Genomic DNA, 217317 nt, shown 5'->3' with positions numbered 1-217317 from the left:
AAAACTGGACTAGACATAATGATTAGATTCCTGGTTCTCGCCCCACGCGATCAAGCGGACTTGCTATGACCCAGTGGCACCGTTCCAGCCTGACACGTAGGGCCTGCGCAGCTCAAGGCGGACTACCCTCTGCGCGATCTGTTGCTGCAAGGGAGTGGGCAGACATCGCGCGGCAAATGACGCTGCGTCCCCGATGTCGCGGCCCTCGGCGTCAACAGCCGCCAGCGCCTGCCTCACCGTGATCGCCATCTGCCGGACCAACACGAGTTGCCGGTAGGCTCGGCGGTCGTTGGGCGAGCCGGGAGTTCGCGAGTCGTCCGCGAGTAGAAGCGACATCGCTGTACCCCACACAACGTCGCCAACAAAGTGCCTCGTTGCCTGAAGGACGCTGAGGGCCCACTCCCTCTCGGCCACGCCTTCTGGACCAAAAACCTCGTGCTGACAACCGACGTTTCGCTCGTCGTTATCCCCCGGATCGATCAGAAGCGGCAGAGATTCTTTTGAACGCGCTTTGGCTGTGTAAGCCGAGCAAACGTGGGCCGCGATCCCCTGAACCCAGGCGCCAAATCGCACGCCGGGTATCTGCCTGTAATGGCCATCATGCACTCCTCTCCAGACTGCAATGCGGATGTCTTGAAGGGCATCATCAAGCTCGCAGGCACGTCCCGCCCGGGACAACCGCGATGCGACATACCGTGAGACTTCGTTGATTGATGATGTCATCTGCTCCATCGAAACGTTGCCCACTTGAAAATCAGATTCAGTCCGGCTGGCTTCGCCTGCTTCGACTGGGGTGTTGGCTGAAGAGGCCAAATATGTTGCGCTCATGACGGCTCCCAGGACAGGGAAATTCAGAGAAATTATGGATGCGTGAGCTCGTCCCTGTCAGAGATCGGGGCCGATCCGCTTGGATGCAAAGATTACTTTAACTATTCTCAGCACTCACTAAAGTAGTGTCAAGAGCGCAACGCTGGAGATTCGGGACATATCAGACAAGAATGAAGTCATGCCCAGGATCACTCAGCCCGAAGACGAAGCCTGGTCACCCGACGTGGAGGCGGCCATCGCAACCTTCGGCAACAGGTCCCGAAATGAGATCCTGCGCTTCCTAACCGCGAACGGCCCCGCGACGCGGGGTGACATTGTTGACGCCGTAAGCGCCACCGAGCCCAGCGTCGCCAAACACTTGCTCGCTCTCGAAGAAACTGGCGTAGTAAAGGCCGACGTCGAGCCAGGGCGACGACATGGCCGCTCGCCGCGTTACTCAGTAGATGGCGCGCGCGTCAAGGCTCTATTGGCAGCCCATCTGGACTATCTTCTGAACCGCTAGCTGCGGACGACTCGCCGGTCGGGTGCCTAGCGATATCTTCGTTGAGGTATTCGGTGATGGCTCGCAGAGTCTCCGGGGAAACGTCCCCAAGTGTTCGCGCCGCAAAGGTCTTAACCCTGGCGGCGCGCAGGGACTTCACAAATTCCAACTGCGCATCTATGCGTTCAGGAACTTCCGCCCCGTCGCTACCCAGGAGGTAACTCGGGTCGACATCGAATAGTTCGGATAAGGCAGTAAGCAATTCGGGGTCGGAAACCATTCGCCCTGTGCCGTCCTTCATGTAGAACCACCTCGCGCGGGATAGGCTCACCCCACGTTTGGCCAGGGCTTCGCTGACTTCACGGTAAGTGAACGGCGTTCCGCGCTCGGCGACGACGACGTCCAGAAGGAGGTTCAGTTTTCGGGCGAGCTCCGCCTGCGGCGTACGATTTCCGCCGTTGGCATTTCGTGCAACCTCGTTTGCGTCCACTTGTCGCCGTTCTGATGACCCGATTGCCTGCCCCCAACAGCTATCCATGTGAGATCAGCGTCGTTGGTACCAGTATTGCTTTCGGCGCGTGACCCAACAAGGTTTGTGGGTCAGTCACGATTTAGCGTCTAGCCAACTTCTCTGCCGAGGCGTAGATTGTGGTCATTGCAGACGGGTCTACACCCCTTCCATTCTTTCCTTGATTCACTCGGACGTGGCAGCGATGACGAACCTCCTCATGAATAAAACGCGGAGTCGGCTCCTGCACTTCCTCAGCAAGAGTGGACCGTCGACCAGCAAGCAGATTTCCACGGGCTCCGGACTGAGCCTGAGCACAGTCCAGCGGCAGCTGGCGCTCCTTAGACAAGGCGGTTTCGTGGACCTATTGCGAGTCGGCGGTCCTCGAAGCAGTTCTTATGCGTACGCCAACAACACTGCGCGGATCATTATCGAACAGAGCAAAGAGACGTTGAATGCCGTCTGTTTGGGAACCACTTGCGAGCAGCCAGAGACGCGGGATCCGACTGGTTTCAGGCGCTGCCGATAAAAGCCCTAACCTGGTTCTTCGCCGCTAACTGTGTACCTACCAACGGCGACAGCAATGGGCTACAGAATTGCATCAACCAATTAGGTTGTCACCATTGGTGTCACCGGCCCGAAGAAAGCCGACTCGGCAGACTCACGTACCACTCGAGGGCAGGCCAACCGCTCGAAGTCCGCAGGGTCGAACATTGCTGGAGGCTCTGGATAGACACCCTCCCAACTGCAAGCCATCGCCCCGAGAACTTGTCCATTCGTGACCGCCCGAGCAACTCCTTCCGGGCAGGCATACGCCGGAACGCCAGATGCAGGGAAGAGTTCATCTACTAGTCCTGCCGTCGTCCAATCACCGGCGCCAGCGGAGTCAACTTTGGTAGTGATGGGCTGAGGGGGCATATGCTGCCAGGTCTTTGCTTCAGAAAAACGGACCTGTGCACCGTTCGCACCGAGTGTCTCAACCAATATGGCCCTAGTACCCACCAAGCGGTCCTTGAACGCCGGCGCACGTTCAGAACTGAACTTTACGAGGTGTGCTGCTTCAATGGCCCGATCGAATAAATGAGGGCGCCCGAGTCCCGATGGCTCAAATACTACGAAAGTGCCCTGGTGAGCCCACTCGTCCGCAAGGGCAAGAGTGAAGAGGCTGACTCTATCGAACAAAAACACATCGGGCGCCGCGACTTCATCAACCAGCGAACTTGCGACGTCCTTTGGAGTAGGCCGATGTTTGGCAAACGAAGTTGCACAAATCGGGCAGCGGAATCGCCAAACATGATCTCCCCGATGTTCTTCCTGGAGAACGACTGGAGTCGTCCAGGCACTCTCTAGCCGAAGGTGTTGCACCCCCACACCATCGGTCTCAAGTGCGGACTTGAGGAATTGACCTGCAGGATCGCTTCCTATAGTCCCAACGAGTTGAGTGTTCCAGCCCATAGTTTGGAGGACACGAGCAACGTTGGTGGCCGTCCCTCCGGGCGACGCACTAAGTGCATCCCCAAGTTTGATGTCAACTGTTGTAAAGCCGCTACTGACGAACGTGCGAGTGCGCGGAATTTGGTCTGCAGACTTGGACCGGCGTTGGCTCCCAGCTGGGGAGTGATCATCTTTCATCAGTTCAATGATCGCTGTTCTTGAGCAATAGATACAGTCCGCCCCGGCGTGAAACCAATTTGTTCAGGGTTTCCATCAGCGCTTGAGGGCCGCTTGAACCGAAGTCTGCGACGTTCCAGCACCGGGTAGGGTCGGCCGAGCAAGCATCCACCGATACAGTCATCGTGTCGGCACCAAGAAGTGCAAAGTCGTTCCCGCCCGGCTGGCCTTGGTCACCGATGGCCAACGTCTGGCCGTGCCGAGCAACAAAATCAGCGAAGACCTTTTCTTTCCCAAACTTCTCGTCGATGATATCAACGCTGTGTCCGCTCGACGCCACGTGCAAGCACTCACCATCGCTGATCTCAACGACGGAGACGACGAGTTCGCGGAGAGTAGCCGCCGTCATCTCAGGCCTATCGCTCGTCACTGTGACTTGCGAGGGCCTAATCCGAAGGTTGATGAGTTTGCGTTCCGCGAATGGTCGTAGCCGCTCCTGAAGTCGCTCCGACCAAAACGGAGCCGGATTCCTGGTCTCTTGCAGTTCGTCGCTGAGTTCAAGTCGCCACGCACCGTTATGAAGGCCCAGAGAAATCAGATGCCAGAACTCCCGAGGCACCCACTTACGAAGGTCCTCGTGCAAACTCCCGCCCCTCCCAGAAGCGAAAGCCAATGGCAGTCCAGCAGCGAGGAGCCGCGTCAATGCCTCTTGAACGGGTGCTTCAGGTAGGTCGAACCTGCCAGCAGTGGACACACACGTTCCGTCGTAGTCAAGGACAATCGCTTGGACTGGCCGACGGCGTAGACCCTGGGACCAATCAGCGTATGCCGATGAATAAAGCTCGACGGCCGCCTCGGTCGCAAATCCAAAACCTGCAGCTTGCACTTTTCGCAGAATGGGGCCTGCTTGTTTGGCAGGATACAAGCGTTTGAAAGGAAGGTGGTACAGGTTACGTCCGAAGGATGGGACACGAGGCTTACTTGGCTCGATACTCTGCATCGATGCCACGGCAATAGGTAGAGCCATTGCCGCGGCAAGAAGATCCAGCGCTGCAGCAGCACCGCTGAGCGGAGTCTCAATTTTGTGGATCTCCACCAGCTCGGGCAGCGTGCCAAGTGTCTTGGCAGCGAGGCCGGCCGACGCGGGACTCACAAGCGCCACGACGGTGGTCGAATCGGACCTGCGTTCCAATCCCACGTGCCTACCATGGGCGAGGTTCCTGTAGTCCGCCACCTGCACGGTCATCAATCCAAGCTCATGCATGCGCGTTTCAATGTCTCCTGCTGCGGCCCGCCCCTCTTGGGCATGGAGCACCAGCAAGCGATCGCCACGCGTTGCTGGCACAGGCGAGTCGATGCTAGGCAGCCGCTGCGGAAGGGACTCTCCGTACATCCGAGTGACGACAGTAGCCATGATCAAGACGCTACGTGTAGCGAGAAAGCCATCATTGCCTTGCCCGGGCACCGTCACGACAGTCACTCCGGGTTCGGTCATGGGCGACTCGAGATCCAATTGCTCTCTCTGGGTAACTACGACAATGGGAATCCCTAGAGCTAGCGCGTGAGTAATGGCCAGACCTGTATCAGGGTGCTTCGCACGAGCCGAGAAGATTATCAGCGCGGCGTTCGCCGTCCTCCCTGCAAGTTCTACAAATCGCAGCGGCGTAACAGCGAGTGCAAATTTTCCAGTGACCCGATGGTGGAGATCTGCAGCGTGCTCCGCCACTGGCATCGTGCCACCACTTCCAACAGCAAATAGCGGACGGCCGCGAACGCGTTCAAAGGCCCAGTTGAGCTTCTTGGCCTCCGGATGCGTCAGCGCTGCTTCATAGGCGTCGTGGAGGCCCTCGACCTCATCAGCGTACTTGGCCATGGATGACGTCCTTTCTCATGCTTAATAGATTCACGCGTAAGGCCGGCCTGTGAGCCAGGCAGTGTATATCCAAGGCTTACGGTCCTCAGGTTCGGATCCGCTTAGGCGATACGCCATCGGGCGCACATGGCCAATGACGAGACTCGCTTCGTGGGCGGCGAGAAGCACACCAAGGCTTAAGATCTTGCTCGTGTGCTCGCTGACGACAATTGTTGCTCCACCCAGAGGGGCTAGCGCCGTCCTGTAACGATCCGCAAGCCATACTAATTGGCGATATAAATCGAAAGGGTTTGTCTCCGATGCGTACAAAACGTTCCGGGGTTCGAATTGAAGTTCATCGATGAGCAATACTCGATGCTCGAGAATGAGTTCATCGCCCCTCCTAGGATTCCGCGACGGGAATGGGACTACTGGACAAACTTCATGTGGATCCAAAAGAGTTGTAAGCGCTCGTAACTCCTCTCCCGCACCGGCGCCCAATACCGGAACCCAAATACAGGTCGTGGAAACGTCGGGGAGACGTTCGAAGCCAGCTAGCGTTCCAGGGGCGTCAAGTCCACTAGCCATGATCCTTGAGTCGGTGGAGACGTCTTCAGACACGGTTACCAAGAGGTTGCCTTCGAACCTTTTGTTGTCTCTAACGTCGGGCAGAGACTGCTGGAGGAACAGCTGGAGAACGGTGAACGAAATCGAAGATGGCAGGCCGCTCATGTCGACGATCACTGTGTCGAAATCCAACACCTGATGCTGTGCTTGAAGCCGACGACTAAGAACGGTCCCGGTCGTGTTTGGGTCGAGTACTTGCGGAGAGTCAACGACCGTGAGCCGATCACCGAACAGCTTGCTCAGCTCCGCTTCGTTGTCGTGGGCAGCCCCTTCAGCGGCGTCGTGTTCGCCGCCCACACTTGGTTTCAGAGCTAGGACCGTTAGCTGCTCCCATTCGATTGAAGCAACACGACGCGGTGTGTCCAGGGTCCTTGGGTCGAATCCGGCGCCGCAGATGAGAAGAATCTTCTCGCCGTCCTGGCACGCCTCGGTCCAAAGTCGTTCACTGTTTTCAGTATCATCAGCGAACACATAGTCGTACCAACGTAGTTTTGCAAAGCCGGCCACGTTCACCTGGGCCATCCTTCTAGACTGTTGAGTGGAGTAGTCGGGTCCGGCGCAGGCCGGTCCGCGCTTACCCTGCGAGCCAAATCAAGTTTCTGTGACAGTTTCGCTATCGGTTGCTCGCGAAATCCACCTCTCTGGAGGGGGAGATCGAAATGCGGACACAAAAGGCGGTTTAGGTAGAAAACCGACCACTTCTGGCCCTTGGCGCTAGTCGCTTCTGGCGACATCTCCAAGAGGTTGTTGGCAACCGCCGAAGCTAATGCGCGCGACAGGCGTTCGTACCTGGCGTATGTAACACTGTCGCTCTTGATTTCGAAAAGGAAACTCCGCTCATGTAAAGCAATGGCCGTACCCGTCACACCTGGGGCGTACGGAGCTGTGGCGCGAAAGGTTTCCGTCCGGCTGTTATCGGCGATTGTATGCAGCAAGGCGAGGACGTCAGGACCATGTGCGACGCGTCGCACGACGGCTTCCCACAACAACTTGCTAGAGCGTCTCACGCGTTGGTCCTGCTCGGCTGTGCTCAGGTAGGCGCCAGTGCGTCGACGCTGTGTGACCGCGGACATCATGAGCTCGAACATGTCCCCTCCCAAGCTCAGATACTGTTCGACATTTCGACTTGAAAGGTCCGCAAGCACATCGCAACCTACGTAGTAAGGCAATGTGTGCTCATTCGCCAAGAACAACCGTGCAGCGGACTTAGTGCCTGACGAAGCCATGCGCGTCGCCTGTTCAGACTCAAGTTCGTAGTCAAAGAGAGCCGGGGGTGAACGCTTTATGTCACGTTCGATTAGGATCTGAAGCTCACGCCAGTCGTAGGCAGCTTCGAGCCGGTCTAGGCCCACCTGCCTATCCTCAGCGGCCGCCATCCAACTGCGATACTGCGGATTGGCGTCCACTAGAGCTCGGACGTCGGCGATGACGCTGTTGAAAACCTCAAGCTTACGTATCGGCTCGATTTCCTCGGCTGATCGCAGGAGCGAAGTAAATTGTTCGTGGACGCCCAAAGAAGCTAGATGTAATTGGGCGCGGCTATTCGCAATTCCACCCAGAATTCGCTCTAGCCGCGGGGAGTGTCCGCCTTTCGAACCAGCACTGAGTTCGTCTTCGAGTGCGACTAATTGGTAGTCCCGACCATTGGTGGAACCCGTAAGAAGCTCGTGGTCAGGCACAGCTTCCTTGCGTTCCGCAATCCAACGCCCCAGATTGTTAGTTCGATCCAGCAGCTGCCCATATAACGCCTCGCGCTGTTCCTCTTCGAGGTCGTGAACATCGTCAAAGAGGACGACCGGTCTATAGGCGACCGTATGACCATCTACTTCGATGTCGCAGTTGCCAAGGAACGGAAGCGAGTACAGCCTGGAGTGCCCGACTTCGGACTCCCACTCGACTGGTAATAGTGAATCCAATAAAGTTAGGACACTTCGCTCTTTGGTCCGCACAACTCTCAATAAGGCGTCCGCGTAATATCCATCGCTGTCTATCGAATGGAGCGAATCATCAAAAGTCGAAGCGCCAATCTGGCTCAGTGCTTCCTTGGCCGATTCGCCGCCAGATCCTGAACGGGGCACGAATCGAATACGCTTTGCATCATCGGGAAACCTCAGATCATTGGCCAAAGCAACAGCCTCAATAGCGCGGGCTATTATTCGAGCGTCCAGGAGTTTGAAGAATACTTTATGATTCCCAGCGCCTTTGGGGCCGAGGTCGATGAGCGACCTATAGTCCTTTCCCACATTGACCATTACGCCCAGCACACGCAAAGATCCTTTATGAATCACTTCTAGTTCCTCAAGTGCCACGCGTAACGCCTTAATGGCATCCTCGGGGTTATCGATACCAACTATTGCCGTAAGTGATTCGGGCGTCAGAAGGCGAAGGATCGAGGTTTTGCCAGCGCCCGGCGCGCTTCTGAGGACGACCAATCTGTTCCAAGCGCTCTCGGCCGGGGGCAGTACCTCCAACATGCCGACGCTGAACGTCCTGATAAAGCCCATGTGATCACGCTGTTGCTCCGTGTAGCGTAAACGAAAGGGGTTACCTACGACCACTATGGCCTGCCCGGGTGGTGGCGTTCATGGCGAGGAAACACGCCAATCCATTGACGGGCAGAATCGCTATTCCCGCTACTTTCGATGGATTCGTCCTTCCAAAGTATCGGCGGGGAGTTGTTCGGGGCATTGTGATGGATCACCAGAGGCAGGGCGCTTCCCCCAAATCCGTGGGACAAGTCGCCGCCAAGCCCAGAGTGCTCGTTGTCCCACGATTCGCGAAAGTAGTCTGAGCATAGCTTCCAAAATTCTTTATCAGCGTCTTCCGTCAGTGGGAAGTCATCGTCGAATGTGTGCGCTGCAATCAACGACACCTCCGGTTCGGTAAAGCCTGCCTCGTTCATCCGTGCGGTCAATTGGGACTTAGCTTGCTTAGTAAGCAGATAGAGCAAAACGATTACTCGCGCATCGTCTGCTACTACGCCACGCGACTTGAGATCAGCCACGTGGCTGATTATCTTGGGCAATTTGCCCTTCCATCCATCGACCCCAGGTCTGAGCATCGTCATTCCGCTACCAGAAAAATCATCAACAACTATCACGGAGCTGAATTTCGCTTCGCCAAGCCAACCCATGGACGTGAGCGCAGCAGCGAGCTTCGAACTCATATCATCGGCCTTTTCTTTATCGACGGTTGAGACCAAATGGAACTGTTCGGTAGAGAGAAGACTGGCGCGACGCAGCTTATCCAATCGGGCCCCATCGCTCATGCCCAGAACTAGCGTTTGGCGTTGAAGTGCCAAGAATTCTGGTGAGCTAGCGATCTTCCTAACAGCCCATGAAGGCTCGCCTAACATATTCGCGGCGATCCGGAGCAGCCTCGGTCGCAGCATGTCTTTATATACGGTCGAGACCAGATGATCGAGTTCTGTGGCTGAAATGTAGGCAAGGCGATGCAACACAAAGTCAAGGGCGGTCTCACGGTCACTTGGGTTGAATTCACTGAGCCACACGGCCAGCGATTCGATGAACCGAACTCCCGGTGTGTATCCGCCATAGTCGTCATACTTGATGTCCGCCAAAGTGCGGAGCCGCTGCGTCACGTCGCTCAATCGCGTGAGATCCTTGATCCCCGTAACCTCTGCCAGCAACTGTTCAGCAAGAAGCGCCTTCATTCAACTCCCCCACGATGGACTTATGGCGACAAACCGATTCGCGTCGTTACACCGTACCTCAGCACGACTTCGAGACTTCATATCACCCGTTCGCAAGCAGGCGTGCGCGGGTCGGAGACACGCAGATCCGTCGACGAGACATCGGGCACCTATGGAGGTGCCTGCTCCTAATTCGCAGATATGACCCTGAATACGGTTTTCTGCGCTGCTCGGCGAATCCGCTGCCGATCATGTCAAAGCAGGTCCATCATCGATGAACTTCCAAGCGAACTACGCCACCTAGGAGTTCCAATGGACCTGGAGTTTTACGAGCCGGCGGAAGCGGCAGCCCTCATGCATTGCACTGAGGCGTGGTTGCGGGAAGGGGCCGCGAACGGTCGCTTCCCGCATGTTTGTTGGGGGAAGGGAAAGATCGTCTTCACGTCGGAGCACATCGGGGAGATCGCCCGCCTCCGGGAGGTCCCGGTTCATGCCGGGTCGTCCCCTCAGGAACGACTGATCGGAACCAGAGCGCGGCGGCGTCTCGCGCCGGTCGGATACCAGCAACCCAGATCACAACAGGGATGACGCAAGTGTCAGCGCACGAACCCCGTGATCGCGCGCTCCGTGGCGTCCGCAGCATCCTGAAGGGCCTGCGGCATCAAGTGCCCATACACCTGCTCCGTCGTTCTCGTTGATGCGTGCCCCAGCCGCCTTGAGACGGTGAAGAGCGATACACCATCCTGAATCAGCCAGGAAGCATGTGTGTGGCGCAGGTCGTGAATCCTGGGCGACTTCTTCAGCCCGAGGGCCTGCGCCGCTTCCACCGCAGGCACCCAGTAGTGGTGCCAATACAGCTTGTGAACAATACGCTCGCCTTTGGGCGTGGTGAACAGCAGTTCTGAGCCAGGCCGACTGGCAACCAAGGGAATCAGGATTTCGACCAGACGCGGATTAAGCGAGACCGTCCTCTTGCCGGCACCCGTCTTTGTCGCGCCGATGTAGTACTCGGAGTCAACACCACGCTTCCATGCCTTGTTGATCCGCATAGTGGCCGGCTTGGACATCAGGTCTACGTCGGCAACAGTCACCGCTGTTGCTTCACCAAAGCGCGTGCCCGTCATGACCAAGAATTCAGTGAATGCCTTGTATCGCTCCCCCATGCCCTCCAGAATCAGGCCGAATTCGCCGTGCGTCAGGAATCTGGCCTCATCCTCTGCTTTTTCGCCTGATGGGAGTTGGACCCCTCGGCACGGATTGTCCTTCCGGTAGCCGAGCCGGATGGCCGTCTCCATGGCCGCGAAGATCAGGCCATGGTTGTTCTTGATGGTTTTGGGAGACCTGCCTTTGGACTGCATCGATTTGATCCAGTAAGTCAGGTGCCGGTAGTCAAGCTTGTCCACTGGGATATGCCCAATGACGTCGGCGATGTGCAGCTTCAACATGGTCTGATACGTGTGCACTGTGCCGACGGAGGGCCGAACAAGAAGGTCGAGGTGCTCTTGAATCACGGCCGCCACGGTGGGCGCTTTGGATTGGTTCGCAAGCATCGCGTGCTGGGCAATCTCAAATGATTGGTTGTTGGCGTCGAGGAGGCGCTTAAGCGTGAGGGCCTCAGCCGAAGTGGCGAGGGTGATCCCCTCTTGCTTTCGCGTCTCGGGGTTCCGCCAGCGGACCGTATAGGACGTGGATCCGTCCGATTTTTTTCGTTCCCAAATGCTGGCCATACCCAAAATTCTAGGCTTCGTGTGCACAGAAATCGAGTTTTTGTGCACACTCAGAGGCCTAAAACCCCTCTGACCTGCGGAAACACTGTGCCCGAGGTGGGACTCGAACCCACACACCTTTCGATACCGCATTTTGAGTGCGGCGCGTCTGCCAATTCCGCCACTCGGGCGCGGAATACGCTGTGCAAACCGGTACGCCCACAGCTGATTGTGAGCAACGCGATCGCTTCACGTACGCGGAATTACTCTACATGCAGATAGGCTGAATTCCAGAATCGCGCCGCTGACGCCGCAATAGACCATGCAGATCAAACTACGGCCGCGGGCGCACCTAAGATGGTGATGTTCCCGCCGTACCTTTCCAAGGAGATCCCGTGACTGAACAAACGGAGTCAAAACCCACGTCCCAGCCGGCGCGCCGCGTCATTGTGGCCGAGGATGAAACCCTCATCCGACTCGACATCATCGAGATCCTGCGCGGCGAAGGCTATGACGTGGTGGGCGAAGCAGACAACGGCGAGAAGGCCGTGCAGCTCGCCGAGGAACTCAAGCCGGACCTCGTCCTGATGGACGTCAAGATGCCGATTATGGATGGCATCACCGCAGCCGAGAAGATCGTCAAGGCCCGCATCGCCCCCGTGGTCCTTTTGACGGCTTTCAGCCAGAAGGAACTTGTGGAGCGCGCCCGCGATGCCGGCGCCATGGCCTACGTGGTCAAGCCCTTCACCCCGGCCGACCTCATCCCGGCCCTGGAAATTGCGCTCTCCCGCCACGAGGAAATCAAGGCCCTCGAAAGCGAAGTATCGGACCTGCAGGAGCAGTTCGCCACCCGCAAGCTCGTCGAGCGCGCCAAGAGCCTGCTGACCACCAAGATGGGCCTGACGGAGCCGGAGGCTTTCCGCTGGATCCAGAAGACCTCCATGGACCGCCGCCTCAGCATGCGCGAGGTTGCCGAAACCATTATCAACCAGGTCAACTAAAAGATTCTGGATTGAGCCTGTCGGGATTTCGACAAGCTCAATCACCGGACAAGCACAATCACCGGAGCAAAGAAAAGGACCCCTGCCAAACTGGCAGGGGTCCTTCCTTTTAGGTTGCTATGCCGTTGGCCAGGGGCCGAGCTTCTCCCTGGGGGCACCTTCGCCGGCGTCGCCCAGGCTGCCGGCGTCTGCAAAGTCGCCCACCCTGTGCGCCTTCAGCGAGTTGGTGGAACCAGCCTTTCCGGGAGGGGACCCGGCGGCAATGATCACCAGGTCACCGTCTTCGACGAGTTTCATTTCGAGCAGGCTGCGGTCAACCTGCGCGGTCATCTCGTCAGTATGGCCCACCATGGGAACCAGCACCGGCTGGATGCCCCAGGTCAGCGCCAGCTGGTTCCACACGTGCTCCAACGGAGTGAACGCGAATACCGGCCTGATGGGGCGCAGACGCGACAGGCGGCGCGCGGAGTCGCCGGACTGGGTGAATGTACAGATGTACTTTGCATCCAGCTGGTCGGCGATTTCGACGGCGGCGCGGGTGATGGCGCCGCCACGGGTCTTGGGCTTGGTGCCCAGCGGCGGAACGCGTTCCAGGCCGTGGACCTCGGTGGATTCGATGATCCTGGCCATGACCTTGACGGTTTCGATCGGGTACTTGCCCACGCTGGTCTCGCCGGAGAGCATAACGGCGTCTGCACCGTCGAGCACGGCGTTGGCGCAGTCGGAGGCCTCTGCACGGGTGGGGCGCGGGTTGTCGATCATGGATTCGAGGACCTGCGTGGCCACGATGACCGGCTTCGCCCAGCGGCGTGCCAGTTCGATGGCGCGCTTCTGCACGATCGGCACTTCCTCGAGCGGAAGTTCCACCCCGAGGTCGCCACGGGCCACCATGATGGCGTCAAAGGCGTCAATGATCTCGTGGAGCTGGTCCACTGCCTGCGGCTTTTCGATCTTGGCGATGACCGGCACACGGCGGCCTTCTTCGTCCATGATCTCGTGCACACGGGTGATGTCCGAGGCGTCGCGAACGAACGACAGTGCAACCATGTCAACACCGCGGCGCATGGCCCAGCGGAGATCGTCCTCATCTTTTTCACTCAGCGCCGGCACGTTGACCGCAACGCCGGGAAGGTTGATGCCCTTGTTGTTGGACACCATCCCGCCGACGGTTACCTCTGTAACGACTTTGACGTCGTCGACCTCGATCGCCCGCAGGGCCACCTTGCCGTCGTCGATCAGCAGGGCATCCCCCACGTTGACGTCCTCGGTGAGGCTCTTCAGCGTGGTGGAGCAGATCTCCTTGGTGCCCGGAACGTCTTCGGTGGTGATGGTGAAGATGTCACCCTCGGCGAGGGCGTGCGGGCCGTCCACGAAGCGCCCAAGACGGATCTTGGGGCCCTGCAGGTCAGCCATAATGGCCACAGGCTTGCTCAGCTGGGCTGCTGCCTTGCGGACATTCTCGTAGGTGTTGTCATGCACGGTGTAGTCACCGTGACTCATGTTCATCCGGGCAACATCCACACCGGCTTCCAACACCGCGAGGGTGTTCTCAAAGCTGGCAATTGCCGGGCCAAAAGTGGCCACAATCTTAGCGCGTCTCATATACCTACCCTAGTAGCGTCCTGCATTGGTTAAGTTGTTGTGGAGGTTAATCCGCGGCGAACTGACGGCTGTCAGAGAACCGCGATGGCCCGGTCCGTCGGAGCCACCGGCGCCGGCAGGATGGTGCTGCCCATGAGGAACTTGTCCACGGCGGCCGCACAGGCCCGGCCCTCAGCGATGGCCCATACGATAAGCGACTGCCCGCGTCCGGCGTCGCCGGCCACGAAGATGCCCTCCGTGTTGGTCATGTAGTACCCGTCGCGGGTCACGTTGCCGCGCCCGTCGAATTCGGCGCTGACCTGCTCGGTGATGCCAGCAGGCTCGGCTCCGGTGAAGCCCAGCGACAGGAAGACCAGGTCCGCCGGGATGATCCGTTCGGTGCCGGCCTTCGGGAGCCGCTTACCGTCAACGAATTCCGTTTCGGCAACCTTGACGCCGGTAAGCTTGCCGTTCTCGCCGACAAACTCCACGGTGGAGGCGAGGTACGTGCGTTCGCCGCCTTCCTCGTGGGCGCTGGCCATTTCGAACAGGGTGGGGAACGTGGGCCAGGGCTGGTGCCCGGCGCGTTCGGCCGGCGGCTGTTTGCCGATGGCCAGGGTGGTCACGGATGCGGCTCCATGGCGGTGCGCAGTACCGAGGCAGTCAGCACCGGTATCGCCGCCGCCCAGGATCACCACGTGCTTGCCCTTGGCGTGGATCTGGTTCTCCACCGTCTCCCCCGCGACAACGCGGTTGGCCGGCACCAGGTAATCCATGGCAAAGTGCACGCCTTCGAAGTCACGGCCCGGGATGGGCAGGTCCCGCGGGACGGTGGCGCCGGTGGCAACCACGACGGCGTCGTAGCGGCGTCGCAGCTGCTCCCACGTCACGTCGGTACCCACAGCGACGCCGGTGCGGAAGCGGGTGCCTTCCGCCTTCATCTGCTCAACGCGGCGGTCCACCTGCTCCTTTTCCATCTTGAAGTCGGGGATGCCGTAGCGGAGGAGGCCGCCGATCTTGTCGTCACGCTCGTACACCGCAACGGTGTGCCCCACCCGGGTCAGCTGCTGCGCCACGGCCAGGCCGGCAGGCCCGGAGCCGACGACGGCAACGGTCTTTCCGGTCAGTCGCGTCGGAGGCAGCGGGTTAACCCAGCCGTTTTCGAACGCTTCGTCGATGATGGACACTTCAACCTGCTTGATGGTGACCGCAGGCTGGTTGATCCCCAGCACACAGGACGCCTCACACGGCGCCGGGCAAAGCCGGCCGGTCCACTCGGGGAAGTTGTTGGTGGCGTGCAGCCGCTCAATCGCTTCCTCGCCCTTGTCCCGCCAGGTGAGATCGTTCCACTCGGGGATGAGGTTGCCCAGCGGGCAGCCCTGGTGGCAGAACGGCACGCCGCAGTCCATGCAGCGGCCGGCCTGGGCCTTCAGGACACCCTTTTCCTGGGCCTCATAGACTTCCTTCCAGTCCATGATGCGGACCGGAACGGGGCGGCGCGGCTGGGTTTCACGCTGGCGTACTTTAAGAAATCCGCGTGGATCAGCCACCGGTCACCTCCAGGATTCGAGCCCATACTTCTTCGCCATCAGGGTCAAGGCCCTCTTCAATGGCGTCCAGACGGGTTTGCAGGACTGCCGCGTAATCGCGCGGCAGCACTTTGGTAATGCGGGCAGCAGTATCGTCGAAGTTCTCCAGCAACCGCGCCGCGTGGAGCGATTCCGTTTCCTCGACATGCTTCACCAGCAGGCCGTGGACAATGTCCCTGTCTTCGGCGTCGAGTTCAACGAGCTGGAGTTCGCCGGACTGCAGGGCGTCCTTGTTGACCTGGGTGGTCTGCAGGTCCAGCACGTAGGCGGTACCGCCGGACATTCCGGCGCCGAAGTTGCGTCCGGTGCGGCCGATGATCAGCGTCTGCCCGCCGGTCATGTACTCGCAGCCGTGGTCGCCGATGCCTTCGACAACTGCGGTGGCTCCGGAGTTGCGGACCATGAAGCGTTCGCCCACCTGGCCGCGCAGGAACATCTCGCCGCTGGTGGCACCGTAGCCGATCACGTTGCCGGCAATGACGTTGCTTTCGGCCTTGAACACGTTGGTGCGGTCCGGCCGGACGATGATCCGCCCGCCGGAAAGGCCCTTGCCCACGTAGTCGTTCGAGTCACCGAAGAGGCGCAGCGTGATGCCGGCGGGCAGGAAGGCGCCCAGCGACTGTCCCGCGGTACCGGTCAGGGTGATGTCGATGGTGTCCGGCGCCAGCACGTCCGTGCTGAACGTCTTGGTCACCGTGTGGCCAAGCATGGTGCCCACGGAGCGGTCCGTGTTAATCACGTCCACCGCGATCTTCACGGGGCTGCGGTCAGTCAGCGCTTCCGTGGCCATGGTGATCAGCCGCTGGTCAAAGTGCTTGTCCAGTTCGTGGTTCTGCGAGGTCATGTTGCGCAGCGGAGCGTCGTCGTCGAACTCGAGTCCGTGCAGGATCGGGTCCAGGTCCAGGCCGTCGGCCTTCCAGTGGTTGATCGCTTCGCGGGCATCCAGCACCTCGGCGTGGCCGATCGCCTCCTCGATGCTCCGGAAGCCGAGTTCCGCGAGGATCTCGCGGACTTCCTCGGCCAGGAATTCGAAGAAGTTGACCACAAATTCGGGCTTGCCGGTGAAGCGGGCCCGCAGTTCGGGGTTCTGCGTTGCGACGCCCACCGGGCAGGTATCCAGGTGGCAGACGCGCATCATGATGCAGCCTTCCACCACCAGAGGGGCGGTGGCGAAACCGAATTCCTCGCCGCCGAGCAGCGCGGCGATAACGACGTCGCGGCCGGTCTTGAGCTGGCCGTCCACCTGGACCACTACACGGTCGCGCAGGCCGTTGAGCATCAGCGTCTGCTGCGTCTCCGCGAGCCCCAGCTCCCACGGCACACCCGCATGCTTGAGCGAGTTCAGCGGGGACGCGCCGGTCCCTCCGTCGTGGCCGGAGACCAGTACGACGTCGGCCTTCGCTTTGGTGACACCCGACGCCACAGTGCCGATCCCCACTTCGGAGACGAGCTTGACGTGCACACGGGCCGAGGGGTTGGCGCGCTTCGCATCATAGATGAGCTGCGCGAGGTCCTCGATCGAGTAGATGTCGTGGTGCGGGGGCGGTGAAATCAGGCCGACGCCGGGCGTCGAGTGGCGCGTCCGGGCAACCCATGGGTACACCTTCTGCGCCATCAGCTGGCCGCCCTCGCCGGGCTTGGCACCCTGGGCCATCTTGATCTGGATGTCGTCAGCGTTGGTCAGGTACAGGCTGGTGACGCCGAACCGGCCCGACGCGATTTGCTTGACGGCAGAACGGCGCTTCGGGTCCAGCAGGCGGTCCACGTCCTCGCCGCCTTCACCGGTGTTGGACTTCCCGCCCAACTGGTTCATGGCGATCGCGAGGGTCTCGTGGGCTTCCTTGGAGATGGACCCGTAGCTCATGGCGCCGGTGGAGAAACGCTTCACAACGCTGGAGACGGGCTCCACTTCCTCCAACGGAACAGCGGGACGGTCGTTCTTGAACTTGAGCAGCCCGCGCAGGGTCATCAGGTTCTCGGACTGGTCATCCACGCCCTTGGTGTACGCCTTGAAAATGTCGTAGCGGCGCTCACGCGTGGCGTGCTGGAGGCGGAAGACGGTCTCCGGGTTGAACAGGTGCGGCTCGCCGTCGCGGCGCCACTGGTACTCGCCGCCGCCCAGGAGCGGGCGGTGCGGCAATTCGATGCCGCCTTCCGGGTAGGCCATCTGGTGCCGCGCCGAAACTTCGGCGGCGATAACGTCCAGGCCCACGCCGCCCAGCTGGGAGTGCGTGCCGGCGAAGAACTCGTCCACCAGTTCCTGTCCGAGGCCCAGGGCCTCGAACGTCTGCGCACCGGTGTAGGACGCAACAGTGGAGATGCCCATCTTGGACATGATCTTCAGGACGCCCTTGCCGAGGCCCTTGATCAGGTTGTAGACGCCGTCCTGCGGGGTAACCCCAACAACGTCACCGGCGGTGATCAGCTGCTCCACGGATTCCATGGCCAGGTACGGGTTCACGGCGGAGGCGCCGTAGCCGATCAGGACAGCCACGTGGTGCGTCTCGCGGACGTCGCCGGCCTCGACCACCAGGGCGGTCTTGGTGCGGTTGGCGCTGCGCAGCAGGTGATGGTGCACGGCGCTGACCAGGAGCAGCGAAGGAATCGGCGCCCACTGCGCGTTCGAGTCACGGTCGGACAGCACAACGTACTGCACGCCGCGGTTGATCGCGCCGGACACCTGCTCGCAGATCTCGGTGAGCCGGGCACGCAGGGCGTTCTCGCCACCTTCGGGGCGGTAGAGGCCACGGACCTTCATGGCCACGCGGTCGCCGTCGGGCGTTTCGATGTTGGCGATCTTGGCGAGCTGGTCGTTGTTGATCACGGGAAACGGCAGCATGACCTGCGGCTGGCGGACCTGCTTGGTGTCCAAGAGGTTGCCGTTCGGGCCGATGGCGCACGTCAGCGACGTGACCAGCTCTTCACGGATGGCGTCCAGCGGCGGGTTGGTGACCTGCGCGAAGGACTGCACAAAGTAGTCAAAGAGCAGCCGGGGACGCTTGGAGAGCACTGCAATCGGGGTGTCGGAGCCCATGGCACCCAGCGGCTCGGCGCCGGTGCGGGCCATCGGGCCGAGCAGGATCTTGAGCTCTTCGGTGGTGTACCCGAAGGTCCGCTGGCGGATGTTGACGGACGCGGCGGTGTGAACCACGTGTTCGCGCTCGGGGAGGTCCTTGAGGTCGATCAGGTTGTCCTTGACCCACTCGGCCCAAGGGTTCGCGGCAGCGACCTCGGCTTTGACCTCTTCGTCGTCGATGATGCGGCCGGCGTCGGTGTCCACGAGGAACATTTTGCCCGGGGAAACCCGGCCCTTCTTGACCACCTTGGAGGGTTCGACGTCGATCACGCCCACCTCGGACGCGAAGATGATCAGCCCGTCTTCGGTGATCCAGTAGCGTCCGGGGCGCAGGCCGTTGCGGTCCAGGGTGGCGCCGACGAGGTTGCCGTCGGTGAAGGAGACGGCCGCGGGGCCGTCCCACGGTTCCATGAGCAGGGAGTGGTATTCGTAGAACGCCCGCCGTGCCGGATCCATGGTGGCGTGGTTTTCCCAGGCCTCGGGGATCATCATCATGATCGAGTGCGTGATGGGGCGGCCGGAGAGCCACAGCAGCTCGGCGACTTCGTCGAAGGACGCGGAGTCTGACGCGCCGGGGGTGCAGATGGGGTACAGCTCTTCCGGGGAGTCACCCAGCAGTGGGTTGGCGAGCTGGGACTGACGGGCGCGCATCCAGTTCCGGTTGCCCTTGACGGTGTTGATTTCACCGTTGTGGGCGATGGTGCGGAACGGCTGGGCCAGCGGCCAGGACGGGAACGTGTTGGTGGAGAAGCGCGAGTGGACGATCGCCAGCTTGGTCTTGAAACGCTTGTCCGAGAGATCGGGGTAGAACGGCTCCAGCTGGGCCGTGGTGAGCATGCCCTTGTAGACGATGGTGCGCGAGGACAGTGACGGGAAGTACACGCCGAACTTGTTCTGGGCACGCTTGCGGATCCGCCAGGCGCGTGAGTCGAGCTCGTTGCGGTCCAGTTCCTCGCCGGTTGCCGAGGCAAGGAAGGGCTGTGAGAAGTAGGGCATGCAGGCGCGGGCCATGGCGCCCACGAGGTCTGCGACGATGGGCACTTCTCGCCAGCCGAGCACGGTCAGGCCTTCATCGGCGGCAAGACCTTCAATGCCGGCCTTGGCGGCGTCGGCTTCGCGCTGCTCGGCAGGCAGGAAGGCGGTACCCGCAACAAACTGGCCCGGTGCGGGGAGTTCGAATTCTGTGACGGCGCGGAAGAACTCGTCCGGGATCTGCATCAGCAGGCCGGCGCCGTCACCGGTTCCCTCGTCGGCACCCACAGCACCGCGGTGCTCCAGGTTGCGGAGCGCGGTCAGCGCGGCGTCGACAATGTCGTAGCCGGGCTCGCCGCGGAGCGTGGCGATGATCGCCAGGCCACAGGCGTCTTTTTCGTTCTCTGGGTTGTACAGACCCCGGGCCTCGGGCAGCGCGGCAAAGCGCTTGAACGGGGAGACGGGGCCCTGCGATCCTATTTTTTCGGACCAACGTGGGCTATGAAGATGGGTCATTGAAGACGTCCTTCCTCGAGATCGTGCGTATGGAAGGGACACCGTTGGCCCGCCTTGTAAGCGCCGATGTGATGGGCACAACAAAGTGTTATTTACTGGAAATTGTAGGCCAGACCGGCCTGCTGAACGAAGAGTTACGCAGGCCCGTGACCCGGACTTGACCGGCCAGCTGCTGTCTGCTGGCCGGATGGGCCCTGTTGCCACGACGCTGTGGTATGTGGGCGCTCCGAGTGTTGACTCTGCTACCCTGCCGTGCTGGCGTCCTACTTGTTCGTGCCAGCCTCCGGCGCGGATTCCGTTGCCTTGTGGCGGGAACTTCCGGTTACCGGCGACTCCGTTACGGGCTTGTCGCCGTCCCGGAATGCCGGTTCCTCTTCCGTTGGGGTGGAAGGGATCCGGGCACCATTTTGGTTATGTGGGAGATTATCACGCGATTCACTATCCGAGACAGAAGAGTCCGCATCGCGGACCGGTGCCTCTTCTTCCCCCGCAGCGTCCACGTCCTCGACTGCTGCCGGCTCGCGGCCCGCCAGGAAGGGAGTGTCCGGTTCCGGGCGGCCCTTCAATCCCAGGAGGACGAACACGATGAGTGCTGCCACAAAGACAAAGATGCTGGTCCAGACGTTGAGCCTGGTGGTTATCCCGAACAGGTTGATCTGTTCGGCGTCGTCGATCCGCATCGCTTCGATCCAGACCCGGCCCAGGGTGTAGTACATGGCGTAGAGCCAGAAGAGCCGGGCACGGCGGAAGTGGAATCGGCGGTCGAGTGCAAGCAGGATGAGCACACCGGCGATGTTCCAGAGTGACTCATAAAGAAACGTGGGGTGGAAAAGGGTATCCACCGGCACTCCGGCCGGGAAGTTGGGATTATCCGCATCAATCTGCAGGCCCCAAGGCAGGGTGGTGGGCCCGCCGAAGAGTTCCTGGTTGAAGTAGTTTCCCCAGCGGCCAACGGCCTGGGCCAGCAGCAGTCCGGGCGCCGCGGCGTCCAGGAAGGCGGTGAGTTTCACGCCGGACCGGCGGCAGCCGATCCAGGCGCCCAGGACGCCCAGAACCACGGCACCCCAGATGCCCAGTCCGCCACGCTGGATCTGCGGGATGAGCCACAGGTCCCCGGTCCCGTCGAAGCCGGGCCCGAAGTAGGCGTCCGGGGACGAAACCACGTGGTAGAGCCGGCCGCCGATGATGCCGAAGGGAATCGCCCAGATGACGATGTCCCAGACGCTGCCTTCGGGCGCGCCGCGGCGGGCCCACCTGACGGACGTGAGCCACAGGCCCACGATGATCCCGGCGAGGATGCACAGGGCATAGGCGTGGATCCGCAGAGTCCCCCACGGCAGCGGGATGTCGAAGCCGGACCAGTCCGGGCTGGGGATGCTGGCCGGCACCAGGGCGGCGGCCTGAAGGAGGATCTGCATGGTGGTTAGGCTTCTTCCCTGACGAGTCCGGCGCTCAGGTCCCGGGTGAGGTCGGCGACGGCGGGGACTCCCCCGTCACGGATGGCGGCAACAAGCGCGGTGCCAACGATGACACCGTCTGCGTATGCTGCGATCTCGCGGACGTGGCTGGCGTTGGAGACACCGAGTCCCACGCAGACGCGTTCGGCGCCGGCGGCGTGCGTGTCGGCCACGAGCTTCTCCGCGCTGCTGCTGACGGCCTGGCGGGTCCCCGTCACGCCCATGATGGAGACGGCATACACAAAGCCGCGGCTTGCCTTGACCGTCATGGCCAGGCGCTCCGGGGTGGAGGACGGCGCCACGAGGAACACGCGGTCCAGTCCGTACTTGTCCGAGGCGGCGAACCATTCCGATGCTTCGTCCGGGATGAGGTCAGGCGTGATGAGCCCTGCTCCCCCGGCCTCGGCCAGCCGGCGCGAGAACTCGTCCACACCCATCCGGACCACGGGATTCCAATAGGTCATCACCAGCACGGCGACGTCGGTGGCTGCCGTGATGCCGGCGACAACGTCAAAGACGCTCTCGACCCGGAATCCGTTGGCGATCGCCTCGGTGGTGGCGGCCTGGATTACCGGGCCGTCCATAACAGGATCCGAGTACGGAATGCCGATTTCGATCAGGTCGGCACCGTTCTTCGCCATGGCAATGCCGGCGTCGATAGTGGCCTGGACGTCCGGGTACCCGGCAGGCAGGTAGCACACGAGCGCTGAGCGCCCGGCGTCCCGCGCACGGTCGATGGCGGCGGCGGACTTGCTGGCCGTCTGTTCAGTCATCAGTTCTGGTCCTCGTTGTTGTCCGCAGCATTGGTGGCAGTAGCAGCTGTGGCGGGAACGGCTTCAGTTTCCGCCCTGTCGGCAGGGCCCTTGGGCTTGCGGGTGGACAGGTTGGTGCCCTTGACCTTGCCCTCCTCGTCGAGCATGTCAAACCATTCCGCGGCGGTCTCAACGTCCTTGTCGCCGCGGCCGGAAAGGTTCACAATGACCACCGTTTCGGACGGGTCGGCACTGCCTTCGGTGAGGCGCTTCCCAACCTTGATGGCACCCGCGAGGGCGTGTGAGGATTCGATGGCGGGGATGATCCCCTCCGTCCGGCAGAGCAGCTTGAACGCGTCCATTGCTTCGCTGTCGGTGATGGGCTCATAGCTGACGCGTCCGATGTCGGCCAGGTAGGCGTGCTCCGGGCCAACGCCCGGGTAGTCCAGGCCTGCGGAAATCGAGTGCGACTCGATGGTCTGCCCGTCGTCGTCCTGCATGAGGTAGGAACGTGCGCCGTGCAGGACGCCCGGCTTGCCAAGGGTGATGGTGGCTGCGTGCCGGCCGGTTTCCACGCCGTCGCCGCCGGCTTCAAAGCCGTAGATCTTCACGGACGGATCATCCAGGAATCCGTGGAAGATGCCGATCGCGTTCGAACCGCCGCCGATGCAGGCGCAGACGGCGTCGGGCAGTTTGCCGGTCTGCTCCAGGATCTGGGCGCGGGCTTCCTCGCCGATGACCTCGTGGAAGAAGCGGACCATGGCCGGGAACGGATGCGCCCCGGCAGCGGTGCCCAATAGGTAGTGCGTGTTGTCGACGTTGCTGACCCAGTCCCGGAGGGCGTCGTTGATGGCGTCCTTGAGGGTCTGGGAACCATTCACCACGGGCACCACGGTGGCGCCGAGCAGCTGCATCCGGGCGACATTCAGTGCCTGCCGGCGGCAGTCTTCGGCGCCCATGTAGACAACGCATTCCAGGCCGAGGAGCGCGGCGGCGGTGGCGCTGGCAACGCCGTGCTGCCCGGCGCCGGTCTCGGCGATCACGCGGGTTTTGCCCATGCGCTTGGCCAGCAGGGCCTGGCCCAGGACGTTGTTGATCTTGTGGGATCCGGTGTGGTTGAGGTCCTCGCGCTTGAGGAAAATCCGGGCGCCGCCGGCGTGCTCGGAGAACCGCTTGGCTTCGGTCAGCAGCGAGGGACGGCCGGAGTAGTTCTTGTTCAGATCGGAGAGCTGGGCCAGGAATTCGGGATCTGCCTTGGCCTTTTCAAAGGTGTCTTCGAGCTCGTCCAGGGCGGCGATCAGCGATTCAGGCATCCAACGCCCGCCGTAGCCGCCGAAGTATGGCCCCGGGGCGTGCTTGAGGGAGCCGCCCTGCAGGAAAGCGTCCGCAGCGTTGTTGTCAGCGTTTTCTGAGGGTGCGTCAACCATCAGTCTCACCGTCCTGTTCAAGTTGGTCGTTCGGAAGTGTTGTGCCGCCGGCGCCAGGCCCGGCGGGTGCCCGGACTAGGCCCGGGCGGCGATGGCGGCAGCGCCGGCCGCCGTGAATTCGGCGATCCGCTCACGCGGCGTTGCGTCGCTGACCAGTGCCTCGCCCACCAGGATGGCGTTGGCGCCGTTGGCGGCGTAATGCGTCACGTCGTCCACGCCGCGCACACCGGATTCGGCGATGACCAGTGCTTGGGCCGGAATCAGTCCGGCGAGGGAGGCGAAAACTGAACGGTCGACGTCGAGCGTCTTCAGGTTGCGCACGTTGACGCCGATGATGCGCGCCTCAGCCGCCACTGCACGTTCGATCTCCTCTTCGGTGTGCGTCTCCACAAGCACGTTCATGCCGAGTTCGCGGCTGAGGGCGCTGAACTCCCGGAGCTGGCTGTCGGAGAGCGACGCCACGATGAGCAGGATCAGGTCCGCGCCGTGGGCGCGGGCCTCCCAGATCTGGTACTCATCGAGGGTGAAATCCTTGCGGAGCAGCGGAACGTCCACGCGGGCACGGACGGCGTCCAGGTCCGCGAGGGAGCCGTTGAAGCGCCGCTGTTCGGTGAGGACGCTGATCACGGCTGCGCCGCCGTCGGCATACTGCTCTGCCAGCGCTGCCGGATCCACGATGCTGGCGAGGTCGCCCTTGGACGGGCTGCGCCGCTTGATTTCCGCGATGACCTTGAACTGGTCCCGCTGCACCGCGGTGCCGCCGAGGGCCGACCAGGCGTCCCGGGCGGGTGCCGCCGCCGCGGCCAGGTCCTTCAGTTCCGCCAGCGAAACGAGGCGCTTCCTGGCCTCCATATCCTCCCAGACACCGGCATTGATGTCGTCGAGAACAGTCGCCATCAGTGGCCGGAGCTCTTCAGCTTGCTGCCTTCGACGCCGTAGCCCGCCTTGCGCATGATGTAGCCAAGGACCAGGCCGAGGACCATCACGGCTGCGCCGGCGATGAAGATGGGGGTGTTGGCGATGACAAAGGCGATGGACGCGATGAGGGCGCCGACCAGCATAACGATCACGCAGGTCCAGGCCGCCGGGCTGTTGCCGTGGCCAAGTTCCTGGCTGTGGTCAACGACGCCGGGGGCAACGGTCCGGGTGCCTGATTTCGATACGGAAGCGGGTGCTTTGCTCATGTGAATCTCCTCGGGATGAATACTGCTTACATTCTGCCATTTTTTGGCCGTGACCTGCCCATCGGCAGACCGGGCTCAGGTTTTAGCGGGCTGCTCGGGTTTGGCTGCGAGCGGGGGTTCAGGTGGGATCGTCGCCGCGCGAGAGCCGGTCCCAGCTGTCGATCTCGTCCACGGGACCGGTGGCGGCCGCCGTACTGCCGGCGGGCCCCCCGTATGTGGCTGCGTCATATTTGGTCCGCGACTTCCAGTGCCGGCCAGCGGGGATGATCAGCAACGCCGCCAGCGCCAGCAGGGCACCGGCGACGACGGCGAGGACCGGGAATGCGGTAGCAGCCGCTTCCGCGTTCCCGCCGGTGACCCCGGTGGCAGCGGCGATGGAGCCCTGCGCGGCGCCCAGCGGGTCAGCCAGCACCGTGGCGGCCGCGGCAATGATGCCCACGGAGGCCAACAAGATGATGGCGGTGATGACCCACCGCGCGAACTTTCCGGCGATGGACGCTGCCAGTCCGCCCGCCAGGGCCACCAAGGCCAGGGCTGTCACCGTGGTGGCGGCCTTGCTGCCCTGGACCGGAAGGGTGTTCTGGTCCCCTGCCGCCTGGCCCACCTGATTGGCGTCCAGGGTGACGGTGATCCAGGTCTGGGTGGTGGTCCCGAAGACGGCCAGCGCAAGGACGGCGATCAGCAGTACCAGTGTGGACTTCCTGGCCCAGGCCGCCGTCATTCGGCGGCCTGGCTTTCCCCGGCGGTGCCGGCGTCGCTGATGTGAGAGGTGCCGGGGAGCGATTCCGCCGCGATGTTGTGCAGCGATCCGGCGGTGTGTACGGCCCGGAGCGGAGCGGCCGCCTTGTTCACGGTCTCCAAGGCTTCTGTGGGGTTCACCGAGTCCGCCACGATGCCTCCCCCGGCCTGGACGTAGGCGCGGCCTTCGCGGAGAAGGGCCGAGCGGATGGCAATGGCCATGTCCATGTCGCCGGCAAAGTCGAGGTAACCCACCACGCCGCCGTAGATGCCGCGGCGGTGGGGTTCAAGCTCGTCCAGCAGGCGCAGAGCCCGGGGCTTCGGGGCACCGGACAGAGTGCCCGCGGGGAAGGTCGCCTTCAGGACGTCGTAGGCGTTGGCGTCCGGGGACAGCTTGCCCACCACGGTGGAGACCAGATGCATGATGTGGCTGAACCGCTCCACCTCCATGAACTGCGTGACGTCCACGGTTCCCGCCACGCAGACCTTGGACAGGTCGTTGCGGGAGAGGTCCACGAGCATCAGGTGTTCGGCACGTTCCTTCTGGTCGGCCAGCAGCTCCTCGGCGAGGGCTTTGTCTCCCTCCACCGTCTTGCCGCGGGGCCGCGAACCGGCAATGGGGTGGGTGATGACTTCTTCGCCGGTCACCGTCACCAGGGCCTCGGGCGAGGACCCAACGATCGAGTACTCCCGGCCGTCGGCGTCCTCGAGGCTGAAGATGTACATGTACGGACTGGGGTTGGTGTTGCGCAGGACGCGGTACACGTCCAGGGGTGAGGCGCCGCACTCCATTTCGAAGCGGCGTGAAATCACCACCTGAAACACTTCACCGTCCACGATGGCTTCCTTGCCGCGGTCAAGGGCGGCCAGGTAGGAGGGTTCGTCCCACCGTTCCTCGACGCTGGAGGCGAAATCCAGGGCGGCGGGTTCCAGCACGGAAACCGGCTGGGCCACTGGTGTGCTGATCGTGGTCAGGAGGGCCTTGACCCGGGCCACGGCATCTTCCCAGGCCTCGTCCACGCGGTCGTTGCTGCCATCGAAGTTGATGGCGTTGGCGATCAGCAGCACCGTGCCGTCATGGTTGTCGTGCACGGCCATGTCCGTCACCAGGTTCAGCGCCATCTCGGGCAGGTGGAGATCATCCTCCGGCGGGCTGGTCAGCCGTTCCCAGTGGCGGACCGTCTCCCAGCCCAGGAAGCCGACTAGGCCGGAGGTGAACGGCGGCAGTCCGTCAAACCTGCTGGTCCGCAGTGCTTCGATGGTGTCGCGGATGGCATCCACGGGATTGCCGTCCAGGGGCACGCCGGCAGGGGGCTGGCCCAGCCAGTGCGCCTGGCCGTCCTTGGTGGTCAGGGTTGCCCGGGACTTCGCGCCAATAAAGGAGTACCGCGACCACGTGCCGCCCACCGCCGCGGACTCCATCAGGAACGTGCCGGGCTGGCCCTGGGCCAGCTTCCGGTAGAGGCCGATAGGGGTCTCCGCGTCCGCCAGCACTTTGAGCGTGACGGGGATGACCCGGCTGCTGCCGGCGAGTTCGCGGAACTCCTCGAGGCCCGGGCTGATGATTCCAAGGTCCTGCATGGCTATGCTTCGCCGCCTGTTCTTGTGTGTCGCCTCGTGAATGTCGCCGGGTGTGGAACGGCGCCAGTCTTATGCTGCCAAAAGTGTGTGTCTGCGGGCAGGTCTTCCGCCCAAGGGCCGTGGGTCAGAGTGCCTCGCCGGTCTGGACATCCAGGTCCCTGCCGTCGAAGCAGGTCCGGGTGCCGGTGTGGCACGCCGCGCCGACCTGGTCCACGCGGATCAGGAGCGCATCGCCGTCGCAGTCCAGGGCAACCGACTTGACCCACTGGACGTGGCCGGAGGTGTCCCCCTTGCGCCAGTATTCCTGGCGGGAACGGGAGTAGAAGGTGACCCGGCCGCTGGTCATGGTGCGGTGCAGGGCTTCATCGTCCATCCAGCCCAGCATCAGCACTTCGTGGGTGTCGAACTGCTGGACCACCGCTGCAACCAGCCCGGCGCCGTCGCGCTTCAGCGCGGCCGCAACAGTGTGCGGAAGCGGGCTTGTGGTAGGGGCCGGGACTATTACGGGTGCGGAGGCGGGCTGTTCAGACATCAGACCAAGTCTAGTGCCTCATCAGCGGCCCCTAATATGCACCAACGGGCATACAAACAGTGTGTGAACAAGGGCACCTATCGGCTGGCGGTTCTGCTGCCCAACTTCCCTGCTCTCGTGCTAGTTTCACAAGTGATGCATTTCGTCGAACCGTCCCGAGAAGTCCTGGCCGAAACCCTGCTGGCGGCCGGCCCTGATGCCCCCACCCTCTGTAGAGGCTGGCGCACCAGGGACCTTGCCGCGCACCTTTACCTTCGCGAACGCAAGGCTGCCGTAGGGCTTGGCCTCATCATCAAGCGCCTGTCCAAGGCTTCGGACAAGGCCACCGCCAAGCTCGCGGCGAAGCTGAAAACCGCTGACGACTACACCGGCCTCGTGAACACCTTCCGTGGTGGCCCGCCGGCTTTGTCCCCCATGAACATCAAGGCATTGGACGAGAGCTCCAACCTGATCGAATATTTCGTCCACACCGAGGACATCCGCCGGGCTGTGGACCGCTGGGCGCCGCGCGCCCTCGACGAGGCCTACTCGGACGCCCTCTGGGACGAACTGATCAAGCGGGCAGCCATCCTTTACCGTGGCGTCGACCTTGGCATTGTGCTGGTGCGCCCGTCCGGGCCGCGGCACGTCGCCAAGCGGGCACCGGTTTCGGTGGCGATCGTTGGTGAGCCGGGTGAACTGCTGATGCACGCCCACGGCCGGACCCGCCACGCCCTGGTCACCTTCGAAGGCCAGCCGGACGCCGTCGCCCTGCTCCAGTCGGCTGAAGTCGGCCTCTAGGTTTCGACAAGCTAAACCACCGGAATCGGTGATCGAGCCTGGGCCCACGCCCGCCGGGTTCCCTGTTCGAGCTTGCGAGAATAGGGGGCGGGTGGGGAGCGAGATCCCACTTAGCGGACTTCGAAGCCTGCGTCGCGGATAGCCTGCTTGACCTGGGACATCATGTTGTCCGGGCCCCAGTGGAAGATCGACGCTGCCAACACGGCGTCCGCTCCGGCGGCGACGGCCGGCGGGAAGTGGGCCGGTTCGCCGGCCCCGCCTGAGGCGATGATCGGCACTTTCACGGCTGCCCGGACGAGCCGGATCAGTTCCAGGTCGAAGCCGTCCTTGGTGCCGTCGGCGTCGATGGAGTTGAGCAGGATTTCCCCGATACCGCGGTCGGCAGCTTCCCTGGCCCACTCGATGGCGTCGATCCCTGTACCAGTGCGGCCGCCGTGGGTGGTCACTTCAAAGCCCGACGGCGTGAGCTGGGACCCGGGGCGGGTCCGGCGGGCGTCCACGGACAGGACCAGCACCTGCGAACCGAAATGCCGGCTGATTTCGTTGATGACGTCCGGCCGGGCAACGGCGGCCGTGTTGATGGAAGCCTTGTCCGCGCCGAAACGCAGGAGCTTGTCCACCTCGGCAACACCGCGGACACCGCCGCCCACGGTCAGCGGGATGAAGACCTCCTCGGCCGTGCGGCGGACCACGTCGAAGGTGGTTTCGCGGTTGCCTGAGGACGCCGTGACATCGAGGAACGTCAGCTCGTCGGCGCCCGCATTGTCGTACCGGTGCGCCAGCTCCACCGGGTCACCCGCGTCGCGGAGCCCCTCGAAGTTGATGCCCTTCACAACGCGCCCGGCGTCGACGTCGAGGCAGGGGATGACTCGTACAGCTACAGCCATGGGGACTCCTGGAATTCTCGGGTGGGTTCTGCGGCGCGGCGTGAAGCGGGCGGGATGCTCAGATACGGCAGGCGTGGATGCTGCTGACCAGGATGGCGCGGGCGCCGAGGTCGTAGAGCTCATCCATGATCCGGTTGGTTTCCTTCTTCGGAACCATGGACCGGACGGCCACCCAGTCGGAGTCGCGCAGCGGTGAGACGGTGGGTGATTCCAGGCCGGGAGTCAGTGCGGCGGCCTGTTCCACGAGTTCCTTGCGGATGTCGTAGTCCATGAGCACGTACTGGCGTGCCACGAGGACGCCCTGCAGGCGGCGGATCAGGACTTCAATCTCCTTGGCGGTGCCGTTCGCGGCTCCGCCTTCGCCCGTGCGGCGGATCAGGACCGCTTCCGATTTGAGGATCGGCTCGCCGAAGATTTCCATCCCGGCGGCCTTGAGGGTGTTGCCCGTTTCCACGACGTCGGCGATGGCATCAGCTACGCCGAGGCGTACTGAAGACTCCACGGCGCCGTCGAGCCGGACCACCTTGGCGTTGATGCCCCGCTCGGCGAGGTAGCCGCGGAGCAGTCCGTCGTAGCTGGTGGCGAGGCGTTTTCCTTCAAGCTCTTCTGCTGTGGCGAAGTCGCCCACCGGTCCGGCGAAGCGGAACGTGGACGCAGCGAAGCCCAGGGGCAGCAGTTCCTCGGCTTCCACCTCGGCGTCCAGCAGCAGGTCGCGGCCGGTGATGCCGACGTCGAGGGTTCCGCGTCCGACGTAGACAGCGATGTCGCGCGGGCGGAGGAAGAAGAACTCGATGTCGTTGTCCGGGTCCATCATGACCAGCTCGCGGGTGTCGCGGCGCTGGCGGTAGCCCGCTTCGGACAGCATGGCGGAGGCGGCTTCGGACAGGGAGCCCTTGTTGGGGACGGCTACTCGCAGCATGGGGGGTCTTTCTTGGTTAGGAGGTCTGTGGATCAGGCAAACGGGCCACGCAGGGCACGGGCCGGCAGTTGGTGACCGCCGCGTGCCGCAGTGGCTACAGATGCTTGTAGACGTCTTCCAGGGTCAGGCCTTTAGCGAGCATCAGAACCTGCAGGTGGTAGAGCAGCTGGGAGATTTCCTCGGCCGTGGCCTCATCGGATTCGTACTCAGCGGCCATCCACACTTCGGCTGCTTCCTCCACGACTTTCTTGCCAATGCCGTGGACTCCGGACTCCAATTCAGCGACGGTGCGGGAGCCTGCCGGGCGGGTGGCTGCCTTCTCACTCAGTTCAGCGAACAGCGTCTCGAAATTCTTCACGCCCTACAGCCTACTTGCTGCCGGCCCGGGGGCGCCTTTCGGGCCGCTGCATGACGGGCGCGATGTGAGCGAACACACACCGCCCCCCGGCAGCCCGCCCGCTGCTATGTGTACTGCTTGAGGAGGACAGCGGTGGCCAAGGCTGCCGTCACGGCTTCGTGGCCCTTGTCCTCGCTGGAGCCCGGCAGGCCCGCGCGGTCCAGTCCCTGCTGCTCCGTATCGCAGGTCAGCACGCCGAAGCCCACCGGCACGCCGGTGGAGACACTGACATCGGTCAGTCCCGACGTCGCGGCCTGGCAGACGTATTCAAAGTGCGGCGTGCCGCCACGGATCACGACGCCGAGTGCCACCACTGCGTCAAAGTGCCGTGCCAGCCGCGCGGCGGCGACGGGAAGCTCGAAGGCGCCCGGAACGCGCAGTACGGTGGGTTCGCTGATGCCCGCGTCCTTGGCGGCGCGCAGGGCACCGTCCAGGAGTCCGTCCATGATCTGGGTGTGCCAGCTGGCTGCCACGATGGCCAGCCGCAGCTGCGACGTTTCCGCCGGGTTGAGGGTGGTGAGGTCAATATCTGGTGCGCCGTGTCCGCTCATGCGTGAATCTGATCCGTTCAGTTTTGGTCGTGGTCGAAATCGTCGGCAGCGCCGCTTGGCACCGTGACAACGTGGGTGTCCAGCATCAGCCGGTGCTCCATGCGGTCCTTTTTGGTCTGCAGGTAGCGGATGTTCTGGTCACGGGACGGAACCTCGGTGGGCACCATTTCCACCACCTTCACACCGGCTTTGGCGAGCCTGTTCTTTTTGTCCGGGTTGTTGCTCAGGAGCCGGATCTCGTGGAGGCCCATCTCGGCCAGGATCTGGGCGGCCGCCTTGTAGCAGCGGGCGTCCACCGGCAGTCCCAGCTGCTCGTTGGCCTCCACGGTGTCAAAGCCCGCTTCCTGGAGGGCATAGGCCTTGATCTTGTTGGCCAGCCCGATCCCCCGGCCTTCCTGCCCGCGCAGGTACAGCAACGTGCCGCCGAACTCGTTGATCAGCTCCAGGGCATACGCCAGCTGTTCGCCGCAGTCACAACGGTAGGAGCTGAAGACGTCGCCGGTCAGGCACTCCGAATGTAGCCTGACCAGCGGGGCAACGCCCTCCCTGGGCGGGTTGGGCGAGCTCACGGCCAGGTGCTCGGCGCCCGTGACCAGGTCTGTCCACGCCTGGGTAATGAAATCGCCAAATGCCGTGGGCAGCTGCACAATGGGACCGCCGCTCACGGGGTGGTGGGCCCGGCCATTGCCGGCCGCCCCCCGGTGGTGGCCGTTCTGGTGGCTGTTGTCCGATACTCCGGAAGCCGTCATCATTACTCCTCTACTCCGCCCGGGCGTCCGGCCCGGTGTCACTGTCGGCGGGAGCCCCGGCCCCTGCTTCAAGGTAAGCCACCAGATCCTCAATCGAGATCAGGGGGCATCCATGTTCAGCGGCGAAACTCCGCAGCCCGTCGAGCCGCATCATTTCGCCGTCGTCGTGCACAACCTCGGCGATCACGCCCACTGGCTCCAGTCCGGCGAGCCGGCAGAGGTCCACGGCCGCTTCGGTGTGGCCGGGGCGTTCACGCACTCCTCCGTTAACTGCCCGGAGCGGGAAAATATGCCCGGGCCTGGTCACGGCCGCCGGTCCGGCGCCGGGGTCTGCGAGGACGCGGGCCGTGAGGGCCCGGTCCGTGGCGGAGATTCCGGTGCTGACACCCACCGCCGCGTCGCAGGAAACGGTGTACGCGGTGCCCTTCGCGTCCTCGTTCACTGCCACCATCGGCGGCAGTGCCAGGGCCTCGGCGCGCTCCCCGCTCAAGGGGACGCAGATGACGCCGGAGCTGTAGCGGATGGTCCATCCCATGAGGGCAGGGGTGGCATGCTGTGCGGCGAAGATGATGTCGCCTTCGTTTTCGCGGTCCTCGTTGTCCACCACCAGCACGGGCCGGCCGGCGGCCATGGCGCGGATGGCATCTTCCACGGGGTCAAGTCCGAAGGTTGCACTAGGCACCGGGCCGGCGGACGCGGCCGGCTCCAGCCGGACGGCGGCGTTCATCGCTTGCCCCCGGTGGTTGCGCCGGTGCTGAATGCCAGCAGGCGTTCGGTGTATTTGGCCAGCACGTCCACTTCAAGGTTGACCCTGCTGCCGGTCACCTTGGCCCCCAGGCCGGTCTCGGCCAAGGTGGTGGGGATCAGCCCCACTTCGAACCAGGGCTCCGGCTCCGCGGCGGGGCTGACCGCAGTGACGGTGAGCGAGACGCCGTCGATCGCTATGGAGCCCTTCTCCGCGATGTAGCGGGCGAGGTTGGCCGGCACACCGAACCGGAGGCGTTCCCAGTTGCCGAGCGCCTCGCGCTCCAGCAGCTGCCCGACGCCGTCGACGTGGCCCTGGACGACGTGGCCGTCCAGCCGGCCGCCGGCAGGGACACAGCGCTCAAGGTTCACCGAGTCACCGGCGGCAAGTTCGCCGATGGTGCTGCGGACGAGGGTTTCGCCCATCACATCAACGCTGAACTCTTTGCCCTCGATGGCGGTGGCCGTCAGGCAGACCCCGTTGACGGCGATGGACCCGCCCAGTCCGAGCCCTTCGGTAGTGCCGGGCGCCCGCAGGCGGAGCGTTGCGCTGGCATCGCCGTCCCGCTCCACGGACAGGACCTGTCCCTGTTCGGCAATAATTCCGGTAAACATCAGTAGCCTCCCATGGCTGGTTCCGCGGCAGCGCGGGATAGGTGTGGTTCAAGAGCTTCGGTTGGTACCGGACGGAGGTGCAGCCTCAGGTCCCGGCCCAGGGTCAGGACGGCGCCGCCGTCGGAGGGGTCCCAGTCCCAGTGCCGGGCATCCGCGAGCGTGGTGATTCCCAGTCCGTTGAGGGCGGGAGTTCCGGAGCCCAGCAGGGTGGGGGCAAGGTAGACAATGAGTTCGTCCACAAGGCCGGCGGCCAGGAATGAGCTGAGGATGCGTGAGCCGCCTTCCACCATGACGTGGCGGATTCCTTCCGCGTAGAGGAGCGAGAGCGCCTCCCGCGGATCCCGCGTGGGCAGGTGGAGCACGTTCCCGTCGTCACCGCGGACGGCGGCGTCGGCCGGGATGTCCCGCAGGCCCATCACGGCCCGCAGCGGTTGCTTGCCCGCTGTGGCTCCGGACGCATCGCGGGCTGTCAGCCGGGGATTGTCCACGAGCACGGTCTGCGTGCCGACGAGGATGGCGTCGATCCGCCGCCTCAGTCCGTGGTTGTCAGCGAGCGACTCCGGGGAGGAGATCCACTGGCTCGTTCCATCCTCAGCGGCGATCCGGCTGTCCAGGGTCTGCGCGATGTGCAGCGTCACGAACGGGCGCTGTGCGGCCACTCCCAGGAACCACTGACGGTTCAACTCGAACGATTGGCTGGCCGCGAGCCCGCTGCGGACGTGGACGCCCGCGTTCCGGAGGGTGGCTGCGCCGCCCGCCGCAGGGTCGTGCGGATCGTCGACGGCGTAGACCACGTCCGTGATTCCGGCACGAATGATCGCCTGGGTGCAGGGCCCCGTACGGCCGCTGTGGTCACAGGGTTCCAGCGTGATCACCATCGTGCAGCCGCTCAGGTCCAGCCCGGCGGCCTCAGCCTGGGCGATGGCGTCCGCTTCCGCGTGGGGTGTGCCGGCGCCGCGGTGATACCCGGTCACCAGCTGGCGGCCGGCAGCATCGATGACGACGGCGCCCACCAGCGGATTCGCTCCGCGCGGGCCCTGAAGGGCTGCTTCCAGCGCTGCGTCCATGGCGGCGGTTTCGGCGGCGCTGAACGCCGTGACGGTTTCGATCCGGGTCATGGGGCAGCCACCGGTTCGGCGGCTTCGGTTCCCGGACCATGGGAAATCCTGGCTTCAAAGAGCCATCGCAAGGGGTTCATGTGTGTTGTCGTTCCTTCCCTCTAGAACCGCGATGGCTCCGGGGGTATACGACAGCAGAAGACCGCAGCGCCAAAGGGCGCCGCAGATACAGCTGTACGTGCTTCTCTCATCCAGACTTTAACTGTCGGTACCGGAATTTCACCAGTTCAACCGTCCGCCGGTTCCTTCCCTGAAGGGGAAAGCGCCGGCTCGCGGGTCGCGGACTATCACCGCCGGTTCGGACTTACACCGACCCCGGAGCACGTATTGTGTGTTGCTATTGTGCCATAACCACAAGGTGGCCCAGACTATTCCGCGGACGCAGCACGTAACTTTATGCTGCCGGCTTCGCGGAGCCGTCCAATGGCTGCAGCCGGGTCCTCCGCGCCGTAAACAGCCGAACCCGCCACAAAGACGTTCGCGCCTGCTTCGGCCGCCCGCAAAATGGTTTCCTCGGTAATGCCGCCGTCCACCTGGAGAGCGACATTGATTCCGGAGCCGTCAATGGCTGCCCGTGCCCTGCGGATCTTGGGCAGGGTGAAGTCCAGGAACGCCTGGCCACCGAACCCCGGCTCCACAGTCATGATCAGGAGCATGTCCAGTTCCTCGAGCATGTCCAGGTAGGGCTCCACGGCAGTGGCCGGGCGCAGCGCCATGCCGGCCTTGGAGCCCCGGGCCCTCAGTTCGCGGGCCAGTTTGACCGGTGCAATGGAGGCCTCAGCGTGGAAGGTCACGGATGCCAGCCCGGCGTCTGCGAACCCCGGCGCCCAGCGGTCGGCGTCGGAGATCATCAGATGGGCGTCCAGCGGTACCGGGCTGACCGCCTGGATCCGTTGGACCACGGGCAAGCCCAAGGTGAGGTTGGGGACAAAGTGGTTGTCCATAACATCCACGTGCACGGCGTCAGCGTTGCTGATGCGCTGCAGTTCGGCTTCGAGGTTGACGAAGTCGGCGGACAGGATGCTGGGGTTGATGCAGCACTGCGGCATGGGGGAACCTTTCACGGGTCAGGCTTTCTTCCGGATGAGGGCCAGGAACATGGCATCGGTGCTGTGGATGTGCGGCCAGAGTTGCGCCGTGGAATCGTGGCCTGCGCCCAGGTTCCCGGTCAGGCTCACGCTGTCCAGCACGGCACCGGCGTCCAGCAGCTCCAGGTCATCCCGCTTCCGGAGGGCATCGCTGACCACTGCCGTGGTTTCGGCCGGGTGGGGTGAACAGGTGACATAGGCAACCACTCCGCCGGGGCGGACGGCCTCCAGCGCCGATTTCAACAGGGCGCGCTGCAGCGGTCCCAGGTCCGCGAGGTCCTTGGGGGTGCGGCGCCAGCGGGACTCCGGCCTGCGGCGCAGGGCACCCAGCCCGCTGCAGGGGACGTCCACCAAGACACGGTCAAAGGACTCCGGCTGCTCAGTGCCCACGTCGCGGCCATCGCCGGTCCGGACGCGCCAGACGTCCCGGGGCACGGCGGACAGGGCCTGGCTGACGAGTTTGGCACGGTGCGGCGCAGGTTCATTGGCGAGCAGCGTGGCGCCCTGGGCGTTGGCCAGCGCGCCCAGCAGGGCCGCCTTGCCACCGGGGCCGGCGCACAGGTCCAGCCAGGTTTCGTTCCTGCGTTCTGCTCCAGTGCCGTCGGTGGGATCGAGGTCCACTGCCGCCATGGCGCGGGCCACCAGCTGGGAGCCGACATCCTGGACGCGCGTACTGCCTTCCCGTATGGAGGCGAGGCGGCCCAGGTCTCCGCCGCTGGAGAGCGCCGAGCCTTCAACGAGTTCACCGGGGGTCGCCCCGCCCTCCAGGGCTTCATCCAGGCTGCCCAGGCCGGGCAAGGCCACCAGGTTGACCACCGGAGCTTCGTTATCGGCTTCCAGCAGGTCGTTGATTTCGGTGGCTGACCGCCCGTGGGCCACCAAGGACTGGCGCATGGCCCGGACAATCCATTCGGGATGGGCGTACCGGAGGGACGCGATGGTGGTTTCGTCGCTTTCACCGGCGACGAGGACCTCAAGCCATTCCTCCAGCGTGTGCGCCGTGACCTTCCGCAGCACCGCATTGATCAGGGCGGAGGGGCCGGCACCGATGACGGCGCGGGCCAGGCCAACGGTCTGGTCCAGGGCGGCGTGGGCCGGGACACGCATGGCCAGCAGCTGATGGGTGCCGATCCGCAGGGCGTCGAGAATGGCAGGGTCAAGCTGGTCCAGCGGCCGGTCAACGCAGCGGGCCAGGATGGCATCGTACGTGCCCTGGCCACGCAGGGCCCCGTAGCTGAGCTCGGTGGCGAAGCCGGCGTCGCGCTTGTCCAGGCCGTGATGGCGGATGCGGGACGGGAGCACCAGGTTGGCGTAGGCGTCCTCGGCGGCTACCGCGCGCAGGACTTCAAAAGCCACCAGCCGCGCGGGGTCCGCCCGGCGGGTCCGCTGCGCAGGAGCGTTTTCGGTGAAGCTCCGCTGGGAGGGGCGGTTGCGTTCGCGGCCCTGGGCGTTGCGCTGGCTGGAATCCCTCGGCCCGCCCTTGCCCCGTCCGCTGTTGCCGCGTCCGCCGCCCGGGGCGCCGCTTCCGCTGCCGCCCGTGCCGCCTGCATTACCGCCGGATTCGCTCATTCGAAGACCACGCTTTCCAGTGTTGCCATGCCACGCGCCCAATCGGCGGCGGCCATCATCTTTTTGCCCGAAGGCTGGATCCTCGTCAGCTCCACGGCGTGGGATCCGGTGCCCACCAGGACGCTCTTCCCGTCGAGGAATACTGCGCCGGGTTGCAGGTCAGTGTCACTTGGCCGGAGCCGGACAGGTTCGAGTTTGACGCGCTGTCCGTCCAGAGTGGTCCAGGCGCCGGGCTCGGGAGTCACGCCGCGGGCGCGCCTGCCGATCGCCAGGGCGGGCTGCTTCCAGTCGAGCCGGCCGTCATCGATGGTCAGCTTGGGGGCCAGTGAAACGTCGCCGACCTGCGGCTGTGCAGCTGCCCTCCCGGCTTCCACGGCGGACAGCGTCTGGGCAAGGAGCACGGCCCCGCTGCGGGACAGCCGCTCCAGCAGCGCTCCGGCGGTGTCCTCCGGGCCAACGCCCTCGGTCAGCGTTCCGAAGACCGGGCCGGTGTCCAGCCCTTCTTCCAACAGGAAAGTGACTGCCCCGGTGACGTCGTCGCCGGCCATCACGGACCGCTGCACGGGGGCAGCGCCACGCCATGCGGGCAGCAGGGAAAAGTGCAGGTTGATCCAACCATGCGGGGGAACATCAAGGGCGGGGCGCGGAATCAGGCCGCCGTAGGCCACGATGGCGGCCACGTCCGGCTTGGCCGCGGCGATTTTCGCCGTCACGGCCTCGTCCACGCGGGTGGCGTGGATGATGTTGATTCCCAGCTCGGCGGCGCGGGCTGCAACGGGCGACGGCGTCAGCACCCGTTTGCGCCCTATCGGCGCGTCGGGACGGGTCAGGACGGCAACGATCTCAAAGCCGGCCCCAACGAGGGCATCAAGGGACGGGACGGCCACGGCGGGGGTGCCGGCAAAAAGTACCCTCATGTGGTGGCGCCGCCGCCGAAGCTGGCCTGGCCAGGGCTGGCGCTCCCAGAGTTCGCGCCTCCAACGCTCGAGCCCCCGAAACTGGACCCGACCGTCTTGGCTCGCTTCGTCGTCGTGCGTTCCGTGATGGCGTCATAGTTGGCATTGCGGATGGAACGCAGGGCCGTTTTCCGGTCCTCGCCTTCCAGCCTGTCGGTGTAGAGGATGCCGTCCAGGTGGTCCGTCTCGTGCTGGAAGCAACGGGCCAGCAGGCCTTCCCCCTCCACCGCGACAGGATTCCCATTCAGGTCAACACCGGTGGCGCGTGTGGCGCGGAAGCGGCGGACCGGGAACGCCAGGCCCGGAATGGACAGGCAACCCTCAACCTGGTCCGCCTGGAAGTCCTCGCTGTTTTCCAGGACCGGATTGATGATGTGGCCCTCCACGCCGTCAATCCGGTAGGTGAAGACCCGCTGGCTGACGCCAATCTGGGGGGCCGCGAGGCCGGCGCCATCCACGTCCTCCATGGTTTCCGTCATGTCCGCAACCAGCTTGGCGAGCTCAGGACCGAATTCCGTCACGGGATCAGCCACTGTGCGGAGCACAGGATCACCGATGATGCGGATATTCAGAATGGCCATGTGCTGTCTTTCCTCACGGTGGGCGTTATGGCGAACCTATCCAGTTTAGGTGCAGGGGCACCGGTCCCGGGACTGGGCAGCCGGACTCCAGGCATGCGAAGTTCCGGCACGCGTGCTCCGCTAGGCGCTGCGGGCCTGCACGGAGACGGGCGGAGCCACCGGAAGAAGCGCAGACCCGGCGGCGAGCGTATCGGCGGACAGTTCCCAGACCCGGCGCAGGGCGCAGAACTTCCACCAGTGGTGCTTGAGGACGTCGGGGTTGGCGCGGACCGGACGGACTTCCGTCTCGCCAATGGCCACAGCCAGCAGCAGCGGGGCCTCGCCGTACTTCCAGGGCTCCCATTCCCCTGCCACGGCATCCACCAGGCTTTCTTCGGCCTTCATGCCGGCCACCAGTTGCATGACCACCTTGTCATCCAGCGGCTTGACGGTGCCATCCCGTGTGGTGCCCTTGGTCTTGTAATCAATGACGCAGATCCGGCCGTTGATTTTGGCCACGAGGTCCAGCGTCCCGGCGTAGCCCACTGACTTGTTCCAGACGGTAATTTCCGGTGCGATGGGCTCTACGCGGTAGAGGTCCCACCACTCATCGAACCGCAGGGCAAAGCCTTCCTCTCCGTTGGCCGCCAATGCCTCGCGGGTTTCCTTCATGGCGTGGGGCCGGCCCAGGGCGCGGAGTGCAACCTGCTCGCAGTAATTATGGACGCGGTCGCCGCGTCTGGCGGCCTCGTCGCGATACAGTTCTGCTGCTTTTGAGGCCCGGTTGACGGCCTGACGGATTTTCGCCGGGCTGCCCAGGCAATCGGCAAGCAACGGATCCTTCGCCAGGCTGCTGGCGCCCATGTAACCGAACCAGCCGTCCAGGCCGTGCGGCTGCTGGCCAATGACGGTGGTGATTGACGGAACGGAGAACTGTTCGGAGGTGGACCGCGCATACATGCGGCCGTATTCCGTGGCGTGGGCAAGGAGTGGATCAGTCATACAAAGACTCTTTCACAAGGGGCTGACAGAATGGCGGGCACAAAAAAGGTCCGTTTCCGCTCGGCTGAGCGGAAACGGACCAGATTCCTCGGTGGGCGATACTGGGTTCGAACCAGTGACCTCTTCGGTGTGAACGAAGCGCGCTACCACTGCGCCAATCGCCCCGATGCCTTTGAATGCTAGCCGACCGGGCGGGGTTTATGGAAATCGAGACGGGACGCCGCTCGAATTACACGCCTGTAATTAGAAAAATCCCCTAGATTGCAGGGATCCAGGGGCATTGCCGCCGTTGAAGCACGTTCGATTTGGAGATTCCCTGAACCTCCTATAGAGTTCTTACTCGTTGGAACGCGAGGAAATGCCCGAAACGGCACGGATTCAGCGGCCCAAATGCGGACGTAGCTCAGCTGGTAGAGCACCACCTTGCCAAGGTGGATGTCGCGAGTTCGAATCTCGTCGTCCGCTCGCAGGACACTGTCACGGCTAAGGTTTTTCGGAATCGGAGCTTACACGGTGGGTTGGCCGAGAGGCGAGGCAGCGGCCTGCAAAGCCGTTCACACGGGTTCGAATCCCGTACCCACCTCGGTGAAAACCATGGATTCCGGTTCACGCCGGACGAAATGGGCGATTGGCGCAGCGGTAGCGCGCTTCCCTGACACGGAAGAGGTCACTGGTTCGATCCCAGTATCGCCCACCAAGCAAGGAAACTTGCTTCATGCAGTACTTCTGGCCACCGGCCAGGGTGTACTTCATACGCGGACGTAGCTCAGCTGGTAGAGCACCACCTTGCCAAGGTGGATGTCGCGAGTTCGAATCTCGTCGTCCGCTCTCTACCCCAGTAATAAATCCGAAATGGCCGGCCTTCCGGTTCCGGGCGATTGGCGCAGCGGTAGCGCGCTTCCCTGACACGGAAGAGGTCACTGGTTCGATCCCAGTATCGCCCACACACACAGCAGCTCCCCGTGAGCTGCTTTTTTATTGCCCGGATACGCCGCACGGACTTTACAACATTTGTCACAGCACCTTGGCACGCCCGGCAGACAGGGCTAGGATCGGTTGCGGAGGAGCGAACTGGCTCCGCGATTGAAGGGAGGTGCTCGTGGGACTGATTGACGATCTTAAGGGCAAGGCTCAGGGTCTCATCCGCGGCAACGAGCAGGCCATCAAGGACGGCATCACGAAAGCCGGCGATTTCGTCGACTCAAAGACTGGCGGTAAGTACACCGGTCACGTGGACAAAGTCCAGGAGGGCGCTTCCAAGCTCGTTGACAAGAACGACGGAACACCCGGCGTAGCGCCTGCCACCGAGCAGACTCCGCCAGTCAACCCGGTTCCGCCGGTTGATAAGGCTCCGTAACAAGGATTTGGCCAGGGCACTGCCCTAGCACGTCAAGGGGGCGCGGGTCCCGCCGGGAGGTGGCACCCGCGCCTTTGGCGTTTAACTGATGGTCCGGCTTCCCCGGCCGATGCCTAGGACGGCTCGTGGTTCTGGCCCTCGCGGGCGAGTGCAGTCAGGCGGGACACCGCACGGAAGTACTTCTTGGTGTACCCGCCGTGCATCATCTCGTCCGTGAAGAGCTTGTCGAAGGGGACGCCGCTGGCCAGGATGGGCACATCCTTGTCGTACAGGCGGTCCGCCAACACAACGAAGCGAAGCGCCACGGCCTGTTCGGTGATGGTCTCCACGTTGCGCCACACAACGCCGTCGATGCCGTCGATGAGCTGCCGGTAGCGGCTCGGGTGGACACCGGCCAGGTGGCCGATCAGTGAACTGAATTCGTCCTCTGCCACGGTCTTGCCGTCGAACTCGGCCTTCATCTGTGCGGCGAGCTGGCTGTTCTTCAGCGGTGCCGGGGCGGCGGGCAGCCCACGGTGGCGGAAGTCCTCGCCGTCGATCCTGATGACGTCGAACTGGTCCGCCAGGACCTGGATTTCACGGGCAAAGTCGACGGCGGCAAAGCGGCCGTCGCCCAGCGAACCCGGCAGCGTGTTGGACGTGGCAGCCAGCTTGACGCCGGCGTCGGCCAGTTCACGCATCAAACGGGACATCAGCACGGTGTCACCCGGATCATCCAGCTCAAATTCGTCGATGCACACCAGCTTGTAGTGGCTCAGTGCCTCAACAGTTTTGCGGAAGGAAAGGGCGCCCACGAGGTTGGTGTATTCCACAAACGTGCCGAAGGCCTTGGGGCCCGGGGCGGCATGCCACAGCGAGGCCAGCAGGTGGGTTTTGCCGACGCCGAATCCTCCGTCGAGGTAGATCCCCGCCCTGGTAGCGACCTTCTTGGTGAAGAACTTCTTGAACAGGCCATCGCCGTCGCCTGCTCCAACTCCCCCGGCGAACCCTTCCAGCCCCTTGACCGCCGCCGCCTGGGACGGCTGGTTCGGGTCCGGCCGGTAGCTGGCAAAGGAGACCTGGCCGAACCGTGCGGACGGATAGAAACCCTTGAGGAGCTCATCCACCGAAACCGCCGGAGTGCGGGCGGCAAGCTGTTCGATCTGTACCAAGGTGGTCCGTTCTGCTGGTGGGTTGTCCCCAGAAAGAATACCGGCAATGGCACTGGCCTCCCCCGCGATGGCGCCGGCAAGGGCCCCGGCGTGACGAAGGCCATATTTCCCACTGTTAACAAAGAGGCGGACAGGGCGGCCGGCCGTGGCTAGTGTGGGAGGCAGGTTTTCCTTCTACAGCATCCGCCGTGTGTCTCAGTGAAAGGCCATCACCATGTCCTACGCAGTTGAACAGAACGAGAAGTTCGCCGCCTACGCCAGCCCGGAGCGCCTGGTGTCCACCGAATGGCTCGCAGCCGCCCTCCAAAGCGGCGCCTTGGCGGACGGAAACCTTGTCGTGGTCGAATCCGACGAGGACGTCCTCCTCTACGAGACCGGCCATATCCCCGGATCAGTCAAGATCGACTGGCACACGGACCTCAACGATGACGTGACCCGCGATTACGTGGGCGGCGAGGCGTTTGCCGCCCTGGCCGCCGCCAAGGGCATCTCGCGCGACACCACCGTGGTCATCTATGGCGACAAGTCCAACTGGTGGGCCGCCTATGCGCTCTGGGTCTTTACGCTGTTCGGCCACGAGGATGTCCGGCTGCTCGACGGCGGCCGGGACAAGTGGATCGCCGAAGGCCGCGACCTGACCACGGAGCGGACCTCCCCGACGCCCGGCGACTACCCGGTGGTGGAGCGCAACGACGCCCCCATCCGCGCGTTCAAGGAAGATGTGCTGGCACACTTCGGCAAGCCGCTCATTGACGTCCGCTCCCCCGAGGAATACACCGGCCAGCGGACCCACATGCCGGCCTACCCGGAGGAAGGAGCGCTCCGCGGCGGCCACATTCCCACGGCAGCATCCATCCCCTGGGCGCGCGCCGCTGCGCCGGACGGAACGTACCGCAGCCGGGAAGAGCTCGAGGCCCTCTACCTGGGCGAGGCCGGGCTGACCGCCGGCGATGACGTGGTGGCCTACTGCCGCATCGGCGAGCGTTCCAGCCACACCTGGTTCGCGCTCAAGTACCTGCTGGGCTTTGACACTGTCCGGAACTACGACGGCTCCTGGACCGAGTGGGGCAACGCCGTCCGTGTTCCCATCGCCAAGGGCACGGAACGCGGCACGGTCCCGGCGTAAACTGGAACAGATGACTACACATGACCTGCCCGCCGCATTGGCGGAAATCGTCGATGACTTCCAGGCCCTGACCGAACCCGATCGGCTTCAGCTGCTGCTTGAGTTCTCGCGCGAACTGCCGGAGTTGCCTGACCGGCTGAAGGACCACCCCGAGCTCCTGGAGCAGGTGGTGGAATGCCAGTCGCCGCTGTTCCTGACGATTGAAACGGAAAAGAACGACGCCGGCCCGGCCGACGCCGTTCGGCTCTACTTCAAGGCGCCACCGGAAGCCCCCACCACGCGGGGTTTCGCTGGCGTGCTCCACGAGGGGCTCGACGGACTCAGCGCCGCTGAAATCCTGGCGGTGCCGGACGATATGCCGGAGCTGCTGGGCCTGACGCGGGCCATCACGCCACTGCGGATGCGTGGCATGACCGCCATGCTGGGACGGATCAAACGCAAGGTCGCCGCTACGTCCCGGCTTGCGTCCTGATCAGCTGACCTCCTAACAGGAAACTGAACGCTTTGGGACGCAAGAGTTCTTCAAACGGAACGCCGGCCACAGCCGCCCTGGCTGCTGCCGGCGTTCCGTTTGTGCTGCATCCGTATGCCCACGATCCTTCCGCGGCCAGCTACGGCACAGAAGCCGCCGAAGCCCTGGGCATCGCTCCGGAGTCGGTCTTCAAAACCCTCATGGTGGAAGTGGAAGGGCGGCTGGCCGTGGCGGTTGTGCCGGTCAGCGGAAGCCTTGACCTGAAGGCATTCGCGGCCGCCCTGGGCGCCAGGAAGGCTTCGATGGCAGACCCTGCGGCTGCTGAACGCCGCACCGGCTACGTCCTGGGCGGGATCTCGCCGTTGGGCCAGCGCCAGTCATCGCCCACGGTGGTGGACAGCAGCGCCCTCAATCTGGGGACGATGCTGGTTTCCGGTGGCAAACGCGGCCTGGACGTTGAGCTTGCACCGGCTGACCTCATCCGGCTGACGTCCGCGGTGACAGCCGCCATCGGCACGCGCACACTTTAGCGGTGCTGCCCTGGGTTGAGCCGCGGAGCCAACTGCGGCCGGAGCCACGCCTTGATCAGGTTCTCCCAGCGTTCGGGATCGACATTCCATTCCTTGGTGTGCCTGGCGTGGTTGAACGTTTCGAACGTGACCATGTCCGGATTCCGCTCCGCCAGAAGGGCGGAGGGTTCATAGGGAACGTACTCGTCATCAACGCTGTGGATGATCAGGGTGGGCGTCCGGACTTCCACGGCGCGCGCCACCCAGTCCATGGCTTTGAGGTCCACGGGTGCTGCCAGGCCGGTGAGCCTGCGGCCCACGGGGTGGCCCAGCATCAGTTGCCCGTAGCGGCCAACGAGGGACGGTATGCGGTTGATCTGCGCATGGTGGGCCAGCACATTGACCCAGTTGATGACGGGCGCGTCCAGGACCATGGCCCGGATCAGGTGACGGTTCGGCGAGAGATCGGCCGTCTGCAGGCAGATGGCGCCGCCCATGGACCAGCCGAAGAGAACAATTTCCTCGGCGCCGTTGGCCAGGGCGAACTCGATGGCGGCCTCTATGTCGTGCCATTCCGTGGATCCCAGGCCGTACCGGCCGTCCTCGGCCGATGGCGCCAACCCGTCGTTCCGGTACGAGACAAGCAGGCTGGTGAGCCCCAGTTCGAGGGCTGGGCTGACCGCCCGGAGAGCCTCCTGGCGGGTTGCCCCGCGGCCGTGAACCATGATTGCCCAGGTCCGGGACGTCCCGCCGGCCCGGACCAGCCACGCCGGTGCCGTGCCGCCGTCGACGTCGATCTGCACGTCCTCCGCCGCAAAGCCGGCGGTGGCGGGATCCGGGTAGAGCGCACCGCTCCACCATCCGCGGCGGGCCGTATCAAGATCGCCGGCATAGACGGCTTCCACTTCGCGCAGGACCGTGCCGTCCGCCGGCGAATAGGACACAATCCGCCCGATCCGGGCGTGCCCCTTCCCGCCGTCGAAAAACAACCCATAGACACCCTCCACCGTGGTCTCTGGAGTGGCTGTCAGGATGACCTGGCGGCCGCCCCCTTCCCGGAGCACGGCGAGGACTTCCTGGTCCGCCGTCCGCTGCCGGACGGGAGTGATCACACGCCGGGCAAAATAGAGCGCCAGCGCGGAGGAGCCGGTGGCCAGCAGGCCGGCAAGGGCCCCGCCGCCAATGACGCCGCCGAGCGCCCATTTGGCGCGCAGCGACATACGGCCGTCGGCCTGGGTCGGAACTGCCGCCGTCAACGTGGAGGTGCGCGTGGAAGGTGCCATGGAACCATTCTTACTGCCGCAGACGGGTTGACCATATTCCGTCCGGCACGTGGCATCGGAATTCTGCCGGCCCCGGGGACGCCGCGCTCATGACACCGCGTGCACCGTGCGGCCCAAATGGATGCAGGCGCCGGTGCGCACGACTAGGCTGATGCCATGAGCGATCCAATCGTCATCCTGACCGAAGAACCCCTGGGCGCGGACGACCGCGTCAACATAGAACGCCTGGTGGACGGGCAGGACACTCCCCTTGTCCTGCTGGTTCCAGGGAACACTGAACGGCATCTGCTGGTGGATTTCCTTGAGAATCTCTCCCTGCTGGACGTTGCTAAGGCGTTCCGCGAACTGACCGCCCACGCCCCGGACCCCACCGTTGAACGGGCCGAGGCTGCAGAGACACTGTCCGTCTCGCTTGCCGCCTTGGAGGGGCTGGGCGCAGGGGTAACGGGCGAGGTAGTGGACGGCGGGGCCGTTAAAGGCCTCGTTGCCAAGGTCAAGGAACTCGGCGCAGCCCAGGCAGTGGTGATCACCCGTCCCCACGCAGTTGCGGATACGTTCCACACGGACTGGGCCAACAAAGCCCAGGACCAGTTGGGGCTCCCCGTGCTCCACCTGTATGCCGGTTCGGGATTTATCGGCGACTCCTGAGCGTTGAGCTGACTATGAGCATCTTTGGTAAGAGCATCTTCGAGAACAAGGCCACGGATTCCGTCCCCGTTCCGGCTGCCGACGCCGTCGCTGCGGAACCCGCCTACCGGAAATCCGACGCCGAGTGGCGGCAGGAACTCACGCCGGAGGAGTACCACGTGTTGCGGCAGGCGGGTACGGAGCGCCCCTTCACCGGCGAGTACGTGGACACCCATACGGAGGGTGTCTACCAATGCCGTGCCTGTGGCACCGAGCTCTTCCGGAGCAACGAAAAATTCGACTCGCATTGTGGCTGGCCATCCTTCTGGGCACCGCTCGCCGAGGGCACCGTCCGTTACATCCACGACCGGACGCTCGGCATGAAGCGGGTGGAGGTACGGTGCGCGCACTGTGATTCACACCTGGGCCACGTATTTGAGGGTGAGGGCTACGGCACGCCCACGGACCAGCGCTTCTGCATCAATTCGGTGTCCCTGAAACTGGTGCCGCGCGGCGCTGCGGGGGAAGAATCCACGAAGTCCTGAGTCCGCCAGCCGTGGCTCCGCCTACATCTGGCGGAGCCGCGAGGCGCCTCGAGCCCGAGAGTATCTTATGCTCAGGCTCGATTTGAATTAGAGACTCTGGTTGCTTGCTACGCTCGCCGTAGATGCCCCAAGCAATGAGAAAGGCAGTCACACCATGACCGTCACCGTGACCGTGGCCCCTACGAGGATCACCGCCGAAAATCCCGCCTGGCTCCGCCTCAGGAGCGCCGCCGAATCCCTGCAGGCACTGCAGGTCCAGGACGGCTCCGTGCCTGATGCCGGCCATCACGCCGAGGCAGCCCTGCAGGTTGCCGCCATCACGGAGTCGCTTGCCGAACTGGCACCGCTGTTCCCGCACGACGCGGCCTACCTTGACGCCGTCGTCGCTGATTTCCAGGCGTGGGCCACGGCTGGATTCGCCGTCCCGGACTTCCTCGCATCGCTGCTGGCGTTCCAGCCCCAGCTGCAGCGCCAGGACGGCCTGCAGCATGTTGTCATCTTCCCCATGTACACCCAGAACGGAAGCAGCAGCCGGCTCGTGGAGGCCGTACTGATCGAGGTCATCTGGCCCGATTTTGTGGCCGGCCTTGAGGCCGGGGACTATTCCAACAAGCTCTTTGTGCCCATCCGGTTCCTGGACTTCACCCGCGGCTACAACACCAACTCGGCGGTGCTGTTCCCCGAAACCGTGGCCGTCCGGGCGACACCCACGTTCACCTGGGGCGCTATTTTTGCGGACCGGGAAGCTGCCCGGTTCCGCCGGGTCCTGCGCGCGGCGGCAGACATCACCTCCCTGGACCTGCCCGCGGGCGCCGCGGAACTCCTGGCCGACCAGGAACTGACCGAGGCCACGTTTGTGATGTGGGACCTGATCCATGACCGGACCCACATGCGCGGGGACCTGCCCTTTGACCCGTTCATGATCAAGCAGCGGATGCCCTACTTCCTGTATTCGCTGGAAGAACTGCGCTGCGACCTCACAGCCTTCCGTGAATCCGTCCGGATCGAACAGGACGAAGACGCCGGGCCGGAAGCACGCCGGCACGCGAAACTGGTGCAGTACGCCATCATCTTCGACCGGATCTTCCGCTTCGCGATCACCGGCAACCGGGTGCGCAACTACGACGGGCTCGGCGGACAGTTGCTCTTCGCCTGGCTGCATCAGCACCACGTCCTGCACTGGACCGACAGCCGGCTCAGCATCGACTGGGACCAGGTGGCGGACGCGGTGATCGGCCTCGGCGCCTCGATCGACGAGCTCTACTGGCGTTCCATTGACCGGCCGAAGATGGCCCATTGGCTTGCCGCGTACCAGCTGATCTCCGCCACGGTTACGCCCAACCCCGCATCAGTCTGGGCCAAGGGCCCCGACGCGCTTCCCGTCGCCGGTCCGCCCCGCGGCCTCACCGACCAGGTGCTGGACGACGAATTTCCGCTGTCCATGTTCTACGAAGCCTTGGAGAAGAAAATGCGTCCAGTCATCGAATCCACCGCCGGCATCACCGCAGCGTCCGCGCTGTGAGCGAAACCGACGCACCGCCGGTGGCTCCTGTTCCGGACCATGCCCCCGGGCTGAACGTCCTGGTCACCGGCGGCAGCGGACCGTCCGGGATCGCGGTGGCCGGGGCCTTGCACCAGGCGGGGTTCCGGGTCTTCACGGTTGGCGCGGACAGGACGCGCATCGACGCTGCGGCGAGGCGGGCGGGCGAGGGCGTCACTCCCCTGGTGTGCGATCTTGCGGATCTCGCCGACGTCCAGGCCCTCCGGAAGACCCTTCTGGCCGAAACCGCCGGGCGCGTGGACGGAGTCATCCACCTCGTCGGCGGCTGGCGCGGCGCCAAGGGCATCACGGACCAAAGTGACGCCGACTGGGACTTCCTGGAGCGCGGCGCCGTCACGACGCTCAGGAATGTGTCCCGGGTCTTTTACACCGACCTGGCCGCCGCCGGAACCGGAAGGTTTGCCGTGGTGTCCTCCACCGCGGTGGACAAGCCCACGGCGGCGACGGCCAGCTACGTGGCGGCGAAGGCCGCCGCCGAGACCTGGACCCTGGCGATGGCGGAGGGCCTGGCCCGCGGGGCTGCGGATGAGGGCACCGCCTTGCGCGGCGCCGCCGTCGTCCTGGTGGTGAAAGCTCTGGTGGACGCGGAACTCCGGAAGGCGCACCCGGAACGGACCTTCCCCGGCGCCACCGACGTTGAGGACCTGGCCGCCGCCGTCGTCGGGCTGTTCAGCCGCCCGGCAGCCGAACTGAACGGCCAGCGCCTGCTCCTGACCCCCTGACCGCAAATTCCGCTGACAGGCTGGCCCCGGACCGGCCGGACCCAACCTCCCTAGACTGAGAACGTGAGCAAAGCAATGACAACAACGGCAGATGCCGCCCCTCGGGTTGAAAATCCCGCCGCCCGGCTGCATGACGCGTCCGTCCGCGGTTTCGCGTCGGACAACTACTCGGGTGTTCACCCGGAGGTCCTGGCCGCCCTCGCGGCTGCCAACGAGGGCCACCAGGTGTCCTACGGCGAGGACGACTACACAACACGGCTGCAGGAGCTGATGGAGGAGCACTTCGGCACCGGCATCGAATGCTTCCCGGTGTTCAACGGCACCGGGGCCAACGTGCTTTCCCTGCAGTCGCTGCTCCCGCGCTGGGGGGCTGTGGTGTGCGCTTCGACGGCGCACATCAATATGGACGAAAACGGCGCTCCGGAACGGATTGGCGGGATCAAACTCCTGCATGTCCCCACCCAGGACGGCAAGCTGACGCCGGAGCTGATTGACCGCGAGGCGTGGGGCTGGGGCGATGAACACCGGGCACAGCCGCTGGCAGTGTCCATCACCCAGACCACCGAGCTTGGCACCTGCTACACCCCGGATGAGGTCCGGGCCATCGCCGATCATGCCCACGCCAAGGGCATGAAACTCCACATGGACGGCGCGCGGCTGGCCAACGCCGCCGCGCACCTAAACGTGCCGTTGCGGGCCTTCACCCGCGACGCCGGCGTGGACATCCTCTCCTTCGGCGGCACCAAAAACGGGCTGCTGTACGGCGAAGTGGTTGTGGCCCTGAACCCCGAAGCGGCCCACGGCCTGAAGTTCCTGCGCAAGATGAACATGCAGCTTGCCTCGAAAATGCGCTTCCTGTCGGCCCAGTTCATCGCCCTGTTGGAAGGCGACCTGTGGCTCCGTTCGGCGTCGCACGCCAACGCCATGGCCGCACGCCTCCGCGCCGCGGTGGACTCGATCGAGGGTGTGGAGCCCACGCAGAAGACGGAGTCCAACGGTGTGTTTGCCGTCCTGCCGGCTGGCATAGCTGACCGCCTGCGGGAGTCCTTCCGGTTCTACGACTGGGATGAAGCCGCCCGCGAGGTCCGCTGGATGTGCTCCTTCGACACCAGTGAGGATGATGTCGACGCCTTTGTGGCCGCGATCCGAAGGGAACTTGCGGCCCATCACGCGGGCAAGGAGGCCGGATAGCATGGGCCGGCCGACGGCGAGCCTGCACTGCCTCCCCCCTGCTGTTGCGTAATCTGCGAAGGTGAACGCACTAGCCCAGGTTCCCCCGGAATTTCTCCACGCCTTGGGAACCCTCAGGAAGGCCCAATGCCGCAGTGAACTGCGCCTGGCGGAAATTCCCGCCCCGGCGCGCCTGGCACCGTTCGCCGTGGCGCTCGGGGCCGAGGTCATGGCGCCCGGACCGGGCAGCGGCACCACACCGGTCCACGGGCCCGCCGCCATGGCCCTGGCCGCGGCGTCCGGCACCGAGGACGACGACGACACCGAGTTGGCCACGGGCCGCTTCATCCTGCTGCACGACCCGGAAGGCTCAGCAGTCTGGGACGGCGAATTCCGGATTGTCACCTACATTCGGGCCCAGCTTGAGCCCGAAATGGGCAATGACGAAATGCTGGGCACCGTCGCTTGGACCTGGCTCGTGGAGGCCCTGGAGAATCACAAGGCCCCCTACCGGGCGGCCGGCGGGACCGCCACCCGCGTCCTATCGGAGAGTTTTGGAACACTTTCCGACCGGCCCGGGTCGATCGATATCGAGCTGCGCGCTTCCTGGACTCCGGCGTCGTCGGACGTCACCGCCCATCTGGAAGCATGGTCAGACATGGTCTGTACGTTCGCCGGACTCCCCCCTCTGCCCGACGGCGTCACGGCCCTTCCGCGCCGGCGCCGGAACTAGGACTGCCCCGTGTCGGTAAACTGAAGGCATCATGACCCCTCACATTCCGGAAAACACCACGGCCGGCGCTCCGGCTGCTGATACCACTCCCCACATCACGGTGGAAGGCTTCGACAGCCAGGTCCCCGTAGTCATTGACCTCGACGCACCGCGCGACGGCGTGCCGCTGGTTATCGAAACGCAGTCCGGGCTGGAGCGGTGCGCGGCAGCCATCGCCGCCGGCACAGGGCCCGCAGGGGTTGATGCAGAACGGGCCTCAGGATTCCGGTACGGCCAGCGCGCGTTCCTGGTGCAGATCCGGCGCGAAGGCTCAGGTACCTGGCTGATCGATCCTGAACCGTTCGAGAACCTGTCCATCATCAACGATGCGCTCCAGGGGGTGGAATGGATCCTGCATGCAGCCAGCCAGGACCTGCCCTGCCTGCTGGAGCTGGGCATGTGGCCGGACAGGCTCTTCGATACGGAGCTCGCCGCACGGCTGGCCGGCCTGCCACGCGTTGGCCTGGCCGCCGTCATCGAACAGCTGCTCGGGTTTGGCCTGGCGAAGGAACATTCGGCCGCCGATTGGTCCACGCGGCCGCTGCCCGAGCCGTGGCTGCGCTACGCCGCCCTGGACGTGGAAGTCCTGACCGAGCTGCGCGAAGAACTCATCGAACTGCTGCAGGCCGACGGCAAGCTGGAATACGCCGAGCAGGAATTTGCCGCAATCCTTGCCGCCGGCGTCGCGCCTCCCCGGGTTGACCCCTGGCGCAAGACGTCGGGCCTGCACCAGATCCGCGACCGGCGCCAGCTGGCCGCGGTCCGCGAAATGTGGCTGGAGCGCGATTCCCTGGCGCAGAAGCGCGATGTGGCACCGGGACGGCTGATCCCAGATTCCGCCCTGGTGTCCGCCGCCAAGGCCATGCCGTCCACCGTTCCCCAGCTGCTCGGCACCAAGGGCTTCCATGGCCGTGCGGCTCAGCGTGAGGCACCCCGGTGGCTCCGGTGCATCGCCGCTGCCCGCGATCTTGAGGACCTTCCGCCGCTGCACCTGCCCACCAACGCACCGCCCCCGCCGCGGGTGTGGTCCGATCGGGACCCCGAGGCCGCCGCACGCCTGTCCACCGCCCGTCCGCTCCTGCAGGAGAAAGCGGAGGAACTGAACCTTCCCGTGGAGAATCTGCTGACGCCGGACTACCTGCGCCGCGTGGCGTGGCGTCCGCCGTCGGGCATAACCGAAGAAACAGTAGCCGCCGAGCTGCGCGCCCTCGGTGCCCGCGAATGGCAGATCGGCGTGGTGGCACCACTTCTCACGGACGCGTTCCTCAACCCGCAACCTCTGCCGGCCAAGGAAACCAAGGCAACCGCAGCCACCGAGTAAACGCCCCTCACCGAGCCTTGCACACTATGTTACTGACGAGTAACATAGTGTGCACTGCCGTCCTGCCGAGTGCTGCCCTTTGGCCTCCGGACGGCGCCAACGTCTCGATGAGGAGTAAACGTGAGCCACCACGGAAGCAGCGGATCCCCGCGAACTGTCCGCGACGTCGTTTTTGTTGACGGCGTCCGCACACCCTTCGGCCGGGCCGGCGAGAAAGGCATCTACGCCGGAACCCGCGCCGATGACCTGATGGTGAAGTGCATCCGCGAACTTCTCCGCCGCAACCCCACCCTGCCCGCGGCCCGGATCGATGAAGTCGCTGTTGCCGCCACCACCCAGACCGGCGACCAGGGCCTGACCCTCGGCCGCACGGCCGCCCTCCTGGCAGGGCTCCCCCGCACTGTCCCCGGATTCGCCATCGACCGTATGTGCGCCGGCGCCATGACCGCGGTGACCACAACGGCGAGCGGCATCGGCTTCGGCGCCTACGACGTCGTCATCGCCGGCGGTGTGGAGCACATGGGCAACCACCCGATGGGCTCCGGCGCCGATCCGAACCCGCGCTTTATGTCCGAGCGGCTGGTTGACCCTGCCGCCCTGAACATGGGCAACACGGCCGAAAACCTGCACGACCGTTTTCCCGCCATCACCAAGGAACGCACAGACGCCTACGCGGTCGCCTCGCAGGACAAGCTCGCAGCCGCATACGCCCAGGGCCAGATCCAGCCTGACCTCGTTCCGGTCGCTACCCTGAAGCCGGGACAGGGCTGGACGGTGAACAGCGTTGATGAACCGCCCCGGCCGGGCACCACGCTCGAGGACCTGGCGGCCCTGCGGACTCCCTTCCGCGCCCACGGCCGCGTGACGGCAGGCAACGCCGCCGGCCTGAACGACGGCGCCACGGCCGCCGTCCTGGCGTCCTCGGAAGCTGCCGCGGAACTGGGCCTGCCGGTCAAGATGCGGCTGGTCAGCTACGCCTACGCCGGCGTCGAACCGGAGGTCATGGGCATCGGCCCCGTGCCCGCCACCGAAAAAGCACTGAAGAACGCCGGCCTCAGCATTGAGGACATCGGACTCTTCGAGATCAATGAAGCCTTTGCCGTGCAGGTCCTGAGTTTCCTGGACCACTTCGGAATTTCCGACGACGACCCCCGCGTGAACCGGTACGGCGGCGCCATCGCAGTGGGCCACCCCCTCGCCTCCTCCGGGGTCAGGCTGATGAACCAGCTCGCGCGGCAGTTCGAAGAAGATCCCTCGGTCCGGTACGGGATCACCACCATGTGCATAGGCTTGGGCATGGGCGCCACCGTCATCTGGGAAAACCCGCGTCACTCGAAATACACAGATTACAGCGGCGCCGTCGCAGCAGTCGTCCAGGAAGCAAACTCAGTAGCCACCACCGAAGGAGCCGCAGCATGAGCGCCGCCGATTTCACCAAGCTTGCCGAGCTCTTCCCCGACGAAACCGTGACCCACTCGTACGTCCAGGACATCAAGCTGCCTGCCGCCCCCAGCCAGCAGAGCCCCGGAGTGTTCGTGCTGATCACCCTGGACAACGGCCTGGACCACTCCAAACCCACCACGCTGGGACCCAATACCCTGGTGGAGCTGGGCACCGTCCTGGAGGGCCTGAAGGAGCGTGCGGCACGCGGCGAGATCGTGGGTGTGGGCGTGACGGGCAAACCGTACTTCCTCGTGGCCGGCGCCGACCTGTCCGCGGTGAAGTCGCTGGAGAATCGCGATCATGGCCTGTGGATGGCCCAGCTCGGGCATGACGTTTATGCCACGCTGGCTAACCTCGGCGTTCCCAGCTTCGCGTTCATCAACGGCGTTGCCCTGGGCGGCGGCCTGGAGATCGCCCTGCAGTCCACCTACCGCACGGTGTCCACCGGCGCCGGCGCGCTGGCGCTTCCCGAGGCCTTCATCGGCCTGGTCCCCGGCTGGGGCGGCGTCTACATCCTGCCGCGCCTGATCGGACCCGAGAACGCGGTCAAGGTGATGATCGAGAACCCGCTCAGCAACAACCGGACGCTCAACGGGCCGCAGGCCTTCCAGCTCGGTATCGCCGACGCCCTGTTCGAACCGGCAGACTTCCTGGAACAGTCCCTCGCCTGGGCGGCCACCGTCATCACCGGCGAGGTGGTCCCGGCACGGGCCAACGCCGTGGATCCCGCTGATCCCGCCGTTGCCGGGCGCTGGTCCGCAGCAGTCGCCGCCGGCCGGACGTTCGTGGAGGCCAAGACCTCCAATGCCTCGCCTGCGCCGGCCAAGGTCCTGGACATCCTCGACGCCAACCGGACCATGTCCCAGGCCGAATCGGCCGCCTTCGAGTGCGAAACCCTCGCCGGTCTGATGCAGACAGACGAGTTCCGCGCTACGGTCTACGCGTTCCTGGATTTGGTCCAGAAGCGTTCCAAGCGGCCTGCGGGCGCACCGGACCGTAAGCTCGCCCGTCCGGTCACCAAGATCGGCGTCGTGGGGGCGGGCCTCATGGCCAGCCAGCTGGCCCTTTTGTTCGCCCGCCAGCTCAAGGTCCCCGTGGTGATGACGGACATCGACCAGGCCCGTGTGGACAAGGGCGTGGGCTACGTCCACGCCGAGGTGGACAGGCTCCTCGGCAAGAAACGGATCAGCCAGGACGCAGCCAACCGCACCAGGGCACTGGTCACGGGATCGGTCTCCAAGGAGGCCTTCGTGGACGCGGACTTTGTCATTGAGGCTGTCTTCGAAGAGCTGAACGTCAAGAAGCAGGTCTTCGCCGAGGTGGAGGCAATCGTCTCGCCGGAATGCATCCTCGCCACCAACACGTCCTCGCTGTCCGTCACGGCCATGGCCGAAGACCTCGCGCACCCGGAACGGCTGGTTGGCTTCCACTTCTTCAACCCGGTGGCCGTGATGCCGCTGCTCGAAATCGTGCGGGCACCCAAGACCGACGACGCCGTGCTGGCCACCGCTTTTGAGCTGGCCAAGGGCCTGAAGAAGACCGCGGTGCTGGTCAAGGATGCGCCGGCCTTTGTGGTCAACAGGATCCTGCTGCGGCTGATGGGCGAAGTGACGGCCGCGTTCGACGAAGGCACCCCTGCCGAGGTCGCCGACACGTCGCTGCGTCCCATGGGCCTGCCGATGACGCCGTTCACGCTGGGTGCCATGGTGGGCCTGCCGGTTGCCCAGCATGTCCAGGAGTCCCTCCACGCCGCTTTCGGAGACCGCTTCGCTGTGTCCACGAACCTGCAGAAACTGATCGAGAACGGCGTGAAATCGCTCTGGGCCCCGGCGGCCGACGGCTCCCAGGAGATCCCGGAGTCCACCCTGTCGCTGATGTCCTTCGGCACGTCACCGTCCACCGGGGACGACGTGCTGCGCCGTGTGCAGGACGCCCTCGCCGAGGAGATCGGGCTGATGCTGGATGAGGGCGTAGTGGCCGGTCCTGAAGACATCGACCTCTGCATGATCCTCGGCGCTGGCTGGCCGATGTTCCTGGGCGGCATCACGCCGTACCTGGACCGTGTTGGCGCCTCCGAACGGGTCAACGGCAGGCGCTTCCTGGCGCCGGGCGTCGCGTCGGGCCTGACGGGTCAGTCCTCCGAATCGGTCAGCCCGGATGCAGCCACCCCGGAATCAGTCCGCGGGTAGCAGGCGGCCGGCCTCGATCCGCACCAGCCGGTGCGCGATGGACCGGGCGTAGTCCAGGTCGTGGGTGACCAGCACGACGGCGGTGCCCTCCGCCGTCGTGCTGCGCACCACCCGGTCCAGCGCGGCCAGCCCATGGCCGTCCAGGGAAACGGTCGGTTCGTCCAGGGCAAGGACTGGGGGACGCCGGGCAAGCACTGTGGCCAGTGCCAGAAGCCGCTGCTGGGACGCGGGCAGTTCGGCCGGGTGCCGCCCGGCAAGGTGCTCCAGGCCAACGGCGGCGAGGGCCTGCCGCACCGCCTGGTCAGCCGCCAGCTGCCCACGCTCGAGTCCGAAGCGGACTTCCCGTTCCACGGTCCGCTCAAACAGCTGGTCCCTGGGCTGCTGGAAAAGCAGCCCCACGTCACCGGACACCCGTCCCGCGGGCTGTCCGCCGATGTTCCGACCCTTCACCAGCACGCTGCCTGCTGTTGGTTGGAGCAAACCGTTGAGGTGCCTCAGCAGCGTCGACTTTCCGGCGCCGTTGGGACCTGTCACCGCCAGGATCTCGCCCGCGCTGACGGTCAGGCTGAGTCCGTGCAGGACCGGGTCAGCCGGCGGGCCCGGTTGTGCCCTGAACCAGCCTCTGCGCTGTGTCCCCCGGTACGTGAACGAGACGTCACGCAGCTCCAAAGCCGGCGGACCGTCGACGACGGGTGGAAAGCCGGCTTCTGCCAGCGGCCGGGGACCTGTATCTGGACGGGGGCGGACCACTCCCGCCAGTTCCAGCGCCCCGGCAGCCACGACTTCTGCCGGCGTGCCAGCCGCGGCCACGGTACCGCCGGCAAGGACCAGCCAGGTACCGGCGTTGTGCAGGAAGGCATCGGCCCGCTGGCTCAGGATCACGACGGCGGTGCCGTCCTGGACGAGTTTCCGCACCAGGGCAGCAAGGTCTTCGGCTCCGTCCGTGTCGAGGGAGGCGAAGGGTTCGTCCAGGATGAGAACCGCGGGGCGGGCAATGACCGCGCAACCGATGGCCAGGCGGCGCAGCTGGCCACCGGAAAGCGTGGCAGGATCCCGGTTCAGCAGCCGGGTCAGGCCGGTCAGTGCTGCCGCGTGCCGGACGGCGCCGGCCATCGTCGCACGGTCAATCCCCGCGTTTTCCAGCCCGAACGCCAGCTCCTCGGCCACCGTGGCACGGACCGTGGACAGGGCGGCGGAGGGATCCTGCGGCACAAAGCCCACCTGGCGGCCCCAGCTCCCGGGATCGATCCGCGGATCGGCGGCTGTTCCGGTGAACCGGAGCCGCGTGCCAGCAAGCTCGAGAAAACCCGTGAGTGTCCCGCCGTCGCCGGGCAGCAACCAGCCGGCGAGCAGGCGTCCCAGCGTCGACTTGCCGCTGCCGGATCCGCCGAGCACGGCTGTCAGCGATCCCGCGGCGAAGGCCACGTCGAGGCCAGCCATAACCGGTTCCTGCTCGCCGGAGAAGACAAATTCTTCGATACCCGCTGCCAGGGCCGGAGGTGAGCCTTGCGCCACTTAAGAAGCACCCGCCGTCGGCTGCCAGAGGCGGGCGGCGATGGCCGCCACCGCCGCCAACACCAGCACGAGGCGAACCCACCGCTGGATCGGAGAATCCTGGACCGCCCGGTAACTGGTGTGTTGCCCGGCGCTGCCGAACCCGCGGGCCTGTAAGGCTGCCGCGCGGGTGCCGGCTTCCTCCACGAGGGACAGCACCAGGGGCACCGCCTGCCACCGGAACGCGCCTGCGCGCCCGACAATTCCAGGCCTGATCACCAGGCCACGCGCTTCCTGGGCCTGCCGGATGCGCCCCAGCCGTGAACTGATGGCCGGCAGCAGTGTCAGGGTGGAGGCGAGCACAAACGCGAACCGCGCGTGGACGCCGCGGGCGGACAGGGCAGCCACCAGGTCCGGGACACTTATGGTGAAGGAACATAGCAGCAGCACCAGCACCGCCGCGGAAAGCTGCGCAGCCCGCTCGAGGGCAAAATGAAGCCCTTCCACGGTGACCCGCGCAGGGCCCCACCGCACCAGGACCGTGGTGCCCTCCGGAAAAAAGAGTCCGTGCATGGCCAGCAGTGGCAGGACCAGCGGAGCCAGGATGACCGCCACCGCCGGCAGCATCCGGCGGGCCACTCCCCCGGCTACCGACAAGCCCGCGGCCGCGGCGATCACGGTGAGGGACAGCGGCCAGCTGGCAGCCGCCGTCGTGATGACTGCAGTGCTGCCGGCAGCCGCCAGCGACGTCATGGGGTGCAGACGCATCAGGGGTGGGTCAGGCGTCCTGGCCGGCGGATTTTCCGGTGGATTCGCCGGTGGGCTGGCTGATGGCTGTTCCGGCAAGCACGCGGTGCCGCCGGACAAACGGGAACTGCAGGCGGGTGCGGCGCGGCAGGGCGTACACCAAGACGGCCACCAAGGTGAAGACGATGGCCTTGTCCATGGGGTCCGAGATCAGGGCCTGCTTGGTGATGGCCGCCAGGAGGGTGTCACCCATGGAGCGGAATGCGCTGACGATGGCGCCGGTGGCCAGGCCGGAGGTGCCGCCGAAGACGAACGCGGCAACGGGAGCGGAGACCACACCGCCGATGATGCCGGCCAGGAACCCTGCCACCGGTGCCAGGTAGAAGCGCCGGAACAGGCCGTGGCGTGCGGCGACGCCGGCCAGGAAGCCGATCAGGGCGGCACCGGCGGCGAACGGCAGGACGGTGGGGTTGAAGAAGGACCAGACAATGCTGCTGAGGGCGCCCGTGGCTGCTCCGGCGGCGGGTCCGGCCAGGACGGCGATCAGGACGGTGCCGATGGCGTCGAGGTAGAAGGGCACCAAGGTGCTGCCCACGAACTGGCCCAGGACAATATTCAGGACCAGTGCCACCGGAATCAGCACCAGCGTGGACACGGGCAGTGTGGGCAGTACGCCGATTATCAGCAGCACGGCCCCCACGAGGAAGCCGGACAGGGCGATCAGGGCCGACGCGCTGCCGGGGCCGCCGGTGATGTCCGCGGGCTGGTTCAACACCAGGTAGATGTACGTGCCGGCGATGGCCAACGCTCCGAGGGTTTCCAGCAAGCGGCGGTTCCGGGCAGTGGCCGGTGACGGCAAGGTGAGGGAGGGCGATGACATGGCGTTCCTTCTGGGATGCAGGCTGTGGCGCCCGGATGGCCCGGGCGGTGAGGAACGCCGCCTATGTCACCTCGGCGGCAGCCGGGGGCGTCTGCGCCGGCCCGGATCCGGCATCAGTCTACCGGTTCCGGGACCCGCCAAGCCGGGCGTTGCATGTCGGTGTGACCAGAGAGGTTCCCCGCGAACTGCTGACCTGTGTTTGAGTTAGAGACATGGCCTCCCTGCATACGGACGAAGTTAACCTCAAGGAGAAGACAGTCCGCCGACTCATCAATCACCAGTTCCCTGCCTGGGAGCACCTGGCCCTCTCGCCTGCCGGGGAAGGCACAGACAATCGCATGTTGCGCCTGGGCGATGATCTGGTGGTGAGGTTGCCGCGGACGTCGGGCACCGCGGCCGATGTGGCCAAGGAACAGACATGGCTGCCGCGCCTTGCACCGCACCTTCCGCTCAGCATTCCCGAGCCTGTGGCAATCGGCAGGCCGGATGAAAGCTACCCGTTCCCCTGGTCGGTGTACCGGTGGGTCGACGGTACAGAGCTGAACCCGGAAAGTGAGCAGGATCTGTCCCGGCTCGGCCGGGACCTGGCTGGCTTTGTCCGCGCCCTCCACAGCATCGACCTCATGGGCGCACCGCGGGAAGAGCCACTGTTGTCGTACCGTGGCGGCAGTCTGCGGGATCTCTCCACCGGGACGTCAGCGAACCTCGACGCCTGCCGCGGCATACAGGGACTCCAGTTGGATCTCGACGGCCTGCAGTCCATCTGGCAAGCGGCGTTGGAACTCGATCAGCCACGGTTGGCGCACACCTGGATGCACACCGACCTCAAGCCCTCCAACCTCCTGGTCCGAAACAGCGTGCTGGTGGGGGTGGTCGATTTCGGCGGTCTCTCGGTCGGTGATCCGACCTGCGAGCACGCCGCGGTCTGGGATCTCCCGGCCGAAGCCAGGCATGCGTACGCCGAGGAACTGGGCCTCGACAAAAGCACGCGGCTGCGCGCTCGTGCCTGGGCGTTGGCCATCACACTGTCGGGGGTTCCCTACTACTGGTCCACCTGGCCGGACTTCGCACAGGAGTGCGTTCGCAGGCTTCAACTGATTCTGCGGGACACGGACGATGTGTAACGCGGGGACCTCACAACGTGTCCCGGAAGCGGACCGGTTGACGGAACCTGGAACCCGCCAAACTAAGCTGCAATTAGCCGCCACTCCTGGCTAACAGTCACACTTGCCGTCCTGACCTTTCCGAAAGGCACAAATACCCCCTTACGACCTGGCCATCATCGGATCCGGATCCGGCAATTCGCTGATCACGCCGTTCTGGGATGACAAGAAGGTTGCCATGATCGACGCCGGCGTGTTCGGCGGCACGTGCCTGAACGTCGGCTGCATCCCCACGAAGGTGTTTGTGTACCCGGATACCTTGGCGGCCGCGCCCAGGGAGGCCGCCCGCCTGGGTGTGGACCTGAGCCTGGACAAGGTGCGGTGGAATGAGCTGCGGGACAGGATCTTTGGCCGGATTGATTCGATTTCCGAGTCCGGCCGCCGCTACCGCGCGGAGGAATTGAAGAATGTGGACCTATACCAGGAACACGTCCGGTTCACCGGTCCGCGGACGCTCACCACTGATTCCGGGGTGGAGCTCACCACGGACCGCGTGGTGGTGGCCGCGGGTTCCCGGGCTGTGCTCCCCGACGTGCCGGGGATCGGCCTGCCGCACGTGCACACCTCGGACACCGTGATGCGCCTCGACGGTCCGCCCGAGCGGGTGGTGGTGGGCGGCGGGTACATCGAGGACAACGGCGACGGCAGCGTCACCGTTGTGTTCGCCGACGACGACGGCAAACCTCTGCGGGTCGCGGCGGACATCGTCCTGATGGCCACCGGGCGGGTGCCGAACACCGACCGGCTGGGCGTGGACGCCGCCGGCTTTGACCTGGATGAGGACCATACCCTGTCCGTGGACGCGAACCTCCGGGTCCTCGCCGGCGGCAAACCCGTTGACGGTGTCTATACCCTGGGTGACATCGCCAATAGCTACCAGCTCAAGCGCGTCGCCAACCGGGAGGCCCGGGTGGTGGCGCATAACCTGGAACACCCGGACCGGCTCCGGACCAGCGACTACACCGCAGTGCCGTTTGCGGTATTCAGCAATCCGCAGGTGGCCTCCGTGGGCCTGACCGAGGATGAAGCCCGGTCCCAGGCAACAGCCGGGACACACGTTGTGACCGCCGTCCAGGACTACGGCTCCACTGCCTACGGCTGGGCCATGGAGGACGAGGAAGGGGTGGTCAAGCTTGTGGCCGAGCGGTCCACCAGCTCGCGCGGGGACCGTACTGGATCCATCCGGCCCTCATGGAAGTGGTGGAGAACGCCCTGCTCGCGCTGGACGTGGACGTGCCTGAAAACGCGCCGCTGTAGGGCGAACGTTCAGCGCAGCCGCGCCGCGAGGCCGCCGACGGACCGTATCAATTCCCCGAAGGCCTGCTCAGGGTTGTTGTTCGAGACGATCCGGGCATTTGGCGGGTGATTCCACAGGTTCCGGTAATCGGCCACGGTGGTCCCCATCAGCAGGGGCGATTCAACCTCGACGTCCACGGTGGCCAAGCGGGTTGCGTAATCGAGCGTCCCGGCGGCCACACCGGCAGCGAAGTAGTCGTGGACGTGCGCCAGGTAGCCCTGGCCGTAGAGACGGTGAAACTCAAAGTAGAAGCGAAGGGCATCGGACAGGTGCCGCACCAGCGGACTGTCGGCCGTGCTCCTGAGCCCTTCAGGCTGCTTCGGCAGGACCAGCTCCCGCTCACTGCAGCCGGCCGCCTCCGCGAGCCGCAACACATGCTCCGGCCGCAGCTCGATCCGCTCAGTGGTGTCCAGTGAACAGACAATGGGCAGCCGGTCCACCGGCAGGCCGCGGGAGGCCGCATAAACTTCCTTGGCCGCCTGCGGATCAACGTGAGTATTCCATTCGGCGGTGGGAGTGGTGTTCCCCTGGTGGTAGAAGCTGCCGCCCATGATAACTACCTTGCCCAGCAGTTCTGGCAGCCGAGGTTCGCGGCGGATGGCCAGCGCGAAGTTCGTCAGCGGCGCCGTGATCAGGGCCGTGAGCTCCCCCGGATGTGCCCGGGCCGCCTCCACCCACAGGTCGGCGGCGTGCCGCGCCGAGACCGTCCCGGACGGCGGCGGCAGGACGGCGTGGCCAATGCCCTGGGGACCATGGGTTTCGGGCGTGGTCACCAGCGGAATGCTCAGCGGAGCGGATGCCCCCACGGCGACCTCCACCCCGGTGCGTCCGCACAGTTCCAGCATGGCGAGGGTGTTCCGCGCCACCTGGTGTGCGTCCACGTTCCCGGGCGATGCCGTCACGGCCACGAACTCCACCTCCGGCAAGGAGGCCAGGTAAGCCAGCGCCAGGGCATCGTCGATCCCGGTATCAACGTCCAGTAGTAGCTTGGTCATCTGCGGAGTTTCCTAAAAGAGCGCAACTTTGGGGACCTTCGGGAAGATCGCATCCAGTTCCGCGAGCTCTGCCTGCGACGGCACCCAGGCCGCAGCGGCCGCATTTTCGCGGACCTGCTCCGGCCTGGTGGCGCCGGCGATCACGCTGCTGACGGCAGGCTGGGCCGCGAGCCAGGAGAAGGCCACCTGGATCTCGGTCAGGCCGCGGACTGCCGCGAAGGAACTGAAACGCTGGAGCTGGTCCCAGTCGGCGTCGTGCACCATGTTGGTCCGCGTATGGCTCAGCCGCGACCCCGCCGGAGCCGAGCCCGGCGAATACTTGCCCGTCAGTAGGCCGTTGGCCAGCGGGAAGTAAGGCAGGACACCCAGGCCGTAGGCTTCTGCCGCCGGGGTGACCTCGAGTTCTGCCCGCCGGTCCAGGAGGTTGTAGTGGTTCTGCGTCGAAATGAAACGTGTGCCGCCGGCGGCCCGGGCCACAAATTCCGCCTCGGCAATCTGCCAGCCGGCGCGGTTGGAGTGTCCGATGTAGCGGACCTTGCCGCTGGAGACAACGTCATCGAGGGCACTCAGTGTCTCCTCGATGGGGGTCAGGGGGTCAGGCGTGTGGAACTGGTAAAGGTCGATCCAGTCCGTGCCCAGCCGCCGCAGCGAGGCCTCCACCGCACGGACTATGTAGCGCCGTGACCCCCGGGCCCCAAAGTCGTTGCCATTGGCACCCCGGACGTCCATGCCGAACTTGGTGGCCACCACCGCATCATCCCGCTTGCCGGCCAGGGCCTTGCCCAGCATCGTCTCGCTAAGTCCGGGCTCCCGCCCGTAGTTGTCAGCAACATCGAAAAGCGTCACGCCGGCGTCGAGGGCGGCATGAACGACGGCGTCAGTCCCCGCCTGCGATTCGGTCACCGTATTGGCACGGCCCAGGTTGTTGCAACCGAGCCCCACCACGGAGACGGTTAGCCCGGAGTTTCCCAGGCGTCGGTAGTCAGGCATGGATTTCCCCTCTAGAGGCTGAACGAGTTGGCAGGCTTCGGGGAGTGCTTGAGTTTGAAGTTGTCCGGTTCGCTGAAGGGCGCGGCGCCGATGCTGAGTTTGGTGAAGTCGAGGTCTTCGCCACGGCTGCAGACCTTGATTGCGCTGACAGCCTTGTTCACGTCGGGGCAGAGGCAGAAGATGTTCAGTTTATAGTCGCTGAACTCCGAGCGTTCCACGGTTCCCAGGCCGCGCCAGGCCAGGTGGCTGATGAGGGCGTCCTTCGCCTTTTCCTCAAGGTAGCGGTCACGGTCCGTGCCCTCCTTGGTTTTGAGGGCGAACTGCGCCACCACCCAGAACTGGTCCTCGTCGGGGATTTCGGCGAAGCCGTCCTCGGCGCACTGGACGGCAAAGGCATCCATCAGGCCCTCCACCGCGGCGGCGTCCGCCACATCGGTCTCTTCGGTTTTGCTCTGGTGGCCAACCACGCCGTAGTTCATCACGAACTGGCTGTAGTCCTCGTCGAACCAGCCTTCACGGAAGTGCAGTACTCCCTCGTCGTCCCGTTTGTAGACCCTGATGATCCCGCTCATGACCGTCCCTTCGTGAACCATCCGGCGTCTGTTCCGTCGAATGGTGCGTGCTGTGCCTTGACGGCCTGATATAGCTCGTCCGCGGCCGCCTGGATGTCATCCACCAGCAGGTCCGGGTAATTCATGGCGACGCGGTGCTCGGCGAACTCGTCCTGGTCATCGATGAAGACGCCCCGGCCGGCCATGCGGATCACGTCCAGGTCCATGTCGATCACATGGAACTCGGTGACGGCGGGCCGGATGTCCGTCCACTCGTGGGCGACGGCGAGGTCAACGTAGACCCTGACGCCGCTGGGGTGGGCGTCGTCGTAGAACGTGGCCACCCAGTCTCCGGACCGCGGCACCAGCAGCACGGCGTCGGATGCTGTGTAAAAGGCGGCGCCCGGGCGCGAACAGAATTCGTTGGTTCCCTGGAAGATCCACCAGCCGTGCCGGTCCTCGCCGAGGTACCGCCCCGGGACCACCCAGTGGGCTTGCCCGTTCCATTTCCGGTTCCGGGCCACCACCAGCTGGCCTGGCTGCAGTCCCGCAGGAACGCGGGTGGTGCTCGTGTGCCTCGCCGGGCTTGAATCCCCGACGGCGGACGGATACTTCAGTGCGTCTTCTTCCCTCACAGGATCGGCAGGCTGCCGGTGGTGGGGTGCTCCTGGCCTGGCAGGGGGCGCGCGAAGGGGACCTTTGTGCCCAGAACCTGGGCGACGACGTCGTGCGTGATCTGCTGGGCCGTCAGCCCGACGCGCTCCAGCACCTGGCTGCGTGTGCCGTGGTCCAGGAACTCCGCGGGGAGCCCCACCTCGTTCAGGGCGGTGTCCACGCCGGCCGCGCGCATTTCCTGCCGGATCCGCGATCCGACGCCGCCTGCCCTGACACCGTCCTCGATGCAGATGACCAGCCGGTGGTGGGAGGCCAGCGCGATGATGGAACGCCGCACCGGCAGCACCCAGCGCGGGTCCACCACGGTGGTGCTGATGCCTTGGGCGCCCAGGCGGTTGGACACGTCCAGGGCCAGTTCGGACATCGCTCCGACACTGACGATCAGGACGTCGTTTTCGGTGGAGCCGGCCGGCCGGCGGGCCAGCACGTCAACACCGTCGCCCAGGCGTTCGATGGCCTCCACTTCGGCGCCCACGGTGCCCTTGGAGAAGCGCACCACGGTGGGGGCGTCGCTGATGGCCACGGCCTCGCGCAGCTCTTCCCGCAGCCGGGAGGCGTCGCGCGGCGCGGCGAGGTGGAGTCCGGGCACGATCTGGACCATTGCCATGTCCCACATGCCGTGATGGCTGGCCCCGTCAGGGCCGGTGACACCGGCCCGGTCCAGGACGATGGTGACGCCGGCTTTGTGCAAGGCCACGTCCATGAGGAGCTGGTCAAAGGCACGGTTCAGGAAGGTGGCATACACGGCCACCACGGGGTGGAGCCCGCCGAAAGCCATGCCGGCGGCGGACGTCAGCGCATGCTGCTCGGCGATGCCGACATCGATCACGCGGTCCGGGTGCTTGGCCGCAAACTTATGCAGGCCCACGGGAATGAGCATGGCCCCGGTGATGCCCACAATGTCGGGGCGTTCGTCGGCGATCTTCACGATTTCGTCAGCAAAAACAGACGTCCAGGACTGTGCCCCGGAAACTCCCGTCGGCTCACCGGTCTCCGGATCGATAATGCCGACGGCGTGGAACTGGTCCGCTTCATGGGCCCGGGCCGGGGCGTAGCCGTGGCCTTTTTCGGTCATGGCGTGGACAATCACGGGACCGGCGTAGTTCCTGGCTGTGGACAGGGCGTGCTCCATGGCCTGCAGGTTGTGGCCGTCAACCGGGCCGATGTACTTCATGCCGAGGTCTTCGAACATGCCCTGCGGCGCCCACCAGTCCTTGATGCCCTTTTTCATGGCATGCAGGCTCTTGTAGGTGAGCTGGCCTACGGGGCCGCCGTTCTGGAGCTTCTTCTTCCACCAGTCCAGCGTGCCCTCATAGGCAGGGGCGGCGCGAAACGAGTCGATGGTGGGGCGCAGTGAGGCGAGGTAGTCCGCGAAGCCGCCCACCGTGGGGGCGTAGGAGCGGCCGTTGTCGTTGACCACGATCACCACGCGGCGGCGCTTGTCCGCCGCAATGTTGTTGATGGCTTCCCAGGCCATGCCGCCGGTGAGCGCCCCGTCTCCGACGACGGCGACGGTGTAACGCTCCGACTCGCCGGTGAGCTGCCTGGCACGGGAGATGCCGTCCGCCCAGGAGAGGGAGGAGGAAGCATGCGAGCTTTCCACAATGTCATGCTCGGACTCGGCGCGGGAAGGGTAGCCGGACATTCCGCCCTGCTGGCGCAGGGTACTGAAGTCCTGGCGGCCGGTGAGGAGCTTGTGCACATACGACTGGTGGCCCGTGTCGAACACGATGCTGTCCCGGGGCGAATCGAAGATGCGGTGCACGGCCAGGGTCAGTTCCACAACGCCGAGGTTGGGTCCGAGGTGTCCACCTGTCTGGGAGACGTTGGTGATCAGGAAACTCCTGACCTCAGCGGCCAGCTCTTCGAGCTGCTCGTGAGACAGCTGGTTCAGGTCCTGCGGATTCCGGATGGTGTCCAAGATTCCCAATGACCCCTCCTTCGGGTGGTAGACGTGCCTGTTAACTCTAACGCCTTGCGGAAAATGCAAAGCCGAAGCCCCGGCTGGTCGGTGACCGGCCGGGGCTTCGAAAGAGTACTGCGTGGGTTCAGATTCCGGCTAGTTGGCCGAGATCTGGCGCAGGACGTACTGCAGGATGCCGCCGTTGCGGTAGTAGTCGGCTTCGCCCGGAGTATCGATGCGGAGTACTGCATCGAAGGACTTGGCGGAGCCGTCTTCTGCGGTGGCGGTGACCTTGAGGGTCTTGGGCGTGGTCCCTTCGTTCAGGGCAATAACGCCCTCAACCGAGAAGGTTTCCGTGCCGGTCAGGCCCAGGGTGGCCGCGGACTCGCCAGCCGGGTACTGCAGGGGCAGGACGCCCATGCCGATCAGGTTGGAACGGTGGATACGCTCGTAGCTCTCTGCGACGACGGCCTTGACGCCCAGGAGGGCGGTGCCCTTCGCTGCCCAGTCACGCGAGGATCCGGAACCGTATTCCTTGCCCGCCAGGACCACCAGCGGGGTGCCGGCTGCCTGGTAGTTCTGCGCGGCGTCGTAGACATATGCCTGCGGGCCGTCAGCCTGGGTGAAGTCGCGGGTGAAACCACCTTCGACGCCGTCCAGCAGTTGGTTCTTGATGCGGATGTTCGCGAAGGTGCCGCGGATCATGACTTCGTGGTTGCCACGGCGTGAGCCGTAGGAGTTGAAGTCCTTGCGCTGCACACCGTTGGCCAGCAGGTACTGGCCGGCGGGGGTGTCCGACTTGAAGGAACCGGCCGGGGAGATGTGGTCGGTGGTGACCGAATCGCCCAGCTTCAGCAGCACGCGTGCGCCGGAGATGTCCTGGACGGGTTCCGGCTGCGCCTTCATTCCGTCGAAGTACGGGGGCTTCCGGACGTAGGTGGAGTTCGGATCCCAGGCGAAGGTGTCACCGGCCGGCGTGTCGAGCGCCTTCCAGCGTGCATCGCCGTCGAAGACGCCCTCGTAGCCGCGGGCGAACATGTCCTTGTCGATCGAGGAGTCGATGACCTGCTGGACCTCAACCGGGTTGGGCCAGATGTCCTTCAGGAAGACGTCGTTACCGGCTTCGTCCTTGCCCAGGGAATCGGTGTCGAAGTCGAAGTCCATGGAACCGGCCAGGGCGTAGGCAATGACCAGCGGCGGGGAGGCCAGGTAGTTCATCTTCACGTCCGGGTTGATCCGGCCCTCGAAGTTGCGGTTACCGGAGAGCACCGCGGTGACGGAAAGGTCGTTGGCCTGGATGGCCTCGGAGATTTCGGCGTCCAGCGGTCCGGAGTTGCCGATGCAGGTGGCACAGCCGTAACCCACGATGTAGAAGCCGAGCTTCTCCAGGTACGGCGTCAGGCCCGACTTGTTGTAGTAGTCGGTGACAACCTTGGAGCCGGGAGCCACGGAGGTCTTGACCCACGGCTTCGAGGTCAGGCCCTTGTCGACGGCGTTGCGGGCCAGCAGGGCTGCGGCCAGCATCACCGAGGGGTTGGACGTGTTTGTGCAGGACGTGATGGAGGCGATGGATACCGCTCCGTGGTCCAGTTCGAACTCGCGGCCGTCTTCAGTCTTGATGTGCACCGGGTTGGTCGGACGCCCGTGGGCGCCGTTCGCTGCGGACACAACACGGCTGGTCTCGGTGGTGTGCGAGTCGGCGTGCGTGAACGACGGTGCATCCGATGCGGGGAAGGACTCGTCCAGGGACTCGTCCACGCTGCCGTCTTCGATGGCGACGTAGTTGTGGATGTCCTTGCGGAACTGTTCCTTGGCATCCGTCAGCTCAATGCGGTCCTGGGGACGCTTGGGGCCGGAGATGGAGGGAACAACCGTGGACAGGTCCAGCTCGAGGTACTCGGAGAACTTGATCTCGCGGGAAGCATCGTGCCAGAGGCCCTGTTCCTTGGCGTAGGACTCCACGAGCGCCACATTTTCGTCCGAGCGGCCGGTGAGGCGCAGGTAGTCCAATGTGACGTCGTCGATGGGGAACATTGCGGCAGTGGAGCCGAATTCCGGGCTCATGTTGCCGATGGTGGCGCGGTTGGCCAGCGGCACTGCCGCAACACCTTCGCCGTAGAATTCCACGAACTTGCCCACAACACCGTGCTTGCGCAGCTGCTCGGTGATGGTCAGCACAACGTCCGTAGCGGTGGCGCCGGCCGGAATGGACCCGGTCAGCTTGAAGCCCACAACACGAGGGATGAGCATCGAGACAGGCTGTCCCAGCATGGCCGCTTCGGCTTCGATGCCGCCAACGCCCCAGCCCAGGACACCCAGGCCATTGACCATGGTGGTGTGCGAGTCGGTGCCGACGCAGGTGTCCGGGTAGGCCCGGAGGACGCCGTCAATTTCACGGGTCATGACCGTGCGGGCCAGGTATTCGATGTTGACCTGGTGCACAATGCCGGTTCCCGGGGGAACAACCTTGAAGTCGTCGAATGCGGTCTGGCCCCACCGCAGGAACTGGTAACGCTCGCCGTTGCGCTGGTATTCGATCTCCATGTTGCGCTCCAGTGCGCCGGAGTTGCCGAAAGCGTCGATCTGCACGGAGTGGTCAATGACCATTTCCGCCGGAGCCAGCGGGTTGACCCGCTTGGGGTCACCGCCGAGTTCCTTGACCGCTTCACGCATTGTCGCCAGGTCCACCACGCAGGGGACGCCGGTGAAGTCCTGCATGATCACCCGGGCAGGCGTGAACTGGATTTCTGTATCGGGCTGGGCATTGGGATCCCAGCCAGCCAAGGCACGCACGTGATCGGCCGTGATGTTCGCGCCGTCCTCGGTCCTCAACAGGTTTTCAAGCAATACCTTGAGGCTGAACGGAAGGTTTTCTGCACCTTCAACGGAGTTCAACCGGAAAATTTCGTATTCGGTTCCGGCTACATTAAGTTTGCCTTTTGAACCGAAGCTGTCCACTGTGCTCATCGCAGGACTCCTCTCGCAACAGTTTCATCTTTGTCGCGCGGTAGACCGCTTGCTAGTTAGGCAGGCCTAATTAGTGCTGGCCACACAAATTGCAGGAGGTCAGCCGTGAATACGGGGCGCGACGTGGGATTACTACCGCCATCCTAGTAGCATCACTGACCCGGCGTCAGTAACGCCACCGTCTCCAGGTGGTGGGTGTGCGGATAGAGATCGAAGGCCCGCAGGCCCGCCAGGGACCAGCCTGCCTGCTGGAAGTACCCCACGTCCCGGGCAAACGATGCCGGATCACAGGACACGTAGGCGATGGCGCGGGGGCCGGCGGCGATCAGCTGGCTGACCACGGGCTTCCCGGCGCCCGCCCGGGGCGGATCCAGCACGATGGCGTCGAAATTCCGCGGCTTTTGGCGGAGGACACGTTCCACCCGGCCGTGCTCGATCTCCACCTGCGGCGCACCGTGAAGGTTCTTGCGGGCGTCCCGGCTGGTTCCCGGTGCTCCTTCCACCGAGAGAACCGACCCGGTCTCCCCCACCGCGTCAGCCAATGGAGCCGTGAACAGCCCGGCGCCGGCGTAGAGGTCTGCCACCACGGAACCCGGCGCCAGGAATCCGCCATTGTGGAGGAATTCTGTGACGGCCCCCACAAGCGTCCCGGGCGCGTCGCGGTGGATCTGCCAGAAACCCGCGCCCGTAACCCTGTAGTCGTGGCCGGCTGCCGACTCCTGGACCCAGGTCCGGCCACGCAGCTGCGCGACTTCCCCTGTGAGGGGGTCGAACGTGGCCACGGAAACGTCGTCCGGAAGCTGGGCCGCGATGGCACTGAGCCGCTTGGGCTTGGTGCCGGGTGCAGGAGCCAGCAGCACCAGTGGGCGTGAACCGTTCGACGGCGCTGCCACCTCCACGCGTTCGATGCCGGTCAGGTCGAGGTCCCACAAGCGCAGCCGGTTGATGCGCTCCGTTGCGAGCGGCATCTCCCGGACGGCAATGATGTGGTCGGAACGGTGCGCGTGCATGCCAAGTTTGCCGCCCGGAGTCACCGAGAAGCTGGCGCGCGTCCGCCACCCCAGGCCAGTGCCGGCGTCGTACGTTGACTCAGTCTCCAGGCTGGAATCCCGCCCGCCCGCGTCCACAGCCTCCACAGCCTCCACGAGGTTTCCGAGGTCCAGCCCGTCGGGCAGGCGTTCGACGGCGGCGAGGCGCTGAAGCTGTTCGGCCAGTACCGCCGACTTGAGCGCGCGCTGGCGGGTAAGGGAGATGTGGCCGAATTCGGCTCCGCCCACCGGCGGATGTCCGTGGGCCCAGGCGCGGAGGGAGTCAGCCGGACGCCAGAAGTGCTCCGCCCGGTCAGGGGAGGCTTCCAGCACCTCCACAACGTCGGCGCGCCAGAACTTGGCAGACTCCCCCGCGTCGGTGAGGCGGACGCGTACCTTTTCGCCGGGGATGCCGTGCCGGACAAAGATAACCCTGCCCTCGTGCCGGGCCACACAGTGGCCGCCGTGGGCCACCGGGCCGACGTCGAGCACCAGTTCGGTGGGGGCTGCCGTGGCAGCTGCGGGGTGGCTCTGGGTCTGGGGGTTCATCGGATATCCTGCATGTTTTTGGCTTCTTCGGACGATTTCAACTGCCACGGGACACTGGCCACCATCACGCCAGGTTCAAAGTGCAGCCGGGTTTTGATACGCAATGCTGTCTGGTTATGGACCAGCTGTTCCCACCATTTGCCGACCACGTATTCAGGGATGTAGACCACGATCAGGTCGCGGGGGGAATCACGGCGCATGTTCTTGACGTATTCCATGATGGGCGTGATGGTTTCCCGGTACGGGCTGGCGAGGACGGTCAGCGGCACGGGGATCTCCAGCTTTTCCCAGTCGGCAACCGTATGCGCGGTTTCCTCTGCATTAATGTCCACCGTGATGGCGTCCAGCCGCGACGGCCGCGAGGCCCGGGCGTAGGCCAGGGCACGCAACACCGGCTTGCGCACGTGGGACACCAACAGTACCGCGTGGACCCGGGACGGCAAGGCACGCGGCGAGGAGTCCTCGTCCACGGCCAGTTCCTTGGCCACGTTGTCATAGTGTGCCCGGATGCTCCACATGATCAGGAACAGGATGAACATGGCCAGCAGCGCGATCCACGCGCCTTGCTGGAACTTGGTGATCAGCACGATCACCAGCACCAGGGACGTCATGCCGAACCCGATGCTGTTGATGGTGCGGGACTTCACCATCCGGCGTCGGGTGGCTTTGTCCTTGGCGAGCTTGAGGTGCCTCCCCCAATGCCGGATCATGCCCAGCTGGCTGAGGGTAAAGGAAATAAAGACGCCCACGATGTAGAGCTGGATCAGTTTGGTGACGTCGCCGTTGAACGCGAGGATCAGCACCAACGCTCCGGCGGCCAGGGCAAGGACACCGTTGCTGAACGCCAGGCGGTCTCCCCTGGTCCGCAGCTGGCGAGGCAGGTAGCCGTCCTGGGCGAGGATGGAGCCAAGTACCGGGAACCCGTTGAACGCGGTGTTCGAGGCGAACACCAGGATTACTCCGGTGGCGGCGACCACGATGAAGAACAGGATTGATCCCGGGCCGAAGATGGTCTGGGCGATCTGGCTGATGGCCGGACTCTGAATGTAATCCTCCGGCAGCGGCAGGCCGTTCATCAGGAATTCCGTCGCCGGATCCAGCACAATATGCACCTTCGTGGCGTTGGCGAGAAAGATGATGCCGGCCAGCATGGACGAGGCGATGACGCCGAGCAGCAACAGCGTGGTGGCCGCGTTCTTGCTCTTCGGTTTCTGGAAGTTCGGCACACCGTTGCTGATGGCCTCAATGCCGGTCAGCGCGGCGGCGCCGGAGGAGAACGCCCGGAGCAGGAGGAAGGCGCCGGCCAGGCCCACCAGCCCTTCGTCGAAACCGGGAGCCGGCACAATCTCGAAGGCCGCCGACGGTGCTTCGCCCAGCTGGCCTGTGGCGGCCTGGAAGACGCCCACCGCTGTCATGCCGAGGATCGCTGCCATAAAAATGTACGTGGGGACAGCGAAAACGCTGCCGGCTTCCTTGATGCCGCGGAGGTTGACGAGGGCAAGGATTACGACGCCGATGGTGGCGAACAGGGTCTGTTGCCCGTGCAGGGACGGCACCGCCGTGGTGAGGTAGGTGGCCGCCGAGGACATCGAGACGGCCACCGTCAGGACGTAGTCCACCAGGAGCGCCGAGGCCACAGTCAGCCCGGAAAACTTGCCCAGGTTTTCGTTGGCGATCTCGTAGTCTCCGCCGCCGGAGGGGTAGGCGTGCACGTTCTGCCGGTAGGACGCCACCACCGTCAGGAGGACCACCATCACGGCCAGGCCCACCCACGGCGAAAAGGCCACGGCACTCACGCCGGCCAGGGCCAGCGTAAGCAGGATTTCATCGGGCGCGTAAGCCACAGATGACAGTGCGTCGGAAGCGAAAACCGGGAGTGCTACCCGTTTGGGGAGCAACGTATGGGCGAGCCTGTCATTCCTGAAGGGCCTGCCCACCAGCACCCGTTTCACGGCATTCAATATAGTCAGCACTCCACAAAGCTAGTCTGATTCCCTGCCCATGTCATGACGGCGTCCGGGCGGATGCAGCACGCGCGCTGCCGGTAGAGTTCTAGCAGCAGCAACAGGCTACGGAAGTTGAGGAGATACGGTGGCGCATTTCGTGATCATGGGATGTGGCCGGGTAGGGGCCACTCTGGCGCATACGCTGGAGGACGCCGGTCATTCCGTCGCCATCATCGACCAGGACGACCGCGCATTCCGCCGGCTTCGGCAGGGCTTCACGGGCCGGAAAGTCACCGGTGTGGGCTTCGACCGGGACACCCTCCAGCAGGCCGGCGTGGCAGAGGCGTACGCCTTCGCGGCCGTTTCCAGCGGTGACAACTCCAACATCCTGGCCACCCGCGTGGCGCGCGAGACCTTCCACGTCCCCCACGTTGTGGCCAGGATCTACGATCCCGGCAGGGCAGAAATCTATCAACGGCTCGGCATCCCCACCGTGGCCGCCGTCCGGTGGAGCGCAGACCAGGTCTTGCGCCGCATCCTGCCCGAACAGCATCTCGCCGGTGATTTCCGCGAGCCTTCCGGCCGGCTGGTCCTCGCCGAGGTGGACCTCTACGCCGGCTGGATCGGCCACCGGATCAGCGAGGTCGAAAAAGCTGCCGACATCCGGGTGGCATACCTCACCAGGTTCGGCGAGGGCATGCTTCCGGAAACCGGGACTTCGTACCAGGACGGCGACACAGTCCACGCCATGCTGCCGGTGGACCGCAGTTCCCAGGTCGCCCAGATTCTGGCCAAAGCACCCGCCAAGGAGTTGTAGTGAAAGTTGTTATCGTCGGCGCCGGCAGCGTCGGGTCATCGATCGCCAGGGAACTGCTGGCCCACAAGCACGAAATCCTGCTGATCGACCTCAAACCTGAGGTCATCGGACGCAGCGGGCTGCGCGGCGCGCACTGGCTCGTGGGCGACGCCTGCGAGCTCAGCACGCTGCAGGGAGCGAAAGTGGAGGACGCCGACGTCGTTGTTTCAGCCACGGGCGACGACAAGGTGAACCTGGTGGTCTCGCTCCTGGCCAAGACCGAATTCGGCGTGGGCCGCACCGTGGGTCGGGTCAACAACCCCAAAAACGACTGGATGTTCAACGACTCCTGGGGCGTGGACGTTGCCGTCAACACCCCCCAGCTGATGACCGCGCTTGTGGAGGAAGCGGTGGAGATCGGCGACCTGGTCCGGCTCCTGACACTGCAGACCGGCGTCGCTTCGCTGGTGGAGTTCACGGTGCCGCACGATTCGCACGTCATTGGCCTGACGGTGGGCGACATCCATTGGCCCGAGGACGCCACGCTGGTGGCAATCCTCCGGGACCACGCACCCATCACTCCCAGCCGGGATGACGTCATTGATGGCGGGGACGAGTTGTTTTTCGTCACCACCATCGCGGCCGAGGATCAGTTGCGTGCGCTGCTGTCGCCCGAATCAGCGGAGGAGCCGGAGGAGGCCTCCCATGAGCCCGAAGGCGTGCAGCCTGCCGAAACTCAGGCGCTGGAGGACGACGGCCTCGGCGGCTGATCCGACGTCGGGGCGTCGGCGTCCGCCGGTACCGGCCGGGTGACAAGCCACGCGATCCAGACGCCGAGGATATAGAGCGGCGCCCCCATGATCAGGCGGGTCGTGGCCAGGGCGGCGAGTCCGTCCTCGCCCATCAGGTACAGGGGGACCTGAACGATCAGCCGAAGTACCAGGACAGCCACGATGATCCACGTGCCCAGGCGGTAAGCCTTAAGCCGCGCGGGATCCTTGCGCCAGTCCAGCCCTTCGTTGCGGATGATCCCGAACAGCAGGCCGGCCACCGGCCACTTGATCGCGATGGAGATCACCATGGCGAGGATGTAGGCGGTGTTCGTGAAGAAGCCCGGCAGGTAGAAGTCCTCGGCCTTGCCCGTAGTGTTGGCGAGCCAGGCCGAGATTCCCACCCCCACCACGCCGGCGAGGGCCTGGGTCAGCGGGCGCCGCTGGACGAGGCGGACCACCGTAAACACCGCGGCGGAGGCCAGCGCGGCCACCAACGACGGCGTCAGGTCCCGCGTGATGGTAAAGGCGATCAGGAAGACCAGGCCGGGCACAATGCTCTCGGCGATGCCCTGGATTCCTCCGGCGCTCTTGAGGACATCGATCCGGCCGTCATGGGTGCGGTGCAGGCCGGCTTTGGCTGCATAGCCCTCAGCAAGTCCCTTCACCGCGGACGGCTCGGGCTGTTTGGACGGCTCGGGCTGCTTGGACGGCTCGGGCTGCTGGGGCGAGGTCATTCGTTCTCCTGGCGGGAAACTATTTCATAGCGTGGATTGAACATGGTGGGCAGGCCTTGGCTTTGGGACAGCATGCCCTCAAGGCGGACTACGGTCCCGGCCTCGATGCCCGGCACCCTGCGCCGCCCCAGCCAGACCACACGCAGGCGGCCACCCGTTCCCTGTGCCGGTTTGGCGCCCGTCTCGCGAATGTCGGGGTCCGAGACAATGGCGGTGAATGCCGCGTTCCGGTCCGCGGGCATGTAGGTGACCGATTCGATGTGCCCCTGGCACACTACCCTCCCCCGTTCCGGCAGCCGGCTGACCGGCATCCCCGCGTCCGGGGAGGATTCCCGGGGACCTTGGCGGGAATCAGCCAATCTGGGTGGTTTCCGGACCACGTTCGGGGCCCTTGAACTCGGGGGCATTGAATTCGGGGGCACCAGGCGGCGGGGTGACGCTGGCATCCTTGGGCAGCCGCAGCTGAAGCAGGTCCCGGGGCGGCATGGGGCTGTCGCCCCGGATGACCACAATCTTGCGGAAAAGGGACTCAAGCGGTGCCGCAGCCTCGCGCTCCATCGCTGCCGCGCCGCCCAGGACGCCGCGCAGGAACCAACGCGGCCCGTCGATGCCTATGAAGCGCGCCACCCGGTAGCCCTGGCTGCCGTCCTGTGCACCGGCGGGCAGTTTGGCGATCAGTTCGGTTCCGAAGCCACCCTGGACTTCTTCAACCTGCCCGCCCTGGCTTCCCACGGACTGACCGATCTGTTCGCGGATCTCGTCCCACAGTCCCTCGGTCTTGGGAGCAGCAAACGCCTGCAACTGAAGGCTGGAGCCGTTCAGGTCCATGGTCACAGCGACCACGCGCTGGGTGGCTTCCTCAACTTCGAGCCGGAGCTGGAGCCCCTCGCTCGGGGAAATCAGCAGCGCACCGAGGTCAACATATCCCTCGCGGCTGGAGACCTCGGAAACATCAAAGGGGCCCGAAACCCGACGCCCGGCGTCCGCCGAGGCCGTGTCAGCGGAATCCGTTGATTCCACTGAGGCCTGGGATTCGTCCGGGTCGGCCGGATGTTCCTTCTTTGATTTCCTGCCGAGCCCAAAAACCATGGGGATTGTCTCCTTAGTTGTGAAAGTGACTCGCCGGGCCCGGTGGGTACCGTCGGAAGTCTTGCTGCCGCGGGCAACCAACGCTGGTTGCCGCCGTCGGGTGTGTCAGGCGTTTGGCGAGGTGAAGCCGCCGGTGGATCCGAATCCGCCGGCTCCCCGCACCGATTCGCTCAATTCGTTGACGGGGACAAACTGCGCATATTCCACCCGCTGGATCACCATCTGTGCAATTCTATCGCCGCGCCGCAGCTCTATGGCGTTCCTGGAATCGGTGTTGAGGAGGGTCACGGAAATTTCCCCGCGATAACCGGCATCCACAGTGCCGGGCGCATTGACGATAGTCAGCCCATGCTTCGTGGCCAGGCCGGAGCGAGGGTGGATCAGGGCTACAAACCCGTCCGGCAGCGCGATGGAAACACCGGTAGCCACCAGCTTCCGCTCCCCCGGTGCCAGGACCACATCTTCCCGGGTCCGCAGGTCAGCTCCCGCGTCGCCGGGGTGGGCATAGGAAGGTGCCTCCAGCCCGGCGTCGAGCATTTTCAGCTGCACCTGCAGCGTCGGGGCCCCGTAGGCTGCGGCTGCATCCGGTGCAGGGCCGGCCAGCTCATCGTCAGGAACGGTTTCAACAGTGGCAAGTTCGTCAGTCACAGTCACTCACTCTAACGCCCAGCCGCAGTTCCGTCCTAGATTCAACGGGACGTCGCAGGCCAAGACCGGATGAACCCAAGATGAAATAGCCAGCCAAAGGTGGAAAGCTGGTGGCATGCCCGAATCCAGCTCCACCGCGCCCGTCCCTGACGCCCCCTCTGCCGGCACCCCGGCAGTTTTCCGGGAGAGGCTGTGGCCGAACGTCTGGATCTGGATCATCGCGGCAGGGATCTCCGGTGCCGGGATCCTCGTTTTCGCCCCGATCAGCATGGTTGCGGGCTATACGGCGGCCGGCGTCCTGTTCACGATCATTGCTGTCCTGCTCGTGCTGTCCACTCCGACGATCCTTGTCACCAGTGACGCCTTGACGGTAGGACGCGCCACCATTGAGCGCCGCTTCGTCGGCGACGCGGCAGCGTTCCACGGCAAGGACGCCACGGCCCAGCGCGGGACCCGGCTCAACTGCCTCGCCTACCTGTGCATCCGTGGCTGGATCGACCCGGTGGTGCGGATCGAAATCACGGACCCGTCCGACCGGACCCCCTATTGGCTGACGTCGTCCAGGCGGCCCGAGGAACTCACTGCCGCGCTTTCGCGGAAATAGGCACCCCGGATCAGCCCTCGCACTCCTTGCAATAGAAGTGGCCGTCCTTTTCCCGCGCAATCTGTGAACGGTGCCGGACCAGGAAGCACGAGGAACACGTAAACTCGTCCGCTTGTGGAGGCACCACCAGAACCAGCAGCTCCTCGCCGGACAGGTCCGCCCCGGGAAGCTCGTAGCCTGCGGCGAGGTCGCTTTCGTCCACATCAACCGCGGCCGTCGGGTTATCTGATCGCCGGGTTTGTGCCCGGCGTGGGCTCATCCTTCCGCATGCACGCGGCAAAATCCAGACTTCCGCGCCGGTGCGGTCCGCTGGCACTGCGCAAACCCCCGCTGCTGACCGCACTGGCGTCCGAAAGTGCCGGAATATCGCGGCGCGCCCTTGCTCCTAACCCAAAAGGGGGCCGGTGAGTGGCAGAGTTTCGATTGATAGTAATGCCAGGGTGGAGGATTTGTATGCAGGATCTACGGCTTGTAGGCGTACACGACGACGGGGAGCATCTCCTGTTGAGCGGTGCCGGCGGCGAGATGTTCCAGCTGCCGATCGATGAAGCACTGCGGACGGCCAGCCGGTCTTCGGCGAAGACGGCTTCCGCGGCTGCGCCCATTGCCATGTCCCCGCGGGACATACAGTCTCGGATCCGCAGCGGTGCCACCGCAGCGGAGGTGGCTGAGCTTTCCGGGCTTCCCCTCGCAAAGGTCGAGCGGTATGAGGGCCCGGTCCTTGCCGAGCGGGAGTATGTAGCGCAACAGGCACGGAAGGTGGAAGTGGCTTCGCCCTCCCCCGGCCATGACACCTACCGCTCCATTTTCGGCGACCACCCGGCTTCCCTCCACGACATGGTCAACCACCGGCTCTCAGCCCACGGGATTGAACCTTCCACCGTGGAGTGGGATTCGTGGCGGCGCCAGGACGGCAATTGGACCGTGGTGGCCCGTTTTGAAGCCAAAAAGGACGGCACCTCCGGCATCGGGGAAGAGCCGCCTGCGCAGTGGACGTTCAGTCCGGCCCGCAAGTCGCTGCAGAACGCCAACCGCTGGGCCCAGCAGCTCAGTGAGCTGGAACCGCTGGACGGTCCCGTTCCGGCCCGCCGTCTCACTGCCGTCACGGACCGCCCGTTTGACTTTGAAACCGACGCGGAAGCAGCGGCCGCCCGAAATTCGACCGGCCCGCAGGCCGTCCCGCAGGCCAGGGAATCTGACGGTCTCCTGGATATGCTCCGTTCACGCCGCGGCCAGCGTCTGGGTGTCGACGAAGACGCGGACGACGCCCTGGCGCTGTTGCTGACCCACGGCGTGCCCGCTGCCCATCCACGTCCCTCGGAGGTGGTCCCGGAACCGGATTCCAGGGAGCAGAAGTACCGGGAGCCCGAAATGCGCGAGGCAGCACCTGCCGAGTCCACCGCGCCGGACGACGCCCCGCCCGCCGATCCCCTCACCCGCAAGCGTGATGCGCGGCCGTCAATGCTGTCCAGGCTGAGCCTCATCCCGCCGCACCGGGACTCCGAGGACGATGACGTCCTGAAACTGCACGACGGCGTCAGCACCGACACGAGGGAAGTCACCATTGTGGCGTCCCCGCTTCGTCCCGCAGGGCAGGGTGCCCCCGGCGAGACAGCTCCGGGGCGTCCCGCGCCGAACGTGGGCCTGGACGAACTGCTGGGCGGCGGCAGCCCGCGCAGGGCGGCCTACGCGGCCGGCACCGATGACGCAGGATCGGGCCAGCACCACGACCATGACGCGGACCAGCCTGAACGGCAGCCCGCAAAACCGAAGCGGTCCACGGTTCCCAGCTGGGACGAGATCGTCTTCGGGACCAAGCGGGACTGACGCCTCAGCGTCGCCGTGGCTTGCCTTCGGCCTTAAAGCACAGCAGGGGTACTTCGCGTTCCGCTTTGGTCAGCGAGCCGTGCTGGCCCACCACCTCCATGGCGGCTGGGCGCCCGCGGCGGGTGTCGTAGAGGGCCAGCGCGTCCCGCGCTGCAATCATGATGTCGCCAATCCGGGGCCCGACGGCCGGGCGCAGTGTCCCGAACAGCCCGGCGGCGATGGCATCCTCCCGCGTAAAGGCCCAGATCCTGTCGCCGAAACGGGCACGCCACGCGCCCAGCAAGCGCTCCCGGCCCGCGGCGTCTGCCGGATCCTCAAGGTAGAGATGTACCATCCGGGGCTCCCCCGCCGTATGCCGCACGCCGTCAACAAGCGACGCGTCCGCGGCGAAGTCGATCCGCTGCTGTTCCGGGACGTCGAGCATCCCGTGGTCCGCGGTGAGCAGGACGGTGGTCCCGGCCGGGAGCGACGCGTGGAGCCGTTTGACGGTTGCGTCAAGCTCTTCGAGCTGGTGTTCCCACTGTTCGGACTGGCAACCGTGCCGGTGGCCGGCCTTATCCAGTTCGTTGACGTAGAAGTACATCAGGGACTTCCCGGCTGTGTCCATGGCTTCGGCGGCGGCTTCTGTGCGCGCGTGGGCCGTCACGGCTGAGACGAAATTCCCGCCGCGGAGGGCCGCCTGCGTCATGGGCGAGTTGCCGAACTGCGGCAGGCTGACCGTGGTCACACTAACTGAATCGGCAGCCCGTTCGAGGACGGTAGGAAACGGCTGCCACTCAGTGGGGTCCACCTTGGCATCCCAGTTGCCGAGCATGTTGACGACTTTGTCCTGGTCCGGGTCCAGGACGTCATAGCCCACCATTCCGTGCTGGCCGGGCGGGAGTCCCGTGCCGAAGCTGGCCAGGGCAGCGGCCGTGGTTGAGGGGAACGTGGAGTCCAGCCAGACGGGAACTTCCCCCTGCCCGGACTGCATCACGGAGCGCAGGAAGGGCGTGTGGGCAGACTTCTGTTTGAGCAGGTTCCGGCCCAGGCCGTCGGCCAGGACCACGCAGACGCGCGACGCCGGCGGAAGGCCCAGGGAGTTCGTGAAACCTTCTACCCCGAGGCTGGCCGCCGCGCTGGTGAGGACATCCCCGATGGACCGCCGGCCAAAGGCAGGCGCGGGCGGCATTCTAAGCTGCGGGGCGGCCCCCTGCGAAACCGCTGCGGAAGAGACTGAGGAGACTGTTGCTTTCCCTTGGTCCGGCATCTCAGCGCTGCTGGTGCCCGCGGCTGAGCCGGTTTCCGAACACACCCGTCCGGGGCCGGGGCTGGAGCGTCTGGCCGGCGTGCGGCACGGGAGCCGTGGAACCGGTGTTCACGGCCCGCAGGGCGCGGGCAAAGAGTTTGGCGTCCTGGACGGCCTGCGGACCGTCGGCTTCGGCGCTGATCCGCAGGACGATGTCCTCCTGGGCAATGGTGCCGCTGTAGCCGTGGTCTGCCTCGCATTGCGGGTCTCCGCAGCTGGCGGGGCCCATGTCCAGCCGCTGGCCGCCGGACCAGGCAATGGCGAGGGTGACTTCCCGGACCGGATCCGAGGGCTTGTAGTCCTGCGGCTGGGAGTACATGTAGCTCAGGACCACGGAGCGGATCTGCGCGACGGGCACGGATTCGGTGGAGATCTGGGCCACGATCTGTTCGCCGGCGTCATCGAGCTGCTGGTCGTCCACGTGGGTGATCACCAGCATGTCTGCGGTCAGGACCAGCACGGTGATGTGGCGGCGGACTTCGGCCCGGTCAAAGTGGGTTTCGAGGTGCACCAGGTGGGCCACGCATTCGCGGCCGTCCAGGGCGTCGTCAACGACGTCAGCCACCAGGCGTGGGTAGAAGCCCGCTTTCTGGAGCGCACCGTCCAGGCTCTGGCCCTGCGGCGTGTGGCTGTGTGAGCTGTGGGGGCGGGTTGCCTGGTTGTCACTGCCGGAGGTGGAAGGCGTCGACTGGGAAGGCTGTGAGCTCATTCCCCCATTTTCACAGATCGGCCGGGGACATGCTAACCGCGGTCAGCCCAGCATGGCCCGGCGGGCACTGTCAGTGCGCTGGGCTGCGTTGCCGATCCGGATATCTGCGGCCAGGATGGACACGCCCTGGGTTCCGCAGAGGACAGGGTTGATTTCCACTAGGGCTATTTCCGGATGGTTGTCCTTCATCCAGGCCAAGCGCCCGGCGACTTCCTCCAAGGCGTCAATATCGACGGCGGGAAGGCCCTGGTAGCCGAAGAGTTTGCGGGCCGCGCGGGGCCCCCGGACGAAGTCCTTCACGTCGGCCGCGGACAGCGGAGGCACACGGTGCGCCCAGTCATCCAGCAGGTTGACCGCGTCCCCGGCCAGCCCAAAGGAGACTACCGGCCCCAGCAGCGGATCCTCAATGGCCCGGAACGTGCACGCCTGCCCCACCGCGGCCATGGACTGCACCTCCAGGGCCCGCGAACCGTAAGGTGCCAGCGAGCGCCGCATCTGCGCGATGTTGCGGCGGAGGGAATCCGGATCCTCGATGTCGAGGCGGACTCCGCCCAGGTCGAGGCGGTGGCGAAGTGCCGGGTCGGTGGTTTTGAGCGCGACCGGCCAGCCCAGCCTGCCGGCGGCAGCAACGGCCTCCTCTTCTGAGTCGAAACCTGCGGACGGCAGCACCGCAATGCCGTAGTGCGCCAGCAGCTGGGCCGCGGACGCCGGCTCCAGGGTCTTGAGTTGCTCCCCGTGGACATCGTGGAGAAGCTGATCCAGCAGGATCCGTGCGCTTTCCGGATCGCAGCCTTCGGGTTGGACAAAGTGGCCGGGGTCCCGTGCCACCCACTCCGCGTAGCGCACCACGGCGGCGAGCGCCGCCACAGCCGCACCGGCGTTGGAGAAGCACGGCACTGTCCATCCCTCACTGCCCACCATGCCCTCCACGTAGATGGAGGGGTCAAGGATGCCGGTGAAGGCGGCGACTACCGGTTTTCCGGCGGCGGCCGAGCATTCGGCCAGGACCTCAGCGATATGGTCCACAGTCAGGCCCCGCACCGGCAGCAGGGCGGCCACCACGGCGTGGACGGCGTCGGACGCGAGAGCGTCCTGGAGGCTGCGGCGGAGGGCCGGCAGCGCCAGGGACATCCCGGCGTCGAGATCCACGTCGGTGATGATGCCATCCACGGTCAGGCCGTGCGCCTCGGCGCTGTCCGCCACCACGTTGCCCAGCGCAAGGGAGTTGCTGAAAATGGCCAGCCCTGGCCCCGCCGGGAGCGGCTGGCCGGACACTATCTGCGTGATGTCCATCAGCTGTTCGATGGTCTCGACCCGGATGACGCCGGACTGGCGCATCATGGCGTCCAGCGCACCGGCGGGTGCCTGGGTGGTCCGGACGGCGTGGCCAGGCGGCAGCCGCAGGCCCATGGTTTCAGACTTGGCCACCACCACGGGCTTGGTGCGGGCGAGCCGCCGGACGATCCGGGAAAATTTGCGGGGGTTCCCGATCGACTCCAGGTAAAGGCCCACCGCGGTGGTGTCGGCGTCGTCCTCCCAGAACTGCATCATGTCGTTGCCGGAGACGTCCGCGCGGTTGCCCGCCGACAGGAACGTCGAAAGGCCCAGCCTGCGGCGGTGTGACGCCGCATAGAGGGAAACACCGATCGCCGCCGACTGGCTGAACAGGCCCAGGCCCCCGCGACGCGGCAGTGAGGGCGCCATGGAGGCGTTCAGTCTCACGTCGGGATGGGTGTTCACGATCCCCAGGGAAGCGGGCCCGATCACCCTCATGCCGTTGGCCCTGGCCTTCCGGACCAGGTTGCGCTGGCGGGCGAGGCCGCGTTCGCCGTCGTCCGCGAAGCCCGCGGAGGCGATCACCAGCCCCTTGACCCCGGCCGCAGCGCACTGGTCAACCACGGTGGCCACTTCCTCATACGGAACGGCTATCACAGCGAGCCCCACAGGTTCCGGGACCTCGGAAATCCTGCCGAAGGACATCATTCCGGCGAGCTCCAACGCCTCCGGGTTGATGGCGTAGACCTGCCCGGAGAAGCCGCCTTCGATGATGTGTTCGAGCAGCTGGTACCCCACGGTCCCCCATTTGCGGCTGGCCCCGATGACGGCAATGGACGACGGCGCCAGCAGGTCCCGGACGCTTCTCGCCTCGGCGCGGTGCTCGCGTGATTCCATCACCACCCGGGACTTTTCGGTGGGGTCGATGTTGAACTCCAGGCTGACGACGCCGTCGTCGAAATGGCGTTTGACGTCGTAGCCGGCGTCGGCGAACACCATTAGCATTTTGCGGTTTTCCGGCAGCACTTCGGCGCTGAAGCGGCGGATCCCGATTTCGTGGGCGGCCGCGGCAAGGTGTTCGAGCAGGATTGAGCCGATGCCCCGGCCCTGGTGGGCGTCGGCAATGTTGAACGCGACCTCGGCTTCGAGGGGATCATCCAGCCTGTCGTAGCGGCCGATCCCCAGGATTTCGCCGCCAAAGGTGATCACCAGGGCAACCCGGTCCCTGTAGTCCACTTCGGTGAAGCGCTTGAGCTCCTTGCTGGACAGCCGGGCCTTGAACGCGAAGAAGCGCATGTAGATTGAGTTCTGCGACTGCCCGGCATGGAAAGCCTGGACCGCGTCCGCATCGCTGGGGTGGATGGGCCTCAGATGGGCGGTGCCACCGTCACGGAGCACGACATCGGCTTCCCAATGTTCCGGATATTCGCCGTCCCCGGGCTGATCCACCATAGGCTTAGCCTAACCACAAACTGACGGCGCAGGCCGTGTGCCCGGAGAACTTCCTCCAGACCTGCGCCCAGACCACAGCACCACCAGTAACCCAGAAGGATCCACCAGCCCCATGGCCCGCCGCCAAAGCCCAGCCCCTGCCGGGGACGCACCCCAGGATTTCGTCGAGAACATCGTGGACATCGATGTCACGTCCGAGATGGAAGGCTCCTTCCTGGAGTATGCGTATTCGGTGATCTACTCCAGGGCTCTGCCTGATGCCCGGGACGGGCTCAAGCCGGTCCAGCGCCGGATCCTGTACATGATGAGTGAGATGGGCCTGCGTCCGGACCGCGGCCACGTCAAGAGCGCCCGTGTGGTGGGCGAGGTCATGGGCAAGCTCCACCCCCACGGCGATACCGCCATCTATGACGCCATGGTGCGGATGGCCCAGGACTTCTCGCTGCGCCTGCCGCTGATTGACGGCCACGGCAACTTCGGCTCCCTCGACGACGGTCCCGCGGCCCCCCGGTACACGGAGGCCCGGCTCGCGGCAGCAGCCCTGACGCTGACCGACCACCTCGACGAAGACGTGGTGGACTTTGTCCCCAACTACGACAACCAGCTGACCCAGCCGGATGTCCTCCCGGCCGCGTTCCCCAACCTGCTGGTCAACGGCGCCACGGGCATCGCCGTCGGGATGGCCACCAACATGGCCCCGCATAACCTGGTGGAGGTCATCTCCGCCGCGCGGCACCTGATCGCCCACCCGGACGCGACCCTCGATGACCTCATGCGCTTTGTACCGGGGCCGGACCTGCCAACGGGCGGCCGGATCGTGGGCCTGGACGGCATCCGGGACGCCTACGCCACCGGACGCGGTTCCTTCAAGACCCGGGCGAAGGTGGAGATCGAGCAGCTCTCGGCCCGGCGCACCGGCCTGGTGGTCACCGAGCTTCCCTACATGGTGGGCCCCGAAAAGGTGATCGAGAAGATCAAGGACGCCGTCAATGGCAAGAAACTGACCGGGATCAGTGACATCGTCGATCTGACGGACCGCCAGCATGGCCTGCGCCTGGTCATCGAGCTGAAAAACGGGTTCAACCCGAACGCCGTGCTCCAGCAGCTCTACCGCTACTCGCCGATGGAGGATTCCTTCGGCATCAACAACGTGACGCTGGTGGACGGCCAGCCGCAGACCCTCGGCCTGGTAAAGCTGCTCTCCGTGTACGTGGAGCACCGGATCGATGTGGTGCGCCGGCGGACGTCGTTCCGGCTGGGTAAGAAGAAGGACCGCCTGCACCTGGTGGAGGGCCTCCTGATCGCCATCGTGGACATCGATGAGGTCATCCAGATCATCCGCTCCTCGGATGAGGTGGCGGCGGCCAGGGTCCGGCTGATGTCCATCTACGATCTTTCCGAGATCCAGGCCAACTACATCCTGGAACTGCGGCTGCGGCAGCTGACCAAGTACTCCCGGATCGAGCTTGAAAAGGAGCAGGAGGAGCTGCGCCGCGAGATCGTGGAACTGGAAGCCATCCTCGGCTCCGAGGAGCGGTTGCGCGGACTTGTGTCCTCCGAACTCGGCGAAATCGCCGAAAAATACGGCACTCCGCGGCGGACGGTTCTGCTCGAATCCGAGGCCGTCTCCCCCACCGTGGCGGCAGCCCTGGCGGCCGCCCCCAACGGCAAGGGCCAGGCCGCGCCGCTCGCCCTGGAGATCTCGGACGATCCCTGCTGGGCCATCCTGACGGCGTCGGGCCAGATCGCGCGCACGTCCAACCAGGAGCCCCTCGCCGAGTCCGGGCCGCGGGCCAAGCACGACGTTTTCCGTTCAGTGGTCAAGACCTCGGCCCGCGGGGAAATAGCGGCGGTCACCTCACAGGGCCGGATGCTGCGGCTTCAGGTCATGGACATGCCGGTGCTGCCGCCGATGTCCGGCCTGCCCAACCTCGCCGGCGGTGTTCCGGCCAAGGACTTCATCACGCTGCTGAAGGGTGAAGCGCTGGTGGCGTTCGCCCCGCTGGATGAAGTCCTGGCCATCGGCACCGCCCAGGGTGTGGTCAAGCGGGTCCAGCCCGATTACCCCCTGAACCGCGAGGACTGGGAAGTCATTGCGCTCAAGGACAAGGACGAGGTGGTGGGTGTGGCGTCGGCCGGGTCTGAGGAGACCGAGCTGGTGTTCCTGACCCGTGAGGCTCAATTGCTCCGTTTCAGCGCCGCCAACGTCCGGGCCCAGGGCAGAACGGCCGGCGGCATGGTGGGTATCAAGCTCGGCGCCGGGGACCAGGTGTTGTTCTTCGGGGCGGTCACCGCCGCCGACGACGACGCCGTGGTGGTCACCATTGCCGGCACGAGCGGCGCCCTGCCGGGCACCGCCCCGGGCGCGGCGAAAGTGACGGCCTTCGCCGAATACCCTGCCAAGGGCCGTGCAACAGCCGGCGTTCGCGCCCATAGGTTCCTCAAGGGCGAAGACACGCTGCTGCTGGCGTGGGCCGGGCACGGACCCGCGAAGGCCTCATCGCTCGCCGGTATTGCCAGGTCGCTGCCGCAGGAGCACGGCCGGCGCGACGGTTCGGGGATTCCGCTGTCCCAGGCAGTGGACGCGGTGGGTCCGGCCATGGCCTGGAGCGATCCGTCCTAGACTGCTGCCATGCCTATCATTCCTGATGAAAAGGACTGGACCTGGGTCCTCTCCCGGCCGTGCACCGAGTGCTCCTTCGACGCTTCCACCGCCACACCGGCCACGGTGCCGGGCAGCGTGGAAAACATGCTCCCGCGCTGGCGGGCCGTCCTCCGCCGGCCTGACGTTGCAGAACGCCCGGATGACAGCACGTGGTCGGCGCTGGAATATGCCTGCCACGTCCGCGACGTCTTCACGCTGTTCGACCAGCGGCTGAACCTTATGCTCGACGCCGACGGCGCCCGGTTTGAGAACTGGGACCAGGACCAAACGGCAGTCGACAAGGATTACGCCAATGCCGATCCCGCCGTGGTCAGCGCCGAACTGACGGCCGAGGGCAAGCAGATTGCCGAGTCCTTCGCCGGCGTCCGGGAGTCAGAGTGGGGACGGCGGGGCCTGCGCAGCAACGGTTCCGAATTCACGGTCCTGACGCTGGCCCAGTACTTCCTGCACGACGTCGTCCATCACCTCCACGATGTGGACGGCTGAGGGGACTCAACCCACCAGCGAAGCAGCCGTGCCCGTCCGGGACACCGCCGAGAGCTCCAGCCGGGCGTCATCCGGCTGGATGTCGGCCGGATTGTGGGTGACCATGACCACTGTCCGGTCTTTCAGGCCGGCGCGGAGGTCTGCCAGCATTTCCCGTCCCGACTGTGCGTCCAGATGAGCCGTGGGCTCGTCGAGCAGGATAACCTCGGCCCCCGTCAGCAGGGTCCGCGCCACGGCCAGCCGTTGCCGCTCGCCGCCGCTGAGGAAGGAACCACCCGGCCCGATCCGGGTGTCCAGCCCGGCCGGCAGCCGCGACACCAGGGCGCTGAGGCCGACGGCGGCCAACGCCGCTTCCAGCTCGGCTTCACCGGCGGCAGGCGCACCAGTGGTAGGCGGCGCATCGGTGGTAGGCGGGGCATGGACGCCCAGCATCAGGTTGCCCCGCAGCGTCGAATCGAACAGGTGTGCCTCCTGCGGGCACCAGGCCACCGTGCCGGTCACCGCGGCCCGGCCCGTGGCGGCCGGCAGGAATCCCAGCAGGACGGCGAGCAGCGTGGATTTCCCCGCGCCGGACGGTCCGGTGACCGCCAGCCACGTGCCGGGTCCGGCCGTTGCGGAGACCCCGGAGAACACGGGTTTCCCGCCGGGCCAGGCCGCCCCGACGCCTTCCAGTTCAACCCCCGGGGCGGCACCGGAACGGGCGGGGACAGCATGCAGGCCGTCGCCGGCCCCGGTTTCCGTGGCACCGCCATCCAGCACCCCTGACTCACCGACCCGGCGCATAACGCTGCGTAGCGCCGGGTACTGGCGCACCGCCGTCGTCATCGCCGCGTACGGTTCCACGAGTGCAAGCTGCAGCAGGACAGCAACCGCGGCGGTGGCGGGCTCCATGGTTCCTGCCAGCACCTGGGGTGCGGTCAGAACGGCAGCACCCAAGGCGGCGGTGCCGCAGGCGGCGACGGTGATGGCCTGGCCGAGGCCTTCGGCCCAGGCGGAACGCTGCGATGCCCGGGTGGCCAGGCGGTCCTCGGCGCGCAGCGCGTCCAGGACTGTTGCAGCGATGCCGTTCGCGTGCAGCTCCGCCCGGGCATCCAGCGCGGCGGACGTGCGCCGCAGGACGCCTGCCCGCAGGCTCTGTTCCGCTGTGGCCGAGCGGCGGTCCCCCCACAGGGCGGCGGCCGGCGCCACGAACAGGCTGAAAGCTGCTGCCAAGGCAACGGCCGGCAGCGCGGCAGGCGCCACGAGGGCGGTTGCCACCAGCGTTGAACCGGCCACGGCCAGCGCCGTTGCGGGCGCCAGCACAACCCGCGGCAGCAGGTCCCGGACGGTGTCGACGTCGTCAATCACCGTACCCAGGACGTTGCCGCCCTGTAGGAGCCGCCGCAGTGAGAGTGCCTTGCGGCTCAGTGATTCCCAGAGCCGGCCGCGCAGGCGGGTGAGGGCGCCGAACACGGCATCGTGCAGCAGGAGCCGTTCCCAGTAGCGCAGGACGGCGCGCCCGATCCCAAAGAATCGCACCCCGACGATGGCAGCGAGCAGGTACAGGATGGGCGGCTGTTCGCTGGCCCTGATGATAAGCCAGCCGGAAAGGCCAGACAGGGCAACAGCGAAAAGGGCGGCAAAAGTCCCCACCACGGCGGCGCCGGTGAACCGGCCAGCCACCGGTGCCAGCAGGCCGGCCAGCAGACGGACAGTCCAGCCTGGCCGGGAATCCCCGGCCGCGGGCGTCTGCGTCCTCGCCGGATGACGCCCGGAAATTTCCGGGGCATGCTCTTGCTCCACAATGGCCCCGGTTCCGTCGCACACGGTTCCGGACGGCCCTGTCCCTGCTGACAGCACAGCTCCGTCGGAGGGCGCCGTGATGCCGTGGGCGGAAACAGGCACCAGGTGGTCAGCCAGCTCGCGGGTCTGCTGGTCGTGGGCCACCAGGATGATGGTGACCTGGCCCCGGAGCGCACGGATCGAGTCCTGCACCAGCGCCGCCGACACGCCGTCAAGGTGTGCGGTGGGCTCGTCGAGAAGCAGCAAGGTGGCACCGGACCTGATGCGGGCCAGGCCGCGGGCCAGCGCAACGCGCCGCAGCTCGCCCGGGCTCAGTTCGGCCGGATGGTGGCCGGTGAGGTGGCCGGCAGCCGCAGCGGCCAGACAATCCGTGGCCGTCTCGGCTGCTGCCGGAGTATCTGAGCCCCTTCCGCCACCGAGGTACAGCATGACCTCCTCGAGCACGGAGTCCGCCACCATGACCGGATGCTGCGGGACCCAGGCGACCGCGTCGCGTGCCAGGCCGGAGAGGCGGCCGGAAACTGTGGTTCCGCCGCCGTCGCCGATGGTCCCGGCCAGCACGCCAAGGACGGTGCTTTTGCCGGCGCCGCTGGGACCGTCCAGGGCGGTGATCAGCCCGTGCGGGGCAGTAAACGTTAACGGCCCGACGGCGGGGGCGGACCGTCCGGAGTACGTGACACTGAGGTCGGTGACCGTCACTCCCCCGGACCCGGGCACGGAACACCGGCTGCCGCCGTCGGACGCGGCAGCCTCGCGTCCCTGTGCGGGCAGCGGTTGCGGCTCGGGTGCTTCAGTGACCTTCCTGGTCTCGGCCAGGGCCGCCCGGCCGTCATCACTGGCGTGGTGGGCGGCGCCCAGCTCGCGCAGCGGCAGGTAGCAGTCCGGCGCAAGAATCAGCGCCAGGAGGCCGGCCTCAAGCGGCATGTCGCCGTGCACCAGGCGGACGCCGATGAATACGGCAACCACTGCTACGGAAATGGTTGCGATCAGTTCCAGCGCCAGTGCGGACAGGAATGCGGTGCGCAGCGTCCCCATGGTCCTGGCGCGGTATTCCTCCGAGATCTCCTCTAGGGCCTTGCGCTGCGCGGTGGCACGGCCCAGCCCCACCAGCACGGGAAGGCCCTTGGCCAGTTCCAGCATGTGTGCGGAAAGCCGGGTCAGGGTTTCCTGGGCCTCGCGGACATGGTCCTCGGTATAGCGGCCAATCAGCACCATAAACAGCGGAACGAGCGGAACAGTCAGGACAATCACCACCGCGCTGACCCAGTCCGTGAACAGGATGCGGGCCCCGAGCAGCAGCGGGATCGCGGCGCAGTTCACGAGGGCGGGGAGGAACTGCGTGTAGTAGCTGTCCAGCGCATCCAGCCCGCGCGTAGCCAGGACGGCCAGCCCGCCATCGGCCGGACCGGTGCTCCGAGCACCGTTCCGCAGGGCCCGGGCCAGCAGCTCGGAGCGGAGTTCCTCCTTGATGCCCAGCGCGGCGCGGCGCGCGGCGATGCCCTGGGCCCAGACTGTGGCGGACCTTAGGACAACGCCCGCCAGGCCCCAGGGCAGCTGCTCGGCCCACGACCCGTTCCCGGTGGCCAGCCCGGCCAGCATGGCAGCCACGGCCTGCCCCATCAGGACCAGTGACAGCGCCTTCAGCGCTGCCAGCAGGCCAAGCCAGTAGATGGCGGAGCGGGTGGCCGGTCCGGCCGGAAAGTCTGGGCGCACAGCCGGTCAGCCCTTCGTGGTGAATGCCCGGACAGCAATGGCCGGCAGGAAGCTGTGCGCCGCGGGGATCTGGGACGCGCTGACACGGCGCCGGAACACCCAGTAGGTCCACGCCTGGTAAGTGATCACGAGGGGCAGGCCAACGGCTGCCACCACGCTCATGAGCCCGAGCGTGTAATCGGACGACGACGCGTTGGCAACAGTGAGGTCAAAGGCAGGGTCCAGGGTGGAGGGCAGCACCACCGGGAACACCGCACCGAAGATTGACGCGCTGCCGAGGATGAGGAAGACCCCCATCGCCATAAACGCCCTGCCTTCGGATCCCCGCCGTGCCAGGAACCAAGCGGCTGCTGCGGCAATGACGGCCACGATCACGGCCGCCCAGGTCCACGGCTTGCCCTCCAGGAACTGGATGAAGAGTGCCCAGCCTGCCAAAGGCAGCAGCAGGACCGGAAGCAGCCGGACGAACCAGCGGCGCGCGCGGTGGCGCACGTCGCCGTCGGTCTTCAATGCGAGGAACGCCAGCGCGTGCAGCAGGGAGAACCCCACCACGGCCAGCCCGCCCAGTACGGCGTAACCGCTGAACCACGCGAACGCACCGCCTTCGCGGTCACCGTTCGCGTTCAGCGGCAGGCCGGTGGTGGTCAAGGCCAGGGCAGCGCCGACGCCGAAGGCGGCGAAGAAAGAGCCGAGGGCTATGGCCCAGTCCCAGCGCGACCGCCATATGTCCGTGTCACCCTTGCCGCGGTATTCGAACGCCACGGCACGGAAGATGAGGGCAACCAGCACCACCAGGAGCGGGAGGTAGAGGGCGGAAAACAGCGAGGCGTACCAGAGCGGGAACGCCGCAAACGTTGCGGCTCCGGCCGTGATCAGCCAGACCTCGTTGCCGTCCCAGACCGGGCCGACGGTGTTCAGCAGCACCCGGCGCTCGGTGTTGTTCCGCGCGAAAAGCTTCATCAGCATTCCCACGCCGAGGTCAAAGCCTTCAAGGAAGAGGTAGCCGGTCCAAAGCACCGCGATGACGATGAACCAGATGGTGGGCAGCAGTTCCATGCTCGAGTATCCTCTGCTCTTCTTAGTAGGCGAATGCCAGGACGTCGTCGGCGGGCTTGCCAGTGCCGGGGCCCTTGCTGGCGTCCCCGTTTTTGTCGGCCGGCGTGTGGGCCAGTTCCGGCATCGCGGACACCACACCGCCCCGGATGAACTTGACCAGGAGCTTGACCTCAACCACCAGCAGCGCAGCGTAGACGGCGGTCAGGACGATCAGTGACGTCAGCAGCTCACCGGCCGACACTCCCGGTGAGACTGCGGCCGCGGTGAACATAAACACCTGGTCGATGCCGTTCAGGTCCGGGTTGGGGGCCACCACAAACGGCTGTCGGCCCATCTCGGTGAAAATCCAGCCGGCCGCGTTGGCGCCGAACGGGGCCAGGATGCCGAACACCGCCAGGCGCATCAGCCAACGGGACGCGGGCACCGTGCCATTCCGGGTAACCCAGAGCGCAATGAGCGCCGCCAGTGCCGCAAGGCCGCCGAAGCCGATCATCATCCGGAAGCCCCAGTAGGTGACTTCCATAACCGGGACGTACTCGATCTCCTGGCCGGCCCGCTCGCCGTAGATCGGGTTGTCCGGCAGGTGGGTTCCGTAGTCGGCCTTGTACTGGTCCAGGAGTCCGTTGACGCCCCTGACCTCGGTGGTGAAGTCGCCATTGGCCAGGAAGGAGAGGATGCCCGGAACTTCGATCAGGGCCACAATCTCATCGCAGTTCCTGGAGCCAAGGTTCCCGACGCTGAGCACGGAGAAACCGGTGCCGTCGTGGCACGCGGCCTCAGCCGCGGCCATCTTCATAGGCTGCTGCTCAAACATGAGTTTGCCCTGCAGGTCGCCGGTCAGGGCGGTACCGGCGAACGAGATCATGGCGACGACGGCGCCGATCCGCAACGAGCGGATCCACACTTTGTAATCGGTCCGGTCCCGGCCGGGGATGGCGGCTTCGCCGGGAATCACCTTCCCGTCGGCGCCGATGGTGTCGATGCCGTCCGTGCGCCTGCGCCAGAGATGGTACCAGGCGATGCCCAGGAGGAAACCGCCGGCAACGGCCAGCGCTCCCATCAGCGTGTGCGGAAAGGCCACCAGGGCCGTGTTGTTGGTGAACACGGCCCAGGCGTCGGTCATGACCGGCCGGCCGTCAATGATCTCCGCGCCCACCGGATGCTGCATCCAGCTGTTGGCCACGATGATGAAGTAGGCGGAGAACACCGATCCCACCACGGCCACCCAGAGGCAGGCCAGGTGGATGCCAGGCTTCAGCTGCTTCCAGCCGAAGATCCACAGGCCCAGGAACGTGGACTCAACGAAGAAGGCCAGCAGCGACTCCAGGGCCAGCGGCGCCCCGAACACGTCTCCAACGAAGCGGCTGTACTCGCTCCAGGCCATGCCGAACTGGAACTCCTGCACAATGCCGGTGGCCACGCCCATGATGAAGTTGATCAGGAAGAGCTTGCCCCAGAACTTGGTCATCCGGAGGTATTCCACCTTGCCGGTGCGGTGCCAGAACGTCTGCATCACGGCCACCACCAGGCCCAGTCCGATGGTGAGCGGCACCATCATGAAGTGGTAGACGGTGGTGATGCCGAATTGCCAGCGTGCGATTTCCAGAGCTTCCACAGCAGTCCCTCGGGTTGGCGGTGCAATTTTTCTACGTGACGTAGAACTTTGACTTCTACAGAGTGTAGAACAATGCGGCGGGCACTGTAAACCAACAGTTCCACCTGGAAGTGGCTCCCACAAGGCCGCGGCGCGCCGAGTGTTCTACCGTACGTAGAAACTCAGGCGAAAAACAGGTAAATTTGTTTTTGTATCTGTAGCGCATAGTGCAGTCACCGCGGCCGTCAACGGCCCGGTGCGGGGAAATCGAAGGAAGTATTGCAATGGCAAGTCTTGGCGAACTGGAACGGGCAGTGATGGATCTGCTCTGGGCGGGCCACGAAGCAGCCACCGCGAATACCCTGCGCGACAGACTGGCAACAACCACCGAGGCAAAAGGGGATGCTGCCGGGCATGAGGGCAAGGAGCTTGCCGTCACCACGGTCCTGACCGTCCTCTCACGGCTTGAGAAGAAGGGCCTTGTGGAGCGTGAACGCGGTATGCGGCCGCACCGCTACCAGGCCGTTTCCAGCAGGGAAGACCACACGGCCGAGCTGATGCACGAAGTGCTGGGCTCAGCGCCTGACCGTGAAGCCGTGCTGGCACGGTTCATTGGCTCCGTTACGGACAGTGAAGCGGAAACGCTGCGCAAGCTGCTTGGCCACATCTAGCGGACCATGTTCTGGACCTCGTACCTGCTGGCGGTCCTCGCGATAGTCCTGGCGTGGCCAGTGCCTATCCTGCTTTCCCGTGCCTCGTGGCCTGCCCGGTCACCGTTCACGGCCATGCTGCTGTGGCAGGCAATAGCACTTGCGGGCGGGCTGTCCATGATCGGCGCCATGCTGGTCTACGGGCTTGAACCGATCGGAGATAACCTCATCTCCGGGCTTCGCGGGCTGGCGGATATGGTTCTGTTCAACGCGCCCACCACGGCCTTGGGCTTCTGGCATCTGTTCGCCCTGTCCGCCGCGGCGCTGCTCACCGCCCACCTGGTCTTCACCCTCTTGCTGACCTACTACAAGATCGAACGGCAGCGGCGTCGGCACCGGGAACTCCTGGCCCTGTTGGCCGCCCCGTCCGTCGACGCGGCCCGCACGGTGGTCATCAGCCACGATTCACCCGTCGCCTATTGCCTGCCCGGCGGGGCCCGCTCCGTGACGGTGCTCTCGGACGGCCTGATGGCCGCGCTGGAGCCGGCTGAGTTGCGGGCCGTCCTGAGCCACGAGAATGCCCACCTCAACCAGCGCCACCATCTTCTGCTCTGGGCGTTTGCCGCGTGGCGCCAGGCACTCCCCTGGTTGCCCACCACCCGCCTCGCTCAGGAGGCGGTGAACTCGCTCATCGAAATGCTGGCTGACGACGTCGCGTTGAAGTCGGAAGGCAAAGCCACACTCATCAAGGCGATCGCCATTGTGGCCAGCGGACCTACCGGAGGTATGACGGCAGGGATGGGGGCGGGGATGGCGGGAAGCATGGCGGCCGCCGCCATACCGTCCGCGCACCCCGGCCTTGCCCTGGACGGACTTGAGGCGCCCACAGGCGCCGTCTCTGGTTCTGCCCGGACCACTATCTCCCGGGTCAGCCGGCTGCTGTCCCCTGAGCCGCAGTTGCCTGCCGCCGCCCGCGGGCTGGTGCTTGCCGGCTCCGCCTTGCTCCTGGCCGTGCCCACCGCCCTGCTGATCGTGCCGGGCCTGCTGGGCTGAACCGACGCCGCGGATGGAACCGCCGTCCGGACTAAACCCCGGCATGGGCTGTGCCGACGCCGGCCTCGCCATCACAGGACATCAGGCGTCGATCCGCTCCCGGTCCAGGCTGGAGGCGCCGGCGATGATGAAGTCCTTGCGCGGGGCAACATCGGATCCCATCAGCAGGTCGAACGTGTCTTCGGCATGCTTGGCATTCTCGATCCCCACCTTGCGGAGCGTCCGGTGCCGCGGGTCCATGGTGGTCTCGGCAAGTTGTCCGGCGTCCATCTCGCCCAGGCCCTTGTACCGCTGGATCGGTTCCTTGTAGCGCTTGCCTTCCTTGGCCAGCCGGGGCAGGAGCACATGGAGTTCCGCCTCCGAGTAGGTGTAGATCATCTCGTTGGCTTTCTGCCCGGCGTTGATGACCTCCACCCGGTGCAGCGGCGGCACGGCAGCATAGACCCGTCCGGCGTCGATCATGGGGCGCATGTACCGGAAGAAGAGTGTCAGCAGCAGGGTCCGGATGTGGGCGCCGTCGACGTCGGCGTCGGTCATGAGAATGACCTTGCCGTACCGGGCCGCGTTGATGTCGAAGCTGCGTCCGGATCCCGCACCCACCACCTGGATCAGCGCAGCGCACTCCGTGTTGGACAGCATGTCCCCCACGGACGCCTTCTGCACGTTCAGGATCTTGCCGCGAATGGGCAGCAGCGCCTGGAAGTCCGAGGACCGCGCCAGCTTGGCGGTTCCCAGTGCGGAGTCGCCTTCCACGATGAAGAGTTCGGAACGGTCGACGTCGTCCGTCCGGCAGTCGGCAAGCTTGGTGGGCATGGACGAGGTTTCCAGGGCATTCTTGCGCCGCTGGGTTTCTTTGTGCACCCGCGCGGAAATCCTGGACTTCATCTCGCTGACGATCTTTTCCAGGAGCAGCGCTGAGTGGGCTTTGTCGTTCCGGTTGGCCGAATTCAGCTTTGCGGTGATCTCCTGCTCCACCACTTTCGACACGATGGCGCGGACGGCGGAGGTGCCTAGGATTTCCTTCGTCTGGCCTTCGAACTGCGGTTCGGCCAGCCGGACCGTCAGGACAGCTGTCAGGCCGGCGAAGATGTCATCCTTCTCGATCTTGTCGTTGCCGGCCTTCAGCTTGCGGGCGTTGGCCTCCACTGCTTTCCTGAACGTCTTGACCAGCGCCTGCTCGAAGCCCGACTGGTGGGTTCCGCCTTTGGGCGTGGCGATGATGTTGACGAAGCTGCGGACGGTGCTGTCATAGCCGATGCCCCACCGGAGAGCCACGTCCACTTCGCAGTCACGTTCAACCTCGGCGAGCTGGCTATGGCCCCGTTCGTCGAGTACCGGCACGGTTTCCTTGAATTTGCCTGAGCCGTGCAGCCGCCAGACGTCGGTCACTCCGGGATCGGCGGCGAGGAACTCGACGAACTCGGACAGGCCGCCGTCGTGGTGGAACACCTCTTCGTGGCCGGCTGCTTCACCGGGGGTACCGGGCAGCCTGCGCTCATCGCGGACGGTGAGCTTGAGTCCCGGTACCAGGAAGGACGTCTGGCGCGCCCGTGCGGCCAGTTCGTCGTAGGAGAACTTGGCGTCCGGCGTGAAAATCTGGCGGTCCGCCCAGTAGCGGATCCGGGTCCCGGTCACACCACGCTTCGCCTTGCCCACCACATCGAGCACCGAGCCGTCCACAAACGGCGCAAACACCGCCGACGGGTCCAGCTTGGATCCCTGGTCCTTGAAGCGCCCAGGCTCGCCGCGCCGGAACGACATTTTGTAGGTCTTGCTGCCGCGGTCCACTTCAACGTCCAGGCGCGCAGACAGGGCGTTCACCACGGAGGCGCCCACGCCGTGCAGGCCGCCGGAGGCCGTGTAGGACCCGCCGCCGAACTTGCCGCCCGCATGGAGCTTGGTGAAGACCACCTCGACGCCGGTGAGCCCCGTCTTGGGTTCCGTGTCCACAGGGATGCCGCGGCCGTCGTCGTGGATTTCCACCGAGTTGTCCGCGTGCAGGATGATCTTGATGTCGTGTCCAAATCCGGCAAGCGCTTCGTCCACCGAGTTGTCGATGATCTCCCACAGGCAGTGCATCAGCCCGCGCGAATCGGTGGAACCGATGTACATGCCGGGGCGCTTGCGGACGGCCTCGAGGCCCTCCAGGACAGAAAGGTGCCGGGCGGTGTAATCAGAACTTGGTGCCACGGGTTGTGAACTCCTTCAGTGACGGAACAGCTGGCGCTGCGGGCGCTCCATCAAGCCTAGTCGGCGCGGCAGCAGACAGCGGGCTGCCACACTTCCCACGGGCTGTGGGCAAGGCCACTCGTTATCTTTCCGTGACCGAAACCGGCGGCTTGATCAATTCTTGTGGCTACGCGGACAGCGAACTTGACCCGTCCTTGCGATGGGATTGGTACGAATACTGGTTATATGGACATACAGATCTACTAAGGAGGCCGACATGACAACAGCAGTGGCAGACCGCACACTCAACGCACTGGACCGGTGCGATCGTTGCGGGGCTCAGGCATATGTCCGCGTTGTACTCGAGTCCTCCGGCGGTGAGCTGCTGTTCTGCGGCCACCACGCCCGTGCAATCGAGGCTACGCTGAGGCCGTTGAGCTCCGACTGGCACGACGAGACGGGCAGGCTTCACGAGAAGGCTCCCGTGTCCGTCGACTGACCAGGCGCACCACAACCTGATACACCTCGAAGAGGACCCCTCCAGCCGGAGGGGTCCTCTTCTGTCGTGAACTTGCCATGAAGCCGCAGACAGGAAAAGCGGGTCCCCTTCGGCCCATCCATCCGAAGATGATGGGCCGAAGGGGACCCGCACTGCCTGAGTCCTGATCTAGTCCAGGTAGTCTCGCAGGACCTGCGACCGTGACGGGTGGCGGAGCTTGGACATGGTCTTGGATTCGATCTGGCGGATCCGCTCACGCGTGACACCGTAGACCTTGCCAATTTCGTCTAAAGTCTTCGGCTGGCCGTCGGTCAGGCCGAAACGCATGGCCACCACGCCGGCTTCGCGCTCGGACAGAGTGTCCAGGACGGAGTGCAGCTGTTCCTGCAGGAGCGTGAAGCTCACCGCGTCGGCGGGAACCACGGCCTCGGAATCCTCGATGAGGTCACCGAACTCGGAGTCACCGTCTTCACCCAGCGGGGTGTGCAGGGAGATCGGTTCGCGGCCGTACTTCTGGACCTCGACGACCTTCTCGGGAGTCATGTCCAGTTCGAGGGCCAGCTCTTCGGGTGTGGGTTCGCGGCCCAGGTCCTGGAGCATCTGGCGCTGCACGCGGGCCAGCTTGTTGATGACTTCAACCATGTGCACCGGGATGCGGATGGTACGGGCCTGGTCTGCCATGGCCCGGGTAATGGCCTGGCGGATCCACCACGTGGCGTACGTGGAGAACTTGAAGCCCTTGGTGTAGTCGAACTTCTCAACAGCGCGGATGAGGCCCAGGTTGCCTTCCTGGATAAGGTCCAGGAACAGCATGCCGCGGCCGGTGTAGCGCTTGGCCAGCGAGACCACGAGGCGGAGGTTGGCTTCGAGCAGGTGGTTCTTGGCGCGCTTGCCGTCGTGGATGACGAACTCAAGTTCACGCTTGAACTTGGGGTCCATCGAGCCGTCGTCGGCGTTGATTTTCTCTTCGGCGAAGAGTCCGGCTTCGATCCGGAGGGCGAGGTCAACTTCCTGCTCGGCATTGAGCAGCGCAACCTTACCGATCTGCTTGAGGTAGTCCTTGACGGGGTCAGCCGTGGCGCCAGCCGACATCACCTGCTGGACAGGGGCATCGTCATCATCGGCATCCGAGTAGACAAAACCCTTGCCCGTGGCTGCTGATGCGGCCTTGGCGGCGTTAATCTCGCTGTCGTCGGCGATGTTGATGTCGTCGAGGTCTTCCTCAACGTCCTCATCATCGTCCGATGCGCCGCGGGCTGATTTTCCGGCTGCTTCGGCAGCGGCTTTGGCGCCGGGCTTGGGCCCGCGCTTCTTGGGCTCAGGCTTGCCGTCCAAACCGGTGTCACCGGAGGCATCCTTGATGGCTTTGTTGGCCGCCCGCGTCGCTGCTCGCTTGGCGTTCGTTGCAGCCTGCTTCGCCTCAGGGGACAAATCGTCCTGGGCGGCGGGTTCCTTCTTCGCGGAAGACGGGGTCACAGAAAACCTTTCTAGCGGCGGTCTGTGGAATCACCATACGGGCAACACCACTATGACCCTGTCAAGTCCGTGATGAATATCAGGTGCAACCACGGCCGGCAGAGTCTACAAGTAGAACTGCCGGGGCGGCTGTAATGTTCCCAACGGGGCTTCATCACATGCACTTGATTCACGGACCCAACCGGGTCTCGGCAACCATTGTCTCACGGTTTTCCCAAACCCGACCTCAACGCTGCCCCCATCCAAACCGGTCAGGCGGAATTCGGTCAGGCTGCATCCGGTTCGAATTTCCGCCAGGCGGCCTCTTTCCGTGCAGCCCAGCCGCAGAGGCTGCCGCGCCGGACCAGCTCAAGCATGAGTTCGGCGAGCCGGTAGCCTGGCTCCTCGTCAAGGGCGCGGCCGAGGTACGCAGCAGCGTAGGAGCCCCTACCCCTGCACCACGCGATCCACCCACGCCCGGTCAGCGCGGCTGCACCGGCCTGCCCGCCGCACGCCGACAGCTGTTCCAGCACTTTGTCCAGGCTGTTAAGGGTGTGCCAGGCAGGAACCACCGGGTCCAGACCCAACAGGACTTCGCCATATCCTGGAATGGCAGGCATGCTGCGAGTACCGGGTCCGGTAGCACGCGTTCCGGCTGGCTCCCGTCCTGTCAGTCCGGCTCCCGACGCTGGAAGTCCGGATGGTAAGGGCCCCGGGAGCATGGGCCCCACCGGAGCCAGGATGCAGCCGACATCGAAGATGCCGAACATCTCGGCACCCGCCAGGGCAGCCGCCTGACCGGCGGCGGCCATCACCAGGACGGCGTCACGCCAGGCGGGGACCCGGAGCGACGCGCGTAGGAAGGCAACGTCATTGACGGGCAGAGGCCCAGGCTGGTTGGCCAGCAGGGCCTCCCACTGGACCATCAGCTGGCCGAACTGTTCCCTGCTCCCCCGTCGCCGGTCCAGCTGTGCCGCCCACGTGGCCTCAGAGGCAAGGACGGCTGCCCGGTCCTCGCCGGAAAGCAGGGATGGAGGATGCGCCCCGTACTCCGGCGCGGGCCCAACACTGCTGCCGCGGAAGACCATCTCGGCATTAAGCATGCTGTCCCGGATCGCCTGAACAGACCGGCCCGGCGAGGGGCAGCAGGACGGATCGGTGCAGAAAGCATCACGCCAGAAGGAGTCGCCGACATACCAGGCGTCCCGCACCGGCATCCCCGCGGCGCCTAGGACCCTCTGGAGTGCATCCAATAGCCCGCGGTAGGTTCCAGGTGGTTCCATCCAGCCGTCGTTGGTGAAGCATGCCAACAAGGCGGCGTCGGCATTCTTGTCAGCCAGGAGATAATCGCGCACCGTGCGCGCGTACTCCCGCGGGTCCGCGAGGGTTTCCGGGCCTGGAAGATCCAGCCTCAGGGTTGCTCCCAGCCGGTTCCCCTGCAGGGTCATCGCAACCAGGCTGTCGGCCGGCCAGTAGCCCAGGGAATGCGGAATGAACCCGAGGATGTCTTCAGGGCCTCGGACGGTCAGGTGTTCTGAAGGTTTCATGGTTCCAGCTTTGGCGCCGCGCGAGCCGCGGTGAAGCGCCAACTTGCCGTATGTGAATAACCTGCCTGTTCAGGAAAGGTGTCAGTCTTTATCCGCGCGGTCCTTGGTCTCGGACGGCTGGCGACGCTGGGCCAGGTTCGCCCGCCGCTGCTGCGCCATGGCCCGAAACAATGGTGCCACCACAACACCTTGCGCTGCCATCTGGCGCCGTACTTTGCGCCGACAGACAATCGTCATGGCGGCGCCAAAGCCCAGCAGCAGGAACTGTACGCTGAGCGCGATCCGGAACGGTTCCAACCCGTACAGGACGCCGTCGGAATAGCCGCTGGCCAGCAGGACGTCCAGCACCAGGCCGATCAGGAAGATGGCCACGAGGGCCGCGATAAAGCCGCCCACATTCACGATGCCCGTTGCGGTTCCGATCCTGTGCGCCGGATTGAACGTCCGTGCGAAATCAAACCCGATCATCGATCCCGGCCCCCCGATGGCCAGGACGACCACCAGGCACGCCAGCAGCCATAGCGGGGAACGGCCAGGCATCAGCAGCACCGCGGCCCAGGCAGAGGCCGTGGCGCCGGCGATGAGCAGGACCATCGTTGACCGGCGAAGCGGGTGGCGGGAAACGAACTGCCCAATGAAGGGGCCCACCGCCATCGCCGCCGCAACGTACAAGGTCATCAGGCCGGCCACGGTTCCGGCATCCAGGCCCTGCCCCGAGATCAGGAACGGATAGCCCCAGGTCATGGCGAAGACGGTGCCGCTGAACTGGATGGTGAAGTGGCTCCACATCCCCAGCCGGGTGCCAGGCTGGCGCCATGCCCGCGCGAGCGAGGCGCCTGTGGCCTTCAACCCCTGCTGCGCCTGCGGCGCGGGCGCACCGGGCGGGTGGTCCTTCAAGAGCACCAGCACCAGGACAACCGCCACGCCCGCCATGCCCGCCAGCATCAGGAAACCGGAGGTCCAGCCGAAGGAATGCAGGACAAAGGCGAAGGGAAGCACACTGAAAAGCTGCCCGAGCTGGCCTGACATGCCCGTCAGCTGGGTGACCAGGGGAACCCTGGCCGGCGCGAACCACAACGGAATCAGGCGGATCACGGAAATAAAGGTCATGGCGTCCCCGGCGCCCACCAGAACCCGCCCCGCCACACCGCCGGGGATGGTGTCGGCGAAGGCCAACTGGAGCTGGCCAAGACCCATCAGGACGGCTCCACCGGCGATCATGGCGCGCGAGCCGAATCTGTCCACCAGCAGGCCCACGGGGATCTGCAGGCCGGCGTAGACCAGCAATTGCAGCACCGTAAAGAAGGAGATGGCAGACGCGCCGGCATGGAACCGCTCGGTGGCCTCAAGTCCCACCACACCGAATGACGTGCGCTGGGAGACGGCCACAAGGTAGGCGAAGATGCCGATGGTCCAGATCAGCCAGGCTCGGGGTGCAGTCACCCCCTCATTATGCCCGGGCTGCTGCCCGGACCAGGGCAAGCGTCTGCCAGGCGGACGCCGTGGGGCGGGGCTACGGGTGCGGGTTCTCGCGGGCCAAGTAGGCCTCCACTGCCGCGCCCAGCTCGTCCCCGTTGGGCAGTTCGTCATTTTCATCGGCCAGGAGGGAGCGCCGGACTGTGCCTTCGGCCTTCTCGTCGTACCGCTCCTCCAGCCGGGTGACCACCTGCTGCACATCTTCGGAGGCGGCCACCTGCTCGGCGATCTGGCGCCCCACTTCCCGGCCCGCTTCGCGCAGCCGGTCCGCCGGCAGCATCAGGGACGTCGCGGCACCGAGGAATTCGAGTCCGGCGACGGCGGCCGGCGGGTACTCCGCCTCAGCGAGGTAGTGCGGAACGTGGATCACGTAGCCGGCAACATTGCGCCCGGCTTCCATCAGCCGCAGCTCCAGAATGTGGCCCACGGCCGCCGGAACGTCAACGGTGGGCTTCCAGACCGAGATGCCCTCGATCAGTTCCGGACGGTTGCCGTGGACGGTCACACCCACCGGGCGCGTGTGCGGCACCGGCATGGGAATGGAGTGGATCCAGGTCACGAGGTTCACGTCCAGCTTTTCCACAATGCCGACGACGGCGCGCGCGAACCGCTCCCATTGAAGGTCGGGTTCAAAACCGGCCAGCAGCAGGAAGGGGCTGCCGAGCCCGTCCGTCAGCTTGTACAGCGCCAGCTTCGGCTGCTGATAGTCCTGCAAGTGATCCTCCACAAAGGAGATGTGGGGCCGCCGCGACCGGTAGTCGATGAGCTGGTCGGCGTCGAACACCGCCACCGTCTCGGCGTCGAGGGTGTCCAGGAGCTCCGCATTGATCTGCTTCACCACGTGGCCGGCATCGGCGAAGCCAGTGAAACCCATCACCAGGTTCAGCCCGCGGAGCGCCGGGCTGTGGAACAGCTCGATGTTGCTCGCATAGAGCGCATCGGGGTCCAGCAGGGAACCGGAAATCCGTTCAAGCACGGCGTCGTCCTTTCAAAGAGTCGGGTGAATATCTTGTACAACGCGGCCAGGCACCCCTGAATTCCGCCAGCGGGTGTGGCGCAGGTCTCAGGAGATTCCGCTGCCGCGGCCCGCAGCGGCTACGATCGTGAATGGCCCGCCGGACGGGTTTACCGGCACCCCGGCGACGTCCCGATCGGACGGCCGCCGGATTTCCATGGCCGAGCGCCTGACATCCATACCAGCGCGAACAGCCTTTTCGAGAATTGAGGACTTACCCCGTGGTCAAGAATACTGAAATCAACCTTAGTACCCTCGCTAAGGACCTGAAGAGGACCCCCAGTGACGCCGTTGTCATCGGCGTGGGACAGGGATCGGACGGCCCCGTCCTGCTTGAGAATCCGCTGACCGCAAAATCGGCTGAAGCGCTAACTGACTCCCTGAAGGTCCTGGGCGTCACCGGCGCCGCTGACCAGGTCGTCCGGCTGCCCGGCCTGCCGGAAACGGGTTCCGGGGTCCTGGTCCTCGCCGGCGTCGGCAAGGTGGCCGCTGGCCGCCCGCTGACCGAAGAGGCCCTGCGGCGTGCCGCAGGTTCCGCCGTCCGCCAGCTCAGCGGCCTGCCCACCGTTGTCCTCGCGCTCCCAACTGCGGGAGTCGCCGACGTCGCGGCGGTGGCCGAAGGTGCCGCACTGGGAGCCTATTCGTTCACCGAGTACCGGTCGTCCAACGACGGGCTGAAGGATCCGGTCCGCAACGCGGTGATCTACACGGACGTTACCGCCAATGATGCGCTGCGCTCTGCGCTGACGCGGGCAGGCCTGATCGGCAAAGCCGTCAACGCCACGCGGTCCCTGGTCAACCAGCCGCCCAGCCACCTCTACCCCGAATCCTTTGCGGAAGCCGCCAAGGAACTGTCCAAGGGCCTGCCTGTTAAGGTCACGGTCTGGGACGAAAAGCGCCTGGAAAAGGAAGGCTTCGGCGGCATCATGGGCGTGGGCAAGGGGTCCACGCGCCAGCCCCGCCTGGTGAAGGTCGAATACGCCCCTGCAAAGGCCACCGCAAAAATCGCCTTGGTGGGCAAGGGCATCACGTTCGACACCGGCGGAATTTCGATCAAGCCGGCCCTTGGCATGGGTGACATGAAGAGCGATATGGCAGGCGCCGCCGTCGTCCTTAATACTGTGCTGGCCATCGCGGGACTTGGCCTGCCGGTGAAGGCGACCGCCTGGCTCTGCATCGCAGAAAACATGCCCTCCGGTGCGGCCTCACGGCCGGCGGATGTCCTTACCATGTTCGGCGGCAAGACCGTTGAGGTGCTGAACACCGATGCCGAGGGCCGCCTGGTCATGGCAGACGGCATCGTCGCGGCGAGCCTCGAATACCCTGACGCCATCATCGACGTCGCCACCCTCACCGGTGCGCAGCTCATCGCCCTCGGCAACAGGACCGCCGGCGTGATGGGCTCTGACAGTGTCACCGGGCCACTCAAGGCCGCCGCCGACCGTGCGGGCGAACTGGTGTGGCCCATGCCGCTGCCGGAGGAACTGCGCCCGAGCATCGACTCCCAGGTGGCCGACCTCGCCAATATCGGTGAGCGCCACGGCGGCATGATGACCGCGGCTGTTTTCCTGCGCGAGTTTGTGGGCAAGGGCAAAGACGGGGAGCAGATCCCCTGGGCGCACATCGACATCGCCGGCCCCTCCTTCAACAACGGAAGCCCTTACGGCTACACCCACAAACAGGGCACGGGCTGCACGGTCCGCACACTGGTTGCCTACGTGGAGGACATGCTGGCGGCTGCCGTCTGACCCCCGGGGAACCCTGACCCGTGCTGTTGGGTTGTCACGCGGCCGTTTGACCTGCGACCACAGAACCGGCCGTGATCCCTTGGCCACATGGCCGCGTGACACTCGACACAAGCGCCCCACAAAGGCGGCGCCAAGGTGGAGCATGGATGAGGGGTTCGCTAAGGTGAACCCCGGTAGTCACAAATGCACGAGAACCTGCCTGCTGGCATAATCACGGCAGTACAAGTTCCAAGACCAGATGATGCGCACGATCGCGTCATCGTTCACGCGAGGGAGCGTCTAAGTGGCCGATCAGGCAACTGCGCAAGAATTCGACATCCTGGTACTAGGTGGCGGCAGCGGCGGATACGCCACGGCCCTGCGTGCCGTACAGCTTGGCTTGACCGTTGGTCTGGTTGAGAAGGCCAAACTGGGCGGCACCTGCCTGCACAACGGCTGTATCCCCACCAAGGCCCTGCTGCACTCCGCAGAAGTTGCCGACCACGCCCGCGACGGCGCCAAGTACGGCGTGAACGTGGAGCTCCAGTCCATCGACATGACCGCCGTGAACGCCTACAAAGACGGCATCATTGCCGGTAAGTTCAAGGGTTTGCAGGGTCTGATCAAGGGCAAGGGCATCACCGTCATTGAGGGCGAAGGCAAGCTCACCGCCCCGGACACCATCACCGTGAACGGCACGGCCTACAAGGGCAAGAACATCGTCCTCGCCACCGGCTCCTACTCCCGCTCCCTTCCGGGCCTGGAAATCGGCGGCCGCGTGATCACCTCCGACGAAGCCCTGAAGATGGACTACGTGCCCAAGAGCGTCATCGTCCTGGGCGGCGGCGTCATCGGCGTCGAATTCGCTTCGGTATGGAAGTCCTTCGCCGTGGACGTCACCATCATTGAGGGCCTGCCGTCCCTGGTGCCCAACGAGGACGCATCCATCATCAAGGTCCTGGAGCGCAGCTTCAAGAAGCGCGGCATCAAGTTCAACACCGGCACCTTCTTCCAGGGCGTCGAGCAGGACAACGACGGCGTCAAGGTCACCCTGGTGGACGGCAAGACCTTCGAAGCAGACCTTCTGCTCGTTGCTGTCGGACGCGGACCGTCCACGGCGGGCCTGGGGTTCGAAGAAGCGGGAGTCACGGTTGATCGCGGCTTCGTGATCACCAACGAACGCCTCCACACCGGCGTCGGCAACGTCTACGCCGTCGGCGACATCGTTCCCGGCGTGCAGCTGGCACACCGCGGTTTCCAGCAGGGCATCTTCGTCGCCGAAGAAATCGCCGGCTTGAAGCCCGTGGTTGTCGACGACATCAACGTCCCCAAGGTCACCTACTGCGATCCCGAGATTGCCTCGGTGGGTTACTCCGAGAAGGCCGCCAAGGAGAAGTTCGGCGAAGACAGGGTTGAAAGCACGGAATACAACCTGGCCGGAAACGGCAAGAGCGCCATTCTGGGCACCGGCGGCATCATCAAGTTCGTCCGCGAAAAAGACGGCCCTGTTGTTGGCGTCCACATGATCGGCACCCGCGTCGGCGAGCAGATCGGCGAAGCCCAGCTGATCGTCAACTGGGAAGCCTACCCGGAAGATGTTGCCGGACTCATCCACGCGCACCCGACGCAGAACGAGGCACTCGGCGAGGCCGCAATGGCCCTGGCCGGTCGCCCGCTTCACGGCTAATTACAGCCAGCAGCACAGCAAGACAACAGGGCTTTGTGCACCCGGCGTGACCCGCCGGGTGCACTAAGCTCGAACAAGCCAGCCATCATCCGCACAAAAGATCAATAAGGAGAACGGGGACGACATGTCTGAATCCGTTAACTTGCCCGCCCTCGGTGAGAGCGTCACCGAAGGAACCGTCACCCGCTGGCTCAAGCAGGTAGGTGACCGGGTAGAGGTGGACGAACCGCTGCTCGAGGTTTCCACCGACAAAGTAGACACCGAAATCCCCTCTCCGATTGCCGGCATCATCGAGGAAATCCTCGTAGCCGAAGACGAGACCGCTGAAGTAGGCGCTCCCCTGGTCCGCATCGGCGACGGCTCCGGCGGCGGCGCAGCCCCCGAAGCAGCAGCACCGGCTGCAGAGGCCCCGGCCGAGGAAGCCCCGGCCGCAGAAGCACCGGCTGCAGAAGCTCCCGCAGCGGCAGCACCCGCCGCTTCGGACGGCGAAAGCCACGATGTCACCCTCCCGGCACTGGGCGAAAGCGTCACCGAAGGAACCGTCACACGCTGGCTGAAGGCCGTGGGCGACACCGTTGCAGTGGACGAACCGCTGCTCGAGGTATCCACGGACAAGGTTGACACCGAAATCCCGTCCCCCGTCGCTGGAACGCTGCAGGAAATCCGGGTCAACGAAGACGAAACCGCCGAAGTTGGCGCCGTCCTCGCCGTCATCGGCTCCGGCGCGGCAGCCTCCGCACCGGCCCCAGCTGCAGCGCCGGCACCCGCCGCCGCGCCTGCCGCACCGGCGCCCGCAGCGGCACCGGCACCCGAAGCACCCAAGGCAGAGCCTGCTCCGGCGGCACCTGCCGCGGCAGCAGCACCTGCTCCCGCTACGGCCCCGGCACCCGCGGCCGAGCCTGCTGCCGGCGGCGAATCCGGCTACGTGACTCCCCTGGTCCGGAAGCTGGCCAACCAGCACGGCGTGGACGTCGCATCACTGTCCGGTACCGGCGTCGGCGGGCGCATCCGCAAGCAGGACGTCCTCGCCGCGGCAGAAGCCAAGGCCGCTCCCGCTGCAGCAGCACCGGCCAAGCCGTCCGCCGCTCCAGCCGGCCCGGCTGCCTCCTCCCTGCGTGGCACCACGCAGAAGGCACCCCGCATCCGCCAGGTCATCGCCCGCCGTATGCGCGAATCCCTCGAAATCTCCACGCAGCTCACTCAGGTGCACGAGGTGGACATGACCAAGGTGGCCAAGCTCCGCCTGAAGGCCAAGAACTCCTTCCTGGCCCAGAACGGCGTCAAGCTCACCTTCCTGCCGTTCATCGCCAAGGCCGTGGCCGAGGCCCTCAAGCAGCACCCCAAGCTCAACGCTGCGTACGACGAGGACAAGCAGGAAATCACATACCACAACGCCGAGCACCTGGCGATCGCAGTGGACACGGACAAGGGCCTCCTGGTTCCGGTCATCTCCGATGCCGGCAACCTGAACCTGGCCGGACTGGCCGCCAAGATCGCCGACGTTGCCGGGCGCACCCGCGACGGCAAGATCGGCCCGGACGAACTGTCCGGCGGAACGTTCAGCATCACCAACATCGGTTCGGTCGGCGCCCTGTTCGACACCCCGATCATCAACCAGCCTCAGGTCGGCATCCTGGGCACCGGCGCGATCGTCAAGCGCCCCGTGGTGGTGGCCGATGAGAACGGTGACGACTCGATCGCCATCCGCTCCATGATGTACCTGTCCCTCACGTACGACCACCGCCTGGTGGACGGCGCGGATGCAGGCCGCTTCCTCCAGACCCTGAAGGCCCGCCTTGAAGAAGGCGCCTTCGAGGCCGACCTGGGACTCTAGCCCCAGGCCAGAACCGCACGACGGCGGTGCACGCGCCGGTGGGAAACCACCGGAAGGCGTGCACCGCCGTCGCGTTTTAAGGCGCAGCGCTGTCTCCGCCGACACACAAACTCTGCGGCCGGCCTTACTACATGATGTAGAACCCCTGCGTAGACTGATCGCATGATTATCGTGTACAACCTCGTGGTCTTCCTGCACATCGTCGGCGCCGCCATGATCGTCGGAATCTGGATCGGGAACATGAAAACCCCCACCGTCCACCCCCGGCAGTTCGACGGCGCAGCTCTTCAGCTCATCACCGGCATTGTGCTGATGGGCTTGATCCCGTCCCTGGACATGGACGCGAATTACTTCAAGCTGGGCATCAAGTTCGCCATCGCCCTGGCCGTCGGCGTGCTGGCTTTCATCGGCCGCCGCAAATACAAAAAGGGCGAAGACATCAGCAAGGGCCTGGCCCACGGAGTTGGCGGACTTGCACTGCTCAACGTGGCCATCGCCACGATGTGGAACTGAACGCCGGCTGAACCACTCACGACGGCGCCGCTCCCCCTCTGTGGGGTGCGGCGCCGTCGAAGTTTAACGGCCAAGCGGTGACCGCCACGCAGCCGCCGGGCGGCTGGGTTGCACAGTCACAATCCACTGAGAGCGGACACCCTGTGCACGGCCGCCGCTCAATCCCTAGGATTGGAACCGGCGGGGCCAGGCAACGGCCGGTCCCGGTTCGAACCGACTTTGAGGAGTGGACATGGCAGCAACACGCACCGCGCACACAGTATGGAACGGCGACCTGATGACAGGGTCGGGTCAGACCACGCTGGACAGCTCCGGCCTGGGCACATTTGAGGTTACCTGGAAGGCCCGCACCGAAGCGGCCGAGGGCAAGACCAGCCCGGAAGAGCTGATCGCCGCAGCGCACGCGAGCTGTTTCTCGATGGCGTTCAGCAATATGCTCGCCCAGGCCGGACATGCTCCGGAAGAAGTCAACACCAAAGCCGACGTGACCTTCGTTCCCGGCACCGGCATCACCGGCAGCCACCTGACGGTGTCCGCAAAGATTCCCGGCATTTCCGAAGAGGAATTCCAGAAGATCGCCGGCGAAGCCAAGGTTGGGTGCCCGGTTTCCGGCGCGCTGGCCAGCATCGACATCACCCTGGCCGCTACCCTTCAGTCCTGATCCAGCCAGGCCGCTGCCGCGTTCGCTATGAACGCTGAAGGCTCCTGAGACAGAGCAGGCCCTGCCCCGCCCGGACTATCCGGGAGGAGCGGGGCCTGCTTTGTTCTGTTGCTACCGGGCCGGCCCTATTCGCCGTGCCGGCGGGACGGCAGCGGTGCAGGCTTCAGGCGCCGGTAGCCTTCGCGGACCGGGGGCCTGTCCGTGGGCAGTTCCTGGATCATTTCCTTGAGCGCACCGATCCCGTATTCCAGCTGGGGGTCCCTGCCGGCGGCATAGGCGTGCGGCGGGTAGAGCACTTCGATGTCGGGATCCACGCCGTAGTTTTCCACGGACCAGCCCACGCCGCCACCGAACCAGGTGGCGTACCGCGGCTGGGTCACGCCGGTACCGTCGGCCAGGGAGAACCTGTTGTCGATCCCCACCACACCGCCCCACGTGCGCGTGCCGATCACCGGGCCGATCCCCCGCAGTTTGGAGACCTGGGTGATGATGTCGCCGTCGGACCCGGCAAATTCATCGGCGAGGATGATCACCGGACCCCGCGGCGCGTGGTGCGGGTAGGTCCGCGGACGTTCGCCGCGGGGCATACTCCAGCCGGTGACCTTCCGGCCAATCAGCTCCGCCACCAGCTGGGACGTGTGTCCGCCACGGTTCCGGCGGACATCCACGATGAGTCCGTCCAGGGCAGTTTCGGTGTCCAGGTCGCGGTGCAGCTGCGCCCAGCCGTTGGCCATCATGTCCGGGATATGCAGGTACCCGTAGCGGCCGCCGGAGGCCTCCCGGACGATCCCGCGGTTCGCGGCCACCCATTCCTGGTAGCGCAGTCGCTCCTCGTCCTTGACCGGGATCACAGCGATCCTCCGCTGCTCCCCTGCCTCGACTCCATGCCCGGCTCCGTTGCGTAATGTCAGCTCCACAGCCCGTCCGGCGGCGCCCACCAGCTGCATCGCGGGGCTCACCGTGGCGGACAGCGGCACACCGTCGATAGCCAGTACTACGTCCCCGGCCATGGCGGCAGCGCCGGGCCGGGTCAGCGGCGAGGTGGCCAGCGGGTCCGAGGACTCGCCGGCCAGGATGCGGGTGATCTCCCAGCCCGCGGGTGTGAACGTGAAGTCTGCGCCAAGCCGTCCCTGGCCGTTGCTGCCGTTTTCCGTGACGGCTGCGGGCCGGACGTAGGCGTGCGAGGTGCCCAGCTCGCCGTGGAGCTCCCAGAGCAGGTCCACCAGGTCGTCGTGGGACCCCAACCGGTCAACGATCGGACGGTACCGCTTGTGGATCGACTCCCAATCCTGTCCTGCCATATCTTCTGCCCAGAAGAAGTCGCGCTGCAGGCGCCAGGCTTCGTCGAACGCCTGGCCCCAGACGCTGAGGGGGTCCATCATCACGCGGATGCGGCCCAGGTCCACCTTGACCAGCTGGCCGGATTCCTCATCGGCTTTGGCAGCAGAAGGAATCACACTGACCTGCTTGTCGTTGACCAGCACTACTTTCTTGCCATCGCCGGAGAGCCGGTAGCTGTCCAGGGCTTCCACCAGCGTGGCGGACTTACGGCGGGCAAGGTCGAACCGGACCAGGCTGGGGCGGGCGTCCTTGTCTTCCTGGCTGGCTTTGCCGTCGCCGGTGACGCCTGCCAGGGCCCAGTCCAGCCATAGCAGTGCACCCTCCGTTGACGTGAGTGACGTGTAGTTGCCCTGGGGCACCGGAACGCCGATGACACGGTGGGCCAGCCCGGCCGGATCCACGCGGACCGCGGGACCTGCCGCGGTGTCTGCGTCCGTGGTATCCGCGCTGTCCGTGTGTGCGGCAGGGGACAGGTCAACGGCGGGGCCAAACGGCGACGGCGTCGTGGCGGCCAGTGCCACCAGGTACGGCTTGATGGGGCTGGGGAAGGACAGGTCGAACGAGTGCCCGTCGTACACCGGATCAAAGCTGCGGTTGGACAGGAAGGCCAGGAACTTACCGTCCGGCGTGAAGCTTGGGGACCCGTCGCAGAAACGGCCGTCAGTGACCTCGACGATGCCGCCCGCCGGGTCCGCGGCATTGGCCAGCCGGAGCCGGCTCCGGGAACCGAACGAGGTGACAGGTTCGGACCAGGCAAGCCACTGGGAGTCAGGCGACCACGCGAGTTCCGCGATGCTGCCCTCGCCGATGCTGGTGACGAGGGAAAGCTCGCCGGTGGCTGTGTCCGCCACATAGACATCCCCGAAGGAGGTACCCACCGCAAGCCACCGGCCATCGGGGCTAACTTCCAGGGCGCTGGCGCGTGACGGCTTCGGGAAGGCGATGCGGGTCGGCAGGCCGGCCCGTCCTGCGTCGACGTCGGCTTCCGACGGGCCGTGGGCGGCGTCGGCCGGGGAGTCATCGGCCCGGGAGTCATCAGGCACCGGAACAACGACGTCGGCAGTCACCGGTGCGGACGATGCTGCCGCGGGAACCGGGCGCGGCAGTGGCGCTTCCTGGTCCCGAGCGGCTGCAGCGGTTACGGCAGCCGGGGCTGCCGTAACGGCAGGGACCACGGTGTCGGGAACCTGCGCGGCAATCTCCTTGATGTAGATCGCCTCCACGCCGTCGTGATCGGCGACGTAAGCGAGGCGGCCGCCGTCGAGCGGCCTGGGGAGCCGTGCCCGGACACCCGGCGTGGCCTCGACGATACGGGAGGGGCCGTCCTGGTGACGGAGCCAGTGAAGGGTGCCATGGGCCTCCACTGCGCTGGCGGAGCCGCTGTCATCCGGCATCACCGTGCCCAAATGTTTGGAGGTTTTCAACAGGCCCGGGCGACGCGATTGCGACGCGGAACCCAGCGAGATGTCCAGCCGTACCGCGGCAGAGGACAGATCGTGCAGGATCCAGAGCTCACCGGCAGATTCGAAGATGATCCGCCCACCGTCGGTGGACGCGTGCCGGACGTAGAAGTCCTCGTGGTCGGTGTGCCGTCGAAGATCGCCGCCGCCGGGCAGCACCGAGTACAGGTTTCCGTAACCCTCGTGGTCTGACAGGAACGCGATGCGCCCGTCCACCCACATCGGATCTGCGAGGTTTCCGTCGAGGTGGGCAACCAGGCGCTCGAACTCCCCGTTTCCGTCGGCGTCAATCCAGAGCTTGCCCGCTGTGCCGCCGCGGTACCGCTTCCACCAGGCCGGTTCACGGGAGAGCACACTGGCCAGGACAACCGGCCGCTCGTCCCCCACTTCCGGACCAAAGGCCACGGATTCGACGGGTCCGAAGGGGAGCTCCTCAGCCGACCCGCCGTCGACCGGGACGCTGTAAGCGTAGGTGTGCCGGCTTTCAGCCTGGCGGAACGCGCTGGTCACTACTGCGTCGCCGGCTGCCGTGAAGCCTTTGACCCTGGTTGTGGCGTGGCCGAAATACGTCAGTTGCCGGTAGCCACCGCCGTCCACCTCCGCCGAGACCACTTCCGGGGCGGTTCCCTGGACGACAGTCCAGACCAGCCGTTTGCCGTCAGGCGTAAAACGCGGATTGCGGGCAGGCAGCTGCAGTGACGAAACCCGCCAGGCGCGGCCGCCGCTGAGCGGCGCGATCCACACGTCGTCCTCTGCCACAAACGTGACCAGATCGCCGTGAACATGCGGAAACCGGAAGTAGCTCGAAGAAGTCATCGTTCGAGCATAGTCAACTCCCGGTACGGTCCCGGGGAGGTACCGACGGCGTGCGGGCCGTGGTGAGATGGATCATGCACATCGTCATTGCCGGGGCCTCAGGGCTGATCGGGACCCATTTGTCCGCAACGCTGCGAGAGGCCGGCCATGACGTGACCACCCTCGTCCGACGCGAGCCCACGTCCGCGGCCGAAATCCGCTGGGACCCCGCAGCGCGCCGCCTGGATCCGGCGGCGCTGGCCGGCGCCGACGCAGTGGTCAACCTCTCCGGTGCCGGAATCGGGGACAGACCCTGGACCAGACGCCGGATCGACGAGCTGTTGACCTCGCGGTTGGACCCGACGCGCACACTGGTAGCGGCGATGGCGAAGCTGGAGCAGCCGCCGCAGGTCTTCGTCAGCCAGTCGGGCTCCAACTATTACGGTGACCGGGGTACTGCCGTTCTTCGCGAGAACTCGCCGAACGGCAAGGGCATTATGGCGCGGATCTGCCGTGAGTGGGAAGCAGCCGCGCACGAGGCCCCGTCAGGCGTCCGTGTTATCACTCCCCGGACGGGTGTTGTCCTCAGCCCTGCAGGCGGCGCACTGGGCCGGCTTCTGCCGCTGCTTCGCCTCGGGCTCGGTGGTCCACTCGGCAACGGCAGGCAGTACTGGCCGTGGATCACGCTTCCGGACGTCGCCGCAGCATTTCTGTTCCTCGCCGACTCCGGGCTCCACGGCCCGGTCAATGTCTGCGCCCCCGAAAACGCCGACGTTAACGCCTTGACCGGCGCACTGGCATCCGCGCTGCATCGGCCGGCATTTTTCCGCGTACCTTCGCCTGCCCTGCGCCTGGTCATGTGGAAGTTGGCCGATGAACTCATCCTTTCCAGCCAGCGGATGGAACCGGCGGCCCTGGAAGCAGCCGGCTTCCAGTGGCAGCACCCGTCACTGGCCCAGGCCGCTGCCTGGGTGGCCGGCAAACACTGAGCCTGAGTCAATGGGCTGAGCCAACAGGCTGAGCCAACGTGCTGAGCCAACGTGCTGAGGCAACCAGTCAGGTGCCGGGAAGGACGTCCGTGATCCGCCAGCGGCCGTCAACGGAGACCAGCACCAGCCGGAGGTTCTGGACGGCTGCAGGGGCGCCGGCCGCCACGATCGCTCCGGAAGCGTCCCTTTCCTCATAGGGCGACGTGGCTGACGTGACACTGACAACAACCTGGCCGGAGGGACCGCCGGGCTGGACCTGCAGATCCGCTACGGAACTCGTGAATCCGGCCAGGACGTGGCCTGACTCCTGGAGCTCGGCCTTAAGGCCTGCATCCGCGGCAGAGGCCGCCGATCCCGGGGCATTAACCAGATCCAGCAGCTCCAGCCGGCCGGAACTGAAGGCCAGGGACCTCACGGCGGCCAATCCCCGGACTGCTTCGAGCGGGTCCGCCGAGTCCAGCTGGGCCGCGGCGTCGGCCGGGACTCCTGCGGCGGCGAACACTGGGTCCACCCCTCCGGCATCCGCACTCTCCGCCACCGTCTCTGGCCAAGCTGGCGCCCCCCACGGCCCATCCGGCCCAAAGACGCCGGCGGCCCAGATAGCGCCTGCCAGGATCGCACCCGCTCCCACCGCCAACAGCATGGTGCCTCGATTGTGCCCGGCTATCCCTGAGCGCCCACGGCGCCGGGACGGGCCGGGGTCCACCGATTTCGACGACGCCACCGTCCGACGCCTCGCACCGGCGTTGGGTTCGTGACCCTTCGGGACAGGTTTCACGGCATGCCTGCCGCGCGGCGCCGGCTTTTCCCCGTCGACAGCCTGGACCATTGCGTCGACGCGGCCGGCCGCTGGTGCGCTGGCCTCAGGTGCGCTGGCCTCTGGTGCGCGGGGCTCCGGTGCGCGCACCACGGGCATCTCCGCTTTCTCCCCAGCCGGGAACGGAAGGACCTGCCGCACCCCCACCAGCCCGGACCAACGCGACGTCGAGATCCTGCGCCGCCAGGTCCGGAGACCATTCCAGAGCGCACCGCCGGGATGTTCCGGGACGGGGCGCCGCGTCAGGAGCTGCGGGATAACCGTGGCGTGGACGGAGGAGGCGAGGTCCACCGGCAACGGTGGGGCACTGCGGTAGACCGCCGTCGCCAGCTCAACAGCCGTGGGCCGGAGCCGCCGGTCCTCATTAAGACCAGCCTCCAGGGCCGCGGCCAGCTCGACTGGAACGTCAGGGAGCAGGAGGGAAAGAGGCAGACGGTCGGCGGTACGGCGTGGCGGCTGGCCCGTGAGGCAATACCACCCCAGCGCCGCCACCGAGTAAACGTCGCGTTCCGGCTGCAGCCCCGCCCTCACGGCGTCCACCGGTGCCGGATCCATGAACCCCGGGGTGCCATGGTCCGGCACTGCCGAAACATCACCCACCATCCTGGCGATCCCGACGTCGGACAGCATTGGCTTGCCATGGCCTGTAAAGAGGACGTTCCCGGGCGATACGTCACCGTGGGTGAACCCCTGGCCGTGCAGGTAGCCAAGTACCTGGGCAATAGGGGTGAGCACGGTGACCGTCTCCCCGATGGTGAGCTTGGCCCTGCTTCCGACCAGCTCTCCGAGGGAACCGCCGGGCGCGTAATCCAGCAGCAGCCCTATTGTCCCTACGGCCGTAACTGCTGATCCGGCCGGCTCGCGAAGACGGAGGGCGTCGTGGGCTTTGATGAGGTGCTGGTGGTCAAGGACAGAAAGAATGCGGATTTCACGGCGGATGGCCTCCTCGGCGTCGGCCCCGCTTTCCCTGCCTTCGCCGGGACCGGTCGCACCGCCGTGCCCTGCACCGAGGCATTTCAGCGCAAACTCGCGGCCGGACCTTGCTTCGGTAACCAGCCACACCGTTGAACTTCCGCCGCGGCCCAACACGCGGCCCACCAGGAAGCCGGGAACCACCGGGGCAGTGAAATCATCCATGACTTATGTCTAGCGGAATCCGGGAATGCCTGCAGAAGTTATCCACAGGCCATGGGCATCGCTGGATCCGTCAGAGATATGAGAGGTCCGACACTATAACCGGACCCCTCACGGATCGGGGTCTAAGCTTGACGGCATGACTCTTGAGTTTTCACAGGTGGGTCTCGCCCCGGACTTCGTTGACTACACGCGCGGCTGGGATCTGCAGCGCGGGATCCACAGCAAGGTCGTCACAGCCGAAGCGCCCAACACTGTCCTCATCCTTGAACATGCCGCCGTCTATACAGCGGGCAAGCTCACGGAAGAGCACGAACGCCCGTTGGACGGTACGCCCGTCGTTGCGGTGGACCGCGGCGGAAAGCTGACCTGGCATGGCCCCGGCCAGCTGATCGCGTATCCGATCCTCAAGCTGAAGAACCGGTCCGGCATCCGAGACTACGTTGAACGGCTCGAAGCCGTCATGATCGCGGTTATGGCTGACTATGGCATCAACGCAGAGCGCATCAAGGGACGCGCCGGCGTGTGGATCACGGCTGACAGCAAGGGCCCGGACCGGAAGATTGCAGCAATCGGCATCCGCGTCCTGGACGGGGCCACAATGCACGGCGTCGCCATTAACTGCAACAATGATCTGGCGCCTTATGCCCAGATCATCGCCTGTGGCATCACCGACGCCAGCGTCACCACAATGTCCATCGAAACCGGCAGGAACATAGCCCCGAGCGATATCGCGGACCGGTTCGTGGAAGAATTTCGCAAGCACGAAGAAGCACTCGTTTCAAGCCCTGAGGGAGCACTCCTGNGTGGATCAAGGCGAAGGTCCAGATGGGTCCGGAGTATGTCCAGCTCAAGAACCTGGTCAAGAAGGAAGGCCTGCACACGGTGTGTGAGGAGGCCGGCTGCCCGAACATTTTTGAGTGCTGGGAAGACAAGGAAGCCACGTTCCTGATCGGCGGGTCCGAATGCACCCGGCGCTGTGATTTCTGCCAGATCGACACGGGCAAGCCGTCCCCGGTGGACGTGTTCGAGCCCACGAAGGTGGCCCGCTCGGTCCTGGCCATGCAGCTGCGCTACGCCACGGTCACCGGGGTGGCCCGGGATGACCTGGCCGATGAGGGGGTGTGGCTGTATGCCGAGACGGTCCGGAAGATCCACGAGCTGAACCCGGGCACCGGCGTCGAGCTGCTGATCCCGGACTTCTCCGGCAAGCCCGAGCACATCGCGGCGATCTGTGATTCGAAGCCGGAGGTCTTCGCGCACAACGTCGAGACCGTGCCGCGGATTTTCAAGCGGATCCGGCCCGCGTTCCGGTATGACCGGTCCCTGGATGTCATCACCCAGGGCCGCAAGCTGGGGATGGTGACCAAGTCCAACCTGATCCTGGGTATGGGCGAGACCCGCGAGGAAATCTCCGAAGCCCTCAAAGACCTGCACGAGGCCGGGTGTGACCTGATCACCATCACCCAATACCTGCGCCCCTCCGAACGGCACCTGCCGGTGGACCGGTGGGTCAAGCCGCAGGAGTTCGTGGACCTCCAGGACGAGGCCAATGAGATCGGCTTCCTCGGGGTCATGAGCGGGCCGCTGGTCCGTTCCTCCTACCGGGCCGGCCGGCTCTGGGCCACCGCGATGCGCAAGAAGGGCTGGGAAATCCCCGCCGAACTCGCCCACATCGAGTCCTCCGGCAGCACCCGCCAGGAAGCAAGCTCACTGCTGGCCGCCCATTCCTAAGCCGTAGTTTGGTATCCCTGAGGGCCGGCGCCGGACATTCTCCGGCGTCCGGCCCTCAGGCATAAATCACGTAGAATTGAGGAACTATGGCGAACTCCCCTGATTCCAGTAACAGCACTCCGGCGGCCTCTGACGCCCCGAAGCGTGGCCTCTTCTCGCGCAAGCCAAAAGAAGCAAAGGTCAAGAAGCCCAGCCGGCTCAAGCAGATCGGCGAAGTCTTTAACATGACCCGCCGCCATGACCCCATGGTCCCGTGGCTGATGCTGCTGGTGTTCCTGGGTGTTGTGGCTGTCAGCTTCCTGGTGGGTTTTTGGCTGGAAAACTGGATCACCGGCCTGCTCATCGGTATTCCGTTGGGCCTCCTCGGCGCCACCCTGATCCTTTCGCGTCGCGCCGAACGTGCCGCATTCGCCCAGATCGAGAACCAGCCCGGAGCCTCAGGCGCGGCACTGGGCACGCTTAAGCGCGGCTGGATCACCGAGGACCAGCCGGTCGCCGTAAACCCGCGCACGCAGGACGCCGTGTTCCGCGCCGTCGGCCGTCCCGGCGTCGTCCTCGTCAGCGAAGGCCCCACCATCCGCGTCAAGCCAATGCTCGACGCCGAGCGTAAGCGCCTTGCGCGCATCCTCCCGAACGTCACGGTCCACATGATCGAAAGCGGCCGCGGCGAGGGCCAGGTTCCCATCAGCCAGGTAGCCAAGAAAATGGGCAAGCTGAAGAATGAACTGACCAAGCTTGAGGTGAATGCGGTATCCAAGCGCATTTCCTCGCTGGGCAACCGCCTCCCGATTCCCAAGGGAATCGACCCCTACAAAGCGCGCCCCAACCGCGGACGCTAAGACCCTTGAACCGCCCTGGTTCCGGCTTGCCGGAACCAGGGCGGTTTTTGTCTGCCGGACGCCGCCGAACAGGCGGGCACATTGATTGGAAGTAGCAACATGACCATTCCCGTTAGAACCCTTGTTATCCGGGCCTTCCGCGTCCTGGCTGTTGCCGAAGCCTTCAGCTGGGCTGCCCTGCTGGCTGGCATGTACTTCAAGTGGGTCGCCAAGACCACCGAACTGGGTGTGGAGATCGCCGGCCCCATCCATGGTGCGCTGTTTGTGGGCTACGGCATCGCCGCCCTCGCCCTGTGGCGTCTCCAGCGGTGGCCCTTCGTTGTGGCCCTGTTCGCGGGACTGTCGGCGGTGTTCCCGTTCGCCACTGTCGCGTTCGAACGCTGGGCCGGAAAGCGCGGCTACCTGACGCCAGGCACGGCCGTTCCTGCCGGGACAAAAGAAACAGCGGGGGTCTGACGGCGCACTGCCCTCTATTCGGGGCTGTCAGGTGTTCGGGGCCGTCAGGTGCCGGCGAACCGGCACGGCCGGGTTCCTGATTACTGCTAGCGCCGCACGAGGATGGTATTCATCGCCTTGTCGTGCAGTCCCCGCTGGTCCGGATCGAAAATTACGGCGGGAATCACCAGGCACAGCAGCACTGACCTCACCACGGCAGCCATTGGACCCGCGGGCCCGCCGCCCAGTCGCAGCACCTGGATCCCGGCCACTCGGTGGCCGATGCTGTAACCGAGCGTGCCCACAAGCAGCATCTGTTCCGCGGCGAAAATCGCCAATGTGGCCCAGGAGTCACCGCCGAAGGCAAAATTGCTGATCAGCAGGGCAATCCCCCAGTCAAGGACGATGGCGAGGATGCGCCTGCCCGCCCTGGCGATGGAGCCGGAACCGGATTCGGGCAATCCCAGGCGCTCCCCCGGGTACCTTGAGATGCCGGACGTGTCCGGTCCGCTGAGCCAGGAGCCAATGTCATTGCGATCTACCACCGTCCAAGCTTACCGACTCACCGCCGACCACAGAGTGGAAACCGTTGGACCACACTACGGACACCGGATAGCGTTACCTGATCAGGACAATTCTGTAACCTGAACCGGGCATTCTGTAACCTGCCCGAAACAATGTGGACACTGACGGGAAATGACGTGTCCATAGGCTGATAGCAGTTTCAAGCAATACCTCCCAAGCAGGGAAACTTGGTTTCCCTGCCCTTCGGATTGCGCTGGATCAGTTGGCTTGCCAGCCAGATATTACATATGCGTAAGGAGCATAGATGTTCAAGACTGCGGACGAAGTCCTCAAGTTCATCAAGGACGAAGATATTAAATTCGTCGATATCCGCTTCACCGATCTCCCGGGTGTGCAGCAGCACTTCAACGTGCCGGCAAAGAGCGTCGACGCGGATTTCTTCGTCAACGGCCAGCTCTTCGATGGTTCCTCCATCCGCGGATTCCAGGGCATCGCCGAATCCGACATGCAGCTGATCCCGGACGTCACCACCGCATTCCTGGACACCTTCCGCATGGAGAAGACCCTTGCGCTGAACTTCTCCATCGTGAACCCCCGCACCGGAGACCCCTACCACCGCGACCCCCGCGGCGTGGCCGAAAAGGCTGAGGCCTACCTCGCCTCCACGGGCATCGCCGACACCGCGTTCTTCGCTCCGGAAGCCGAATTCTTCGTCTTCGACAACGTCCAGTACCAGTCCTCCCCCGAGGGCAGCTTCTACAAGATCGACTCCGAAGAAGCACACTGGAACACCGGCCGCGAAGAAGACGGCGGAAACCTCGGCTACAAGACCCCCATCAAGGGCGGCTACTTCCCGGTTTCCCCCACCGACAAGCAGGCTGACCTCCGCGACGCCATGTGCATCGCCCTGGATGAGGCCGGCCTCGAGGTCGAGCGCAGCCACCACGAGGTAGGCTCCGCCGGCCAGGCTGAAATCAATTACAAGTTCACCACCCTGACCCACGCCGCAGACGACCTGCAGAAGTTCAAGTACGTCGTCAAGAACACGGCCGACGCCTGGGGCAAGTCCGTGACCTTCATGCCGAAGCCGGTCTTTGGCGACAACGGTTCGGGCATGCACTGCCACCAGTCGCTGTGGACCAACGGCGAGCCGCTGTTCTACGACGAAAAGGGCTACGCCGGCCTGTCCGACATGGCCCGCTGGTACATCGGCGGCCTGCTGAAGCACTCCTCGTCCGTCCTCGCCTTCACCAACCCGACGGTGAACTCCTACCGCCGCCTGGTCAAGGGCTTCGAAGCTCCGGTCAACATGGTGTACTCGCAGGGCAACCGCTCCGCCGGTATCCGTATCCCCATCACGGGTTCCAACCCCAAGGCCAAGCGCATCGAGTTCCGCGCTCCGGACCCCTCGTCCAACCCGTACCTGGCCTTCGCTGCCCAGCTGATGGCCGGCATTGACGGCATCCGCAACCGCATCGAACCGCCGGCTCCGATCGACAAGGACCTCTACGAGCTGCCCGCCGAGGAAGCCAAGGACATCCCGAAGGCTCCGGGCTCGCTGGAAGAGGCACTGGAGGCCCTGCGCGAGGACAACGAGTTCCTCCAGGCCGGTGGCGTGTTCACCCAGGACCTGATCGACACCTGGATCGAGTACAAGTACGAGTACGAGATCCGCCCGCTGTCCCTGCGCCCGAACCCGTACGAGTTCGAGCTCTACTACGGCGTCTAGCCAGATCCGCGGCTGAACCCGTTCAGTCCGCCAAAAAGTCCGCCCGGGCTGCCAGCGTCAACGCTGGAGGCCGGGCGGACTTTTTTGTCCTTAAGGTGGGGGCTGACTCCAGACGTGCTGAGACCAGAAGCCAGCCCCCTGACATGTGCTCCCCGAGACGAAGACTTTTCCAGCCTTCCCCCCAACAAGGTTTGAAGAACACCGCCAATCCACATGATCGATCAATGTGGAGCCGGAGGCAATGCCCGGCCGCCGTGTCTGGACGAATTATCCCGTGAAGCTCCGGTACATGATCCGTTGCGGTCCGGAACTGCCGGCCAGGTACTGCCCCTGATCCACAAAGCCGGCGGTCCTGTACGCGGACAACCCGGCCGGATTGGCTTCGTTGACGGAAAGCACGACGCCGGCCTCGTGGGTTCCGCGCCTGGCGGTCAGTTTCGCGGCCGCCTCCACCGCGGACGTTGCCGCCAGCGGCCCGAGGCCTTGCCCCTGGTGGCGCCTGTCGATCAGGAAACCGCGCAACAGCCAGGCCGAATCCTCGTCCGGCCAGCCGGCCAGGCACGCGGCGCCGGACTGGAGGGTCAGCACGCCCACAGCGTAGCCCGCGGCCTCCACGACATAAGGGAACCGCGAATCCTCCTCCAGTCCCGCCAGGACCATGCGGAGCGGGTCACCAACGAAGCTGCTTTGTCCTGGACCCAGCTCAATGTTTGCCACCTCTCCCAGCTGGATGGCAAGCGCATCCGCACTGAGGTCATCCAGGGCAATGAGCCAGACGGAATCAACCCGGGTTTTCAGGTCGGCTGTCCGTCGGATCCGGCGGGAGCCCCGCCCTCGGCCGATGGGCCGGCAGGGTCCATCCACATAACTTCCCACAGGTGGCCGTCCGGGTCCTGGAAACTGTGGTTGTACATAAAGCCGTAGTCCTGGACTTCCTGGGACGGGGTGCCGCCGGCGGCCAGCGCCTTGCGTACCGTTTCGTCCACGGCTTCCTTGCTGTCCACCGAAAACGCCGTGATGGCCTCGGTGGAACTGGTGGCATCGGCCACGGCCCGGGAGGTGAACGTTTTGAAGAAACCCTCCACGAGGAGCATCACAAACGCGTTGTCGTTGATGATCATGCACGTCGCGTTTTCATCGGTGTAGTCCGGGTTAAAGGAGAAGCCAAGGGCGGTGAAGAAATCGACGGACCGCTTCAGATCCTTCACGGGCAGGTTCAGGTAGATTTGCGTAGCCATGGCCCCCAACCTAGCACCGCACCGCGGCAGCTGTCTGCTGCCTTCCGGGAGAACCCCAGGCAGCCGCTAATGGCCGTAGAAGGCCTTCTCGAACACCGCCCGGGCCCGCCGGCTCAGGCGGAGGTAGTCCTCTTCCAGGGCGGCCGCGTTGCCAGGTTCGTAGCCGCACCAGCGGGCCACCGCCTCAAGGTCCCCGCGGGCGGACGGCAGCGTGTCCGACGCCCTGCCGCTCCAGATGACGTTGGCGGACCGGATCCGGCTGGCGAGCCGCCACGCGTCGGCCAGCAGCTTCGCGTCAGGCCCGCTGAGCAGGTCCAGTGAAGCCGCCGCTTCCAGGGCCTCCACCGTGGACGTGGTCCGCAGTTCCGGGTGCTTGGCCGCGTGCTGGAGCTGAAGGAGCTGCACCAGCCACTCGACGTCGCTCAGTCCTCCGCGGCCAAGCTTCACGTGGCGTGCCGGATCCGCCCCGCGCGGCAACCGCTCCGCTTCCACCCGCGCTTTGACCCTGCGAACCTCCCGGACGTCCTGCTCCGAAATCGACTCCGGGTATCTGATGGGGTCGATGAGGGCCAGGAAGTCCTCGGCCAGGGCATCGTCGCCCGCCATGGGCCGGGCCCGCAGCAGCGCCTGCGCTTCCCAGATCAACGACCACCGGCGGTAATATTCGGCGAACGAATCGAGGGAGCGGACCATGGCCCCGTTTTTGCCCTCGGGCCGCAGATCCGCGTCCATCTGCAGCACCCGCTCGGCCATGATGGCCGGCTTGAGCGGCTGCGTGAGCAGGCTGGAGACTTTGGCGACAATCCGGGCCGCCTGATCCTGCGCTTCCTCGTCCGTATAGCCCGGCAACGCGCGGTGCACGTACATGACGTCGGCGTCGGAGCCGTAGCCGATCTCGCGGCCGCCCTGGCGGCCCATGGCCACCACCAATATCGCGGTCTTGAGCGGTCCCGCAGCAGAGACGATGCCTTCGGCCACGCGCAGCGCGCCCAGCACCGCTGCCCGGTCGGTGTCAGCCAGCGCCGCGCCCACCTGGTCCTGGTTGAGAAGCCCGGCAGAATCGGCGATCGCGATCCGGAGGATCTCCCGGCGCCTAATGAGCCGGATCAGCCTGATGGCGTTTTCCGGGTCCGAGTGGCGCGACATTTTGGACGTGATCTCCTGCCACTGGGCTTCGAAGCCCAGCGGGACGAGGTCTTTGTTGGTGCCCAGCCAGGCTACCGACTCCGGCGAAACCTCCAAAAGATCCGCAATCAGGCGTGAGTTCGAGAGCACGTTGCATAGCCGTTCAGCCGCCGCTGTGGAATCCCGGAGCATGCCCAGATACCAGTGGGTGGTGCCAAGGGCCTCACTGACGCGCCGGAACGCGAGCAGTCCGGCGTCGGGATCAACACCTTCGGCGAGCCAGTCCAGCAGGACGGGCAGCAGCTGGCGTTGCAGGGCTGCCCGCCGACTGACACCGGCGGTGAGTGCCTCGATATGCCGCATGGCGCCCCGCGGGTCACGATAGCCCAGCGCGGCGAGGCGGCCCTGGGCGGCCTCCGGCGTCAGTCTGGCGTCCTCGCTGCTGAGTTTGGCAGCGGTGTTAAGCAGCGGACGGTAGAAAATACGTTCGTGCAGTTCGCGGACAGAGCGTTTGGTCTTCTGCCAGGTGGCCAGCAGCGAAGCCGGCGGCGGCCTGTCATTGGAGAACGGGCTAAGCACTGCCTTTGCGAGGGCGCGCTGTGCCGCTTCGCTGACGGGCATCAGGTGTGTCCGCCGGAGCTGGAACAGCTGGATGCGGTGTTCCAGGAGGCGAAGGTACCGGTACGCGTGATCGAAGGCGGCGGCGTCGGACCTGCCGATGTAGCCTCCGGCTGAGAGTGCCGCTATTGCCGCGGTGGTATCCCTGCGCCGAATGGTTTCGTCGGATTTTCCGTGCACCAGCTGGAGCAGCTGCACGGTGAACTCCACGTCCCGGAGGCCGCCGCGGCCGAGTTTGATCTGCCGCTGTTCCTCCGCCGCCGGGATATGCTCGGTAACCCTTCGGCGCATCGCCTGCACGGACTCCACGAACCCTTCGCGGCCCGCGGAGCTCCAGATCAACGGGGCCACGGCTTTTTCGTAGCGTTCCCCCAGGTCCTTGTCACCGGCGATGGTCCGCGCCTTCAGGAGCGCCTGGAATTCCCAACTCTCTGCCCAGCGGGCGTAGTAGCTTTCGTGTGAGGCCAAGGTTCGGACCAGTGGGCCGGACTTGCCCTCCGGCCGCAGGTTGGCGTCCACTTCCCAGAGGCCGGGTTCACGCGCCACGGAGGAGATCGCCCGGGAAATACCGGTGGCCAAGGCTGTGCCGATAGTACTGGCGCGGGCGTCGTCCAGGTCGCCGGCGTCGATCACGTAGATGACGTCGACGTCGGAAATATAGTTCAGTTCCCGCGCTCCGCATTTGCCCATCCCGATGACGGTCAGTCCAACGGCGGCCACCTCCCCGGCGCTGAACTGCTCGGCAGCCTCGGCACGGGAAACTGCCAGCGCAGCTTCGATCGCGGCCCCTGCCAGGTCAGCGAGTTCAGCTCCGACGGCGGGCATAAAGTCCAGCGGGTCAGCAGCGCACATGTCCTTGACCGCCAGGTCCACCACCCCGCGGCGGTAGGCCGACCGCAGCGCGGCATAGGCGTCGGCTCCGGTCATTCCCGCCACGGGCCGTGCTGACCCGGGTTCCGCGAGGACGGATTTCAGGAGGACAGAGCGGAGGTGTTCCGGGTCTGCCTGAAGTGGCTCGGGACTGGCCGTGACGTCGAAGGCGTCCAGGTGCTCAGGGTGCCGGATGAGGAATTCCCCCAGCGCTTCGGAAGCCCCGAGCACCCGGTAGAGCGGCTCGCTGACCTCCGGATCGGCCGCGGCCAGCTCCCGGAGACCGGGGTGCTTTTCGATCAGCCGCACCAGTGACTGCAGTGCGGTGTCAGGATTGGCGGCCATTTGCAGGCCGGCGAAAATCCTGTCCGGGTCCAGGCCGTCCAGTTCCGGGGCAGCAAGGAAGCGCTCACCCTTCTCCAGGTCACTGAAGCCGGCTGAGATGAGGCGGCGTGCGAGGCTCACCGCCGCCTAGAGAATGCCGAGGTTGCGCTGCAGCTCGTAGGGCGTCACCTGGAGCCGGTAGTCCTGCCATTCGGCACGCTTGTTGCGCAGGAAGTGCTCGAAGACCTGCTCGCCGAGGATCTGGGGCATCAGTTCGGAGTCCTCCATGGACCGGATGGCATCGTGAAGGCTGGCGGGCAGGGGGTCGTGGCCCATGGCACGGCGCTCGGCGGAGCTCAGCGACCAGACGTCGTCCTCTGCTGCGGCGGGCAGGTCGTAGCCTTCTTCGATCCCCTTAAGCCCGGCCCCCAGCAGGACGGCATAGGCAAGGTAGGGGTTCGCTGCCGAATCGATGCCGCGGTATTCGATGCGGGCCGACTGGCCCTTGCCGGGCTTGTACAGCGGGACGCGGACCAGGGCCGAACGGTTGTTATGGCCCCAACTGAGGTAGCTTGGCGCTTCGCCGCCACCCCAGAGCCTCTTGTAGGAGTTTACGAACTGGTTGGTCACAGCCGTGAACTCGGGAGCGTGCTTCAGGATGCCTGCGATGAACTGGCGGGCCGTCTTGGAAAGCTGGAATTCGGCGCCCGCCTCGTAAAAAGCGTTGGTGTCGCCCTCGAACAGCGAGAAGTGCGTGTGCATCCCGGAGCCGGGGTGGTCGGTGAAAGGCTTGGGCATAAACGTGGCGTAGGTTCCCTGCTGGAGGGCCACTTCCTTGATCACCGTGCGGAACGTCATGATGTTGTCCGCGGTCTGCAGGGCGTCCGCGTAGCGCAGGTCGATCTCGTTCTGGCCGGGACCGGCTTCATGGTGGCTGAACTCAACCGAAATGCCCACGGATTCCAGCATGGTTACGGCCGTGCGGCGGAAATCCTGCGCCACGCCGCCGGGAACGTGATCGAAGTAGCCGCCCTCGTCAACGGGTACCGGAGCACCGTCGGGCCCGGGCTGCTGGGACTTGAGGAGGTAGAACTCGATCTCCGGGTGCGTGTAGCACGTAAACCCCATGTCCGCAGCCTTGGCCAGCGTGCGCTTGAGGACATTGCGCGGATCCGCGGCCGACGGTTCGCCGTCCGGAGTCAGGATGTCGCAGAACATACGCGAGGTCTGTTCGGTCTCGCCACGCCACGGCAGGATCTGGAACGTGGACGGATCCGGCTGCGCCAGCATGTCCGATTCGAACACGCGTGCCAGGCCTTCGATGGCTGAGCCGTCGAAACCGAGCCCTTCCTCAAACGCCCCTTCAACCTCTGCCGGGGCAAGTGCCACCGATTTGAGTGAACCTACGACGTCGGTGAACCACAAACGTACGAACCGTACGTCGCGCTCCTCGATTGTGCGCAGGACAAACTCTTGCTGGCGGTCCATGATGGCCTCTTCTCCGGTCAATCGTTCATGCCCCGGGTCCGCGGAAGCGGCAGCCGGCAGCAGTTCACCTTCACTTTACTAAGCAATCGGCTCCAATGCGGGCGACGGCGCCGCACGTAACACAGCGTTTACACAGCAAGCATTGACGGCCGCGCCCACAGGTGGCAAAAATGCCCTTGGCGGGCACGTGAATATGACGCGGATCACGGTCCGCCGGCCCGTCTGCGGTGGCTAGGACTGCTGCTGCCGCATTACGCTCTTGCCATGGCCTCAACCAATAGCTCTGAGTCAAGCGCGTCCGCTGAAGTACACGCACCATACGGAAACGGACCTGCACGGGTGCAGCCGCCGTCGTCGGAAGTGAACGCGAAGCCCGCACCCAGGGTGCGTATCCACCACCTGCAGCAGGCCAAACGGGACGGCAAACGCTTCGCCATGCTGACCGCCTACGAGCAGTACAGCGCAGAGATCTTCGACCAGGCTGGCATCGAGGTCCTCCTGGTAGGCGATTCGGCGTCCAACAACGTATTCGGCAACGAGACTAGCCTGCCGGTCACGGTGGATGAACTCCTGCCCCTCTGCCGCGCCGTGGCGCGGTCCGCCAAGCGAGCCCTGGTGGTGGCAGACCTGCCGTTCGGCAGTTATGAAGTCTCGGCGCAGCAGGGTGTGGAAACAGGTGTCCGGTTCCTCAAGGAGGGGCTGGCCCATGCCGTCAAGATCGAGGGCGGAAAATACTATGCGGAAACCGTCCGGGCCATGGTCCAGGCCGGCGTCCCGGTGATGGCCCATATCGGCTTCACCCCCCAGAGTGAACACGCGCTGGGCGGATACCGGGTCCAGGGCCGCGGGGATGACGCACAGCGATTGATTGACGACGCCGTGGCGCTGGTGGAGGCGGGGGCGTTCGCCGTCCTGATGGAAATGGTTCCGGCGGACACTGCGGCCGCCGTTGACGCGGCGGTCAGCGTGCCGACGGTGGGGATCGGCGCCGGCAACGCCACCACGGGGCAGGTGCTGGTGTGGCAGGACATGGCCGGGTTCCGCGGCGGCAAGATGGCGAAGTTCGTCAAACAGTATGCCGACATGCGCACTACCCTCAGTGACGCGGCGAAGGCGTATGGCGACGAGGTCCGTTCAGGCCAGTTCCCCGGACCGGAGCACTCCTTCTAGGCAGGGCAGGCCACGGGCCGGGCCAGGCTACGGCTCAGTCCTCCTCGCCCTTTTCCCAGGCCTCGTTGCGGGCCCGGACTTTTTCGAGGGCGTGTTCGGCCTCTTCCCGCGTTTTGTAGGGGCCGATCAGCTGGCTCCAGTCTGAGAGTGCGTCCTCTTCCACCTCGTGGGTGTTCACGTTGTACCAGTACTCAGTCATCGGTCCTCCTCGTTCCAGCCGGCGGGGGCCCTGCCGTGATCCACGTAACTTAAACGTGGATGCGGACAGCTTGGGGCTTCCAGTTACTTGGCCTAATGCGGTGCCTTATATGATCAATCTATGCCTTCCCTAGCCTCGACTGCACCCACCGGCACCCTTACCCGCGGAACCGTCAGCCCGCAGCTCCCCGTTCCCGCGTCCATCCCGCGCCCGGAATACGTAGGCAAGCCCGGCCCGGCCAAGTTCACCGGCTCCGAGATCAAATCCGCCGAGACCGTTGAGAAAATCCGGATCGCCAGCCGGATCGCCGCACAGGCCATCGTTGAGGTGGGCAACCACATCAGGCCCGGCGTTACCACCGACCAGTTGGACAAGGTGGGTCACGAATTCCTGCTGGACCACAAGGCCTACCCGTCCACGCTTGGCTACCGAGGGTTCCCGAAGTCCCTGTGCTCGTCGCTGAATGAAGTGATCTGCCACGGCATCCCGGACAGCACCGTGGTTCAGGACGGCGACATCCTCAACATCGACATCACCGCTTTTATCAACGGAGTCCACGGCGACACGAACCACACCTTCCTGGTGGGCGACGTCGACGACGAGTCCCGCCTGCTGGTGGAGCGCACCCGGGAATCCCTCAACCGGGCCATCAAAGCCGTGGCTCCCGGCCGGGAGATCAACGTGATCGGCCGGGCCATCCAGTCCTACGCCAAGCGTTTCGGCTACGGCGTGGTGCGGGACTTCACCGGCCACGGCGTGGGCGAAGCGTTCCATACGGGCCTGATTATCCCCCACTACGATGCAGCGCCGGCCTACAACACAGTCATCGAGGCCGGCATGGTGTTCACCATCGAACCCATGCTGACCCTCGGCACCATCGAGTGGGACATGTGGGAGGACGACTGGACAGTTGTCACCCGCGACCACAAGCGGACCGCCCAGTTTGAGCACACACTGCTGGTGACAGAATCCGGCGCCGAAATCCTCACGCTCCCCTGAAATTTTTTCCGGTCAGCCGCCCGGCCGACCTGCCGCCCTGCCACGAACGGAACAACATTGGCCAAGAAGGACGAGAAGTCGCACAAGAACGCCCCGCTGATCGGCATTGACATCGGCGGTACGGGAATCAAGGGCGGCATTGTCGACCTGAAAAAAGGCAAGCTGCTGGGTGAACGGTTCCGCGTGCCTACGCCCCAGCCCGCCACCCCTGCCGCCGTAGCCGACGTCGTGGCGCAGGTGGTTGCCGAGCTTTCAAGCCGCCCCGAGGCTCCGGCCGCGGATTCGCCCGTGGGCGTCACCTTCCCCGGCATCATCCAGCATGGCGTGGTCCATTCGGCGGCCAATGTGGACAAGACCTGGCTCCACACCGACATTGATGCTTTGCTGACCGCACACCTTGGCCGCCCGGTGGAGGTCATTAACGACGCCGACGCCGCCGGGCTGGCGGAGGCCCGTTTTGGTGCGGGTCAGGGGGTGGATGGCACTGTCCTGGTGATCACCCTGGGCACTGGAATTGGCTCAGCATTCATCTTCGATGGCCGCCTCGTCCCCAACGCAGAACTGGGGCACCTGGAGATCGACGGATTTGACGCCGAAAGCAAAGCCTCAGCCGTGGCCCGCGAAAGGGACGGACTGAGCTGGGAGGAATACAGCGTGCTGCTGCAGCGCTACTTCTCGCACGTGGAATTCCTGTTCTCGCCCGAGCTGTTCATCGTGGGAGGTGGCATCTCCAAGCGCGCAGACGAATACCTGCCGCACCTCAAACTGCGCACCCGGATCGTGCCGGCCGAACTCAAGAATGAGGCCGGGATCGTCGGTGCCGCCGTCGAAATTGCCATTAAGCACAAGCTCACAAAATAGCCGGTAGCTGCCCGGCGCCTTGGGGCAGCCGGTGCCGGTGGTGGCGGCGGCTTCCCCTCCGCGGCCACCACCGGAGCTTACAGGGGGCTCTTTTCGGAGCTCTTCGCAGCCGCCGCCGCGGGTTGCGTGCCTTCTTCCACGGACTCGTGGCGGAGCAGGGCAATAGCGGTCTCGAAGTCCTCAAGGGATTCGAAGGCCTGGTACACGCTGGCAAAACGCAGGTAGGCCACCTGGTCAAGCTTCTGCAGCGGACCAAGGATGATCAGGCCGACTTCATGGGCGTCGATCTCGGCAGCGCCCGAGGCACGGATCTGCTCCTCCACCTCCTGGGCAAGGAGCGCCAGGTCGTCTTCGCTGACCGGCCGGCCCTGGCATGCCTTACGCACGCCGTTGATGACCTTGCTGCGGCTGAAGGGTTCGCCCACTCCGGAGCGTTTGATCACCGAAAGGCTCGTGGTTTCCACGGTGGTGAACCTGCGGCCGCATTCCGGGCACTGCCGGCGGCGGCGGATGGCCGAGCCGTCGTCGGCCATCCGGCTGTCCACAACGCGGGAGTCCGGATTGCGGCAAAATGGACAGTACATGGTGTCCCCTCCCTCGATGTCTTCCGGCGCCGATGTTTCCGGCCCCGGCGGACCTCTCCGTCTCTCAGTTTACGACTACATGTAGCGGAATAACAATCCTGTAATTACCACATGTAGTGGTGCCCGCAGCCGGCCCCGCGAGGCCTGCTGCGTCAGCGGGCCTCGCGGAAGCGCGCCGTGACCGCTTCACCGTGCGCCGGCAGGTCCTCGGCACCGGACAGGCTCACAATGTGGCCGCTGACTTCCTGCAGCGCGGCCCGGCTGTAGTTGATGACCTGGATGGCGCGCAGGAAAGTGGTGACGTTCAGTCCGGAGGAAAACGCCGCAGTCCCGCTGGTGGGCAGGACGTGGTTGGAGCCGGCGCAGTAGTCGCCCAGGCTGACAGGACTGTAGTCCCCCACAAAGATCGCCCCGGCGTTCCGGATCCGGGCAGCGACCGCCGGCGCGTCAACGGTCATGATTTCAAGGTGCTCAGCGGCGTAGGCGTCGCAGGCGGCGATGCCCTGCTCCAGGTCCTCCACCAGGACAACTCCCGACTGCGGGCCGGAGAGCGCCTCGCATACACGCGCGGAGTGCTTGGTGCCGGCCGCCTGCCGGTCCAGTTCGGCGCGGACCGCCGCGGCCAGGTCCGCCGAGTCGGTGATGAGCACGGAAGCCGCCTGGGGGTCGTGCTCCGCCTGGCTGATCAGGTCTGCCGCCACCAGGTCAGGTTGCGCCGTTGAATCAGCCAGGATCGCGATTTCGGTGGTCCCCGCCTCGGAATCGATGCCCACCACACCCTTGACCAGGCGCTTCGCCGTAGCCACAAAAATGTTTCCCGGACCCGTGACTACATCAACGGGCTCCAGCGCCGGCCCGGCGTCATGTGCCGGCACTCCGTAAGCGAACGCAGCGATGGCCTGGGCCCCGCCGATGGCGTAGACCTCGTCGATGCCGAGCAGGGCCGCTGCCGCGAGGATGGTGGGGTGCGGGAGGCCGCCGAAGTCCTTCTGCGGCGGCGATGCCAGGGCGATGGACTGCACTCCCGCAGCCAGCGCCGGGACAACATTCATGATGACCGACGACGGATAGACGGCGAGACCGCCGGGGACGTACAAGCCAACCCGCGATACCGGCACCCAGTTCTGGCTCACCAGCGCACCGTCGCCGAGTTCGACGTCGAGATCCCGCGGCCGCTGCCCGTCCGCGAAGCGCCGGGCCCGGCTGATGGACTCTTCCAATGCGCTGCGTACCGCCGGATCCAGGTCCGCCAGCGCCCGGGCCAACGAGGCCGCCGGGACGCGGGGGTGGACCTGCTGGACTCCGTCGAAACGGAGTGCCAGGTCGCTGAGGGCCGCGAAGCCGTCCTCGCGGACGGCTTTGATGATATCCAGCACTTTTTGTTCCGCATCCGCCACGGTGTGCTGCCGGGCACGGGGAACAGCAGCGCGCAAACCGGCAAGCGTCAGGCCCCTGCCCCGAAGGTCGACCGTCCGGAAGCTGACAGCGGCGGCAGGCGGGGTGGCAGGCGGGGTGGCAGGAAGTTCAGGAGAAATGGTCACCGGTCCATTTTACGCGCCGGGCGCGTTGTCTTCGGCTACCGGCGTGCCCGCACTCCCGGGCCCGCTCTTGAGCAGGTTTATCAGGCTCAGGACAAACACGGACGTGGCAGTCGCGGCCGGCCACAGGATCAGCACGGACAGGGACCGGAGCGAGAACGCGACGCTGGCATTGACAGATGTATCTGCGGGGCCGCCCCACAGCTGGCCCGCAAGCACGCCGGTCAGCCACGCGATCAGGGCCCCGCCCAGTCCGCCGGCCAGGCCCAGGAGGAAGGCCGCCTGCGCATCGCGGCCGCCTTTATCGGTCAGGAAGACGGCCACCAGGCACCCTGCGAACACACAAAGCCCAGCAAGGGTGAGGTCCCTGAGCAGCCATACCTCCGGATTGGTCCCGTCGGCCAGGGCGGGGTTGCGCGTGATCAGGTTCATCCCCCCTGGCGCGAGCAGCCACCACAGCAGGCCGACGGGAACGCCACCGGCAGCAGCAGCGGAAAACCATTTCCACGGCAGCCGGGAAGACCGGCGGCTGATGTGTTGTCTCATGAAATAAACCTTAACAAAGGTCGGGTATCGAAGATCAAATGACATGGGCAGTCTTGACAGATGACGTGCCGGGTCCAGCGATTGCTCCCTCTCCGACGGGGACTAATACCCTTAAGGAAAAGTCCATTTCAGCCTGCTTTTCAGGGAGCAACTTTCAAGATGACAGACAAAACGCCGTTCGAGGGCACCTTCAAGGAAATGTTCCGGCGGCATGCGGCCGGGGTCGCGATCATCACCGTGAACTACCAGGGCGAGCCCTACGGCTTTACCGCCACGTCCGTGGCGTCACTTTCAGCGCAGCCGCCGCGGTTCACTTTTAACATGGCCCGCAGTTCAAGTTCGTGGCCGGCCGTGGCCAATGCCACCTACCTCGGCGTCCACATGCTGGGCCTGGAAAACCAGGCGCTGGCGGACCGTTTCGCCCGCACCAAGGACAGGTTCGGCGGGGACCACTGGGAACTTGGCCCGCACGAGGTCCCGATCCTCAAAGACGTCGCGGGCTGGCTGATCGGCAAGATCCAGATGCGGCTCTCCTTCGAGAACAATGCCGTGGTGGTGGTTGAAGTTGTGGACGGCGAAGTGGGCGACGACGGTTCGCCGCTCCTGTACCACGCCGGCGGCTATGGCCAGCCGGTCCCGCTGGACTACGAGATCTAACTTTCGGGACCTAGTTGTCCAGGCAGGTTGGGCCCAGGAGCACCTTCAGGTCGCCGAACAATGACGGACTGGGGTTGACCCTGAGATGGACGGGGAGGCCCATGACTTCCGTCCGGGTGTCCCCCTGCAGGTGCAGCCGGACTTCAGAGTTCCCCCGGTGGTTCCGCAGGACATCGCCCAGTTCGGTGACAACAGCTTCGGTTGCCTTGTGGGTGGGCATCGAAATCAGCACGGGGCCGTTGGTTCCTTCACTGAGGTCCGGAACGGACAGTTCCATGCAGTTCAGCGTTACGGCACCGTCGTCCCGTCGCTGCAGGCGCCCCTTGACCACCACGATCAGGTCCTCGGCCAGTACCGACGCGATAGGGCCGTAGACCTGGCCGAAGAACATCACCTCCATCGAACCTCCGAGGTCTTCGATTTCGGCACGGGCATAGGCGTTGCCACTCGCCTTCGCGATCCTGCGGCTGAGCGAGGTGATCATGCCGGAGATGGTGATGATGGCGCCGTCGTGCGGCCCGTCTTCGCCGATGATCGAGGTGATGGACTGGTCCGCGTGCTGGCTGAGGAGTCCTTCCAGGCCCTGCAGCGGGTGGTCCGACACATACAGGCCGAGCATGTCCCGCTCAAAGGAGAGCTTGTCCTTCTTTTCCCATTCCGGCAGGTCGGGAATCTCGATGCTCAGCGACGCTTCGGATTCGGCCTCCTCGAAACCGGCGAAGAGATCGAACTGGCCGATCGCTTCGTTTCGTTTGAGGGTGATGACGGAGTCGATGGCCTCTTCATGGATCATCGCCAGCGCACGCCGGTGGTGGTTGAGGGAATCGAAGGCTCCGGCCTTGATCAGGGATTCAATGGTCCGCTTGTTGCAGACCACGGCGGGGACCTTCATGAGGTAGTCCTTGAAGGACGTGTAGGCGCCTTCCTTTTCGCGCGCGGCCACCATCGCTTCGACGGCGTTGACCCCTACGTTGCGGATGGCGCCCATGCCGAAGCGGATGTCGGTGCCTACCGGGGTGAAGTTCAGCGCGGATTCGTTCACATCCGGCGGCAGCACGGTGATTCCCATGCGCCGGCATTCGTTGAGGTAAATTGCCGATTTGTCCTTGTCGTCACCGACCGACGTCAGCAGCGCAGCCATGTATTCCGGCGCAAAGTGCGCCTTCAGGTAGGCGGTCCAGTAGGAGATCACGCCATACGCGGCGGAGTGGGCCTTGTTGAAGGCGTAGTCGGAGAACGGCAGCAGGATATCCCACAGGGTCTTGACGGCGGCCATGGAATAGCCGTTGTCCTGCATGCCCTGGGAGAATCCGGCGAACTGCTTGTCCAGCTCGGATTTCTTCTTTTTACCCATGGCGCGCCGCAGGATATCTGCCTGCCCGAGGGAATAGCCCGCGAGCTTCTGGGCTACGGCCATCACCTGCTCCTGATAGACGATCAGGCCGTAGGTTCCGCCGAGGATTTCAGCAAGGGGTTCCTTGAGTTCGGGGTGGATCGGAATGACTTCCTGGATCCCGTTTTTGCGCAGCGCGTAGTCGGTGTGCGCGTTGGCGCCCATGGGACCTGGCCGGTAGAGCGCGAGCACCGCGGAGATGTCTTCGAAGTTGTCAGGCTTCATCAGCTTCAGCAGTGAGCGCATGGGGCCGCCATCAAGCTGGAACACGCCCAGGGTGTCGCCCCGGGCCAGCAGTTCATAGGAGGCCACGTCATCCAGGGCCAGGCTGTCCAGGTCCAGGTCCAGGCCGCGGTTGAGCTTGATGTTCTCCAGGGCGTCGGAAATGATGGTCAGGTTCCGCAGGCCGAGGAAGTCCATCTTGATCAGGCCCAGGCCCTCACAGGTGGGGTAGTCGAACTGCGTGATCACCTGGCCATCCTGGATGCGCCGCATGACCGGGATGACATCGATGATGGGGTCCGAGGACATAATGACGCCGGCGGCGTGCACGCCCCACTGGCGTTTCAGCCCCTCAATGCCGAGAGCCGTCTCGAAGACCTTGGCGGCCTCGGGATCAGTGGCGATCAGCTGGCGGAAGTCACCCGCCTCGCTGTAGCGCTTTGAGTCCTTGTTCTGGATGTCGGCGAGCGGGATGTCCTTGGCCATCACGGCCGGCGGGAGCGCCTTGGTCAGCTGCTCGCCCATGCTGAACGGGTAACCCAGCACACGGGAGGAGTCCTTCAGCGCCTGCTTGGTCTTGATGGTGCCGTACGTGACAATCATGGCCACGCGCTCGTCGCCGTATTTCCGGGTCACATAGTCGATGACCTCGGACCGCCGACGGTCATCGAAGTCAACGTCGAAGTCAGGCATGGACACACGGTCCGGGTTGAGGAACCGTTCAAAGATCAGCCCGTGCAGGAGCGGATCCAGGTCCGTGATGCGCATGGCGTACGCCACCATGGAGCCGGCTCCGGAGCCACGGCCCGGACCGACGCGGATGCCGTTTTTCTTCGCCCAGTTGATGAAGTCGGCCACCACCAGGAAGTAACCCGGGAACCCCATGGAGGTGATGACTTCGAGCTCGTAGTCAGCCTGGGTGCGGACTTTGTCCGGGACACCGCCCGGGTACCGGTATTCCAGTCCCGTGGCAACTTCCTTGACCAGCCAGGATGTCTCGTCCTCGCCCGGCGGGCACGGGAACCGCGGCATGTAGTTAGCACCGGTGTTGAACGAGACATCGCAGCGCTCGGCGATCAGCAGGGTGTTGTCGCACGCATCCGGGTGGTCCCTGAACAGCTCCCGCATCTCCTGCGGGGATTTGAGGTAGTAGCCGCTGCCGGAGAACGCGAAGCGGGAACCGCCGTTGTCATACGATGGCTCCAGCAGCGTGGAACCCGACTGGATGGCAAGCAGGGCCTCGTGCGCCTTGGCGTCGTGTTCGTGCGTGTAATGCAGGTCGTTGGTGGCCACCAGCGGCAGGTTCAGGTCCTTGGCCAGCCGCAGCAGGTCCCCCGTGACCCGGCGTTCAATGTCCAGGCCGTGGTCCATCAGTTCGCAGAAATAGTTCTCCGCACCGAAAATGTCCCGGAATTCCGAGGCGGCTTCCATGGCCTCGCGGTACTGGCCCAGCCGCAGCCGGGTCTGGACCTCGCCCGAAGGGCAGCCAGTAGTGGCGATCAGGCCTTCGGAGTATGTGTTCAGGAGCTCACGGTCCAAACGAGGCCACTTGCCGAAGACCGCGTCCAGCGAGCCAATGGACGAGGCCCGGAAGAGGTTGCGCATGCCGACGTTGTTATAGCTCAGCAGCGTCATGTGGGTGTAGGAGCCACCGCCGGAGATGTCGTCCTTGCGCTGGTGTTCCTCGCCCCAGCGGACACGGCTTTTGTCCGTCCGTGCGGTGCCGGGGGTGACGTAGGCTTCGACGCCGATAATCGGCTTGATCCCCTGGTCCGTGGCGCGCTTCCAGAAATCGAAAGCCCCGAAAAGGTAACCGTGGTCGGTGGTGGCCAGGGCCGGCATCCCGAGGCGTTCAGTCTCGTTGAAGAGCTCACCCAGGCGGGCTGCGCCATCCAACATGGAGTATTCGGTGTGGTTGTGGAGATGGACGAACGAGGCATTGCTGGAAGTCACCGCACCATTCTAAGCGCTGGCGGACCGCCAAGGACCCAGCGACCCAGCCGCTAGGCCTCCCCGGACTCCAGGACTTCGAGGGCAAAGGCCAGGTCCTGCGGGTATTCGCTGGTAACGGTCACGCGCTCCCCCGTTACCGGGTGGTCGAAGCCGAGCTGCCGGGCATGGAGCCATTGCCGGGTCAGGCCCAGGTTGGCGGCGAGCCGAGGATCCGCCCCGTAGGTAAGATCCCCGGCGCATGGGTGCCGCAACGCTGAAAAGTGGACCCGGATCTGGTGTGTACGCCCGGTCTCAAGGTGCACCTCCACCAGCGTGGCCTTACCAAAAGCCTCCAGCACCTCATAGTGCGTGATCGACGGCCGGCCGTCTTCGATCACGGCAAAGCGCCAGTCGTGTCCGGGGTGGCGACCGATTGGTGCGTCGATAGTGCCCTCCAGCGGATCCGGGAGCCCCTGGACCACCGCGTGGTACACCTTCTCCACGGTGCGCTCCTTGAAGGCCCGCTTCAGGGCAGTATAGGCGCGCTCCGTTTTGGCCACCACCATCACCCCGGACGTGCCGACGTCGAGCCGGTGCACGATTCCCACCCGCTCGGGGGAACCCGACGTCGAGATCCGGAAGCCGGCTCCGGCGAGACCGCCGACTACCGTGGGCCCTACCCAGCCGGGCGACGGATGCGCGGCAACGCCCACCGGCTTGTCCACAACGACAAATTCGTCGTCGTCCAGCAGGATTTTCAGGCCTTCCACAACTTCCTCCACTACTTCGAGCGGGTCCCGTCGTTCAGGCACCGTCACTTCCAGGACATCTCCGGCAACCAACCGCGCGGACTTTCCGAGTTTCTTGCCGCGGCTCACCACGTTGCCTTCAGCAATGAGGGTCGCGGCCATTGACCGGGAAATCCCCATCAGCTTGGCGAGCCCTGCGTCCGCCCGCGTTCCGCCGAATTCGTCGGCGACCACCACACGCTCAGACACCGTCCGTGTCCTTCGGCTGTGCCGCCTCTTTCCGTGGCACCGCGACATGCCGTGAACCGTCAAGGGCGATCCCCTTCAGCGTGAGGATACAGATGATGGCCACCGCTGAGACCACCGCGGAGTCGGCGATGTTAAAGATCGCAAAATTGGGCAGCTGGATGAAATCCACCACGTGCCCCATGCCGAACGAGGGCTCCCGGAAGAGCCTGTCCGTCAGGTTGCCCAGGGCCCCGCCCAGGAGCAGACCCAGTGCCAGCGACCACCAGGCCGAGCCCAGCTTACGCACCTGGAGCAGGATGGCGATGGAGACGCCGGCCATGATGATGGAGAACACCCACGTGACATTTTCCCCGATCGAAAATGCGGCGCCGGAATTGCGGATGAAGTACCAGTGCAGGAGCGGCGGAAGCACCGGAATGCGTTCACCCTCCACCATCGAGGACGTCACCCAGAGTTTTGTCAGCTGGTCCAGGACGTACGCAAAGACCGCAAAACCGGCGAAGAGCGAGAGCAGGAGTGCCCGCCGGGGGCGGGCCGATGAAGGAGAAGGGTTTGCGGCGTCAGCGGCGAGGTGGTCAGTCATAGTGCTTTCATTTTGTAAAACAAATGTTAAATCCCAAAAACCGGCGGTCGAGGAATCCTCAGCCACCGGTTCTCAGAATACGTGCTTGACGAACTAGTTCGCTTCAACCTCAGGTGCCGCCACGGAACCGCGGGCGTCAAGGTCGCGCAACTGGCCTTCAATGTAGGCCTTCAGGCGTGAGCGGTAGTCGCGTTCGAAGCCGCGGAGTTGCTCCACCTTGCGTTCCAGGACGGATCTCTGCTGCTCGAGGGCACCGAGGATCTTCCGGGACTTCTCCTGGGCATCGTTGACCAGGCTGCTGGCCTCGATCTGGGCCTCTGCGATGATCTTGTCCTTCTGGGACTGACCGTCGGCGACGTGACGGTCGTGCATCTGCTGCGCCATGGCGAGCAGGCCGGCAGCGGACTCGGCTGAAACCGTGCTTCCGTTGGCTGCGGTGGGCGCAGCAGCCGGGACGGCCGCAACAGGTGCTACCGGCTCGGCTTCCTTCTTCTTGGCGGCGTCGAGAGCTTTCGCCTCGACCTCGGCCTTAGCCGGGGACTCAACCTTGTCAGCCTTGACGGGTGCGGGAACCTTCTCCACCACCGGGGCGGACGCAGCGGAGCTGGCCGGCACACCGGAACCTGCTTCTGCAAGCTTCTTGCGGAGCTCATCGTTCTCCTGGTTCAGGCGCCTGAGTTCCACAACGATCTCGTCCAGGAAGTCATCAACTTCATCCTGGTCGTAGCCTTCGCGGAACTTGGTCGGCTGAAAGCGCTTGTTGACAACGTCTTCTGGCGTCAAAGCCATCTGGTCACCTCATTGGTCTAGTTAGTCAGTAGGCCTTCCGGCCGTCAAAACTACGGTACCTAAATATTGTCTGGTTCCTCTAATTCAACACTGGGTGTCAAACCGGAGATTTCTTCGCGGCTCAGAGGGAGTTCCAATTCCAGGAACTTCGCCTGCGCCGCTAGGTCTTGTCGAAGATTACGCGAAACCCCTGGTGACCGCCATCGCGATGCTGACGGCGATGAACAGGACCAGAAACCCGAGGTCCAAAGTCACCCCGCCGAGCCTCAACGGCGGGATCAGCCTCCGGAGCCCCTTGAGGGGCGGATCGGTGATCGAGTACACCGTGTGGGCCACCACGAGGGCAACACCACGCGGACGCCATTCCCTGGCAAACATCTGGACCCAGTCAAAGACCAGCCGGATGATCAGCGCCACGAAGAACAGCAAAAGGGCGATATAGACAAGTCCGAAAACAATTCCCATGACTTAACTCATATCTCCATGTCCATTCCGGATACCGCGGTGCCCTGCCAATGTTTCTTGTCTATTTCAGCACAGATGCCAGACAGGTGTACCTGTCTGGCATCCGGAATAAGCTCAGGGCTAACTTTGATTGAAGAAGCTGGCCTGGGTCTCGCTGACCTTCTTGTCATCGCCAATGACCTCAATGTACGACGGTGACAGCAGGAAAACCTTGTTCGTGACGCGTTCGATGCTGCCCCGGAGACCAAAAACCAGCCCTGCCGAGAAGTCAACGAGACGCTTGGCGTCCGCTTCGCCCATGTCGGTGACGTTCATGATGACGGGGATGCCGTCCCGGAAACTCTCACCGATGAGCTTGGCGTCATTGTAGGACCGCGGGTGGATCGTGGTGATCTGCCGAAGCCCGGACGGTTCTTCGCGGCTTGAGGCCGCACGCTTGATGGGGGTCACTGGTGCGCGGTATTCCTCTTCGGGGGCGTGTGATGACTCGCGGCTGACGTCGCGGACGGGTGCCGGTGCACGGCGTTCCTCGCGGTCAACTTCCATCGAATCGTCCTCGTCCTTACGTGTTGTGGTGTGCTCGGACTCGTAGTGTTCATCGCCATCGGCGAGCCCAAGATAGATCATTGTCTTGCGCAGAGCGCCGGCCATGGTCGACTCCTAATCGTGTCCGTAGGCGGGCCGCCCAATGACTTGACAGCCTTGAATCCCCCGCCATTCACTTCCTATGGGTTCGACGCTACCCCACGTCAGGACGCGATCCGAGAATATCGGAACCGATTCGCAGGTGTGTCGCACCGAAACGGATGGCCGCTTCCAGGTCCTGGCTCATGCCCGCCGAGATGGCGGTTGCGCCGGGATGCTCCGCTACCAAGGCCGCCGAGATGGCCGCCAGCTTTTCAAACGCCGCCTCAGGACTGGTGCCCAACGGGGCGACAGCCATAACGCCGGCCAGTTCCAGTCCTGCCGCAGCCGCCAGCCGCTCGGCCAGGAGTGGTACCTCCGCGGCGGCCACGCCGCCGCGATGCGCGCCGGCGTCGTCGTCGTCGAGGCTGACCTGAATGAAGCAGTCCAGGGCTCCCCGGCCCGTACGCTCCTGTTCCGCGGCGATGGCACGCTCAAGGCCATCAACCAGGGCCAGCCGGTCCACGGAATGGAGCGCATGGGCATACTTCACCACGGATTTCGATTTTTTGCTCTGCAGCTGCCCGACGAAGTGCCAGTTGAGTCCGAGGCCTGCCAGTTCGGCCGCCTTCGAGGAGGCTTCCTGGTCCCTGTTCTCGCCGACGTCGCGGACGCCGAGGGCAGCCAGGCGCCTGATGTCGGCGGCCGGATGGAACTTGGTGACCACAATCAGCGTGGGCAGGTCCCCCGCCCGGCCTGCATCCTGGACGGCCGCATCAATACGACGCTGCACGGCGGCGAGGCGCTCCGCCAGATCAGCCATCCGTTCGGCGTTGTCCTCCACAGTGCCCTCATTCATGCGACCACACCAGTCCCGCGAAGCGCCCGGTGGTGTTGGACCTGCGGTAAGAGAAAAGCTCTTCGTTTTCAAGCGTGCACGGACCCGCATATTCGATGACGACGCCGGCAGCTTCAAGTTGGCTCTTCGCCCCTGCTGGGAGATCCAGTGCGGGCGTGCCCCAGGACGTGGCAGCCCACGTCGCCGGCACCTGGGCAGCTACTTGGGCGCGCAGTTCGGCGGGCACCTCATAGCAACGCCCGCAGATTGACGGGCCCAGCCAGGCACGGATGGCGGTAGCCCCGGCTGAGCGCATCCGCTCCACTGTCGCCGGGAGAATGCCGTTTTCTATCCCCGGGCGGCCTGCGTGCACGGCGGCGAGGACCGGACCGTCAGGTCCTTCCCCTACGAGTACTGCCGCGATGCAGTCGGCCACCATCACCGCAAGCGGCAGCCCCCGCGACACCATGGCATCGGCGGTCGGCGCTGGCGTGGCCGGCTCCATCATTTCCACCGCAGTGCCGTGGACCTGCTCCATGAACCGGAGGGAACCACGGGTTAGGCCGGCAGCGTTCTCCAGCGCCTCCCGGCGCTGGAGAACATCAGCGGCGTTGTCCCCGACGTGCAGGGCAAGATTGCCGGCCTGGGTGTCTGAGAACGCCACACTCACACCAGCAGACACTTCGGCCCGCCAATAGAACAACCCGGGCCCTACTTCAGGAAGTCGGGGACATCCAGGTCATCGGCGCGGTTGCCCGAGAGGTCCGGCTCCACTACCGAGGGCAGGTCGACGTCGAAGCCTGAATCGGCGGGGACCGACGACGGGCGCTGTTGGCCCCAGTTGCTCAGGCCTGACGCGCCGACTCCGGCGTGGACCGGCTGGACGTTGTGCTGGTGGCTGCCACCCGAAGTGGGGGCCTGAGCCGGCGCGGGTGCCGCTGCGGGCCGCTGCGGCGCAACCTGCGGCTGCGACTGGTTCATGGAGGGAGAGGTGGCCTTGACGTCGTCGAAACCGGCGGCAATGACCGTGACACGGGCCTCGTCACCGAGTGCGTCGTCGATCACGGCACCGAAGATGATGTTGGCTTCGGGGTGGGCCACTTCCTGGACCAGGCGGGCAGCTTCATTGATTTCGAACAGGCCAAGATCGGAACCGCCCTGGATGGAGAGCAGGACACCATGGGCGCCGTCGATGGAGGCTTCCAGCAGCGGCGATGCAATGGCGAGCTCGGCAGCCTTCACCGCACGGTCTTCACCGCGGGCGGAGCCGATGCCCATCAGCGCGGAGCCTGCGCCCTGCATCACGGACTTGACGTCCGCGAAGTCGAGGTTGATCAGGCCGGGGGTGGTGATGAGGTCCGTGATGCCCTGGACACCGGACAGCAGGACCTGGTCAGCGGAACGGAAAGCGTCCAGGACGGAGACGTTGCGGTCGCTGATGGACAGAAGCCTGTCGTTCGGGATGACGATCAGCGTGTCCACTTCGTCGCGGAGGGCGTCGATGCCCGCCTCTGCAGAACCCGCACGACGGCGGCCCTCGAACGTGAACGGGCGGGTCACCACACCGATGGTCAGCGCTCCGAGAGACCGGGCGATGCGTGCCACCACAGGGGCGCCGCCGGTGCCCGTGCCGCCACCTTCGCCGGCGGTCACAAACACCATGTCCGCGCCGCGGATGACCTCTTCGATTTCGTCGGCGTGGTCCTCCGCAGCCTGCTTGCCCACCTCGGGGTTGGCGCCTGCACCGAGCCCGCGGGTCAGCTCACGTCCGATGTCGAGCTTGACGTCTGCATCGCTCATCAACAATGCCTGTGCATCGGTGTTGACCGCGATGAATTCGACGCCGCGAAGACCGACCTCGATCATGCGGTTGACTGCGTTCACGCCACCGCCGCCGATGCCGACGACCTTGATGACGGCCAAGTAATTCTGCGGAGCTGCCACGTTACGTGTCCCTTGTTCGTGTCCTATTGCGAAAACTGTGGAGTCGGGCTTGAAGCTTCGAACCTTAACCTTCGAGTTGAAGGTTATAGTTATGTCAAGTAACTCATGTCTGGAACGCTATTTCCTATGGTTCGGACATTCAATAACCGGAGCCGCGTGTCGCGGGAATACCGGGTAAATAAAGCGTTCAGCGCGTCACCGGATGCCGGGGCGCGCTCACATCGTACACACGGACGGGGTTCTTCGGGTCCGCGGGAACTTTGAGCAAGGCTTCAAGCACCTTGGCCTTGAGCTCCTTCTCCCCCGCATTCCCCCAAATGATGGTCTGACCGTCCACCAGTTTGAGCTCAACGGCGTCCACTGACTGGGCGGACGCGTTGGACAGCTTCGACAGCACGTCCAGCGGGAGTGCACCGAGGACCGCTGCGGTGGCCTGGAAGAGGTCCTTGCCGATGGTTCCGGCGCCGCCGTCGATCACGGGCAGGGCAACTGCGGCCGGGTCCGCAGGGCTGGCCAGGACCACGCCGTCCACATCCACCAACTGGTACTGCTCCCCCTGCTTGACCAGGGCCACCGGGACCCGCTCCAAAACCTGGACCATCAACCCGGACGGCGGGCGTGCCTGGGTTGAGACGGACTTGATCTGGACGAGCGGCGCCAGGAGGCGGCTGACCTCCTCATCGCTGATCTGGGGCAGGGGTTTGCCCTTCAGGGGCTCCAGTGCGGCCTGCACCTGTTCCGTGGTGACGAGCCGGGTCCCGGACACCGTGACGGTGCCTACGGCGAGTGCCGGCGAAAAGATTGCGGCGGCCAGCAGCGCGCAGACCAACGCCAGGACAGTGCCCAGGGTCACCAGGATGTTCCGCTTAAGGCGTTTTCCGGGCGGCTCCGGGAAGGCCAGCACATTGTCGGTGCCCGCCGGCGCCTTGCTTGCCGGCGCCTTGCCTGCTGGTGCCTTGTCTGACGGCGGGTTCCGGTCCGCGAACTTCGCATTCTTGCGGTCGGGCAAAGACGGGGTGTCCGCCTCGGGGGCGCGTTTGGAGGCCGAGATGACCTCCGGTTCCGCTGGCGCGGGTGGCTGCCGCCTGCCCGGTGAAGCGTAGGTGGGCCGGCGCGGTCTACCCACTGAGAGCCTGCACGATCTGCGGTCCGAAGGCCGTGACATCCCCTGCCCCGACGGTCAGGATGATGTCGCCGGGCCCGGCGGCGTCCGTAAGGGCAGCAACCGCCCCGCCCGGCTCCACCAGGCGTCCGCCGGGCGACAGGTGCTCGGCGATGAGCTGGCTGCTGACTCCGGGGATGGGATCTTCGCGCGCGGGGTATATGTCCAGGACCAGGGCCGTGTCTGCCAGGTTCAGCGCATCTGCGAACTCCCTGGCAAACTCCCTGGTGCGGGAGAACAGGTGCGGCTGGAACAAAACATGGACGCGGTGCCCGCCGGCCACTGACCGTGCAGCCGTCAGGGCGGCCCGGACTTCGGTGGGGTGGTGGGCGTAGTCGTCATAGACGCGCACGCCGCGCGCCTCCCCTTTCAGTTCAAAGCGCCGCGAAGCGCCCGCGAAGTGCGCCAGGGCACGCGCGGCAGCGTCGGCGTCGACCCCCAGCTCCAGCGCGACGGCGACGGCGGCGGCGGCGTTCAGCGCGTTGTGCCTACCCGGGACCTGCAGGTCCAGGGCGAACCGCCCGGCCGGTGAGGAAACCGCCACGTCCCCCGGGCCGCCGTCGTGCAGCACCAGGTCCGACCCGTCCGAGGTGCCGTACAGCACCACCCTGGTGTTGCCGCGGGCGAGCGTGCGCTCTGCCAGGGCTGCGGCGCCGGCGTCGTCAGCGCAGGTAATCAGGACGCCGTCGGCCGGAAGCAGCGCCGTAAAGCGGTCGAAGGACTCGTAGACGGCCTCTGCGGTGCCGTAGTGGTCCAGGTGATCGGGTTCGACGTTGGTGACCACGGCAATCTTTGGCCGGTAGTTCAGGAAGGAGCCGTCGGACTCGTCCGCTTCGGCCACAAAGACCCCTGACGTGCCGTGGGCGGCATTGACGCCGAGCGCAGGCACGTTGGCGCCGATCGCAAACGACGGATCCATCCCGGCGCCCTGGAGCAGGACGGTGATCATGGAGGTGGTGGTGGACTTGCCGTGAGTGCCTGCCACGGTCACTACGAGGTCGTCCCCCATGGTGGCCGCCAGCGCCTCCGAGCGGTGCAGCACGGGCAGGCCCGCCGCACGCGCGGCCACCAGTTCGGGGTTGTCCGCACGGATCGCCGAGCCGGCCACCACGGTCTGGGCATTGCCCAGGTTGGCTGCGGCGTATCCGGCGGCGATCCTCGCGCCGGCGGCAGCCAGCTCCGCCATCACCGGAAGGTCCTTGGCATCCGATCCGCTGACGGCGACGCCGCGGGCCACCATGATGCGGGCCACGGCGGACATTCCCACCCCGCCGATGCCGATGAAATGTACTCGGCCCAGGGACTCCTGGCTGCGGATGTTTGTGGGGATCATGCGGATACCGCTTCCAGGACAAGGTCAGCCATGCGCTGATCGGCGTTTCTGATGCCAAGGCGGCGCGAGCTGGCGGCCATGGTGGCCAGGCGGCCGGGGTCGGTGACCAGGGGGATAAGCATACCGGCCACCCACTGCGCGGTGAAGTCCTTATCCTGGACCAGGAGTGCGCCACCGGCGTTCACGAGCCCCGCCGCGTTGAGCGCCTGCTCGCCGTTGCCGATGGGCAGCGGGACAAACACTGCCGGCACTCCCACGGCGGCCACTTCGCAGACCGTGGCCGCTCCGGACCGCGCCAGCAGCACGTCCGCGGCTGCGTACACCCGTTCCATGCCGTCCACGTACTCCAGCTGCCGGTAGCCCGGCGCGGCGAGCGGGCCGCCGTCGGGCCCCAAAACCGTCTTGCCGCGGCCGGTGATGTGGAGTGTCTGGATCCCCGCCGCGCCAAGGTCCTGGACGGCGGCAGCGACCGCGCGGTTGATGCTCTGGGCGCCGGAGGAACCGCCGGTCACAATCAGCGTGGGCGAGGTGGGATCCAGGCCCAGTTCTTCGCGGGCGGCGGCGCGGGCAGTGTCCCGGTCCAGGCTGGAGATTTCGGTCCGCATGGGCATGCCCACATGGCGGGCGTGACGCAGGCGCGTGGTGTCGAAGGCGGTGGCGACGTGATGGGTCAGGAACGATCCCACCCGGTTGGCCAGGCCGGGCCTGGTATTGGCCTCATGGATCACGATGGGGATTCCCCGGCGCCGGGCGGCGAGGTACAGGGGTGTGCAGACATAGCCGCCGACGCCCACCAGGACGTCGGCCGAGGCGTCGTCGAGGATGCGTCCGGACTGCCTGACCGCCCCGGCCAGCCGTGCGGGCAGCTTGAGGAGGTCAATGGAAGGTTCCCGCGGAAACGGCACCCGGTCGATGGTGGCCAGTTCAAGGCCGGCGGCGGGCACCAGCCGGGTTTCCATGCCGGCGGGCGTGCCGACGGCGAGCAGCCTGGCGCCGGGCACGGCGGCACGCAGGGCGGCCGCGATGGCCAGAAGTGGGCTGATGTGGCCGGCGGTTCCGCCGCCCGCCAGGACAATGGACAGGTTCTGGGAAGTCATCTGGTGCTACGTACGCTTTCTTGCGGTTGTTGTGGGGCTGGCGGTTTTGCGGGCAGCGGTTGTCGTGCCGGCGGTTTTCCGGCCAGCAGGTTTGCGGCCAGCCGATCCCCCGGCCTTCTTGGCGCCGAATTTGAGCAGTTTCTTCGGCCTGAGGGCAGGCGCCATCTGTTCGCGGGCAAGCGAGAGCACCACCCCCACGGCGCAGAGCGACATCAGCAGTGCCGAACCGCCGTAGGAAATGAACGGCAGCGGTACGCCGATCACCGGCATCAGCCCCGTCACCACGGCCATGTTGACCGTGGCCTGCCCCAGCAGCCACACCATGATGGTGCCGGCCAGCACCCGGTGGAACATATCCTCCTGCGCCACCACTACGCGGTAGATGGCGGCGCCAAGGATGGCAAAAAGGACAAGCACGACGACGGTGCCCACCAGGCCGAGTTCCTCGCCGATGATGGCGAAGATGAAGTCGTTATGGGCTTCCGGGATCCAGCTGTACTTCTGCCGGCTTTGGCCGAGGCCGACGCCGAACCAGCCGCCGGACGCAAGCCCGTAGAGCCCATTCGTGGCCTGGTAGTTGGCGTCAATGCCGTCGGCACAGGACTGGCCCGTCCACCACGAGGTGATGCGGCACATGCGGTTTGAGCTGGTGATGGCCATGACGGCCGTGCCGGCGGCTGCGGCCAGTGCGGCGAACCCGAACAGGTACAGCGGTACTCCCGCGAAGAAGAGGGCGGCAGCAGTGATCATCATGATGATCATGGCGGTGCCCAGGTCATTGCCCAGCAGGACCAGGCCGATGACCCCGCCCGCCAGCGGCACGGCCGGGATCAGCACGTGGGGCCAGCGCCGCAGCAGCTTCCCTTTCCTGGCCAGGACAGTGGCCATCCACAGCGCCAGAGTCAGCTTGGACGCCTCGGACGGCTGGAAGGTGATGCCGCCCAGGTCGATCCAGTTCTTGTTGCCGTTGACTTCGTCTCCGATCAGCTGCACCAGGACCAGGAGGACAAGGGCCCCGCCCAGCCCCGGCCATGCCAGCCGCTTCAGCCAGACCACGTTGATGCGGGAGAGGACAAACATGGTGAAGATGCCGATGGCGGCGAACATCCCCTGCTTGAGGGCGTCGCCGTAGGGCGACTTTCCCGCAGCGATGGATTCGACGCTGGAGGCCGACAGCACCATCATGATGCCGATGGCGGTCAGGGCCAGCGTGGAACCAAGGATCAGGTAATACGTTGAGCCGTTCTTGGAGGTGCCGGTTCCTTCCAGCGTGGACCAGAAGGCCTGGTACCAGTCCCGGATCCGGTCCGGCAGGGTGATGGTGGACTTTACGGGCGAAGCGGGTTTCCCGGCGCGCGGCCGGGACGCCGGCGACCGGGTGGGCGTGCTGACCATTGTTACTCCTCGCCGGTCTGGGCCTGCCCTTCCACCAGCTCGCGGACAGCTTCAATAAAGGCGTCGCCGCGGTGAGCATAGGAAGAGAACTGATCCATGGAAGCAGCTGCCGGGGCCATCAGCACGGTGTCGCCTGATGCCGCCAGCTGCGCCGCTGACGCAACGGCCCGGGACATCACGGCCGCACCGGAATCCGGCGAGCTGCCCGTGGTGGCCCCGCCCGTTGCGGCAGTCTGCATATTTTCAGTGTCGCCCGGCGGCGTCGTGATCACGGGGACATCCGGCGCGTGTCGCTGCAAGGCGTCCGCCAGCGCGGCGGTGTCCGTACCGATGAGCACAACAGCCTTGAGCCGGGCGGCGTGGTCCCGGACCAGGTGGTCGTAGCTGACGCCCTTGGACAGGCCGCCCGCGATCCAGATGACGTTTTCAAAGGTGGCCAGTGACGCGGCTGCTGCGTGCGGGTTGGTGGCCTTGGAATCGTTAACCCAGAGCACGCCGTTCTGCTTGGCGACCGGCTGGATGCGGTGGTTCCCCGGCACGTAGTCCTGGATGCCCTGGCGCACGGCCTTCGCATCCACACCGTATGCCCGGACCAGGGCTGCAGCCGCAAGGGCGTTCGCCACCATGTGCCTGGGCGCAAACTGCCCCAGGTCGGTCATCGAAGCCAGCTCGGCGGCGCTGTCCCTGCGTTCCTCGATAAACGCGCGGTCCACGAGCAGGCCCTCCACCACGCCGAGCATGCTGATGGCCGGCGTTAGTGTGGTGAAGCCGACGGCCCGGCAGCCCTCCACAACGTCCGCGTCCTCAACCATCCGTTCGGTCTCGATCTGTTCCGCGTTGAAGATGCAGGCCTTCTGGGTCCGCGCATAGACCTTGGCCTTGTCCGCGAGGTAGGAATTGTAGGAACCATGCCAGTCAACGTGGTCCTCAGCCACGTTCAGGCAGACGCTGGCCACCGGCGACAGCGTTTCAGCCCAGTGCAGCTGGAAGCTGGATAGTTCAACCGCGAAGACGTCGTATTCCACGGGGTCGCGGAGGGCGTCCAGGATGGGGGTGCCCACGTTGCCGACCGCGATGGCCTTCAGGCCGGCGGCCTGCAGCATCGACGCTGTCAGGCCCACAGTGGTGGTCTTGCCGTTGGTGCCGGTGATGGTCAGCCAGTCAGCGGTCTTGTGCCCGGCCCGGACCCGCAGGCGCCAGGCAAGCTCGACGTCGCCCCAGACCGGAATGTGGGCGCGCGCAGCGGCCGCCAGGAGCGCCTGGTCAGGCCGCCAACCCGGCGAGGTCACGATGAGGTCGGGGAAGCTGCCTTCGATCTTGGGGATCCTGTTGACGGCTTCCTCGCCCAGGAGCACGTCGACGGCGCCGACGATCTTCAGGGTGTCGGCCTGTGCCTTAGCTGTCTCGGACATGGCGGCATCAACCACCACCACCCGGGCACCGAGTTCGATGAGAGTATCTGCCGCGGCGAACCCGGATACTCCGATGCCGGTGACTGCAACGCGCAGCCCTTCCCAGTCAGAATCCCAACTGACCAGGTCTTGCAGGCGGGGAGAAACAGTCACAGGAGCACAACCCATTCAGCGTAGAAGACACCCAGGCCCACGGCCACGAAGAGCCCGCCCAGGATCCAGAACCGGACCACCACCGTGACTTCTGCCCAGCCCTTGAGTTCGAAGTGGTGCTGCAGCGGTGCCATCTTGAAGACGCGTTTACCGCCGGTGGCCTTGAAGTAGCCCACCTGGATGATCACGGACAGGGTAATCAGGACGAACAGGCCGCCGATGATTCCCAGCAGCAGTTCCGTCCGCGACAGGATGGCGAAGCCGGCGACCGCGCCGCCGATGGCCAATGACCCGGTGTCACCCATAAAGATCTTGGCCGGGGAGGTATTCCACCAGAGGAATCCCACGAGGGCGGCGCTCAGGATGGCTGCCAGGAGCGCCAGGTCCAGGGGGTCGCGGACGGAATAGCAGCCGCTGCCGGCTTCCCTCGGTGACCCGCAGGCCTGGTTGTTCTGCCAGATGCCCATCAGCGTGTAGGCACCGAAGACCATGACCGAGGCACCGGCAGCGAGACCGTCCAGGCCGTCCGTCAGGTTCACGCCGTTGGTCGCCGCCGTGACGATCAGGTTGGACCAGAGGACAAAGAGGATTGCGCCGACCACCGTGCCCGCGAAGGCCAGGTCCAGCCAGGGAATGTCGCGGACCAGGGAGATTTTGGTCGAGGCCGGCGTAAGGCCGTCCGGGTCGGGAAAGTTCAGGGCCAGGATGGCGAAGGCTATGCCTACCGCGGCCTGGAGGATGAGCTTGGCCTTCGCGTCCAGGCCAAGGCTCCGCTGGCGGGAGATTTTGATGAAATCGTCCAGGAAGCCCACCAGCCCCATGCCGACCATCAGGAAGAGCAGGATCAGTGCCGAGGCGGAGGGGCCTGACGAGTCCGGGTTCATCATCCACATAATCAGGTGGGTCAGCCCGTAGCTGAGCAGGACCGCACCCACCACCACGGTGCCGCCCATGGTGGGCGTACCGCGTTTGGTGTGGTGGGACGTGGGTCCGTCATCACGGATGAATTGGCCGTAGCTCTTGCGGACAAGCAAGCGGATAAACAGCGGCGTTCCCACCAAGGCAAATAGCAGGGCAAGTCCTGCGCCGATCAGTAGTGCAATCACAGCAGCTCGCTCCCTTCATCGGTGGGTTCCGTGGATTGTGGGGGTAATGCTATCCGATCGCCCAGGTGCCGCAGTCCAACGCTGTTGGACGACTTGAAAAGCACCAGGTCGCCGGGCTCAAGCTCGGCGTTGAGGAGCACATAGGCGTCCTCGGCGGTTTCGGCAAAGACGCATTCGTCGCCCCAGGAACCCTCCTGGACGGCGGAAACGTAAAGTGCGCGGGCTTCGCGGCCGACGACGACCAGCCGGGAAATGTTCAGGCGGACCACCTGGGTGCCCACGACGGTGTGTTCACGGATTGAATCGGGTCCCAGTTCCAGCATCGCGCCCAGGACGGCCCAGGTGCGCCGTCCGCGGCCAAGGTCGGCCAGCGTGCGCAGGGCCGCCCGCATGGACTCCGGGTTGGCGTTGTAGGCGTCGTTGATGATGGTCACGCCGTCAGCACGTTCAGTGCGTTCCATCCGCCAACGGCTGGCTGCTGACTGTGTGCTCAGCGATACGGCGATGTCCTTGCCGGACACTCCGGCCGCGTGCGCGGCCGCTGCTGCGGCGAGGAGGTTGCCGGTGTGGTGGGCGCCGATGAGGCGGCTGCTGACGTGCAGGCCTGTTTCGGCGCCGGGCAGGACGAGCTCGAATTCCGGGTTGCCCTCAGCGTTTGTGTCCGGATTCTCGGCCCGAACGGTCGCGTCAGGGCGTCCTTCGGCCGAGAAGCCCAGCACGGTGGCGGCGGTGCGGCTGCGCATGGCAGCGACGCGGTCGTCGTCGAGGTTGATGACGGCGGTGCCGCCGGCGGCGAGGGCCTCCACCAGTTCGCCCTTGGCCTGGGCAATGTTGTCCACACCGCCGAACTCCCCGGCGTGGGCAGTGCCGATGCCGAGGACGACGCCGATGTCAGGCCTCACCATGTCGGCCAGGTAGCGAATGTGCCCGATGCCTGTGGCGCCCATCTCGATCACCAGGTACCGCGTTTGGGTGTCGGCGAGGAAGACGGTGAGCGGTACGCCCACCTCGCCGTTGTAGGACCCCTGCGGGGCAACGGTCGCGCCCTGCTGGGTGAGGATGCCGGCGAGGAGGTCCTTCGTGGTGGTCTTCCCGGCGGAACCGGTGATCCCGATGACGGTCAGGGGGTCGCCTGCGGCAGAACGGGCCAGGCGGATCCGACGGACCGCTTCGGCGGCCAGCGCGCCCATGGCCAGCACGGCATCCTCTACCAGGACGGCCGGATAGTTGACGCCGTCCGGGCCCGTTACGGGGCGCTCGGCGAGGACCAGCACCGCACCCCGGCTGAAGGCGGCGGCAACGAAGTCGTGGCCATCAGCGTGCTCGCCAGGTTTCGCCACGTATAGCGACCCGGCGGCAGCCTCGCGCGAATCGGTGACCACCGAAAGGGGCGTGATCCCCGGATCGGCGTTCAGGCGTCCGTGTGTGATATCGGCGATTTCCGCCGCAGTAAGTGCAATCATCTCGGTCTAGGACTCTATCCGGTCGTCTCGGAGAACGGTGAATCCCCTGGCTGTCAAGGCGTTCCGCAGTTCCACACGGTCGTCCAGTGCAAGATTGACGCCCTTGACTTCCTGCCAGACCTCATGGCCGCGGCCGGCCACAAGAATGGTGTCGGCCGGACCGGCCAGTTCCACGGCGCGCCGGATGGCGGCGTCGCGGGGATAAACCTCTTCGATGACACACTCCGGAGATTCCTGTTCGCGCGCCGACCGTGCGCCCGCCAGCACATCTGCCCTGATGGCTGCAGGGTCTTCGTCGTGGGGGTCGTCATCCGTGACGATGACGATGTCGGCCATCTTTGCTGCGACGGCGCCCATGGCGGGACGCTTGCCCTGGTCGCGCTGTCCGGTGGCTCCGAAAACCACGATCACCCGGGAGCCGGGCAGCGGTGACCTGACCGCTTCCAGTGCGCGTGCCAGGGCATCAGTGTTGTGGGCGAAGTCCACTACAGCCGCCGGTTCTTCGGATACGAGCTGCATGCGTCCCGGTACCGCCACGGTGAACGGGTCGTGGTGGTCCAGGGCGGCCTGCACGGTGGCGGCGTCCATTCCGCTGGCCAAGACCATTACGGTGGCCAGTGCGGCGTTGGCGACGTTGAAAGCGCCAGGCAGGCCGGTGTGGACATTCAGTGTAACGCCGTCGGGTCCCTGCAGGCTGAAGTCGGTACCCAGCCCACGCGCGGCGGTGGCCGTTACGGTCCAGTCGGTGGGAGCTCCGCCGGGTGTCATCGAGAGGGTGGTGACCGGGGTCCGTGCCGTGGCCGCAAGCCTGCGGCCCCATTCGTCGTCGACCGTCACCACAGCCCTGCGGGCACGGCCCGGCGTGAACAGTTCCGCCTTTGTGGCGAAGTAGTCCTCCATGGTGCCGTGCAGATCCAGATGGTCCTGCGTCAGGTTCGTGAAACCGGCAACGTCGAAGTGCACACCGTCCACCCGCTGAAAGGACACGGCGTGGGAGGAGACTTCCATGGACGCGGCGTCCAGTCCCCGTTCCCGCATGAGGGCGAGCAAGCCGTGGAGATCCGGTGACTCAGGCGTGGTCAGGAGGCTGGGAACCGGTTCTCCGCCGGCCAGGATTTCGATGGTTCCGATCAGGCCGGTCTGCTGCCCGAGCGCACGGAGCAAGGCGTTGATGAAGTACGTGGTGGTGGTCTTGCCGTTGGTTCCCGTTACACCATACAAGCGCGGCGTCCGCCCAACTGCTGGCTGGCTCTGGTAGATCATGGCGGACAGCGGCCCCACCACGTTGCGCGGTCCGTCCACCACCAGGACGGGGACGGCGGTATCCGCTGACAGCGCGAGAAGGCGTGCACCGGCGTCGTCGGTCAGGACTGCCACCGCTCCCCTGCCGACCGCCTGCGACACGAAGTCTGCGCCATGGCGGGAAGCACCCGGCAGCGCCACATACAGGTCGCCCTGTTCCACGGCTCGCGAGTTCAGTGAAATTCCCGTGACGCTGACGGCAGCGGAGGCGCCCGGGACCTGCACACCGATCGCGTCGCCGATCGTGTCCAGGCGGACCGCAGCAACTGCCGTAGGCCTGAACCGAGCGGGGGCCGGTGCCCCTGCCGGCCCCGCGTTGCTGGCTGATGCGTTCTGCTCTGACAAGGGAATCTCCGATGGTGGTACTAGTGGATCATGCCCGCGGGAGACTGCTTCCGCTGCGGGCAATAAGGGAACTGCTGCCTGGCTTGATGCTACTTGGCGTACTGCGGCAGCCTGGCCGGTTCGCCCGCGGACGGCTGGACGTTGTAGGTGCGCAGTGCCTGGCTCATAACCGAGCGGAACACCGGCCCCTGCGTAATGCCGTAGATATTGCCCTTGGGACGCTGCAGTACCACCTCAACAATAAACCGGGGATCATCCATCGGTGCCATCCCCACAATGGAAGCGGTGTAGCCGCAGAACCCTGACTTCCCGTCGTCGCACGGCGATTCAGAGGTTCCGGTTTTTGCCCCCACCCGGTATCCGTCGATTGCGGCGTCCTTGATCTGGCCTTCGGTCACCGCGCTTTCCAGGATGTCCTGGACCTGCTGCGCGGTGCCGTCCGACACCACCTGGCGGGAAGGCTGCGGGGCGACTTTCTCCTCTGTTCCGTCCGGTGAAACGTACGCGTCAATCAGGCGCGGCTGGAGCATCACACCGTTGTTGGCGATCGTCTGGAAGGCTCGGACTGTCTGCAGGGTGGACTGCGATACGCCCTGGCCGAACAGCACCGTGTATTCCTGGCGGCCGTCCCACTGGTCAGCCGGTGTGAGAATGCCGGAGGCCGTAGCCGGCAATCCAATGTCCGGGGCTTCGCCGATGCCGAATTTCTTAAGCCAGTCGTACCGTTGTTCCTTGGTCAGCCGCGACCCGGCCGCCACGGTGCCGGTGTTCATTGACCAACCCAGGATGCCGGCGAGCGTGCGCTCTTCGGTGCCATGGGTAAAGGCGTCTGTGAAGGTCTGGCCGTCCACGGTGTACGACGGTCCGAGAGTGAACGTATCCAGGGGGCTGGATTTTCCTTCTTCAATCAAGGCGGCGGCCGTGATCATCTTCTGTACCGAGCCGGGCTCATACGCTGCGGTAACGGAGCGCACGCCGCGGTCCTTGGCAGCCACCCGTCCGGGATCGTTCGGATCCGGGGCATTAGTGTCCGCCATCGCGACAATGTCACCGGTCTTGGCGTCCATCACCGTGATGACACCCCACTCGGCGCCCTGTTTGTCTGACTGGCTCTGAATGGCCTGCTGGGCGAAATACTGGAGATCGGAATTGAGCGTGAGCTTGACGTCCTTGCCGTCCTCCGGCGGTGTCAGCTCATCCACGCCGACCGGAATCCGGAGACCGTCGGCACCGATCTCGAAGAGCCGCTTGCCGTCCTTCCCGCGCAGCAGCCCATCCTGGGTCTGCTCGATCCCCGCCTGGCCGGTGTTGCCGTCCTGGAGGAAGCCGATAATACCGCCGGCCACGGAACCGTTCGGATACACGCGTTTGCTGACGCCCTCAGTGACGATGCCGGGAATACTGAGATCCGAGACCCTGAGCTCGACATCCGGCTTCAGGTCCTTGGCGACGATGTGGTACTTCGATTCGCCCGTCACGGCGTTCCTGAGTTCGTCAGCGTCCATGCCCAGGACAGCCGCGAGTTCGCTGATGCCCTGCTCCCGGCTGGCTTCAACAAGTTTGTCCACGCCCTCCTCCAGGCGCCAGAACTTCTCTGTCTTCGTGTTGGTGGTTTGGTCAACCACAACGTTGTAGCGGATCACACTGTTGGCCAGGACCGTCCCGTTGGCGCCAAGGATGCTGCCGCGTTCGGCGGGGAGGGAAGTCTCGCGCATCCGGTAATCGAGCGCAGCTGCGGCCATCCCGCCGACGTCGAGCCCCTGGACGAAAAAGAGCTTGCCGCCCACCACTAATAGCAGCGTCAGCATAATGCCCAGGCCGAGGCGCAGCCGCTTGGTGGCGTTAGGGGCCTTGCCGCTTTTTGCCCTGCCCGTCCTCTGCGCCACCGTGATTCCCTTGCTGCTCGCCTTGTTGCCTGTTTATTACCTGACTGGTTGTCCTTCAGCGGCTACCGGTTAGACCCGGGCACCTTCTGTTCGGGTGCTGGAACCGAACCGCCGTGGAGCTCCACGGCACGTGCCGGTGGTGCGGGCGCTTCAGCCGGCTGTGCTGCAGCGGCAGGTGCCGCTGCCCGGGCCGATGCAGGGGCCGCAGCAGGGGCCGGTTCCTCGGCAGCCGGTTTACGGTTCGTCAGCGGCTCCCACTTCGTCGCCGGGGGAACCACGGTGAGCACTCCCTCTACGGCTGGAGCAGGGATAACCGATCCAGCCGCGCCACCCTTCACCGCCGGAGTTGCCTTGCCCGTGACGGCAAGGGTGGAGAGGTCGATCTGGCCTTTGACGGTCGAAGCCACCATGCCCAGGTCTGAGGCCTTTGCCGCCAGGTTCTGGGGCGCCTCGAAGTTCTGGACCTGCTGTGTCAGGTCCTGGTTCTGCTTGGTCAGCGTGCTTTGCTTACCCCTCAGTTCCACCAGCTGGTACTGGGAGGTAGAGACTGAGATGTTCAGGACCAGCACGGCTACGAGCGCAACAGCGAGCAAGGCGAAACACATCACCACAAACGGCGCACGGCGCTTCTTGGGGGCGGAACGCACCACAGACAGGGGTGTGCGTTCCCTGCGGCCGGTGCCAGAAGGAAGCGACCTGATCGCCGGGGCGCTGCTGCCGGAAACGACCGGGAAGTTCTTGACGGCGGCAGTGCTCATGCTTCTCTCCTGGCTCTGATACGTTCCACGGCCCGCAGCCTGGCGGAGGCTGCGCGCGGATTTTCTGCAATCTCGACGGCGGTGGGTACCTCGGTGCCCTTGGTCAGGGTTTTGAGGAAGGCCTTGTGTTCCTCAAGCTCCACCGGAAATCCGAGCGGCGCGGAGGATTTGGAGCCAGCCTGGAAAACTGATTTGACGATTTTGTCCTCGAGGGAGTGGTAAGACATCACCACGATGCGTCCGCCCAGGGCCGTTGCTGCCACGGCGGCAGGAACAGCGCGCTCCAGCACGTCGAGTTCCTCGTTCACTTCAATGCGCAGTGCCTGGAACGTCCGTTTGGCCGGGTGGCCGCCCGATTTGGCGGCTGCCGCCGGCACCACGGAGCGGATCTGTTCCACGAGTTCCCCGGTGGTGGCGAAAGACTTAACTGTCCTCGCCGCGACAATCCTGTTGGCGATCCTGCCGGCGAACTTCTCCTCGCCCCACTTCCGGATGATCCTGACGAGATCCTCTTCGCTGTAGTTGTTAACCACATCTGCTGCGGTCTGCCCGCGGCTGGTGTCCATCCGCATGTCCAGCGGAGCGTCAAAGGAATAGGCGAAGCCACGCTCACGCTGGTCCAGCTGCAGGGATGAAACGCCCAGGTCCATCAGGATGCCATGAACCTGTGCCACGCCCAGGTCTTCGAGGACTTCGGCGATTTCGTCGTAGACGGCGTGGACCAGGTCGGTCCGGGAAGCGAAAGGCGCCAGCCGCTCCCCTGCCAGTGCCAGGGCTTCCTCATCACGGTCGATGCCGATCAGGTGCAGATCCGGGAAACGCTCCAGCATGGCTTCAGAGTGGCCGCCCATGCCGAGGGTCGCATCAATCGCGATGGGGGTCTCACCTCGGAGGCGGGCAGCTTCGAAGCCGGGGGCCAACAAATTGATGCACCGGTCCTTGAGGACCGGCACATGGCGTTCGGACGTTGGCTTCGGGTGATCGTTCATGCCTTCGTCCTTTCCTGCCGTGGGTGTTGGTAGTGCTGCTTCTTGGGCCAGATCCCCATCCGCGCCTATCGTCCTGCCGGCCTGGCTCCGGGGAAGTGAGCCAGGTTGACTGTCCGATGGGCGGCTGGAGATCTCGTTCAAGAAGCGTCCGCCGGGCCGTTCAGGTGATCACAGGATCCCCGGAATGGCGTCGTCGGTTTCGGAGAAGGCGGTTTCCTTCTCCGCGAGGTACTCGTTCCAGGCCTGGGCATCCCAGATCTCGGCCCGGGTTCCTGCACCGATGACGGCCAGTTCCCTGCCGAGGCCTGCGTACTCCCGGAGCGCGGCCGGAATGGTGATGCGCCCCTGCTTGTCAGGTACCTCGTCCGAGGCTCCAGAGAGAAAGACGCGGATGTAGTCCCGGGCCTGCTTGGAGGAAATGGGCGCCTCCCGCATTTGCTCGTGGACACGTGCAAATTCCTGCTCACTGAAGACGTAGATGCACCGTTCCTGTCCCCTGGTGAGAACAAGCCCGCTGGCAAGCTCCTCACGGAACTTCGCAGGGAGGATAATTCGGCCCTTTTCGTCCAGACGTGGCGAGTGTGTGCCCAGAAACACTGGCCCACCGCCTGTCTGCCGTCAGGAACTGTACATCCCCTGTGTTGCAACTACCCTCTTATGTCCTCCACATTACTCCACTTTCCACCACAGTCAACGCAAATCAAGCCAATATTCCTGCATTTCAGGCCTTCGTCCCCCAAATGGCGCGGGAGCAGGCGGTGGATGGAAGTGGAGGGCCCGGCGCCGTTTCGGTGCGAACCATATCTGCCCGACGGCGGTGCCAGGCCGACGTCGGGCTTTCATCTGACGCCGACGGCGGATCCGCGGGCGTCCGGCCGCTCATCCGGGCCGCAGTAGGGGTCGTTTCGAGCGCGCAAAAGGGCACCGGCCGCTACCTGTTGCGGGTTAAACGCAGAAGACCCGCCGTGGCGGGTCTTCTGCTGCGGTCATCCTGACCGTGGGGAGCGAAATGGAGGGCAGGCCTGAACCTATGGCCATTGCACCGGACTTGCAGGCGCTGCCTTAGGATTCGTCGCGGCGGCGCTCGTCCCAGCGCTCTTCCAGGCTGGACATAAATGAACTCCTGGGCTTTCCGGACTTACCTGTGCCAGGTGCGGAGCGCTGCTTGCCGCCTGCAGCGTTGCGCATTGTGGCGAAGTACACACCGCCGCCCATAACCACAAAGCCCAGGACACCGACAAAGATGTTCGGGACTGTAACGCCGACCAGGAGCACGGCGATCCCCGCGAGGGTGCAGAGCACACCAATCACGATGTGACGGGTGGACCACGTTCGCCCGGGATCCGAACCCATGGAATTCGCGAATTTCGGATCGTCCTCGTGCAGCTGCTTCTCCAGCTGCTCCAGCAGCTTCTGTTCGTGCTCCGAGAGCGGCATCACGACCTCCTTAAGTAGGCCAACGTCCGGGCTGGTCCCATCCCGTACTACTGCTCCGATAACGACCGGCATGCCCGGGAGGTTCCCGCCCCGCCGACGATGGCGGAAAGCGAACACCGGCATGCGGGCCTTTGGAACTGCAGCATGTCCAAGAAGTCCGGCAATAACTGAGAACTATGTACATATAAGGATAGTTTGTCGGGGGCCGTTCTGAAAGACGGCCATCACCTTCCCGAAACACGCACGCATGGTGCCGGCGCCAGGCTAAGACCCGTTTCCCGAATCCAGCAGGCTGGCGGGGAGAATCGATTTGTTTCCGAACTTCCGGCTGACCTCGTCCAGGGCCTGTTCTGCTGCCCGCCAGTTGTCATCCCGGCGGTCAAGGCTCAGCTGAAGGGACGTGTTGGCGGTGTCTTCGAGCTGCTCGGCCCGGATGCCAACAAGCCGCACGGTCATGGGACGGCTCCCCAATGATTCCAGGAGCTGGATGGCCACGGCGTAAATCAGCTGGGCGCTGTCCAGGGGTGTGTGCACAGTGCGGCTCCTGGTGATGGTGGAAAAGTCGGCGTAGCGGAGTTTCAACGCCACCGTCCGTGCCACCATCCCCGAACTCCGCAGCCGTCCTGCCGTCCGGTGGGAAAGCCGCAGCAATTCCCGGGCGATCAGCCCGTCATCGCCCGTGTCCACGGCGAACGTCTCCTCAGCCCCGATGCTCTTCTCGAGCCTCACGGGGGTCACAGGCCGCGGATCGATCCCCCACGACAACCGGTACACGTGCTCACCGGTGGCACCCAGCATTTTCCTAAGGGAGGACACCGGCGTGGCTGCCACGTCCGCCACCGTCCGGATGCCCATCCGGGCAAGGACGTCCGTCGTCTTCGCGCCGATTCCCCACAAGGCCCCGACGGGCAGGCTGTGGAGGTAGGGCACTGTCTCGTCGGGTCCAATCAACAACAGCCCGTCCGGCTTGCAACGCGTGGAAGCAATCTTGGCCACGAACTTACTGGCTGCAATGCCCACGGAGGCCGTAATGCCCAGTTCGGCAGCCACCCGGCGCCGGATCAATTCACCGATGACGCGCGGGGGTCCCAACCGGCGGATGGCGCCGCCGACGTCCAGGAAGGCTTCGTCCACACTCAGCGGTTCCACGAGATCGGTGATGGACTCGAAGATTTCCATCAGCTGGGCGGAAACCTCGTAGTACAGCTTGTGGCGCGGTTCAATGATGACCGCTTTGGGGCACATCCTGGCGGCGACCACCATGGGCATGGCGGACTTCACCCCGAACGCGCGTGCTTCATACGACGCCGAGAGGACCACTGAGCGGTCCGCGGGAAATCCAACGATCACCGGTTTGCCGCGGAGTTCCGGCCGCGTGCGAAGCTCCACGGAGACGAAGAAGGCGTCCATGTCCACGTGCATGATGCAGTTACGCCGGAGCTCACGAAGACCCGCTTCGGTGTACTGGTTGTTCCGCTCAGGCCCCACACCGGCAATTGTATCGGTTGGTACTGACTAAACTGGAGGCTGAATCCGGCATCAACACCAGGAGGACAGTCCCTGTGACCGTCATGAGAAGTCTTAAGCCAACAGGATTAGCGGCACTGGCCGCGGGCGCAATACTGGCCCTCGCTGCCTGCAGCCCCGCGGAGCCCGGAGTGACATCATCCTCCCCAGTTACCTCCTCACCAGCGTCGGACGGCGCCAGCATCACCGCCTCCGCCAGTCCGACGGCGTCGCCGGGAACTTCCGCCACTGTTGGGACAATCGTCGCAGGGTTCCCGGAAACGCTGCTTCCCCTGATGCCCGGCGCCACGGTGATTTCGAGCAGCTTTGACAAGACCTCAACGCCCGCCACCGCGGCACTCGTGGCAAGCATCAATGCCCCGACTGCCGCCGTCGTGGATTTCTACACAAAGCACCTGGAGGCGCAGGGATTCAAAGCCGTCCCCGGCGACGCAGTGGGCGCCGTTGCTTCCAAGGACTTCGTCCGGAACGACTCCGAGACGGTCAACATCGCCGCCGTCGAAGCGGCCGGTGTTTCCACGTTCACCATCGGCGCCAACGTGGCTGCTGAGTCAGCCAAGTGAGCGTTTCAGAGCAGCTAAGGATTGAGCAGACTGCATTCGTCGCCGCCGTTGCCGGTGAGCTGACAGACTTCCTCACCACGCGGCAATCCCTGATGGCCGCCATATCACCCGATATCGATCCCATCATGGGTTCCATTTCCAACCTGGTGACCGGCGGCAAAAGGCTCCGTGCGCTGATGTGCTACTGGGGGTGGCGCGGCGCGGGCGGCGAGCCGGCGGCCCAGGAAATCGTGACGGCGGGATCGGCCCTGGAGCTCTTCCAGGCAGCTGCCCTGATCCATGACGACATCATTGACCGCTCGGACACGCGGCGGGGCGGCCCCAGCGTGCATCGCCGCTTCAGCCAGCTGCACCACGCGCAGGGCTGGGCCCTGGACAGCGAGCGGTTTGGGCAGGCAGCCGCGATCCTCACCGGGGATCTTTGCCTCTCGTTCAGCGAGGAGGCCTTCACGGACATCGGCGCACAGGCGGCTGCCGGCAGCAGGGCACGGCTGATCTTCAACCTCATGCGTGCCGAGGTGATGGCGGGGCAGTATCTTGACATCCTGGAGGAAGTGGCCGGTCCTGTCCGGGACCGGGCCGGAGCAGTGACACGGGCACAGTCCATCATCAGGTTCAAGTCCGCCAAATATTCCACTGAGCACCCGCTGGCGCTTGGCGGCGCCTTGGCGGACGCTCCGGACGAGTTGCTCCGGGGCTACTCGGCCTTCGCGTTGCCGCTGGGCGAGGCGTTCCAACTGCGCGACGACGTCCTGGGCGTCTTTGGGGACCCTGTCACCACGGGCAAGCCGGCAGGTGACGATCTCCGCGAAGGCAAACGGACCGTACTCATTGCCCTCGCGCTGGGCCAGGCATCAACCGCAGAATCGGCGTTTATCGATGCGAAGCTGGGCAGCCCTGACCTGGGTGACGCCGATGTGGCCGAGATCCGCCGGATCATCGAAGAGTCGGGGGCCCTTCAGGCCACTGAAGTGCTGATCAACGAATTTGGCGCCGCGGCGTATGACGCACTGGAACAGCTGCCGCTGGAAGAACTGCCCAAGACTGCCCTGCGGAAGCTGGCGGAAGCGACGGTCAGCCGCGCATCCTGACGCTGGCGCCCGTCTTGGCCACGTCCGCGGGCCCGGCGTCGTCCGGGCCCTTTGTGCTGCTTACCAGGCCAGGGTCTGGGCCCGGCGCCTGATTTCCGTCTTGCGGCCTTCCCGCAATGCATCAATCGGCCGGCCGCGGAGCGACTCGTCGGGGGTAAACAGCCAGACGATGAGATCCTCGTCGGAATAGCCGGCGTCCGCCAGGACCACAATGGTCCCTTTGAGGCTGTCGACAACCTGGCCGTCCAGGATAAACGCGGCCGGAACTGAACGTATCCGGCGCTCCCCGACCCGCAGGGCCGCCAAAGCGCGTTCATCAATAAGGCCATGGACTCTCGTAATCGAAACGTCCAACAACTGCGCGACATCCGGCAGGGGCAGCCACTCGCCCACAAGGCTTTCTACGTTACTCACGGTTCAAGGTTGCCACGGCCGGAGCCCTGCCGCCTAGTCGGGATTGGCCGCCACTGCCGCGAATCACGCGACACTCCATAAAACTCTTTATTCTGCGTGGGGCGGAATTCTTGTGCTAGGCGAACTTTCGTGAGAGATTCACATAGATCACATTTGAAACATCAATAACTTAAGTAACACTAGTATCAATAGTCACATCGCATCTCCCGCCCCCGGCAGTTGAAGAAGAGGATTCTTTCCATGACGACGTCCCGCTCGCCAAAGCAGCCCTCCAGGCAGAGCCTGCCCATGATTGCTGTCACCACAGCAGCGCTTCCTGCGGTTGTCCTGTCGTCGTTGGCCCTCGCCCAGCCTGCTGCCGCAGAGGCCCCTGCCCGTGCTATCCCGGCAACCCTTGCCGCCGCGATGAAGGCCCAGGCAGCCGAACCTAAGGCTGCCCTGATCCCGGCGGCCTCGGTTTCCACGACTATTCCGGCTGCCTTCCAGCCCATGCAGCCGGCGGCTCCCGCGGAATACACCATTGCCCGGGGCGACACCATCAGCGGAATCGCCGGCAAATTCGGGCTGGACACGTACGAGGTCCTTAAGCTCAACAACCTCCAGCCGAACACAATCATCTACCCCGGCCAGAAGATCAAGCTGTCTGGCACGGGTTCCGCCCCCGCCCCGGCTCCTGCGGCCCCTGCCGCGGCCGCTCCGGCCAATGCCGGAGGCAGCTACACCGTAAAGTCCGGCGATACGCTCGGCGCCATCGCGGCCCGGCACAAGGTCAGCCTGTCGGACGTTTTCAGCTGGAACGGCCTGAACATGCGCTCCATCATCTACCCCGGCCAGAAGATCAAAGTCGGCGCAGGTGCTCCCGCAGCCCCGGCTGCACCGGCTTCGGCCGTGCAGCCTACTTCCGCTCCCGCAGCGCCCGCTCCCGCTCCTGCTGCGCCGGCTCCCGCACCAGCTCCTGCTGCGCCCGCTCCCGGCAGTTCATACACGATCAAGGCCGGGGACACCCTGTCAGCGATCGCCTCCCGGCACGGCGTCAAGCTCTCGGACATTCTCGCGGCGAACCAGCTGAGCATGACCACTGTCATCTACCCCGGCAACAAGCTGGTCATTCCCGGCGCCTCCCTTCAACCCGCTTCCTCCACCCCGGCGGCACCCGCCGCCCCGCTGGTGCCGAGCTCCTTCCTGGGTTTCACCTACCCCGCTGCCGTTGTGAGCTCTGCCAATGAGAACAAGGCCTTGCTGAACGCCTCTCCCGTACCGTCCCGGGCCGAGATGCGCGCAATTGTGGCCGACACAGCACGCCAGATGGGAGTGGACCCCACCCTGGCCCTCGCCTTCGCGCACCAGGAGTCCGGCTTTAACCAGCGTGCGGTGTCACCTGCCAACGCGATCGGCACCATGCAGGTCATCCCGTCCTCCGGGCAGTGGGCCTCAGACCTCGTAGGGCGGAAGCTGAACCTGCTGGACCCCTACGACAACGCGACGGCCGGCGTGGCGATCATCAAGCGGCTTATCGCCACCAGCAAGGACCTCGACACAGCAATTGCGGGGTACTACCAGGGCCAGTACTCTGTCAGCAAATACGGCATGTACGACGACACCAAAGCCTACGTAGCTGCCATCAAGGCGCACCAGAAGAACTTCGGCTAAAGAGCCACCGCGCCATGGTTCCCCGGGCTTGCTGAAGCCGGCCCAACGGGGTAACGATAAGGGTCCGGACCGCACGTCGGTTCGGACCCTTTTCCATGCGGGATTAGGATCGTAGGGTGCAGGAACAAGTGTCAGACCGTCTCGTTGGAACGCTGGTGGACAACCGCTACGCCGTCCGCTCCAAACTCGCGCGCGGCGGCATGTCCACCGTATATCTGGCAACGGACCTTCGGCTGGAACGCGATGTTGCCCTGAAGGTCCTTCATCCCCACCTCGCCACCGACGAGACGTTTCTGGACCGGCTGGGCCGCGAGGCGAAAGCCGCAGCGAAGCTGTCCCACGCCCATGTGGTGGGAGTCCTGGACCAGGGTAACGACGGCCAGACGGCTTATCTGGTCATGGAACACATCAAGGGTCACACCCTCCGGGACGTCATCAGATCCAAAGGTGCGCTGCCTCCCCGCCTGGCCCTTGCCCTGATTGATCCGGTAGTGCAGGGACTCGGCGCGGCCCATGCCGCGGGGCTGATCCACCGGGATGTGAAACCGGAGAACGTCCTGATCGCGGACGACGGCCGGATCAAGATCGGCGACTTTGGACTGGCCCGGGCAGTAACGACGTCAACGAGTACCGGGACGCTGATCGGTACGGTGGGTTATCTCTCCCCCGAGCTTGTGCTGGGAAAGCAGGCTGACACCCGGAGTGATATCTATTCGGTGGGCATCATGCTCTATGAGATGCTGACCGGCCAGCAGCCGTACGACGGCGAGGTCCCCATCCAGGTTGCGTACAAGCACGTGAATGAAACGGTCGGTCCGCCGTCGGCCTTAGTGCCTGGCCTCGCCGCCGAGGTGGATGAACTCGTCCAGTGGTGCACCGCAAACGATCCCGAGAACCGCCCGGTGGACGGCAACGCCCTGCTGCAGGAACTCCGCCACATCCGGACCAACCTCACGGATGCCGAACTGGACCTCAGGCCGCCTGCCGCGACCCAAGAAGGCCAGCAGAACCAGACCGAGATCATCGCCCGCACCAACAACCCCACCGCCGTGATGTCGTCCTTCTCCCGGCCGCAGCCACAGCACCCACCGCACGCTCCGCATGCCCTGTATCCGCCCGACGCCGACTACCGGCCAGGCGAACAGTTCCGGCCGGAAGCGCACTACAGGCCAGATGCTCAAGACGCCGTCCCGGCAGCGATCCCCCTCAGCAAACGCGCCCGCCGCAAGCTCGACAGGGAGGACGAGAAGGCAAGGTCCAGGGCTGCGGCGACCCCGGTCCGGAGTCTGCGGGAGGGGAACCCGCGGCGCCGCGGCGCCCTCTGGGTGGTGGTCCTGGTCATCATCGCGTTGCTTGCCACAGGAGCCGGCTGGTTCTTCGGCATGGGCCCCGGGTCGCCGGGCACCATTCCGGCGGTCGCCAACAAGTCAGTGGCCCAGGCCCAGCAACTGCTGAGCGAGGCGGGGTTCCAGTCGCGTACCAACGATGTCTTTGACGACGACGTTCCGTCCGGCCTCGTTGTGGGCTCCGACCCGACTGCCGGCACAGAGACCAGGAAGTTCCAGCTCGTGTCCCTGTTTGTTTCCAAGGGGCCGCAACTGTTCGAACTCCCGAAACTGACCGGCGGAACACTTGACGATGCGAAAAATGCACTGAACCAGGCCGAAATGGCGCTAGGCACAGTTAGTGAAAAATTTGATGACGCCGTTGCCGCCGGCGTTGTGTTGGCCCAGGATCCCGCCGCAGGAACCCCAGCGCGCCATGGCACTCCGGTAGCCCTGTCCGTCTCCAAGGGTCCGCAGCCGATCCCCGTTCCGTCAGTCGTCGGGCTGGAGGAGGACGCCGCCGTCGAAACCATCGAGTCGGCCGGGCTCAAGGCCGATGTCGCGAAGGACAAAGTCAACGACAGGCACGTGCCCAAGGGGTCGGTTGCCGCGCAGTCGCCTGCGACCGGCACCCTGACCAAGGGCGGCACGGTGACGCTGACCATTTCAGACGGACCCAAGCTCGTTGAAGTCCCCAGTTTCATCGGGAAACAAGCCAAGGAAGCCGAAGACGCGCTGCGTGCGCTGGGCTTCGAGGTACGGGTGAACAATATCCTCGGCGGCTTCTTCGGCACGGTACGGGATCAGGACCCGGTGAAGAAGAGGGTGCCTGAAGGCTCCGTAGTTACCCTGACAGTGGTGTAGCCGGCGGACTGCCGGCCACACCACCGCGGAAGTCCGACTCCGCGTCGAGCGGTCAGTGCTTGGCCAGTGCTCCGGCCACCAGGAACGCCATTTCCAGGGACTGCATGTGGTTCAGGCGCGGATCGCAGACCGACTCGTACTTGTCGAGGAACGCTTCCTGGTCCACCGGATCGGCACCGCCCAGGCATTCGGCGACGTCGTCGCCGGTCATCTCCACGTGGAGGCCACCGGGAACCGTGCCCAAAGCATGGTGGACTTCGAAGAACCCGCGTACTTCGTCAATGACGTCGTCGAAGTTCCGGGTCTTGTAGCCGTTGGGCGAGGTGACGGTGTTGCCGTGCATCGGATCGGTGACCCAGAGAACCTTGGCGCCGGAGGCGGTCACCTTCTCCACAATGGCGGGAAGCTTCTCGCGGATATTGCCCGCGCCCATACGCGTGATGAACGTCAGCCTGCCCGGCTCCCGCTCGGGGTCCAGCTTGTCGATGAGGCGGAGGGCGTCGTCGCCGGTTGTCGACGGGCCCAGCTTCACGCCAATGGGGTTCCGGACGCGTGAGAGGAAGTCAACGTGCGCGTGGTCAAGCTCGCGCGTACGCTCCCCGATCCACAGGAAATGCGCCGACGTGTCATACGGGAAACCGGTCCGCGAATCAATGCGGGTCAGTGCGCGCTCGTAGTCCAGCAGCAGGGCCTCGTGGCTGGCGAAGAATTCCACCCGCTTGAGTGCTTCGAAATCAGCCCCGCAGGACGCCATGAACTTGATGGCGCGGTCGATGTCACGGGCCAGGGATTCGTAACGGGCGTGCGCCGGGTTCTCGGTGAAACCCTTGTTCCACTGGTGCACGGAGCGCAGGTCCGCGAAGCCGCCCTGCGTGAAGGCCCTGATGAGGTTCAGGGTGGAGGCGGACGTGTGGTAGGCCTTGAGCATCCGGGCGGCGTCATGGCCACGGGACTCGGGGGTGAACTCGTAGCCGTTGACGATGTCGCCGCGGTACGCCGGGAGGGTCACGCCGTCGCGGGTCTCGTCGTTGGAAGAGCGGGGCTTGGCGAACTGGCCGGCCATCCGGCCCATCTTGATGACTGGCATCGCTGCGCCATAGGTGAGCACCACTGCCATCTGGAGGATGGTCTTGACCCGGGCGCTGATTTTATCCGCTGTTGCCGCTTCAAAGGTCTCAGCACAGTCGCCACCTTGCAGCAGGAAGGCTTTGCCCTCCGCCGCAGCCGCCAGCCGTTCCCGGAGAACGTCCACTTCGCCGGCGAAAACCAGCGGCGGGAGCACGGAAAGCTCCCCGACAGACGCGTCGAAAACGTCCTTGTCCTGCCAGCTGGGCTGCTGGGAAACGGGAAGGTCACGCCAATCATCGAGGCCAGGATAATTGGCTGCTCCGCTCTGGGCGGTGCTGGACAGCGAAAAGGCAGGTTTTGCAGATAGCTCAGTCACTATCTAAGACTAATGTGCGCGACTGGCTTCAGGACACCTGACCGTCACGCGTACAGAGAGCGGCGTCACAGTCAGCCTGCCGGGTCCTTACCCTCGGCATCAGTGCCCTCAGCCCCGCCGTCAGGATCGGCGCGTTTCGCGGTGGCGTCCCCAGCCTCGGTGGCTGCTGCGCCCGTAAGGCGGAGCTTCACCACGGCAGCGTACTCGTCCACGTACTCCTGGCCGGAGAGCCGCATCAGCTCGAACATGATTTCGTCGGTGACCTTGCGCTGGACCAGCCGGTCCTCCGCCTGGTCTGCGTACTGGCTGAAATCCAACGGCGCACCGAAAATCATGCCGATGCGCCGGATGTTCGGCATCCGCTTGCCGATGGGCTGAACCTTGTCCGTGCCAATCATGGCCACGGGAATTACGGGCACACCAGCCTGCAGGGCCAGCCTGGCGACGCCCACTTTGCCCCGGTAGAGGCGAGCGTCGGGGCTGCGGGTCCCTTCAGGGTAGATCCCCAGCAGTCCCCCGCTTGTCAGGACATCCATGCCGGCGTTGAGCGAAACAGCCGATGCCGCGCCCCCGGACCTGTCCATGGGCAGCTGGTTGGTGAGCCTGAAGAACATGGCCGTCAGCCTTCCTTTGATGCCGGTGCCGGTGAAGTACTCGGACTTGGCCAGGAAAACAACCGGCCTGCGGACCATCAGGGGCATAAAGATGGAGTCGGAGAAAGACAGGTGGTTTGAGGCGATAATTGCCGCGCCCTGCGCCGGAACATTGTCCAGGCCCTTGACCCAGGGGCGGAAAAGAACCCGCAGCACCGGCCCCAGGAAGATCCTCTTCATGACCCAATAGAACACGTGACGAACCTCTCCGGAAGCCGGCCGGCCGGCCCTTCGTCGGGCCGGGCGGGCACTCCAGTGCAACCCTACTCTAGTGAGATTTGTCGAGAACAATGACACGATGGTGTTATGACAGAAAGCAGCATCGCGCCCCGGCCTGCCGCTTTCAGCTACCCCGGCCACGGACCCAATGCCACTACCGGGATTGCCATCTGCCATGGCTTTACCGGCAGCCCGCTCAGCGTCCTGCCCTGGGCAGAGAACCTCGCCGCCCAAGGATTCGCCGTGTCGGTGCCGCTCCTGCCCGGCCATGGTACGGATTGGCGGCAGCTCGCCCGCTCGAACTGGCGTGACTGGTACGGGACTTTCGAATCGGCGTACCTGCAGCTGAGCGCTCAGACAGAGCAGTGTTTTGTGGCCGGCCTCTCGATGGGCGGCGCCATTGCGCTGCTGACTGCCGCCAGGCATCCCGTGGCTGGCGTCTCTTTGGTGAATCCCGGCCTCAGCTTCTACGACCGCCGCGTGCGGGTCATCGGAGTTCTCAAGTACTTCCAGCGCACCACACTGCCCATTCAGGAGGAACAGCCGACGGCGGACGTCACCAATGACGGCGACTACTCACGGACTCCGTTGGCAGCCGTGCACGAGCTCAAGAAGCTTTTCGGCACAGCCACCCGCGGGCTGCACCAGGTCACCGCCCCGGTGCAGGTATTCAAGTCCCAGTCGGACGTCGTGGTGCCGGCCACCTCACTACTGATGTTGCGGCAGCGTTTGGGCCCACGGCTGGTGGAGGTAGTGGACCTGCACAACAGCGGTCACGTGGCCACCCTGGATGTTGATGCGCCCGAGATTTTTGCCCGTTCCAGCGCCTTCTTCCTTGCCCATGCACCCAGCACTGCACCGTCAGCCCGAACCGCGGCCACACCTCACACCACCTCGGAGACTACATGACCGGCGTACCGGACCACAGCCCTTTCAGCAGCACCTTCAACGGCGAAGGAGCCCGGATCGGGGTGGTCCTCTCACACGGATTCACGGGCAGTCCGCACGGGCTGCGCGCGTGGGCCCAGTCGCTTGCCGACGCCGGCTTCGCGGTACGCATGCCGCTGCTGCCCGGGCACGGCAGCCGTTGGCAGGACCTTGCCCGCACGCGCTGGCCGCAATGGCACGACGCCCTGGACGACGCCTACCTGGAGCTGGACTCCCACTGCGACCACGTCTTCGTCGCCGGGCTGAGCATGGGCGGTACCCTGGCCCTGAGAATTGCCGCCACCCGGCCCGTGGCGGGGGTGATCGTGGTGAACCCCGGACTGGTGATTGATGATCCACGCGCTCCACTGGCGGGCATCCTGAAACTGGTCCTGAAGAGCACCCCGGCCATTGCCAACGACATCCTCAAGCCCGGGATGGACGAGGGCGCCTACCCGCGAACGCCCGTAGCCGCGGCCCACGAGCTGAACAAGATGTTCAAGGACACCATCCGGCTGCTCCCCCGCATCACCGCACCCGTACGGGTCTTCCGGTCCACCGTGGACCACGTTGTCTCTGACACGAGTGTGGCAGCCCTGCGCCGCGGCCTGACCAACGCTCCACTGACACTGACCACTCTGGAGAACAGCTACCACGTGGCAACACTGGATAACGACGCCGAGGACATCTTCCAGGGCTCCGCCGACTTCATCCGCGCGGTGGTTGCCGGCACGGCAGCAGCCCAGGTCCAGGAGGGCACTGCCCATGAATAGGCCCGACTCCGGATCGCCGGACCAGAGCGCAAACCAGGACGATGCTGTGTGGCTGGACCTGGTGGCCCGGCTCGAAGAGAAACCTGCCAACCCTACCGGCACAGCGGACGCCTCCCCGGGCCCTGACGCCACGGGCATTGTCCCTGAAACTCCTGGTCCGGCTGGCCCGGAGGCCGTGGCCGGGTCCGGCAGGTCCGCGACATTCCGCGACTTTGATCCGCTGGGTCTGGCCGGAACAGCCCCCACCGAACTGTCCGCAGCCGAACGGCAGGCGGCGACGCCGGGCGCCGGTGACGGCGGGCAGGTCGAGGCCGGCGAGCGGACCGGCGGTGACAGCCAGGGCGGCCCTGCCGCCTTCGGCCCGCGTGACTACGCTGCGGAGGACGACGCCGGGGACTTCGTTCCCGAAGAACCGCCAAGCCTTGCAGGCACGGATCCCCTGACCATGCTTGCCTGGCTCGGCGCAATTGGTGCGCCCATCGCCTTGCTCCTGGCCGTGATGTTCTGGCGGTCAGCGCCGCTGCTGGCGATCGTGGGCATGGTGGCAGTGTTCATCCTTGCCGTGGTTTACCTGATCATGAAGCTGCCCCAGGAAAAGGACGAGAACGACGACGGCGCCCGCGTCTAAGGTGCGTCCCTCACCGCATGCGGCTACTGACGCGGGACAGATCGGCCGCCCCGATGAGCCCCGCGTTTGGTCCGAGCGCTGCCAGCGCGATGCCGGCTGCCGGACGGAAGCCACGGCCCGTTAGGTTCCGGGCGAACGCCTTGCGCGCGGGCTCCACCAGCAGGTCCCCTGCCGAGCAGAGTCCCCCGCCGATCACAAACAGTCCCGGATCCAATGCTGCCGCCAGGTTCGCCAATCCCAGGCCCAGCCACTCGCCCACTTCATCCAGGAGTTCGCGGCAGGCCGCGTCACCGGCGAGTGCCAGATCAGTGACAATGGCCCCGGTGATCTGCTCGGCGTCACCGCCGACGGTGGCCAGCAGTTCCTGGGCAACCGGCGAATTGGCCCGCGCCAGAATCCTCGCTTCCCGGCCGAGGGCGTTGCCCGAGGCGTACTGCTCCCAGCAGCCCCGGTTACCGCACTCGCAACGCTGCCCGCCGGGCATGATGATCTGGTGGCCGAATTCGCCGGCTACACCAAACCGGCCGCGCTCCACCCGCCCGTCCATCACCATGGCACCGCCGATGCCGGTACCGAGGGTGATGCATACCAGCCGGTCCTCGCCCTGCCCTGCACCAAAGCGCCATTCCGCCCAGGCCGCGGCGTCGGCGTCGTTCGTCAGCAGCACAGGCCGGCGCAGCAGGCGCTGCAGGTTTGCGCGCAACGGCTCGTTGCGCCAGGCGAGGTGCGGACTGAAAAGCACGGTTCCGCCGTCCAGATCCATCCAGCCGGCCGCACCGATGCCTACTGACCAGACCCTGTGGCCGGCACCGAGTTCGTCCACGAGCTCTACGATGACCTGCTCTACCGCACGCGGGTCGCTGCCGGGTGTGGACCGCCGGGCCTCGCTCAGGATCCTTCCGTCGGCGTCCACCACGCCGGCGGCGACTTTGGTGCCGCCGATATCGATGCCGATTGCCAGCCCCTTGCGCCCGAGCCGCAGGTGCTCGCGGAACGATTCCACCTGCCGCGGCCGGGCCCTCAATGCCAGCGGCCGCCGCCGCCAGGGAGCCGGACGTCGGGGCGGGGCGGCTGGCTCGCCGGGGGGCGTTTCGTACATAGTGCTTCATTCTAGGGCGCGCCGGGCGGGCAGCGCCGGAGGCCGGGCCCATGGCCCCCTCACTCCTCTTTGACTCATATGTTACTGGCCAGTAGGTTTGTTTCTGCACGGCCAAGTTACAGGGCGTATTAGTCTTTAGGCATACCCTGTGCGGGTCTATGGATATCAAAGGAGCTATAGTGCGCGAATTCAGTGTTCCGCCCCTGGTTGTTGTCCCACCGGAAAGCAACATCACCGATCTCTTGCTTCGGCAGGCAGCCAAGCCCAGCAACCCGGCGCTCTTCTCGCGGCTGGACTCCGCAGGCGCCTGGCGGGACGTCACCGCCACAGACTTCCTGGCAGACGTCTCAGCCCTTGCGAAGGGCCTGATGGCCAGCGGCGTGGGAGCCGGCGACCGGGTGGGCATCATGTCCCGGACACGCTACGAATGGGCCCTCATCGACTTCGCCATCTGGTTCGCCGGCGGCGTCTCAGTGCCCATCTACGAGACCTCATCGCCGTCGCAGGTTGCCTGGAACCTCGGTGACTCCGGTGCAGTGGCCGCCTTCGGCGAGGCCGCCCACCACGAGGACATCATCAGGCAGGCTGCCACCTCGGAAGGCCTCACCGCCCTCCAGCACGTCTGGCAGCTCGAAGGCGGCGGACTGGACGCCGTCCGTGAGGCCGGCCGGGACGTCAGCGACGCCGACCTTGAGGCCCGCCGCTCATCGGCGCGGCTCAGTGACGTTGCCACCCTGATCTACACCTCCGGCACCACCGGCCGGCCCAAGGGCTGCGAGCTGACCCACGGCAACTTCGTTGAGCTGTCCGACAACGCCCTGGCACTGCTTGGCGACGTGGTCAACGAACAGGCAAAAACCATCATGTTCCTGCCTTTGGCGCACGTCTTTGCCCGGTTCATTTCGGTGCTGGCTGTGGCCGCCGGGGCCACCGTGGCACACACCCCCGACATCAAGAACCTGCTGGCTGACCTGCAGAGCTATCAGCCCACGTTCATCCTGGCCGTGCCGCGCGTCTTCGAAAAGGTGTACAACTCGGCCCTGACAAAGGCAGAGGACGGCGGCAAGGGTGCCATCTTCCACAAGGCCACGGAGACCGCCATCGCGTTCTCCAAAGCCCGCCAGGCCGGGCACGTTGGCCTGGGGCTGAAACTCAAGCACACAGTGTTCGACAAACTCGTTTACGGCAAGCTGCGCGCTGCGATGGGCGGGAACGTGGCCCATGCTGTGTCCGGCGGCGGTCCGCTCGGCGAACGGCTGGGCCACTTCTTCCAGGGCATCGGCCTGCAGATCCTTGAAGGGTATGGCCTGACCGAGACCACCGCCCCGATTTCCGTCAACACGCCGGCCCTGATCAAGATCGGTTCCGTGGGGAAGCCCCTGCCGGGCAACTCCGTCAGGATCGCCGAAGACGGCGAGATCCTGGCCAAGGGCGTCTGTGTGATGCGCGGCTACTACAAGCGCGATGACCTGATGGCGGATACGTTTGCCGATGACTGGTTCCGCACCGGCGACATCGGACGGCTCGACGAGAGCGGCTTCCTGTGGATCACCGGCCGCAAGAAGGAAATCATTGTCACGGCCGGCGGTAAGAACGTGGTTCCGGCCCTGCTGGAGGACCAGATCCGGGCGGATGCTCTGGTCTCCCAGGTCCTGGTGGTGGGAGACAACCGGCCGTTCATCGGCGCCCTGGTGACCCTGGACCAGGAGGCCCTGCCGGGCTGGCTCCAGCGGCACGGACTGCCGGCCACCACCACGCTCGACGAAGCGGTCGAGAACCCGGTGGTCAAGGCAGCCGTGCAGGACCTGATCACGCATGCCAACGCCTCGGTGTCGCAGGCGGAAGCCATCAAGTCATTCCGGATCGTCGCTTCGGACTTCACGGAAGCTTCCGGCCACCTGACGCCGTCCATGAAGGTGAAGCGGGCCCAGGTGATGAAGGACTTCGAGACAGTCATCGAGGAAATGTACGGCGCGCCGCGCGGCTAGCGGATATCCGTCCCAAGCAAACAACAACGCGGGGTCACTTCCCGCCCCTCCGATGCACTCGGATGGGCGGGAAGTGACCCCGCGTTGTTTGTAGGGTCTACTCGACGACCAGGAGGAGGTCCCCGCCCTGCACCTGCTCTACAGCTGAAATGGCGAGCCGCGAGACTTTGCCTGCCACCGGCGTCGTAATGGAGGCTTCCATCTTCATTGCTTCGATGGTGGCCACCGTGTCACCGGCGTTGACCGTGTCGCCGGCCTTGACGGTCACGGTGACGGCGCCGGCGAACGGCGCGGCGACGTGGCCCGGCTGGGCCGGGTCTGCCTTCTCGGCAGCCTTGACGTTGCTCACCACGGAGCGGTCACGGACCACAACGGGGCGGGACTGGCCGTTCAGGGTGCACATGACCGTCCGCATGCCCTTTTCGTCGGGCTCGGAAACAGCTTCCAGCGAGGCGATCAGCCGGACACCCTTCTCCAGCTGGATCTCGTGCTCGGCGCCGCGCTGCAGGCCGTAAAGGTAATCACGCGTGTCGAGGACGGAAATGTTGCCGTACGTTTCCACGCTCTTGAGGTAATCCTTGGTGGGGCCTTCGAAGAGCAGGCGGTTCAGCGTGCTCTGGCGGGTCTTGGAATCACCCTGGAGCGCGGCGCTGTCCTCGGGACTGAGGTCGACGTCGCGGACCTTGATGCTGCGACCCTGGAGCGCCTTGGTACGGAAAGGTTCCGGCCATCCTCCGGGCGGGTCGCCAAGTTCGCCGGACAGGAAACCGATGACGGAGTCCGGGATGTCGTAGTTCTGCGGGTTTTCGTTGAAGTCCGCCGGATCTGCATTGAGGCCCACGAGGTGCAGGGCGAGGTCGCCCACCACCTTGGACGACGGCGTGACCTTCACCAGGCGGCCCAGAATCCGGTCCGCCGCGGTGTACATGTCCTCGATCGCCTCGAAGCGCTCCCCCAGACCCAGCGCGATGGCCTGCTGGCGCAGGTTGGACAACTGGCCGCCCGGGATTTCGTGCTGGTAAACACGGCCGGTGGGGCCCGGAAGGCCTGATTCGAACGGCGCGTAAACGCGGCGCACGGCTTCCCAGTACGGCTCAAGGGAGCTGACTGCGTCAAGGCTCAAGCCGGTGTCCCGCGGGGTGTGCGCCAGCGCCGCCACAAGGGCGGAGGCGGACGGCTGGCTGGTGGTCCCGGCCAGCGAGGCTGAGGCAACGTCAACAGCGTCCACGCCGGCGTCAACTGCCGCCATCAGGGTGGCCAGCTGGCCGCCTGCCGTGTCATGCGTGTGGAGGTGGACCGGGAGGTCGAAGCGTTCGCGCAGTGCAGCCACCAGCTTGGCGGCCGCTGCCGGGCGGAGCAGCCCGGCCATGTCCTTGATGGCCAGGATGTGGGCGCCGGCGTCCACAATCCGCTGCGCCAGTTCCAGGTAGTAGTCCAGCGTGTAGAGCTTCTCATCCGGGTTCAGCAAGTCGCCGGTGTAGCACAGGGCGACTTCGGCTACTGCTGTGCCCGTGGCCCGGACGGCGCGGATGGCGGGTGCCATCTGGTTGACGTCGTTCAGGGCATCGAAGATGCGGAAAATGTCGATACCGGTGGCGGCGGCCTCGTTGACGAAAGCCACCGTCACCTCTTCCGGGTACGGCGTGTAGCCCACCGTGTTCCGGCCGCGCAGCAGCATCTGCAGGCAGACATTGGGCAGCGCCTTCCGCAGGGCGGCCAGGCGGTCCCAGGGGTCCTCGCCGAGGAAGCGCAGTGCCACATCGTAGGTGGCGCCGCCCCAGGCCTCAACGGACAGGAGTTCCGGGAGCAGCGCGGTGACCGCGGGACCGGCGGCCACGAGGTCGCGGGTGCGCACCCGGGTTGCCAGCAGGGACTGGTGGGCGTCGCGGAACGTGGTGTCGGTGACGGCCACGGCTGTCTGCTCACGCAGGGCCTTGGCGAAGCCTTCGGGGCCAAGCTCCAGGAGGCGCTGGCGCGATCCCGGTGCCGGCTGCTGATCCCCAACGGCGGGGAGTTTGGCGGCCGGATCCGAGTGCACGGTCAGCTCGCCGTTGGGCTTGTTGACTGTAACCTCGGCCAACCAGGTCAGGAGCTTGGTGCCGCGGTCGGCGGAAACCCTGGCCTTCAGCAGCTGGGGACGCTCGTCGATGAAGTTCGTGGCGACGTTCCCGGCAATGAAGTCGGCATCGTCGAGCACGGCCTGGAGGAAGGAAATGTTGGTGGATACGCCACGGATGCGGAACTCCGCGAGGGCCCGGCGTGCGCGGGCCACGGCGGCCGGGTAGTCGCGGCCGCGGCAGCTCAGCTTCACCAGCAAGGAGTCGAAGTGCGGGCTGATTTCGGCCCCCGAGTAGACGGTACCGCCGTCGAGCCTTACACCGGCGCCGCCGGCGGAACGGTAACCGGTGATCTTCCCGACGTCCGGCCTGAACCCGTTGGCAGGGTCCTCGGTGGTGATGCGGCACTGCAGCGCTGCGCCCTTGAGCTGGACCGTTTCCTGGGAGAGACCCAGGTCCGCGAGGGTTTCGCCGGAAGCGATCCGCAGTTGTGCCTGCACCAGGTCAACGTCCGTCACTTCCTCAGTGACGGTGTGCTCCACCTGGATGCGGGGGTTCATTTCGATGAAGACGTGCTGCCCGGCGCGTTCGCCGACGGTGTCCACCAGGAACTCTACGGTTCCGGCGTTGACGTAGTTCAGGGCCTTGGCGAACTTCACCGCGTCACGGTAAAGGGCCTGGCGGATGCCTTCGTCCAGGTTGGGCGCGGGAGCGATCTCAATGACCTTTTGGTGACGGCGCTGGATGGAGCAGTCACGTTCGAAGAGGTGGATGACGTTACCCTCGGCGTCGGCCAGGATCTGCACCTCGATGTGGCGCGGGCGGAGCACTGCCTGCTCCAGGAACATGGTGGGGTCACCGAATGCCGCATCGGCTTCGCGCATGGCGGCCTGCAGCGCCTCGGGAAGGGCTTCCCTCGTGTCGACGCGGCGCATCCCACGTCCGCCGCCGCCGGCGACTGCCTTGGCGAAGATGGGGAAACCGATCTCGTCGGCTGCAGCGATCAGCTCATCCATGTCCTTCGAGGGTTCACTCGATTTCAGGACCGGAACACCGGCCTCACGGGCAGCCTTCAGCGCTGCCACCTTGTTGCCGGCCAGCTCAAGCACCTCAGCCGGCGGGCCAACAAAGGTGATGCCCGCTTCCTGTGCTGCGCGGGCCAGGTCCGGGTTTTCCGAAAGGAAGCCGTAGCCGGGGTAGATGGCGTCGGCGCCGGACTCCTTGGCGACGCGGACCACTTCGGCAACATCCAGGTAAGCCCGGACGGGGTGCCCCTCTTCGCCGATCAGATATGCCTCATCGGCCTTCTGGCGGTGGATCGAGTTTCGGTCCTCATTGGGGAAGACAGCAACGGTCTTGGCGCCCAGCTCGTAGCCGGCACGGAAGGCCCTGATCGCGATTTCGCCGCGGTTGGCCACCAGAATCTTGGAAAACATACTTCTCCTGCATCATCGCGGGTGTATCGGTAGGTGGTCACAGTGTCTAAGACCCGTGCTGGCAAACACAAATCATTGTGGCCACAGTCACAGAACCTCCGTCATGTCCCGCGTGCATCAACGGAGGCTGGCAGAACCGGTCACCCATACCATCGCCGTGCCATGCCGCGTCCCCATAAGGCGGGATTCATCGGCGCAGCCACATATGATGAGTAAGGCGGCTCGAGCCGCTGGCTTCGGCAGTGCCGGAGCAAACATTACCCCCAACACGGCAGCCGGCGTTAGGTTTTGGTCTCACAAGTGCAAGTAGTCAGCATCAGCAGCCTCAAGGGCGGAGTCGGCAAGACGTCCGTCACCACAGGATTGGCGTCTGCGGCGCTTGCCGCAGGCATCCCCACACTGGTGGTGGACCTCGATCCCCATGCGGACGCGACCACAGCCCTGGGTGTCCAGGCCGGCGACCACCTGGACATCGGCAGGATGCTCAAGAGCCCCCGCCGGTCCAAGCTCGCGGACAATGTCGCGGGCAGCTCCTGGACGGCACGGGCGCATACCAACGGATCCGGACCGGCCGTCCTGGACGTCGCCGTGGGTTCGGCGTACACCGGCATCTACGACCGCCCCGACCTTGGCCGCAGGGATCTTCGCAGGCTTTCCGCGGTCTTGGCTGGCGCCGACCGCTACGAGCTGGTCCTCATTGACTGCCCGCCGTCGCTGAACGGGCTGACCCGGATGGCCTGGTCCGCAAGTGACAAAGTAGCGCTCGTGGCCGAGCCGGGACTCTTCTCGGTGGCTGGGACGGAACGGACCATGCGCGCCATCCAGCTGTTCAAGCAGGAATTCGCGCCGAACCTATCCCCGGCAGGCATTGTGGCCAACCGCGTTCGCACCGGCTCCTCCGAACACACGTACCGCCTCGCGGAAATGGAATCGATGTTCGGTGACCTGCTGCTGAGCCCACGCATCCCCGAACAGGCGAACTGGCAGCAGATCCAGGGCGCGGCCCACCCGGTGCACCACTGGCCCGGCGAATCCGCGAAGACATCTGCTGCGTTGTTCGACGCCCTCCTTGTCAACCTCCTGGCGGCCGGAAGCGGCCTGCGAAACCGAACCCAGCGTTAACCCTTTGGCTGCAGCCCCGCTGCAGCCAAAGGTTCCGCAGACAACGACAAGAGGCCATCCCCGCCGGGGGTGGCCTCTTCTTGTTGGTGTTGTGCCAGCCTGTTGTCAGCCGATCTTGCGGCCAGCGCGCCGCTTGCTCAGCTCGTCGTCGGGAAAGGACTGTTCGGCGGCGTGTTCGCTAGGCAGGGAAGCCAGGCTGCCCTCGACTTCGCGCCAGACCCGGCCCACGGCGATGCCGAAAACGCCTTGTCCACCCTGTACAAGATCGATGACCTCGTCTGCGGAGGTGCATTCGTAGACGCTCGCGCCGTCGCTCATGAGCGTGATCTGTGCCAGATCCTCCACGCCGCGTTCGCGCAGATGTTCCACTGCCGTGCGGATCTGCTGAAGGGAAACACCGGTGTCCAGAAGCCGCTTGACTACCTTGAGGACGAGAATGTCCCGGAAGCCGTAGAGTCGCTGCGAGCCGGAGCCTGCGGCGCCGCGGACTGCGGGCTCAACCAGCCCGGTGCGAGCCCAGTAGTCCAGCTGGCGGTACGTGATGCCGGCCGCCTTGCAGGCCGTGGGGCCGCGGTAGCCGGCGTCCTCGTCCAGGACGGGAAGGTCTTCGGTAAACAGGAGGCCCTGGGCACCGCTCGCTGGCACAGCCACACCAGCCGTTGTGGGCTGCTTCAGCCCGCCTGCTTCGCCTTTGGGACTCACCTGGATCCTCCTTGTCATAAGCTCCCGGGGACCACTGCATCAGCCGGTTCACACATGAAGTTCATGCATGTAATTTCGCGGGGGTCGTACTTTTACAGTGTGACTTGCGCGGGTGCTGTAAGCAATGGGAGCTTGATACCTTCGACGTTAGGCCCGCTGCGCCCCAAGGTCAAAGATCTAGGCCGCTTGGCGCAGGCGTGTCGGAACTTTCAGGCTCAACTTTAACCTTAACGTGACCTCAGCCGTCGAAGTCTTCGGGCTCCACATCGTCCAGGAACTCACGGAAGCGCCGCAGTTCGCGCTCCTCGTCCACGGTGGGGCCCGGGTCAGTGTCCTCCCCATCGTCATGCTCGGTAATGCGGACTCCGGCTTCATCCATTACCGAGTCGGCACACCAGATGCGGCATTTGGCTCGCAACGCGATCGCGAGGGCGTCGGATGCCCGCGAGCTGACGGTGGTGCCGTTCTCGAACTGGAGCTGGCCATAAAAGATGTTGTCCTCAACGGCCACAATGTTGACGCTGACAACCGAATGGCCCAGGGACTCCACCACGTCCACCAGGAGGTCGTGGGTCATCGGGCGCGGAGGCACTACCCCTTGCTGGGCCAGGGCGATTGCACTTGCCTCTGGAGTCCCGATCCAGATGGGCACGTGCCGTTCGCCGTGGATCTCGCGCAGCAGGACGAGCGGCTGGTTGGACGGCAGTTCGATACGAACGCCTACGATCTCCACTTCGATCATCAGATGTCCATACGTGAGATACGGTCCTGGACCAGTGCCCGGTGCAGGACAAGGCAGAGGTCGCTGATTTCGCGGGCCGCTTCAGCAGCCCGCGCCTGTGACGCGGAATCGCGCCTGGACGCGAGCGGCGCAACTGCGCGCTCCACGAGTCCGAATTCACGTTCCGCGGCGGCCTGGAAAGGCCGCAGGTGGCGCGGCTCAAGGCCGTGGCTCTCCAGTTGCACGCAGGCACGGGCCACTTGGAGGGCGTGCTCGTCGAACTTGCCGTTGCTGTGGCCGATCAGCCCGAAGCTCAGCAGCGATTGGAGTAACGGAATACTGGCGCCGGACTCGGTCCGCAGCTGTTCCTCACTGAATTTCCGGCCGCGGTTCTGAAGCTCCACGGCCAATTCATCCGAAACGATCCGCGGCGAAACCACGACGCCGGGCGGCAGGTTCTCGGGCCGCTCTCCCCTGTCGATCGCATCAAGGTAGTCCTTAATGACTTTCAGTGGAAGATACTGGTCCCGCTGCAGCGCCAGCACAAAACGAAGACGTTCGACGTCACTGTCCGAGTACTGCCGGTATCCGGCCGGAGTACGGCGCGGATTAATCAGTCCCTTTTCCTCAAGGAACCTGATTTTCGACGCGGTCATACCCGGAAAGTCGCCGCTGAGTTGCGCGAGGACTTCCCCGATGTTCAAAACTTGGGGCCCCCGGCGTTCCGGTTGTGCCATTGCCACAGGCAAGTGTCCCGGGATCAGGCGCGGCCTGCTGCGCGGGCAGGGCTCAGGTAGAAGGTGAGTCGGAACTTGCCGATCTGGACTTCGTTCCCGGACTTTAGCTCAACACTGTCCACGCGGTCGTGGTTGACGTACGTGCCGTTGAGGCTGCCGGTATCCACCACTTCAAAGCTCCGCGCAGTGCGGCGGAACTCGACGTGGCGCCGCGAGACGGTGACGTCATCCAGGAAGATGTCGGCATCAGGATGACGGCCGGCCGTGGTGGTGTCGGTGTCAAGCAGGAAGCGGGCACCCGCGTTCGGGCCGCTGTGGGCCACCAGGAGCGCGGAACCGGCCGGCAGCGCCTCCACGGATGAACGCTCGTCCGTGGACAGCTTGGGGGCGATGGTGGGTTCGTCGGAGACGGGGGTGAGATGGATCGAGGTGGTCTCCGAAGCCCTGGCCGCACCTGTGCCGTGCTCGCCTTCGGCAGGGTCCTGTTCGTGGCCAACCATGGATTCCTCCTCTTTCGTTGCAGCTCTCACGCCTGCAATCAACTTTTGCCCTGACGGATCCGCCTCGCGGATCCGATGCCGGGCCCCGATCCGGCCACTGACGTGCGAAGACGCCCGTTGGCCAGACCGGATGAACCCGTTAGCTTCAGCCTACCTGCTGTTCGTACTCGGATGCACTGAGCAACGATTCCACAGCGTCCGCTTCTGCCAGCCGGATCTCGATCAGCCAGCCGTCGCCGTACGGATCGGAGTTGATCAACGCCGAATCGGTATCGAGGGATTCGTTGCGTGACACGACTTCGCCGCTGACCGGAGCATAGATGTCACTGACACTCTTGGTGGATTCGACCTCGCCCACGACTTCGTTTGCGGTGACTTTGGTGCCGGCTTCCGGCATCTGGGCATAGACAACATCTCCGAGTGCGTCCTGCGCGAAGTCGGTGATGCCCACCCGGACCACGCCGTCGGCGCTCGGTGCGGATACCCACTCGTGCTCGGCGGTGTAGGACAGGTCTTCGGGAATGTTGCTCATCAGGGGCCTTTCATCGGGTCAATCACCAATGTCAACGGGGCCTGGAAAACAAGCCGCCGCTGAAAGTATAGGCACAACTCCACGGGCGTTCGAGGAGGATTCTGACATGATGAGACTCATGAGATCACATGCACAAGAATCGCCCGCGAAAAAGGCGAACTGGGCTGCACGGATCATCCTCGTTGCGGTGGCGTTGGTGGTCCTCACAATCGCTTACTTTGCCTTAGCGGCCATCCTCCCGGTCTGGTGGGCGAATGTTATCCGCAACCAGGTCCAGGGCAATCTCGGGGCGGGCATCCTGGTGGGGATGTTTTACGGGTTTGTTTTCACGTTCGTCCCCCTCCTGGTGGCCTGGCAGGCCACACGCAAATCCGTAAGCTGGCCCTGGAAGCTGACCATCCTCGTCGCAGCTGCGGCTCTCGCGTCCCCGAATCTGCTGACCGCCGGGATCATGTTCGGCAGCTCGCAGGCCGCCCACAACGGACAGCGGATCCTTGGCACAGAGGCAACCTGGTTCCCGCTGTGGACACAGATCTCAGCCATCGCCGCCGCCGTGATCTTTGTGGTTGGCCTGATCCTGTGGAGGGTCTGGCGGCAGCGCGGCAAAAAGATGAAGGTGCTCAAGAAGGCAGGTGCCGAGCGTTCCCTGGCTGCGAAGGCAGCCAAGGACTCCGCCGCCAGCTCACCCGGTCCCGAGGCGTCAGCTGTTCCTGAGGCGCCGGCCGCACCCGACAGCCAGGCTGACCACAGGTAAACCATGCCGGAGCTTCCCGAGGTTGCAGGCCTGGCCGGTTTCCTGGACGAGCACCTGCGCGGAGCGGTGGTGCGGAAGGTCCAGATCGTTTCCTTTGCCGTGCTGAAGACAGCGGATCCGCCGTTCACAGCGCTGGAGAACTGCACGGTCGCCGGCGTGCGGCGGTTTGGAAAGTTTGTCAGCATTGACACCGACGGGCCGTCGTTTGTCTTCCACCTCGCCCGGGCGGGCTGGGTCCGCTTCACGGACTCGCCCACAGACACCCAGCTCCGGATGGGAAAAGGCCACATCGCCGCCCGGCTGGCGTTCACCGGGCCGGACGGTGCCCATGGCATGGATCTCACCGAGGCGGGGACCAAAAAGAGCCTTGCCGTGTACGTGGTGCGCGACCCCCAGGATGTGCCGGGCGTCGCGGCGCTCGGGCCGGACCCGTTCAGCGCAGCGTTCGACGCCGACATGCTGGCGGAAATTCTCGGCTCCACTTCCCAGCAGATCAAGGGCGTCCTGCGGAGCCAGAGCGTGATCGCGGGGATCGGGAACGCCTACAGCGACGAGATCCTGCATGCTGCGAGGATCTCCCCCTTTGCCACCGCCAACTCCTTGGACCGTGGCACGGTGCAGGTGCTTTATGACGCCATCCACAGCGTGCTCGGAACAGCCCTGGCCGAAGCCGAGGGCAAGCCGCCCAGCGAGCTCAAGGACGTCAAACGCAGCCACATGCGGGTCCATGCACGCACCGGCGAGGCTTGCCCGGTGTGTGGTGACACAGTCCGGGAGGTGTCTTTCGCGGATACTTCCCTGCAGTACTGTCCCACGTGTCAGAGCAAGGGAAAGATTCTGGCGGACCGCAGGACGTCGAAGTTCCTGAAATAAGCCAGGCCGCGAAACATCCGAAAAGGACGGCACAAAAACAGAAGCGTCCCGGAGACAATTCTCCGGGACGCTTCTGTTTTGGTCGGGCTGACAGGATTTGAACCTGCGACCCCTTGACCCCCAGTCAAGTGCGCTACCAAGCTGCGCTACAGCCCGTTAGTTCCGCCGTTCTCCGCTGCGTTTACTCCCGATGCTAGCCAGGATTTCAACTCAGCAGTCCGGCCGAACCACCTTGAAAAGCTTACACGATTCCGGAGGGTGCAAGTGACACTTTGCCGCCTGCACGCCCCCGGTGTGTCCTAATTAACGCTTCTTGCCGCGCTTTTCGCGGACGCGCATGTTGACCTCGATGGGCGTGCCCTCGAAACCGAACGTTTCGCGGAGCCTGCGTGTGATGAAGCGGCGGTAGCCCGGGTCCAGGAATCCGGTGGTGAACAGCACAAACTTCGGCGGCCGGCTGGACGCCTGCGTGCCGTACAGGATGCGCGGTTGCTTTCCGCCGCGGACCGGGTGCGGGTGCGCCGCCACAAGCTCGCCGAGGAAGGCATTGAGCTTGCCGGTGTGAATGCGCCTGTCCCAGTTCTCCAGGGCCAGGTCCAGGGCGGGAACCAGGCGGTCCTTGTGCCAGCCCGTCAGGGCGGAGATGTTGACCCGGGGCGCCCAGGCCACGTGGGCCAGGTCCTGCTCGATTTCGCGCTCCAGGTAGGTGCGGCGTTCGTCGTCGAGCAGATCCCACTTGTTGAAGGCCAGCACCAGGGCGCGGCCCGACTCGATGGCGAGCTGCAGGATGCGGACGTCCTGCTCGCTGAGGACCTCATCCACCGCGAGAAGCACGACGGCGACCTCCGCCTTTTCGAGCGCCGCCTGCGTACGGAGGGAGGCGTAGTAGTCGGCGCCCTGCGCCATGTGCTGGCGGCGGCGGATGCCTGCCGTGTCCACAAAGCGCCACGTGCGGTCGCCGAGTTCAATGAACTCATCCACCGGATCACGCGTGGTGCCGGCGGTGTTGTCCACGACGACACGTTCGGACCCTGCCAGCTTGTTCAGCAGTGATGACTTGCCCACGTTCGGGCGGCCGATCAGTGCGATGCGGCGGGGTCCGCCCGAGCGTTCCAGGCCCTCAATGGTGGAGAACTCCGGCAGGGTGTCCATCACGTGGTCCAGGAGGTCGGCCACGCCGCGTCCGTGCAGGGCCGAGACGGGGTATGGCTCGCCGAAGCCGAGGCCCCACAGGGTGGCGGAGTCCGCTTCCTGGGCGAAGTCGTCCACCTTGTTGGCCACCATGATGACCGGCTTCTTGCTGCGGCGGAGCATCTTCATAACGCCCTCGTCCGTTGCGGTGGCGCCCACCGCGGAGTCGACGACGAAGAGCACGGCGTCGGCCATTTCCACGGCCATTTCCGCCTGTTCGGCCACCCGGGCGTGGATGCCGCGCGCATCGTGCTCCCAGCCGCCGGTGTCCACCAAAGTGAAGTTGCGCCCGTTCCAGTGTGCCGAGTACATCACGCGGTCCCGCGTCACGCCGGGAGTATCCTCAACCACGGCTTCGCGGCGGCCCAGGATACGGTTCACCAGAGTGGATTTGCCCACGTTGGGACGGCCGATGATGGCAAGCACGGGATCGAGCTTGACCGGACCGTCGAAGTCCTCGTCGTCGTAGTTCCCGCTGAGCAGGGCGGCGTCTTCCTCGTCGAGCTCGTAGTCGTCCAAGCCGGCGCGGAGCGACGCGGCACGCATCTCCGCTTCGTCGTCGTCGATGGCGGCCAGCCGCTCGGCCACCTGGTCCGTGCCGGTGGGCGTGTATTCATCTTCGCCGGCGCCGGAGTGGCTGGAGGTTTGAGTCGTATCGCTCATTGCACTTTCCTTAGTGGTCATCTGCCGGCGTCCCGGCTACTGCTGTGAAGTTCGTGCGGAAATCCGCGTGGGGCAAAGGCTGCCCACTGTGTTGGATGGTCTCCTGGACGTGCCCCGCAAGCGCAGCGCGGATTTCCATTCCCGCCCTGTCCATTGAAGCACGGCCCGTTTCGCCGGGGTTGCGGCTGAGGGTCAGTGCGTTGCCGAAGCTGACGTGGAACCGCCGCCCTGGCCTGGGTACTGTGTCGAGGTGTTCGCTGCCCGTCCGGGTGCCGAGGATCGCCACGGGAACCACGGGGGCCCCCGAGTTCAGCGCCAGCCAGGCCACCCCGTTGTTGATGTCTGTTGCCTGGCCGCTCCCCCGAGTTCCTTCCGGAAGAATCCCGATGCAGCGGCCGGCGTCGAGCATGTTCTTGCCCAGCAGCAGCGCAGCCCGGTCCCCGGAGCGGTCAACCGGCAACTGGCCGGAGGCCCGAAGGACCCGACCCAGCAAGCCCTTGAACATCTCCTTCTTGACCAGGATGTGCATGGGACGCGGCGACGCGCCGAACATCACCGGCCCGTCCAGGAAACTGATGTGGTTGCCGGCAAAAATCACCGGCCCGCCTGTAGGCACGTTGTCCCGGCCAGTGACGGACGTCCGGTACACCACGTGGTCCAGGAGCCAGCCGACGGGCCGGCTCCAGGTCATAGTCAGGCCGGAGGGAAGCCGCACGCCGCGGTCAGTCACGGTTAAGCACCTTCGTGACGATCACGAGCGCCGCGTCCACGGTCTCGGCGAAGTCCAGATCGGAAGAATCGAGGGTGACAACACCGTCGGCAGCCTGGGTGAAGTTCACCACCGTGGAATCCTTGGCGTCACGGTGGGTGACCTGGGCGGCGAGCTGCTCCGCATTCTGCGTGCCGCCCAGCTGGATGCCGCGGCGGCGAAGCCGGGCCTCCTCACTGGCGGTCAGTAGCATGCGGACTTCCGCGCCCGGGGCCACGACGGTCGTGATGTCCCGGCCCTCCACCACGATGCGGCGATGGTGCTTTTCAATGAGCTCACGCTGCCGGCGGATCAGTTCGGTCCGGGCACCCAGGGTGGTGGCCACCGCACTGACCGCCGACGAAATTGCCGGTTCACGGATGGCGTCCGTGACGTCGGCGCCGTTCACGCGGACGTATTCCTCCCGCGGCGTGGTGCTCAGTTCCAGGACCAGGTCCCGGGACGCCTGCTCCACGGCGGCGGCGTCACTGAGGTCAATTCCGCTGGTGACGCAGAACCATGTCAGGGCCCGGTACATGGCGCCGGTGTCCAGGTAGGCAAGGTGCAGCCGGCGGGCCACTTCCTTGCTCACGCTGGACTTGCCGGAGCCTGACGGCCCGTCGATGGCAACCACCAGGGGCCTGCCGACGCGCAAGGCCGGAAGGGTGTCAAGAAGTTCTTGTGTCATTACTGCAATACCCGCCATCCGCGGTCGTTGAGTGCTTCGATCAGATGGTCATGCTTGTTCGGCAGCACGGACAGTTCCACCATGCCCACGTTCTGGCCCGAGGAATGGTCCAGCCGAAGGTCCTCCACGTTCACGCCGATCTCACCGATTTCGGTGAGGAGCTGCGCGATCTGTCCCGGCCGGTCATCCACGAGGACCGTCAGCCAGGAGTAGGCCTGCGGCGGGCCACCGTGCTTGCCCGGAATACGGGCCTGCCCGGCATTGCCTTCGCTGATCAGCTGGGCCAGGTCAAGCCTGGCGCCCGGCGCAAGCGGTTCCTCGAGCGTGCCGATGAGCCGGTTCAGGTCCTCGCGGACTCCGTAAAGGATCTCCACGACCTTCCCCGCGTTGCCGCCCAGGATCTGGACCCACAGCGTGGGATCGCTGGCGGCGATCCGCGTGACGTCCCGCAGGCCGTTGCCGGCGAGGGACAGCGCGTGAAGGGGCGTCCCCTGCAGCCGGCTGGCCAGCAGGGAGGACATGATCTGGGGCAGGTGCGATACCAAGGCCACGGCTTCGTCGTGTTCGTCGGGAGTGAACTGGGAAACCACAGCTCCCAGGTCCGTGGCCAGGGAACGCGCAGTCTGCACGGCAGCCGCGGATGACTCCGGGCCCGGACAAACCACCCACGGCATGGACGTGAAGAGCTCGCCGCGGGCCGCAACCGGCCCGGACTTTTCGCGCCCTGCCATCGGATGCGTCCCCACATAGCGGGCGAGGTCCGCGCCGCGGCCGCCCAACTCCGCCAGGATGGCGGCCTTGACGCTGGCGATGTCAACCACCATGGAATCCGGGTAGTCGGCAAGCGCACGGGCCACGACGTCGGCGGTCACGTCCGGCGGTGCTGCCACCACCACCAACTCGGGTGCCTCGTCCCCGAGCTGGCCCAGGGGCTGGCCGGCACCGATGTCGACGGCCACCGCCTGGTTGGTCGGCGACGGGTCAGACAGGAACACGGGCACGCCGCGCCCACGCAGGCCCAGCCCGATGCTGGCACCGAGCAGGCCGGTGCCAATCACCACGACCGGCCCATTGAGGTGCCCCCGCCCGTGGGAGCGAAATGCGGACATGCCTCAGAGTCCTACGGATGCCAGCAGGTGGCCGACTTCCTGCTTGCCAAGGTTGCGGATGCTGCCCTGGCGCTGGTCGCCCAGCCCAATGGGACCCACCTTGACGCGCACCAGCCGCAGGACCGGGAACCCGACGGCGTCGAACAGGCGACGGACAATCCGGTTCTTGCCCGAGTGCAGGACCACTTCGATCAGCACGTGGCCCGGAGTGGAGTCCACCAGCTTGAAGGAGTCAACGGAGGCAAAGCCATCCTCGAGTTCCACACCTTCCCGGAGCTGCGCGCCAACTCCCTGCGGGAACGGGCCGCGGACCTGGACCAGGTAGGTCTTGGGGACCTCGTAGGACGGGTGGGTCAGCCGGTTGGCCAGTTCGCCGTCGTTCGTCAGCAGCAGCAGACCTTCGGTGGCGACGTCCAGCCGGCCCACGTGGAACAGGCGTTCGCCCTGGTGGGTCTTCCGCACAAAATCGCTGATGCAAGGACGGCCATCGGGGTCCTCCATGGTGGACACCACGCCCTTGGGCTTGTTGAAGACCATGTACACGAGGTTTTCATCCAGCTGGATGCGCAGGCCATCAACGTGGATGACTGCTGTCTTGGGGTCCACGCGGACACCAAGCTCAGTGACAACCTGGCCGTCAACTTCTACCCGGCCTTCGGAGATCATCTCTTCGCAGACGCGGCGCGAAGCCACGCCGGCCTGGGCCATGACTTTCTGCAGGCGCGTGCCGTCGGCGTCGTGCATTTCCGACTGCGGAACGTCACCGCGGGGTCCACGCTTGCGGGCAGGCTTCCGCACGGGGCCAAGGTTCTGGCCAAACCGTTCGCTGCCGAAGGCGCGTGACGCCGCCGCCCCGGGCCTGCCGGTGCGCGGCTTGGGCTTGAGCGCGCCGGGGGTGCCGGGAGCCTTGCTGGCGCCCGGTTTGCGGGCAGCCGGCTTGCGCGCCGATGGGCTGGCGGCTGGCTTCCGGTCGGAGGCACCGCGCCCGGCCGGTGGCGACGCCGGGGCGTCGCCGGGATCCACGAATGGCTCTTCGCGCGGCCTCGGGGCCTTGTACGGCCGGTCGCCGCCGCCGAATCCGGCGTTGCGCTTGCCGGCGCCGGCGCGGAATCCGCCGCCCGCCGCGCTGGGGCGGCCGCTGCCGCCCTGAGCAGGGTTCCGGCTTGCGCCGCCCTGCGCCGGATTACGGCTGGCCGCTGGATTGCGGCTGGCGCCGCCCTGTCCGGCATTGCGTTCTGAACTGTTGCGTCCCGAACTGTTACGTGGTGAACCCTGGCGTCCCGCCTGTGTCATGACCCGTCCTTCGTTATTTGGCCCGCTGGTTGTCCAAGAACAACCCTAGCCAGCCATGCAGAAATTATCTGCCCTTATGAATATTCGTGTGCGCACGCGGGATTTCCCGCCTACATTCTGTCGGCGTCGTAGAACTCCGCGATGCCCTCAAGCCCCGGAAGATGGGGTGAGAGCTGGGGCAGTTCCGCTGCGGAGCCGATTCCCATCCGTTCCAGGAAATACGACGTGGTCCGGTAGAGGATGGCTCCCGACTCAGGATCGTGTCCCGAATCTTCGATCAGCCCGCGCTGGGTCAATGTCCGTACGACAGAATCGACATTGACTCCTCGAATTGCAGACACCCTGGCCCTGGAGACAGGCTGGCGGTACGCGATGACAGCCAGTGTTTCCAAGGCCGCCTGCGTGAGCCTGGCCGTCTGACCCTCAAGCACAAACCGTCCGACGATCTCGGCGAAGTCTGCGCGGGAGTAGATCCGCCAGCCACCGGCGATGTTCCGCAATTCGAAACCCCGGGGGCTGGCGCTGAAACCAGCATCGCTGGCATCGTCCATGTCCGGGGCTTTAACAGTATAGCCGCTATACTCCCGCTGCAGTTCCGCCAGTAACTGCTCGACGACGGCGACGGTCAGGTTAAGCCCGGCTGCCAACTCAGTAGCGCTGGCCGGTTGGTCCAGGACCATCAGGACCGCCTCAAGTGCAGCCTTTGCACCGCCGGGAAGATCCCGGACGTCCATGCCCGGCTCCGCCCCAGGCTCCGGAAGTTCTTGGCTCACGACAGTTCCTCGTATTCTTCGCTTAGGTTTTCTGTTGACCAGTCCCGGCCGTCCACCGTCCAGTGCACGGTGAGATCCCCCAGGGGCGACACCTGGTCGAAGGAGACTGCCCTGTCCCGGAACATCTCCAGCAATGCCAGGAACCTGGCCACCACCACGAGCGTGGAATCGGCGTCGGCGATCAGCGCACGGAAAGACAGGGGCTTCCCCAGCTGGAGCCGGAGCCCCAGGATCTCGGCCTGTTCCTTCACGCTGACGGCACTGCCGTGCAGGTGGGCAAGGCCCACCTCGGTGGGCCGCGGCGTCTTGGCCTTCAGGGCGGCCTCGGCCAGGCGGGCGAACTGGTCCGGCGTGTGCTTCCACACAAGTTCCGGGAGCATGGCGGCAAAGTGCTCCTCCAAGGCAACCTGACGCGGAAACCGGCTGGCTTCGTGTTCCAGGGTTCCGGCCATCAGGGCTGCCACCTGTTTGAACGCCTTGTATTGGAGGAGCCTCGCAAAAAGGAGGTCCCGCGCTTCCAGCAGGGCGATGTCCTCATCGTCCTCGACTTCACCGGCGGGCAGGAGCCTTGCCGCCTTGAGATCCAGGAGTGTGGCGGCGATGACCAGGAATTCGCTGGCTTCATCCAGCGCCCATTCCTCGCCGAGCTTCTGGAGCTTCCTGATGTACTTGATGAACTCATCAGTGACGGTGGCAATGGCCACCTCGGTAATGTCCAGCTGGTGCTTGGCGATCAGGCCCAGCAGGAGGTCGAACGGGCCGGTGAAGTTGGCAAGCCGCACCTCAAAGCCGGGTTTGGACTCGGCCACGGCGTCTTTAGGGTGCGCCGCCGCGCGAAATCAGCTCTTTGGCCAGGCGGCGGTAGGCATCGGCGCCGATGTGGCTGCCTGCGTAGCTGGTGATCGGTTCGGCCGCGACGGTGGCGTCCGCGAACTTGATGGAGCGTTTGATGACGGTCTCGAAGACTTTGTCGCCGAAGGCTTCCACCAGGCGGGTGATGACTTCGCGGCTGTGGAGCGTACGGGCGTCGTACATGGTGGCCAGGACACCATCAACCTGCAGTCCGGGGTTCAGCCTGTCCTGGACCTTGTCGATGGTTTCCACCAGCAGGGCTACCGCACGGAGTGCGAAAAACTCGCAGATCAGCGGGATGATCACGCCGTGGGCGGCGGTCAGGGCGTTGACCGTCAGCAGGCCCAGGGAGGGCTGGCAGTCAATCAGGACGACGTCGTAATCGTCTTCGACTTTTTTCAGCGCCCTGTCCAGGACCTGCTCACGGGCGACTTCATTGACCAGCTGCACTTCTGCGGCGGAGAGGTCGATGTTGGCTGGCAGCAGGTCCACGTTTTCGACGCCGGTCTGGTGGATGGCGTCGCGGATGTCCACCTTGCGGTCCATGAGGACGTTGTAGATGGTGAGATCAAGCTCGTGCGGGTTGATCCCCAGGCCTGCTGACAGGGCACCCTGGGGATCAAAGTCAACCAGGAGGACACGGCGGCCGTACTCGGCCAGCGCTGCTGCAAGGTTGATGGTGGATGTGGTCTTACCTACGCCGCCTTTTTGGTTGACCATGGCGATGACGCGGGCCGGACCATGGGACTGCAGCGGCGCGGGCTCCGGAAATTCACGGTAGGGGCGCCCTGTGGGACCCATCACGGCGTCTTCCAGATCGAGTTCCGTGCCTTCCAGAGTTGCTGAACCCTGTTCGCTGCTCACGTATCTCTCCACACTTTCGATGACGGTCATTGTTCTGCCGCTGACTGACCAGCGCCCATGCTTGTTTCCACCCAAGGCTACAACGCCCGACACGGCATTCTGTGGAACTTGACTTTTGATGGTGTTTGAGCCTTGACCTTTTACCTGAGGTCGAAGGTTGACCAGTCCCGACGCAAAACCGCCCGCACAGGTTGTCTGTGCGGGCGGTTTTCCGCGCCTGGCGCTTGTCCCTTAAGGACTTGTCCTCTATGGACTAGGCGTTTGCCGGAACTGGCTGCACCGGCTGCGCCGGGGTTTCGTGTACCTCGTGGTGGCCGGCGATCATGGTCTGCTCGTCGAAGGGCTCTTCGCCGGACAGGACGCGCTGGACCTGCTCGCCGTCGATCTCCTTGACCCAGGTCCCGATCAGGAGCGTGGCCACAGCGTTGCCCGTGAAGTTGGTCAATGCGCGGGCTTCGGACATGAAGCGGTCGATCCCGACGATCATGCCTACGCCGCCGAGGAGCTCGGGCTTGTGTGCCTGGAGGCCAGCGGCCAGTGTGGCGAGGCCTGCACCTGTGACACCGGCTGCACCCTTCGAGGCGATGATCATGAAGATGAGCAGGGATACCTGGGCGCCGAGATCCAGAGGGGTTCCCATGGCGTTGGCCACGAACAGCGATGCCATGGTCAGGTAGATGGCCGTGCCGTCGAGGTTGAAGGAGTAACCGGTGGGCACGGTGACGCCGACGACCGGCTTGGACACGCCCAGGTGCTCCATCTTGGCGATCAGACGGGGCAGTGCGGCCTCGGAGGAGGAGGTGGAGAAGATCAGGAGGTATTCGCGGGCCAGGTACTTCATCAGCTTGAAGATGTTCACGCCGGTCACCACCTGGAGCAGACCGCCGAGGATCACGACTATGAAGAGGGCGCAGGTGATGTAGAAGGCCACCATGAGGGTGGCCATGCTCACGATTGCCGCGACACCAGTGGCACCGACGACGGCGGCGATGGCACCGAAGGCGCCCACCGGAGCAAGCCACATGATCATGATCAGGATCCTGAACACCACTACCTGGCCGTGGCCGATGGCCTTCAGGACAGGAGCGCCCTGCGCACCCATCTTCTGGAGGGCGAAGCCTACGAGGATGGCAGCGAAGAGTGTTGGCAGAACGGGAATGTCGCCCGGAATGATGCCCAGGAGGAAGGCAACGGTGCTGTCTACTTCTGCCTTCTTACTGGGGTCGTACGCCGCCAGCTTCAAACCTTCACCCGGGTGGATCAGGTTGCCTACCACAAGGCCGATGCCCAGCGCGAACGTGGACATAACCATAAAGTAGCCCAAGGCCAGGCCGCCCACCTTGCCTACGGTGGCTGCCTTGGCTATGGAGCCAATGCCCAGGACGATGGTGCAGAAGATGATCGGCGCGATCATCATCTTGATGAGCTTGATGAAGCCGTCGCCGAGCGGTTTCAGCGATTTGCCGACCTCGGGAAACAGGAGGCCGACGACGGCGCCCGCGATCACGGCGACAATGACGGCGATGTAAAGGTAATGGGATTTGTCCAGCCCCTTGCGGGCGGCCTTTGCAGGCGCTGCTGACTCTCCTCGTTGAGAAGCCATGATGTGTCTCCTTATGGATAATCTGGTAGACGCTGCGGCGCAGTCTCTGGCCCATAGCGTCGGTCCGGTGTGATATCCATCATTAGGCACACCGTGACATAGCTCACCGTTGCGTTCATATTGGTCATGGAAGGTGCCGATGATCCACAAATGGAGTCTTGCCAAGAGGTTTTTGGTCACACACCTGCTGTTCACGCTGGCTCTGACGATGCTCGTCGGAACGGCATCGTACCTCGACGCCCGGGACCGCACTTACACCGAGGCCGGACTTCGGATGCGCGGCATTGCGGCAGCCGTGGCCACGAACCCCCTTGTACTGGAGGCGATCGAGTCTACCGATCCGTCATCAATCCTCCAGCCTTACGCGAAAGACGTCATGGAAGGTGCCGGCGCGGACTTTGTCACGATCATGGCGCCGGACAGGACCCGCTGGACGCACCCGAACGATCAGGAGCTAGGGAAGCCCTACATCGGCTCCATCGACGCTGCCCTTAAGGGGCGTCCTGAGACTGAAATAGTTTCCGGAACCCTCGGCCCCTCCGTGCGCACCATCGTCCCGTTGCTCGACAGTGGGGGAACAGTGCGAGGGCTTGTGGCTGCGGGCGTCACCGTAGGGTCCGTCGACGGTGACGTTTTGGGAAGGCTGCCCGCTGTAGTGATCATTGTTCTGGCCATGCTCTTCGGGGGGTCACTCGCAGCCTGGTTACTGGGACGCTACCTGCGCGGTGTCACCAGGGGGTGGGGCCCGGAACAGCTGGCACAGCTGTTCGCCTATTACGAATCAGTACTGCACTCCGTCCGCGAGGGGCTCATCCTGATCGACACAAAGGGCCGGGTGGTCATGTACAACGACCATGCAGCCGAGTTGCTGGGACTGGAGCACCGCGGTTCAGGCGACGACCAGTTGCGGCCACCCCTGCTGTCAGACCTGCCTCTTGCCGAGAGCCTGAAGGAACTCTTTGAATCCGGCCGCACGGCCCACGATGAAATCCATCTGACGGGTCCGCGGATTGTGGTGGTGAACCAGGGCCCGGCCGTGGGTCCCGACTCCCCCGGCCTCCGCCGGCCGGCGGTGTTCGGCACCGTGGCCACCATCCGGGACCGGACGGAGATCGAATCGCTGGGCAGTGAACTGGAAACGATGCGGACGCTGTCCGACGCCCTCCGTGCCCAGACCCACGAGCACGCCAACCGGCTGCACACCATGGTTTCCCTGCTGGAGCTGGGGCGAACCCGGGAGGCCTTGGAGTTCGCCACGAAGGACCTCGAACTGAGCCAGCAGTTGACCGACGAGATGGTGAGCTCCGTGGACGAGCCGGTCCTCAGCGCCCTGATCATGGGTAAGGCGGCCGAAGCGAATGAGCGCGGGGTGAAGCTGACGCTCTCCGCCGAGGGGTCTGCGTCCGTTGCGGGCCTGGCCGTCCAGGACCTTGTCACCATTCTGGGAAACCTCCTGGACAACGCGATCGACGCCGCCGCGGATGGCGCGGTTCCGAGGACGGTGGAGCTGACCGTGGAGTCCGACGCCGAGGGCCTGGACATCACGGTGGAGGATTCCGGCTCCGGCGTGGACCCCGCCGCCGTGGAGGATATTTTCCGGCATGGCTTCAGCACCAAGGCGTCCGGTCCGTTCGGACGCGGCATTGGCCTGGCCCTCGTCCGCCAGGCTGTGCAGCGCCTGGGCGGTACCATGACCATCACCGGCAAGGACGGCGCACGCTTCCAGGTCTTCCTGCCGGCCATGGCCGCCGGAACCGACAAAGAGGAGCAGTTCCAGTGAGCGATATCCGCGTCCTCGTTGTGGAAGACGAGCCGGTGGCGTCGGCCGCGCACGCGGCCTACGTGGGCAGGATGGCAGGATTTATGCTGGCCGGGATGGCCCCTGACGGCCAGTCCGCGCTCAGGCTGCTGGGGGAGCTCGCGGCTGCCGGCGAGCCGGTGGAACTGGTCCTGCTCGACATGAACCTTCCGGACCTGCATGGGCTGGACATTGCCCGGCGGATGCGTGCGGCAGGAATCCTGGCGGACATTATTGCCATCACCGCGGTCCGGGAAGTGGCGATTGTCCGGAGCGCCGTGGCCATCGGCGTGGTCCAGTACCTGATCAAGCCCTTCACCTTTGCCACGTTCGAAGACAAGCTCTCCAGCTACCGGTTGTTCCGGCAGCAGTTGGCCTCCCCGGAGTCCGGGGCGGGCAGGACCGGGGCTTCCCAGAGCGATGTGGACCAGGCGTTCGCGAGCCTCCGGGCGCCGTCGGAATTGCCTCTGCCGAAAGGCCTGTCCGTCTCCACGCTCGACTCCGTCAAGGAGTACCTGAAACAGCATTCGGGATCCGTTTCGGCCACAGAGGTCATGGCGGCGCTTGGCATGTCCCGGGTGACCGCCCGCCGCTACCTCGAATACCTGGCCGACGCCGGCACCCTCACCCGCGCCCCGCGCTATGGCACCCCCGGCCGCCCGGAGAACGAATACGGCTGGAAGCGGCCCTGATACTGCAGAGTCTGTGGCTAGGCAGAGGCGATGGCTTCCTTGAGGGCCCCCAGCGCCAGAGTCACTGATGCGGCGTTTGCGTTGGGTCCCATCATTCCGATCCGCCAGATGCTGGAAGCATACTTGCCCGCCCCTGAGCCAATCTCGATGCTGAAGTGCTCCAGAAGATGGCGGCGCACGGCCGCGGAGTCGACACCGTCCGGGACCTTGACAGTGGTGAGGCTGGGCAGCCGGTGGCCCTCGGCCGCGAACAGCTCAAGTCCCATCTCCTGGAGCCCCGCCTGCAACGCGGCCCCTGCCGCGCGGTGGCGCGCCTGGACCGCGTCCAGTCCCTCGGCCAGGATTCTTTGCAAGCCCGCCTCGAGACCGGCGATCATGGTGACCGGCGGCGTGTGATGGTAGGTTCTGCCGCTGCCGCTGGCGGCCCCGACGTAACCGCCGAGCAGTCCGACGTCCAGGTACCAGGAGCGGGGATTCTTGATCCTTCGCTCGAAGGCCCTACCCGACATGGTGAAGGGCGACAGCCCCGGTGGCACGCCGAGGCATTTCTGGGTGCCGGCATAGCCGACGTCGATTCCCCAGTCGTCTGCCAGGAGTTCCAGGCCGCCGATGGATGTCACGGCGTCGACAATTAACAGCGCATCACCCTTGTTCTGCCCGAGCGACGCGACGTCGGACAGCACGCCAGTCGACGTTTCAGCGTGGACGGCCGCAATCACCTTCGGCCGCGGGTGGGTCGCCAGGACGCGTTCGACGTCGATGGGCGTGCCCCATTCGTGGTCTACACGAACCACAGTGGCGCCGCAGCGGCGGGCCACGTCACACATGCGCTCACCGAAGAGGCCGTTGACGGCGATCACTGCCACATCGCCGTCGTCCACGGTGTTCACAAAAGCCGCTTCCATGCCGCCGGAACCGGTGACGCTCAATGGCAGAGTGCGGGCATTCTGAGTCCCCCAGACCGTGCGGAGGCCCTCGCAGGTGCTATCGAGCCGTTCAATGAAGACCGGATCCAGGTGCCCAATCACCGGATGCGCCAATGCGGCGGTCACTTCGGGGTAGCAGTTGCTCGGTCCCGGACCGAACAGGAACCGCGAGGTCAATACCTGAAGCATTGGAACTCCTTCGTTGGGGCTCTTGCCCTTGTGGGGCCGGTCAGTGCTTCGGGGCGACAGCGATCTCCTCGCCGTCGACGGCGTGGAACGGCGCGTGGCGATCCATGATCAGAAGGTAGGTGACGGCGGCCAGGATCGCGCCGACGAACCAGGAGAAGCCGGAAATGTAGGTGAACGCAGGGACGAGAGCCAGCACCAGGGCGACGATCGCGGCCGGTGTACCCGCGATGACAGCCTTCCGGTTGACGCCACGGGTGTAGGCATACTCCCCGTCGGGGGAGTCCGAGTACAAATCCGGAATGTTGACCCGGCCCTTCCGGACCAGCCAGTAGTCGGCCATTATCACGCCGAACAGTGGCCCCAGGAGGGCGCCCAGCCCGCCGAGGAAGTAGACGATGACCACGGGCGAGTTGTACAGGTTCCACGGCAGGATCACTAGGCCGATCAACGCGGAGATAATGGCTGCGCGGCGGAAGGTCAGGGTCCGCGGGAAAAGGTGGGCCAGTGTGTAGATGGGAGCCACGAAGTTGGCCATGAGGTTCACGGCCACCGTCAGGATGATCAGAGCCAGGCAGGCAAGCACCAGCAGGAACGTATTCGGGATGGCGTTGACGATGTCGGTGGGCGACTCGATGACTGTTCCGTCGATCTTGTACTGGGCGCCGGCGAGGACGATCACGATGGCGGCGAAGAAGAGCATGTTGATGGGGATGCCGAAGAAGTTGCCGCGTACCACCGACCGCTCCGAGGGCGCGCCCCGGGTGAAGTCGCAGAAGTTCAGCACGAACGTCCCGTAGACGACGACCCATAGCGCCGCGGACTGGAAAATCCGCACCCACATCACTGGGCCGGTCAGCGAGTCGGCGGTGGACCAGGCGATGGTCCCGCCGGCCTCCACCAACATCCAGACGGCCAGCGCGAGCATGGTGACCAGGATTATGGGGCCGGCGAAGGCCTCGTACTTGCGGATCATCTCCATGCCGAAGCTCACGATCACCGTCTGCATCGCCCACAGCGCAACGAACGAGATCCAGCCCAGAGTCGAGAGTCCGAGGAACGAGTCTGTATCGAGCGGCGCCAGGGACGGCGCGAGGGCCAAGATGAGCACCCGGAGCACCACCGAGGCCAGATAGGTCTGAATGCCGAACCATGCCACGGCCACAGCGCCGCGGATGATGGCTGGGATATTGGAGCCCCGGATGCCGAACGCGATCCTGCTCATGACCGGGAACGGCACGCCCGTCCGCTCGCCCATGAACCCCGAGAGGTTCAGGAGAAGGAACAGCAGGACGGCGCCGAGCAGGAAGGCGAGCATGATCTGCCAGGCGCCCAATCCCAGGGCGAACAGTCCGATGGCGAACACGTAGTTGCCCAGCGAGTGCACGTCATTCGCCCAGAGCGTGAAGATGCTGTAGGCGTGCCAGGTGCGGCCCTTGCGCGTGGTGGGCGCCAGGTCCTCGTTGTAGAGTCGGCGGCTCACGCCCGCGGGCACCTGGACCCGCGTGGCTGGCCCTCCCCTCACGATCTCCTCGACCGCGGGGTCACCGGTGCCCCACGGCTCCGGGTCAATCAGATTCGGGTGCCCGTGCTCGTCGGGACCGTGTTGGTGGGACATAATGCAGACCTCCGAGTGGCGGAAAGGGCGTTGCGGGTGTGGACGGGAACTGGTGCTGCGGATGCGGAGCACCACCCTTGTACGGGTGGCGCCCATGGAATTAAAATTCCGCATCTCGGAAAAAATCTTTCGTGCCGTGAAACTAATGTAGCTGTGGGGCAGATCACGGTCAAGGCTTCTTCGCGTCCGGGGGTTCGACGTCGCGGTGCTTCGGGGAGCGCTCAGCTTTCCCCGCCGGATGCGCCGGCCTCGGTGTCCACCACGGTGCCCGCAGATAGCTCTCGCGTACGTTCCCGGACAGCGCCTTGCCCTGGCCCGGGGTGATGGGATCTTCTGGTGCAGTGTGCCGGCGTCGTGGACATTCAGTCGTGTCCATTCACTCGACCACCTGCTCAACCCCGACGCCGCTGCCGCTGCCCGATCAGTTCACCGCTTTCTGCCATTACTCACCACCAACGCTCAAGAGGCTCCGGGCGGAAAGTCCGGTTAAACCGCCGATGGAGCCCAAACTAAACGCGACTGCAGTACTAAACGGCGCCTTCTGGCCGGAGCTCGCCCAGCAACTGCCCGATGACGTCCGGATCGTCAATCGTGGAGGGCACCACGTACGCTTCGCCGTCGGCTATTTGCCGCATGGTCTTGCGCAGGATCTTCCCTGACCTGGTCTTGGGGAGCGCTTCGACCACTGTGGCGTGTTTGAAGTCGGCCACCGGCCCGATGTCCTTCCTGACAAGGGCGATCAGCTCCCGGACCAGCTCGTCCTCAGGGGTGGTGACCCCTGCTTTGAGCACCACGTAGCCGCTGGCCCGCTGACCCTTGAGGGGATCCGCCACGCCGATCACGGCACATTCAGCGACGGCCGGATGGCTGGCGATGACCTGCTCAATCGCACCGGTGGACAGCCGGTGGCCGGCCACGTTGATGATGTCGTCGGTCCGGCCCATCACAAAGACGTAGCCGTCAGCATCCCGGTAGCCGCTGTCGCCCGTGGCGTAGCTGCCTTCGAAGGCAGCCAGGTACGAGGACACATAGCGGTCGTCGTTCTGCCACAGGGTTGTAAGGGTTCCGGGAGGCAAGGGAAGCTGCAGGACAATGTTGCCCTCCTCCCCCTGCTGCACCGCCGCCCCGGAGCCGTCGACAATCTTCAGTTCGAAGCCGGGCATGGGCACGGTAGGTGACCCGGGCTTGAAGGGAAGGTCCTCCAGCCCGCGAGGGTTGGCGCAGATGGCCCAGCCGGTTTCGGTCTGCCACCAGTGGTCCACCACCGGAACACCCAGGACCTCACCTGCCCAGCGGTAGGTGTCCGTGTCCAGCCGCTCGCCGGCCGCAAACAGCGTGCGCAGGGTGGAGATGTCGTACCGGGCCAGCTCTGCCGCCTGAGGATCGGCCTTGCGGATCGCGCGCAGGGCCGTGGGTGCGGTGAACAGGACGTTGACCTTGTGGTCCTGCACCACGCGCCAGAACGCTCCCGCATCAGGCGTCCCCACGGGCTTGCCCTCGTAGAGGACCGTGGTGGCACCGGCCAGCAGCGGGCCATAAACAATGTAGGAATGACCCACCACCCAGCCGACGTCGGACGCCGTCCACATCACGTCACCCGGACCGACGTCGTAGATGTTTGCCATGGTCCAGCTGAGCGCCACTGCATGGCCGCCGTTGTCCCGTACAACGCCCTTCGGCGTGCCGGTGGTGCCCGAGGTGTAGAGGATGTAAAGGGGGTCGGTTGCTGCGACATCCACTGCTGCCGCCGGGGCGGCCGCGTCAAAGCACCGGTCCCAGTCCAGCCAGTCCGGATACTCGGATGCCGAGTGCACAAAGCCTTCCCGGTCCTTGACTATGACGGGCGTCTGCCCAGCGCCGGCGAGTTCGAGCGCTTCGGCAACCGCCGGAAGATACTCCACCCGGCGCGAGGGCTCAATCCCGCCGGACGCCGTCACAATCGCGGCCGGACCGGCATCCTTGATGCGGGCGGCGAGTTCCTTGGGCGCGAATCCGCCGAAAACCACCGAATGCACGGCCCCGAGCCGGGCGGTCGCCAGCATCGCGATGGCGGCCTCGGGAATCATGGGCATGTAGATGACCACCCTGTCCCCTTTGCGGACTCCCTGCGAGCGCAGCACACCCGCGAACCGCGCCACGAGGTCCGTCAGTTCGGCGTAGCTGTACGTGCGTTTGATCCCCAGCATCGCGGAGTCGTAGATGAGGGCATCCTGGTCCCCGCGGCCGGCCTCAACGTGGCGGTCCAGGGCGTTGTAGCTCGTGTTGAGCATGCCATCGGGAAACCATTGGAACAGCGGGGCGGCCGATCCATCAAGCGCGGTTTCCGGCGTCCTGGACCAGGTCACGCCGCCTGCTGCCTCAAGCCAGAAGGCGTCCTTCTTTTCGATGCTGCGCGAATATGTTTCCCGGTAATTTCCGCTGACCATCATGGGCTCCCGTTCACGTCGCTGTGTTGCCACCATGCTATGCGGGCAACCCGCACCAGACAAGGCCTATGTATACATACCTGCGGCTATTTCGCTGATCAACTGGCTTTTGCTGGGTCTTTCGGCAATTCGTGTATACACTGGTGCCCATGAGCAGATTGACGGGAGGGACCATGCGGGCCAGCGACAAAGCCTATGCGACGCTTCGCGAAGACATTATCGAATGGCGCCTGACGCCCGGAACGGTCCTCGCCGAAGTGGAGCAGTCGGAGCGCCTGGGCGTCTCACGCACTCCGGTCCGGGAGGCGCTGAGCCGGCTTAGCGCAGAAGGGCTGACGACGGCGGCAGGCGGCCGCGGCGTCGTCGTCACCGACATCTCACTGGAGGACATCGATGAGATGTTCGAGCTCCGCGAAACCCTCGAGGGCAAGGCTGCAGCCCTGGCTGCCGAACGCGGCGAGCGCGCTGTCTTTGAGAAGCTCCACACCGATCTCCTGCGGGCGCAGGAGCTGATCAGCGACACCGATCCGGCCCGGCATGAGTATTACGCCCTGGTGGGCCGGCTGGATGAGGCGATCGACGCCGCCATCTCCAACTCCTACCTCGCGCAGGCGATGCGCAGCCTGCGTGTCCATCTGGTCCGGGTCCGCCGCCTCGCGGCCGATGACGCCCCGCGACTGTACGCTGCCGCCGTCGAACACGCGGCCATCGCGGAGGCCATCGCCGCAGGCAACGCCAGGCTTGCCGAAGCAGCCACCACCCTGCACCTGCACCGCAGCCTTTCCCACGTCAAAGCTACCCACCCACAGCACTAAGAAGGAGCACCATGGTTAAGCTCAACCACGTCCGCGTCTACAAGAGCGAAGAGAACCTGGCCCGTGAAGACCAGCTGGCGCACAAGATCGCCGTCGTCGCCGCCGACGCCGTCGAGGTCACGCCCGAGGTCACCGAGATGGTCATCAACCGTGTCATCGACAATGCCTCCGTGGCCATCGCTTCCCTGAACCGCGGCCCGATCGTGGCTGCCCGCGCCCAGGCGTTGACCCACGCACCGACCACCAACGGCAAGGGCGCCGGCGTCTTCGGCATCACGGACCGCGTCTCCCCCGAGTGGGCAGCCTGGGCGAACGGCGTGGCCGTCCGCGAGCTCGATTACCATGACACGTTCCTGGCGGCTGACTACTCCCACCCTGGCGACAACATCCCGCCGATTCTCGCCGTTGGACAGCACGTCGGCGCGAGCGGCAAGGACCTGATCCGCGGCATCGCCACCGGCTACGAGATCCAGGTCAACTTGGTCAAGGCGATCTGCCTTCACAAGCACAAGATCGACCACGTGGCCCACCTCGGCCCGTCCGCCGCTGCCGGCATCGGCACACTCTTGGGCCTGGACGTCGAGACCATCTTCCAGTCCGTCGGCCAGGCGCTGCACACCACCACGGCCACCCGCCAGTCCCGCAAGGGCGAAATCTCCACCTGGAAGGCGCACGCGCCGGCGTTCGCAGGCAAGATGGCGGTGGAAGCCGTGGACCGCTCCATGCGCGGCCAGACCTCCCCCGTGCCGATCTACGAAGGCGAAGACGGCGTGATCGCCTGGATGCTGGATGGCCCGGACGCCTCCTACGAGGTCCCGCTGCCCGAGGCCGGCGAAGCCAAGCGCGCCATCATGGACACGTACACCAAGGAACACTCCGCCGAATACCAAGCCCAGGCCTGGATCGATCTGGCCCGCAAGCTGCATACTGAGCACCCCGAGGCAACGGACCCGTCCAACGTGACGTCGGTCCTGATCAAGACCAGCCACCACACGCACTACGTGATCGGTTCGGGCGCCAACGACCCGCAGAAGTACAGCCCCACGGCCAGCCGGGAAACCCTGGACCACTCCATCCCGTACATCTTCACGGTGGCACTCCAGGACGGCTCCTGGCACCACGTTGACTCCTACAGTCCTGAGCGTGCCGGCCGCGCCGACACTGTGGAGCTGTGGAACAAGGTCAGCACCGTCGAAGACGCCGAATGGACCCGCCGCTACCATTCGCTGGACATCGCCGAGAAGGCCTTCGGCGGTTCCGTGGAGATCACCCTGAACGACGGCACGGTCATCACCGACCAGATCGCCGTAGCGGACGCGCACCCGCTCGGCGCCCGGCCGTTCGCCCGCCAGCAGTACATCAACAAGTTCCGCACCCTGGCAGCCGGTCTGGTCGCAGAGGAGGAAATCGAGCGATTCCTCGCCGCCGCCGAAAGCCTTCCGGACCTGGGCCCGGGCGAACTGGACCAGCTGAACATCACCGCCGCCCCCGGCGTCATCGACCTCAGCAACGCACCCGCCGGCCTCTTCTAAGCTCTGCCTACCCACCCCGCACAGGAGAATCAGATGCTGTATTCCAAGACAACCCCGGAACAGAAGCGGATCGCGCTTCGCGCCATGCTCGCGTCCGGCACCATCCAGCAGTTCCCGGGCGCGTTCAGCCCGCTCTCGGCGCGGCTGATCGAGGAAAAGGGCTTCGCCGGTGTTTACGTCTCCGGAGCGGTGCTGGCCAATGACCTGGGCCTGCCGGACATCGGGCTGACCACCCTCACCGAGGTGGCCACGCGTGCCGGGCAGATCGCCCGAATGACTGACCTGCCCACGCTGGTGGACGCGGACACGGGCTTCGGCGAGCCCATGAACGTGGCCCGCAGCATCCAGGAACTGGAGAACGCCGGCCTGGCCGGCTGCCACATCGAAGACCAGTTCAATCCCAAGCGCTGCGGGCACCTGGACGGCAAGAACGTGGTGGACCAGGACACGGCCACCAAGCGCATCCGCGCCGCGGCCGACGCCCGCCGCGATCCGAACTTCCTCATCATGGCCCGGACCGATATCCGCGCCGTGGAGGGAATCGAAGCCGCCAAGGACCGGGCACGGGCCCTCGTGGAAGCCGGTGCTGACGCCATCTTCCCGGAAGCGATGAAGGACCTGTCCGAGTTCCAGGCCATCCGCGACGCCGTGGACGTGCCGATCCTTGCCAACATGACCGAGTTCGGCAAGAGCGATCTGTTCACCGTGGACCAGCTGCAGGGTGTGGGCGTCAACATGGTCATTTATCCGGTCACGCTGCTGCGCATTGCCATGGGCGCAGCAGAGCGTACTCTGGAATCGATCAAGGCAACAGGGTCGCAGGAAGCACAGGTGGAGAACATGCTCACCCGTGCGCGGCTTTATGACCTTGTGGACTATGAGGCCTACAACCACTTCGATACCGGCGTTTTCAACTTCCAAATTCCCGGCGTCCGCTAGGACCCGAGAGCTCACCAAGGAGACTGCAAGCATTCCGGCACATCCGGGCTTGCCCAATGAACGAAGGAGGACAGCATGGAAGCTGTTGATATCAAGAAGGGCCTGGCCGGCGTCGTGGTGGACTACACCGCGGTTTCGAAGGTCAACCCGGACACCAATTCGCTGCTGTACCGCGGCTATCCCGTCCAGGAGCTCGCCGCCAAATGCAGCTTCGAGGAAGTGGCCTTCCTCTTGTGGAACGGCGAACTGCCCACCCCTGAAGAGCTGTCCGCGTTCTCTGCCCGCGAGCGCGCCGGCCGCGCCCTTGATCCTGTGGTGAAGAAGATCGTCGACACAATTCCCACTACCGCCCACCCGATGGATGTCTGCCGGACCGCAGCATCCGTCATGGGCGCCCGCCACCCTCTGGCCGAGGACTCCTCGCCCGAGGCCAACATGGCCAAGGCCGTGGACCTCTTCGCAGCCATGCCCGCGGTGGTCGCCTACGACCAGCGACGCCGGCGCGGCCAGGAAGTCGTGGAGCCCCGTGATGACCTGGGCTACTCGGAAAACTTCCTGTGGATGGCGTTCGGCGAAGACCAGGTCCCGGAGGTCGTGGAGGCCTTCAACGTCTCGATGATCCTGTACGCCGAGCACTCCTTCAACGCCTCCACCTTCACCGCCCGCGTGATCACCTCCAGCCTGTCCGACCTGCACTCGGCAGTAACGGGCGCAATCGGCGCACTCAAGGGCCCGCTGCATGGCGGCGCCAACGAAGCCGTGATGCACACCTTCGACGAGATCGGCATCCGGCCTGAGGAATCACTGGACGAAGCGGCCGCCCGGGCAAAGGCTTGGATGGAGGATGCACTGGCCCACAAGAAAAAGGTCATGGGCTTCGGCCACCGCGTCTACAAGCACGGGGACTCCCGCGTCCCCACCATGAAGGCCGCGCTGGACAAAATGATCGCCCACTACGGCCGCCCTGAACTGCTGGGGCTGTACAACGGCCTCGAGCAGGCCATGGACGAGGCCAAGGCCATCAAACCGAACCTCGACTACCCGGCCGGCCCCACCTACCACCTGATGGGCTTCGACACTGCCACGTTCACTCCCCTGTTCGTGGCCAGCCGCATCACCGGGTGGACCGCCCACATCATGGAACAGGCAGCCAGCAACTCCCTGATCCGCCCGCTGAGCGAGTACAACGGACCGGACGAACGGCACGTTCCGTAATCCGCCCCACCGGCTCCCAACCTCGCAAGCTCGGTTCGGGTCCCTCGCCGGCGTGGGCCCAACCGGCCCCCAATGGACGCACGACGGCGGGCCGGTCACCTTTGGGTGGCCGGCCCGCCGTCGGCCGTTACGCCAACGCAGAGGTGGGGCGTGATCAGTCCAGCACTTCGCGGACGGTCTCGTTGTCATCGTTCAGGACCACTGTCAGGCGCAAGAAAGACCCGGCAAGGGCGAGCGGCAGCCAGTGCGCTGCGTCCTGCCACATCCGGTCCACCGGCAAGGCGCCGACGTCGAACCATTCCGGCCGGATCTCGGCACTTTCGGCCGGCTGCCCGGTCCAACTGGCTGCGACAAAGAGCCGCGAACTCATGTTCCACTCCGGGCGGGCAGGAAAATCGAAGGTCACCACGCCGGCGTCGCGCAGATCCTCCTGCCGGACCACAATCCCGGCTTCCTCGTGGACTTCGCGGCAGGCAGCCTCTTCATCCGTCTCCCCCGGCTCAACATGGCCGCCAAGTCCCACCACTTTGCCGCGGCCGAAGCCGGTCTTCTTCAGGCCAAGCAGGACCTGTGGCACACCGGCGGACTCACGGGTGAGAAAGCACAGCGTGACAGGGGTAAACGTCATGCCCCAACCCTATAGCCTGGCCGCCGGCGTCAGCCCAGCGCCCGAGGGTGGGCTGCTGCGTAAATTTCCCTCAGTGTGTCAGCCGTAACCAGGGTGTAGACCTGCGTTGTGGTAACTGAGGCGTGCCCCAGGAGTTCCTGCACCACGCGGACATCAGCGCCGCCTTCGAGCAGATGCGTCGCGAACGAGTGTCGCAGTGTGTGCGGGGAAACATCCTTGGTGACGTTGGCTTTGTCCGCGGCCGCCTTCAGGATGGTCCAGGCGCTTTGCCGGCTGATCCTGCCGCCGCGGGCGTTCAGGAACAGGGCGGGCGTTCCCTTGCCCTTCGCCGCCAGCAGTGGACGGCCGCGCACCAGGTACGCGTCCACAGCCCGCGCCCCATAGGATCCCAGCGGCACCAGCCGTTCCTTGGATCCCTTGCCGAACAGGCGGACCACGGCGGGCCCGGCTTCGGCCTCGTGCAGGGCGATGTCGTCAACGTCCAGGCCCACGGCCTCGCTGATCCTCGCCCCGGTGGAATAGAGAAATTCGAGCAGGGCCCGGTCCCTGAGCCCTGTGGCGGTGTCCGTGCTCGCGGCTTCAAGGATCCGGGTGACTTCGTCCACGCTGATGGCCTTGGGCAGCCTTTTGCCCGGCATGGGCGGGTGGACGTCGCTGGCGGGGTCCGTCGTTGTGATCCCCTCCAGAGCCCAGAACTTGTGCAGCCCCCGGACGGCCACCACAGTCCTGGCGGCAGACCGGACGCCCAGCGCTGTGCCGCCGTCGGATCCGTCGTTGAGGGCCATCAGGAACCCCGTCACGTGGTGGCGGGTGATCTGGCCCGGGCCGTGGCAGCCTTCCGACGTCACGTAGCGGGAATACCGGGTCAGGTCACGGCGGTAGGCGGAGAGTGTATTTACGGCCAGGCCGCGTTCCACGCCCATATGTTGCAGATACTCGGTGATGGCGCGGTCGATGGCCGCCTGTGGCCGGACGGGCGGCGTCGGGGCTGCCGCCTCAGTACTCGCCGTCATCAACGCTGGCTGGGGTGCGCAGGCCAGGGTGCATCCGCCGGACGCAATCCCGCAAAGCCGTCAGCTTTCGCCGCGGCGGCGGCCAGGATTCCGACGACGGCGGACGGGTTGTGCAGCCTGCCTTCCAGGACTGCGGCCACAGCGTCGTCCAGGGCGATCCAGTGGAATTCAATCTCGGCCTCCTCATCGGTCCGCTCATGGCGTTCGTGGTGAGGCACGTCGGTGAGGTCCCGGGCGAGGTAGATGCGGATGGCCTCGCTGGAGGAGCCCGGCGAGTTGAAGAAGTCCACCAGGACGTTCCATTCGCCGGCTGCAAGGTCCGCCTCCTCGGCGAGCTCGCGGGCAGCGCCCGCCACAAAATCTTCGCCTTCCACATCCAGCAGGCCGGCAGGGATTTCCCAAAGGTCCATGCCCACGGGGTGCCGGTACTGCCTGATCAGCAGAACTTCGCCGGCGTCGTTCATCGGCAGGACAGCCACCGCGCCGGGGTGGTCGATGTAGTCGCGGGTCAGGGACTCCCCAGTCTCGCTCAGCTGGAAGCTGTCACTGACCACATCCCAGATCCGACCCTCATAGACCTTCTCCGTAGACAGAAGACGGCGCGGGCTCGGCGCATCCGAAACCTGCCGTGCAGCTTGTGGGGTTTCAGGTGTGCCGGGCATCGCGCCGTCCTCTACTTATTCGGTTTTATTTTGCGGCAACCGTACGCAACGGCTTGGCTGCCGGCGCGTCCTGTGCTTTCTGGTGGTCCAGTGCGGCCTTGACGAGCCCGGCGAAGAGCGGGTGCGGCCGCGTGGGCCGTGAGCTCAGTTCAGGGTGCGCCTGGGTTGCCACGTAGAACGGGTGGACCTCGCGGGGCAGCTCTACGAATTCCACAAGCTTGCCGTCCGGCGACGTTCCGGAGAACACGAGGCCCTCGGCGGCGATCTGGTCGCGGTATTTGTTGTTGACCTCGTAGCGGTGCCGGTGGCGTTCGCTGACGGTGGTTTTCCCGTAGGTCTCTGCGATGACCGAGCCGTCGTCGAGCTTTGCCTCGTACAGGCCCAGACGCATGGTGCCGCCAAGATCGCCCTTGCCGTCCACGATGTCCAGCTGCTCTTCCATGGTGGCAATCACCGGGTATTTCGAATCCGGCTCGAATTCGCTGGAGGAAGCGCCCTCAAGGCCCACCACGTTGCGCGCATATTCGATCACCATGCACTGCAGGCCCAGGCACAGGCCCAGGACAGGCAGCTTGGCTTCACGGGCGTACTTCAGGGCGCCCAGCTTGCCTTCAAGGCCGCGGATGCCGAAGCCGCCGGGAACGCAGATGGCGTCCACGCCGTCCAGGGACGCCACGGCGCCTTCATGGGTTTCGCATTCATCCGACGGTACCCAGCGGATCTTGACCTTGGTGTCGTTGGCGAAGCCGCCGGCACGCAGGGCCTCGGTCACGGACAGGTAGGCGTCCGGCAGGTCGATGTACTTGCCCACCAGCGCGATTTCCACGTGGTGCTTGGGGTTGTGCACTGCTTCGAGCAGCTTGTCCCAGCTGGTCCAGTCAACGTCCTTGAACGGCAGGTCCAGTGCACGGACGATGTAGGAATCCAGTCCCTGGGTGTGCAGGGTCTTGGGGATGTCGTAGATGCTGGGGGCATCCGGGCATCCGATGACGGCTTCGATATCGACGTCGCACATGCGGCCGATCTTGGCGCGCATCGGCTCGGGGACTTCGCGGTCCGAGCGGACCACGATGGCCTCGGGCTGGATGCCGATGGAGCGCAGGGCTGCCACGGAGTGCTGCGTCGGTTTGGTCTTCAGTTCCTGCGAGGGTCCGATGTAGGGCACCAGGGAGACGTGGACGAAGAAGACGTTGCCGCGGCCAATGTCCTGGCGGACCTGGCGGGCCGACTCGAGGAAGGGCTGCGACTCGATGTCGCCCACGGTGCCGCCGATTTCAGTGATGATGACGTCCGGCGCGTTTTTGCCCTCGGCCGGAAGCCGCATGCGCCGCTTGATCTCATCGGTGATGTGCGGGATGACCTGGACCGTGTCACCGAGGTATTCGCCGCGGCGTTCCTTGGCGATCACGGTGGAGTAGACCTGGCCGGTGGTCACGTTGGCTGAGCCCTCGAGGTTTTCGTCGAGGAACCGCTCGTAGTGTCCGATGTCCAGGTCCGTCTCGGCGCCGTCGTCGGTGACGAAGACTTCGCCGTGCTGGAAGGGGTTCATCGTGCCCGGATCCACGTTCAGATAGGGATCGAGCTTCTGCATAGTTACAGACAGACCGCGTGCCCGCAGGAGGTGACCGAGGCTCGAAGCCGTCAGTCCCTTACCGAGCGAGGACGCCACACCACCGGTTACGAAGATGTGTTTGGTCGTCTTGGACGAGCCCGGGAACCGGGAATTTACACGGGAATTTGATCGCTGCACCACGGAATTCGAGCCTATCATCAATTGAGCCTTTCCCCGATCAGGAACTGTCTCCCCAAATGATCCAGTGTGCATGGCAAGGCGCCCTGCGATCAAGGGGTGCAGGCCGTCAGGCCCGCTGCGGCAGCAGTTTTGCGTCGTCCAGCAGCTCCTGGGCGTGCGCCTGGGCTGATTCTGAATCCTCCTGGCCGGCCAGCATCCGGGCGAGCTCCCGCACCCGCTCCTGGCCGTCGAGGAGGCGAACATCACTGGACGTGAACCCGGTGGCGGTGCCGCCGTCGGCCCCTCTGACGGATGTCTTGGTGACAGTGATGTGCTGGTCCGCGAAGGCTGCCACCTGCGGCAGGTGTGTGACCACCAGGACCTGCACGTGCTGTGCCAGCATGGCCAGCCGGCGGCCAATTTCGACGGCGGCCCGGCCACCGACCCCGGCGTCCACCTCGTCAAACACAAACGTGGGCACCGGGTCCACAGCGGCCAGCACCACCTCGATGGCCAGCATGACCCTGGAGAGTTCGCCACCGGAGGCGCCCTTGCCCAGCGGACGGGCCGGGGCTCCGGAGTGCGGCTGGAGCAGGAACGCGATCTCGTCGGCTCCATGCGGTGTCAGCTGACCGGCCGCCTCACGGGTGATGACCAGCGTGGCGTCGGCCATGGCGAGTGCCTTCAGCTCCGAGCTCACCCGGCCGGAGAGGTCCTTGGCAGCCTTGGCCCGGATTTTGCTGACGGCGGCAGCCTGCTTCTGCAGTTCCGCTTCGGTACGGACAACGTCTGCGTCCAGGGCTTCGATCCTGGTGGAGTCGTCCTGCAGCTCGTCGAAACGGACCCGGGCGTTTTCCGCCCACACCAGGACTTCGTCAATGCTGGGGGCGTACTTGCGGACCAACGTGGCCAGGGCGGCCCGCCGGTCCTCGATCTCGGCGAGGCGTTCCGGACCCTCTGAGTCCAGGCCGGCCTGGTAGCTGGCCAGCTCCGTGGCGATGTCGTTGAGCAGGAAGCCCACTTCGGCCAACCGTGCTGCGGCGGACCCGAGCTCGGCGTCGTGCTCGGCCACGTGCTCCAGGGTCCTTTTCGCAACGTCCACGAGGGTGGTGGCGTCGCCCGCGTCACCGTAGTCCTCCGCGATGAGCGCCTGGTGCGCCGTGTTCGCCGCAATCCTGAGCTCTTCTACGTTGGCCAGTTTCACAGCCTCCGCCTTGAGGGATTCGTCCTCCCCCGGCTGCGGATCCACGGTGCTGATTTCGGCCAGGGCGACTTCCAGCGACTCGGCCTCGCGGAGCCTGTCCCGGGCGGCGCTGCGAAGGGTTTCCAGCTCCGCCTGGCTGGCCTTCCAATGGCTGTAGAGCGCCTGGTAGGAGGCCATCGGGCCCGCCAGCGCATCGCCGGCAAATTTGTCGAGGGCGCCGCGTTGGGCGGACGCCCCCTTCAGCCTGATCTGGTCCGACTGCCCGTGGACCACCACGAGGGTTTCACCGATCTCCGCCAGAACGCCCACCGGGGCGGCCCGCCCGCCCAGGAAGGCCCGGCTGCGCCCGTCCGCACCGAGGCGACGCGCAAGAATAAGCTCAGCGCCGCCGTCGAACTCCTCCACGTCGGCACCCGCTTCAACTGCCCGGGCAATCGCCGGATGCCCGGCGTCGAGCTTGAGGACGGCCTCCGCCGTGGCGCTCTTCGCCCCGCTCCGGACCGCCCCGGCGTCGGACCTCGCCCCCAGCAGTAGGCCGACGGCGGTGACCACCATCGTTTTGCCGGCACCGGTTTCGCCGGTAACGACGCTCAGCCCGGGGCCCAGCGGCAGCGTGGCGTCGGTGATGACGCCCAGATCGCGGATTCTCAGTTCTTCAAGCATGGTTCACTTTGCGGTCGTGGGATCGGTATCGTCCTCCGGCTGGTCGCCGGAGGCAAGCTGGAGCGGCGGCCTGGGCCGCGGCGTCCGGACGATCGGGATGGGTCCGGTGTGAATCGTCTCCGACTGCGGCACGGGCCCGCGCCAGCCGTGAATGGGGAGTTCGAATTTGCGGACCAGACGCGCTGAAAAGGGCGTCTGGTGCGTCCTGGCCAGCCTGACCGGAGTGGCGGACTTGGTCACTTCAACCCGGGCGCCGGGCGGCAGGTCCACGGAGCGCCGGCCATCGCACCAGAGCACACCCTGGGCACCGGTGCGGGTGAGGACTTCCACGGCCAGCCGGGACCGGGGCGATACCACCAGCGGTTTGGCAAAGAGCGCGTGGGCGCTGATGGGAACTATCACCAGGGCCTCGACCTCCGGCCACACGACGGGCCCGCCGGCGGAAAACGCGTACGCGGTGGAGCCTGTGGGGGTGGCCACCACCACGCCGTCGCAGCCGAAGGACGTCAGCGGGCGCTCATCCACTTCGGTCACCACCTCGATCATGCGTTCGCGGTTGCCCTTTTCGATCGCGGCCTCATTCAGGGCCCAGGTATGCCAGATCTTCTGGCCGCGGACCCAGACCTGGACGTCGATGGTCATGCGCTCTTCAACCGTGTAGTCGCGGCGGGCAATCCATTCCACCGTTTGGGCCAGGTCCGCCCGCTCGCTCTCGGCCAGGAAGCCGACGTGGCCAAGGTTGACGCCCAGCAAGGGTACGTCCACCTCGCGCACCAGCTCTGCGGCGCGCAGGATGGTGCCGTCACCGCCCAGGACCATCACCAGCTCGACGTCCGGCAGCTGTACATGGTCGTGCAGGATCTCCACCGGCTGCGTGAGCTGCCCGAAGAATCTTTCCATGTCACGCAGCTCAGACTCCTGCATGACGGGAACAATGCCGGAGTCATGCAGTTGGGCGCAGGCTTCCCAGGCGGCCTTCAGTGACTCCTCGCGGCCAGTGTGGGCAAGGACAAGTACTCGCCTGCTCATCGGGTTCCGCTTTCTAGTGGTTCGGCCAGATTCGGCCAAGCAATCCGTCAATGGCTGCGAGGCGCTCTTCGATCTTAGGCAGTTCTTGGGTCATCCTGCGCTTTATCCACAGGAAGTATTCGACGTTTCCGTCCTGGCCCGGCAGCGGACTGGCCGCTAAGCCGCATAAGTCCAGTCCGGCGTCGAGCGCCGCATTGGCAACTTTTTCCACTGCCATCCGGCGTTCGCGCTCGGAGGTGACCACACCGGTGCGGCCCAGCCGGTCCTTGCCGATCTCGAACTGGGGCTTCACCATCAGCACCAGATCGCCGCCCGGCTGCGTGCACAGCGCCAGGGGCAGGACCACCAGGGTCAGCGAGATGAAGGAGAGGTCGGCTACCGTGAGTTCGGCCTGGCCGCCGATGTCCTCCGGCGCCATGTACCGCACGTTCATGCCTTCATGCACGGCTACGCGGTCATCGGCGCGGAGTTGCGGGACGAGCTGGTCATGGCCGACGTCGACGGCCACCACGTGTGCCGCACCGCGCCGCAGGAGCACCTCGGTGAAGCCGCCGGTGGAGGCGCCGGCGTCCAGGCACCTTTTGCCCGCAACCGTGACCTCCGGGAATACGTCCAGAGCGCCGGCGAGCTTGTGGCCGGCCCGGCTGACGTAGCTGTCCTCTTCCGTGTGCTCGACCGACAGGTCCTTGCCGTCGTCGACCTGGAGGGACGCCTTGGACAGGACCTGCCCGGCCGAGCTCACCTTGCCCTCGGCGATCAACGAAGCAGCGTGGGTCCGGGACCTGGCCAGGCCGCGGGCGACGAGCGCCTGGTCAAGTCGTGCCATGCTCAAGCGTCTCCTTCGCCGTTTGGGGCCTCTTCGTTCAACGCGTGCAGCAGGGCATCGTGGAGGTCGCTGTAAACAGCCTCATGCTCAGACACGGGCAACCGTTCGACGCCGTCCAGCGCGGCCGTTATCGCCGCAATGGATGGATCGCTGGTTGCCGACGCCGCCGTGTCCGGCCATTCCTGTGTTGGCTGGGCTGCTTCCGGATGGTGCGGTTCGTTCAGCTCAGTCATTGGACCAGTCTAATGATTGCGCCACTCGAGTTTGGGTTCGGTGGGCAGTGCGGCGTCGGGGACCGCAGTCCACCAGGCGGCGCAGGCGGCCCGCCAGGAATCCAGGTCGCTCTCGCTGCCGCTGACGTGGATAGTGTCACCGCTGACCCGCGCAGTGGAGGCCCCGCAGCGGTGCGTTCCGTCAGTGTGGTCCAGCGCCGGGTAGGGGCGGTGGAGGTCGCTGAGGGAATTGATGATGTAGTCCGGGCGTTCCGCAGTGCGTGCGGCCAGGATGCTAGCTGTGGTGTCGACGCCGGTCAGCACTGCCACCGTGGCAAACCCGGCGTTGTTGCCGCCGAGGATGTCGGTGTCCAGACGGTCGCCCACCACCAGCGGGCGGTCAGCCGTGAGCCGTTTGGCGGCGGCGTGGAAGAGCGGGGCCTCCGGCTTGCCGGCAACCTGCGGCGTCTGTCCGGTGGCGGCGGCTACAGCTGCCACCAGGGTGCCGTTGCCCGGGGCTATGCCGCGTGCCTGCGGAATGGACATATCGGTGTTGGTTGCGATCCACAGTGCTCCGGCCGACACGACGTACGCCGCCTCGGCAAGATCTTTCCAGCTGATCCCGGGATTGAATCCCTGGACCACGGCTACCGGATCCTCGTCCTGGCTGTAAACAGGCGTCAATCCCACCAGCTCGATTTCCTGCGCCAGAGCGGGGCTGCCGGTGATGAGCACCCGCGCTCCGGGGGCGACGAGTGACGCCAGGAGTTCGGCCGCGGCTTGCGAGGAGCTGACCACCTGGTCGTCGTCCGCCGGTGCACCTAGTTCACGGAGATGCGCCGCTACCTGCGCCGGGGTGCGGGAGGCATTGTTGGTGACATACCCCAGGCCAATGCCCAAACCCTCCAGTTGCTGCAGCGAGTCCACGGCGCCTGGGATGGCGTGCTGCCCGGCGTAGACCACGCCGTCCAGGTCCGCCAAAAGGGCGTCGAACAGGGAAATCAGTGGAACTTCAGTCATAGCGCGCTAGCTGTCCCGTCCGTCAGAGTGGCCATCGACGCCGTTGCTGCTGTCGTCTGCTTCGCTGTGCTCTTCTTCATCGCGCACTTCTTCACCGTGCTCGGCGTCGCCGGCTTCCAGCTCATCTGCTTCGAGGGAATCCTCGTCAGACTCGGCGTCATCGGACTCGAAGAAATCCGATTCCACGTCGTCGATCTCTGCATCCACGGCGGCGGCCTCAACGGCAGTCTTCTCCGCGGCTACCTCGGAACGGGCAGCGGGCGTGGAAGCAGTGGCTTCGGGGCCTGCGGCAGCTCGCTCCAGCAGACGCCGGCGCTGGGCTTCCTCGCGGGCTTCCTCTTCCTCGTCCCAGCCGAGGTCCACGATGTCGGGTTCCTCATCGACGCCGAGGCCCAGGGCATTTTCAGCCACAACTGCCTGCTTCTGCCATTTTGCCGCCTCATCTTCCCGACCAACACCGGACAGGGCGTTGGCGTAGGCCCGGAACAGCCGCGGGCTGTAGGAGAACGCCCGGTTCATGTCCAGCTGGGGAATTTCCAGTTCTGCTACGGCGGCGTCCAGCTGTCCGAGGTCGGTCCGGGCCCCGGCTGCAACCATGGCCAGTTCGACTTTGCCGGGCGCGTCCAGGTCTTTGGCTTCCTCGGAACGTACAACGTCGAGAGCGCGGTCAGGCCGACCGAGTCCGCGTTCGCAGTCTGCCATCACGGGCAGGTGGACGTTTGAACCGCTGATGCGGCGGTAGGTCCGGAATTCGCGCAGTGCTTCGCCGTAGTGTCCTGCCGCGTAAGCAGTGAGTCCGACGGCTTCACGGACGGCAGCCAGCCGGCCACCACGCCGGCTCGCGGCGAGGGCGTGCTGGAAAGCCAGCTCGGGCTCTTCGTCGATCAGGCGTCCGGCCATTACCAGGTGGCGGGCAACCCACTCGGCGCTCTTGTCTTCCAGGGTCTTGATCTGGTGCTGCGTAGCGCGGTCAAGCTCCTTGCCCGTGACATCCTCATCGATTTCCGGGGAACGTTCGCGGTCCGGGCGGTTCGCGCTGCGAAGGTCACGCGCGTTGGGTACACGGACCGGGCGGTCTTCTGCACGGTCCTTGCCGAACTGGCGGGGGCCGGAATCGCCACGGTCAAAGCTGCGGGGGGCGCGGTCCTGGCGGTCTCCGAACGGCTTGCGGTTGTCACCGCCGGAGAAACCTCGACGTTCGCCGTCACCTTCGCGGCGCGGACGGTCACCATAAGGCTTGTTGTCACGGTCACCATAGGGTTTGCGTTCGCCGCCGCCCGTGAACGGTTTCCGGTCTCCGCCGCCACTAAAGGGCTTGCGCTCTCCGCCGCCAAAGCTGCGACGCTCGCCATCACCTTCGCGGCGCGGACGGTCACCAAAAGGCTTGTTGTCACGGTCACCATAGGGTTTGCGTTCGCCGCCCGTGAACGGTTTCCGGTCTCCGCCGCCACTAAAGGGCTTGCGCTCTCCGCCGCCAAAGCTGCGACGTTCGCCGTCACCTTCGCGGCGCGGACGGTCACCATAAGGCTTCCGCTCACCGTCACCCTCGCGGCGCGGACGGTCACCAAAAGGCTTGTTGTCACGGTCACCATAGGGCTTCCGCTCACCACCGCCGCCGCCTGTGAACGGTTTCCGGTCTCCGCCACCACTGAAAGGCTTACGCTCTCCACCACCGAAGGTCCGACGCTCGCCATCACCTTCACGACGCGGACGATCACCAAAAGGCTTACGTTCGCCGGAACCAGGCGCGCGCTTCGGAGCCTCTGGGTTACGGTCTTCGCGGGAACGGAATCCGCGCGGGTCGCCGCCAGAATTGTTGTTGCCGCGGAAAGGACCGCGGTCGTTGCCGCCGCGGTTGCCGCCGTTGTGCTCAGCCATGGGGATTCCTCCTGTTATGAGCCGACCACTGGCGCAATCGCAGCCGCTCGTTCCGTGTTTCGTTATCCTACGCAACCCGAAATCAAGCGCTTCGAAGTCCGTACATCTCACTCAATTCTAGGCGAGACCCCACCGACAGATGACATGGATCCGCCTCCAGGCCGCCGTCGTGGGAATGTTCACACTCCCCAGGTGACGCTCTCGTAGTTCCTGGAGTGTTCCGCCGGATGCTCTCTCAGTTCGTGCGACGTTCAGCCGGACGCTCTGTCACTTCGGGTGCCGGGTTGTGTGGTGCACGACGGCGGCGGGTGTGGTGGGTGCCGCGTTTTCGGTGGGGTTCCGGGCTAGTCCTGCGTTTGTGGGGTGTTTGTGGTGTGGTGGTTAACGTGGGAGAGCCCCCCAACCTGGTGGTTGGGGGGCTCTCGACCTGTAATGATGTTCCGGCGGTGACCTACTCTCCCAC

General features: G+C 65.2%; 185 protein-coding genes, 8 tRNA genes, 3 pseudogenes and 1 riboswitch. Of the genes and pseudogenes, 66 read left to right on the top strand and 130 right to left on the bottom strand.

The window, feature by feature from the left end:
- Positions 1 to 63: 63 nt before the first annotated feature.
- On the bottom strand, positions 64 to 828 hold the full coding sequence (locus tag ACX80X_RS06055) for a sigma factor (protein ID WP_459311489.1): 765 nt from the start codon (positions 826 to 828) through the stop codon (positions 64 to 66).
- Positions 829 to 1006: 178 nt separating this feature from the next.
- Here ACX80X_RS06055 and ACX80X_RS06050 point away from each other — a divergent pair, with 178 nt between their 5' ends.
- A complete protein-coding gene (locus ACX80X_RS06050) occupies positions 1007 to 1330 on the top strand; it encodes an ArsR/SmtB family transcription factor (protein ID WP_459309550.1) in 324 nt (107 codons plus the stop codon).
- On the opposite strand, the gene ACX80X_RS06045 is transcribed toward ACX80X_RS06050, so the two are convergent.
- Positions 1284 to 1799, bottom strand: coding sequence for a hypothetical protein (locus ACX80X_RS06045; protein WP_459309548.1), 516 nt, complete (start codon positions 1797 to 1799; stop codon positions 1284 to 1286). The two genes, ACX80X_RS06050 and ACX80X_RS06045, sit on opposite strands and share 47 nt — an antisense overlap.
- Positions 1800 to 2022: 223 nt before the next feature.
- Between ACX80X_RS06045 and ACX80X_RS06040 the strand changes: the two genes are divergently transcribed.
- A complete protein-coding gene (locus ACX80X_RS06040) occupies positions 2023 to 2346 on the top strand; it encodes a winged helix-turn-helix domain-containing protein (protein ID WP_459309547.1) in 324 nt (107 codons plus the stop codon).
- A gap of 80 nt (positions 2347 to 2426) precedes the next feature.
- Here ACX80X_RS06040 and ACX80X_RS06035 read toward each other — a convergent pair whose 3' ends face one another.
- The 7 genes from ACX80X_RS06035 to ACX80X_RS06005 form a co-directional block, all read right to left on the bottom strand.
- Complete coding sequence (locus tag ACX80X_RS06035) at positions 2427 to 3449, bottom strand: PfkB family carbohydrate kinase (protein ID WP_459309546.1); 1023 nt, start codon at positions 3447 to 3449, stop codon at positions 2427 to 2429.
- A 4-nt stretch (positions 3450 to 3453) separates the two neighbouring features.
- On the bottom strand, positions 3454 to 5301 hold the full coding sequence (locus ACX80X_RS06030; protein WP_459309545.1) for a hypothetical protein: 1848 nt from the start codon (positions 5299 to 5301) through the stop codon (positions 3454 to 3456).
- 30 nt (positions 5302 to 5331) lie between these two features.
- A complete protein-coding gene (locus ACX80X_RS06025; protein WP_459309543.1) occupies positions 5332 to 6429 on the bottom strand; it encodes a hypothetical protein in 1098 nt (365 codons plus the stop codon).
- The gene (locus ACX80X_RS06020) at positions 6417 to 8411 is read right to left on the bottom strand and encodes an ORC-CDC6 family AAA ATPase (protein ID WP_459309541.1); all 1995 of its coding nucleotides are present in this window, start codon (positions 8409 to 8411) and stop codon (positions 6417 to 6419) included. Before ACX80X_RS06020 ends, ACX80X_RS06025 begins: the two co-directional genes overlap by 13 nt.
- Before the next feature lie 53 nt (positions 8412 to 8464).
- Positions 8465 to 9580, bottom strand: a complete 1116-nt coding sequence (locus ACX80X_RS06015) for a phosphoribosyltransferase-like protein (protein WP_459309540.1) — start codon at positions 9578 to 9580, stop codon at positions 8465 to 8467.
- A gap of 575 nt (positions 9581 to 10155) precedes the next feature.
- Positions 10156 to 11286, bottom strand: coding sequence for a tyrosine-type recombinase/integrase (locus ACX80X_RS06010; RefSeq protein ID WP_459309539.1), 1131 nt, complete (start codon positions 11284 to 11286; stop codon positions 10156 to 10158).
- Positions 11287 to 11374: 88 nt separating this feature from the next.
- Positions 11375 to 11456 (bottom strand) — tRNA-Leu (locus ACX80X_RS06005).
- Positions 11457 to 11660: 204 nt separating this feature from the next.
- On the opposite strand from ACX80X_RS06005, the gene ACX80X_RS06000 reads away from it, so the two are divergent.
- Positions 11661 to 12266, top strand: a complete 606-nt coding sequence (locus ACX80X_RS06000) for an ANTAR domain-containing response regulator (RefSeq protein WP_056345656.1) — start codon at positions 11661 to 11663, stop codon at positions 12264 to 12266.
- A gap of 117 nt (positions 12267 to 12383) precedes the next feature.
- Here ACX80X_RS06000 and pyk read toward each other — a convergent pair whose 3' ends face one another.
- From pyk to hisI, 11 genes are all read right to left on the bottom strand, one after another.
- A complete protein-coding gene (gene pyk, locus ACX80X_RS05995; RefSeq protein WP_252600223.1) occupies positions 12384 to 13868 on the bottom strand; it encodes a pyruvate kinase in 1485 nt (494 codons plus the stop codon).
- 71 nt (positions 13869 to 13939) lie between these two features.
- Positions 13940 to 15397: a glutamate synthase subunit beta gene (locus tag ACX80X_RS05990; RefSeq protein ID WP_252600222.1), complete on the bottom strand. Its 1458-nt coding sequence runs from the start codon at positions 15395 to 15397 to the stop codon at positions 13940 to 13942.
- The gene (gene gltB, locus ACX80X_RS05985; protein WP_252609190.1) at positions 15390 to 20000 is read right to left on the bottom strand and encodes a glutamate synthase large subunit; all 4611 of its coding nucleotides are present in this window, start codon (positions 19998 to 20000) and stop codon (positions 15390 to 15392) included. The genes ACX80X_RS05990 and gltB overlap by 8 nt, the downstream gene beginning before the upstream one ends.
- A gap of 263 nt (positions 20001 to 20263) precedes the next feature.
- Entirely contained in the window at positions 20264 to 21418 is a 1155-nt protein-coding gene (lgt, locus tag ACX80X_RS05980; protein WP_252600220.1) for a prolipoprotein diacylglyceryl transferase, read from the bottom strand.
- Positions 21419 to 21423: 5 nt separating this feature from the next.
- Positions 21424 to 22230: a tryptophan synthase subunit alpha gene (trpA, locus tag ACX80X_RS05975; RefSeq protein WP_056345641.1), complete on the bottom strand. Its 807-nt coding sequence runs from the start codon at positions 22228 to 22230 to the stop codon at positions 21424 to 21426.
- Positions 22230 to 23636: a tryptophan synthase subunit beta gene (gene trpB / locus ACX80X_RS05970; RefSeq protein WP_252600219.1), complete on the bottom strand. Its 1407-nt coding sequence runs from the start codon at positions 23634 to 23636 to the stop codon at positions 22230 to 22232. The genes trpA and trpB overlap by 1 nt, the downstream gene beginning before the upstream one ends.
- 75 nt (positions 23637 to 23711) lie before the next feature.
- On the bottom strand, positions 23712 to 24533 hold the full coding sequence (trpC, locus tag ACX80X_RS05965; RefSeq protein WP_459311486.1) for an indole-3-glycerol phosphate synthase TrpC: 822 nt from the start codon (positions 24531 to 24533) through the stop codon (positions 23712 to 23714).
- A complete protein-coding gene (locus ACX80X_RS05960) occupies positions 24533 to 24820 on the bottom strand; it encodes an HGxxPAAW family protein (RefSeq protein ID WP_252600217.1) in 288 nt (95 codons plus the stop codon). Before ACX80X_RS05960 ends, trpC begins: the two co-directional genes overlap by 1 nt.
- 118 nt (positions 24821 to 24938) lie before the next feature.
- The gene (locus ACX80X_RS05955) at positions 24939 to 25541 is read right to left on the bottom strand and encodes a Trp biosynthesis-associated membrane protein (protein ID WP_459311484.1); all 603 of its coding nucleotides are present in this window, start codon (positions 25539 to 25541) and stop codon (positions 24939 to 24941) included.
- Entirely contained in the window at positions 25538 to 27139 is a 1602-nt protein-coding gene (locus tag ACX80X_RS05950; RefSeq protein WP_459311482.1) for an anthranilate synthase component I, read from the bottom strand. Before ACX80X_RS05950 ends, ACX80X_RS05955 begins: the two co-directional genes overlap by 4 nt.
- A 124-nt stretch (positions 27140 to 27263) precedes the next feature.
- Positions 27264 to 27671, bottom strand: coding sequence for a phosphoribosyl-AMP cyclohydrolase (gene hisI, locus ACX80X_RS05945; protein WP_252600214.1), 408 nt, complete (start codon positions 27669 to 27671; stop codon positions 27264 to 27266).
- Positions 27672 to 27806: 135 nt separating this feature from the next.
- On the opposite strand from hisI, the gene ACX80X_RS05940 reads away from it, so the two are divergent.
- A complete protein-coding gene (locus tag ACX80X_RS05940; protein WP_058932697.1) occupies positions 27807 to 28451 on the top strand; it encodes a TIGR03085 family metal-binding protein in 645 nt (214 codons plus the stop codon).
- A 110-nt stretch (positions 28452 to 28561) separates the two neighbouring features.
- Here the strand turns inward: ACX80X_RS05940 and hisF are convergent, their stop codons facing one another.
- The 14 genes from hisF to ACX80X_RS05870 all read right to left on the bottom strand — a co-directional run bounded on the left by hisF (position 28562) and on the right by ACX80X_RS05870 (position 39770).
- Complete coding sequence (hisF, locus tag ACX80X_RS05935) at positions 28562 to 29338, bottom strand: imidazole glycerol phosphate synthase subunit HisF (RefSeq protein ID WP_252609184.1); 777 nt, start codon at positions 29336 to 29338, stop codon at positions 28562 to 28564.
- A 58-nt stretch (positions 29339 to 29396) separates the two neighbouring features.
- Positions 29397 to 30257 carry an ATP phosphoribosyltransferase gene (gene hisG / locus ACX80X_RS05930; protein WP_248761504.1) on the bottom strand — a complete coding sequence of 287 codons (861 nt, stop codon included), beginning with the start codon at positions 30255 to 30257 and terminating at the stop codon, positions 29397 to 29399.
- Positions 30258 to 30351: 94 nt separating this feature from the next.
- Positions 30352 to 30615 carry a phosphoribosyl-ATP diphosphatase gene (locus ACX80X_RS05925; RefSeq protein ID WP_056345618.1) on the bottom strand — a complete coding sequence of 88 codons (264 nt, stop codon included), beginning with the start codon at positions 30613 to 30615 and terminating at the stop codon, positions 30352 to 30354.
- Between the two features lie 104 nt (positions 30616 to 30719).
- The gene (ribH, locus tag ACX80X_RS05920; RefSeq protein WP_252600213.1) at positions 30720 to 31205 is read right to left on the bottom strand and encodes a 6,7-dimethyl-8-ribityllumazine synthase; all 486 of its coding nucleotides are present in this window, start codon (positions 31203 to 31205) and stop codon (positions 30720 to 30722) included.
- Between the two features lie 17 nt (positions 31206 to 31222).
- A complete protein-coding gene (gene ribA, locus ACX80X_RS05915) occupies positions 31223 to 31954 on the bottom strand; it encodes a GTP cyclohydrolase II (protein WP_252609206.1) in 732 nt (243 codons plus the stop codon).
- A 10-nt stretch (positions 31955 to 31964) separates the two neighbouring features.
- Positions 31965 to 32681 carry a 3,4-dihydroxy-2-butanone-4-phosphate synthase gene (gene ribB / locus ACX80X_RS05910; RefSeq protein WP_252609182.1) on the bottom strand — a complete coding sequence of 239 codons (717 nt, stop codon included), beginning with the start codon at positions 32679 to 32681 and terminating at the stop codon, positions 31965 to 31967.
- The gene (locus ACX80X_RS05905; RefSeq protein ID WP_252609180.1) at positions 32678 to 33313 is read right to left on the bottom strand and encodes a riboflavin synthase; all 636 of its coding nucleotides are present in this window, start codon (positions 33311 to 33313) and stop codon (positions 32678 to 32680) included. The genes ribB and ACX80X_RS05905 overlap by 4 nt, the downstream gene beginning before the upstream one ends.
- Positions 33313 to 34431 (bottom strand): bifunctional diaminohydroxyphosphoribosylaminopyrimidine deaminase/5-amino-6-(5-phosphoribosylamino)uracil reductase RibD, encoded by a 1119-nt coding sequence (gene ribD, locus ACX80X_RS05900; RefSeq protein WP_252600210.1) that lies wholly within the window; start codon positions 34429 to 34431, stop codon positions 33313 to 33315. Before ribD ends, ACX80X_RS05905 begins: the two co-directional genes overlap by 1 nt.
- A 174-nt stretch (positions 34432 to 34605) precedes the next feature.
- A riboswitch (FMN riboswitch) is annotated at positions 34606 to 34759 on the bottom strand.
- 40 nt (positions 34760 to 34799) lie between these two features.
- The gene (gene rpe, locus ACX80X_RS05895; protein WP_252600235.1) at positions 34800 to 35480 is read right to left on the bottom strand and encodes a ribulose-phosphate 3-epimerase; all 681 of its coding nucleotides are present in this window, start codon (positions 35478 to 35480) and stop codon (positions 34800 to 34802) included.
- A gap of 18 nt (positions 35481 to 35498) precedes the next feature.
- Entirely contained in the window at positions 35499 to 37088 is a 1590-nt protein-coding gene (locus ACX80X_RS05890; RefSeq protein ID WP_459311479.1) for an RsmB/NOP family class I SAM-dependent RNA methyltransferase, read from the bottom strand.
- Positions 37085 to 38005 (bottom strand): methionyl-tRNA formyltransferase, encoded by a 921-nt coding sequence (fmt, locus tag ACX80X_RS05885; RefSeq protein ID WP_252614053.1) that lies wholly within the window; start codon positions 38003 to 38005, stop codon positions 37085 to 37087. The genes ACX80X_RS05890 and fmt overlap by 4 nt, the downstream gene beginning before the upstream one ends.
- Positions 38002 to 38625, bottom strand: a complete 624-nt coding sequence (gene def, locus ACX80X_RS05880) for a peptide deformylase (protein WP_104061991.1) — start codon at positions 38623 to 38625, stop codon at positions 38002 to 38004. The genes fmt and def overlap by 4 nt, the downstream gene beginning before the upstream one ends.
- A gap of 120 nt (positions 38626 to 38745) precedes the next feature.
- A complete protein-coding gene (locus tag ACX80X_RS05875) occupies positions 38746 to 39606 on the bottom strand; it encodes a cytochrome (protein WP_459309526.1) in 861 nt (286 codons plus the stop codon).
- Between the two features lie 92 nt (positions 39607 to 39698).
- Positions 39699 to 39770: transfer RNA gene (locus ACX80X_RS05870), tRNA-Val, on the bottom strand.
- 228 nt (positions 39771 to 39998) lie between these two features.
- On the opposite strand from ACX80X_RS05870, the gene ACX80X_RS05865 reads away from it, so the two are divergent.
- The 6 genes from ACX80X_RS05865 (at position 39999) to ACX80X_RS05840 (ending at position 40963) form a co-directional block, all read left to right on the top strand.
- A tRNA-Gly gene (locus ACX80X_RS05865) sits at positions 39999 to 40071 on the top strand.
- A gap of 47 nt (positions 40072 to 40118) precedes the next feature.
- Positions 40119 to 40189 (top strand) — tRNA-Cys (locus tag ACX80X_RS05860).
- A gap of 39 nt (positions 40190 to 40228) precedes the next feature.
- Positions 40229 to 40303, top strand: a tRNA-Val gene (locus tag ACX80X_RS05855).
- Between the two features lie 58 nt (positions 40304 to 40361).
- Positions 40362 to 40434: transfer RNA gene (locus tag ACX80X_RS05850), tRNA-Gly, on the top strand.
- A gap of 44 nt (positions 40435 to 40478) precedes the next feature.
- Positions 40479 to 40550: transfer RNA gene (locus ACX80X_RS05845), tRNA-Val, on the top strand.
- 155 nt (positions 40551 to 40705) lie between these two features.
- A complete protein-coding gene (locus tag ACX80X_RS05840) occupies positions 40706 to 40963 on the top strand; it encodes an antitoxin (RefSeq protein WP_141140172.1) in 258 nt (85 codons plus the stop codon).
- 113 nt (positions 40964 to 41076) lie between these two features.
- Here the strand turns inward: ACX80X_RS05840 and zapE are convergent, their stop codons facing one another.
- Positions 41077 to 42114, bottom strand: coding sequence for a cell division protein ZapE (zapE, locus tag ACX80X_RS05835; protein ID WP_252600205.1), 1038 nt, complete (start codon positions 42112 to 42114; stop codon positions 41077 to 41079).
- Between the two features lie 214 nt (positions 42115 to 42328).
- On the opposite strand from zapE, the gene ACX80X_RS05830 reads away from it, so the two are divergent.
- From ACX80X_RS05830 to ybaK, 3 genes are read left to right on the top strand one after another with little or no spacing between them, the layout of a single operon-like run.
- Complete coding sequence (locus tag ACX80X_RS05830) at positions 42329 to 43240, top strand: sulfurtransferase (RefSeq protein WP_252600204.1); 912 nt, start codon at positions 42329 to 42331, stop codon at positions 43238 to 43240.
- A 10-nt stretch (positions 43241 to 43250) separates the two neighbouring features.
- Positions 43251 to 43712, top strand: coding sequence for a SufE family protein (locus ACX80X_RS05825; RefSeq protein ID WP_252600203.1), 462 nt, complete (start codon positions 43251 to 43253; stop codon positions 43710 to 43712).
- A gap of 32 nt (positions 43713 to 43744) precedes the next feature.
- Positions 43745 to 44242: a Cys-tRNA(Pro) deacylase gene (ybaK, locus tag ACX80X_RS05820; RefSeq protein ID WP_252600202.1), complete on the top strand. Its 498-nt coding sequence runs from the start codon at positions 43745 to 43747 to the stop codon at positions 44240 to 44242.
- Here ybaK and ACX80X_RS05815 read toward each other — a convergent pair.
- A complete protein-coding gene (locus tag ACX80X_RS05815) occupies positions 44239 to 45441 on the bottom strand; it encodes an alpha/beta hydrolase family protein (RefSeq protein ID WP_252600234.1) in 1203 nt (400 codons plus the stop codon). The genes ybaK and ACX80X_RS05815 overlap by 4 nt on opposite strands.
- A 219-nt stretch (positions 45442 to 45660) precedes the next feature.
- Here ACX80X_RS05815 and ACX80X_RS05810 point away from each other — a divergent pair, with 219 nt between their 5' ends.
- The 9 genes from ACX80X_RS05810 to ACX80X_RS05770 all read left to right on the top strand — a co-directional run bounded on the left by ACX80X_RS05810 (position 45661) and on the right by ACX80X_RS05770 (position 55854).
- Positions 45661 to 46152 (top strand): hypothetical protein, encoded by a 492-nt coding sequence (locus ACX80X_RS05810; protein WP_252600201.1) that lies wholly within the window; start codon positions 45661 to 45663, stop codon positions 46150 to 46152.
- A 14-nt stretch (positions 46153 to 46166) separates the two neighbouring features.
- Entirely contained in the window at positions 46167 to 46676 is a 510-nt protein-coding gene (gene msrB / locus ACX80X_RS05805; protein WP_252600200.1) for a peptide-methionine (R)-S-oxide reductase MsrB, read from the top strand.
- A gap of 154 nt (positions 46677 to 46830) precedes the next feature.
- A complete protein-coding gene (locus tag ACX80X_RS05800; protein ID WP_252600199.1) occupies positions 46831 to 48198 on the top strand; it encodes a DUF6421 family protein in 1368 nt (455 codons plus the stop codon).
- The gene (locus tag ACX80X_RS05795) at positions 48195 to 48959 is read left to right on the top strand and encodes an SDR family oxidoreductase (RefSeq protein ID WP_252600198.1); all 765 of its coding nucleotides are present in this window, start codon (positions 48195 to 48197) and stop codon (positions 48957 to 48959) included. Before ACX80X_RS05800 ends, ACX80X_RS05795 begins: the two co-directional genes overlap by 4 nt.
- Positions 48960 to 49034: 75 nt before the next feature.
- The gene (locus ACX80X_RS05790; protein WP_252609204.1) at positions 49035 to 50150 is read left to right on the top strand and encodes a threonine aldolase family protein; all 1116 of its coding nucleotides are present in this window, start codon (positions 49035 to 49037) and stop codon (positions 50148 to 50150) included.
- A gap of 61 nt (positions 50151 to 50211) precedes the next feature.
- Positions 50212 to 50862 carry a DUF3000 domain-containing protein gene (locus tag ACX80X_RS05785; RefSeq protein ID WP_252600197.1) on the top strand — a complete coding sequence of 217 codons (651 nt, stop codon included), beginning with the start codon at positions 50212 to 50214 and terminating at the stop codon, positions 50860 to 50862.
- A 31-nt stretch (positions 50863 to 50893) separates the two neighbouring features.
- Positions 50894 to 52222 carry an HRDC domain-containing protein gene (locus tag ACX80X_RS05780; RefSeq protein ID WP_252600196.1) on the top strand — a complete coding sequence of 443 codons (1329 nt, stop codon included), beginning with the start codon at positions 50894 to 50896 and terminating at the stop codon, positions 52220 to 52222.
- A gap of 120 nt (positions 52223 to 52342) precedes the next feature.
- Positions 52343 to 53641: a thiolase family protein gene (locus ACX80X_RS05775; RefSeq protein WP_252600195.1), complete on the top strand. Its 1299-nt coding sequence runs from the start codon at positions 52343 to 52345 to the stop codon at positions 53639 to 53641.
- Entirely contained in the window at positions 53638 to 55854 is a 2217-nt protein-coding gene (locus tag ACX80X_RS05770; protein WP_252600194.1) for a 3-hydroxyacyl-CoA dehydrogenase NAD-binding domain-containing protein, read from the top strand. Before ACX80X_RS05775 ends, ACX80X_RS05770 begins: the two co-directional genes overlap by 4 nt.
- Here the strand turns inward: ACX80X_RS05770 and ACX80X_RS05765 are convergent.
- The 3 genes from ACX80X_RS05765 to ACX80X_RS05755 form a co-directional block, all read right to left on the bottom strand.
- Complete coding sequence (locus tag ACX80X_RS05765; RefSeq protein ID WP_308216182.1) at positions 55840 to 57294, bottom strand: ABC transporter ATP-binding protein; 1455 nt, start codon at positions 57292 to 57294, stop codon at positions 55840 to 55842. The two genes, ACX80X_RS05770 and ACX80X_RS05765, sit on opposite strands and share 15 nt — an antisense overlap.
- Positions 57295 to 57369: 75 nt before the next feature.
- Positions 57370 to 58116 (bottom strand): energy-coupling factor transporter transmembrane component T, encoded by a 747-nt coding sequence (locus ACX80X_RS05760; protein WP_252600192.1) that lies wholly within the window; start codon positions 58114 to 58116, stop codon positions 57370 to 57372.
- 10 nt (positions 58117 to 58126) lie between these two features.
- On the bottom strand, positions 58127 to 58975 hold the full coding sequence (locus ACX80X_RS05755) for an ECF transporter S component (RefSeq protein WP_252600191.1): 849 nt from the start codon (positions 58973 to 58975) through the stop codon (positions 58127 to 58129).
- A 212-nt stretch (positions 58976 to 59187) separates the two neighbouring features.
- On the opposite strand from ACX80X_RS05755, the gene ACX80X_RS05750 reads away from it, so the two are divergent.
- Positions 59188 to 60099: an aminoglycoside phosphotransferase family protein gene (locus ACX80X_RS05750; RefSeq protein WP_252609167.1), complete on the top strand. Its 912-nt coding sequence runs from the start codon at positions 59188 to 59190 to the stop codon at positions 60097 to 60099.
- 133 nt (positions 60100 to 60232) lie between these two features.
- Positions 60233 to 61504, top strand: a complete 1272-nt coding sequence (locus ACX80X_RS05745; RefSeq protein WP_459311495.1) for an FAD-dependent oxidoreductase — start codon at positions 60233 to 60235, stop codon at positions 61502 to 61504.
- On the opposite strand, the gene ACX80X_RS05740 is transcribed toward ACX80X_RS05745, so the two are convergent.
- The 8 genes from ACX80X_RS05740 to ACX80X_RS05705 form a co-directional block, all read right to left on the bottom strand.
- Entirely contained in the window at positions 61405 to 62430 is a 1026-nt protein-coding gene (locus tag ACX80X_RS05740; RefSeq protein ID WP_459311474.1) for a nucleoside hydrolase, read from the bottom strand. The genes ACX80X_RS05745 and ACX80X_RS05740 overlap by 100 nt on opposite strands.
- 12 nt (positions 62431 to 62442) lie before the next feature.
- Complete coding sequence (locus ACX80X_RS05735) at positions 62443 to 63420, bottom strand: aldo/keto reductase (protein ID WP_459311472.1); 978 nt, start codon at positions 63418 to 63420, stop codon at positions 62443 to 62445.
- An 11-nt stretch (positions 63421 to 63431) separates the two neighbouring features.
- Positions 63432 to 63992: a hypothetical protein gene (locus ACX80X_RS05730; protein ID WP_252600187.1), complete on the bottom strand. Its 561-nt coding sequence runs from the start codon at positions 63990 to 63992 to the stop codon at positions 63432 to 63434.
- Positions 63989 to 64606 carry a DUF402 domain-containing protein gene (locus tag ACX80X_RS05725; protein WP_252600186.1) on the bottom strand — a complete coding sequence of 206 codons (618 nt, stop codon included), beginning with the start codon at positions 64604 to 64606 and terminating at the stop codon, positions 63989 to 63991. The genes ACX80X_RS05730 and ACX80X_RS05725 overlap by 4 nt, the downstream gene beginning before the upstream one ends.
- On the bottom strand, positions 64603 to 66576 hold the full coding sequence (gene dxs, locus ACX80X_RS05720) for a 1-deoxy-D-xylulose-5-phosphate synthase (protein ID WP_459311470.1): 1974 nt from the start codon (positions 66574 to 66576) through the stop codon (positions 64603 to 64605). Before dxs ends, ACX80X_RS05725 begins: the two co-directional genes overlap by 4 nt.
- A 129-nt stretch (positions 66577 to 66705) precedes the next feature.
- On the bottom strand, positions 66706 to 69516 hold the full coding sequence (gene acnA, locus ACX80X_RS05715) for an aconitate hydratase AcnA (protein WP_252600184.1): 2811 nt from the start codon (positions 69514 to 69516) through the stop codon (positions 66706 to 66708).
- A 152-nt stretch (positions 69517 to 69668) separates the two neighbouring features.
- Complete coding sequence (locus ACX80X_RS05710; protein ID WP_252600183.1) at positions 69669 to 71093, bottom strand: class I SAM-dependent RNA methyltransferase; 1425 nt, start codon at positions 71091 to 71093, stop codon at positions 69669 to 69671.
- A complete protein-coding gene (locus ACX80X_RS05705; RefSeq protein WP_252600182.1) occupies positions 71090 to 73066 on the bottom strand; it encodes an APC family permease in 1977 nt (658 codons plus the stop codon). The genes ACX80X_RS05710 and ACX80X_RS05705 overlap by 4 nt, the downstream gene beginning before the upstream one ends.
- Positions 73067 to 73184: 118 nt before the next feature.
- On the opposite strand from ACX80X_RS05705, the gene ACX80X_RS05700 reads away from it, so the two are divergent.
- Positions 73185 to 73856: a potassium channel family protein gene (locus tag ACX80X_RS05700; RefSeq protein WP_459309514.1), complete on the top strand. Its 672-nt coding sequence runs from the start codon at positions 73185 to 73187 to the stop codon at positions 73854 to 73856.
- A complete protein-coding gene (locus tag ACX80X_RS05695) occupies positions 73856 to 74605 on the top strand; it encodes a potassium channel family protein (protein WP_252600181.1) in 750 nt (249 codons plus the stop codon). The genes ACX80X_RS05700 and ACX80X_RS05695 overlap by 1 nt, the downstream gene beginning before the upstream one ends.
- Here the strand turns inward: ACX80X_RS05695 and ACX80X_RS05690 are convergent.
- The 4 genes from ACX80X_RS05690 to dut form a co-directional block, all read right to left on the bottom strand.
- Positions 74572 to 75342: a DUF3159 domain-containing protein gene (locus tag ACX80X_RS05690; RefSeq protein ID WP_252600180.1), complete on the bottom strand. Its 771-nt coding sequence runs from the start codon at positions 75340 to 75342 to the stop codon at positions 74572 to 74574. The genes ACX80X_RS05695 and ACX80X_RS05690 overlap by 34 nt on opposite strands.
- Positions 75339 to 75701 (bottom strand): single stranded DNA-binding domain-containing protein, encoded by a 363-nt coding sequence (locus ACX80X_RS05685; protein WP_374209911.1) that lies wholly within the window; start codon positions 75699 to 75701, stop codon positions 75339 to 75341. Before ACX80X_RS05685 ends, ACX80X_RS05690 begins: the two co-directional genes overlap by 4 nt.
- Entirely contained in the window at positions 75694 to 76431 is a 738-nt protein-coding gene (locus tag ACX80X_RS05680; RefSeq protein ID WP_252600179.1) for a DUF3710 domain-containing protein, read from the bottom strand. The genes ACX80X_RS05685 and ACX80X_RS05680 overlap by 8 nt, the downstream gene beginning before the upstream one ends.
- A 105-nt stretch (positions 76432 to 76536) precedes the next feature.
- Entirely contained in the window at positions 76537 to 77079 is a 543-nt protein-coding gene (dut, locus tag ACX80X_RS05675) for a dUTP diphosphatase (protein WP_252600178.1), read from the bottom strand.
- A gap of 115 nt (positions 77080 to 77194) precedes the next feature.
- Here dut and ACX80X_RS05670 point away from each other — a divergent pair, with 115 nt between their 5' ends.
- Positions 77195 to 77683, top strand: a complete 489-nt coding sequence (locus ACX80X_RS05670; protein ID WP_459311467.1) for a DUF3093 domain-containing protein — start codon at positions 77195 to 77197, stop codon at positions 77681 to 77683.
- A gap of 10 nt (positions 77684 to 77693) precedes the next feature.
- Here ACX80X_RS05670 and ACX80X_RS05665 read toward each other — a convergent pair.
- Positions 77694 to 77918, bottom strand: a pseudogene (locus ACX80X_RS05665) (DUF4193 domain-containing protein); the annotation flags it as partial.
- A gap of 218 nt (positions 77919 to 78136) precedes the next feature.
- On the opposite strand from ACX80X_RS05665, the gene sepH reads away from it, so the two are divergent.
- A complete protein-coding gene (gene sepH, locus ACX80X_RS05660; RefSeq protein WP_459309510.1) occupies positions 78137 to 79510 on the top strand; it encodes a septation protein SepH in 1374 nt (457 codons plus the stop codon).
- Between the two features lie 4 nt (positions 79511 to 79514).
- Here the strand turns inward: sepH and ACX80X_RS05655 are convergent, their stop codons facing one another.
- The 3 genes from ACX80X_RS05655 to ACX80X_RS05645 all read right to left on the bottom strand — a co-directional run bounded on the left by ACX80X_RS05655 (position 79515) and on the right by ACX80X_RS05645 (position 84234).
- The gene (locus tag ACX80X_RS05655) at positions 79515 to 80681 is read right to left on the bottom strand and encodes an alkaline phosphatase family protein (protein ID WP_252600175.1); all 1167 of its coding nucleotides are present in this window, start codon (positions 80679 to 80681) and stop codon (positions 79515 to 79517) included.
- Positions 80682 to 80760: 79 nt separating this feature from the next.
- Entirely contained in the window at positions 80761 to 81507 is a 747-nt protein-coding gene (locus ACX80X_RS05650) for a DUF5998 family protein (RefSeq protein WP_252600174.1), read from the bottom strand.
- Between the two features lie 42 nt (positions 81508 to 81549).
- Positions 81550 to 84234: a bifunctional acetate--CoA ligase family protein/GNAT family N-acetyltransferase gene (locus tag ACX80X_RS05645; protein WP_459311465.1), complete on the bottom strand. Its 2685-nt coding sequence runs from the start codon at positions 84232 to 84234 to the stop codon at positions 81550 to 81552.
- Positions 84235 to 84346: 112 nt separating this feature from the next.
- Between ACX80X_RS05645 and ACX80X_RS05640 the strand changes: the two genes are divergently transcribed.
- Positions 84347 to 86857, top strand: coding sequence for a DNA gyrase/topoisomerase IV subunit A (locus ACX80X_RS05640; RefSeq protein WP_252609155.1), 2511 nt, complete (start codon positions 84347 to 84349; stop codon positions 86855 to 86857).
- 9 nt (positions 86858 to 86866) lie between these two features.
- Complete coding sequence (locus ACX80X_RS05635; protein ID WP_252600171.1) at positions 86867 to 87385, top strand: DinB family protein; 519 nt, start codon at positions 86867 to 86869, stop codon at positions 87383 to 87385.
- A gap of 6 nt (positions 87386 to 87391) precedes the next feature.
- On the opposite strand, the gene cydD is transcribed toward ACX80X_RS05635, so the two are convergent.
- The 3 genes from cydD to ACX80X_RS05620 are packed head-to-tail and all read right to left on the bottom strand — an operon-like array spanning position 87392 to position 93551.
- Positions 87392 to 90880: a thiol reductant ABC exporter subunit CydD gene (cydD, locus tag ACX80X_RS05630; RefSeq protein WP_252609153.1), complete on the bottom strand. Its 3489-nt coding sequence runs from the start codon at positions 90878 to 90880 to the stop codon at positions 87392 to 87394.
- A 6-nt stretch (positions 90881 to 90886) separates the two neighbouring features.
- A complete protein-coding gene (gene cydB, locus ACX80X_RS05625; RefSeq protein WP_252600169.1) occupies positions 90887 to 91936 on the bottom strand; it encodes a cytochrome d ubiquinol oxidase subunit II in 1050 nt (349 codons plus the stop codon).
- A 22-nt stretch (positions 91937 to 91958) separates the two neighbouring features.
- The gene (locus ACX80X_RS05620; RefSeq protein WP_252600168.1) at positions 91959 to 93551 is read right to left on the bottom strand and encodes a cytochrome ubiquinol oxidase subunit I; all 1593 of its coding nucleotides are present in this window, start codon (positions 93549 to 93551) and stop codon (positions 91959 to 91961) included.
- Positions 93552 to 93814: 263 nt separating this feature from the next.
- On the opposite strand from ACX80X_RS05620, the gene ACX80X_RS05615 reads away from it, so the two are divergent.
- The gene (locus ACX80X_RS05615) at positions 93815 to 94201 is read left to right on the top strand and encodes a BlaI/MecI/CopY family transcriptional regulator (RefSeq protein WP_056345326.1); all 387 of its coding nucleotides are present in this window, start codon (positions 93815 to 93817) and stop codon (positions 94199 to 94201) included.
- A 6-nt stretch (positions 94202 to 94207) separates the two neighbouring features.
- A complete protein-coding gene (locus tag ACX80X_RS05610) occupies positions 94208 to 95233 on the top strand; it encodes a M56 family metallopeptidase (RefSeq protein ID WP_252600167.1) in 1026 nt (341 codons plus the stop codon).
- A gap of 81 nt (positions 95234 to 95314) precedes the next feature.
- Here the strand turns inward: ACX80X_RS05610 and ACX80X_RS05605 are convergent, their stop codons facing one another.
- The gene (locus tag ACX80X_RS05605; protein ID WP_459311462.1) at positions 95315 to 97423 is read right to left on the bottom strand and encodes a DNA gyrase/topoisomerase IV subunit B; all 2109 of its coding nucleotides are present in this window, start codon (positions 97421 to 97423) and stop codon (positions 95315 to 95317) included.
- 256 nt (positions 97424 to 97679) lie between these two features.
- On the opposite strand from ACX80X_RS05605, the gene ACX80X_RS05600 reads away from it, so the two are divergent.
- Positions 97680 to 97901 carry a DUF7455 domain-containing protein gene (locus tag ACX80X_RS05600; protein ID WP_056345317.1) on the top strand — a complete coding sequence of 74 codons (222 nt, stop codon included), beginning with the start codon at positions 97680 to 97682 and terminating at the stop codon, positions 97899 to 97901.
- A gap of 168 nt (positions 97902 to 98069) precedes the next feature.
- Here the strand turns inward: ACX80X_RS05600 and ACX80X_RS05595 are convergent, their stop codons facing one another.
- The 4 genes from ACX80X_RS05595 to ACX80X_RS05580 all read right to left on the bottom strand — a co-directional run bounded on the left by ACX80X_RS05595 (position 98070) and on the right by ACX80X_RS05580 (position 103355).
- Positions 98070 to 99377 (bottom strand): RNA polymerase sigma factor, encoded by a 1308-nt coding sequence (locus ACX80X_RS05595; protein WP_058929344.1) that lies wholly within the window; start codon positions 99375 to 99377, stop codon positions 98070 to 98072.
- 266 nt (positions 99378 to 99643) lie between these two features.
- Entirely contained in the window at positions 99644 to 100903 is a 1260-nt protein-coding gene (locus ACX80X_RS05590) for a DUF4192 domain-containing protein (RefSeq protein ID WP_252600165.1), read from the bottom strand.
- 81 nt (positions 100904 to 100984) lie between these two features.
- A complete protein-coding gene (locus ACX80X_RS05585) occupies positions 100985 to 102346 on the bottom strand; it encodes an MFS transporter (protein ID WP_252614041.1) in 1362 nt (453 codons plus the stop codon).
- A 70-nt stretch (positions 102347 to 102416) separates the two neighbouring features.
- Positions 102417 to 103355, bottom strand: coding sequence for a proteasome assembly chaperone family protein (locus tag ACX80X_RS05580; RefSeq protein WP_252600163.1), 939 nt, complete (start codon positions 103353 to 103355; stop codon positions 102417 to 102419).
- A 260-nt stretch (positions 103356 to 103615) separates the two neighbouring features.
- Here ACX80X_RS05580 and ACX80X_RS05575 point away from each other — a divergent pair, with 260 nt between their 5' ends.
- From ACX80X_RS05575 to ACX80X_RS05555, 5 genes are all read left to right on the top strand, one after another.
- A complete protein-coding gene (locus tag ACX80X_RS05575; protein WP_252600162.1) occupies positions 103616 to 105142 on the top strand; it encodes a leucyl aminopeptidase in 1527 nt (508 codons plus the stop codon).
- Between the two features lie 283 nt (positions 105143 to 105425).
- Positions 105426 to 106808 (top strand): dihydrolipoyl dehydrogenase, encoded by a 1383-nt coding sequence (lpdA, locus tag ACX80X_RS05570; protein WP_252600161.1) that lies wholly within the window; start codon positions 105426 to 105428, stop codon positions 106806 to 106808.
- Between the two features lie 124 nt (positions 106809 to 106932).
- Positions 106933 to 108642: a 2-oxoglutarate dehydrogenase, E2 component, dihydrolipoamide succinyltransferase gene (gene sucB / locus ACX80X_RS05565; protein WP_252609150.1), complete on the top strand. Its 1710-nt coding sequence runs from the start codon at positions 106933 to 106935 to the stop codon at positions 108640 to 108642.
- Between the two features lie 162 nt (positions 108643 to 108804).
- Positions 108805 to 109155 (top strand): hypothetical protein, encoded by a 351-nt coding sequence (locus tag ACX80X_RS05560; RefSeq protein WP_252614038.1) that lies wholly within the window; start codon positions 108805 to 108807, stop codon positions 109153 to 109155.
- A 232-nt stretch (positions 109156 to 109387) separates the two neighbouring features.
- The gene (locus tag ACX80X_RS05555; RefSeq protein WP_252600158.1) at positions 109388 to 109816 is read left to right on the top strand and encodes an OsmC family protein; all 429 of its coding nucleotides are present in this window, start codon (positions 109388 to 109390) and stop codon (positions 109814 to 109816) included.
- Between the two features lie 125 nt (positions 109817 to 109941).
- Here ACX80X_RS05555 and ACX80X_RS05550 read toward each other — a convergent pair whose 3' ends face one another.
- Positions 109942 to 113433 (bottom strand): S41 family peptidase, encoded by a 3492-nt coding sequence (locus ACX80X_RS05550; protein WP_459309501.1) that lies wholly within the window; start codon positions 113431 to 113433, stop codon positions 109942 to 109944.
- Positions 113434 to 113507: 74 nt separating this feature from the next.
- Here ACX80X_RS05550 and ACX80X_RS05545 point away from each other — a divergent pair, with 74 nt between their 5' ends.
- A complete protein-coding gene (locus ACX80X_RS05545) occupies positions 113508 to 114401 on the top strand; it encodes a TIGR01777 family oxidoreductase (RefSeq protein ID WP_252600156.1) in 894 nt (297 codons plus the stop codon).
- Positions 114402 to 114468: 67 nt separating this feature from the next.
- Here ACX80X_RS05545 and ACX80X_RS05540 read toward each other — a convergent pair whose 3' ends face one another.
- On the bottom strand, positions 114469 to 116355 hold the full coding sequence (locus ACX80X_RS05540; protein WP_459309499.1) for a serine/threonine protein kinase: 1887 nt from the start codon (positions 116353 to 116355) through the stop codon (positions 114469 to 114471).
- A gap of 136 nt (positions 116356 to 116491) precedes the next feature.
- On the opposite strand from ACX80X_RS05540, the pseudogene lipB reads away from it, so the two are divergent.
- From lipB to ACX80X_RS05520, 4 genes and pseudogenes are all read left to right on the top strand, one after another.
- Positions 116492 to 117157: pseudogene (lipB, locus tag ACX80X_RS05535) on the top strand (lipoyl(octanoyl) transferase LipB); the annotation flags it as partial.
- A 5-nt stretch (positions 117158 to 117162) separates the two neighbouring features.
- Entirely contained in the window at positions 117163 to 118086 is a 924-nt protein-coding gene (lipA, locus tag ACX80X_RS05530; RefSeq protein ID WP_459311493.1) for a lipoyl synthase, read from the top strand.
- A gap of 86 nt (positions 118087 to 118172) precedes the next feature.
- The gene (locus tag ACX80X_RS05525) at positions 118173 to 118925 is read left to right on the top strand and encodes a DUF4191 domain-containing protein (protein WP_141140114.1); all 753 of its coding nucleotides are present in this window, start codon (positions 118173 to 118175) and stop codon (positions 118923 to 118925) included.
- Positions 118926 to 119024: 99 nt separating this feature from the next.
- Positions 119025 to 119381: a DUF3817 domain-containing protein gene (locus ACX80X_RS05520; RefSeq protein ID WP_252600798.1), complete on the top strand. Its 357-nt coding sequence runs from the start codon at positions 119025 to 119027 to the stop codon at positions 119379 to 119381.
- An 86-nt stretch (positions 119382 to 119467) separates the two neighbouring features.
- Here the strand turns inward: ACX80X_RS05520 and ACX80X_RS05515 are convergent, their stop codons facing one another.
- Positions 119468 to 119905, bottom strand: a complete 438-nt coding sequence (locus ACX80X_RS05515) for an RDD family protein (RefSeq protein ID WP_252600795.1) — start codon at positions 119903 to 119905, stop codon at positions 119468 to 119470.
- A 284-nt stretch (positions 119906 to 120189) separates the two neighbouring features.
- Here ACX80X_RS05515 and glnA (ACX80X_RS05510) point away from each other — a divergent pair, with 284 nt between their 5' ends.
- Entirely contained in the window at positions 120190 to 121614 is a 1425-nt protein-coding gene (glnA, locus tag ACX80X_RS05510) for a type I glutamate--ammonia ligase (protein ID WP_056342177.1), read from the top strand.
- Positions 121615 to 121881: 267 nt separating this feature from the next.
- Here the strand turns inward: glnA (ACX80X_RS05510) and ACX80X_RS05505 are convergent, their stop codons facing one another.
- The 4 genes from ACX80X_RS05505 to glnA (ACX80X_RS05490) all read right to left on the bottom strand — a co-directional run bounded on the left by ACX80X_RS05505 (position 121882) and on the right by glnA (ACX80X_RS05490) (position 127277).
- Complete coding sequence (locus ACX80X_RS05505) at positions 121882 to 122430, bottom strand: GNAT family N-acetyltransferase (protein WP_252600808.1); 549 nt, start codon at positions 122428 to 122430, stop codon at positions 121882 to 121884.
- On the bottom strand, positions 122409 to 122852 hold the full coding sequence (locus ACX80X_RS05500; RefSeq protein ID WP_252600793.1) for a VOC family protein: 444 nt from the start codon (positions 122850 to 122852) through the stop codon (positions 122409 to 122411). The genes ACX80X_RS05505 and ACX80X_RS05500 overlap by 22 nt, the downstream gene beginning before the upstream one ends.
- Before the next feature lie 66 nt (positions 122853 to 122918).
- Entirely contained in the window at positions 122919 to 125930 is a 3012-nt protein-coding gene (locus tag ACX80X_RS05495) for a bifunctional [glutamine synthetase] adenylyltransferase/[glutamine synthetase]-adenylyl-L-tyrosine phosphorylase (protein ID WP_459311459.1), read from the bottom strand.
- Between the two features lie 6 nt (positions 125931 to 125936).
- On the bottom strand, positions 125937 to 127277 hold the full coding sequence (gene glnA / locus ACX80X_RS05490) for a type I glutamate--ammonia ligase (protein ID WP_056342417.1): 1341 nt from the start codon (positions 127275 to 127277) through the stop codon (positions 125937 to 125939).
- Positions 127278 to 127541: 264 nt separating this feature from the next.
- On the opposite strand from glnA (ACX80X_RS05490), the gene panB reads away from it, so the two are divergent.
- The gene (gene panB / locus ACX80X_RS05485; RefSeq protein WP_459309897.1) at positions 127542 to 128447 is read left to right on the top strand and encodes a 3-methyl-2-oxobutanoate hydroxymethyltransferase; all 906 of its coding nucleotides are present in this window, start codon (positions 127542 to 127544) and stop codon (positions 128445 to 128447) included.
- A gap of 34 nt (positions 128448 to 128481) precedes the next feature.
- Here panB and ACX80X_RS05480 read toward each other — a convergent pair whose 3' ends face one another.
- Complete coding sequence (locus ACX80X_RS05480; RefSeq protein WP_252569270.1) at positions 128482 to 128646, bottom strand: SPOR domain-containing protein; 165 nt, start codon at positions 128644 to 128646, stop codon at positions 128482 to 128484.
- A gap of 120 nt (positions 128647 to 128766) precedes the next feature.
- Here ACX80X_RS05480 and map point away from each other — a divergent pair, with 120 nt between their 5' ends.
- Positions 128767 to 129645 (top strand): type I methionyl aminopeptidase, encoded by an 879-nt coding sequence (gene map, locus ACX80X_RS05475; protein ID WP_056342187.1) that lies wholly within the window; start codon positions 128767 to 128769, stop codon positions 129643 to 129645.
- Between the two features lie 57 nt (positions 129646 to 129702).
- A complete protein-coding gene (gene ppgK / locus ACX80X_RS05470) occupies positions 129703 to 130506 on the top strand; it encodes a polyphosphate--glucose phosphotransferase (RefSeq protein WP_252600787.1) in 804 nt (267 codons plus the stop codon).
- Positions 130507 to 130583: 77 nt separating this feature from the next.
- On the opposite strand, the gene nrdR is transcribed toward ppgK, so the two are convergent.
- From nrdR to ACX80X_RS05455, 3 genes are all read right to left on the bottom strand, one after another.
- Positions 130584 to 131090, bottom strand: coding sequence for a transcriptional regulator NrdR (gene nrdR / locus ACX80X_RS05465; RefSeq protein ID WP_252600785.1), 507 nt, complete (start codon positions 131088 to 131090; stop codon positions 130584 to 130586).
- A gap of 152 nt (positions 131091 to 131242) precedes the next feature.
- A complete protein-coding gene (hisD, locus tag ACX80X_RS05460) occupies positions 131243 to 132631 on the bottom strand; it encodes a histidinol dehydrogenase (RefSeq protein WP_459311457.1) in 1389 nt (462 codons plus the stop codon).
- A gap of 9 nt (positions 132632 to 132640) precedes the next feature.
- Positions 132641 to 133174, bottom strand: a complete 534-nt coding sequence (locus ACX80X_RS05455; RefSeq protein WP_252600780.1) for a FecR family protein — start codon at positions 133172 to 133174, stop codon at positions 132641 to 132643.
- 159 nt (positions 133175 to 133333) lie between these two features.
- Between ACX80X_RS05455 and ACX80X_RS05450 the strand changes: the two genes are divergently transcribed.
- Entirely contained in the window at positions 133334 to 133831 is a 498-nt protein-coding gene (locus ACX80X_RS05450) for a flavin reductase family protein (protein ID WP_104063547.1), read from the top strand.
- Between the two features lie 10 nt (positions 133832 to 133841).
- On the opposite strand, the gene dnaE is transcribed toward ACX80X_RS05450, so the two are convergent.
- The 23 genes from dnaE to dinB all read right to left on the bottom strand — a co-directional run bounded on the left by dnaE (position 133842) and on the right by dinB (position 160879).
- Positions 133842 to 137399 carry a DNA polymerase III subunit alpha gene (gene dnaE / locus ACX80X_RS05445; protein WP_252600778.1) on the bottom strand — a complete coding sequence of 1186 codons (3558 nt, stop codon included), beginning with the start codon at positions 137397 to 137399 and terminating at the stop codon, positions 133842 to 133844.
- A gap of 50 nt (positions 137400 to 137449) precedes the next feature.
- Positions 137450 to 138376, bottom strand: a complete 927-nt coding sequence (locus ACX80X_RS05440; protein ID WP_252600775.1) for an RluA family pseudouridine synthase — start codon at positions 138374 to 138376, stop codon at positions 137450 to 137452.
- Positions 138369 to 138959, bottom strand: a complete 591-nt coding sequence (lspA, locus tag ACX80X_RS05435) for a signal peptidase II (RefSeq protein ID WP_252609134.1) — start codon at positions 138957 to 138959, stop codon at positions 138369 to 138371. The genes ACX80X_RS05440 and lspA overlap by 8 nt, the downstream gene beginning before the upstream one ends.
- Positions 138960 to 139052: 93 nt before the next feature.
- On the bottom strand, positions 139053 to 139748 hold the full coding sequence (locus ACX80X_RS05430; protein ID WP_252600771.1) for a DivIVA domain-containing protein: 696 nt from the start codon (positions 139746 to 139748) through the stop codon (positions 139053 to 139055).
- Positions 139749 to 139925: 177 nt separating this feature from the next.
- The gene (locus ACX80X_RS05425) at positions 139926 to 140213 is read right to left on the bottom strand and encodes a YggT family protein (RefSeq protein ID WP_056342216.1); all 288 of its coding nucleotides are present in this window, start codon (positions 140211 to 140213) and stop codon (positions 139926 to 139928) included.
- Between the two features lie 120 nt (positions 140214 to 140333).
- The gene (locus ACX80X_RS05420; RefSeq protein WP_056342219.1) at positions 140334 to 140864 is read right to left on the bottom strand and encodes a cell division protein SepF; all 531 of its coding nucleotides are present in this window, start codon (positions 140862 to 140864) and stop codon (positions 140334 to 140336) included.
- Between the two features lie 88 nt (positions 140865 to 140952).
- Positions 140953 to 141696 carry a YggS family pyridoxal phosphate-dependent enzyme gene (locus ACX80X_RS05415; protein WP_252609133.1) on the bottom strand — a complete coding sequence of 248 codons (744 nt, stop codon included), beginning with the start codon at positions 141694 to 141696 and terminating at the stop codon, positions 140953 to 140955.
- Positions 141689 to 142378, bottom strand: a complete 690-nt coding sequence (locus ACX80X_RS05410) for a polyphenol oxidase family protein (RefSeq protein ID WP_252600763.1) — start codon at positions 142376 to 142378, stop codon at positions 141689 to 141691. Before ACX80X_RS05410 ends, ACX80X_RS05415 begins: the two co-directional genes overlap by 8 nt.
- 8 nt (positions 142379 to 142386) lie before the next feature.
- Positions 142387 to 143619, bottom strand: a complete 1233-nt coding sequence (gene ftsZ, locus ACX80X_RS05405) for a cell division protein FtsZ (protein ID WP_459311455.1) — start codon at positions 143617 to 143619, stop codon at positions 142387 to 142389.
- Between the two features lie 187 nt (positions 143620 to 143806).
- On the bottom strand, positions 143807 to 144628 hold the full coding sequence (locus ACX80X_RS05400) for a cell division protein FtsQ/DivIB (RefSeq protein WP_459311453.1): 822 nt from the start codon (positions 144626 to 144628) through the stop codon (positions 143807 to 143809).
- Between the two features lie 109 nt (positions 144629 to 144737).
- Entirely contained in the window at positions 144738 to 146114 is a 1377-nt protein-coding gene (murC, locus tag ACX80X_RS05395; RefSeq protein ID WP_252600755.1) for a UDP-N-acetylmuramate--L-alanine ligase, read from the bottom strand.
- Positions 146111 to 147211, bottom strand: a complete 1101-nt coding sequence (gene murG / locus ACX80X_RS05390) for an undecaprenyldiphospho-muramoylpentapeptide beta-N-acetylglucosaminyltransferase (protein ID WP_252600752.1) — start codon at positions 147209 to 147211, stop codon at positions 146111 to 146113. The genes murC and murG overlap by 4 nt, the downstream gene beginning before the upstream one ends.
- Positions 147212 to 147217: 6 nt before the next feature.
- Positions 147218 to 148606, bottom strand: a complete 1389-nt coding sequence (gene ftsW, locus ACX80X_RS05385) for a putative lipid II flippase FtsW (RefSeq protein ID WP_252600750.1) — start codon at positions 148604 to 148606, stop codon at positions 147218 to 147220.
- Between the two features lie 2 nt (positions 148607 to 148608).
- On the bottom strand, positions 148609 to 150186 hold the full coding sequence (gene murD / locus ACX80X_RS05380) for a UDP-N-acetylmuramoyl-L-alanine--D-glutamate ligase (protein ID WP_252600746.1): 1578 nt from the start codon (positions 150184 to 150186) through the stop codon (positions 148609 to 148611).
- Entirely contained in the window at positions 150168 to 151277 is a 1110-nt protein-coding gene (gene mraY, locus ACX80X_RS05375; protein ID WP_252600745.1) for a phospho-N-acetylmuramoyl-pentapeptide-transferase, read from the bottom strand. Before mraY ends, murD begins: the two co-directional genes overlap by 19 nt.
- Positions 151274 to 152740 carry a UDP-N-acetylmuramoyl-tripeptide--D-alanyl-D-alanine ligase gene (locus tag ACX80X_RS05370; protein WP_252600744.1) on the bottom strand — a complete coding sequence of 489 codons (1467 nt, stop codon included), beginning with the start codon at positions 152738 to 152740 and terminating at the stop codon, positions 151274 to 151276. The genes mraY and ACX80X_RS05370 overlap by 4 nt, the downstream gene beginning before the upstream one ends.
- Positions 152741 to 152746: 6 nt before the next feature.
- Positions 152747 to 154387, bottom strand: coding sequence for a UDP-N-acetylmuramoyl-L-alanyl-D-glutamate--2,6-diaminopimelate ligase (locus tag ACX80X_RS05365; protein ID WP_252600743.1), 1641 nt, complete (start codon positions 154385 to 154387; stop codon positions 152747 to 152749).
- Positions 154388 to 154476: 89 nt separating this feature from the next.
- A complete protein-coding gene (locus ACX80X_RS05360) occupies positions 154477 to 156273 on the bottom strand; it encodes a peptidoglycan D,D-transpeptidase FtsI family protein (RefSeq protein WP_459311450.1) in 1797 nt (598 codons plus the stop codon).
- Positions 156274 to 156335: 62 nt separating this feature from the next.
- Positions 156336 to 157031: a hypothetical protein gene (locus tag ACX80X_RS05355; RefSeq protein WP_252614029.1), complete on the bottom strand. Its 696-nt coding sequence runs from the start codon at positions 157029 to 157031 to the stop codon at positions 156336 to 156338.
- Positions 157028 to 158020, bottom strand: coding sequence for a 16S rRNA (cytosine(1402)-N(4))-methyltransferase RsmH (gene rsmH, locus ACX80X_RS05350; RefSeq protein ID WP_252600736.1), 993 nt, complete (start codon positions 158018 to 158020; stop codon positions 157028 to 157030). The genes ACX80X_RS05355 and rsmH overlap by 4 nt, the downstream gene beginning before the upstream one ends.
- A gap of 168 nt (positions 158021 to 158188) precedes the next feature.
- Positions 158189 to 158617, bottom strand: a complete 429-nt coding sequence (gene mraZ / locus ACX80X_RS05345; protein ID WP_058929387.1) for a division/cell wall cluster transcriptional repressor MraZ — start codon at positions 158615 to 158617, stop codon at positions 158189 to 158191.
- 465 nt (positions 158618 to 159082) lie between these two features.
- On the bottom strand, positions 159083 to 159457 hold the full coding sequence (locus ACX80X_RS05340) for a DUF3040 domain-containing protein (protein ID WP_252600732.1): 375 nt from the start codon (positions 159455 to 159457) through the stop codon (positions 159083 to 159085).
- A 264-nt stretch (positions 159458 to 159721) separates the two neighbouring features.
- Positions 159722 to 160879 carry a DNA polymerase IV gene (gene dinB / locus ACX80X_RS05335; protein WP_256470901.1) on the bottom strand — a complete coding sequence of 386 codons (1158 nt, stop codon included), beginning with the start codon at positions 160877 to 160879 and terminating at the stop codon, positions 159722 to 159724.
- 140 nt (positions 160880 to 161019) lie between these two features.
- Here dinB and ACX80X_RS05330 point away from each other — a divergent pair, with 140 nt between their 5' ends.
- Together ACX80X_RS05330 and ACX80X_RS05325 are read left to right on the top strand one after the other, a co-directional pair.
- Complete coding sequence (locus ACX80X_RS05330) at positions 161020 to 161547, top strand: hypothetical protein (RefSeq protein ID WP_252600730.1); 528 nt, start codon at positions 161020 to 161022, stop codon at positions 161545 to 161547.
- Positions 161544 to 162638: a polyprenyl synthetase family protein gene (locus tag ACX80X_RS05325; RefSeq protein ID WP_252600729.1), complete on the top strand. Its 1095-nt coding sequence runs from the start codon at positions 161544 to 161546 to the stop codon at positions 162636 to 162638. The genes ACX80X_RS05330 and ACX80X_RS05325 overlap by 4 nt, the downstream gene beginning before the upstream one ends.
- A gap of 60 nt (positions 162639 to 162698) precedes the next feature.
- On the opposite strand, the gene ACX80X_RS05320 is transcribed toward ACX80X_RS05325, so the two are convergent.
- Entirely contained in the window at positions 162699 to 163052 is a 354-nt protein-coding gene (locus tag ACX80X_RS05320; protein ID WP_058929391.1) for an Rv2175c family DNA-binding protein, read from the bottom strand.
- Between the two features lie 240 nt (positions 163053 to 163292).
- Between ACX80X_RS05320 and ACX80X_RS05315 the strand changes: the two genes are divergently transcribed.
- Positions 163293 to 164702, top strand: coding sequence for a lytic transglycosylase domain-containing protein (locus ACX80X_RS05315; RefSeq protein ID WP_252600728.1), 1410 nt, complete (start codon positions 163293 to 163295; stop codon positions 164700 to 164702).
- A 116-nt stretch (positions 164703 to 164818) separates the two neighbouring features.
- Positions 164819 to 166891, top strand: a complete 2073-nt coding sequence (gene pknB, locus ACX80X_RS05310; protein ID WP_252609126.1) for a Stk1 family PASTA domain-containing Ser/Thr kinase — start codon at positions 164819 to 164821, stop codon at positions 166889 to 166891.
- A 52-nt stretch (positions 166892 to 166943) separates the two neighbouring features.
- Here the strand turns inward: pknB and ACX80X_RS05305 are convergent, their stop codons facing one another.
- Together ACX80X_RS05305 and ACX80X_RS05300 are read right to left on the bottom strand one after the other, a co-directional pair.
- A complete protein-coding gene (locus tag ACX80X_RS05305) occupies positions 166944 to 168335 on the bottom strand; it encodes a class II 3-deoxy-7-phosphoheptulonate synthase (protein ID WP_181037301.1) in 1392 nt (463 codons plus the stop codon).
- 71 nt (positions 168336 to 168406) lie between these two features.
- Entirely contained in the window at positions 168407 to 169183 is a 777-nt protein-coding gene (locus tag ACX80X_RS05300) for a lysophospholipid acyltransferase family protein (protein WP_459309890.1), read from the bottom strand.
- A 111-nt stretch (positions 169184 to 169294) separates the two neighbouring features.
- Here ACX80X_RS05300 and ACX80X_RS05295 point away from each other — a divergent pair, with 111 nt between their 5' ends.
- From ACX80X_RS05295 to ACX80X_RS05285, 3 genes are read left to right on the top strand one after another with little or no spacing between them, the layout of a single operon-like run.
- Positions 169295 to 170116 (top strand): alpha/beta hydrolase, encoded by an 822-nt coding sequence (locus ACX80X_RS05295; RefSeq protein ID WP_459309889.1) that lies wholly within the window; start codon positions 169295 to 169297, stop codon positions 170114 to 170116.
- Positions 170113 to 170907: an alpha/beta hydrolase gene (locus ACX80X_RS05290; RefSeq protein ID WP_252600724.1), complete on the top strand. Its 795-nt coding sequence runs from the start codon at positions 170113 to 170115 to the stop codon at positions 170905 to 170907. The genes ACX80X_RS05295 and ACX80X_RS05290 overlap by 4 nt, the downstream gene beginning before the upstream one ends.
- Entirely contained in the window at positions 170900 to 171535 is a 636-nt protein-coding gene (locus ACX80X_RS05285) for a hypothetical protein (RefSeq protein ID WP_459309888.1), read from the top strand. Before ACX80X_RS05290 ends, ACX80X_RS05285 begins: the two co-directional genes overlap by 8 nt.
- 10 nt (positions 171536 to 171545) lie before the next feature.
- Here ACX80X_RS05285 and ACX80X_RS05280 read toward each other — a convergent pair whose 3' ends face one another.
- Positions 171546 to 172634 carry an ROK family glucokinase gene (locus ACX80X_RS05280; RefSeq protein ID WP_252600722.1) on the bottom strand — a complete coding sequence of 363 codons (1089 nt, stop codon included), beginning with the start codon at positions 172632 to 172634 and terminating at the stop codon, positions 171546 to 171548.
- A gap of 179 nt (positions 172635 to 172813) precedes the next feature.
- On the opposite strand from ACX80X_RS05280, the gene ACX80X_RS05275 reads away from it, so the two are divergent.
- Positions 172814 to 174622 (top strand): AMP-dependent synthetase/ligase, encoded by a 1809-nt coding sequence (locus ACX80X_RS05275; RefSeq protein WP_252600721.1) that lies wholly within the window; start codon positions 172814 to 172816, stop codon positions 174620 to 174622.
- Positions 174623 to 174719: 97 nt separating this feature from the next.
- Here ACX80X_RS05275 and ACX80X_RS05270 read toward each other — a convergent pair whose 3' ends face one another.
- The gene (locus ACX80X_RS05270; RefSeq protein WP_459311446.1) at positions 174720 to 178115 is read right to left on the bottom strand and encodes a pyruvate carboxylase; all 3396 of its coding nucleotides are present in this window, start codon (positions 178113 to 178115) and stop codon (positions 174720 to 174722) included.
- Between the two features lie 300 nt (positions 178116 to 178415).
- On the opposite strand from ACX80X_RS05270, the gene ACX80X_RS05265 reads away from it, so the two are divergent.
- On the top strand, positions 178416 to 179237 hold the full coding sequence (locus ACX80X_RS05265) for a ParA family protein (protein ID WP_459309885.1): 822 nt from the start codon (positions 178416 to 178418) through the stop codon (positions 179235 to 179237).
- Positions 179238 to 179342: 105 nt separating this feature from the next.
- On the opposite strand, the gene ACX80X_RS05260 is transcribed toward ACX80X_RS05265, so the two are convergent.
- The 5 genes from ACX80X_RS05260 to gcvH all read right to left on the bottom strand — a co-directional run bounded on the left by ACX80X_RS05260 (position 179343) and on the right by gcvH (position 182429).
- Positions 179343 to 179939 (bottom strand): MerR family transcriptional regulator, encoded by a 597-nt coding sequence (locus ACX80X_RS05260; protein WP_252600718.1) that lies wholly within the window; start codon positions 179937 to 179939, stop codon positions 179343 to 179345.
- A 238-nt stretch (positions 179940 to 180177) separates the two neighbouring features.
- Complete coding sequence (locus ACX80X_RS05255; protein WP_252600717.1) at positions 180178 to 180681, bottom strand: bifunctional nuclease family protein; 504 nt, start codon at positions 180679 to 180681, stop codon at positions 180178 to 180180.
- Complete coding sequence (ftsR, locus tag ACX80X_RS05250; protein WP_459311444.1) at positions 180681 to 181397, bottom strand: transcriptional regulator FtsR; 717 nt, start codon at positions 181395 to 181397, stop codon at positions 180681 to 180683. Before ftsR ends, ACX80X_RS05255 begins: the two co-directional genes overlap by 1 nt.
- 23 nt (positions 181398 to 181420) lie before the next feature.
- Complete coding sequence (locus ACX80X_RS05245; protein ID WP_141140080.1) at positions 181421 to 181897, bottom strand: FHA domain-containing protein; 477 nt, start codon at positions 181895 to 181897, stop codon at positions 181421 to 181423.
- A gap of 145 nt (positions 181898 to 182042) precedes the next feature.
- Positions 182043 to 182429 carry a glycine cleavage system protein GcvH gene (gene gcvH / locus ACX80X_RS05240; protein ID WP_252600716.1) on the bottom strand — a complete coding sequence of 129 codons (387 nt, stop codon included), beginning with the start codon at positions 182427 to 182429 and terminating at the stop codon, positions 182043 to 182045.
- Between the two features lie 118 nt (positions 182430 to 182547).
- On the opposite strand from gcvH, the gene ACX80X_RS05235 reads away from it, so the two are divergent.
- On the top strand, positions 182548 to 183183 hold the full coding sequence (locus tag ACX80X_RS05235) for a hypothetical protein (protein ID WP_252600715.1): 636 nt from the start codon (positions 182548 to 182550) through the stop codon (positions 183181 to 183183).
- 3 nt (positions 183184 to 183186) lie between these two features.
- Positions 183187 to 184056, top strand: a complete 870-nt coding sequence (locus ACX80X_RS05230; RefSeq protein ID WP_459311442.1) for an Fpg/Nei family DNA glycosylase — start codon at positions 183187 to 183189, stop codon at positions 184054 to 184056.
- Positions 184057 to 184135: 79 nt separating this feature from the next.
- Here the strand turns inward: ACX80X_RS05230 and ACX80X_RS05225 are convergent.
- From ACX80X_RS05225 to ACX80X_RS05180, 10 genes are all read right to left on the bottom strand, one after another.
- Positions 184136 to 184212: transfer RNA gene (locus ACX80X_RS05225), tRNA-Pro, on the bottom strand.
- Positions 184213 to 184359: 147 nt separating this feature from the next.
- Entirely contained in the window at positions 184360 to 185910 is a 1551-nt protein-coding gene (gene der / locus ACX80X_RS05220; protein ID WP_459311440.1) for a ribosome biogenesis GTPase Der, read from the bottom strand.
- 10 nt (positions 185911 to 185920) lie between these two features.
- Positions 185921 to 186601, bottom strand: a complete 681-nt coding sequence (locus ACX80X_RS05215) for a lysophospholipid acyltransferase family protein (RefSeq protein WP_252600806.1) — start codon at positions 186599 to 186601, stop codon at positions 185921 to 185923.
- Positions 186602 to 186632: 31 nt separating this feature from the next.
- Positions 186633 to 187346, bottom strand: coding sequence for a (d)CMP kinase (cmk, locus tag ACX80X_RS05210; RefSeq protein ID WP_252600713.1), 714 nt, complete (start codon positions 187344 to 187346; stop codon positions 186633 to 186635).
- Positions 187346 to 188455, bottom strand: a complete 1110-nt coding sequence (locus ACX80X_RS05205; protein ID WP_252600711.1) for a prephenate dehydrogenase — start codon at positions 188453 to 188455, stop codon at positions 187346 to 187348. Before ACX80X_RS05205 ends, cmk begins: the two co-directional genes overlap by 1 nt.
- Before the next feature lie 3 nt (positions 188456 to 188458).
- Positions 188459 to 189748, bottom strand: coding sequence for a pseudouridine synthase (locus ACX80X_RS05200; protein ID WP_252609120.1), 1290 nt, complete (start codon positions 189746 to 189748; stop codon positions 188459 to 188461).
- Between the two features lie 110 nt (positions 189749 to 189858).
- Positions 189859 to 190482, bottom strand: coding sequence for an SMC-Scp complex subunit ScpB (gene scpB, locus ACX80X_RS05195; RefSeq protein WP_459311491.1), 624 nt, complete (start codon positions 190480 to 190482; stop codon positions 189859 to 189861).
- A 35-nt stretch (positions 190483 to 190517) separates the two neighbouring features.
- A complete protein-coding gene (locus ACX80X_RS05190) occupies positions 190518 to 191330 on the bottom strand; it encodes a segregation and condensation protein A (RefSeq protein WP_252609118.1) in 813 nt (270 codons plus the stop codon).
- 7 nt (positions 191331 to 191337) lie between these two features.
- Positions 191338 to 192237: a ParA family protein gene (locus ACX80X_RS05185; protein WP_252569374.1), complete on the bottom strand. Its 900-nt coding sequence runs from the start codon at positions 192235 to 192237 to the stop codon at positions 191338 to 191340.
- Between the two features lie 253 nt (positions 192238 to 192490).
- The gene (locus ACX80X_RS05180; protein WP_252609117.1) at positions 192491 to 193840 is read right to left on the bottom strand and encodes a cation:dicarboxylate symporter family transporter; all 1350 of its coding nucleotides are present in this window, start codon (positions 193838 to 193840) and stop codon (positions 192491 to 192493) included.
- A gap of 139 nt (positions 193841 to 193979) precedes the next feature.
- Here ACX80X_RS05180 and ACX80X_RS05175 point away from each other — a divergent pair, with 139 nt between their 5' ends.
- Complete coding sequence (locus ACX80X_RS05175) at positions 193980 to 195620, top strand: sensor histidine kinase (protein ID WP_252609115.1); 1641 nt, start codon at positions 193980 to 193982, stop codon at positions 195618 to 195620.
- Positions 195617 to 196330, top strand: a complete 714-nt coding sequence (locus tag ACX80X_RS05170) for a response regulator (RefSeq protein WP_252609114.1) — start codon at positions 195617 to 195619, stop codon at positions 196328 to 196330. Before ACX80X_RS05175 ends, ACX80X_RS05170 begins: the two co-directional genes overlap by 4 nt.
- Before the next feature lie 17 nt (positions 196331 to 196347).
- On the opposite strand, the gene ACX80X_RS05165 is transcribed toward ACX80X_RS05170, so the two are convergent.
- From ACX80X_RS05165 to ACX80X_RS05155, 3 genes are all read right to left on the bottom strand, one after another.
- Positions 196348 to 197445 (bottom strand): pyridoxal-phosphate-dependent aminotransferase family protein, encoded by a 1098-nt coding sequence (locus ACX80X_RS05165; RefSeq protein ID WP_252609112.1) that lies wholly within the window; start codon positions 197443 to 197445, stop codon positions 196348 to 196350.
- 40 nt (positions 197446 to 197485) lie between these two features.
- Positions 197486 to 199060 (bottom strand): NCS1 family nucleobase:cation symporter-1, encoded by a 1575-nt coding sequence (locus ACX80X_RS05160; protein WP_252614022.1) that lies wholly within the window; start codon positions 199058 to 199060, stop codon positions 197486 to 197488.
- A 527-nt stretch (positions 199061 to 199587) separates the two neighbouring features.
- Positions 199588 to 201486, bottom strand: a complete 1899-nt coding sequence (locus ACX80X_RS05155) for an acetate--CoA ligase (RefSeq protein WP_252609192.1) — start codon at positions 201484 to 201486, stop codon at positions 199588 to 199590.
- A 173-nt stretch (positions 201487 to 201659) separates the two neighbouring features.
- On the opposite strand from ACX80X_RS05155, the pseudogene ACX80X_RS05150 reads away from it, so the two are divergent.
- The 4 genes and pseudogenes from ACX80X_RS05150 to ACX80X_RS05135 all read left to right on the top strand — a co-directional run bounded on the left by ACX80X_RS05150 (position 201660) and on the right by ACX80X_RS05135 (position 205987).
- Positions 201660 to 202320: pseudogene (locus ACX80X_RS05150) on the top strand (GntR family transcriptional regulator).
- On the top strand, positions 202313 to 203833 hold the full coding sequence (locus ACX80X_RS05145) for an MmgE/PrpD family protein (RefSeq protein ID WP_252600693.1): 1521 nt from the start codon (positions 202313 to 202315) through the stop codon (positions 203831 to 203833). Before ACX80X_RS05150 ends, ACX80X_RS05145 begins: the two are co-directional and overlap by 8 nt.
- A 33-nt stretch (positions 203834 to 203866) precedes the next feature.
- On the top strand, positions 203867 to 204772 hold the full coding sequence (gene prpB / locus ACX80X_RS05140; protein WP_252600691.1) for a methylisocitrate lyase: 906 nt from the start codon (positions 203867 to 203869) through the stop codon (positions 204770 to 204772).
- Between the two features lie 75 nt (positions 204773 to 204847).
- The gene (locus ACX80X_RS05135) at positions 204848 to 205987 is read left to right on the top strand and encodes a bifunctional 2-methylcitrate synthase/citrate synthase (protein ID WP_141140071.1); all 1140 of its coding nucleotides are present in this window, start codon (positions 204848 to 204850) and stop codon (positions 205985 to 205987) included.
- A gap of 154 nt (positions 205988 to 206141) precedes the next feature.
- Here ACX80X_RS05135 and ACX80X_RS05130 read toward each other — a convergent pair whose 3' ends face one another.
- The 10 genes from ACX80X_RS05130 to ACX80X_RS05085 form a co-directional block, all read right to left on the bottom strand.
- Positions 206142 to 206615: an 8-oxo-dGTP diphosphatase gene (locus ACX80X_RS05130; RefSeq protein WP_252600689.1), complete on the bottom strand. Its 474-nt coding sequence runs from the start codon at positions 206613 to 206615 to the stop codon at positions 206142 to 206144.
- Between the two features lie 29 nt (positions 206616 to 206644).
- A complete protein-coding gene (xerD, locus tag ACX80X_RS05125) occupies positions 206645 to 207628 on the bottom strand; it encodes a site-specific tyrosine recombinase XerD (protein ID WP_252600687.1) in 984 nt (327 codons plus the stop codon).
- Positions 207628 to 208290, bottom strand: coding sequence for an NUDIX domain-containing protein (locus ACX80X_RS05120; protein WP_056342385.1), 663 nt, complete (start codon positions 208288 to 208290; stop codon positions 207628 to 207630). Before ACX80X_RS05120 ends, xerD begins: the two co-directional genes overlap by 1 nt.
- Positions 208291 to 208315: 25 nt before the next feature.
- Positions 208316 to 210061, bottom strand: a complete 1746-nt coding sequence (locus ACX80X_RS05115) for a CTP synthase (protein ID WP_252600686.1) — start codon at positions 210059 to 210061, stop codon at positions 208316 to 208318.
- Between the two features lie 88 nt (positions 210062 to 210149).
- Positions 210150 to 211889, bottom strand: coding sequence for a DNA repair protein RecN (gene recN, locus ACX80X_RS05110; protein ID WP_252609109.1), 1740 nt, complete (start codon positions 211887 to 211889; stop codon positions 210150 to 210152).
- A gap of 3 nt (positions 211890 to 211892) precedes the next feature.
- Positions 211893 to 212918 (bottom strand): NAD kinase, encoded by a 1026-nt coding sequence (locus tag ACX80X_RS05105; protein WP_252614021.1) that lies wholly within the window; start codon positions 212916 to 212918, stop codon positions 211893 to 211895.
- A gap of 13 nt (positions 212919 to 212931) precedes the next feature.
- Positions 212932 to 213744, bottom strand: coding sequence for a TlyA family RNA methyltransferase (locus ACX80X_RS05100; protein WP_252609107.1), 813 nt, complete (start codon positions 213742 to 213744; stop codon positions 212932 to 212934).
- A 2-nt stretch (positions 213745 to 213746) separates the two neighbouring features.
- Positions 213747 to 213977 carry a hypothetical protein gene (locus ACX80X_RS05095; RefSeq protein WP_252609106.1) on the bottom strand — a complete coding sequence of 77 codons (231 nt, stop codon included), beginning with the start codon at positions 213975 to 213977 and terminating at the stop codon, positions 213747 to 213749.
- A 9-nt stretch (positions 213978 to 213986) separates the two neighbouring features.
- Positions 213987 to 214976, bottom strand: coding sequence for an HAD-IIA family hydrolase (locus ACX80X_RS05090; RefSeq protein ID WP_252609105.1), 990 nt, complete (start codon positions 214974 to 214976; stop codon positions 213987 to 213989).
- A 6-nt stretch (positions 214977 to 214982) separates the two neighbouring features.
- Positions 214983 to 215876: a hypothetical protein gene (locus ACX80X_RS05085; protein WP_459311436.1), complete on the bottom strand. Its 894-nt coding sequence runs from the start codon at positions 215874 to 215876 to the stop codon at positions 214983 to 214985.
- Between ACX80X_RS05085 and ACX80X_RS05080 the strand changes: the two genes are divergently transcribed.
- Positions 215829 to 217061, top strand: a complete 1233-nt coding sequence (locus ACX80X_RS05080; protein WP_459311434.1) for a hypothetical protein — start codon at positions 215829 to 215831, stop codon at positions 217059 to 217061. The genes ACX80X_RS05085 and ACX80X_RS05080 overlap by 48 nt on opposite strands.
- Positions 217062 to 217317: the final 256 nt, after the last annotated feature.

Source organism: Pseudarthrobacter sp. MDT3-1 (assembly GCF_054510755.1).
This window is presented reverse-complemented; position numbering and strand designations above follow the sequence as displayed.

Excerpts from the sequence above, each read along its gene's own strand:
- ACX80X_RS05550 (WP_459309501.1), bottom strand. The coding sequence starts at position 113,433 with ATGACTTCTTCGAGCTACTTCCGGTTTCCGCATGTTCACGGCGATCTG.
- ACX80X_RS05545 (WP_252600156.1), top strand. The coding sequence starts at position 113,508 with ATGCACATCGTCATTGCCGGGGCCTCAGGGCTGATCGGGACCCATTTG.
- ribH (WP_252600213.1), bottom strand. The coding sequence starts at position 31,205 with ATGAGCGGACACGGCGCACCAGATATTGACCTCACCACCCTCAACCCG.
- ACX80X_RS05600 (WP_056345317.1), top strand. The coding sequence starts at position 97,680 with ATGACAACAGCAGTGGCAGACCGCACACTCAACGCACTGGACCGGTGC.
- pyk (WP_252600223.1), bottom strand. The coding sequence starts at position 13,868 with ATGAGACGCGCTAAGATTGTGGCCACTTTTGGCCCGGCAATTGCCAGC.
- ACX80X_RS06015 (WP_459309540.1), bottom strand. The coding sequence starts at position 9,580 with ATGAAGGCGCTTCTTGCTGAACAGTTGCTGGCAGAGGTTACGGGGATC.
- trpB (WP_252600219.1), bottom strand. The coding sequence starts at position 23,636 with ATGGTTGACGCACCCTCAGAAAACGCTGACAACAACGCTGCGGACGCT.
- ACX80X_RS05960 (WP_252600217.1), bottom strand. The coding sequence starts at position 24,820 with ATGAGCAAAGCACCCGCTTCCGTATCGAAATCAGGCACCCGGACCGTT.
- gcvH (WP_252600716.1), bottom strand. The coding sequence starts at position 182,429 with ATGAGCAACATTCCCGAAGACCTGTCCTACACCGCCGAGCACGAGTGG.
- ACX80X_RS05645 (WP_459311465.1), bottom strand. The coding sequence starts at position 84,234 with ATGGTGGATCAGCCCGGGGACGGCGAATATCCGGAACATTGGGAAGCC.
- rpe (WP_252600235.1), bottom strand. The coding sequence starts at position 35,480 with ATGCCGCAGTGCTGCATCAACCCCAGCATCCTGTCCGCCGACTTCGTC.
- acnA (WP_252600184.1), bottom strand. The coding sequence starts at position 69,516 with ATGAGCACAGTGGACAGCTTCGGTTCAAAAGGCAAACTTAATGTAGCC.
- ACX80X_RS05415 (WP_252609133.1), bottom strand. The coding sequence starts at position 141,696 with ATGAATGAGGGCACTGTGGAGGACAACGCCGAACGGATGGCTGATCTG.
- ACX80X_RS05760 (WP_252600192.1), bottom strand. The coding sequence starts at position 58,116 with ATGCGTCTGCACCCCATGACGTCGCTGGCGGCTGCCGGCAGCACTGCA.
- trpC (WP_459311486.1), bottom strand. The coding sequence starts at position 24,533 with ATGGCGACTGTTCTCGACGACATCAATGCCGGTGTCTGGGAGGATATG.
- ACX80X_RS05175 (WP_252609115.1), top strand. The coding sequence starts at position 193,980 with ATGATCCACAAATGGAGTCTTGCCAAGAGGTTTTTGGTCACACACCTG.
- ACX80X_RS05590 (WP_252600165.1), bottom strand. The coding sequence starts at position 100,903 with ATGAAACCTTCAGAACACCTGACCGTCCGAGGCCCTGAAGACATCCTC.
- trpA (WP_056345641.1), bottom strand. The coding sequence starts at position 22,230 with ATGACTGAACAGACGGCCAGCAAGTCCGCCGCCGCCATCGACCGTGCG.
- ACX80X_RS06055 (WP_459311489.1), bottom strand. The coding sequence starts at position 828 with ATGAGCGCAACATATTTGGCCTCTTCAGCCAACACCCCAGTCGAAGCA.
- ACX80X_RS05875 (WP_459309526.1), bottom strand. The coding sequence starts at position 39,606 with ATGACTGATCCACTCCTTGCCCACGCCACGGAATACGGCCGCATGTAT.
- ACX80X_RS05120 (WP_056342385.1), bottom strand. The coding sequence starts at position 208,290 with ATGCCCGGCACACCTGAAACCCCACAAGCTGCACGGCAGGTTTCGGAT.
- murD (WP_252600746.1), bottom strand. The coding sequence starts at position 150,186 with ATGGGTTGTGCTCCTGTGACTGTTTCTCCCCGCCTGCAAGACCTGGTC.
- ACX80X_RS05115 (WP_252600686.1), bottom strand. The coding sequence starts at position 210,061 with ATGATAGGCTCGAATTCCGTGGTGCAGCGATCAAATTCCCGTGTAAAT.
- ACX80X_RS06025 (WP_459309543.1), bottom strand. The coding sequence starts at position 6,429 with ATGGCCCAGGTGAACGTGGCCGGCTTTGCAAAACTACGTTGGTACGAC.
- ACX80X_RS05315 (WP_252600728.1), top strand. The coding sequence starts at position 163,293 with ATGACGACGTCCCGCTCGCCAAAGCAGCCCTCCAGGCAGAGCCTGCCC.
- ACX80X_RS05735 (WP_459311472.1), bottom strand. The coding sequence starts at position 63,420 with ATGCCTGACTACCGACGCCTGGGAAACTCCGGGCTAACCGTCTCCGTG.
- ACX80X_RS05635 (WP_252600171.1), top strand. The coding sequence starts at position 86,867 with ATGCCTATCATTCCTGATGAAAAGGACTGGACCTGGGTCCTCTCCCGG.
- scpB (WP_459311491.1), bottom strand. The coding sequence starts at position 190,482 with ATGGACGTCCGGGATCTTCCCGGCGGTGCAAAGGCTGCACTTGAGGCG.
- ACX80X_RS05105 (WP_252614021.1), bottom strand. The coding sequence starts at position 212,918 with ATGAGCAGGCGAGTACTTGTCCTTGCCCACACTGGCCGCGAGGAGTCA.
- lspA (WP_252609134.1), bottom strand. The coding sequence starts at position 138,959 with ATGACTGACCACCTCGCCGCTGACGCCGCAAACCCTTCTCCTTCATCG.
- ACX80X_RS05815 (WP_252600234.1), bottom strand. The coding sequence starts at position 45,441 with ATGTCGCTGCGCGCCAAATGGGCGCTCGGCGGCGTCATTGGCGGCGGG.
- ACX80X_RS05790 (WP_252609204.1), top strand. The coding sequence starts at position 49,035 with ATGACAACAACGGCAGATGCCGCCCCTCGGGTTGAAAATCCCGCCGCC.
- ACX80X_RS05710 (WP_252600183.1), bottom strand. The coding sequence starts at position 71,093 with ATGAACCCCCAGACCCAGAGCCACCCCGCAGCTGCCACGGCAGCCCCC.
- ACX80X_RS05285 (WP_459309888.1), top strand. The coding sequence starts at position 170,900 with ATGAATAGGCCCGACTCCGGATCGCCGGACCAGAGCGCAAACCAGGAC.
- cmk (WP_252600713.1), bottom strand. The coding sequence starts at position 187,346 with ATGACACAAGAACTTCTTGACACCCTTCCGGCCTTGCGCGTCGGCAGG.
- ACX80X_RS05555 (WP_252600158.1), top strand. The coding sequence starts at position 109,388 with ATGGCAGCAACACGCACCGCGCACACAGTATGGAACGGCGACCTGATG.
- glnA (WP_056342417.1), bottom strand. The coding sequence starts at position 127,277 with ATGGACCGCCAGCAAGAGTTTGTCCTGCGCACAATCGAGGAGCGCGAC.
- ribA (WP_252609206.1), bottom strand. The coding sequence starts at position 31,954 with ATGACGGCTTCCGGAGTATCGGACAACAGCCACCAGAACGGCCACCAC.
- ACX80X_RS05180 (WP_252609117.1), bottom strand. The coding sequence starts at position 193,840 with ATGGCTTCTCAACGAGGAGAGTCAGCAGCGCCTGCAAAGGCCGCCCGC.
- ACX80X_RS05670 (WP_459311467.1), top strand. The coding sequence starts at position 77,195 with ATGCCCGAATCCAGCTCCACCGCGCCCGTCCCTGACGCCCCCTCTGCC.
- ACX80X_RS05690 (WP_252600180.1), bottom strand. The coding sequence starts at position 75,342 with ATGACCTCGCCCCAGCAGCCCGAGCCGTCCAAGCAGCCCGAGCCGTCC.
- ACX80X_RS05480 (WP_252569270.1), bottom strand. The coding sequence starts at position 128,646 with ATGACTGAGTACTGGTACAACGTGAACACCCACGAGGTGGAAGAGGAC.
- ACX80X_RS05540 (WP_459309499.1), bottom strand. The coding sequence starts at position 116,355 with ATGGATGATTTCACTGCCCCGGTGGTTCCCGGCTTCCTGGTGGGCCGC.
- ACX80X_RS05160 (WP_252614022.1), bottom strand. The coding sequence starts at position 199,060 with ATGTCCCACCAACACGGTCCCGACGAGCACGGGCACCCGAATCTGATT.
- ACX80X_RS05655 (WP_252600175.1), bottom strand. The coding sequence starts at position 80,681 with ATGCCGCCCGCGCCTGCCTTTGGCCGGCGGTCCATCGGGGATGTCCTC.
- def (WP_104061991.1), bottom strand. The coding sequence starts at position 38,625 with ATGGCCATTCTGAATATCCGCATCATCGGTGATCCTGTGCTCCGCACA.
- ACX80X_RS05890 (WP_459311479.1), bottom strand. The coding sequence starts at position 37,088 with ATGAGCGAATCCGGCGGTAATGCAGGCGGCACGGGCGGCAGCGGAAGC.
- ACX80X_RS05230 (WP_459311442.1), top strand. The coding sequence starts at position 183,187 with ATGCCGGAGCTTCCCGAGGTTGCAGGCCTGGCCGGTTTCCTGGACGAG.
- cydB (WP_252600169.1), bottom strand. The coding sequence starts at position 91,936 with ATGGAACTGCTGCCCACCATCTGGTTCATCGTCATCGCGGTGCTTTGG.
- sucB (WP_252609150.1), top strand. The coding sequence starts at position 106,933 with ATGTCTGAATCCGTTAACTTGCCCGCCCTCGGTGAGAGCGTCACCGAA.
- nrdR (WP_252600785.1), bottom strand. The coding sequence starts at position 131,090 with ATGTACTGTCCATTTTGCCGCAATCCGGACTCCCGCGTTGTGGACAGC.
- glnA (WP_056342177.1), top strand. The coding sequence starts at position 120,190 with ATGTTCAAGACTGCGGACGAAGTCCTCAAGTTCATCAAGGACGAAGAT.
- ACX80X_RS05200 (WP_252609120.1), bottom strand. The coding sequence starts at position 189,748 with ATGACACAGGCGGGACGCCAGGGTTCACCACGTAACAGTTCGGGACGC.
- ACX80X_RS05270 (WP_459311446.1), bottom strand. The coding sequence starts at position 178,115 with ATGTTTTCCAAGATTCTGGTGGCCAACCGCGGCGAAATCGCGATCAGG.
- map (WP_056342187.1), top strand. The coding sequence starts at position 128,767 with ATGCCTTCCCTAGCCTCGACTGCACCCACCGGCACCCTTACCCGCGGA.
- ACX80X_RS05425 (WP_056342216.1), bottom strand. The coding sequence starts at position 140,213 with ATGGGAATTGTTTTCGGACTTGTCTATATCGCCCTTTTGCTGTTCTTC.
- gltB (WP_252609190.1), bottom strand. The coding sequence starts at position 20,000 with ATGACCCATCTTCATAGCCCACGTTGGTCCGAAAAAATAGGATCGCAG.
- ACX80X_RS05430 (WP_252600771.1), bottom strand. The coding sequence starts at position 139,748 with ATGGCTTTGACGCCAGAAGACGTTGTCAACAAGCGCTTTCAGCCGACC.
- ACX80X_RS05500 (WP_252600793.1), bottom strand. The coding sequence starts at position 122,852 with ATGGCTACGCAAATCTACCTGAACCTGCCCGTGAAGGATCTGAAGCGG.
- ACX80X_RS05950 (WP_459311482.1), bottom strand. The coding sequence starts at position 27,139 with ATGCAGGACCTTGGAATCATCAGCCCGGGCCTCGAGGAGTTCCGCGAA.
- ACX80X_RS05355 (WP_252614029.1), bottom strand. The coding sequence starts at position 157,031 with ATGAGCACTGCCGCCGTCAAGAACTTCCCGGTCGTTTCCGGCAGCAGC.
- sepH (WP_459309510.1), top strand. The coding sequence starts at position 78,137 with ATGCAGGATCTACGGCTTGTAGGCGTACACGACGACGGGGAGCATCTC.
- ACX80X_RS05800 (WP_252600199.1), top strand. The coding sequence starts at position 46,831 with ATGACCGTCACCGTGACCGTGGCCCCTACGAGGATCACCGCCGAAAAT.
- prpB (WP_252600691.1), top strand. The coding sequence starts at position 203,867 with ATGCTGTATTCCAAGACAACCCCGGAACAGAAGCGGATCGCGCTTCGC.
- ACX80X_RS05955 (WP_459311484.1), bottom strand. The coding sequence starts at position 25,541 with ATGACGGCGGCCTGGGCCAGGAAGTCCACACTGGTACTGCTGATCGCC.
- ribB (WP_252609182.1), bottom strand. The coding sequence starts at position 32,681 with ATGAACGCCGCCGTCCGGCTGGAGCCGGCCGCGTCCGCCGGCCCGGTG.
- lgt (WP_252600220.1), bottom strand. The coding sequence starts at position 21,418 with ATGCAGATCCTCCTTCAGGCCGCCGCCCTGGTGCCGGCCAGCATCCCC.
- ACX80X_RS05940 (WP_058932697.1), top strand. The coding sequence starts at position 27,807 with ATGCATTTCGTCGAACCGTCCCGAGAAGTCCTGGCCGAAACCCTGCTG.
- ACX80X_RS05825 (WP_252600203.1), top strand. The coding sequence starts at position 43,251 with ATGACTACACATGACCTGCCCGCCGCATTGGCGGAAATCGTCGATGAC.
- ACX80X_RS05780 (WP_252600196.1), top strand. The coding sequence starts at position 50,894 with ATGACCCCTCACATTCCGGAAAACACCACGGCCGGCGCTCCGGCTGCT.
- xerD (WP_252600687.1), bottom strand. The coding sequence starts at position 207,628 with ATGACGGCGAGTACTGAGGCGGCAGCCCCGACGCCGCCCGTCCGGCCA.
- ACX80X_RS05095 (WP_252609106.1), bottom strand. The coding sequence starts at position 213,977 with ATGACTGAGCTGAACGAACCGCACCATCCGGAAGCAGCCCAGCCAACA.
- murC (WP_252600755.1), bottom strand. The coding sequence starts at position 146,114 with ATGATCCCCACAAACATCCGCAGCCAGGAGTCCCTGGGCCGAGTACAT.
- ACX80X_RS05730 (WP_252600187.1), bottom strand. The coding sequence starts at position 63,992 with ATGAGCGGGATCATCAGGGTCTACAAACGGGACGACGAGGGAGTACTG.
- ACX80X_RS05525 (WP_141140114.1), top strand. The coding sequence starts at position 118,173 with ATGGCGAACTCCCCTGATTCCAGTAACAGCACTCCGGCGGCCTCTGAC.
- rsmH (WP_252600736.1), bottom strand. The coding sequence starts at position 158,020 with ATGAACGATCACCCGAAGCCAACGTCCGAACGCCATGTGCCGGTCCTC.
- ACX80X_RS05280 (WP_252600722.1), bottom strand. The coding sequence starts at position 172,634 with ATGTACGAAACGCCCCCCGGCGAGCCAGCCGCCCCGCCCCGACGTCCG.
- ACX80X_RS05100 (WP_252609107.1), bottom strand. The coding sequence starts at position 213,744 with ATGGCACGACTTGACCAGGCGCTCGTCGCCCGCGGCCTGGCCAGGTCC.
- ACX80X_RS05370 (WP_252600744.1), bottom strand. The coding sequence starts at position 152,740 with ATGATTGCACTTACTGCGGCGGAAATCGCCGATATCACACACGGACGC.
- ACX80X_RS05255 (WP_252600717.1), bottom strand. The coding sequence starts at position 180,681 with ATGATCGAAGTGGAGATCGTAGGCGTTCGTATCGAACTGCCGTCCAAC.
- ACX80X_RS05245 (WP_141140080.1), bottom strand. The coding sequence starts at position 181,897 with ATGGTTGGCCACGAACAGGACCCTGCCGAAGGCGAGCACGGCACAGGT.
- ACX80X_RS05420 (WP_056342219.1), bottom strand. The coding sequence starts at position 140,864 with ATGGCCGGCGCTCTGCGCAAGACAATGATCTATCTTGGGCTCGCCGAT.
- ACX80X_RS05905 (WP_252609180.1), bottom strand. The coding sequence starts at position 33,313 with ATGTTTACCGGAATTATTGCCGAACAGGGACAGGTCCTGTCCGTGGAG.
- ACX80X_RS05085 (WP_459311436.1), bottom strand. The coding sequence starts at position 215,876 with ATGGCCGGACGCCTGATCGACGAAGAGCCCGAGCTGGCTTTCCAGCAC.
- ACX80X_RS05130 (WP_252600689.1), bottom strand. The coding sequence starts at position 206,615 with ATGACGTTTACCCCTGTCACGCTGTGCTTTCTCACCCGTGAGTCCGCC.
- ACX80X_RS05090 (WP_252609105.1), bottom strand. The coding sequence starts at position 214,976 with ATGACTGAAGTTCCACTGATTTCCCTGTTCGACGCCCTTTTGGCGGAC.
- ACX80X_RS06010 (WP_459309539.1), bottom strand. The coding sequence starts at position 11,286 with ATGGCCAGCATTTGGGAACGAAAAAAATCGGACGGATCCACGTCCTAT.
- recN (WP_252609109.1), bottom strand. The coding sequence starts at position 211,889 with ATGCTTGAAGAACTGAGAATCCGCGATCTGGGCGTCATCACCGACGCC.
- ACX80X_RS06030 (WP_459309545.1), bottom strand. The coding sequence starts at position 5,301 with ATGGCCAAGTACGCTGATGAGGTCGAGGGCCTCCACGACGCCTATGAA.
- hisG (WP_248761504.1), bottom strand. The coding sequence starts at position 30,257 with ATGCTGCGAGTAGCCGTCCCCAACAAGGGCTCCCTGTCCGAAGCCGCC.
- ACX80X_RS05295 (WP_459309889.1), top strand. The coding sequence starts at position 169,295 with ATGACAGAAAGCAGCATCGCGCCCCGGCCTGCCGCTTTCAGCTACCCC.
- hisF (WP_252609184.1), bottom strand. The coding sequence starts at position 29,338 with ATGGCTGTAGCTGTACGAGTCATCCCCTGCCTCGACGTCGACGCCGGG.
- ACX80X_RS06050 (WP_459309550.1), top strand. The coding sequence starts at position 1,007 with ATGCCCAGGATCACTCAGCCCGAAGACGAAGCCTGGTCACCCGACGTG.
- ACX80X_RS06020 (WP_459309541.1), bottom strand. The coding sequence starts at position 8,411 with ATGGGCTTTATCAGGACGTTCAGCGTCGGCATGTTGGAGGTACTGCCC.
- ACX80X_RS05640 (WP_252609155.1), top strand. The coding sequence starts at position 84,347 with ATGGCCCGCCGCCAAAGCCCAGCCCCTGCCGGGGACGCACCCCAGGAT.
- ACX80X_RS05205 (WP_252600711.1), bottom strand. The coding sequence starts at position 188,455 with ATGTCCGCATTTCGCTCCCACGGGCGGGGGCACCTCAATGGGCCGGTC.
- ACX80X_RS05155 (WP_252609192.1), bottom strand. The coding sequence starts at position 201,486 with ATGGTCAGCGGAAATTACCGGGAAACATATTCGCGCAGCATCGAAAAG.
- ACX80X_RS05680 (WP_252600179.1), bottom strand. The coding sequence starts at position 76,431 with ATGGTTTTTGGGCTCGGCAGGAAATCAAAGAAGGAACATCCGGCCGAC.
- ACX80X_RS05450 (WP_104063547.1), top strand. The coding sequence starts at position 133,334 with ATGACAGACAAAACGCCGTTCGAGGGCACCTTCAAGGAAATGTTCCGG.
- ACX80X_RS05215 (WP_252600806.1), bottom strand. The coding sequence starts at position 186,601 with ATGACCTGGAGCCGGCCCGTCGGCTGGCTCCTGGACCACGTGGTGTAC.
- ACX80X_RS05615 (WP_056345326.1), top strand. The coding sequence starts at position 93,815 with ATGGCAAGTCTTGGCGAACTGGAACGGGCAGTGATGGATCTGCTCTGG.
- msrB (WP_252600200.1), top strand. The coding sequence starts at position 46,167 with ATGAGCATCTTTGGTAAGAGCATCTTCGAGAACAAGGCCACGGATTCC.
- hisI (WP_252600214.1), bottom strand. The coding sequence starts at position 27,671 with ATGTCTGAACAGCCCGCCTCCGCACCCGTAATAGTCCCGGCCCCTACC.
- ACX80X_RS05610 (WP_252600167.1), top strand. The coding sequence starts at position 94,208 with ATGTTCTGGACCTCGTACCTGCTGGCGGTCCTCGCGATAGTCCTGGCG.
- dinB (WP_256470901.1), bottom strand. The coding sequence starts at position 160,879 with ATGCACGTGGACATGGACGCCTTCTTCGTCTCCGTGGAGCTTCGCACG.
- ACX80X_RS05145 (WP_252600693.1), top strand. The coding sequence starts at position 202,313 with ATGGTTAAGCTCAACCACGTCCGCGTCTACAAGAGCGAAGAGAACCTG.
- ribD (WP_252600210.1), bottom strand. The coding sequence starts at position 34,431 with ATGACCCGGATCGAAACCGTCACGGCGTTCAGCGCCGCCGAAACCGCC.
- ACX80X_RS05830 (WP_252600204.1), top strand. The coding sequence starts at position 42,329 with ATGTCCTACGCAGTTGAACAGAACGAGAAGTTCGCCGCCTACGCCAGC.
- ACX80X_RS05135 (WP_141140071.1), top strand. The coding sequence starts at position 204,848 with ATGGAAGCTGTTGATATCAAGAAGGGCCTGGCCGGCGTCGTGGTGGAC.
- ACX80X_RS05810 (WP_252600201.1), top strand. The coding sequence starts at position 45,661 with ATGAGCGATCCAATCGTCATCCTGACCGAAGAACCCCTGGGCGCGGAC.
- ACX80X_RS05520 (WP_252600798.1), top strand. The coding sequence starts at position 119,025 with ATGACCATTCCCGTTAGAACCCTTGTTATCCGGGCCTTCCGCGTCCTG.
- ACX80X_RS05750 (WP_252609167.1), top strand. The coding sequence starts at position 59,188 with ATGGCCTCCCTGCATACGGACGAAGTTAACCTCAAGGAGAAGACAGTC.
- fmt (WP_252614053.1), bottom strand. The coding sequence starts at position 38,005 with ATGAGGGTACTTTTTGCCGGCACCCCCGCCGTGGCCGTCCCGTCCCTT.
- ACX80X_RS05560 (WP_252614038.1), top strand. The coding sequence starts at position 108,805 with ATGATTATCGTGTACAACCTCGTGGTCTTCCTGCACATCGTCGGCGCC.
- ftsW (WP_252600750.1), bottom strand. The coding sequence starts at position 148,606 with ATGGTCAGCACGCCCACCCGGTCGCCGGCGTCCCGGCCGCGCGCCGGG.
- ftsR (WP_459311444.1), bottom strand. The coding sequence starts at position 181,397 with ATGGCACAACCGGAACGCCGGGGGCCCCAAGTTTTGAACATCGGGGAA.
- ACX80X_RS05340 (WP_252600732.1), bottom strand. The coding sequence starts at position 159,457 with ATGCCGCTCTCGGAGCACGAACAGAAGCTGCTGGAGCAGCTGGAGAAG.
- ACX80X_RS05235 (WP_252600715.1), top strand. The coding sequence starts at position 182,548 with ATGAGATCACATGCACAAGAATCGCCCGCGAAAAAGGCGAACTGGGCT.
- ACX80X_RS05650 (WP_252600174.1), bottom strand. The coding sequence starts at position 81,507 with ATGAGCTCACAGCCTTCCCAGTCGACGCCTTCCACCTCCGGCAGTGAC.
- murG (WP_252600752.1), bottom strand. The coding sequence starts at position 147,211 with ATGACTTCCCAGAACCTGTCCATTGTCCTGGCGGGCGGCGGAACCGCC.
- ACX80X_RS05765 (WP_308216182.1), bottom strand. The coding sequence starts at position 57,294 with ATGGCTGGCCTCGACGTGGCCTTCGCCGCGGGATCGCTGACAGCCGTG.
- ACX80X_RS05165 (WP_252609112.1), bottom strand. The coding sequence starts at position 197,445 with ATGCTTCAGGTATTGACCTCGCGGTTCCTGTTCGGTCCGGGACCGAGC.
- ACX80X_RS05770 (WP_252600194.1), top strand. The coding sequence starts at position 53,638 with ATGAGCGCCGCCGATTTCACCAAGCTTGCCGAGCTCTTCCCCGACGAA.
- ACX80X_RS05740 (WP_459311474.1), bottom strand. The coding sequence starts at position 62,430 with ATGACCAAGCTACTACTGGACGTTGATACCGGGATCGACGATGCCCTG.
- ACX80X_RS05455 (WP_252600780.1), bottom strand. The coding sequence starts at position 133,174 with ATGAGACAACACATCAGCCGCCGGTCTTCCCGGCTGCCGTGGAAATGG.
- ACX80X_RS05755 (WP_252600191.1), bottom strand. The coding sequence starts at position 58,975 with ATGTCATCGCCCTCCCTCACCTTGCCGTCACCGGCCACTGCCCGGAAC.
- der (WP_459311440.1), bottom strand. The coding sequence starts at position 185,910 with ATGAGCGATACGACTCAAACCTCCAGCCACTCCGGCGCCGGCGAAGAT.
- ACX80X_RS05290 (WP_252600724.1), top strand. The coding sequence starts at position 170,113 with ATGACCGGCGTACCGGACCACAGCCCTTTCAGCAGCACCTTCAACGGC.
- panB (WP_459309897.1), top strand. The coding sequence starts at position 127,542 with ATGGCCTCAACCAATAGCTCTGAGTCAAGCGCGTCCGCTGAAGTACAC.
- ACX80X_RS06035 (WP_459309546.1), bottom strand. The coding sequence starts at position 3,449 with ATGAAAGATGATCACTCCCCAGCTGGGAGCCAACGCCGGTCCAAGTCT.
- ACX80X_RS06040 (WP_459309547.1), top strand. The coding sequence starts at position 2,023 with ATGACGAACCTCCTCATGAATAAAACGCGGAGTCGGCTCCTGCACTTC.